Source organism: Bacillus sp. LJBS06, assembly GCF_016924995.1.
In the GTDB taxonomy this organism is placed as follows: domain Bacteria; phylum Bacillota; class Bacilli; order Bacillales; family Bacillaceae; genus Bacillus; species Bacillus stercoris.
Genome location: NZ_CP070483.1, coordinates 1072281 through 1299388, shown reverse-complemented (window position 1 = coordinate 1299388; position 227108 = coordinate 1072281). Strand labels below are relative to the sequence as shown.

Here is a 227108-nt window from a genome sequence, read left to right as displayed (position 1 = left end):
TGTGGAACATGATGCCGTCTACCTGTGTTTTTCTTGCGCCGTACTTATTTGCTGGCATGTGATGCCTCCAAAAGCTCAGGATCTTCATAAATGTTGCCGATGACTTCCACATAACCGTTAAAAAGCAAATCGCCCAGGCCATTTTCTATTTTTGAAACGTTCCAAAATCCCCATTTAGTTAACCATTCAACTTTTCCTATACCGGTATCAACTCCGCCTAACTCTTCCGCGCCGTTAGTGACTTTCACAATATCTCCCTCATAAATTTCTCGATCGTTCTTGTCCTTAAATCCGGTGTATCGCCGAACTGCTTTCAAACTTTTATCAGCAAACGAATACTCATCACCATCTTTATCTGTAACGTAATCTATTTTTCCGTTATCAAAAGAAATGTCATGAACATCAACAATTTCTTCGTAACTGTCTATACCTGCCCAATGCATATTAGGGCCCAAGTTGCTTAATTTATGTTTAATTACGAACGCCTGAAACTTGATTTCCCTCATTTCCCTTACCTCCCGTCATTCTCTTCCCATTGCTGAATCTGCTTTTCTTTTGCTGGCGCCGTGAGTATGATTGCTGGCAACAGGATCACCGCTTTAAGCACTTCGCATCAGCTCCATTTGTCTGATCTTTTCCTCAAGCACCCGGATAGCCGGTGTGAGGTCCTTGCCGCCCTTTTGTTCAGCAGGCCCGAACAAATACATTCCTTTGGATCCTATAACGTTCGTTTTCTCCTTCAATCCCAATCACCCAATCTATGGTTTAATTCCATCCGGTTGCCCTGAATGATCACTGTGTAATACTTGCACATCTGATAAATCCGTGACCCCAGCGCCTCGTCAACGTCCAGCAGATCGTCCGTTGTGAGCTCAGAAGAGATCAGCAGAGGTTTATGGTTCAGGTAGCGATAATTCACAACTGACTGGATCTGTTCGACTTGCCATTCAGTTGCCCTTGGCTTCCCGTCAACTGGCTTGAATAAGTCATCAATGAACAGCACATCTGCTTTTCTCATGGCGTTCAGCTTTGTTTCCAGCTGGTCAAAGTCATTTTTCAGATCACTCATGCCCTCAACGTAAGGGAAGTACAGGCAGTGAGTTGATTTCTTATTAATGAGATTGTTCATGATGGCCGTTAACAGATGCGTTTTGCCGCTGCCCGGCTGTCCCAGCAGAGCAATGCTATTGGCACGCTCTCCCTTGATCTTTTCAAAGTCTTTGAAGTATTCGACCGCACATTCATAGGCATCTTTAATCATTTGGGGTTTGCCATCTAATTTGAAGTTGCCAAACAACAGCTTTTCGAACTTTTCTGTAATGCCGCTGGCTGCCATGAGCTTCGCTATTTTCTTTTGTTTCACACACTCACATTGTTTGGAATACGTCGTTTTCCATTCCCGAGCCTTATCCGGCGTGCAAACCTTTCCTGCAAGGTAATCATCTTCAAGAACCATTTCATCAAGTGATAGGCTGTCCAATGGCTTGTGTTCTTTTCTCAACCGCAGCTCAGTGTCTTTGTGGATGCGGTAGATCACAACGCCGCGATCCTTGCACTCGGAACACTCATACTCAACCTTTTCTTCTGATGCGGCCTGTTCTGTTTCCCAGGAACGCGATCTTGCTTGAAGACCCTTCATCATTGCTTGGAACGCTGTGTCTATGCTGACTGCTTTGTTTATTGCCATATTGTTGTTTCTCCTTTCTCTTTTGGCTGAACGGGTTTGACAGGATCGCCTCAATGTAGTTCAGGCCAACATTGCTGCCTTTATTTCTGAAAGCCAATTTCATTGCTTCCATGACCTTCTCTTCGCCGTAATCATCCACCATGTAGCCGATTCTTTGCGCCTCAATGGTACCAATAGAACGAGCGACCTTATTTTCAAATAGCTCAAAAGCATTTTTCATTTTGTGATCAACCTCCTGCGTTTCCTGTGGTGCTGGTGCAAGTTCAGGAACAGGCTTTTCTGATGGTTCCTGCTCCGATACAGGCGTTTCAAAAGAGATCAGCCTGTATTGCCCTGCCTTCCTCCCCTGCGGCTTATATTCAATTCTTTTAAGATCAATCAGCATCTTTCGGTGTTTGATCAACGTATTTTCGGAAATCTCAATCTTTGCTTGCAAAGTGGTATTTGAAGTGGTGAACCACTCCCGCCACCCTGCCTTGTTGTTGATGTGCAAAAGATGAAACCATAATGCTTGAGTTGTAGCAGACAACGGATTCGTTTCCAACCAATTCATGAAGCCGTTCATTTCTTTCAGGTAGTTCATGGCTCACCTACTTCCTTTCACACAGTGCTGTCAAAGCTTTGAAGTCTATTTCAACTAATCTCAAAGTAGGCTCATTTCTCTTGAGATAGTCAGTAACATATCGGGCGTACAAGTCTTTTCGCATATCTCGTCGGACCGTCTTCACAAGCCAGACATAACAATGAGGGATAGGGACTTTGATCACTGCCCTTTCCATTAACTAACCAGCTCCGAAAAATGTATGATGCTGTTGAGTTGATTAGTGGCACGGCAATACTTGCATTTTTCACACCGTAAGGGCTTCTCCCCGCCGTATTTAACCTGAATAATGCGCTCCATTCTCTTTTCAATTTCTTCGAGCTCCACTTCCATTCGGCCCTCGTCTATATTGATAACCGCTTTGTCCGGTGGGTCTTCTTTAGACACTCCAACGATCAGAGGTTCAAGCCATTCGTTACGCCCAGTCATCCGTTTTTCAATTTCTGCGTAAAGCGCCATCTGAGCGATGTATCCGTATGCCTCAACAAAAGAGCAATATCCTATTTCCGGGTCCCAAACCTTTTCACGTAATGACCTTGCTGTTTTTAGATCGGAGAAACGGCCGCCAGCTGGGTTGTATACGTCCAGCTTTCCTTTCCACGGAACACCGAACAATTCAGCAGTTACGATGACTTCCTTTTCTCCTTGAAGAACAAACATACAGAGATCATCATGTTGAATTGCCTCAATCATCAAATCAGCTAACTGATACTGCTTGTACAGTTGGCCTTTCTGAGTAAATAGTGAAGGTGTGTTCTTCTTAAATTCATCAAAAGCCTGTTCACCTTCAAGCCAGGCATGAACGTATTGACCGAAGAGAAGGGCCTCCGATGTTGGGGGCGTCCATTCTCCGTTAATCTTTGCCATCGTTGCTGCCTCACATTGAAGAAAGCTTTTATATTGAGAGTTCGACATGTAGTATCTATCAATCTCGTTAGAATAATAGTTCTCCTTGTTTAGCGCCGGTATCCGCATTAGCAGGATCACCCGCCTTTTCTTTGCTATCAGCAGGCTTGTCGGCTTGCTCTTTTTGCTTTTTGAACTCTTCCTCAGCCTTTGATTTTGTTGCACCTGTAGCCTTGGCATTGAAGTAATCTTCCTTCTTTGCCATACCGTCACGAAGCGCTGTATAAATGCGGCCTATTTTGAGAAAGTCTTGCTCTGTGAATGCATCTAAATTGCTACCAATGTACTCCTGAATCATTTCCTTAGTAACACCAAACTCTTTTTTAAAGAGAGACAGCGCGCTTCTGAGACGATCTTCCAAAGGCTCTTTATATCCACTAATCAAAGTTTTTTGACACATATCAACCGCAGCATCAACAATGTCACCAGGTATGACACCGAGAATACAAGCCCGGACACGTCGAGCTCCTTGATTGGCAACCATTTCGTAAATATCACGTGGATCATCTAGTTTTGTGATTTTCCCCTTTGCCTTTCTTTCATGTTTCACAGTGAAAATTTTGGTTTGTCTTGTGTTTGTTTCAAGGTCCCAAGCGTAGGCCATGACAGAGGATTCTCCGGCTTTCTGCTCAAGCTCCATGATTCCGTAATCAATGTTGCCCCAATTCTGTGCCAGTGCTTCAGCCAACCTAATTGAAGGTCCTGACACTTTACTTCCGCCGCGTGGGTATTCATAGACAGCATTTTCAGCTAACAATCGTCTTTCACAAGCTTTTCTGATGCGTTCGAACGCCGCATAAACGTCACGCGGGAATTTCTTTGCAATAACCATAGCCGCCTGTACTTCTTGCGCCTGCCGGCTTACCATTGCTTCTGTAGTCACGCTGGATGCCTGCTGAGAGGCCGGCATGTAATCTGAGTAATCTACCTGTGATAATCCATTCATTGTGCTTCTGCCACCTTTCTTTTGTACGCTTCTGTTCCAAGCCGCTGCCATTCCCGATAGTGATCCATTGAAGGGAAACTAAACTGAGCTTTACCGTTTTTGGCGAATACAATTGAACCGCCGACCTGTCTTAAACGTTGCTGATCCTCCGCACGCTCGCTGAATGCCACTTTTATTGATTTAGCCATGTATAAAACCTCCATTGATTTTTATGAGGCGTTTTGGTATAATTAAGTAAATATTTCAGTCTAAACGCCTTACCGAGTCCACTTTGCCGAGTGGGCTTTTTTATTGCTCATTTTTAAATTTGAAGCCAAGCTGCTCCCTGAGATAACGATCAAGGTTCTCTCTCAAGATCACCGCACCGCAATCAATTACATAATCATCGACTGGGGTAACTTCATCCCCGAAAAAATCCTTTGGTGTTTCTGGCTCAGTCAGCTTATCGTGCCAGTTGTTTAGAATCATTGGATTTTCGATCATTCATATTCTCCTTTCTGTAATTCGCTGTGCGTTCATCCCAAATCAAGTGCAGTTCGCTATGATTTCGGATTCTTTCACACCATGCTCTGACCTCCAACGCTGTTGCAGGTTTGTGGACAAAGTGAACCATCATCCCAAACACCTACTTATCACTGCCAAGTTGATGCCGCGCTGTTGCATTTTCATAGCTGTTTCATACAACCGCCCTTTATTCGCCAGTCGGCTGATATCCTCTGTAAGAACTTTGATGCTTCCCGCGAGACTAATTGCCTCTTCATAATCACCATCACGTAATGCTTCTGAAAGCATGATAGAGAGCTCTTCCGCTGATTCGATTTTTCTTTTAGCTGAATCTACATCTGTCTTTAAAAATTGATTGGTTTTCATACTAATACCGCCTTCCTTTCCTCTTGTTTTGACATAGCAACCTGATCCATTAATGCTTTACGTGTCCACCTGTCAGCCAGCTCTTGCATATTCAGTCCGTGATTCCGAACTAATGAGTAGATCAGTGTTTTATTTGCTGGTATCAGATCAAAGATCTGCTTGATATCTCCCATCGGTAAATCATTTGAACGGCCCGGTCGATCACTTGCCAACCATCGTGCCAACTGCTTAGTAGCCTGCAATGCTTCTTCAAGCTGATGAATCATATTTATTACCGCAGCACTTGCGCTTTCATTTAATGCAGGATCAATCGGTGCAACCGCTGTCGGATGCAACTTAAACAGGTAATGTACGAGATCAATGTGTTCATAGGCTTCGCAGGCTTCAAACCACTTAATGCACAACTCAGGTGTTAGTCTGCTAAAACCGTTTTCAACATCTGAGACATAACGCTGATCTTTTCCTCCGATTAAAATTCCGATTTGATATTGTGCTAGACCTGCCGCCTTTCGGGCTCTGCGCATAATCTGCGGTAAATTCCGCAAATTGTATGGGTTGTTCTCCATATGTTTGCCTCCTGATATATAAGTTATTTACTGGTAAAATTTAATTAATGAAGGGATGGTGGTTGTCCCTTTGCCATAAATGACTATTTCAATCTCCCCAAAATTGTGGAGATTAGTACCTCACTCCTCAAAGTTGTGGAGTGAAGCGCGATTAAGCCGATTGAGACGACATGAATTTATTTACAAAATAAATCTGACCTTTACCGGTTACCTTTGGTGTGCGTGTGGTCCTAATAGAACCGTCAAGATTGCTTACAGTTCTTTTCTTGATTTCAAACAGGCCCATATCCATACTGCGTTGAGTTGGAAGATTAAATGACTCACCTTTTTTGCGAATCAGATACCCATTGTCACGCAACCATTGAAATAATTTGTTTGGCCCGATATCTACACCGTTTTGCTGGATGATTTTCGCTAATTCACCAACAAGCACAGAGGACTCGGACGATTCAACCGCCTCAGCGAAAATCACTTTCGGTTTCATGGTTTCAATTTGCTTGCTTTGCTCTTTCATAGTGTGAAGAGTAGTTTTGAAAAGCAGCTTTGTATTTTCATCAGCTTGCGGCAAATATGTTTGGATGAATAAATCGTCATTTGCTACGTAACCGCCCGTTTTTCTGATAGTCGGGATAACATCAATTGCTAACCAGTCTTGGAATTGCTCAGCAACTTGATTAGATGCTTTAAAAGCTAGCTTGTACACCAGTGGTTCAGGGATGAAATCACCTTTCCCCACTTCTGGGGAAGACTGTGGTAAATACTCATTCACACGTTCCCAACGGATATATTGTTTGTTGTTCTTTTCTTGTACGATCCCTAATGATCTTGCAACTCTTTCAGCATCAAAAAGGATTTGGTCATTTTCAATCTTGGCAGCAACTTCGAATAAATCATTCTTGAACGTTTGTAATTGATTCATTCATGAACCTCCTTAATAGAGTTGTCATTCACTAAACGGAAATTTTCGTTCAGTAGGTCCTTTGCTATTGCGCTTGTTTCATATTTGCTTGTTCCTGTGCTTCAATCCACGCATCTATGTTGTGCTTAGTGAAGAAAATACGTGTGCGCACTCGGAAGTGAGGAATTTCTTTTTCACGAACCATTGTGTAAATCGTGTCATGATGAACACCGAGGTATTCAGCAGCTTCCTGCACGGTCATTGTGTTGCGAGTCATTTTCTATGCCTCCTATGCTGTGATCTTCTTACCCTGCATTTCGTGGTGTTGATTATCAAAAAAAATTTGTTGAACAGTTTTTTGATAATAATCAGCCAATTTAATTTTTATTTCATCCCGTGGAATACGCTGCCCAGTTTCATACATTTGCAAAGCACTTACGCTTATTTTAACTGCTTCAGCTACCTCGCTACGGGACTTTTCGGCTCTTAAACTAAGAAGCCTTTGACCAATAAGCTTTTTGTCCAATCAATTCACCTCCTACACGATTTGTGGTGTTCTTGATTATTATATTAAACCACGCGATTTGTGGTGTCAACACTTTTCGTGGTGTTTTTATAAAAAACACGTTTCGTGTGGTATTATCAATACAGGTGATGACTGTGAGATTTAATGAGACTCTAAAAAAATTGAGGCGAGAAAAAAACCTCTCCCAAAAGGAATTAGGAAATAAATTGGGTTTAGCCGAGAGTACGATTGGGATGTATGAACAAGGCAAAAGACAACCTGATTACGAAACGCTTCTAAAAATTGCTGATTTTTTTGAGGTTACTTTGGACTTCCTTTTAGGCAATCCAAGAGGTGGTTCAAGCGTCAAAGAAACAGGGGCCTCTTACAACATCAGCGATCCAGACTTGCAAATAGCTTTTAAAGATGCATCTGACTTTTCAGAGGAAGCACGTAGGCAAGCTATTGATTTTATCGAGTACCTGAAAGAGAAGGAAAAAGCAAAAGGACGTAAAAGTGCAAAAGATGAAGATTAACCTAAATGATACAAATAATGATATAACGGGTTCATTATTCTTTATTTATTATTATTGTTTTGTTTAGTTTAATTAATGCTGAACACTTCACCTCAAAATTTGAGGTAAACTATTCAGTTGAAACCATTTCAACCTCAAAATTTGAGGTGATCTTTGAGGTTATATTCTCTTTCAACCGCAAATTTTGAGGTGATCCGCTAAGTGAATTCACCATCTTACCCCCGTTAATTTTATGAATCCATTAACATTTTTGGCAAAATCCTCTTGAATTTTTGACAGTTTTAGCCGATTATTAATAGGTATTCTAATTTATGAACTGGGGGAATTAGGTTGAAAAAGTGGTTCGTTTTATTCATGTCTTTCGGACTGGCACTTGCGCTAGCAGCATGTAGCTCTACGGATGATGTCTCTACTGGTAGCAGTGATTCAAAAGACAAAAAAACTGAAGAGACTAAAGATGACGGTTCTAAAAAAGTCGATGCGAGTAAGCAATCTGCTGAAGTTCTCGGAATGAAAGTTAACCTAGGCGACGTAAAGATCATGAAAGACAAAATAAACGTTGGACTAAACATTGAAAATACTACCGACAAGGTCCTAACTTTCTATCCTGACCAAGGAAATGCAGTTATTGGCAGCATGCAGTTATCTGCAAACATGTTCTTAACAGATGGAGAAGTTGGCGGAGAAGTTCAAGGTGGCGTTAAACAAGAAGGAGTTCTTGAATTCACAGCTCCTGAAGGAAAAGAGATTGACGTTGATAGCGTTAAAGAAATCAAATTGAACTTTGGTGAAGTTATAACTGAAGACTTTATGCATAACAAAGCAGTATCAATCACAGTACCAGTTAAGTAAGGAGATTTTGAAATGAAAAGAACAACTGAATTTGTTTTAGGTCTAATCGGGAGTATTTTTGGTTTTTTCGGAGCAATAATCGCTTTATTTGTAGGTGGAATTGATGCCTCTATTAATTCGACTGGAACAAGTGAAATTATTGGATTAGGTTGGGGCGCCGTGTTCCTATCAATTCTTGGTATTGTTGCCTCTATCCTTGTCAAAAGCAAACCTAAACTAGGTGGAGTTTTACTTATTATTTCTGGTGTTGGCGGATTAATCTGCATATTCTTGTTCTACTTACTGCCTGCTGTACTTCTTATTATCCCTGGTATCATGGGACTCGTTAGAAAAGACAAATCTCAGACAACAGCAGCGTAACGAAGAGCCCTTCAAAGGGCTTTTCTTTCACACTAAAAACAGAACATACATTCCCATACGTCGGTGTTTATTATGACAATCCAGTTATCGCATCTTGAAGAAGAAGTAAAAAAGATTTATACAAAATTAAATATGCTTACGCCTGAAAATATAGATCTTGAACGCATTGCCGCTGCTTTTAAGATATGGATTCATTATGAGAAAGCTAATAGCAGCATGTTTTGTATCAATGGGCTTTATAGCATGGTTTTGGATATTCGAGCTTCCCCACAAGAGCAATGGCAAGACTTCGTTCACGAACTCGCCCACGTGCTGAAACATGCCGGAAATCAATTTAATATGAACAGAATGTTTAGAGAGCTTCAAGAATATCAAGCCAATAGTTTCATGTATCACTTTTGTGTACCGACATTTATGCTCGAAAAGATTTCGTTGCCGCGCATGCAATCGGAGGCTATAAAGTTAATTGGGGATACCTTTAACGTCACATACCCTTTTGCAGCTAAACGGCTTGAAATGTACAAAAGAAAACTGTTTTCAGAGAAACTTTATTTAGTGAGGTGTTAATCATGGGTCATTGGATGGCTAGAGGTCAAAAATCATTTTTATTAGTTGTTGAGAACGGTTATGATTCAAAAGGCAAACGCAATAGGAAGACTAAAACAATCAAAATTGAAGATCCAAAAATTCTAAACAGCGTTAGAAAGCGAGAAAAATATTTATCACAGCAACTCCTAATGTTCGAAATGGAAGTGACGTCTGGTGAATATATATCGCCCGAAAAAACAACCTTCGAGTCTTTTGCAAACGAATATAAAGAACGAATTTTATATAAGAAATTTGCCCACAGAACATCTGAAATGCATGAGAGTCATATTAAAAACTATATTCTTCCAGCGATCGGTCACAGGAGATTAGATCAGATCAAAACAATGCATATTGTTGACTTTATGGATTCACTTGAAAAAGACGGAATTCGAAAAGACGGAAAACCAGGAGGTTTATCAAGTTCAACCAGATACGACATATTCAAAGTTCTAAAGGCAATGTTCAAAGTTGCTGTTAAGCAATGGAAACTAATCAAAGTAGATCCAACCGAAGATTTAGATCCCCCTTCTGTTGAAACCAAAGAAATGCAATTTTATGATTCAGAAGCAGCTAAAGAATGCATTGAAGCTCTTTATCAGATTGATATAATGTGGAGATTGTACTTTTTGGGTGCAATGATTGGCGGTCTAAGAAGAGCAGAAGGATTAGCCTTTGAATGGCATTTAGATGTTGATTGGGATGCAGGAGGTTTTTATGTAAATCGTTCAATTCCAAAAACAATTGATGGAAAACCACTTATCAAAGATCCTAAATCAAAAAAGTCCAAGCGCTTTGTAAAGATGCCTGATTGGTACATGGATGAGCTTGAGAAATACTATAGAATGTGGAAAAAAGAGAAACTAAGATTAGGTGATGCTTGGGAAGGTGGAGAACATCAATACATTTTCCATAGTGGGAAAGGTAAGCCCTATTATTACACAACCCCCACTGCAAAATGGTCCAAGTTCACTAAAAAGTATGGACTGAAAAAAATACGACTTCATGAGTTGCGTCATACAATGGTTACTTTATTAATCGAAGCTGGTGCAAATTATAGAGCGATTCAAGAACGAGTTGGACACGCCAGCTATCGAACTACATTCGATAGATATGGCCATGTAACAAAAAAATTAGCTGATGAGACAGCTGAACTATTCAACAATTTTGACCCTAAAAAGAGATACGGTCAATGAATTTCGAAGCCAAAAAATCAAGTTCGCCAACAGTTTGCCAACAGCTCGCGAATTTGATAAACCGGCTTTATTAAAGTAAAGTAAAAAACCCTTGCTATGCAAGGGTTTAAGCTATGATTCCGACTGGGCTCGAACCAGCGACCTCTACCCTGTCAAGGTAGCGCTCTCCCAGCTGAGCTACGGAATCATGATATGTATGTGTTGCTGGGTATGTTGTTGTCTTTCTGACAAGTTCTATTATATAACCTTCCCTTTTATTCGTCAACTGCTTTTTTAGAAAAACTTTTTTTCGGACTTGCTGTTCTGTTCCCCGGCTATTATAATATGTCTAAATTTTCTAATAACAGGGGTGATGGGGTTTTGCATTCTTTGATTTCTTCCGATGATGTTTGGGTATTGTGGGGGTTTATTGCGGTGTGGGCGGCAGTGAGCATCGGGCTGGAGCAGCGCTTTAAGTGGGCGTCCGCTGTGTCGGGCGCTATTATCGCGCTTGCAGGTGCTATGGTGTTTACAAATGTAGGACTGCTTCCTGTTGAGTCACCTGTATATGATACCGTATGGTCTTATGTAGTGCCGTTGGCGATCCCTCTTTTGCTGTTTCAGATCAATGTGCGGCAGATTTTCAAGGAAAGCAGGCGTTTGCTGTTTATTTTTCTGATTAGCTCTGTCGGCACTGTGCTTGGGAGCATTCTAGCTTTTTTTCTTCTCAAACAGCATATTCCTTATCTCGATAAAATCAGCGGTATGATCAGCGCCTCTTATATTGGCGGCGGGGTCAACTTTGCGGCGATGGCGGCAAAATTTGAGACGCCTGGTGAATATGTGTCAGCTACCGTTGTGGCTGATAATTTTATGATGGCGCTTTTGTTTTTTATTTTAATCAGCATTCCTGCACTCAAATGGTTTCAGCGGCATTATGCCATGCCGTTTGAGGATAAAGTGAAAGCCGATGGAAGCAGCAAAAACAGTGCTGAAAGCTATTGGAAACGGAAGGGTATCTCCTTAAAGGATATTGCTTATAATGCCGGCGCTGCTTTTGCGCTTGTTGCGGTTAGTGTGAAGGTTTCCGGCTATTGTAAAAGCGTTTTTTCTCATCCTCTTTTGACCGGAACGCTTGGCGATCAGTATCTAATGCTTACGTCTTTAACTGTTCTTATCATTTTTCTTTTCCCGCGTTTTTTTGAAAGGCTCAATGGATCTCAAGAGCTTGGAACCTTTTTGATTTATTTGTTTTTTGTGGTGATTGGCATTCCTGCAGATCTGCGCTTAATCGTTACCAATGCGCCTCTTATTCTATTATTTGTGTTTATCATTGCGATCAGCAATTTAGCGGTTTCCTTAGCTGTCGGAAAATTGTTCCGCGTTCGGCTTGAAGAAATTCTGCTCGCCGTCAACGCTGCTGTCGGGGGACCGACGACTGCGGCTGCGATGGCAATTGCCAAGGGATGGCGGGAGCTTGTCGCTCCGATCATGCTTGTCGGTACGCTCGGCTACTTAATCGGCAACTATGTTGGCACTTTTATGGGAAATTGGTTTTCTTCCTTATAAAAAGGATATTTGCATTTCCCTGAGAATAATGTAAGAGGAATCTGACATGAGAACGGAGAGGTCACTGTATGCTAAAAGGAAAAACCATTTATGTTAGACCTTTAGAAGTAACGGATGCCGAAGAAAATCTGCGGCTGCAAAGTGAAAATCGAGATTTCTTCGAACAGTTTTCTATGATACGCGCAGACGATTATTATACGGTTGAGGGGCAAAGAAAACGAATAACCGAGTATCAGCAAAGACTTGAGAAAGATGAAGAATATCATTTTGGCATATTTACAATGTCAAACGAAAGATTAATCGGAACGGTTTCACTCTTTCAGATCCTCCGCGGATCGCTGCAAACTGCGTTCATCGGGTATTTTTTAGACAAAGCCCATAATGGAAAGGGAATTATGACAGAGGCAGTCAGATTGGTTGTTGATTATGCGTTCCGCGAATTGAGACTTCATCGAATTGAAGCCGGTGTGATGCCCCGTAATCTCGGGTCCATGCGTGTTTTAGAAAAAGCGGGATTTCATAAAGAAGGCATCGCCCGAAAAAACGCAAAAATTAATGGCGTTTGGGAGGATCATCAAGTCCTCGCGATTTTGACTCCTGATGATGAACAATAAAAGAAGCCGGGCCATCCCCGGCTTCTCAGCGTGTCGACAAACCCTCGCATTCGTTGTCAGTCCTGCGCGTTAGTGCTCACGAATTATATCATTCGCTCCGCTCCAATGCTCGTCCTTCCTAGACTTCAAAGGTTTTCAATCACGCTGAAAAGATGACAAAATCCTAAAACAGAAACTGTTTTAGGACTTTGTCTACAATCTGAGAAGCCGAGCCACCGGCTTCTTTTTAACGAACCGCCACTGGTGCAATTTCTTTCAGCGCTTGTTCGAAATCGTGCTCTAAATCGTCTGCATGTTCGACTCCCACACTAAGACGGAGCAGGCCATCAGTAATGCCGCGTTTTTCACGCTCTTCCTTAGGCATTGCCGCGTGAGACATCGTTGCCGGATAAGACAAAATCGATTCCACTGCGCCAAGGCTGACAGCGAAGACCGGAAGTGACACATTCTCGACTAATTTCTTAACGGCCTCTTTGCTTTCAAGCTCAAAAGATAGCACTGCGCCCGCTCCCTTCGACTGGCTTTTATGGGTTTCAGCGCCGGGATGATCAGACAACCCCGGATAATACACGCGCTTGACCGCCGGATGCTTCTGGAAAAATTCCGCAAGCCGCTGGGCTGTTTGGCTCGCTTTCTCTAAACGAACCTGTAATGTTTTTAATCCGCGCAGGACAAGCCAGCAATCCTGAACGCCAAGGACGGCGCCGAACGCGTTTTGCAGCTTATATAGCTGCTTCCCAAGCTCTTCATCCTTGACAGCAGCCAAACCTGAGAGCACATCGCTGTGTCCGCTTAAAAACTTGGTTGCGCTGTGAAGTACAATATCCACGCCGAGATCAAGCGGACGCTGCAGTGCCGGCGTCATAAATGTATTGTCTAGAAAGGTCAGGCAGCCGTTTTCTTTTGCAAGCTGAACAACTGCTTTAATATCCGTAATCCCAAGTGTCGGATTTGATGGTGTTTCCATATAAATGACCTTTGTGTTCGGCTTGATATTCCGCGCCACTTCATTACGATCCGTCATGTCGACAAACGTATGCTCAATGCCAAACCGAGTCAGCACCTCTGTCACCATACGGAAGGTTCCGCCGTATACATCTTCTGTCACAAGAACGTGATCACCCTGTGACAGCAGTAAAAACGCTGTTGAGATGGCAGCCATGCCTGAACTGAAAGCAAATCCCCTTGTTCCGCCTTCCAGTGCGGCAATTGTTTCTTCAAGAGCTGTTCTTGTCGGCGTGCCAGAGCGGCTGTAATCAAATGCGCCGAATTCTTCAAATGAAGATTGATGAAAGGTCGAGGCGTGCTGAATCGGCACACTGACCGCCCCGGTTGCGCCGTCTGTTTTAAATGGATTGTGCACGAGCTGGGTTTCCAGCGTCCAATTGTGATTACTCAAATGAAACAGCTCCCTCTTTGACCTGAGATAATGCCTGTTTTAGGTCCTCTTTTAAATCTTCCGCATGTTCAATTCCGACAGAAAAGCGCAGCAACCGATTGCAGACCCCGTTTGCGATACGGATCTCTTCAGGAATATCCATGTGCGTCTGGGTCGCAGGGTATGTAATGAAGCTTTCCACCCCGCCGAGGCTTTCTGCAAAACAAATGGTCTTCAGCGCTTTTAAAAATGGGTTGATCCACTCTTCTTTTTGCAGACGGAAGGACAGCATGCCGCCTTTTCCGGGATACAGTACATCTGAAATTTCTTCCTGCTCCTCCAAAAACGCCGCAAGCTCCTGCGCGTTTGCCTGATGCTGGCGCATTCTTAGGCTCAGCGTCTTCATTCCTCTCATCAAAAGCCACGAATCAAATGGCGGCAGAACGGCGCCGATCGCATTTTGATGCTGAAACATTTCCTCTCCGAGCTGCTCATCCTTTACCACGACAAGTCCCGCAAGCAGATCGTTATGCCCGCCTAAATACTTTGTTGCGCTGTGAATGACAATGTCTGCCCCCAGCTCAAGCGGACGCTGCAAGACCGGTGTATAAAATGTATTATCTACGATCAGCAGAAGACCGTGCTCCTTTGTAATCCGGGCAATACGTTCAATGTCCGCCTCCTGCATGAGCGGATTTGTCGGCGTTTCCACAAACACCGCTTTTGTATTCGGCGTCAGCTTAGAGCGTAAACAGTCCTCATCGCTAAAATCATCATAATGAAAGGTCAATCCATATTTTTTCCATTCATTTTCAAACAGACGGTACGTGCCGCCATATAAGTCCGATGAAACGATCAGTTCATCTCCGCTTTTAAACAGCGCCATAATCGTTTGGATGGCAGCCATTCCTGAACTGAAGGCAAGCCCTCTCGCTCCGTTTTCTAAGCTGGCGATCGCGTCCTCGACAAGCTGGCGTGTCGGATTTTTTGTGCGGACATAATCAAATCCGGTTGATTCTCCGATCCCTCTGTGGCGGTATGCTGTTGATAAATAAATAGGAGCACTCACTGTCCCCGTGACTTCGTCGCTTCGGTTCCCAATTTGGGCTAATTTCGTTTCAACGTGCTGTGACATATAGCTGACACCTTCCCTTTTCAAAATAAAAACCCCTTCTTCATAAGAAGAAGGGGTTTAACGCTTCTTCTTATCTTCCAAGCATAAAAAACGCTTGCTGGATTTAGCACCTTGGCGCTTTGCACATGCAAAACAAGCCGGTTGCTGAGGTTTCTAAGGGCCAGTCCCTCCACCTCTCACGATAAGAAATATCGATTTCAATTTTCTGATTGTTTTATATTAGCGCAATTCACAGTATATTTCAATACTTTTTTCTTCGTGTGCCGAACCGTTTAAAGAGAGAAATTTCTAATAATTCATGGTACAATAATTGAAAATGCAAGAAAGTATAGTGATGTCCTGGAGGAATGTTTTTATGGCACCGAAAAACGGCACAGTGCAAGAAAAGAAATTCTTTTCAAAAGAGCTTAACGAGGAAATGACCTTACTTGTTTATTTGCCGTCCAACTACTCCCCGCTTTATAAATACCATGTCATTATCGCGCAGGACGGCCACGATTATTTCAGGCTGGGGAGAATCGGCAGACAGGTCGAGGAATTGCTGTCGAAACACGAAATAGACCGGAGCATTATTATCGGTGTTCCTTATAAAGATGTAAAAGAGCGCAGAAACACCTACCATCCGGAGGGTTCAAAATTTTCGGCGTATAAACGGTTCATCGCCCATGAGCTCGTTCCTTTTGCAGATGATGAGTATCCAACCTATCAGGTCGGTTACGGCCGAACGCTGATCGGTGATTCGCTCGGAGCAACCGTGTCACTTATGACAGCGCTTGATTATCCGAATATGTTTGGCAACATCATCATGCAGTCTCCCTATGTTGACAAACACGTACTAGAAGCCGTGAAACAGTCTGACGATATCAAACACCTCTCTATTTATCACCAAATCGGAACAAAAGAAACTGACGTCCACACGACAGACGGGAACATTCTGGACTTTACAGAACCGAATCAGGAGCTGAAACAGCTGCTGGAGAAGAAGCTTTCCGATTATGATTTTGAGCCATTTGACGGAGACCACAAATGGACATACTGGCAGCCACTCATCACCCCGGCGCTGAAAAAAATGCTTTAACACTCTATCATACTTTATTTCCAGGAGGGACAAAATATGAAATACGGAATCGTTTTATTTCCATCAAAAAAGCTCCAAGACCTTGCAAACTCTTACAGAAAGCGCTATGACCCAAGCTACTCTCTGATCCCGCCACATTTGACGCTGAGAGCATCGTTTGAATGTGCGGAGGAGAAAGCGGATCAGCTCGTATCGCATTTGAGAAACATCGCAAAAGAGTCCCACCCAGTCGTTCTCAAATTGACAAAATACAGCTCATTTGCGCCTGTCAATAATGTCATTTATATTAAAGCAGAGCCGACGGAAGAGTTAAAAACACTCAATGAAAAGCTTTACACCGGTGTGTTGGCCGGCGAACAGGAATATAATTTCGTTCCGCATGTGACGGTCGGCCAAAATCTTTCCGACGATGAGCATTCAGATGTGCTGGGACAATTAAAAATGCAGGAAGTGTCGCATGAAGAAATTGTTGACCGTTTCCACTTGCTTTACCAGCTGGAAAACGGATCGTGGACAGTTTACGAAACCTTCTTGTTAGGCAGAGGAGAATAATGTTTGGAAGCAGTGATCGCAAAAAATGAAGAACAAATGAAAGATGCTTTTTATGTAAGAGAAGAAGTTTTTGTCAAAGAACAAAACGTGCCTGCTGAAGAAGAAATTGACGAACTTGAAAATGAGTCGGAGCATATCGTCGTGTATGACGGCGAAAAGCCTGTCGGCGCCGGAAGATGGCGTTTGAAGGACGGCTACGGCAAGTTAGAGCGCATTTGCGTATTGAAAAGCCACCGCTCAGCCGGTGTCGGCGGCATCATTATGAAGGCGCTCGAAAAAGCCGCTTCAGACGGCGGCGCTTCCGGTTTCATTTTAAACGCGCAAACACAGGCCGTGCCGTTTTATAAGAAACACGGGTATCGCGTGCTTTCCGAGAAAGAATTCCTTGATGCCGGCATTCCCCACTTACAAATGATGAAAGACTAAACAGCATCCGGGTCTATTAAGATCCGGATTTTTCCGCATATAAAAAACCGTTCTCTCGTATGAACGGTTTTTTATACATATCGATTAATATATGTGCCCATTCCTTTTTCTCGCAATCTCTTATAAAGAGAGCGCTTACGTTTTGCCTCGTTTACTTTTCTTTCAGCAGCCGTTTGATTCTCCTGCTGCTTTTCAAGTTCTTTGTATACCCGCTGAAACGGGACATAGCTGATTTTTTCGGTTCCGGCATAATCCTGCTTATGTCCAATCGTTCTATTAGCATATTGAGCGTATTGCTGGTTCTGAATGTGACCTGCATATATCATACGATACCCACCCCTCTGCTGTCTCTTTTCCCTTAAACTTACTTTTTGAAACACATTTCTTTTGATATGATAGTCATTGTCTGTAATGAACACCTTTTGATTGGGAGGACCCCTTTTTGAAATGCGCCCGACTGAATGATCGAATTATACATTTACATACATATTCGAGAGAACATTATCAATTCCTCTTTGAAGAAGGAATAAAAGGACATTTATTTTGTTCTCATTGCGAAAAGCCCGTTTTGTTACGGCTTAACATCGCCGATCCGCCAGAGTTTATCCATCGCCAGCCAGGCGATTTCCCGGCATGTGAGGAGGCGTGTGCTCCGAAGCCCGCCAAAGAGGAAAAAAAAGAAGATGATCAGGAATCTGGTGTCATTCGTTTGCCCAAGGGAAAAGCGATCGCCGCTGACTCGTCCCCAGCTGTCACGGAATGGCACCGTCCAAGAAGCATTAAACCAGGAACACCATTTGTTTCAAAAACAATAGAACCGGATACGAGCCTTTTTCCGTCTGTCGGTTTAAACACAGATCAGCTGAAAGCTGTCACGGAAACAGAAGGCCCGCTGCTTGTGCTTGCAGGTGCGGGGAGCGGAAAAACACGGGTGCTGACAGCCCGTGCCGCCCACATGATCGAACATTTGGGCATACCGCCGGAAAACATGCTGCTTGTCACCTTTACAACAAAAGCTGTCGCTGAAATGAAAGAGCGTATGGCGAACCAGTACGGATTACAGCCGGCAAAAGTCAGAAGACTTGTCACAGGAACATTCCACAGTCTGTTTTATAAAATCTTATATCACTATGATTCTGCTAAATGGAACGGTGAGCATCTGCTGAAAATGGAGTGGCAGCGAGAACAATATATCAAAAAAGCACTCTATGAGGAGGGCATCGATGAGAAAGAGTTCCCAGTTGACCAAGCTCTGCAGCAGATCGGTTTTTGGAAAAACACTTATGTCCCAAATGAACGCATCCCTCTAAAAGATGAGTGGGAAAAACAAGTTTATCGTTTATATGAACATTATGAACGCCAGAAAAAAGAACATAGCCAATTTGATTTTGATGACATGGCTTCAGCCTGCTATGAATTGTTTATCGAGCGTCCTGACCTTCTGGAACAATATCAAGCTCGGTTTACGTATATCTTAATCGATGAGTTTCAGGACATTAATCCGGTTCAATACAAAATCATGCAAATGCTCGCCAGCCCAGAGCAAAACCTGTGCTGTGTCGGAGACGATGACCAGTCCATCTACGCGTTTCGCGGCAGCAATCCATCTTTCATTCTTGATTTCCAAAAGGACTATCCCGGAGCGAAGACGATTTATTTAACTGCGAACTACAGGTCTACACACCCGATCGTCTCTAGTGCTGACATCGTCGTGAAAAAGAACAAAAACAGGTATGCCAAAACGCTTGAAGCCGCTCGTGATGACATTCAGGTCCCTGTGCTTTTTTATCCTTATGACGAAGAGGAAGAAGCCACAATGGTCGTTTCCGATATCAAAGAAAAAATTCAAAACGGCGCCAGTCCAGAGGACTTTGCGGTTCTTTACCGCACAAACAGCGGAGGCCGTGCTATATATGAAAGGCTTCATCAATCGTCAATTCCGTATACAGCTGACCGCGGCGTCCAATCGTTTTATAGCAGACGGATCGTCCGTCAGATTCTCGCCTACTTGTATGCAAGCCAAAATGAGGATGACACTGAAGCGATTAAGCACTTGCTTCCCGCCTTGTTTTTAAAGCAGTCCGCTGTGAATACGCTGAAGGCGCTCTCGATTACCGAAGATTGCTCGATGATTCAAGCGCTGGCCAAACTGCCTGATCTGAAGCCGTTTCAGCTTGACAAAATCAAGAAAATCGTACCGTTTTTCGCAAGCCTGCGCACGATGAAGCCTGTAGAAGCCATCACCTTTGCAGAAGGAAAAATGGGCTTCTCCGAGTATCTAAAAAAACGGGGCAATGAGGGCAACAAGCTAGAAAAAGGCTCCGATGACCTGCGTGATATCAAGGTCGTCGCCAAGAAGTTCAAAACGATTCCTGACTTTCTTGCCCACGTGGATCATATGAGGGCCGCTGAGAAAAACAGAACGGATGAACATGGCGTTCAGCTGATGACCATTCACCGGTCAAAAGGCCTTGAATTCAAAACAGTCTACGTGTTAGGCACTGTAGACGGCTCAATTCCGCACGATTTCTCATTAGAAACGGCAAGAAAAGGAGACGAGGCCGCTCTTGAGGAGGAAAGACGCCTTTTATATGTAGCGATGACCCGGGCGAAACAGCATTTATATTTGTCTTGCCCCGCAAACAGGCGCGGCAAAACAGCCAACCGCTCAAGATTTTTGTATCCCCTGCTACAAAAAGCAAGACAGCCCTTGCATCATTAACAGCCCGGCAGATTACTGCCGGGTTTTTACCGTAAAAAAAGGCCTGCTGCAGTGAATCAGCCAGGCCATCTGCTTATTTATTATCCATCATTTTAGAAATCGTGCCAAAATCAAGCTTTTCTTTTCCGCTTGTAATAGATTCCACGATTTTATCTTCTAATTCTTTTGGCACGCGTCTGTTTGCCAGCTGCGCTACGCGGTTAATGACACTGCGCACTGTATTTTCATCTTTAAAATTAGCGTTTTGGAGTGATCCGGCAAGATTCATTACATCCTGCATCTTCACACCTGTTTTCTTTTCGATATTCTTAAAAAATTGATTATCCATAATGCGCCTCCTTTTGGCGGAGTAATACGGTATTGTATGAATGCACATAATACAATGTGCTTTTCCAACATTTTTAAAAATAAACACAAGGCAAGGAAGTACGGGTTATAACCCGTACTTCCTCAATACATCTTAAAAGAAAGATGCACCTACGATGATGAGGAGAATGAATAATACGACCAACAAAACAAATGTTGAACCATAGCCGCCGCCGTAACCGCCGGCATAGCCACCGTAGCCGCCGCAGCAGCCACCACCACCGAATCCGTATCCAAAGCCCATAGATAAGCACCTCCTTTACTCTCTATACACTATGTGAGCTGCTTGGATTGGCTTGGATATTCGCATAGGGCGTTTGCGGATTTACGATTGATCATATTGAGCTTGATGTTTTTTAAGTAAGGCCTCTGTTTTTTCAGCCAACGCTTCAATCTCATCTTCAAATTCCAGACCTGCTTTATCAAATGCATCCAAGTCTTTTCTGATGCTGCCCATCGTGTCTTCATGCTCTTTTTGCTTTTGTTCGTGCGGTTCATACCTTCCTTCTATCCATTTTTCAAACTCATTCACTTTGATCCCCCCGCTTATGATATATGCCGGTTGCGGCCGCCCTGTTAAAAAACAAAAAACCGGAGTTCTCCGGTTTCTTTGCCAGGCTATTGAGGCTTTTTCTTTTTATTTCCGCACCCGCAGCCCTTCTTTTTTATCTTTTTTGATTGATACGACGAATCTGTATATGGAGATTTTTGGGAAGGTTTATTATATTGATTCATTTTTGCTCCCTTCCTTTCCTTATGTCATATATGCTACTTTATGCGTATCCTGACGGAAAGTTGCTGGTGGGAATGCCTCATTCCTGCAGCCATTTTGATACAAGCGTTTCTATGATGCCGGCAAGGCCCGCGATCGCCAAAAGTAAAATCAGCCACTGCGCTGCTTGCGGGATCAACGCCTGGCATAAAATCAAAAAGCCGGCGCACCATACGCCTGTGCACCAATAGCAGCTCAGCAATTCACCTATAAACGCCCTGACACCAGTTCCCTTAATCACGATATAAGTTTCAATGTTCCCGTCCGCATCCTTTTCCTCCTTCTCTTCATGAAACAGACTGCGAAGCGGCGCCATAATCGTGTCAAACACCAGCAGGCGGGCGAGCCGAAAGACCGCAAGCGATAGAAGTACAATTGTCAGCCCATTAATAACCACTCGTTCACTCCTTTGCCAATCATGATCCCTTCACATATATGCCAAAACCCTATTCTTCATGAATTGTATCTTGTCCGGCGGAAAATTGGTTATTTTTATTATTCCGCTCTGCACCCCATTTGCATTATATAGAGTATGGATAAGAAAGGAGTGAAGGTTATGTCATTTGAAACAAAAATTGAATCCCTGCATCCTGACATATTGGAGCAATTATCAAGCGAATTCGAGCAGCAGATCGAAGTGATTGATTGCGAAAATATCACAATAGATACATCACATATAACATCTGCCCTTTCTATACAAGCCTTGGTTACAACATTGATTATCCTGCTGACACAGCTCGTTATTGCCGACGAGGACTTGGCCGACACAGTAGCAAGCGAAATACTCATTCTTGATAACTCTCAAATCAAAAAAAGAACCATCATTAAAATTATCAACAGCCGAAACATCAAGATTACTTTGTCTGCAGACGAAATAATAACCTTTGTACAAATCTTGCTTCAGGTGTTAAACAGTATGCTACTTGAATTCGACATCCTTTAATCCTTTCTTTTCACAAACTAAAAGTTGAGGTGAGAACAAATGTCAGATAACGATAAAATCAAAGAAGAGCTTGAAAAGCTCCCAGAAGTTGATCCAATGATGAAAATGCTGGTCCAAAACATATTTCTAAAACACGGCATCACAAAAGACAAAATGAAAAAAGTATCAGATGATGAAAAAGAAATGCTTTTGAATATGGTAAAAGACCTGCAAGCGAAATCAGCGGAGCTAGCTGAAAAACACAAGAAGAAAAAAGAAGAAGAAGCCGCACAAGAGCAAAAGAGCGATAAACCGCTTAGCCGCAGAGAACAGCTCATTGAACAGCTCAGACAAAGACGACAAAACAATAACAATTCAAATTAATCATAAAAAATAGGGCACATCATCAAGATAAATGCCTCAGTCAAAGTAAGAGGCTCGCTCATTTAATAAAAGTAAAAGTAAAGGAGGAATAGAAATGGAAAGCAGACCATATTCTTGGGTTGCACTTGATCCTGACTGTGACCATCCATTAGAGCACAAAGAGAAAGAAAAAGAAGAAAGAAAATGCAATTGCGATATTTGCTGCAATAACAATGGGTTTGGCAATGACAACGCCTTTATCGACCAAGATCTAGCTCAGGCAAACCTCAACAAACAAGTCTCAGATGAGACGATTATTATTAGAGACTCTTGTGACATCAACGTTTCATCTACAGACGTTCAAGCCGTAACATCTATTGTAACAGCACTTAATGCAGCTGTCCTGACAGTAGCCCTCACCTCCATTGCAGACGGCGTTATTGCTGAATTAGTCGCACAAGATTTATTACAGCTTACAGCCAACAAGCAAGTAAACCGCCAGAAACTTCTTATCGAATGCTCCCGCGGCGTAAACGTCACAACAGTAGATGCCGATATCGCAACGCTTGTCTCTACAGCTACAAACGTTCTGATCGCCGTCCTAGTCATCACTCTTGTCCTCTAGGACCTAAAAGCAGAGCCAAAAACGCTCTGCTTTTTCTTATTTTCCAAGCATATGATGAATTTATAGACGTTCACCCACACCAAGTGGGGCACGGGTACATATGTTGTTAAGGACTAAAGTCAAATACCCTATAAAGAAGGAGCTGAAATCAATGAGCTGCGGAAAAACCCATGGCCGGCATGAGAACTGTGTATGCGATGCAGTGGAAAAGATTTTAGCAGAGCAGGAGGCAGTTGAGGAACAGTGTCCGACTGGCTGCTATACAAACCTTTTGAATCCGACAATTGCAGGTAAAGACACAATTCCGTTTCTCTTGTTTGATAAAAAAGGCGGATTGTTCTCCACATTCGGAAACGTGGGGGGATTTGTGGATGATATGCAATGCTTTGAGTCCATTTTCTTCCGCGTTGAAAAATTATGTGATTGCTGTGCAACCCTGTCGATTCTACGCCCGGTCGATGTTAAAGGCGATACCTTAAGTGTTTGCCACCCTTGTGACCCGGATTTCTTCGGGCTAGAAAAAACGGATTTCTGCATAGAAGTGGATCTTGGATGCTTCTGTGCCATTCAGTGCCTGTCGCCAGAGCTAGTTGACAGAACTTCGCCTCATAAGGATAAAAAGCATCATCACAATGGATAAACACTTGTAAAGAGGAATCCCCTTCCAAACTCTATTACGGGTGTAAATCATTCAGCTGCTTCCAGCGTGAGGCAGCTGACTCTCCATCATTTCGCCAGTCTCAAATTTATAAGGCAGGAGGGATAATATGAGCCAGAAAACATCATGCTGCGTGCGTGAAGCAATAGAAAATATTGAAGAACTGCAAAACGCTGTTGAAGAGGATTGCCCGACAAGCTGCCATTCAAAGCTTTTGTCACCAACCCATTCGCTAGGCGATACAGTGCCTTTCGTGCTATTTACATCAAAATCAAATCCTTTGGTCGCTTTCGGAAATGTCGGCGAACTCGATAACGGCCCTTGCTTTAATACAGTATTTTTCAGAGTAGAAAAAGTTCATGACAGCTGCGCAACTCTGTCATTATTAATCGCATTTGACGAACACAAACACATTTTGGACTTCACCGATAAAGATACGGTTTGTGAAGTGTTCAGACTTGAAAAAACGAACTACTGTATTGAAGTAGACTTAGACTGCTTCTGCGCAGTCAACTGCTTAAATCCTCGATTAATCAATCGTACACATCATCATCATCATTAATCATAAGCTGGAAAAGCTTGCAGGCCTGCAGGCTTTTCTCTATGTAAAAAAGCTGCCCGGAACATCAGCCGGGCAGCTTTTTTCTGTTCATTTCCATTAAAAACCGAGTGGGTGCAAAGAGGTGATTTCATCGATTGCCAGCTCGGTCGGGGCTCCGTTTCCGGTTGTTCGAAGCAGGACGGAATCATTTCTTCTTCCGACAATCACGCCTCTATACGTTCTTCCATTGGCTTCAATCAAACAAAGCGCTCTCGGCATGTTATGAGGCAGCTTTGTTAAAAAGTCAATTTTTTCGTGAATCGTCATCTTGCTCATTGGTTTTTTCACTTTTCGTGCCGGCGGTGCTTTTTCCTCCGCTTTATCAGCACTATGGACAGCTTCCGGTTCTTTCTCAGGCTTCCTGGCCTCAAGTGCAGGCTCTTCCTTTTTTTCTGCTTTCGGGGGCTCGTGTTCGACGGGATCTTCTACGGCCTGCGGCTCTGCTTTCTCCTCCGGCTGGTTCTTTATGTTCTCTGGCTCCCTCACCTCTTGTGTATACTGACTCACTGGTTCGGCTGCAGGCTTTTGGTCTGCTTGCAGGACATCCTGTGCCACGGCTTCCTCCTGCTGCTTCTCATGGTAAGCCGGCTTTTCCTCAGCTTTTGGCGGAGCGGGTTTGTCGGCCTTTCTTTTGATGACAATCTCCTGCATGGATGACCTTGTGGTTTCTGCATAATCCGGCTGAACAATATACATGAGCGGTTTTTTATCCGCGTTTCTTTTCTTATTAGACATCTTCATCCCTCCGATTGTGTCATATTCTATCTATATGACAGAAAGCTGAAAATCAGAAGAAATAAAAAAGCAATCCCTATTCGGGATTGCTTGATATAGATCCTGCTTAGCGGGCAGTGATATGGAAACCTGAATCAACGTGAAGATTTTCACCTGTAATCCCGCGGGACATATCGCTGAATAAGAACGCAGCTGTATCGCCCACTTCTTCAGGTGTTGTCGTGCGGCGAAGCGGCGCACGCTCTTCGATATCTTTTAAAATGGAGTTGAAATCGCTGATGCCTTTAGCAGATAATGTTCTGATCGGACCGGCAGAAATGCTGTTAACCCGGATATTTTCTTTTCCTAAGTCAGCAGCTAAGTATTTCACACTTGCATCAAGAGAAGCTTTCGCTACACCCATGACGTTGTAGTTTGGCATTACAAGCTCTCCGCCCAGGTACGTCAAAGTGACAATGCTTCCGCCTTCAGTCATCATCGGACGTGCCGCTTTAACAACAGCAGTCAGAGAATATGAGCTGATGTTATGAGCCAAAAGGAAGCCATCACGATTTGTGTTTAAGTATTCGCCGACAAGCTCTTCTTTGTTGGCAAACGCGATACAATGCGCGATACCGTGGATTACACCGACCTGCTCCTTAATGCTTGCGAAGCAAGTTTCGATTTCTGCGTCGTTTGTTACATCGCAAGGAAGGATGATGGAATCGTTGCGGTCTAACGTTCCGGCAAGCTCATGAACAGATTTCTCCAAGCGTTCGCCTGCATATGTGAAAATCAAACGTGCACCCGCTTCATGCAAGGAGCGCGCAATGCCCCACGCGATACTGCGTTTGTTGGCTACCCCCATTACAACAATGTTGCGGCCTTCAAGTGAAAAATTCATATGTATAAAGCCTCCTATATTTAATAAAGACATAGTATTAGTACCTGATCTTAATTCCTATCATATCATAACCTTGTCCAGATGAAAAGCGCATACCGTAGCAAAGCGAAAGAGATCACCATCAGCTGGTGATCTCAACGGCTTGTTTTTAAGCTGTTTCGTTTAAAAGCGAAATGGTTTGTCGGCCCGTGTCCCGATCCGATGCCGAGCGTATTTTCCACCGCTTCGCGGACAAAGTTGGCCGCAACCTCAAATGCCTGATGGATGCTGTCTCCTTTAGCCGTTTGGGCCGATAGAGCCGCAGCAAAGGTACAGCCCGTGCCATGCGTATGCTTCGTATCAATATAAGGATGGGTGATTTGCATAAACATGCTGCCATCAAAAAGAAGGTCAGTAATGTGATGATCCTCAGGCTGATGCCCGCCTTTGATAATGACATGCTCCGCACCCATCTTGACGAGCTGCTCCGCTGCTTTTTTCCGGTCATCCAGCGAGCTGATTGTCATTCCTGTCAGCGTTTCTGCTTCCGGGACATTCGGTGTAATCGCGTAGCTTCTTGGAATGAGCAATTCCTTTAAGGTGGCAACTGATTCATCATGCAGCAAGGATGCACCACCCTTTGCGATCATAACCGGATCAACAATTACACGATTGAAACCGTACTCGTCAATTTTTCTCGCCACTTCTTCAATCATGTCGGCATTCCAGAGCATTCCCGTTTTTACTGCGTCCGGTCTTAAATCCTCAGCAACAGCATCAATTTGCTGTCTCAGCGCCTCTACAGTCAGCGGATGCACCCCATGGACCCCAAGCGTATTTTGAGCGGTTACCGCCGTAATCGCAGACATTCCGAATACATCAAGCTCTTGAAAGGTTTTAATATCTGCCTGTATCCCTGCGCCGCCGCCTGAATCGGATCCGGCGATTGTCAATGCTTTATATATACTCATTACCTACACTCCTTTTATTACCCGATCCATTTATGATAAATGGATTTTGCCCGGGCAATATCATTCGTTCCATGGATCAAAGCTCTGCCGTCCCGGAACAGCACCATTTTCATATCATCCGATCGGCAGGAAATCAAATACGGGTTCGCGGCTACTTCAAGCCCGGCCTGTCTCAGCTGATCGGCAAGCACTTCAAGATCCGCTTCTTTTGTAATGGATGATCTGATCTGCACCGTGTTCCTGCCGCACAATACAGCCGCTTTTGTTTGATTTTCATATGACAAAAACGGAAAATCCCTTGTTCCGCAGCTTGGGCATGCGTCATGTTTGAGACTCGCCGCTCTCACTTCTGACCGCTCGTTTTTCCACAAGTCAAAGGAGCGCAGCACCGGCTCGCACTCTTCTCCCGTCAGCAGCTTCAGCGCATCTGTTACCTGAAAGACTGCTACCTGCAAAACTGCCGGACTGATGATGCCGGCTGTGTCACACGTTGCTCCGCCAATCGGAAGTGTATCGAGCAAGCAATGCAGGCAAGGGGTAGATCCCGGCACCACGGTAAAGGTGAGGCCGTAGCTCCCTACACAGGCACCGTACAGAAAAGGAATCCCTTCTTTGACCGCAGCATCATTTACGATCAGGCGGGTTTCAAAATTATCAGCCGCATCCACAATAATCGAAGCACCCTTAATCAGCTCGAAGACATTTTCCGCTGTCACATCCATGACAAGGCCAGTCACATCGACATCGCTGTTAATCGAACGGAGACGATGCTCCGCAGCGGCTGCTTTCGGCATTTCTTTTTTGACGTCATCTTCTGTATAAAGTTGCTGGCGCTGGAGGTTGCTCCATTCCACATAATCTCTGTCGGCAATTTTCACAGAGCCGACTCCCGCCCTCACCAGCATTTCTGCACTTGCTGTTCCGAGTGCGCCGGCGCCGATAATCACGGCGCGCGCTTCCTTCAATTTTTTCTGGCCGGATGGGCCGATCGGAGCAAATAGCTCCTGCCTGGAATACCTGTCCGTCATACAGGAAGACCTTCTCCCGGACTGCTTGCCGTTCCGTATTGCTTAAGCGGGATTCGGCCCGCCTCATAAGAAAGGCGTCCTGCTTCCACCGCGAGCTTCATGGCGCGAGCCATTTTCACAGGATCGTTTGCGCCTGATACAGCCGTATTGAGAAGCACGCCATCCGCTCCAAGCTCCATTGCATATGCCGCATCTTTAGGCGATCCGATCCCCGCATCCACGATGACAGGCACTTTCGCCTGTTCAATAATAAATGACAGATTCAAAGGATTTAAGATTCCTTGTCCCGATCCAATCGGAGATGCACCCGGCATGATGGCATGAACGCCAAGCTCTTCCAGCTTTCTCGCCAGCACAACGTCATCCGACGTGTACGGGAGCACAATAAAGCCTTCTTCAAGAAGCTGTTCAGACGCTTTTAATGTCTCAACAGGGTCAGGCAGCAAGGAACGGCTGCATCCGATGACTTCAACTTTAATCATGTCACAAAGGCCTGACGCTTTCGCCAGCCTTGCAATCCGAACCGCTTCTTCAGCAGTGCTGGCGCCCGCTGTATTCGGCAGAAGCGTATATTGGGATAAATCAAGCTGTTCCAAAAAATTCGGCTGAGATGCTTCAAAGATGTTCATTCTCCGCACAGCAAATGTTAAAATATCAGACTCGGAAACAGCTACTGCTTCCTTTTGAGTTTCAAACGATGGGTATTTCCCCGTGCCCAGCAGCAATCTTGATTGAAATGATTTTCCGCCAATTGTTAACATGCTCATCCGCCTCCTACAAAATGGACAATTTCAATGACATCGCGATCACAAAGCTCAACCTCGTGATAACGTTCTTTCCCGATTATTTCTTTATTTCTTTCCACGATAACGATTTTATTTTCGAGCTGATAAGACGCCAGTAGGTCTTGAATTGTACCTGCGTCTTTTTCCCACTTCACGTCTTTACCGTTCAGCTGTAGCATCATATCTGAACCGCCTCCTTGCGATCAATTCGGAATGCGTGCAGCCAGTCTTGGTTGGCCTCTTTATTCATGATGAGATCACTGATCAAAGCGCCCGTTGCGGGAGCAAGCAGAATCCCATTTCTGAAATGGCCCGCCGCAAATAAAATACGGCTGTCCTCAGGATGTCTGCCGATGTACGGTTTTCCATCCTTTGTTCCCGGCCGGAGTCCCGCCCAAAAACGATCCACCTTCATATTTTGTATAGCCGGCAGCATGGTTTTCGCTTTTTTCATAACCGACTCCAATCCGCCAAGATCAGGTGTTTCACTCCAGTCCCCAGGCTTCATTGTCGCGCCGACAACCAGTCTGCCGCTTTTTCTCGGTACGATATAGCAATGGTCATGATAAAGCGTTTTTGTCAGCGGGATATCATCATTCCAAACGGACAGGCACTCCCCTTTTACAGGAAAAAATGTGTTGTTCAGCCCGAGCTGTTTAAAAAACACCCCGCTCCACACCCCGCTGGCAACGACAACATGGTTAGCCCATACATCTCCGCTCGGGGTCTTGATGGACAGAGCTTCACCGTCACGTTCGACATGCAGGACGGGCGTATGCTCAAAAATCTCCGCCCCAAGCGCTTTCGCTGCTTTCGCATATGCCCTGCAAACGTAATAAGGCTCAACATGCACATCATTCTGAATAAAAGATGCACCCAAGATGTCACCAGACGCATACGGCTCTTTTTCTAAAACCTCTTCTTTTGTATACCAGCTGACAGAGTCCAAATCGTCCATCTGTCTCAGCCGCAGCACATCTTCTTCAGAAAATGCAAGCTTAAACATACCGCCGTTATGCTGCCTGATGTCCACACCGGATAATGCATAAAGCTCTTCTTCCAGGCCTTTGTACAGACGCTGGCTGTGCATAGCGAAATCAAAAAATGCGTCACGTTCCTCGCATTCGGCATGGGCGCCCAGCATTCCGGCAGCGGCACTTGTCGTTCTGCCGCCCACTGTTCCGCTTTCAAATAATGCGGTGCTTTTGTTTTCCTTTGCCAAATGATAAGCAATCGCGGAACCGATAATTCCGCCTCCAATCACCACTGCATCATAATGCCTTTTCATAGCGCATCTCCTTTAGCTTGCGGGAATATCGTCTGGCTGCTTCCAAGGGCTCAGCGGAAGAAAAAATTCCTGACATGACAGCGATGCCGTCCGCCCCTGTTTGTTTTACGTCTCTTAACCTTTCCGGTGTCATCCCCCCGATGGCTATAACCGGAATGGAAATCCGCTGTTTGATATCTGACAGCAAAGACACTCCTCTGCCTTCAAGACCCTTTTTGCAGTCCGTTTCAAACACATGGCCGAACAGCACGTAGTCTGCATCTTCCTTTTCTGCTTGAACCGCTTCCTCCAGTGAATGCACAGACCTCCCGATATGAAGGTGTGGAAACCTGGCTCTGACCTGCTTCGGTGAAAAGCTGGTGCTTGGCAGCTGTACGCGATGAATGGTAGAAAAAAGTGCAATATCCACGCGCCCGTTCATCACCAGTTTTCGTTTATCTATACCGCCTTCAAAAATAAGCTCGAGCAGTTTCAAAATATCCGCCGCCGATTTTGAGCGTTCCCGAATGTGAATAAAATCAACTTCATTCTGAATCGTAATGATGATTCTCGCTAGCTTTTCTACCGGCTTGCTGTCATCCGTTATGGCGTGAAGCTCCACATTCCTCCACCTCTTTTATGGCGCTGTCAGACCAGCCTTCTTTTCGATAGGCCATTCCCCAAAATTGATATTCATAGAAGCTGGAGATGACAAAATTCTCTTTCATCTTGGCACGCACTTCCTCCGTGCTGTTTTCCGCCAGCTCATCAAAGCGGTTGATTTGCTCCTCAACCTGTTGTCTAAACCAGTCACCGCCGTACGTCCCAATCCACTTTTGATAAATCGGATGCCCTGGATCGCAATGCAGCAATTTCTCACCAACCTCGTAATAAAGCCAGTAGCATGGCAGCAGGGCCGCTAAGATTTCTGCGAAATTCCCGTTCAAAACCGAACGATACATATGGGATGTATAAGAGTACGCCGTAGGAGACGGCTTAAACGCCTTACGCTCTTCCTCGCTGATTTCCAACAGCTCGGCAAACTCGCGATGAAGAGCCATTTCCGCCTCATATGTACCTTGGGCATGGCTTGCCATCCGCCCCGTTGTATAAAGGTCCTTCGCATAAGCAGCGCCAAATGACTGCACCTTTGCAAAATGCGTTAAGTAATAGGAATCCTGAAGCACATAGTATTTAAAACGGTCAATCGGAAGCGTTCCGTCACCGATTCCTTGAACGAACGGATGTACAAAGCTCCCTTCCCACCATTCTGCGGCTGCGCTGCGGCATTCTTCTGAAAACTTCACAAATCATTCCCCCTCTGATAAATAAAAAAACCACTTTCCCGCAAGGAAAAGTGGTTTGGAATTGGCATAGTAAAATAACACAAATACCGCTCCACTTCCCTACGCAGGTCTGAACCTGTTCAAGTTATGAGGGTCTAAAAGTCACACTTTTATCTCAGCCCTTATGAAGGACACCCCTAGTGGTTAAACGAATACATATTGAATTGTTCTGCACCTCTATATTAACACGAATCCTTATTTGGTCAAGATTTATCCTTCCAATGTTTTCTTAAGATCCGTTACGTATCCCCGAGATCCGGTGACAATTAAGCGGTCTCCAAGTTTCAGCCTTGTATCCCCATGAGGAACGATGCTGTCCACACCTCTGAAAATCCTGACAAAGATGACGTCGCCGGTTAAAGGGAATTCCCGTAAAATCACACCGTCGTATTTACTGTTCTCCATATTAATTTGATACAGGGAAGACTCCTGGTTCGTGAGCAGCTTCATGACGCCAGGCGCTTCAATCAGAGCGCGAAGCAGCGTTTTTGTCGACAGCAGAATAGAAAAGATGCTGATTCCCTGCTCCTTCAGAACTGCTTCATGCTCCGGTGATCCTACGCTTGCAATGACTCTTTCTGTGCCTTTTTCTTTTGCAAGTAATGCAATGTCTGCATTCATATCTTCATTCCCGGTCGCCACAACGAGGATATCCGTTTCAAAAATGCCGAGTGATTCAAGCGTCTCGTGTTCATAGTCAGAAATTGTTTCAACAGCAAACACTGATTCCGACAGCTTTTCCTCTGCATTCTCTTGATAAACGTGCACAACACGCACGTCATACTCTTCCTCTGGCAATTCAAGTGTGACAGGCAAAGTCATTTGGTTGGCGCCGATGAACGTAATCGTCTTTTTCTCCTCCGGCTGCTCTTCCCGTTTGTATAACTTTTTAAAACAGATTGGCGTAAAAATACTTGCGATGACGGCTACTAAAATGAGCGCTCCCGACATATTTGCGCTGATCACGTGAAGCTGCTGGCCGATTGTTGCAGCGGCAATCACGAGCGAAAGCGTTGATGTCAGCAGGAAACCGGACGCGAAAATGGTTCGGTTATCATACCACTTCTTTAGGTACATGACAGGAATGATTTTGCTCACTAACAGCGCCAGAAGCAGAAGCGGGATCATGATTAAAATTGTTTTATCCTGGAAAAGAGTCCAAATATCAAGCTTCACACCGACCATCACGAAGAAAATCGGTATTAAGAACCCATAACCGAATGAGTCCAGCTGCTGAACAAGTTCTTTGTTTGGCGAAAGCAGGGAAACAAGAACCCCCGCTAAGAAAGCGCCGAGAATATTTTCCGCCCCAAGTGATTCAGACAGGGCAACGAGTACAATAATTAACGTAAAAATGGCACGCGTCCCGATCTGGATCGTCCCTTTTGACATGGATTGAACAAAAGAGCGATGTTTGAAGACCCTGCCGAAAAAGTAAAGCACCACTCCGGCCGCAAACAGGATCATCAGGAGCCACATGTTTCCGCTGTCCTCTCCGTATAAAGAAGAAAAAACAGCAAGAAGAATCATCGTAGCCAAATCAGCAATAACAGCAACGAGCAAAATAATCTGCCCGATATTCGAATTCATGATCCGTTCTTCTTTTAATGTTGGAACGACAACGCCTAACGAAATCGTTGAAATAATAAGGGTCATCAAAAATGCATTTTGAATAAAACCCGCCAAGACGAAGCCATAGGACAGCAGCAATGATAAAATAAAAATACCGACGAAAATAATAGATGCCGCAGCAAACGTATTAGGCGCTTCCTTGCCGTTCGGCAGGAGCTGCTTTTTCTTCCCTTTCTCAAAAGATGAAAAATCAATTTCAAGCCCGCTTAAAAACATTAAAAAGATAAATCCGAGCATAGAGAGTGTTTGGAGCCAGGTGTCACCCTCCACAACTAAATTAAGGCCGCTTTTCCCAATAATCAGCCCCATAATGATTTCAGCAACAACAACCGGGATGCTGAGTTTAAACCGATGCAAAAGGATGGGTGTCAAAAATGCAACGATAAGTACAACAACTAAAGATGCGACAGATGTATGCGCCATAATCAGAACCTCCTTTTTTAGTCAGGGTTATGCTAGTTCTCAATCAAAGAACAAAACCTCATTTTTAAAAAACATAACGCGATTTTAACAAGGGTCATGATGAAAAATAAAGTGATAAGGTCTTAATCCTGTTTAGAAAATGATTCTTCTTCTATAATTTGCACATAAAAGCTTGTGATGACTCACAACACTTTGCTTCATAATAAATAAAACAATCGGTAAGGAGGATACCGCATGGCTTACGATATCATCAGCGATATTCATGGCTGCTATGACGAAATGACTGTATTAATCCAAAAGCTTGGTTATACAATCAAAAATGGAGTGCCTGTCCACGAAGAAGGCAGGGTGCTTGTTTTTGCCGGAGATTTAACTGACAGAGGGCCCAAATCGATAGAGGTCATCCGATTTGTAGCCAGCGCTTACGAAAAAGGCGCTGTACGTTATGTCCCGGGAAACCATTGCAATAAGCTGTACCGCTACTTAAAAGGCAATCCGGTAAAAGTGATGCATGGTCTCGAAACAACAGCGGCAGAGCTTGAGGAACTTTCCAAGGATGAGAGAAAATCAGTCAGCGAACAGTTTATGAAGCTGTACGAAGCAGCGCCGCTTTACGACATCTTACATAATGGAGAATTGGTTGTCGCCCATGCTGGCATAAGAGCTGACGATATTGGCAAATATACCCGCAGAGTGAAGGACTTTGTGCTTTACGGTGATGTGACAGGTGAAACATATCCGGACGGCAGACCCGTCAGGCGTGATTGGGCGGCAGCCTATAACGGAAAGACATGGGTGGTATACGGCCATACACCAGTGAAAGAGCCTCGGAAGGTTAATCGCACCATCAACATTGATACAGGCTGCGTGTTCGGAAATAAACTGACAGGCTTTCGCTTTCCAGAAATAGAAACCGTCTCTGTTCCAAGCTCCCTTCCTTACGACGAATCAAGGTTTCGCCCCATATAAAAAGGAGAGAATCAATGATTCTCTCCTTTTATCAGTTCTCTCATATCCTGAGGCAATGAAGCATGAAACGTCATGTTCTCCTGTGTCAGCGGATGGATAAACGAAAGATGCTCGCTGTGCAGAGCCTGCCGGCCAATGTCCCGTCTCGTTCCGCCGTACAGTGTGTCGCCGCACAACGGGTGCCCGAGATAGCTCATATGAACACGAATTTGATGGGTTCGTCCAGTCTCAAGCTGCAACGTCACCGAGCTCATATCGTCATGTGCACATGTGACATAAAAATGCGTAACAGCCTTCTGGCCGTCTGGCGTTACCGTCCGTTCAATTATACTGTCAGGATGTCTGCCGATCGGGGCATCGACTGTTCCCTCCATCTGCGCCATCCGCCCATGAACCACTGCCGCATACCGGCGTTTCACGAGTCCGTTTTTTTGCGCTGACGATAAAATGGAGTGGGCAAATCGATGCTTGGCAACAAGCATGACTCCCGATGTATCCCGGTCTAGCCGGGTGACAAGATGAACTGTCGCCCTCACTCCGTTTTTTTGATAATGATCAATAATTCCATTGGCAATGCTGCCAGAGGGGTGCTCTCTCGAAGGGATTGATGACACATACGGCTGCTTGTTTATCACAAGCACATGTTCATCCTCATAAAGAATATCGAGCGGAACAGGCTCTGCCAGCAGCGTCTCGCTCACCTGTTCCTCAGGAAACTTCACGATAAGAAGATCTCCCTCTTTCAAAATGGCTTTAACCGTCACATGCTCGCCGTTGATCAGCAGGTCTCCCCCGCCAAACTTAATATCGGTCAGCAGACGTTTTGAAATTCCGAGTTCACCGGCATATTCTTTTACAGTCATCCCGTCCTCGGCGGAAGTAATGTTCTTTCTGATATAAAAATGCTCCACGATACGTCCTCTTTCTATTCACCTTTTCCAATAAACGAATCCTGGACTCTTTTCCAAAATGGAAACGGGCGGAATCTCGCAAACCGCACTTTTTCGGATGCAACCTGGCAGCGGATCGACTTCACATCCTTATGAAGAAGGGTTAAATGGTCAATCGTCACTTGAAAGTCAACTTCGTTTCTCGGCTTAATCATGCAATCATGATGGGATGGGAGAAGCAGAGGTGATCCGACCGTACGGAACACGCGGTTATTAATAGATGCCATTTCCGCAAGCTGGATCGCCCTGATAGACGGATGGATTATCGCTCCGCCCAGCGCCTTATTGTAGGCTGTGCTGCCTGATGGCGTTGACAGGCAGAGGCCGTCGCCCCGGAAGGTTTCAAAGAGCTGCCCCTTAATTTCCACATCAGCAACAAGGCTTCCTTCTATGCTTTTAATCGTACATTCATTCAAGGCTAAGTATCTTTCTTCCCGCTCGTTTTCGTGATAGGTCACAATGACTTCGAGAAGCGGATATTCGACAGTATGATACGGCGTTTTCGCAATGGCGAGAACAAGTTTTTCAATTTCATGAGGAACCCAGTCGGCATAAAACCCCAGATGACCTGTGTGAACACCGACAAATGCTGTTTTGTCCAAGCGGTCGCTGTATCTGTGAAAAGCATACAAAAGCGTTCCGTCGCCTCCGACTGAAATAACGATTTCCGGTTCATTTTCATCCAGTTCCATATCAAAATCCAATAAATACGCCTGTATTTTGCTTTTCAGCGTATCAGAAACTTGATCTCCTTTTGATGATACGGCAAATTTCATGCTCTTCTTCCCCTTTACCTATTGTTGCTCGCTTCCTTTTTTCTTTCTTGAAAAGGCAGCTTGAGCTTCCTGTACTTCACCCCTGATCTCCGACATCTCTTCATCAAGTCGGGAAGCCGCTTCAGAAGCGCGCTGAAGCCTTAGTTTCACTTTTTCAGGAATGTTTCCGCTGTATTTATAATTCAATGAATGCTCAATGGTCGCCCAAAAATTCATCGCCAGTGTACGGATCTGTATTTCCACGAGAACATGCTTTTCACCGGACACCGTCTGCAAAGGATATAGTACAACAAGATGATAAGACCGGTATCCGCTCTCTTTATGTTCCGCAATATAATCCCTCTGATCCACAACGGTGAAATCTTTTCTGGCAAAAAGCATCTCTTTTACGATTTGGATGTCATCGACAAATTGGCACATGATTCTAAGGCCAGCGATATCCTGCATGGTTTCAATTTCATGCAGCGGTATGCTTTTCCGTCTCGCTTTTTCAAGTATGCTTGCCACAGGCTTGACGCGTCCGGTCACAAATTCGATCGGTGAATGGTCGTCCTCGTATTCATATAGTGTGCGGATCCCCTTGAGCTTCACTTTCAACTCTTCGACAGCCTGGCGGTACGGCACTAAAAAACGCTCCCATTGTTTGTCATCCATCATACATCCCCCAATTCCGAACCAGTTTCTATAAAAACACGCGTTTCACTTTTTCTTCCATCTCTTCTCCATAGTTTGCGTTATCTTTTATATTTTCTAAAAGATATTCCAGCTCCTCATGCAGGCCTGCCAGTTCAATCGTTTGGTCTCCTGCCTCTAATAAGACCGGTATTTTTTGTGCATGGGCCTGCTTCAATTCCGGCCATATATGTTCCTTTATAATGACATATTCAAAAGAATCAGCTAATTCAATTATGTATACAAAAGCAAAGTGGTCAGAATCAACAAGCATTTGACCTGACGGCTTGCGTTCCGCTTCGTTTCCTTCTGTCTGACAGGCAAGGCGAAGCTGATCATCCGATAATGTTGCGTTCAAAATTTCGATTCTGTTTTGCATAATGCTCTCCTTTTTAAACAAAGTTCAGATTCATTTTATCATATCAAGCTCGATATTGATAAACCAAACATCTAAAGAGATAATAGTAAAAATAAGATTTTCAGGGCGGAAAGGAAGAGTATCATGACCCAAGAAATTGAAATCGAATTTAAAAATATGCTGACCAAACAAGAATTCAAAAACATAACAGCGGCACTCCAGCTGACAGAAAAAGATTTTACAGATCAAAAGAATCATTATTTTGATACAGACAGCTTTGCGCTGAAACAAAAACATGCAGCGCTTCGCATCCGCAGAAAAAACGGAAAGTATGTCCTTACATTAAAAGAGCCGGCTGATGTGGGGCTTCTGGAAACGCACCAGCAGCTTTCAGAGGTATCAGATCTAGCAGCATTTTCAGTTCCCGAGGGCCCTGTGAAGGACCAGCTGCACAAGCTTCAGATCGATACGGATGCCATTCGATACTTTGGATCTTTAGCAACAAACCGAGCGGAAAAAGAAACAGAAAAAGGCTTAATAGTTTTAGACCACAGCCGATATTTAAATAAAGAGGACTATGAAATTGAATTTGAGGCGGCGGATTGGCATGAGGGCAGACAAGCCTTCGAGAAGCTGCTTCAGCAATTCAGCATTCCTCAGCGCGAAACCAAAAATAAAATTCTGCGTTTTTATGAAGAAAAACGAAAGTCTATATAAGGTGGAATGACATCGTGAATGTAACGAATTGGGCAGCTTTACTTCAGCTTCAGGCACTACAGTCCATATCTAATGCACGCAGCAGCTCGGACACTCAGAATACGGAAAGCCCGCTTTCAAGTTTCAGCTCTTTGCTCAGCCAATATACAAACGGTCTGGCATCTCAGCAATCAGCACCTTCTTCATCGCCAAGCCCGCTCAGCATGCTGAACAGCGCGAATACAACAGCGCCGTCACTGCTTTCAGCGTATGGGCTCAACTCATATACGAGCAGCAATTCAGGTTCAATCACAAAAGCGGCAGAAAACACCGAAACAGCTGCTGCAGATTCAGCTTCAAACAAACATGAAGCAAATCAGATCAGTTCGGGAGACTTCTCCGTTGACAGTGCGATTAAAAAAGCCGCTGATAAATATGGCGTCGATGAAAAACTGATTCGTGCCATCATCAAGCAGGAATCAGGCTTTAATGCAAAAGCGGTCAGCGGAGCAGGTGCGATGGGCCTCATGCAGCTGATGCCATCAACAGCAAGCTCACTAGGCGTTTCCAACCCGCTTGATCCGCAGCAAAATGTGGAGGGCGGAACAAAATATTTAAAACAAATGTTGGATAAATACGACGGCAATGTGTCTATGGCATTAGCGGCTTACAACGCCGGACCGGGGAATGTTGACCGGTACGGAGGTATTCCTCCTTTCCAAGAAACGCAAAACTATGTAAAAAAAATAACTTCAGCTTATTACGCGTAACCAGAGGGCTCCCCCTCTGGTTTTTTTGCGAAGTGAAATCTTACGCATTCCTGATTTTTATGTGATATGATATGAAATACAAACCCCGGCTGTCAGCCGAAATGAGTTATCATACGCAAAAAAGGCAGTTTGTTTGTAGAAATGATGCCTTGTTGCTAAAATAAACCTAGATGAAACAATGAAATACAGAAAATTACTTTTTGCAATAGGATTTATGATTCCTATTAGCCATATTTAAAGGAGTAGTCAACATGGGACAATCGTTTAACGCACCTTATGAAGCGATTGGAGAGGAACTTCTATCGCAACTTGTTGATACTTTTTATGAGCGTGTCGCGTCTCATCCTTTGCTGAAGCCGATTTTTCCGAGCGATTTGACAGAAACCGCCAGGAAACAGAAGCAATTCTTAACTCAGTATTTAGGCGGGCCTCCTCTTTATACTGAGGAACACGGCCATCCTATGCTCAGAGCAAGGCATCTTCCCTTTCCAATTACAAACGAGAGAGCTGATGCGTGGCTCAGCTGTATGAAGGACGCAATGGACCATGTAGGGCTGGAGGGCGAAATTCGCGAGTTTTTGTTTGGCCGGCTGGAGTTGACAGCAAGGCATATGGTGAATCAAACGGAAGCGGAGGATCGATCATCTTGACAAACTATCAGCATGAGCTATACTTCGCCCATTGCCACGGTCATCCAAAAAAACCGCTTGAGATTTATATGTTTGTAGACCCTTTATGTCCTGAATGCTGGTCCTTAGAGCCCGTCATCAAAAAGCTGAAAATTAGATACGGACGTTTTTTCACCTTACGCATTATCGCTTCCGCAAGCCTTACCGCTTTAAATAAAAAGCGAAAAAAGCATCTTCTCGCAGAAGCATGGGAAAAGATCGCGAGCCGCTCAGGCATGTCGTGTGACGGCAATCTCTGGTTCGAGCAAGATCAGCCGCTTTCATCACCTTATATGGCTGCTCTCGCTTTTAAAGCAGCCGAATTGCAAGGAAGAAAAGCCGGTATGCAATTTCTCAGAAATATGCAGGAGAGCCTATTTGTTTCAAAGAAAAACATCACCGATGAAAATGTGCTTTTGGAGATTGCTGAAAATACAAGTCTCGATCTTGAAGAATTTAAAAAAGATCTGCATTCTCAAAGCGCGGTCAAGGCGCTTCAATGTGACATGAAAATTGCTGCTGAGATGGATGTTTCTGTTAATCCGACACTGACGTTCTTCAATACGCAGCATGAGGATGAAGGGCTTAAAGTTCCTGGAAGCTACTCATATGATGTATATGAAGAAATTTTATTTGAGATGCTTGGCGACGAGCCGAAGCCGTCGGAAACACCGCCTTTAGAATGTTTTATTGAATATTTCCGCTTCGTTGCCTCGAAGGAAATTGCTCTTGTGTATGACCTGAGCCTTGAAGAGGTAGAAAAAGAAATGAAAAAATTGGCGTTTGCTAAAAAGGTTGCCAAAGTGGAAGCCAAACACGGAATGTTTTGGAAGTCTCTCAGCACTTATTCTGATGAATATCAATCATGTGAAAAATAGCCGCAGGCGTGCATATGCTTGAGGCTGTTTTTTTGCGCCAAAACCAAACGTATGTTCTTAATTTAATACTAAAGAAACCGCGCCGGGATAAGCGCGGTTTCATATGTCTTAACGACAACAAAGGGGATGGGAGAAATTTTTCACGGTCAAACAAAGGGGTAATGTTTGTTTGTGATCAATTTCACATCCTTATGATAACAAAAGATGTCGACTTTTGACAACCTCTATGCTTAATGTTCATATTTTTGTCACAAAACATAACGGAGTCCATTCACTCATATCCTTATAAGGAAAAAGGACGAGGAGGACCGCCATGATGTCTACTTTGATCTCGATTGTGTGCATTGCCGTTTTTTTCTGTCTGAATATCTTAGGCATGATGCATATGCTGCCGCTTTATATTACCTCTCCTCTGCTGTTTCTGTCTATTTTGTTTACCCTCTACCGCTTGAATCACCGGAAAACCTTTAAAGGGTTTTAAAAAAGCCTGTGCGTCATTTACGCACAGGCTTACTTTTTTTAAGACTGCTTGACTTTCATCAGCAGCTCTTCCATTTCATCGAGTTTTTCTTCAAACATTTTGCAAGCAGCTTCGATTGGCTCTGGAGACGTCATATCAACGCCCGCTTTTTTCAGGACATCAATCGGGTATTGTGAGCTTCCCGCTTTCAGGAAGTCAATATAACGGTCAACCGCAGGCTTCCCTTCCTTCAAAATCTGGCTGCTTAATGCTTGGGCAGCGCTGTACCCCGTCGCATACTGATACACATAGTAATTGTAATAGAAGTGCGGAATCCGCGACCATTCAAGGCCGATTTCCTTATCAATCACCATGCCGTCTCCGAAATACTTTTTATTCAGATCGTAATAAACATTTGTCAGAAGCTCAGGTGTAAGCGGCTCGCCTTCTTGCGCCTTTGTATGGATCAGATGTTCAAACTCGGCAAACATCGTTTGTCTGAAGACCGTTCCCCTAAAGCCTTCAAGCATATGGTTGAGAATATATAAACGCTGTTTTTCATCCTCTAAATTATTCAGCAGATATTCGCCAAGAAGCGCTTCATTTGTCGTAGAAGCAACTTCTGCGACAAAGATGCTGTAATTGCCGTATGGATATGGCTGGTGCTTTCTCGTATAGTAGCTGTGTACGGAATGTCCAAACTCGTGCACGAGCGTAAAGAGATTATTGACGTTATCATGCCAGTTCATCAAAATATACGGATTCGTGCCGTAAGCTCCTGATGAATAAGCGCCATTGCGTTTTCCTTTATTTTCATAAACGTCCACCCAGCGGTTTTCCAGCCCTTCTTTTAGGATAGAGGCATATTCCTCCCCTAAAGGTGCGAGGCCTTTCAGCATGTAATCTTTGGCTTCCTCGTATGTCACCTTCATGCCCGCATCCTTCACAAGCGGTGTATACAGATCATAGATATGCACTTCATCAAGCTCTAGCACTTTCTTTCTCAGCGCGATATATCGGTGAAGAAGAGGCAAATGCTTATTAATCGTCTTCACGAGGTTATCGTATACTTCCTCAGGAATGCTGTTGTTAGAAAGCGCAGCCTCACGCGCTGAATTGTACTTTTTCACTCTCGCGTAGAAGTTGTCCTTTTTCACAGTGCCGCTTAGTGTCGTGGCCATTGTGTTTTTATATTGTCCGTACGTTTTATACACTGCGTCAAACGCATTTTTGCGGACTTCGCGGTTTTCACTTTCCAAGAAGTTAATAAAGTTGCCGTGAGTGATCTGTTTTTCATTCCCATCTTCGTCTTTAATGGACGGGAACGTAATATCTGCGTTATTTAACACGCTGAATGTATTTGAAGATGACCCTAATACCTCGGAAGCCTCAGCAAGCAGCGCCTCTTCCTTCTCGCTCAGCACATGCGGACGTTCCTTTGTAATCTCCTCAATCGCATGAGAGTACAGCTTTAATTCTTCTTTTTCAAGAATGAACTGCTGCAGTTTGTCTTCTTCTATGGATAAAATTTCAGGAACCAAATAAGCTGTCGCGCTGGCGGCCTGTGTATACAGGTTTCCCGCCTTGTCATTCAGCCCTTGGTAAAAGGAGTTCCCGGTATCCTGGTCAGAGCGCATATGCGCATATGTGTACAGCCTTCCCAGCCGCTCCATCACTTTATCTTGGTACGTAAGAGCCTCGTATAAATGATCAGCTGAATCGGCCAGCTTTCCTTTATACTTAGATAAATTCGGAATTAATTCTTTTACAGCTTGAAATTCTTTATTCCAGGCCTCATCACTAGGAAAAATATCCTCAAGTCTCCATGTGTCTTCTGCCTTTACCTCACTTCTGTCAGGCAGTTGATTTGCTTTTTTTTCCTCAGCCATGGTGATCCCCCTCGTCTTCTTTGATTCAAGCCAATTGAAAAAGCAACTGTTTCCCAATAAACTTGTGTTGTGAATATCTTCCGGTTTTTCACTGCCTTTTGTCAAATCATATGCAGTAATGAAGAGAACGAATGCCAAAAAAGCAGTAAAAACACGAAAAACCTTTCCTTTTGTGCCGTTCACAGCCAGCCCACCACCTTTGTCTTAGGGTGAGCCAAATCAGACAAACTCATTCTATAAAACAGCTGCGGTCTCTTTCTATGAGATCCTGCATTGAGCGAATGCCATCTGCAGGCTGGTTCAGCACATATACTTCTTTCTGAGTCTCCCTTAAAAATCCCTTCTTGCACAAAAAATCAATGTACTGTTTAACAGCTTCTGAAAGACACTCTTCGCTGCATTCGAATCTGAGTGCAATGTTCTTTTTATGAATGTGCAGTTTGCATTGCTGTAAAACGGCTGAAAAACGAATTGGCGCATGTTTCTCTCCAAGATCCGTGATAAACAGGTAAAGAAACCCCTGCCACACAAAAACCGGACTCTTAAAAACTGCCCCTTTTACAACAGGAACAAACACTTCAGTCGGCAGAAAAGAAAAGGGTGTCTGCCGCTTCTCATAAAACAGCTGCTTAAGGCGGTTTGTTTCCTTTGAGTTAAACCGATGGGGTTTATGGCGAAAACGGTGTATCGCTTTCGTCCAGCCTGAATATTGAATTGAGGATTTCGGTTCAGTAAAAAAAAGATCGTCTATACCTGCCCGATGGATAGGGATCGTTTGGACTGAGGAATAAGAATGGGTTGTGTAGAATGGAATGATGTGGCTGAGCCGGAGAAAAGAACGCCTTTCCGGACAATAACATATCAGTTCTCTGTATGGGTTTGCATTGATAAATTGCCAATGAAAAGCTGAAAGCTGATAAAAGGACGAAGCAGTCCGTTGTAAGCGGCTGTGTCCCATAATCCACTGCGGGATGATCCCTGCTTGTTTGAAGCCCTCTGTCCGCTTTTGAAAGACATCCGGACTGATCGTGGCACATTGATATTCAACAGCAAGCATACGCTCCTTGATCCTTGCCAAGACGTCCGGTCTCTGGTTGATTTCCTTTATATACGGTTCCAATATGGGAGAAGCCTTTTGCGTTTTCAGCCATACGTACAGCTGCCTTTTTCCTTCTAAATGGTAGGCACTTTCCGGTTCTATGTCTATGGAGCAGGACTTGTTCTGTTTATGGGCGAAATGCGGCGCTTTTTGAAGTCCGAGCTTCACAGCAAGCTCTTCTCCGCATACCGGACAGAAGAATCGTTTCCGCTTTAATTTTTGGCTTTGCTGAGCGCCTAAAAGGTGAAACATTTGACCGTCTTCAGTCATAGCACTAAACAATAGTCATCTCTCCTTTCCAGATGAGGTATACTTTCTGGATAAATTGATCAACTCCTGTTCGCTGTATTTTCGCTTGTACGTATGTTTTCGATTTTTCACATCTTAAAATTGCATTTTAGTGCATAAAAAAACCGATTTCCGGAAAGAAATCGGTTTGCTATGATGCAAAGTGTTTTTTTATCGTTTCTAGAGCATGCTCTGAAATAATCAGCTTGCCGTACTCTTCAAGACGGTGTATGCTGATTGAGGATTCATTTGCGTACTCCAGCAGGATGCTTAGCTGATTTTCAACCTCTTCATCAGTCATATTGCAAAAATCCACATATAAATAATATCGGTTCTCAAACGAATATAAAGTCGTTTTGCTTCCGTTAACGTTCAAATTAGATAGAGAAATAACATCCTCAAAATCGCCAAATCGCAAGACAAATTGAAGCTTTTGCTCCTTCTCTTCCTGATTGATGGCCTGCTCTTCTTTCTGGAAATCATCCAGCAAGGCGTCAAGGTCCTCAGATGCTGGTTCTTGCTTTTTATCCTCAGGAATCGGCAGTTCGAGCTTTTGTCCGTCTTTGGAAAGCTGGGCTTTTGTGACGATGATTTCTAATCCTTTGTCAAGCGCCTGAACTTGAATCCAAAGAGGGCCTTCCACAGCGAATTCCTCTTCTTCATGAACTTCATCCATGACTTCCCAGAACAGTTCTTCACTGCGCTCACGGTTATACCAAATTTCTTCTCTGTCAAAACCGCGATCTTCAATATCTCCGTAAGACATATAAAATTTTACTGTATGCTCGTTAATTCTTTCAATTTCCATTTGCCAACCTTCCCTTCTATATAAGATGTTGAAGGGACATCTAAGCTCCCGATTAATTGTACTTTACTACACTTTACCCATTCCGTCCACATCTTAACCTTAAGCAAGGCCAGTGTGAATTCCTTTGTATTTCTATTTTATGATAAAACAGTCACAAAAGAAATAAAAATGCACCTTTGCCTAAAAAACGGCAGTTCAGGCTGCTGATATCATAAAATACGGCCTGTCTCATATAGTAGTAGTACAAGCGAAGGACTGAAAGCGAGGTGCCGATTCATGGAGCATGACTATCTGATTTCTCTGCTTGTTATTGTTGGGATCGACCTGATCCTCGGCGGAGATAATGCGGTCGTCATTGCCATGGCCAGCAGACATTTGCCGGACAAGCAAAGACAGCAAGCTATTATTCTCGGAACATTTATAGCCGTTGCCATGAGAATCGGATTAACAAGTGCAGCAGTATATCTTTTGAACATTCCGTTCTTGCAGTGCGCCGGCGGAATTTTCCTGCTGTATTTAGGATATCAGCTGCTGATCGAAAAAAAAGATACGCAGCACATTAAAAGCAGCACCTCTTTGTGGAGAGCGATACGAACGATTGTGCTTGCAGATCTCTTTATGTCGCTGGACAATGTCATCGCAGTTGCAGGAGCATCACACGGTGAGTTTTCTCTCGTCGTCATAGGTTTGTGTGTATCGGTTCCGGTTATTATTTGGGGCAGCAAACTCATCCATATTGCACTAGGGAAAATACCGCTTCTGATTTACGCGGGAAGCGGGCTGCTTGCTTATACTGGCGGAGAAATGATTGTCAGAGACAAAAAGCTGTCTCTTTTTATGGCGCAGCACGGCACAGTCGAAACACTCCTCCCCATTTTGACGGTTGCCTTTGTCATTCTTGCGAGCATTTATTACCAGCAGGTTGAAAAATAAAAGGAGGCTGATGACCCAGCATTCTTTCAGCGTGTCGACAAACCTTTGCATTCGTTGTCAGACCTGCGCGTCGGTGCTCACGAATAAACATATTCGTTGTGCTCCAATGCTCGGCCTTCCTAGACTTCAAAGGTTTTCAATCACGCTGAACTAAAAAGGTAACAAAATCCTAAAACAAAAAACCGTTTTAGGATTTTGTCAACTATCTAAAAAAGAAGGCTGATGACTCAGCCTTCTTTTGATGATACGATCTATTAGTTTGCCAAACGCTGTGCTTCTCTTAATTGGAAAGAGCGAACTTTTCTTGGCAGGAAACGTCTGATTTCGTCTTCGTTATATCCGACTTGCAAACGTTTTTCGTCGATGATGATCGGACGGCGAAGCAAACCTGGATGCTCGTTGATCAAGCGGTACAAATCTTGCAGCGGCATAGATTCAACGTTCACATTGAGTTTTTGGAATACTTTTGAACGGGTTGAGATGATTTCATCTGTTCCGTCCTCAGTCATTCGAAGAATTTGTTTTATTTCATCAATTGATAAAGGTTCAGAGAAAATGTTTCTTTCTACAAATGGAATCTCGTGCTCCTCGAGCCACGCTCTCGCCTTTCTGCATGAAGTACAGCTTGGTGATGTGTATAGTGTAACCATTCATCTTCACTCCTCTAATTAGTAGGATGAACATCTATTTTATTCTTAAATTGAAATTACTCTAAAAAAGGAATCTTTACAGGTATTATACTATAAAAAAGTAAGTGTGAACAGTATCCTAAGAAAAAAATGTGTCAATCCAGCAAATTTTTAATGTTCATGATATGTTCTTATTCTCAATTAGCTTAACTGATCGAAAATATTTTTTTGTTTTTCTTCATCGATGATTTCCAAGACTTCATCCGTTTTTTCGTACGATTCTCCGTACCATTTCTCATCTTTATAAGTATGAATGTTTTCATATGTCTGTTTCATGGCTTCAAGAATTTCTTCTTCTGATTCTGTTTTCGGTGACCAGTACAGAATCTCCATCTTGTTTACTTCATTCGTAGCCAATGACCGGCGACGGTACCCAATTGACTGAGCATGCTTGAAATGCTCTCTTTGATAAAATCTCAGGCGTTTTTCTGTATCAGTATCATCTTCATCCACAGGTTCCACCTCGAGCAATATGGGCTTATTTTTCTTTTTCAGCTTTGCGATCAATTTGCCGCCAAGCCCCTGCCCTCTTGCATCCTTAGACACATACAGATAATCAACGAAAATAAAAGAATCGAATTCCGCAAACATTAAAATATGATGTTTGCCTTCATCTTTATGGTAAATATCGCTTCGCTCTTTCAGAAGAGCTTCCATATGCGCTTTTGATTTCATTTCTTCAATTGGAAAGTACTCGCTAAGCTTTTCATACCAGTTCATTGATTTGCTCCTTATGAGTTCATTGTCTTCATACTTTTAGATATACCCCATTTCTTCTTGTTTAAACAGCCTTACATCTATAAAGACGTACGAACTTCCGCCATGGTTTCATTTTTTTTCAGAATGAACGGAGCCAGCTGCTCCGTTTATTCTGAAGTGCATCTCATTGAACTCGGTTTTCCCGCCTGTAATGAACAAGCCGGGGCTGTGCCAGTGCAATCAGAAACGTCATGATATATAATGCAGCAGCTGCAATAAAAGCTGTTTTCGCACCAGCCGCATCAGCCACTAATCCCATAATGGAGTAGGTGACGCCTGCCCAAGGAGTTAAAATTGCATTTTTTGCAGCCATGATTCCGATACGTTTCTGTTCGGGAATAACCTCCTGCAGCATGGTTTCCTGGCAAATATCACGCACCTGATAAAAAGGCCCCATTGCGGCACAAGCCAGCGCGCATAAAAACGGGATTGTGGAAATTGAGAACAGAAGGGTCAGCGCCGCCATCACAAGCGAGCAGAAAATAATAGCGCAGCCCATGTTCCGCTCAAAAAAAGCAGAAAAACGAATCGCAATCACACTACCGACAATGGCACCTATAAAATAAGAAGCGTTAAACATCCCCCACCACGCTTCTGTTTCATGTAAAACAATCGCAGTAAAGGCGAGAAGAATAGCAGACGACCAAACAGAACCCGCCAAAGCTTCTATCATGTCCATAAAAGTAATGTCTCTTACAATAGGAATAATCATTAAATCCTTCCATATACTTCTGCCAGATGCTTTTTCATCTGTTTCATCAGTCGTTTTTTCATTTATATGAAGCCCCTTGAGGGAAACTCCCGAAAGAACAAACAGGCAAATGGCTGCACCGACAACGACTTCAAAAGGGACGGCATACGTCAGAAGGCCTCCAAGGCCCCAGCCTGCTGTTAAGAACAATTGATTCGAGAGGGAGATCACGCCATTCGCTTTTACATAGTGCTCTTTTGGAACAATAATTGGCAGCAGCGCGAATCTTGCCGGCTGAAAAAAAGCGCCCGCGAAGGAAAAACAGAACACAAACAGCAGCGTAATCCAAAAGAATGCCTGTCCGTGATGAGTGACACTGTATGACATCAGGATTGTAAAGACCGCTCTCAGCAGATTTGCGCCCGCAAGCACCTTTTTAAAACCGAGATTGCGAAGCACCGGAGAGACGCAAAAGCTTGCCGCTATACTTGCAAATGACATGAACGATAATACGAGTCCAGCCAAAAAAACGGAGTCAGTCATTTGATAAACACGGACCATTAAAACGATTGTGACAAGGACTCCTGCTAAGGATTGTAGAGATTGAGACAGCAATAGCGCAAAAACATTTTTGTTATGCAAAAATTGAATCGTATTTCGCCTCCGCTTTTTCCTCTAATTGTAAATGTTATCATTCTCACTTTCTATGGAGACGCAAAAAAATCCTTCAAGAGATTCTCTTGAAGGATTGATGAATCATGAAAAAGCTTTAAATTCGGCTTCCGTGCACATCACAAAATGTCCCGGTTTGACTTCACGGAATTCCATCGTTTCCCCATCTTTTAATTGATGGACGGACGGATCATATTTCTGGCGGACGCGATTTCTCTCATAGTCCGGATCTGGAAGCGGAATCGCAGAAAGCAATGATTTTGTATACGGGTGAAGCGGATTTTCATAAAGCTCATCTGCCGGCGCAAGCTCAACCAGTTTCCCGAAATACATGACTCCAATGCGGTCGCTGATATATTTGACCATCGATAAATCGTGGGCAATAAACAGGTATGTGAGCCCTTTTTCTTTTTGCAGTTCTTTCATTAAATTCACGACCTGCGCTTGAATGGATACATCCAAAGCGGAAATCGGCTCATCCGCGATAATGAATTCCGGATCAACAGCAAGCGCTCTGGCAATCCCGATTCTTTGGCGCTGGCCGCCGGAAAATTCATGGGGATAGCGATTCGCGTGTTCCTTGTTCAATCCCACTGTTTCCAATAGTTCATGAACCCGCTGCATCCGCTCTTTTTTCGTTTTCGCCAGCTTATGAATATCAAGCCCTTCAGCAATAATATCAGCAACTGTCATTCTCGGATTCAGGGACGCATATGGGTCTTGGAAAATCATCTGCATTTTGCGGTTGAATTCCAGCAGCTTTTTCCGCGATTTTTTCCCGTGCACATTTTCGCCGTTGAACAGCACCTCACCATCGGTTGCTTCGTACAGCCGGATAATGCTTCGGCCTGTTGTCGATTTACCGCAGCCAGATTCACCAACCAGCCCTAATGTTTCACCTTTATAGATATCAAATGATAAATCATCTACAGCCTTAACCGTTCCTCTCGGTGTGACAAAGTGCTGTTTTAAATGTTTGATTTCTAATAGTTTTTTAGCCAATTTATTCACCTTCTCTCACTAAGACAGGTTTTTCATACGTATTTGCCAGCTTACGCATTTTCGCTTTTACCGCTTCAGGCGGCTCTACCTTTGGCGCGTCGGGATGAAGCAGCCATGATTTGACATAATGAGTATCAGATACCTTAAACATTGGCGGCTCCTGTTCAAAATCGATTTTCATCGCATAAGAGCTCCGCAGGGCAAAAGCATCTCCTTTTGGCGGGTTTGTCAAATCAGGCGGCGTGCCCGGAATGGCAGTCAGCTCTTCCTCTCCTGAACTTTCCAGTGTCGGCATGGATGCAAGAAGCCCCCAAGTATAAGGATGTCTCGGATCGTAGAAAATTTCGTCTACCGTACCTGTTTCTACAATCTGTCCCGCGTACATGACAGCGACCCGGTCAGCAACGTTTGCCACAACACCAAGATCGTGTGTGATAAAGATGATGGACGTGTCAATTTTCTTTTGCAAATCCTTCATCAATTCCAGAATTTGCGCTTGAATCGTTACATCAAGTGCAGTGGTCGGCTCGTCGGCGATCAAAAGCTTCGGATTCGCCGCAAGCGCCATGGCGATGACAACCCGCTGCCTCATACCGCCTGAAAATTCGTGCGGAAATTGGTTCACCCGCTTTTCCGGCATTGGGATACCGACTAATTCCAGCAGTTCAACCGCGCGTTTTTTAGCCGCTTCCTTTGAGATCTTTTCGTGTTTAAAAAGCACTTCCGTAATTTGTTTACCGACCTTCATCGTTGGATTTAAGGAGGTCATCGGATCTTGGAATATCATGCCGATCTCTTTTCCCCGGACATTTTGCATTTCTTTTTCGGACAGCGGCACCAGATCCTTCCCTTCAAACAGGATTTCACCGCGTTTGAAATAACCCGGAGGCATTGGAATCAGCTTCATAATCGCCTGAGAGGTTACACTTTTTCCGGAACCTGATTCTCCGACGATAGCCAGCGTCTCTCCTTTTTCCAGATGGAAATTCACTCCGCGGATCGCTTGGACCTCTCCGCCATATGTTTTAAATGAAATTGCTAAATCTTTTACTTCTAATAGGCGTGTCACCCGTATCACTCCCTTATTTACGTAACTTAGGATCCAATGCGTCTCTTAATCCGTCGCCGACAACGTTAAAGCCAAACATTGTAATGCAGATAAATCCGGCAGGGAAGAACAAACGCCACGGATAATAGGTCAATGCAGGCAATCCGTCAGAAGCCATCGTTCCCCAGCTTGCCAGCGGAGCCGGGACACCGAGTCCCAAATAGCTTAAAAAGGCTTCTGTGAAAATCGCAGTAGGAACTGTCAATGTCATCGTGACCAAAATGGAACCCATTGCGTTTGGCACGATATGTTTAAACAGCAGACGGGATGTTTTTGCACCCAGTGTCTGTGAAGCAAGCACATACTCTTGATTCTTCAGCTGCAGCACTTGTCCGCGCACGATTCTGGCCATGTTAATCCAGCCCGTAATCGTCATGGCAATAATAATCGTAAATAGCCCTTTCGGAAGAACAACCATCAGTAAGATAACCATTAATAATGAAGGAACTGCCCAAAGGATATCAGCGATACGCATCATAATTTCATCTGTTCTTCCTCCGCGGAAGCCTGAAATGCTCCCCCAAATGACGCCGATCAGCAAATCAAGAACAGCGGCTGCGACACCGATAAAGATTGAGATTCGCGCTCCTACCCATGTACGGACGAAAATGTCCCGTCCAAGATCATCTGTGCCGAACCAGTGATCTTTTGAAGGCGGCTTATCCGCATTTAAGAGATTAGTAGTTGAATAATCATACCTTGAGAACATCGGCGCAAAAATGGCCATAAGGATAATGAGCACGATAATGATAAGCCCGACCATTGCAAGCTTATTGCTGCGGAAGCGAAGCATCGCATCTTTCCAGAGGGAAAGGCTCTTTTTACTTATTTTTTCTGCATCGCCGGCATTCGCTGCGGCTGGTTCAAACATGTTTTTCGGAATGTTCTGCATGGCCTAGGCTCCTTTCTTTGCTTTGGAAAGCTTGATTCTTGGATCAATAATGCCGTATAACACATCAACGATTAATACACACAATAGCAGGATGACACTGAAGAACACCGTTACACCCATAATGACCGTATAATCACGGTTTGTAATACTGTTGACGAAGTGTGCACCAAGCCCCGGGATCCCAAAAATGGTTTCAATAATGAAGCTCCCCGTTAAGACCTGTGCGGCCATCGGGCCCATATATGTAACAACCGGCAAAAGCGCGTTTCGGATGGCGTGCCGCACAGTAACCGCTGGGCGGGACAGCCCTTTCGCTTTCGCTGTGCGGATATAATCACTGTTTAACACTTCGATCATGCTTGAACGGGAAAGTCTGGCAATAAACGCCATCGGCATGGAAGCAAGTGCGATTGAAGGCAAAAAGGTGTATGCCCAGGAATCCCACCCCGCGACCGGAAATAGCCCAAGCTTCATGGAGAACACATATTGCAGAACAGCCGCCATGATAAAGCTCGGAACCGAAATACCAAATATCGTTAAAATCGCGACGGTATAATCCTGCCACTTATTATGGTAAAGGGCTGCAATGACCCCAAACAATACACCTAACGCTAAAGCGAGGAGAATAGCTTCTGCTCCAAGAGTAAATGAAACGGGGAAACCTGAACTGATCAGGTCGTTAACACTCTGACCTTTATATTTAAATGACGGTCCGAAATCCCACATTGCAACTGATTTCAAATAACTGACATATTGTACAAACAGCGGCTTGTCCAAGCCATAATGCGCATTTAAATTTGCTTCAATTTCAGGCGGAAGCTTTTTCTCACCTGAAAATGGCCCGCCCGGTGCTGCTTGCATTAAGAAGAATGTCACAGTTACAATCACAAATAGTGTGATAATCATATAGACTAAGCGTCTTCCGATATATTTTAGCAAGGGGGAACACCTCCATGGTTTTTACATTTTTATACTCCATCAGTAAGAAAGGTATATGGGGCTTTTCTCCCCATATACCTTGAGGTCTTTTATTTTCAGACATAGCCTTATTTAAAATATGCGTTTCTGAAATAAACCTCACCAGTACCTGGCATGATAACACCTTTTAGGTTTTCATCCTGTACCCAAGTATCAGTATAGAAATAGATTGGGGCAACCGGCATTTCATCAATGAAAATACCTTCTGCTTTTTTCAGCAGCTCTGCACGTTTTGTTTTATTTGTTTCAGTTTGTGACTGGTTCAGCAATTTTTTGAATTCTGGATTTTCCCAGCCCGTATCGTTATTTCCTCCGTCTTTGTCACGGAACAATTCTAAAAAGTTAATAGGATCGTTAAAGTCGCCAAGCCAGCCCATGCGGCCGATTTGATAATCTTGGCTGTGGAGCTTATCAATATAGACATTCCATTCTGAATTATCAAGCTCAACATCAACGCCTAAATTTTTCTTCCACATTTCTTGTACGGCTTGAGCGATTTTCGCATGTGCATCATCAGTGTTATAAGACAATTTGATTTTCGGCAAGTCAGATGCCTTGCTTAAGCCCATTTCTTTTAGGCCTTTTTCAAGGTATTCTTTTGCTGTTTTGATATCGTTGTCTTTGAAGTAGCCTTCTTTGTTATCCTCAAATCCCTTCATTGTCGGCGGCACCGCAGCCATTGCCGGGATTTGCTCTCCTTGCGTAACGTTTTTAACAATCGACTGACGGTCAAGCGAATATGTTAATGCTTTACGGATATTGACGTTGTCTAGCGGCTTAGCTTCAGTGTTGAATTTGTACCAATACACACCTGCGATCGGCTCAACATGTAAAGAACCGTCTTTTTTCAAGGAAGGGAGAGATTCTGTCGGAAGCTGCCCGAGCGGCATACCGGCCCAATCAAGTTCGCTAGCTTGGAATTTTTTCAATTCCGTATTGTTATTGTTGATCATAACCATATTGATTTTCTTCAGTTTGACTTTGTCTTTATCCCAATACTGGTCATTTTTTTCGAGAGTAATAGAACCGCTGTGTTTCCATGCTGTCATTTTGAACGGCCCGTTTGATACATAATCATCCCCAGCATTTGTATTCCACTTTTTATTTTTCTCTGCAATTTTCTTGTTGATCGGCATATACGTATAGAACGCAGTTAATTCAGTGAAATATGGAGTCGGGTTATTTAATTCAACCTTCAGCGTTTTGTCATTCACGGCTTTTACTGCCACATCATCTAGGCTGCCTTTGCCTGTATTCGCCGCTTCAGCACCTTTTATGTAGTAGAGCTGGTAAGCGTATTGTGATTCATTATTAGGGTCAAGCGCCCATTTCCAAGCATATTCAAAATCTTGTGCTGTTACAGGGTCTCCATTAGACCATTTCACACCATCACGAATAGTGAATGTATATGTTTTACCGTCCTTGCTTGTTTCGATTTTAGATGCCATGCCTTCTTCAGGCTCCCCATCTGCATTAATGCGTGTCAATCCTTCAAAAGTCTGACGGATGACACCGCCTGAAACTGAATCATTTGCCAATCCCGGATGTAAGGAGAACGGCTCAGTTTTAATATTAATGTTAAGTGTTGTCTTTCCTTTACTGTCCTTTTTCCCTTCACCGTTTGATCCGCTGCCGCCAAAGCCGCAAGCGCTCAGCACGAGAGTGAAAATGAGCATCAACGTGACAATCGACCAACGTTTTTTCATATTCGCAAACCCCCTAATAAGAATTTTTCAGCTCCTTACGGCTAAATCCTCAGAAATATCAGACAAATGAACCTAAGTTTCCATAACTTTTATTCTGTTCCGTCTTTTCTGATTATTTTTGTAAAAAAGCTGTAACAATAGAGTGAACAAGTTCATTATAATGAAACAAATAATTTATTGCAATATTATTTTATCAATTTAAAATATTTAAACTTCGTTAGTTTTTCTTCCACGAACATAATATCCTTCTACCATTTAAAGCATAAATTGATTAAAAACTTTTTCATGAGTTTTCTATCCATATTGCTTTTTACATATAATATCTGCCTGTTTTCACACTGATAGCAGTTATCATTTAAGGGTTTTACAGCACCCATGTTATTTATATCATTACAATGTTACTGGGAAAAAGAATGTTTTTTCATGATGACAATTGGTTATAATTGATTTATAATGAAGCAATCAAAAGAAAAGCGTGCTATGAAGAAGAGTAGTACACATTTCACCTGTTTGAAGAGAGTCTGCGGTGCTGGGAGCAGATAACGGGCAATGTGGAATGGACTTTGGAGCAGCTGACCGAACCCGAAAAAAGTAGGCTCAGCCGGAGCAGACTCCGTTACAAACGTCAGAGTGATTCCATTTTAATGGAATAATCAGGGTGGTACCACGGTTCATTCGTCCCTTTTTTATAGGGGAAGAATGAGCCTTTTTTATTATGTTTTAAGAAATGAGGTTGATGTTTTCATGAAACAAACGATTTTTTCAGGCATTCAGCCAAGCGGCTCTGTTACGCTCGGCAACTATATCGGTGCAATGAAGCAGTTTGTCGAACTGCAGCATGATTATAACAGCTATTTTTGCATCGTCGATCAGCATGCGATAACTGTTCCTCAAGACCGGCTTGAGCTTAGAAAGAATATCCGCAATCTCGCGGCGCTTTACTTAGCTGTCGGACTTGATCCAGAAAAAGCAACATTGTTTATTCAGTCCGAGGTTCCCGCGCATGCGCAGGCCGGATGGATGATGCAGTGTGTCGCTTATATCGGCGAGCTTGAGCGGATGACTCAATTTAAGGACAAATCCAAAGGCAATGAAGCTGTCGTCTCCGGCCTGTTAACATACCCGCCGCTGATGGCCGCTGATATTCTGCTGTACGGAACGGATCTTGTGCCTGTTGGTGAGGATCAAAAGCAGCACCTTGAGCTGACGCGGAATCTCGCAGAACGCTTCAACAAAAAATACAACGACATCTTCACGATTCCGGAAGTGAAAATTCCAAAAGTCGGTGCACGCATCATGTCTCTGAATGATCCGCTGAAGAAGATGAGCAAATCTGATCCGAACCAGAAATCTTATATTACACTGCTGGATGAACCAAAGCTTCTTGAAAAGAAAATCAAAAGCGCTGTGACAGATTCCGAGGGCATTGTAAAATTTGACAAAGAAAACAAACCGGGTGTTTCCAACCTTCTTACGATTTATTCAATCCTCGGCAATACGACAATTGAAGAGCTTGAAGCAAAATACGAAGGAAAAGGCTACGGCGAGTTTAAAGGTGATTTGGCAGAAGTCGTGGTGAACGCATTAAAACCGATCCAGGACCGCTATTATGAGCTGATAGAATCTGAAGAATTAGACCGGATTCTTGATGAAGGCGCGGAACGGGCGAACCGGACAGCAAACAAAATGCTGAAAAAAATGGAGAATGCCATGGGTCTTGGAAGAAAAAGACGCTGATCAAAAAACCGCTCTTTGCAAAGAGCGGTTTTTTTCAGTTTACCTTTGATTCATTTTCCATTTCCCACAGCTTTTCGAAAAAAGGCTGTCCTTTTATTAGGTTTTCGCAAAAAGCCAGGTGCTTATCCGACCAGCCTTCAATTGTTTCGTTATACAGCATGTCCCAAATCTCTTCAAAGCTCATCCGTTTGATTTGTTCATACATATGCGGATTCCACTCTGTATACCAATAGCCGATTTCAGCGCGGTTTTTCAGCCCTTTTAATTGGTCAAGCGCCATAAACATCAGCTGCTTGATTTGCCGTTCTTTTCTTGTCAGACCCCTGACATGTTCTGGTGCTAATGATAAGATGTGATATTCTTTAGAGGATTCCAGTTTCTTTGGTTCAAATTCATACGCTTCAGGCTCTACATCTTTTACCATTTCATAAACGAGCTGCTCTTGTCTTGGGATCAGACGGCTTTTCCTGACAGGGATGGTATAGCCGATCGTGTCGACAGCCAAAATGCCGATTCCGTCTGTTACAACAAAACAATATTCAAGCTTTGTCCGCTCATGATTTTTCCGAATGTACGATTTCTGATGTACGTCTTCAAGCAAACCTTTCGGAAGCTCTGACAAATCGTTTTCTATATAATGAAACAGTACTGACGGCACCCTTAACAAAGGCACCTGATCCAAAAGCTCAACCGTATCTTCCTTGCGCCATTCGTGAAAGTGGCATACATTGTAGCCATTTTCTTCCCCTTCAAACCAATTGACCCACACATCATGAAGAAATAACATCTCTAACCCCTCACTTTATAAAAACTGTTGTCCACAGTATAGGCAAGGGACAGAGAAATTATTCCAAAGAGATTGAGGAAATCTGGAATCACTGGTTTTATGCAAGAATCACAAAAAGCAGATCTCTTTGTATATTTTCTGACAAAGGGAGACCTGCTTTTTTTCTGATTTGGTGATATTTTATAACAGATATTATATTCATTTTTATTTAATATTTTTCGGGTCAAGCGCATCCCGCAGGCCATCACCGACAAAGTTGAAGCATAAAACGGTCATTAAAATAAATAGCCCGGGAAATAACGGGTACCACCATGCTTGAATCATTACTGTGAAATTCTGTGCATCTTGAAGCATGTTCCCCCAGCTAGCGATTGGCGGCTGAATTCCAAATCCCAAGTAGCTTAGCGCCGATTCAGCTAGAATAACAGACCCTACTTTCAGCGTAGCTGACACAATAATCGGCCCTAACGCATTGGGCAGGATATGAGAAAAAATAATTTTGTGCGTCTTTGTTCCAATTGTTTTAGCAGCAAGAACATATTCCCTTGAACGAAGCGATAAGAATTCTCCCCTTACTAATCGTGCTGTTGTGGTCCATCCTGTGAGACAGAAAATTAAAATCAATTTGTCCACACCCGGCTTGAAGATGGTGACCAGCGTGATCAACAAGAAAATATCAGGAATGGATAACACAATGTCAACTACACGCATAATGACAGCATCCACTATTCCTCTGAAATATCCAGCTAATGCTCCTAAAACCGTTCCAATCAAAATAGAGCCGACTACGGACGCAAAACCAACCAATAAAGAGACACGCGCTCCATACAAGATTCGGCTGAAAATATCACGTCCGAATTTATCCGTTCCCATCAGGTGTTCAAGGCCCGGCTCCTTATATTTATCAAGCAGACTTTGCTGCTCTTGGGGATAAGGTGCAATGAAAGGGGCGAAAACAGCCGACATGATAATGATAAAAAGAATAACGGCACCTAAAATGGCCAGTTTGTTTTTCGAGAATTTTTCCCAGAAAATCTTTGTCATTGTTTCTGGTTTTTTCGAAATATTTTCTTTCAGCCTGATCTCCGGCGTGGGAGTTGTTTGCAGCTCTGACATCTCTGTTTCCCTCCTTTTAATATTCGATCCGCGGATCAACAATCGCGTAAAGGATGTCTGCAATGAGGTTTCCCACAACGACAAGAACCGCCGAGATCACAGTCATTGCCATGATAACCGGATAATCGCGCTGGAATGCTGAATCGACAAACAGCTTTCCTAATCCCGGCCAAGTGAAAATTTGTTCGACAACGACAGATCCGCCGATAAATGAAGGAATCATCAAACCGAAAATTGTAATGACGGGTAATAATGCATTCCTCAATCCATGTTTAAATAGCACTTTGTTCTCTTTAAATCCTTTTGCTCTCGCTGTGCGAATATAATCTTGATTTAATACATCAAGCATATTGGATCTCGTGTATCTCGTCAGTCCGGCCATGTCAGCTGTAGCTAGAACGAATGCAGGCAGAATTAAATGATGAATCCGGTCAAATATATTGAATTCGGTATTCAGTGTCTCGACACCCCCGGTTGGAAACCAGCCGAGATTTACCGATAACACCATAATCAAAATTAATCCAAACCAAAAGTTTGGAATAGCCAGACCTATAAACGAGGTAAATGTAATGCCATAGTCGATTTTTGAATACGGCCGCTTTGCCGACAGGACACCGAACGGAATAGAAATCATAAGAGCCAAAATCGTTGAAACCAGCATCAGCAGGAGCGTATTGGGCAGTCTTGCCATAATCAATTCTGAAACAGGCGTTCCTTTTCTGACAATAGACGTTCCGAAATCACCCTGCACCATGTTGCCTAGCCACTTTAAATATTGAACGTACTGAGGATCATTCAGACCGTATTTTTCAATAAACTGCTCTCTGTCAGCCTGGCTGATTTTCGGGTCCATCATTAATGTCATCGGATCTCCGGGCGCGGCTTTCATGATAACAAATGATAAAATCGTAATTCCCAATAAAATCGGGATAGACATTAAGGTTCTTCTGATAATATATGCAGCCATATACTTGTCCCCCTTTACTTTCCTTATTAAAAACAGAAGAGGGAGAAAACGCTCTCCCTCCCCTTTAAGGGAAATTTATTTTGCAAGCCACCATTTTTCAATATTATACAAATCACGTTTCGGATGATATTTGTATCCTTCAAGATTTTCCGGCATTGCCATATGGTTGTTAGGATAATACAAGAACGTATACGGCTGATCTTCCGCAATTTTTTGATAGATCTGCTCATATTCTTTTGAATACTGCTTTCTGTCACTGATTGATTTTGCATCTTTCATGAGTTTATCCGCCTCGGCATTTTTATACCAAACGTAGTTCAAACCCTTTTTAATCTGGCTTGAATGGAAGATATCATATTGATCCGGGAATGTGGATAAACTCCATCCCATGACCATTGCATCAAAATCCCAATTCGGAGGATTCATTTGTTCAACGAGAGCGCTCCATTCAACGATCTGGGTTTTCACTTCAATGCCGATTTTTTTCAGCTGTTCCTGAACGACGACAGCGATGTCTTCACGGACTTTGTTTCCTTGGTTCGTTTTAAGGGTAAACGAGAATTTCTTTCCGTCTTTATCCAAAATGCCGTCACCGTTCGTATCTTTCCAGCCGGCTTCTGCAAGCATCTGTTTCGCTTTTTTCTCGTTGTACTCAAATTTCGGAACATCTATATCTTTAGGATAGTTCCAAGATAAAGGGCTTTCCGGAATGTAAGCTACTTCGCCGTCTCCATCTAATACTTGGCTGACGATTGACTCGCGGTCAAGAGCGGTTGTCAGCGCTTGACGAACCTTTTTATCCTTGAATAATTCATTTTTTTCATTCCATCCGATGTACACATAACTTAATGCCAAATCAGTAACGATTTTTAGGTTGTTGAATTTTTCAGCCGTTTTGTAGTCAGTGGCGGGCACATTAAAGAAATTAATATCGCCTGCCTGCAGCTGAGCAACGGCAGCATTTGCGTCAGGAATGACTTTATACGTCACAGTATCTAAATACGGTCTTCCTTCAAAGTAATCATCATTCGCTTCGAGCTTAATATATTGGCCCTGCTTCCATTCCTTAAACTTAAATGGTCCTGAACCGATTGGTTTCTTTCTGTTAAACTCATTTTCTTCTAAATCGGCAATCGGAACATTACCGAGAATATGTTTCGGCAGAATAGCTGTGCTGTCTAACGCATTGTTGTAGAAATTACCGTCTTTATATTTCAGCTTAAACAAGACTTCGTAATCGCCTTTTTTTTCTACGGATTTCAGCATTTCATATGTTGAACCGCGTTCTCCCTTGTAATCTTTGCTTAAAGGGACACTGTACGTAAATACGACGTCGTCTGCAGTCAGTTCTTTTCCGTCATGAAACTTAACGCCTTTTTTAATTTTCACATCATATGCAAGGCCGCCGTCTAATTCTTTAATACTTTCAGCGAGTGACAATTTCACATTTAGTTTTTCATCCGTTTTCGTTAAAAAGCTGTACAGCATATTTTCAATATCCGTACTTGCGTCATCCGTAGAATACAGAGAGTTAAAAAGTGTGGGTTCTCCGATTGACCCTACAACCAAATCCCCGCCTCGCTGAGGTTTGCCTGCTGATTTTTTCTCACTGCTGCTGCTCGATTTTGAGCCCGAGCAGGCTGATAAAAAGATGGCCAGGACCATCAATACACTTAGCATCATCAGTGCGGTTTTCCGTCTTTTCATTAGATATTCCCCCTTTTAAAATGTTCGTTCTTCTCAGCTGTTGTTTATGTAGTATGCATACCCCCTCTCAAAGCTGTGCGGGCAACATTAGCTATAAAGGTGACAAGCCACAAAGTGGCTGGGAGCAGCTTCTTTAAATTCTGGTATTTGTTCCTTGCATATCGGTTTTGCAACAGGGCATCTTGTGTGGAATACGCAGCCTTTTGGCGGGTTGGCCGGACTTGGCAGCTCTCCCTTCAGGACAATGCGTTCACGTTTGACAGATCCTTTTTTTCTTGTAACCGGAACGGAGGATAAAAGCGCTTGGGTATATGGGTGAAGCGGGTTGTCATAAAGCTCATGCTTGCCGGTCAGCTCCATCATTTTGCCAAGATACATCACTCCGACTCTGTCGCTGATATGGCGGACGACACTTAGATCATGGGAGATAAATAGATACGTAAGATCAAATTCCTCCTGTAATTCCTCCATCAAGTTAATCACTTGGGCCTGGATGGATACATCAAGTGCGGAAACCGGCTCATCAGCAATGATCAGCTCTGGATTTAAAGTGAGTGCTCTGGCAATGCCGATCCGCTGACGCTGGCCCCCGGAAAACTCATGGGGATAACGGCTGGCAAACGACGGATGAAGGCCAACTCTCGCAAGCAGCTCTTCGACTTTCTCGTTTCGTTCACGCATCGTATACATGTTGTGCGTATTAAACGGCTCCTTTATGATAGACCTCAGTGTCTTTCTCGGGTTTAACGAGGCAAATGGATCTTGGAACACCATTTGAATATTTTTGCGGACACTCTTCCGCAGCTTCTCCTCTGACAGATTGGAAATATCCTGCCCTTTAAAAAGAATTTGGCCTTCTGTCGGTTTGTACAGTCTGATCATCGTTCTGCCGGCAGTCGATTTTCCGCAGCCCGACTCTCCAACGATTCCGAGTGTCTCTCCTTTTTTTAACGAAAATGACACACCATCTACCGCTTTTACATCACCAACTTTTCTTTGAAAAAGGCCTGAGCGGATCGGAAAGTATTTTTTTACGTCACGAAGCTCTAAGATTGTTTCTTGATTAGCTGCTGTCATGATTGTTCTGCACCCTCTTCCTCATATAAAAAGCATCTCACCGTTCTTCCGCTTTTGTGTGTCAAAAGCGAAGGCTGATTTGTCCAGCACTTATCCATAGCTTTCGGACACCTTGGGGCAAAACGGCACCCCGGCGGCAGATTATCAGGTGTAGGCACGCTGCCTTTAATTGCATTTAATTTATCAATCTCTCCATCTATAACAGGAATTGACGTAAGCAGGCCTTCTGTATAAGGATGAAGCGGTTCTAAAAATAAGTCGTCAACCGTGGCGTTTTCTACGACTTGTCCGCAGTACATGACAATCACTCTATCCGCCGCTTCGGACACGACACCTAAGTCGTGTGTGATCAGAAGAATCGATGTGTTGAACTTCTGGCAGAGATCTTTCATGAGTTCCAGCACCTGGGCTTGTATTGTCACATCCAGCGCTGTCGTCGGTTCATCGGCAATGAGCAATTTAGGATTACAGCTTAGTGCGATGGCAATCATCACCCTCTGTCTCATACCGCCTGACAGCCGATGCGGGTACTCCTTCATTATTTGCTCCGCCCGGGAGAAACCGACCATCTGCAAGAGTTCAACAGCTCGCTGACAGGCTTCTTTTTTCTTCATGTTTTTATGGTAAATCAGCACTTCGGTAATTTGTTCTCCGATTGTTAACACCGGATTAAGGGAGGTCATTGGTTCTTGAAAGATCATGGATACTTCGTTTCCGCGGATTTTGCAATAATCGTTTTCAGTGAATGAGGTGAGGTCTTTGTCTTCGAGTTTAATAGAGCCGTCCATGATTTTTCCGCCTGAGCTTTGGACGAGGCCCATAATTGATAAGGAAGTAATGCTTTTTCCGGAGCCCGATTCACCTACAAGCGCGACGGTCTCGCCTTTGCTGATGTGAAAATCGACTCCGTCAACCGCAGGGATCGGCTCCTTTTTCCGGAAAAAATAAGTCTTTAAATTATTCACTTCTAATAGTGTGCTCATGCTAGCTCCCCTTTCCCCCTCTTGTGGTCAATCGTTTTCAAGAGAAAGCAATCCCTTTATTCAGAAATAATAAATAATATTGAATTATCGAAAAATTTTATAGTTGTATATTATTACAATCATTTTGCAAAATCAAGAATTTTTTAGGATAAATGTAATATTATTAACGAAATTCCATTATTTTATCCTTTTAAAGCATTGCATCCAAAAAGGTTTCAGCAGGAATGGAAAGTCCGTCTGCGGTGCTTGCCTTGTTGGCAGTTAAATACTTTTTTACAATATTGAATCCAACTGCGTATCCAAGCATTTTCGGCTGATATCCTTTGCCGAATAACAGCTGGGGAAATAATCGATCATCCCGTTTGATATCCTGATGGGGCGCAATCTTTTTTTCATATAAAGCCTGAAGCTGCTCTGGGGTATACCAAGTCGTCCATTCAGCCGTTTGACTTCGGCCGAACCTCTCATAAACAGCATATTCCGCCAGCCCTTCCATGATGATTGTATCAAGTAATGTGACATCCTTTTCCTCTTTTGTGAGATGACCTAACCGGCAAACATGATGATACTCATGCGTCATCAGGGCAGATACTGATCCAAAATCTAAATCTGACGAAAGAAAGAGGAACATTTTGTCTTGAAACGCGAGTCCTGATTTTGATCCAAATTCTAAACGAATTCTCCTATTTCGTTCATCAACCGGCAGCGGAACAATTGGTACATCAGGACCTTGCCATTTGTTTTTGAGATACTGTTCTTCCTTTTGGATATGATCGTAAAAACCTTTTTCCTTCAGCTTGGAAGCAGTCTGAATACCCTCTGTCATGTTTTTAAACATCCCATGATGCTGAAGATGCCCCAAAATGCCCTTCCAGTTCTTTTTCCCCGCACCTGAAAAAAGCGGGATAATGTAAGGTGCCAAATCATCTATTGAAGCAGCCTTTCTGAGCCAGCTATGTGTTTGTTCTACACTCATATGATCGCCTCCTCTTTTAATCTATGCACACAAAAAAAACCGGCTACCCTTTAGGGGCAGCCGGTTTGGCTTGATTATGATTGATATTTTTTAAAGATTAATGTTGCATTGTGCCCGCCGAATCCTAATGAGTTGCTGAGAACATAATTGAGCTCCTGTCTGCGAGCTTCATCAGGCACATAATCCAAATCGCATTCTTCGTCAGGTGTTTGAATATTGATTGTCGGCGGGATCACGCCTTCTTTAATGGCAAGGATAGAGAAAATGGCTTCAATACCGCCAGCTGCACCTAAAAGGTGACCTGTCATTGATTTTGTAGAGCTTACCGCAAGTTTATGCGCATGCTCGCCGAAAACGGTTTTAATCGCCATTGTTTCATATTTGTCGTTGTAATACGTGCTTGTTCCGTGAGCATTGATATAATCAATTTCTTGTGGCGCAATGCCCGCATCTTTAATAGCTTCTTGCATCGCTCTCGCTCCGCCTTCACCGTCTTGGGCCGGCGCTGTGATATGATAAGCGTCTCCTGTTGAGCCGTAGCCGACAATTTCTCCGTAGATTTTAGCACCGCGGGCCAGGGCATGCTCAAGCTCTTCAAGAACGATAATCCCTGCACCTTCACCCATGACAAAGCCATCACGGTTTTTATCGAACGGGCGGCTCGCTGTTTTCGGATCTGGATTAGTAGACAGTGCTTTGTTGGCACTGAAGCCCGCGAATGACATTCTTGTCAGCGGCGCTTCTGTTCCGCCTGTGACCATCACATCTGCATCGCCGCGCTGAATGACTTTAAACGCGTCACCGATAGAGTTCGTTCCTGTAGCACATGCTGTAACCGTACAAGAGTTGACTCCTTTCGCTCCTAGCGCAATAGAAATCTGGCCTGTTGCCATGTCAGGAATCATCATTGGCACGAAAAACGGGCTTACCCGTCTCGGGCCTTTTGTTAGGAAGATTTCAAATTGAGATTCTAGTGTTTCAAGTCCTCCGATACCGGAGCCTACCCAAACACCGACTCTCGGCGCGATCTCATCCGTAATGTTAAGATCTGCGTCTTCAACTGCCATTTTCGCAGCTACAACCGCATATTGTGTAAAGCGGTCCATTTTTCTGGCTTCTTTTTTATCCATATAATCTTCAACATTGAAGTCTTTTAATTCAGCGGCTACTTTTGCCGGATATTCTTCAGCATCAACACGAGTGATCGGACCGATTCCGGACACACCGTTGATTGCGTTATTCCAACTTGTATCGACGTCGTTGCCAAGCGGAGATAATGCTCCAAGTCCTGTAACAACTACTCTTTTTTTAGTCATCTTGTGTGCACCTCACCTTTTTTTATCGGCCCCAGCGGATTGCAATGGCGCCCCATGTTAGTCCTCCGCCGAACCCTACCATAACGACCACATCGCCGTCTTTGATTTTACCGGCTTCCAATTCTTCTACAAGAGAGATCGGAATGGATGCGGCAGAAGTATTTCCATATTTATGAACGGTTTTAGACATCTTTTCGACAGGAAGCTCTAAACGCTCGCGTGCAGCTTCCATGATGCGGATGTTCGCCTGATGCGGAATCAAAAAGTCGACATCCTCTTTTGAAAGTCCAGCTTTTTCAATGACATTTACGCATGATTCTCCCATTTGGCGGACTGCAAATTTGAAAACTTCTCGTCCATTCATGATTGTATGTCGTTTTTCATTCAGATACAAGTGCTGACCGCCTGTGCCGTCGGCTCCTAGCTCAAATGAAAGGATTCCTTTGTCATCACTGACTGGTCCGACTACCGCCGCGCCTGCCCCATCTCCAAACAGAACGGCAGTATTGCGGTCTTCCCAGTCTGTAATGCTTGAGAGCTTCTCTACACCGACAACTAGAACATGTTTGTAGGTTCCGGATTCAATAAATTGTTTTCCGGTTACAACGCCGTACATAAAGCCCGCACAAGCAGCGCTAATATCCATAGCACACGCTTTTTTAGCGCCGAGCTGTTCTTGAATCATACAAGAGACCGTAGGAAATGACTGATCAGGTGTAACAGTTGCAACCAGGATCATATCCAAATCCTCAGCAGCCACTTCAGCTTGTTCCAGCGCATGTTTCGCTGCTGCAACAGCCATATGTGATGAATACACATCATCTGCGGCAATTCTTCTTTCTTCTATTCCAGTTCTTGTACGAATCCACTCGTCAGAAGTTTCAACCATTTTTTCAAGATCATGATTTGTTAAAACCTTCTCAGGAATGTAACGTCCAACACCAAGTATTCCAGCTTTCATAAGGGAAGACTCCTTTATATCTTAAATTTAGAAGATCAATCAGGTTGTGATCAATTATTAGTATCAGGTACTAATTCTATCCTATTTTTTTTCGCATGGCAATATATTCGTCTAAACTATCAGTTCAACTTACTCATAGAGTATTGTATATAGAAAGGAGGCGTATGCAGTTGGATGTATTTTCAAAAATGATGTTCGGCGATTCCGCAAAACCAACAGAAGAGAATGAGGAACAGCAAGAGGAGGTTTCTCAGACCAACGACGAAGAGACGATTCATTACATGCATATTATGGACCAAATCGGTTCAATTATGAACTCTCTTGATCAAATCAAGCCCGCTCTAAAGGAGCTTGCGCCCATGATCACCGCGATTAAAAAGAAAATCATGTGAAAAGCCACTTTCGCAAAAGTGGCTTCTTTTTATTCGGTTTCAGATTTAGCATCAGACTTGCCAAGCTCGTAAGCTTCCGCCATTACCGTTGTAAATAGATTCATAAACGGCTGTATGGCCTCCATTGACAGCTCAATGCCTGATTTTTCAAGCTGTTCTTTCGCTTCAGGGAGGTATTTCATGGCAATTTGCAAGAATTCAAGTGATTTTTCGTGCTGCATGTGACGTCACTCCATTACTCGTTTTTTGGCAGATCGCCTGTTTTGTTGTACGTTTTGATCAGCTTGGCGATTCTTTGCTGAAAGTCTTCATCGACGAGCGGGCTGAATGTTCCCATCTCGACTACTCCCGTATTCAGGTCGTAGTAATGATCGCCGCCTTCAAGGGTGCCTTTGTTGAATTGCTCAGCAATGATTTCATAGGCCTTGTCCACATTTTGCACCGTGCTGGTTAATACGGTATTCTCGCCCAGGTCCGATTGATCTGTAACGTAGCCGATGGCATAAAGCCCGTCTTTTTTGATTTGCTGAATAACAGGAACATTATACCCGTCTCCAGCAGGATACACAACATCCGCACCTTCGTTCTTCATTTTCTGATAAAGCTTTACTGCTGTCGTATCATCATCCCAATGATCCGTATATTTCGTGTTTACTTCTATATCTGGATTTTCATACTTGGCTCCTTTGATAAAACCGTCAACCTCAGGCTGCCACGTAAAGGAAGCAATGACACCGACCTGATTCGTTTTCGACATATGGGCAGCAGTCATTCCTCCAAAAAAGCCCATTGCTTCCCCGCTAAAATGGACACTCGTCACATTGTCAGCTTTCGCTTTCGCATTGGAAATGACGAATTCCATATCTGGATAATCTTCGCCGACCAAGTTAAACACCTCTGCATATTCACTCCCATGGCCGTAGAGCAGATTGACGCCCCTCTTATGAAAATCCTCAATCGCATTTATGATATCTTCTTCTGTTTTAACGCCTTCTTTATAGTAGACGTCCACATTGTATTTGGATTGTATATTCAGTAATCCTTTATACCCTTTTGTGCCCCATACGAGGTCATTAATCGTATCAGGAAAGAGCATGCCGACCTTCTCAATTTTTCCTTTGAACGGAGTTTGTCCACATCCACTCAATAAAAGGAGGACAGAAAAGATCATGACAAGCCTTGTGATCAAGTCATGTTCAACTCCTTTTGACAAGCTATAACATGTATTGTTTTATACGTTTATTGTATCTAGAAAACTCGAAACATGGAAGGTTTTTCTTAATATTTGTCGAAAATTGATGAAAATTGTCTTTTCCACTCGATAATTTTTGTTTTTGCTTCTTCTTTTGAGGTTTTTTCTGATACTTGTAATTCAAAAAACTGATCTTTGCTATGACGGCCTGGTTCTAACAGGAATTTCAGCAACTCGTCAGCCACATCGTCTGTGTAATAGCCTTCCTCCTCTGTTTCTTCTTTCCATGGCCCATACATTTTCGGAAGGAATACGGCTTTTTCCGAGCCTGTTTTTTCACGCTTCTCCCATTCTTTCCGGTCTTGTTCATATACTAAAATATAAGAAGAATCATATTGCTCCAAAGGCAAAGAAACTCCAAACTGGATACAAATTGTATCATACTTTTGATCTCCAATGCGTTCAAGCTGGCGAAAGAGTTCATTTCTCCCAAGCCACATGAGTCTTTCTTCTAAGTACATTTGTCTCATTTTATCTTCTGTTTCCGCCAGAATAACGTCAACATGTATGCCTTCATCCATCATTCGTTCACATAATGAAAGGCCGAAAAATTCGTCCGCACCTACAATCAGCGTTGATTCCATTACATCTGCCGCCCTTCCGGTTTTTCATTTCCCAAAACAAAACAGCCTCCGCAAAAGAGAAGGCTGTTGTCATTATATTCTCTATAATTCTTTTTCATGACTATGAAAGAATTTACAGATTGATGCATAAATTCTGCTCGGATGCTCAAATAAATGAAATGTCATGTCGACCGGTGAGCCTTGCTTTTGCTGTTTTTCCTTGAAAGCTTCCGCATGTACGCTGTAGGGATATGGAGCTCCGGTCATACGCTGCCATATATGAACCGGAACGCCGCTCGGATAGCTTTGAATGGTTTTGTAACGAAGCGCTTCCGCTTCTTTTTCAGAAATTCCGTAGCTTTTCGATACTTCTTTTAAAAATTGCTTATAGAAAAATTTATTTTCTTTTTCTGATTCATAATGTGCCTGAAGATCGAGACAAGGATTCAACATTGCGGCTGAGCGGATATGATCCGGGGAAAAACGAAGCAGTTCATCGGCCACGAGAGCACCCATGCCTTCTGCTAAAATATGAATCTTCGGATTGAGGATTTCCTGCTTCATTACGGAATGGATCAGCTGTTTAGCATAGGTGACTGCTTTTTCCGCCCCCCAATGCCTTCCGAACAGATTGCTGTTAAAAAGAGTATATCCTTCATTCCTCAACATATTCAGAAGCTGATTTCTGCCGTAATGCTGCAGCCAAAAGCTTGAATCTTCCCCGACAAAGTGGGTTCTGTCTCCCAAGATAAAGATGCCGAAGCCGTTCGGGCGATAGGGCAGATGAATGACATTATGCTCCGTTCCCAGTTGAAAGTATCTTTCCGTTATTCCCATCGCTTGCCCGCCTCCTTTCACACTTCATCTCACGCTATCTTATGTAAATAGAAAAGAAACGAATAAGGTAAAGTCCTAGCCTTTTACATTTTTGGCTATTACACTGATTGACGTTTTTTATATTTTACCATTAAAGTGTGACGAATCAGACTCTTTTGTCACCTCACTTTCTGCTAAAATTGGATTCCCCCTTCGCTTTTTGTATGGTATGATAACTTTTAGAATAGAATGAGAAGGACGAGGTGGAAACGTGCGATATATTATTGCCTTTATTTGGACGTTCCTTTTATCACATATGGCATGCTACTTGGTTGCAAGCATGAACAGCGTTACGTATAATTTCAAAACATCATCTGTCATTGCTGTTGTACTGTATGTCTTAATCATGGTTTTAGCAGAAATCATGCCTATGAACAAAAATGCAAGCCAGCATTAAGAAGCACAAAAACCCAAAACATTGATTGTTTTGGGTTTTTTAGTGGTCACGGCTTTCTTTTGTATGTCCACAGCCGGTTGTGATTTGATGTTTCGGGGAACATTTCCCCTGCTGACAGATGGACCTTTTGAGGGTTTTTCACCATGCTCCCTGTCTCGCCGATCTCTACGTAGACACCGTTATTAGGCGCTTTCTGTCCGGGCCGGAATTGATGCTGCTGTCCCACAGTTTTTCCTCCTTTTCCTTTTTGCTGTAGTATGCGCCTAAGCGGCTGTGAATATGTTGCCATCAAAAAAACTGCTGAGTTTGACTCAGCAGTTTTTTGATGATTCCCCATTGTATAAAATGGCCTTCAACAGTGCTTTTTGCACATGAAGACGATTTTCCGCCTGCTGGAACACTGCAGAATTCGGCCCGTCAATAATCTCCGCAGTCACTTCTTCCTCGCGATGCGCAGGGAGACAATGTAAAAATGTATAGTCAGGCTTGGCATGGCTGACCAGCGCCGCATTCACCTGATAAGGCGCAAAGACAGCAAGACGTTCTTGCTCTTCCGCTTCCTGTCCCATGCTTGTAAACACATCAGAATAAATCACGTCCGCGTCTTTTACCGCTTCAATCGGATCTTCTGTCGGCGTGATGGAAGAGCCGGATTGAAGCGCATATGTTTTTGCCGCTTCAGCTGCTTCATCTAACACTTCATATCCCTTTGGGGAAGCGATTGAGATATCACAGCCCATTTTCGCGCAGCCGATCATCAAGGAGTGCGCCACGTTATTTCCGTCACCGATGTATGCGACTTTTACGCCTTTAAGCTTTCCTTTTATCTCCTTAATCGTCAAGAGATCCGCGAGCGCCTGGCATGGGTGGTATTTATCCGTCAGCCCATTGATCACCGGAATATCAGCTTCTTTGGCAAGCTCCTCCACCTTTTCATGTTCAAAGGTCCGGATCATGATGGCATCCACATAGCCTGACAGCACTTTTGCCGTATCAGCGACAGTCTCACCGCGCCCCAGCTGCAGATCTTTCTGGCTTAGGAAGAGGGCGCTCCCGCCCAGCTGCGCCATGCCCGCTTCAAATGAAACACGGGTCCGCGTTGATGATTTTTCAAAAATCATCGCCAAGGTTTTGCCATGGAAAATAGGCTGGATTTTGTTTTGCTTCAGCTCACCGGCTTCTGCAAGCAAGGCGTTTATATCCTGTTCACTAAGATCTTTTAACGTTAATAAATCTTTTCCGTATAAACTGGTTTGCGTCACTGTGTGCATGATGCCACTTCCTTTTTATAGAGATCTTTGAGAGATACAGGCTGCGGATGGCCTGAACCGCTTTGTAAAAACGCTCGCACGGTTTCTTCTTCTGTAAAGACGGTGATGCCGTGCGTCATGGCTTCCAGACGTTCTTTGCGCGCTTCTTCAGAACCGCTCAGATTGATGTGGAGCGATTTTCCTGTCTGTTCCATCCAAGAGGCAAATGTCCCTTCATGAACGGTGAAACCGGCGTTTTCCGCTAATTCCTTCACATCTTCCGGACCGTTTTGCAAGTATATGCTTCCTTTTTGATTCCAGACACGTGTATAGATTTTTTTCAAGGCGCTGTCGGCATCATATGCGACACACATGCCTTCTCCCGTTGATTTCATTTCCGGTCCAAGCTTCACATCCACATCCTGTATCGCATGAGAAGAAAAAACAGGGAACTTCACGGCAACTCCATGATGATTTTGAACGGCCGGGTTTAGATCTTTTAAGGACGCACCCGCCAGCAAACGTGTGGCAAGCGGAATCATCGGCACGCCCATTACTTTGCTGACGACCGGAACCGTGCGGCTCGCTCTCGGATTCACTTCAAGCACGAGTATGTTTCCATTGTCGATCACAAATTGGATGTTCATGATGCCTTTAAATGAAAGTTTTCGGGCAATTTTTTGTGCGGCCTCTTTCATGCCCTGCTGCAGCCCGCTTGTGATTGATGGTCCCGGAAGGATGGCAAAGCTGTCTCCCGAATGGACACCCGCCCGTTCAATATGCTCGGTATATGTCGGGATAAAGACATCCTCGCCGTCGGAAATCAAATCAATTTCGACTTCTTTTCCAGACACATACTGATCAATTAAAATCGGATATGGCATACTGTCCTCATCATTCAGCAGCTGAGAAAGCTGGTCTTGCGAGTCAACAATGATCATGCCCATTCCGCCGATAACGTAAGATGGACGAATTAACACCGGATAGCCAATCTCACTGGCTTTTGAAGCGGCTTCTTCTTTTGTATAGGCAATTTCTCCTTTTGCGTGCTTCAATCCTAGTTCATCAAGAAGCTGATAAAACTGATCACGATCCTCTAACACATCGAGCGTTTCAAACGAAGTGCCGAGAAGGGTAATGCCGGCTTTTTCAAGTGCTTCAGCAGCATTGATTGCAGTTTGGCCGCCGAATTGCACGATTGCAAAATCAATATTTTCCTGCTCCGCCACGTTTACAATATGCTCCGTTGTCATCGGTTCAAAATACAGGCGATCCGCAATTTCATAATCTGTGCTGACCGTTTCCGGGTTATTGTTAATCATGATGGTTTCGAACCCAAGTTCTTGCAGTGTCAGCACGCCGTGAACCGCACTGTAATCAAATTCAACGCCTTGGCCGATCCGAATCGGACCCGATCCGATAATCAGCGCGCGTTTTTTCTCTTTGCGGCTGATATCTCCATCGGTCTCTCCGAAATATGTGGAGTAAAAATAGTTTGTTTTCGCATCAAACTCAGCCGCGCATGTATCGACAATTTTGAAGGAAGGTGTAATGCCCATCTCCTTGCGAAACGCGCGCACCTCTTCCTCTGTTTTGCCGATCAGCGAGGCAATCGTTGCGTCTGAGAACCCCTTTTCCTTCGCTTTTTTCAATAAGTCAAAAGAGAGATCGCCGCCCTCTTCCATCAGGCGGTTTTCCAATTTGATGATGTTGTTAAAGGTATACAGGAAAAACGGATCAATTTTTGTTTTCGCATGAATGTCATCAATCGAGACGCTGCGGCTCAACAGCTCCATGACAACGAAAAATCTGCGGTCATCCGGAATGACTGCCAACTCCCATAGCGCATCAATTGACAAGCCGCTGAGCTCTGGAAGGTGTGTGCCGATATTTTTTAATTCAAGGGACGCGGCTGCCTTCTGTATTGCTGCTTCTAAATTCCGTTCAATCGCCATCACTTCACCGGTGGCTTTCATTTTTGTGCCAAGCTTGCGGTCTGCGTTTTTGAATTTATCAAACGGCCAGCGCGGAAATTTGACGATCACATAGTCCAGTGCCGGTTCAAAGCTTGCGTAAGTTGAGCCTGTGAGCGGATTTTTCAGCTCATCAAGTGTGTATCCGACTGCCAGTTTCGCAGCCATCTTTGCAATCGGATAACCGGTCGCTTTAGATGCGAGAGCCGATGACCGGCTGACACGCGGATTCACTTCGATCACGTAATATTGCTTGCTGAAAGGATCAAGCGCGAATTGAATATTGCAGCCGCCTACGACATCAAGTGCTGAAATGATGGTCAGACTAGCCGTCCGCAGCATTTGATAGTCTTCATCTGTCAATGTTTGTGAAGGCGCCACAACGATAGAGTCACCTGTATGCACGCCGACCGGATCGATATTTTCCATGTTGCAGACGGTAATGCATGTGTTATTGCCGTCACGCATGACTTCATATTCAATTTCTTTAAAGCCCGCAATGCTTTTTTCGACAAGGCATTGATTGATCGGACTTGCTAATAGCGCCTGTTTAATCATAGCTGTAAAGGCTTCTTTATCAGGGGCGATTCCTCCGCCCTTTCCGCCTAATGTGTAAGCAGGTCTGATAATAACGGGAAAACCGATGGATTCCGCAAACCGGATGGCGTCGGTTTCATTATCAACAATTTCACTCTCTGGCACGGGCTGGTTCAATTCATTCATTAACGAACGGAATTTTTCCCGGTCTTCTCCTTTTTGTATCGTTTCAACGGATGTGCCGAGAAGCTTGACGCCGTGCTCCTTTAAAACACCCGTTTCTTCAAGCTCCACTGCTAAATTCAACGCGGTCTGACCGCCTAAATTGGCAAGAAGCCCATCAGGCTGTTCTTTCTTAATGATGGCTGTCAGGCTTTCTGCTGTCAGAGGCTCAAAATAAATCTCATCAGCGAAGGCTTCATCGGTCATAATTGTCGCCGGATTGCTGTTGACGAGAATTACCCGGTAGCCCTCCTCCTTCAGCGCGATGCACCCTTGAGTGCCTGAATAATCAAATTCTGCCGCCTGCCCGATGATGATCGGGCCTGATCCGATTACTAATATGCTTGAAATACTGGTGTCTTTAGGCATGCGCGATTTCTCTCCTTGCTGGTATCACATTCTTTAGATAATCATCAAAAATCCATTCGCTTTCCGCCGGTCCGGGATGGGCTTCCGGATGGAATTGAACACTCATGACTGGCAGTTTTTTATGAGCAAGCCCTTCAACTGACGTATCATTGACATGATGAAATCTGATCGTGAGCTCTTTTTCATTAATCGACTGTTCGTCAACCACATAGCTGTGGTTTTGGCTTGTCATAAAGACCCGTTTCGTTTCACGGTCGATGACCGGATGATTTGCTCCCCTGTGTCCGAATGGCAGCTTGAATGTATTCCCTCCGAATGCGAGCGCGATCAGCTGATGCCCGAGACAAATGCCGAGAGTCGGAAAGCGGCTGATGATGCTTTTGATTTTCCCTAGATATGGATGAATGGCTTTCGGATCTCCAGGGCCGTTCGACAGCACAATGCCGTCCGGCTTTATATTGTATACAGCTTCCATTTGCTGATACGGCACCACGGTGACCTTGCAGCCCCTTTTGACAAGTGATGATGCGATTGACTTTTTATAGCCAAAATCAATGAGAGCGATATGTTTATTCCCGTCGCCAAATGTGCTGATTTCCTGTGCGGAAGCCTGCTCTGCCACATTCTCTGGTTGGAGGGCAATCTCTGCTTCTTCTTTAGAGGCTGTGACTGTCGCACCCATTGTTCCATTTGCCCGGATTTTTTTCACGACAGCCCTTGTATCAACATGGGTCAACAGCGGAATGTTCCATTTCTGTAGATACTCCTTGAGGCTGTATACCGCTTCATGATGTGAAAAATGATCACACGCCTCATAGACAACCACGGCTTTTACTTGCGGTTTCTTGCTTTCAAAATCCTTTTCATTAATGCCGTAGTTGCCAATCAGCGGATAGGTAAATACGATAATCTGCCCTTTATATGATGGATCTGTCAGCACTTCCTGGTAGCCTGTCATTCCTGTGAAAAAAACAGCTTCTCCCGTGCAGTTTTCATGACCGTCCAGCTCGCCGCTAAACGATGTCCCATCTTCTAACACTAAATAACCTTCCATCTAACAGCCCACCTCTTGATGAATAATTAATTATAAAAATGAATTTTTATACCTTTATATCGAAAAAAAATCACTGGTTTACAGCGGTATGCTGAGCGATTGCCTGTTTCAGCTTGCTGACAGCTTCTGCTATTTCATCCTTAGTCACGGTGAGCGGCGGCAGCAGACGAATCACTTTCGGGCCGGCCGGCAATACAAGCAAGCCTAATGTTTGCAATTCTGCAATAATGCCAGCAACCGGGCCATCACACTCAATTCCAAGCATTAATCCTTTACCGCGGATCTGTTTAACAAAAGGGCTTTTTAGCTCCGCCTCAAGCTGTTCTTTTAAAAACGCTCCTTTGTCAGCAGCCTCTTGCAGAAAGTCAGGCTCGAATACAATTTGCAATGTGGCATTCACAGCAGCCATCGCCAGCATATTTCCTCCGAAAGTCGTTCCGTGAGAACCAGGGGTAAACGCTTCTCCAAGCTGTTTCTTTCCGATGACAGCGCCGACTGGAAAGCCATTTCCCAATCCTTTGGCGGCTGTGATGATATCCGGTGAGAGTCCAAAGTGCTCATATGCGAAGCCTTTTCCCGTCCGTCCGATGCCGGTTTGAATCTCATCAACAATCAGAAGAGCCTCTTTTTCCTTGCAAAATGACTGAACGGCTGTTAAAAATTCAGCGCTCGCCGGATTGACTCCGCCTTCTCCCTGCACTGTTTCAAGCATCACCGCGGCAATATCGTCTTCCGCCCCAAGAGCTTCAAAAACAGAAGGATCGTTGTATGGAAGGTAGTGAAAGCCTTCAAGCATCGGGCCGAAGCCTGTTTTGATTTTATCCTGTCCGGTCGCCGCCATCCCTGCATACGTGCGGCCATGAAAAGACTGAAGAAAAGTGATGATTTTTGTTTTTCCAGTTGCTTTTCGGGCGAGCTTTATCGCACCTTCATTCGCCTCCGCACCGCTGTTGCAGAAAAAGACGAGATCACCCGCACTGTGTTCCGCCAGCTTCTGTGCCGCTTGCTCTTGGAGACTGTTCTGAAATAGGTTGGATACGTGCCATACGCTATCGAGCTGTTTTTTGACTGCCTCTGTCACCGCCTCATGGCAGTGGCCTAGATTTGATACCGCAATCCCCTGAATGAAATCGAGGTACGTTTTGCCGTTCTGATCCTCAACATGCGTTCCCTTTGCTTTTTTAATGTCAATATCCCAGCGGCCGTAGGTTTGAAACAAGCTGCTCATGAAACAGCCTCCTTTGCTTTGACGATTTTTGTCCCTTGAAAGGTTTGTTCTGCGAAGAATGATCCTTTTCCGTTTACGATCATGACTTCAGACACCTGATCTGATAAAGCTGACAAGGCTGAATTGACCTTCGGGATCATCCCTCCTGTGATCACTTCCTGCTCGATTAGCGTCTGAATCTCTTCAGGGGTCAGGACGTCCAGACGCTGCTTTTCCTTCATGATTCCATCAACATCTGTGACGAACATCAGTTTATCGGCTTCAAGTGCTCCGGCAACTGCTGAGGCAGCCAGATCGGCATTTACATTCAGCGTTTTGCAGTCGCTTGTCATAGACAGCGGCGCAATAACGGGGATGATGTCCTTTTCCATCAGCGCGTTCACCATGGATGCATCGACTTTTTTGATTTCTCCGACTTCTCCGTATGCTTCCGAATCGAGATAATCAGCCTCCAAAAGACCGCCGTCCTTACCAGAAATGCCTGCGGCTCGCAGTCCGTGTTTGGCAAGCTCTGCAACGAAAAATTTATTGACAGAACCGGATAAAACCATTTCCGCCACTTCCAGCACCGGCTTCGTTGTTTTCCGCTGTCCGCCCGAAAACTCTGTTTTGATATTTAACCGCTTCAGCATATTTGTGATTTCCGGGCCGCCGCCATGTACGATCGCCAGTTTCCAGTCTGACGCCGTCAGCTCTTTCAGATTTTGAAAAAATTCCTCCGACAGCTCGCGGATGACACTTCCCCCGCATTTAAAGACAATTATTTTCTTCATAATGCTCCCCTTTATTACGTGCGATAGCTCGCGTTAATTTTGATATAGTCATAGGTCAGGTCACAGCCCCACGCTCTTCCGTTCCCGTCTCCTTCATCCATCTTGATGACAATGGTGATTTCATCTCCTTCAAGGTATTCCTTGGCGAGAGATTCAGAGAATGGCTGAGGCTCGTTATTCTTAAACAGGCATTGGCCCCCAAGATAAACCTCTACTTCTTCTGCCGTCACTTGAGCTGCGGAGTGTCCGATGGCTCCGATGATCCGCCCCCAGTTGGCATCTGTTCCGTATACTGCCGTTTTCACGAGATTTGAGCCGACAATCTTTTTGGCAATGACGTTTGCATCAAGATTGTTTTTCGCTCCCTGTACTTGGGCTTCAATTAGTTTTGTCGCGCCTTCTCCGTCTCTGGCAATCTCTTTAGCCAGATCCTCACAAGTGAGCAAGAGCGCTTTTTTAAAGACCGGCCAGTCTGGATGATCCTCTGACAGGCACTCGTTTTCGGCGCAGCCATTCGCCATAACCAATACCATGTCGTTCGTGGATGTTTCTCCGTCAACTGTGATTTGGTTAAATGAAACATCAGTGATTTCCCGAAGCGCCTTTTGCAGCGCTTTTTCTTCGATTGCCGCGTCAGTTGTCACAAATCCCAGCATCGTGGCCATGTTCGGATGTATCATCCCTGAGCCTTTAGCCGCTCCGCCGATCGTGACTGTTTTGCCGCCGATTGCCAACTCATAGCACGTCTGCTTAATCACCGTATCGGTTGTTAAAATCGCTTCTTCAAAATCTCCTGATCCCGCAGGTGTTTCTTTCAGCAGCCCGATCCCCGCCTGAATTTTTTCCATGTCTAAATGTTCGCCGATGACGCCCGTTGAAGAAACAGCGACAAGCTCCGGCTCAATGCCAAGCTGTGAAGCAAAGCTCTCCCGCATTGTGTATGCGTCCTTTAGTCCCTGTTCTCCCGTGCAGGCGTTGGCAATGGCGCTGTTGACGATGACGGCTTTCAAGGCTGGCCCGTGCTTTAAGCTGTCTTGTGTCACTTTGATCGGCGCAGCCTGGAAGTGGCTTTGGGTATAAACCGCTGCACTTACGGCCGGAGTCTCGCTGATAATGACGCCGAGGTCTTTTTTCGAGTAGCGCAGCCCGCAATGCACACCCTTTGCCTGAAATCCTTTTGGCGAGGACACATCACCTGTTACTTTTACAATTTGATCTTCACTTAACTGAATCATGGTTCGATTCTCTCCCGTTCTATGGATAAATTGGCGTAATGGCGAGACCGGTCTCTTCATTCCAGCCATTCATTACATTAAAGTTTTGCACTGCCTGACCAGCGGCACCCTTCATTAAATTATCGATGACCGAGACGATCGTGACTCTGTTCGTTCTCTCGTCGAGGGTCACGGCGATATCACAGAAATTGCTGCCATACACTTCCTTCGTTTGCGGATAATGACCTTTTGGCCTCACTCTCACAAAATATGAATCTTGGTAAAATTCCGAATATAGGTTATGCAGGTCATCTGCCGATAAATCACAGGTTAATTGCGTATACATCGTCGCCATGATGCCCCTTGTCATCGGAACCAAGTGAGCCGAAAATGTAATGGGCCCGAGACCTGGCTGCCATTCATTCAGCGCCTGTTCAATTTCCGGCGTGTGCTGATGTTCATTGACTTTATAAATTTTAAAATTGTCGTTCAGCTCAGAAAAATGAGTGCCCATGGATGCTTTTCTTCCCGCTCCGGAAACCCCGGTCTTCGCGTCAACGATAACGAAAGATTCATCGAGCAGTTTCTTTTGAGCTAAAGGCGCGAGTCCAAGCAAAACAGCTGTTGGAAAACAACCCGGATTGGCAATGAGTTTCGCCTGTTGAATTTGCTTTTGATTCAGTTCTGCGAGACCGTATACCGCCTCTTGAATCACCGCCTTCGGTGCCGCTGTCCGTTTATACCATTTTTCATATTCAGCAGGCTCTTGTATCCTCAGATCACCTGACAGGTCAATAACCGGAATTCCCGCATCTGCCAGCTTCGGAGTCAATTCACTTGATACTCCGGGCGGCGCAGCAAGAAACATGATATCTATTTCGTGTTTGATCGTATTCATATCAATTGGCTTCAGCCTCTGATCCGCTAAGCCGATAAGATGAGGATAAACCTCGCTATAGACATTTCCTTCTCCACTGGATGAATAAAGTATGCATTCCTCTGCATGAGGATGATGCGAAAGAATCCTGACAAGTTCGGTGCCTCCATACCCTGTAGCACCTACAATTCCTATTTTCAAAACAAGTTCACCCTCTTGGTCTTTGTGAAATTATTTAACATTATAACATGAATAAAAATTAATTCAATCGTATATTTAATATTTTTATTCATTTATAAATTTTCTGTTCAATGGAAATTCCGCTCAAAAAAATCAACACATCCACACCAAAAAATGTTGATATGACGCCTCTTTTCAGGCGCATACAAAAACAGGCTGACCGCGTCAGCCTGTTTTCATCATCATCAATCCACTCAAAAAATATAGAATAGAGCTTGCATAAAAAATCATTTGCACTGTGAAAAAGTCAGCGAGAAAACCCCCGAGCATAATGGCTGCTGCTGAAAAGACAGCTGTCCAAAAATGGTAATTCCCGATCTTCTTTCCACGTTCTCCACTGTCTGTAAAATCAGCTATCAGCACTTTTTCTCCATGCTTTTGCATCGCTCCAAAGAGCCCTAACAGCACTTGGACGATATACACGTGAACGACGCTTCCGATATGCGGGACATATAAAAGCAGAACAGCCATCCCCCAAGAGTTCGCAAGCAGAAAATAACGGCTGTCAAACCTTTCAGACAGCCGTCCGAGGAGCGGATAAATGAGCGCGCCGCTAAGCCCGAACAATCCGTAGGAAAAACCGAACTGCGTGTAGCTTGAGCCGATATTTTTCACAAACAGTATATAAAACGGAAAGATTAAGCTGCTTGCGAAAAACACGCTGCTTTGTGATAATGTCAGCCATTTTAATTTGTTTTTCCCCATTATTTATACCTCTGATAAAAGTAATTCATAAAGCGTTCATCCGGGTCATAGGTTCGTTTTTTCTGAAAAAACGCTTCGCTTTTCGGATATGCCTGTCTCATTTGCGCCTTTGTCTGGTAGGTCATATAAGGCAGATAATAGCTGCCGCCGTGCTTGATAGCAACGTCTGTCATGCGCCTGATGATTCGGGCAGTATCTGCCTGGTCTTCTTTTGAAAAGCCCTCATTTATTAATAACACGAGCGAAAACATATCATCCTTCGCATAGGAAAGGTCGGCCTTTTCATTTTTCTGCACGTAGCGGATCGTAATGTTCAGCAGGTTGAGATCTTCGCCCGACAGCGTTTGTCTCAGATCGTCTATATAAGCCGTATACTCCTTCACAGGCACAAAGTATTCTTGCAGAACATCTGTGTTGTCATTGTTTTCATACTCAAGAAATTTTGATTCGGACCGCATGACATTATTGCGTGAGATCTCTGTGCCGTTTTGGCTTAGGAAATAGGATTGCTGCGTGCCCCACAGCCAATTCCTTCCCCATTCATACCGCCTTGACAAACCGAGTGCAAACTTTGTGGCTCCCGTATATTCATCTTCTTTGAGATCGCTGTATGAAGTCAGCTGATCCTGTTGATCAGCCAATACGTAATTCGTGACATACATGTCTTTCAGAAATCCTTTTTTCGCTGTTGATATTCGCGCCAGATGCATTCGGACTTCTGGATTTCCTTTTACGTGCTTTGTAAAATAATCTGCGTATGCGTTGTAATTCATTTTTTCAGTCTGCATGACATACAGCTCATCATCCGTCAGTTCAAGCGTTACATCAAGAATCACACCAAAAAGACCGTACCCTCCGATGACTGCCGTGAACAACTCGTCTTTTGGAGTGACGGTGATAATTGTCCCATCAGCTTTTAAAAGCCGAAATGATTTGACTGTATCAATCAGCGAGCCGTAGCGGATATCACGTCCATGGGCATTAGCGCTGAGAGAGCCGCCAATTGTAAAGATGTTTTGTGACTGCATGACTTTTACCGCGAGTCCGTATGGATTCACGTATTTCTGGATGTCATTCCACGTTGCACCGCTTTGCACTCTGATGGTTTTCTTCTCTTTATCGAGTGACAGGATTTTGTTGTAGCCTGTCATGTCGAGAACGATGCCGTCCTCATAATATGTATGGCCGCCCATGGAGTGCTGAGCACCGGCGATTGAAATTTTTATGTTTTTTCGGTTTGCCTCTTTGACTGTGTCAAGGAGTGTTTCCTCTTCCTGCCCTTTCACTGTCTGCTTTATTTTCACAGGCATCAGGCGGCTGACATCCGTCATCTCGCTTGTGTCTGTTTTTTGCTCTGAGTGCACAGAGTACGCAAACAGGGCCGCATACGCGCCAATACAAAGCGCGAATGCAAGCAATTTCTTTTTCATAGTGCTCTCCCTGCTGTTTTTTTACAACCATTATACCATGTCTGCGCCCTCATTTTTCCATATTATCTTCTTGCCCGTTTTTCGGCACGGCGGTCGGCGACGATAAAGCAGGCGTGAATCGCGCCCGGCAGCCAAAAGATACAGGTCAATATGAGATTAAGCAAGGCCTGAAACGGTTTTCCCGAAAACAAAACAGCAAGCGGCGGGCACAAAACAGCAAGCAGGTACATCATTTCCTTTCACTCCTTTCAGCTGTAAAAAAGGACAGCCTCACATATCAGGCTGTCCTTTTTTGTTTTATTGAATGCCAAGCGCAATTTTTGCGTATCTGGACATTTTATCTCTTGTCCAAGGCGGATTCCATACAATGTGAACCTCTGTCTCTTTCACTTCAGGAAGGTCCGCTAATGCTTTTTTCACTTCATCCACGATAATCGGCGCTAAAGGGCAGCCCATCGATGTCAGCGTCATCGTCACGTGCGTTAAGCCGTCCTCATCCATATCAACGTCATATACCAAGCCAAGATTCACGATATCAACGCCAAGCTCAGGATCGACAACCTGTTCCAGGGCGCCCATGATGTTTTCTTTTAATGCTTCTTCCACGTTCCCTCACTCCTTTTTTCTACAGTATAACGTAAATTAAGCCCTTGTTAATAACGTAGTGCTTTATAAATACGTTTCAAACCATTCAATCGTTTTTAACACTGCTGTCCGCGGGACTTTATGGTCGGCGTTTTCATCTCCGATAAATTGCAGGCGTTCCGGCTGCTCGCTGTAATGGGATTTAATCGTTTCATAAAATGTCCGGGTCGGCGCGTAAGGCACGACTTTATCTTTTTCACCGTGCCAAAATAAAAGCGGCCGCTGGCGCAGTTTCTCCGGCTGAAGGCTGAGATCTCGCGTTTTAAGACGTTCCATCAGCTCCTGTACCTTCTCTTCCGGCACGTCGATATCAATTCCCTGAGATTGAATATGATCAATCTGCCGCTGAAACAGCTCCACGTAATTCGGGCTTCCCATCAGGCTGACGCCGGCTTTTATCCAATCATATGCAGTCAAAGCGCCAAGCGTTGTGATGCCGCCCATTGACGTGCCTGCGAGTCCGATGCGGCCGCCGTCTACAAGGTCCTCGTTTTCAAAATGGTTTTTAAGCACGCCGATCTCTTCAATCTCGTTGAGGACGATGTCCCAAAAATGGCCAGCCAGCTCTTCAACAGCCATTTCTTCTCCCCGTTCACCATGGTGCAGAGCCTCCGGCAGAACGGCTCTGAAGCCCTTCTCCGCAAGCAGGTAAGCAATATGAAGGTTGTGTTCCTTCGCGCTTGTAAAACCATGGATAAAGAATACGAGAGGAACAGCGCGGTGCCTGTTCTCTTCCTTTACAATATGTAAAAAAGGAATACCGGAAACGGTTTGATTCTCAATTTGTATCACAATGTGCCCTCCTTAGGATAACCATAATCATAAGTGTAACATGTAGACAATAAAGATGGTAAAAAGCTACACTGTAAGTAAGGGAAAACAAGCAAAATCTAAGGTTAAAGGAGCTTTTCATGGAGACAAAACCCTATTTAATCGCATTAGATTTAGATGGAACGTTATTAAAGGATGATAAAACCATATCAGAAAACACTCTTCGGACGATACAGCACCTAAAAGATAGCGGGCATTATGTCTGCATCTCAACAGGGCGTCCGTACCGTTCAAGTTCTATGTACTACCAGCAGATGGAATTGACAACGCCGATTGTCAATTTTAATGGAGCATTTGTCCATCATCCGCTGGACGACAGCTGGGGACGGTATCATACGTCACTCCCGCTTGATGTTGTCAAACAGCTCGTGGATATCAGCGAGAGCTACAACGTACATAACGTGCTTGCTGAAGTCATTGATGACGTATACTTCCATTACCATGATGAGCACCTGATTGATGTCTTTAACATGAACACAACAAATGTAACGGTCGGAGACTTGCGGGAAAATCTCGGTGAAGATGTGACGTCCGTACTCATCCATGCAAAAGAAGAAGATGTGCCGGCAATACGCTCTTATTTATCGGATGTTCATGCCGAGGTGATCGACCATAGAAGATGGGCCGCTCCGTGGCATGTCATTGAAATTATCAAAAGCGGCATGAATAAAGCGGTCGGCCTGCAGAAAATCAGCGATTTTTACGGCGTGCCGAGAGAGCGGATCATCGCTTTCGGAGATGAGGATAACGATTTGGAAATGCTTGAATTTGCCGGCTGCGGCGTCGCAATGGGAAATGGAATTGACGCGGTCAAGCAGATTGCAAACCGAACAACGGCTGCAAATGAAGAGGACGGCGTGGCAAGGTTTTTGAAAGAACATTTCTCACTTTAAAGACGGTCCGTATTAATTTTTCCCACTCATAAACCTTACTTTACCCCACCATACTATTGAAGACGACTCATCTCGTCAAAGTATGGAAGGGGGCAGTCTCAAAATGGGTAAACGAAGCAAATCCAGAAGGTTTATTCAGCAGGGTAAAGACTCCATCGGGCTACACGCCGCAAGATTTCCATATCGGTCTACTTTAGAAGAAGCTCACCAGCATGCCGCGGCACGAGACTCGGCCGAAAGACAGGTTGAATATTAAATGAGAAACGAACTGTTTCAGCAGGCAAAATCATTTGTTCAACAGGCGGTCATGGTGACAAACGGCTTTGAGGAGGGCGATCAGGAGCAAGCGATTCTGAGAGCCAAAAATGCTGTATCTTCTGCGTATGCCAATTCGACAGATGCGGAACGTCGCCAGCTGCATCAATTCCAAAATCAGCTGGACAAACTGCAATAAAAAAAGGCTATGGCGATTCGCCATAGCCTCTTATTTGACTTCAAACTGCTGAACAGCCTGAACTTGCTTTAGATTTTCCGCCCTGCCCTTAAATGTCACCTTTACCTCATAGGTTCCGGGCTCAGGGACTTCCTTCCACACATCAGAGAAATCATATGTTTCTCCGGGTTCAAGTGTCAGGTTTTGAAAAGCCTGCGTAAACATTTTGTCTTTCGAATAACGGTATCTTTCTTTGTGCCCAGAATCATACACGACAAGTTCAAATTTTTGCCCTGTGCTGAATTGAAACTCGACAGCACGTTCGCTTTGGTTCTTCAGCGACATGTTAAACTTGATTTGTTCAGGCTCCTGAATTGCGTCAACAGATAAAACAACCTCTTGATTCTCCATTCCGCCTGATACCTCCTTATCGGGTTCTGTCTGCTCATCTTTCCCGCAGCCTATCAAAAACAGCACGGGGAGGAGCATCACAAGCAGCCGTTTCACGACTTCCACCTGCTTTCGTCAGTCTTTTCTAAAGAAACCAAAAATCCCTGTCGTTTGAACAATGTTCGTAAATGCTTTCGGATCAACTTCTTTGACGATTTTCTCTAAATCGTACAGTTCGTACCTCGTAATGACGATAATCATCATTTCCTTCTGTTCGTTCGTAAAAGCTCCTTTTGCCGGAACAGTTGTGATGCCGCGCACCATTTTTCCGTAAATGGCTTCCTTGATTTCGTCCGCTTTTTTCGTCACGATCATCGCCGTGAGTTTCATGTGGCGGGTGTGAATGGCGTCGATCACCCTCGTTGTCACATATAGTGTAACCAGGGTATATAATGCTTTCTCCCAACCTTGCAATAATCCTGCCGTCAAGATGATAATCCCGTTTAGAATGAAGAAATACGTGCCGACGGGTTTATCCTTCCACTTTGCAAGGACCATGGCGACGATATCAAGCCCGCCTGTCGAAGCCCCGTATTTTAATGTTAAGCCGATACCGACCGCTGAAATGACGCCGCCGAACACCGCGTTCAGCAAAATATCATGTGATAAGCTTGTTTCCGGCAGGATCCCCATAAACAGAGTAGTGAGTGCGACACTTAAAATGCTGTACACCGTAAACGATTTGCCGACCTTCAGCCATCCTAAAATACCGACCGGAATGTTTAAGAGGAACAAGAGCGTTCCCGTCGATATGTAAAAGGGGGCATATTGATCAACGACGCTTGATAAAAGCTGGGCGACACCTGTAAATCCGCTGGCATATACATCTGCCGGAATCAAAAATAAGTTCAGCCCGGCTGCATTGAGTAAAGCGCCGATGATGACGATGAGTAATTTTTTTGTTTGATCTAGTACCATGGCATGTTCCTCCGCTCTTTCTTCTTTATTATGTTTTCCCTTAAAACAAATATTTGAACACGATTTTGGCAAATTAATATGATATAGTTGGCTTAAACTCTCATGATAACGAGCGATAACGGAAAGAAGGGAAGCAATATGACAGTTCATCTCATCGCTGACAGCGCAGCTGATTTGCCGCGTTCTTATTTTGAAGAAAAAAGCATTGGCTTTATTCCGCTCAGGGTTTCACTCGGCGATAAAGAATTCGAAGATGCAGTCACAATTCATGCGGATCAAATATTTGAAGCGATGCAAAATGGAGAAACGCCCAAGACGTCCCAAGCCTCACCGCAAACGATTAAAAATGTATTTTCGCAATATGCCGAAACAGGTGATCCCGCTCTTTACATTGCCTTTTCCTCAGGTCTCTCAGGCACGTATCAGACAGCTGTAATGATCGCCAATGAAGTGAAGGAGGAATTCCCTGATTTCGATTTACGGGTCATTGATTCCAAATGCGCTTCATTAGGATACGGCCTGGCTGTCCGGCATGCTGCCGATCTCTGTATCAACGGGAATACAATACAAGAAATTGAAACGTCTGTAAAGAACTTTTGCAACCAGCTTGAACATATTTTTACCGTTGATGATTTAACATATCTCGCAAGGGGCGGCCGGATATCCAAAACATCCGCTTTTGTCGGCGGCCTGCTGAATATAAAACCGTTGCTTCAAATGGAGGACGGCAAGCTTGTGCCGCTGGAAAAAATCCGCGGACAGAAGAAACTTTTCAAACGGATCATCGAGCTTATGAAAGAGCGCGGGGATGATTGGAGCAATCAAACCATCGGGATCAGCTACGCCGCGAACAAAGAAAAAGCCACGGACATGAAACACTTGATTGAGGAAGCCTTCAAGCCGAAAGAAATCATTATGCATTCTATCGGTTCTGCAATCGGCTCGCACGCCGGTCCAGGTACATTGGCGATATTCTTTTTAAGAAAATGAGCAAACAAAAACAGTCAGACTCTGTGCCCTGACTGTTTTTGTTTGCTTATAAAATGCCGACAGCCTCATACGCTTTTTCGACTGAAGCTGATTGCTTCGATCCTTCACCGTATAAATCATTGGCGGCTTCAATCGCCGCTTGCTTCATCATGCTGAAATCGGTAGATGCCGTTACATAATATGTTAAAGCCCGATAGTAAATTTGTTCACATGCTTCACGCCCTATCCCTTCAACCTGCACATTGTGGTGCACGCCTCCTTCTGCCAGAAGGTAAGCTGCTTTATTGTGGATGGACGAATTGATATGGACTCCGCCATAATCCTCTGTTCCTGTGTAGCGGTTCGAGTAATGATCTGGATTTCCCTGCTTAGATGGGTCCTCTAACGACCGCAATGAATCTCCTGCAATATCCGGAGTATAGACATCCTCGCCGATTTCCCAATCATCACGGTCAGCCATTGCGCCCATAATATCGGAAATGGACTCATTTAATGCACCGGGTTCTCCTTGATATAATAGGCCGGCGGAATACTGTGTGACTGCGTGTGTAATTTCATGCGCGACAATGTCGAGCGATCCGGACAGCGGCTTAAATTTTGAACCGTCTCCATCACCGTACACCATCTGGACGCCGTTCCACGCTGCATTGTTCCATTGTTTGCCGACATGCACGGTAGACGTAATCCTTGCTCCGTTTTGATCAAAAGAATCACGGCCAAATGTCTTGCTGTAATAATCGTAAACGGCTTGCGCATTTGCATGCGCGTCTACAGCCGCAAGTTCATTAAATACGGAAGTGCCACTGACTATTTCTTTGCCCGAATATCCGATCAGTTGAGACAAAAGCGTAAACAAGGTTTCGTTCAGGTTCTCCGCGTCAAACGTATTGATCCCTTTTCCCCTTGTTTCGTCGGCCAAATAAAAGCGCCCATCCTGTACTGTGACGTCAAAGCTTTTTTCATCGCCTGACACGCCGATTCCTGTACCTGCCGCTTCATGAATGGCATTAAAGGACTCGATGACCTTTCCGCTATTGGCATCGATGACATAATGCCAATAGCCAGGCTCAGGTTCAGATGTCGAGAGTCTCACAAGATAGGCAAGAGCGAATTTCCCGTCGTGTGGATAGATATATAATTCGCCCTTTGGTTCCCCATCAAGATATTTGATTTTCCCAATGGCAGCCTCGAGCTCACGCTGCGCTGTACGTATTGCTTTTTTCTCAGAAATAGACGGTGTGACAGAGACGTCCTTGATTTGCGGGTGCACCTTTCCAAAGAAACTTGTCACTTGTTTGTTATCCTTCATCGCGACCGCTTGTTCAAAGCCGTAAATCGGAATTCCTTTGTAAACCTCCGTTAATTTAAAAAACGTTTGTTTTGTTTTTGGATCCTTTATGGTTTTTGAAATACGAAAATGGCTGTTCGCATTCCCTTTGAGCTTAAAATGCGATTGATGCTTATCAAGATAGGAAAATAACGATTCTTTCTGAGTTGTGTTTTGTACCGGCTTCTGTGATGGCTTTTCGATGATGTATGAAGGGGTTTGATACGTATGGTCGTATTTGATGCTTTGATCAGCTGAGGCATGTGTTACAAAAACCATTTGGGCTGCCGTGCATAAGCCGGCCAGTAATAGAGATGTCTTAGTCAGATTGCGCAAAACACCACATCCTTCCTATTTTGGAATCTATCATTTTTCTTCATCCTATCAAAAATACAAAAACTTGTATGTGGTGCTTCGTTCTTATTTTCCCAAAAAAAGAAGGGCAGAGATATTTCGCTCTGCCCTTCTTTATCTACTCTACTAATTTTTTATTGACATAAATTATAACCCCTGCGCCATATGCCAGTATAAGCGGTGGTATGAGCTGCTCCTGGCCTTGAAATGAGATAAAACTATTCAGCAAAATAAACAAACCGGAATTCAAGAAAAAGTAGCCTGCTATTCTGGCCAGCCGATCTTTATCCCGTATGCGCGCCTCGTTAAATCCGGCCAGCATCCAGGTTTGTTTTTTGATCCCGACAAAATAGGCAACCACAAAGAATAAGAGCGCGATGACGATTAATAGATAATTGATGCTGATTTCCATCTTACAGCCTCCTACACATTACTTGATGTTTAGAAAAAGAAAAAAAGCGGCGCAGCTTACTGCAATCAGCAGCAGGACGACAAACGCCTTGAGGAACGGGCTCAAAAGAAGCAGCACTGCTAAAAACAGCAGATAAGCCGCACCGACTCGCGAAATCGTGACAATCTCCTTTTGAGAGCGCATTTTGTTTTTTCTGACGCCGGCAAACATCATCAATTTTTTCCGCTTCCATACATATCCGGCGAGCACCGCTAAATAAACAGCCAGCGGCAGATGTCTGAAATCGGGCGGCAGCAGCGGCAGGTCGATAATCGCGACAATGAGAAGAACCGAAAGCCAGCTTTTGCCCAATAAAGACCTCCTCCTATTCAGCTCTTTCCCATCACCCATCATCACTTCGGCAAGCTCCTTCGGATGAGAAAATTCAGATTCAATAGCTTCCTGCAGTTCCTCTTCACTATGGCCGGCTTTGATTCTGTCTTGAACGAAAGCGGTGATATGCCCCTTTAATTCGTCGATAGCGTTTTCTCTCTCTACATCAGGCATATTCGCCAGCTCTGCATTTAGTTCCTCCATGTACCGGTCAATGATATGCTGGGCATTCATAGCAAATCCCCCGATAAAGACAGTAAGGCTTGATGGGTTTCCAGGTATTTTTCCAGCCGTTCTTTTAACATTTCTTCTCCTTTTTGCGTCATTTTGTAATACTTTCTTTTCGGGCCGTCCAGTGAATCTTCCCAAAAAAATTCGATCCATCCCTTCTCGGTCATTCGTTTCAGAATCGGATAAATCGCTCCCTCTGAAATAGCGAGCGCCGAGGTGGTTTTTAAGGATGACGTCAGCTCATAACCGTACATCGGTTTAGATCGCAGAAGGGAAAGGATGGCCAGCTCAAAAATCCCTTTTCGAAATTGAACTATCCAGCGGTCATTCACTTGATTCGTTTTCATGGTTTCAATATATCGAAAAAACCACTATATATCAATCATATATAGCAGTGTAAAATGTCCTGTTTTTTCTTTTGGCAAAAATGGAATTTCTCATACTTTTTAACCTTTTTATTACATAAATGTTTTTATATTATGAAAAGTGTAAAAACGATTCTTCAGGTTAAAAGGAGCAGTCGAATGCAGAAATCGATATCATTTTTTATCATTTTTTCAGTCCTTTGGGGTTCGATATTTCTGTTTTCTATTATTGGCAGCTTAGGGACAACCCCGATCCCGCTGACAAAGGACTCCAAATTTCTCATGTCCAGCATCCTTCCTCAGGGCTGGGGCTTTTTCAGCAAAAATCCGCGCGATACTTCGATCGGCTTATATAAGGCTGAAGATGCCAGCGCCAAGGTCAGATGGCCTAATATGAGGGCAGATAACCTATTCGGCCTGTATCGTTATGGGCGGTCACAAGGCGTTGAAATGGGCGTGATCTACAGCCAAGTCGGCAAGGAACAGTGGACCGCATGCAAAGAAAAGAACCTCGGCGCATGCAAAAGCAAAGCAAAAACCGTGCAATTAAAAACACCCGCTCCCCGCCCGCTGCTTTGCGGCAGCTACTATTTGACGAAAGAGGATATTGTACCTTGGAGCTATTCTAAATACACCCCTTCGTCTTATCAGGTAAAAAGCATAGTCAAGGTTGTGATCTCATGCTCGAAAACATAAAAAAGACCATCACCAGTTGGGACGATAGAAACCCGTGGACGAATGTATACGGCCTCGCGCGAAGCATCATTGCGCTATCCAGCCTGCTGACGCTGCTCATCAATCACCCGAGCCTCATCATGAAGCCAGCCAGCGGAATCAGCAGTTATCCTGCTTGTAAAATGAATCTCAGTCTCTTTTGCCTCGGCGAAAATAACTATATGATGTTAAATCTTCTCAGATGGGTCTGCATTGCCATTCTGGTGCTTGTTGTCATTGGCTGGCGCCCCAGAATCACCGGGGTTCTGCATTGGTATGTCAGTTACAGCCTGCAGTCATCGCTGATCGTCATCGACGGAGGCGAGCAGGCAGCAGCTGTCATGACCTTTTTATTGCTTCCCATCACGCTGACCGATCCGAGAAAATGGCATTGGAGCACAAGGCCTCTAGAGGGCAAAAGAACACTTGGAAAAATAACAGCTTTTATTTCTTATTTTGTGATCAGAATTCAAGTGGCGGTGCTTTATTTTCACTCTACCGTCGCTAAGCTGTCTCAGCAGGAATGGGTGGACGGAACAGCCGTCTATTATTTCGCCCAGGAAAAAACCATCGGCTTCAACGGCTTTTTTCAGGCGTTAACAAAGCCAATTGTAACAAGCCCGTTCGTGGTGATTCCGACATGGGGGACGCTGCTGGTTCAAATCGTCATCTTCGCGGCGCTGTTTGCGCCGAAGAAGCATTGGAGATTTATTTTGATCATCGCTGTTTTTATGCATGAGATTTTTGCAGTCATGCTGGGTCTGATCAGTTTCTCGCTTATCATGGCCGGCATTTTGATATTGTATCTCACACCTATCGATTCCACGATTCACTTTACATATATTCGCAGACTGTTGTGGAATAAAAAACAAAAGAAGGGAGAGGTTTCAGTTTGAAGAAGGCGTTTCTAGTATTTTTGTCGGTTGTATTGGTGACGACTGTGTTTTTGGTGAAGCAGCAAGAAAGTGTGGCCCAGGCAAAGCAGCTTGAGTATTCAGGTGAGGAAATTTTTAAAGGGTTTGTGTTTGCCCAAGGGGAAGTTGGCAAACAGCTTCCAGAGGTCTTTAATAAAGCGATGACAGACAAACTCAACACAAAACAGGCAAAGGCTTTTGCCAATCAGGTTGTCGCTGATATTAAAAAAGAGGATGCTGACTTTTTTGACAACCTGAAGAAAGCTGTTTACAGCAAAGATGCATTGAAAGTGGATGAACTGCTGAAAAAAGCAGGTCAAATCGTTGAAGAAAAAGTAGAAGCTGCAAAGGAAATCGCCGCTTCCAAGGATGATACATCCAGAGTTCAGGCCGAGCTTGTCAACACTGTTGATACCGCTAACTATTTCTATTATGTTTCTTATGTTGCTGCAGCCGGTGCCCTGATACTGATCATTCTCGCCATCGATATTACGCCGATTGCGATTTCAGACAATGTTGATCGCGAAATGGCAATCAGAACGCTTGTTGATGAATTAAACTAGACATAAAAAACGGCTCGCTCCGCAGTTCTGCTGCAGGCGAGCCGTTTTCATGCTATTTTTTCTCGTATGTCCATCCATTTTCCTGATACACTTTTCCGTTTTTCATTAAATGGCCAAGCGCGCGTTTAAAGGCGGCTTTGCTCATGTTAAAACGTTCTCTGATATCGTCAGGCTCGCTTTTGTCACTGTACGGCATGGCGCCGTTTCTCGTTCTCATGTACGTTAGAATGTACTCGGCATCAACAGACATTGCATCCTGTTTTCTTGGAAGCAGCGACAAGTTGACCGAACCGTCTTCTTTCACTTGAATCACCCGCCCTGTGACTCTTGAACCGAGTCTTGGCTCCTCTTTTCTTTCTGATGGGTGAATAAAACAGCGGATCCCGTCATCCGTAATCACGAATGAACCCGATGCGATCAGCCTGTACACCGTACCTGTCAGTTCTTTATTCATCAGATCTTCTGAAGCGTCGGTAAACAGTTCGCTGATGATATCTTCCGGCGCTGGTTTCGCAAACATGCGCCCCCGGTTCGTCACCTTCAGCATACAGTAAAGCTTGTCCCCTTTTTGCGGCCAGACATCTTCGTACGGCGGCAAATGCTCAGTTGCGACTAGCGCGTCCTTCGATAAGCCGACATCAACGAAAACGCCCATGTCTTCCACTTTATCCACCACTTCAACCCAGCCATATTCATCCGCGCTGATGACCGGAATTTTCATCGTGGCCGCAAGCCTTTCCTGCTGGTCGACGTATATAAAGACTTCTACTTCGTCTCTGTCCTCGATATCCTCAGTCATTTCACTGTTATGTAAGAGAATCGTATCTTCCCCATCGGTTAAAAAGTAACCGAAGTCGGTTTGGTGATCTATACTCAAGGTTAATTGCTGCCCTGGTCTCATGCTATCGTCCTTCCTGTTCCGCTTATTTTATACGGATTTTGTTAACATTTTTTCCAATCATCCCAAATTGATTCTTTGTTCTGTTGGAAGTTTCTCTTTATTCTACTATAATCAACACATAAGTTAAATGTTATGGAGGTTTTCATATGGCAAAAGAAAGTTCATTTGATATTGTATCAAAAGTGGAATTGCCTGAAGTGCAAAACGCGATCCAAATCGCACTGAAGGAAATCAGTACACGATATGACTTTAAAGGAAGCAAAAGCGATATTTCCTTAGATAAAGAGGAGCTGGTCCTCGTTTCCGATGACGAATTTAAATTAAGCCAGCTGAAGGATGTGCTGGTCAGCAAATTGATTAAACGCAACGTACCGACGAAAAACATTGATTACGGCAAGGTGGAAAATGCGTCAGGCGGAACGGTACGCCAGCGTGCAAAGCTTGTTCAAGGCATTGACAAAGACAACGCAAAAAAAATCAATACGATCATCAAAAACTCCGGACTGAAAGTGAAATCTCAGGTGCAGGATGATCAAGTGCGCGTCACCGGAAAAAACAAAGATGACCTGCAGCAGATTATTTCAGCTGTGAGTGAAGCAGATCTGCCAATTGACGTTCAATTTATAAATTTCAGATAAATTTTCTGATTCCTATTGATTATTGTCTTTATTTTCGATAAATTTGGAGAAAGGGAAAAACGCCAGGTATCTTACGGCACTTCCTGACACGAAAATTTCATATCCGTTCTTATCAAGAGAAGCAGAGGGACTGGCCCGACGAAGCTTCAGCAACCGGTGTAATGGCGATTAGCCATAACCAAGGTGCTAAATCCAGCAAGCTCGAACAGCTTGGAAGATAAGAAGAGACAAAATCACTGACAAAGTCTTCTTCTTAAGAGGACTTTTTTTATTTCTCTTTTTTCCTTGCTGATGTGAATAAAGGAGGCAGACAATGGGACTTTTAGAAGATTTGCAAAGACAGGTGTTAATCGGTGACGGCGCCATGGGGACGCTCCTCTACTCCTATGGCATTGACAGGTGTTTTGAGGAGCTCAATATTTCAAAGCCGGAGGAAATTCAGCGCATACATAAAGCGTACGTTGAAGCGGGAGCCAACATTATTCAAACGAATACGTACGGGGCCAACTATATTAAATTATCCAGACACGGTCTTGAGGATGACATCAAAAAAATGAATCAGGAGGCCGTAAAGATCGCGCGGGCTTCAGCAGGTGATGCATACGTGCTTGGAACGATGGGCGGCATACGCACCTTTAATAAAAACGCATACAGCCTTGACGACATTAAGCGCAGCTTCCGCGAGCAGCTGTACCTGCTGCTGCATGAAGAGCCGGATGGCTTGCTGTTAGAAACGTATTATGATTTGGAAGAAGCCCGTGAAGTGCTGAAAATCGCGCGGAAAGAGACTGATCTTCCGATTATGCTCAATGTATCCATGCACGAGCAAGGCGTATTACAGGACGGAACGCCGCTTTCTGACGCATTGCGCTCGATTGCGGATCTCGGAGCTGATATTGTTGGCATTAACTGCCGCCTCGGCCCTTATCATATGATTGAAGCGCTCAGCGAAGTGCCGATTTTTGATGACGTGTTCTTATCCGTTTATCCAAACAGCAGCCTTCCTTCGCTTGAAGAGGGACGGCTCGTCTATGAAACAGATGACACGTATTTTCAAAACAGCGCGTCAGAATTCCGTAAGCAGGGTGCGCGGATTATTGGCGGCTGCTGCGGCACCACGCCAAATCATATCCGGGCGATGGCAGAAGCGGTTAGCGGGCTGGCTCCGATTACGGAAAAAGAAGTCAAAACCCGGGCGAAAGAATTCATTTCTGTGCAGCATGAGCGAACCGAGCCCGGCCTGAATGAGATCGCGGCGAAAAAACGCTCTATTATCGTAGAACTGGATCCGCCGAAAAAACTGAGCTTTGACAAATTTCTATCGGCGGCCGCTGAATTAAAAGAAGCCGGAATCCATGCCTTGACACTCGCCGATAATTCTCTGGCAACCCCACGGATCAGCAATGTTGCCTGCGGCGCCCTTGTCAAGCAGCAGCTCGATATGCGTTCCCTCGTCCATATTACGTGCCGCGACCGTAACATTATCGGCTTGCAGTCACATTTAATGGGCCTTGATACGTTAGGGCTGAATGACGTGCTTGCCATTACAGGTGACCCTTCTAAAATCGGGGATTTTCCCGGTGCGACGTCTGTGTATGATTTAACATCCTTTGATTTAATCAGGCTGATCAAACAGTTCAATGAAGGTCTGTCTCTGTCTGGAAAACCGCTTGGCAAGAAAACGAATTTCTCAGTCGCCGCCGCATTTAACCCTAACGTCCGCCATTTGGATAAAGCGGTAAAACGGCTGGAGAAAAAAATAGATTGCGGCGCGGATTATTTTGTTTCTCAGCCTGTCTATTCCGAGCAGCAGCTTGTCGATATCCATAACGAAACAAAACATCTGAAGACGCCGATCTATATCGGCATCATGCCGCTGACAAGCAGCCGGAATGCCGAATTCATCCATAATGAAATTCCCGGCATTAAGCTGTCTGATACGATTCGCGAAAAAATGGCCCATGCCGGTGAAGATAAAGAAAAGCAAAAGGCGGAAGGCCTTGCAATTGCACGCTCCCTGCTGGATACGGCGTGCGAGCTGTTTAACGGCATCTACTTGATTACGCCTTTCCTCAGATCTGACTTAACCGCCGAGCTGACGTCATATATTCAGCAAAAAGATGAGCAGCGCCAAAATATCTTTTTGCATTAATTCCTAAAAGACTGCCTGATCGAATCGGGCGGTCTTTTTCAACGAGATTCGTGTTACGATATAGAAAAACAATCATAAGGAGGAGGAAATTATGCTCGAAGTCAAAACCATTTCTGCGGAAGATACATATGAAATCCGGCACCGAATTCTGCGTCCCCATCAATCCATCGAACAATGCAAATATGAAGAGGATCATGCAGAAGGCTCCTTTCATCTCGGCGTGTTTTATGATGGAACGCTGATCAGCATCGCTTCTTTTTCCCCGCAAAGTCAGCCTTTATTAACGGAAACCCCTGCGTATCGGCTGAGAGGCATGGCAACGCTCGAAGGATATCGCGATCAGAAAGCTGGAAGCACGCTGATCAAACACGCGGAGCACAAACTGGCGGAGAGCGGCGTTCAGGCGGTATGGTGTAACGCGAGACACCATGTCAAGGGCTACTATGCCAAGCTTGGCTGGGAGGAACTTGGCGAACCATTTGACATTCCCGGCATTGGCAATCATATTGTCATGTCCAAAACACTTAGAACAAGCAGGTGATCTTATGGACATAGTGGATGAACTGATTGAGCTTCATGAAGAACACGTTTCCGGCTTATTGCGGCTTTGCGGGCAAGCCGGGTGGCCGGATTATGGCGAACAAGAGCTGAAACTGCTTGTTCAGCAGGGACGCTTTTTCGGTTATCAAAATGTCAGCGGTGAGATGATTTCCTGCATCGGCTTGTTTTTGTTTGGCCGTCTTGCTTCTATCGGCCTTGTTATCGTTGACAAGGAATATAAACGGCTTGGTCTCGGCAAGCGTATGGTAAACGCCTGTATCACCCAAACGGATGAAAACACCGCCATCAGGCTTTGCGCCACAAAAGAAGGTTTGCCGCTTTATGAAAAAGCAGGCTTTCATACGGCAGGAACAGTGCGAAAGTACAGCTGTCACAGTTTTCAACCTTATACAAAACAGCTTGACACTAAACTGTCATCCTTTAGAGAACAAGACTTTCAAGACTTAGCGACGGCGGATCTTGCCGCCTTTGGCGGAAATCGATCAAGCCTTTTGCAGCAGCTTATTTCCACTTCATGCGAATGTGTCATCGCCAGAAAACCTGACGGACAGTTCATTGGGTACGGACTATCTGTACAAACACCGGCCCATTTGAAATTCGGCCCCATTATCGCTCCATCATCAGACATTGCTGCACAAATAATCAGCAGGCTGGCGGCCGGAAAACAAGGCCCGATGCGAATCGATATACCAGGTGAACACACGTCTCTTCATGACAGCCTGATAGAAATGGGATTTCATAAAGATGATGAACCTCCGCTTTTGTTCTATCAGAAAAAAGCGCCTATTCAAAATGGACACTTATATGCTTTGATTTCACAGGCTCTCGGTTAGCCCTCTTTTTCCCGAACAGGTATCTTCTGTTCGGTTTTTTTGCTGTCTGATTACTGAATAAACGAAGTCATCAGGGACATTCTAAGCAGAAGAAAAGGAGTGTGCTCTGAGATGGAATCATCAAAACAAAATAACGGAATGACGATTGTAGCAATCGGTTCAATCCCTTTAATATTAACCCTCGGAAACTCGATGCTTATTCCGATTTTACCAAAAATGAAATCTGAACTTCATTTATCACAATTTCAAGTCAGTCTCGTGATCACAGTATTTTCCTTGATTGCAGCATTTACGATTCCGATCGTCGGTTATCTCGCAGACCGATTCTCAAGGAAAATCATCATTATTCCCTGCTTAATTTTGTATGGTGCCGGCGGTTTGTTAGCCGGGTTTGCGGCAGGTTTTTTTGACAATGCCTTTCCTTGGGTCATGGCAGGACGAGCGCTTCAGGGAATCGGGGCAGCCGGAACAGGCCCAATTGCCATGGCACTGACGGGAGATCTGTTTAAAGGCGCCCAGGAGAGCAAGGTGCTGGGCCTTGTTGAAGCTTCAAACGGCATGGGGAAAGTGCTTTCACCAATCATCGGCTCGCTTATCGCCCTGCTTGTCTGGTATGGCGCATTTTTTGCCTTCCCTGTGTTTTGTATCATTTCAATCGTGCTGACTTGGATTTTTATTAAAGAGAAGAAAAAGGAAAAAGAACCGCCACCTATCGGAAAATATGCGAAAGGGCTGTTAAGTGTTTTTAAACATGAAGGCAGATGGCTGTTTACCGCTTATTTAGCCGGTGCGACCTGTTTGTTTACTTTATTCGGCATCCTGTTTTACCTCTCAGATGTTCTTGAAAAAACATACGACACCGACGGCGTGAAAAAAGGCTTGATTTTAGCGATTCCACTTTTGGTTATGTGTGTGACGTCTTATACAACAGGAAGCAAAATCGGGCAAAAGCAATCGTTAATGAAAAAACTGATCGTACTCGGATTGGCGTTCATGACCGTATCTTACGCGGCACTGTCATTCATTGAAAATCTTGTCCTCTTTATCAGTGTTCTCGTGCTGAGCAGTATCGGCTCAGGTCTTGTTCTTCCTTGTGTGAACAGTTTCATTACCGGGGCTGTCGGCAAGGAAAGACGGGGATTTGTCACCTCGCTGTACGGATCTGTACGCTTCTTAGGGGTAGCAATCGGCCCTCCGATTTTCGGCCGCCTGATGCAATGGTCCAGACCCGGCATGTTTTTAAGCATTGCAGGATTGACTCTCGTTGTCGGCATTCTTGTGATGATGTTAATCCATGTGAAGCAAAACAATGAAGAAGCAAAAGAGAAAGAAGACCCTAAAATGGCTGGCAATCGGCTGCAGCCCGCTGAGGAAAGGTAGCACACGGTTTGAAGATTGTACGAATTGAAACCTTTCCGCTATTGCACCGATTAGAAAAGCCATACGGAGACGCCAACGGGCTTAAACGATATCGGACTTGTTATCTTATCAGGATTATCACCGAAAGCGGTATAGACGGCTGGGGAGAATGTGTTGATTGGCTCCCTGCTCTCCATGTCGGTTTTACGAAACGGATCATCCCGTTTCTTTTAGGAAAACAGGCCGGCAGCCGCCTTTCATTAGTGCGCACGGTTCAGAAATGGCACCAGCGGGCGGCCTCCGCTGTAAGCATGGCGCTGACAGAGATTGCGGCCAAAGCTGCGGATTGTTCAGTTTGCGAATTATGGGGCGGGCGATTCAGAGAAGAGATTCCTGTGTACGCCTCTTTTCAATCGTACTCAGACTCCCCGCAATGGATCAGCCGCTCGGTCTCCAACGTTGAAGCCCAGTTAAAAAAAGGGTTTGAGCAAATCAAAGTCAAAATCGGCGGGACCTCCTTCAAGGAGGATGTCCGGCACATCAATGCGCTGCAGCATACAGCCGGCAGCTCCATTACGATCATTCTGGACGCAAACCAAAGCTATGATGCCGCTGCGGCGTTTAAATGGGAGCGCTATTTCTCCGAATGGGAGAACATTGGCTGGCTTGAGGAGCCTTTGCCCTTTGATCAGCCGCAGGATTACGCTTTGCTTCGCAGCCGTTTATCTATTCCTGTTGCCGGTGGAGAAAACATGAAAGGCGCGGCGCAATTTGCGCCTCTCCTTTCACAGCGCTGTTTGGATATCATTCAGCCTGATGTCATGCATGTCAACGGAATCGATGAGTTTCGGGACTGCCTCCAGCTCGCCCGTTATTTTGGCGTCAGAGCATCCGCCCATGCATATGATGGATCACTTTCACGGCTCTATGCTTTATTTGCACAAGCCTGCCTGCCCCCATGGTCTAAAATGAAGAACGATCAAATTGAACCGATCGAGTGGGACGTCATGGAGAATCCTTTTACAGATCTCGTCAGCCTGCAGCCTTCAAAAGGAATGGTCCACATCCCGAAAGGAAAAGGCATTGGAACAGAGATCAATATGGAAATCATCAATCGCTGCAAGTGGGATGGCTCAGCCTATTAAGCTGGGCCATTTCTTCATTTTGAGACATAAATCATGGACAGCCTCATAAAATGAAAACAGCGGACAAGTCTTTTCATAAAGGAGCAAATGACTTAATGGCTGAACTGCTGATGAAAGCAAAACTCACGTTTATGATTGTCGTAGGCGGCGTACTACAGGGACTCGGCATGTCCTTGTTTTTATTTCCGCATGATATTCCGACAGGCGGTGCAGCAGGTATTGCGGTGCTATTGCATTATCTGTTTCAAATTCCCCACGGCTTTTCAGTGTGGGCTGTGAATGTATCAATGCTTTTTACTGCTTTAAAGTGGCTGGAGATGAGGACATTTACCGGCACCCTCGCTTCTATCACCGTCACCTCTGTCTCGGTATTGATCTTTGATGCGGTTTTTCCGGATATCACTTCAAACCTGTGGCTTGATCTGGCAAGCGGCGCAGTGTTATTGGGACTCGGCATCGGACTTTTATACAAATATAAAATTTCGAACGGAGGATTCGGAGCCCTTGCTCTAATGATTTCTATCTACCGCGGCGGAAATCCCGGAACGATTCTGCTCATCATGAATTGCATCATTTTTATGGTCACCGCGTCTATTATTGACTGGGGCATCGTCATTCAAGCCCTCATATGCCAGGTGATATCGACAAGAGTCATCGACTTCATCTACAACATCCGCCTGACCTCTCTTCCCTATCTCACGCCTATGTACCGCCATAAAAAATAATAGGCAGAGGCTCTCTTCACGACGAGAGCCCCGCAGCCGCTGTTTTACAGAAAAAAGGTATCGGATCTTAGCCCTAAACGCAGCGTCTCCAACGCGATGGCATCATGAAATGGAATATTGGCCAGATTCACATTCGGCCCGATTTTTTGAATAAACCCTTGCTGAAGCGTTTTGTTAGGCGCTTCAAAAATCAGCCTGTTGATATCAATATCCGAGGAAATGATGTCGTCAACAATTTGAAACCTGACATCGCCGCTGCTGGAACAGATCCCTCCCGTCCCGCTTTCTCTGGCTTCTGTAATCACTTTTTCCGCGCCCGCTTCCAAATCTTCAACGATATATTCAAGCCATTCCTCAGAGCTTTGCCGGCTTGCTAATTCCGCATCCTTGCTGCCCACCTCACTAAGCACAAGAAATTCATCAGAAAAATCGGCAATGTAAGCCGCTTTCTCTTTATTTGTCATCGGGAGCGTACCGTTTGAAATCTCAATATATTCACAGCCGAAATAGGTGCAGTACCGATGAAACTCATTCACTTTTTTCTGGCTTACGTACTTTTCGAACAGTGTGCCGCCAAAGAAAAATGAAATGTCATGCTCTTTTAGCGTGCTGATTTTTTCTTCAAGATCTTTCGTAAGTAATGATGTGCCCCAGCCGAATTTCACAAAATCAATATAGTCGGACGCTCCAGCTATCGCATCTTTGAAAAATTGCAAGGGATAGCCGTTATCAATTAAAATGGACTGCCCGGTTTCTCTCGGCTTATTTGTTCTCACTGGCAATTCTAGTGAAAAATCATTCATATTATGACCCTCTCTATCGTTGGAACTTCTCCATCTTGTTTCACTTTCATCACAAAATCGCCCGTCAGTTCTTTTGCACAGTAAGCGATGTCCTCCGAATCAAATAATGGCTGGCGGCGGTCAAAAAATTTCTCTGCAACAGAAGAGCCTTTTATTCTTTGAATCGCCTCCTCAGCCGTTACCGCATTTGTCCCTTCAATGATGCCTTTGATATACTCCGCACACGCCATATCGTCATCACCGGATGGGTGGGAAGCCACAATGTTTATGACACAATCGTTTGTGGCGAGCTTTTTTACATGCTGTGCCGTTGTTTTGGCATTGGAAAATCCAGTTACGAACAGATGCTTTGCATTCAGCGCCCCCAACGCCGCTGTGACGCCATTAGTTGTTTTCTGGATCAGACGCTTATCCGCCATATCCTGCTCAGCCATGCGCTTAGGAGAATTATCTAAATCAAATCCGCTGATACCGACCCCCTTTTCCTCTCCCGTCAATACATAATCCGGATAGGTGCCTTTCAGCGCAAAGGCTTCATCAGCCGTCCGGACCAACAAAATCTCTTTCGCCCCGCCGATAAACGCATAATGGGCGACCGTAAAGGCTCTGATGACATCAATGACGATGTTAATATCCGCCGGGGCAAGCGAATGATGATGCCCCTGATAAATGGAAATCGGCATAATACCTCTCCTTGGGCATAAAACCATTTTGCTTAAAAGCATATTCAGCCGGGCTCTTAATGGTTCCGCTCCTCATTTTAGGCGGGCGCGGCACCTAAAAACCCTGAACCTTTATGCAAAAAATGAATAGTCTGCCTATAACTCGATAAATAGATAAAAAAGCAGATGCAAACGGGGGGAAAACGTTGAACGAAACCATCACGTATGACACATGGAACGACATGCTATCCAAACAGGTAACGGATCAATTGATCGATGAGCTCGATGTGTTGAAATGGGCTTACCGAACGTACGGGGAAAAGATTGTGTACGCCTGCAGCTTTGGCGCAGAAGGGATGGTGCTTCTCGACTTAATATCAAAAATCAACAAAAACGCACACATCATCTTTTTGGATACAGGGCTTCATTTTCAAGAAACATATGAGCTGATCGAGGCTGTCAAAGAGCGGTATCCGGGATTTACAATCCAGCTGCTCGAACCCGAGCTGAGCCTGGCAGAACAGGAGACGAAGTACGGCGGAGAGCTGTGGAAGCATAACCCGAACCTCTGCTGCCAATTGCGGAAAATCGAACCGCTCAAAAAGCACCTGTCCGGCATGACAGCTTGGATTTCAGGGCTGCGACGGGAGCAGTCGCCAACGAGAAAGCATATTCAATACGTAAACCAGGACCAGAAGTTTAAGCTCATCAAAATTTGCCCGCTCATCCACTGGACATGGGATGACGTTTGGACGTACATCCGCCTGCACAATTTGCCTTACAACAAACTGCACGATCAACATTATCCGAGCATAGGCTGTGAAATGTGTACATTGCCTTCCTCGGACCCGAACGATGAGAGGGCTGGAAGATGGGCCGGACGGGAGAAAACAGAATGCGGCCTGCATCAGGAATAGCGGATGGCAGGTTCTTGCTGTGAGAATCGAAATGATGTTAAGGCGCTGATGTAAAGCTTTCATTGAAGTGCAGAAAAGAAAACAAGGAAACGTATAAATGGAGGTTGAACACGTTGAATGGAAACGAGCCCCATGGAGGGGTATTAATCAACCGCTGTGATCCCGCATGCCGTTTTGAAGGGTGCACGTGCGAAGCGGAGCTGGATCAGCTTGCACTGAGCGACCTGGAGCTTATTGCGATCGGCGGCTACAGCCCGTTAACAGGTTTTTTGGGAGAAAAGGATTATCATCGTGTTGTGAAAGAAATGAGGCTGGCAAACGGCTTGCCGTGGAGTCTGCCGATTACGCTGGCTGTCGGAGAAGAAACAGCAAAACAGCTGTCTGCCGGAGATCACGTCAAGCTTGTGAAAGACAGCGTTACCTACGGCATGATCACAGTCACCGATATATACCGGCCTGATAAAACACTGGAAGCACTGTCTGTTTTTAAAACAACCGATCCTGCCCACCCAGGCGTAAAAAAATTGCTGGCGCGCCCGGATTATTATATCGGGGGGCCTATCACGGTCAGCCGCCTGCCTGACAAACCTTTCGAACAGTTTTATGCAGCGCCCGCAGAAACAAGAGCGGCCTTTCAAAAACTCGGCTGGCAAACGATTGTCGGCTTTCAAACCAGGAACCCTGTTCACAGAGCGCATGAATATATACAAAAAACAGCGTTAGAAACGGTCGACGGTCTGCTGCTTCACCCGCTTGTCGGCGAAACAAAGTCAGACGATATCCCGAGCGATATCAGAATGGAGAGCTACCAGGTTTTGCTTGATCACTACTATCCAAAGGATCGTGTCATGTTATCGGTTTTCCCTGCCGCCATGCGTTATGCAGGTCCGCGGGAAGCGATTTTCCATGCGCTCGTCCGAAAAAATTACGGCTGCACCCATTTTATTGTAGGCCGTGATCACGCAGGGGTCGGCAGCTACTACGGGACATACGACGCCCAAGATATTTTTCAATCATTCACAGAGGAGGAGCTTGGCATCAAGCCGCTGTTTTTCGAGCACAGCTTTTATTGCCGAAAATGCGGAAACATGGGCACCTCCAAAACATGTCCGCACAGCTCAAGAGACCACATCCACTTATCAGGCACAAAAGTGAGAGAGCTTCTCCGCCAAGGCAAAAAGCCGCCTAAAGAGTTCAGCCGGCCTGAGGTCGCAGCCGTGCTGATCAAGGGACTTCATCAACAGCCTGTTGCCATCCAGCAAAACAGCGGGGAATTAAAATGACACACAATCCGAACATCATTTGGCATCCCGCTGCCATCTCAAAGTCTGACAGACAGTCCTTAAACGGACACAAAAGCTGCGTCCTCTGGTTTACCGGCTTATCAGGCTCCGGAAAATCGGTGCTGGCCAATGCAGTCGATGAAAAGCTTTACCGCAGGGGCATTCAGAGCTACGTGCTTGACGGTGATAATATCCGCCACGGCTTAAACAAAGATCTTGGATTTCAGACTCGTGACAGGATTGAAAACATCCGCCGGATCGGAGAAGTGGCAAAGCTATTTGTCGACAGCGGACAAATGATTTTAACGGCTTTTATCTCTCCATTCAGAGAAGACCGGGACATGGTTAGAGCGCTCTTTCCTAAAGATGAGTTCTTCGAAATTTATGTAAAGTGCCCGCTGCATGTTTGTGAACAGCGCGATCCAAAAGGACTTTATAAAAAAGCGCGAAACGGAGAGATCAAACATTTCACCGGGATCGATTCTCCGTATGAAGCGCCGATTTCACCCGATTTTATCATTGAATCGGACCAGATCTCTATTTCCGATGGAGCTGACCTCATCATTAACGAACTGCAAAACAGAGGAATTATATAAAAAACCCGATCAATGTCGGGTTTTTTCTTATGAGTCGGAGAACTTTGCAATCAAACTGTTAATCTTCTCTTTTTCCTCATAAAATGCTCCGTGCCCGCTGTTTGCAAACGGAACCAATTCTGACTGTTTGATGCCGCGCTTCAATTCTTTCGCAAAATCAAACGGCGCAATTTTATCTTTTCTCCCGTGCAAGATCAGCGTCGGCACCTTGATTGCAGTAAGTTCCTTTCTGAGATCCTCGTCTCTTAATGCAATGCCCGAGTGGATCGTCCCGTAGGAGGAGGCCTCCAGCATCAGATTGAGAAACCACTGTCTAAGCTCTGGGGACACTTTTTTCTCAAAAAACTGTTTCCCTAAATCCGCCAGTGTTTTGGGCCGATCCGTTTTGAACAGTTCAATCATATCGTCAATATCCTGTTTCCTCATGCCGTACGGATAACCCGGGCGTTTTGTAAACGCGGGTGCCGCTGCTGACAGTAATATCAGCTTATCAACATCGGCTCCCTCATGCCTTGCCATATAACGGACTGCAATGGCTCCGCCCATTGAAAAACCGGCAAGAATCGCATTCTCAAGCTGCAGCGTATAAATGACTGCTTTCACATCATCGGCCATCGTGTCATAATCATAGCCTTCCCAAGGGCGATCAGATAGTCCATATCCCCGTAAATCAATGCCGATAAAACGGAAGCCTCTTTTCGGAAGCTCATTCATTTGATATTCAAACATCTTATGATTCAACGGCCACCCGTGCAAAAAGATGATTGGCCTTCCATGTCCGATATCCTCTACAAACAGTGTCACATGCTCCTCGGTTTTGACGTAATGTCCCATTCCGCATTCCTCCTGTTCCCTTTGGCTTTCCCGGCCTGTAAACGCCTTGACGTACAGGAAGCTTTCCATTTATGCTTACAAAACAAGCGGGCTGCTGTACCAAGAAAGGCTCTTTACGATTTACTATATGTATCAAATTCCTTAACGATCTACTAAATTGAACCCGGAAGCCTCTGTTTTTCGGGCAGCAAAGGATGTCATCACATGAATAAAATTACAATTCAAAAACCGAATATACCGGAAAACCTGCAAACCGCAGATTTTCATGATGCCGTGACGCAGGATGATGTAATCAGCAAGCATTTGTTTGAAGATTGTACAATCTTCGGCGAAGATATCGAAAGACTTTGTGTGGAAAAAACGATCTTTAGAAATGTCGTGTTTATCGATGTGTCTTTTCGGCATATTGAACTGACCGATGTAATCTTTGAAAAATGTGATTTATCAAACGCCGATTTCAGCGGAGCTGTCATTCACAGAACTTCTATTAAGCAGTCAAAAATGGTTGGAATGAATGTGGCGGAAGCAACGCTGCGGAATGTTTCATTCGAGGAATGCCACGGACATTTCAGCTCATTTTCGTATTCAAATATGAAACAAGTTCGATTTGATCACTGTGCTCTTATGCAAAGTGAGTGCAGCAATACGGTGCTCCAGCAGACACACTTTGACAGGTGCGAATTGGAAGGCGCCAGCTTTTCCGGCACGTCCCTTCAAAACATGGACATCAGCACGTGCCGTTTTGAACAGCTTCATGTCTCCCTCGACAAATTGAAAGGCTGCAAAATCGCACCTGAGCACGCGATTTCTTTCGCCAGGGCGCTGGGAGCTGTCATCGTATAACAAAAGCTTAGGACATCATCAGGCGGCGGGCTGTTTCGGCTGCCGCCTTAATGCCAGTTTCCAAATCTCCAAGAGATGCATAGGAATATGACAGCCTGATGCTGTTTCGGTCTTCGCCGTCATAAATGAAACCGGGATTCACAAGCACTTGCCGTTTCAGCAGTTCATAAAAGAAACGGCTGACAGGCAGGTTTTTATGAAATGTCACCCAAATATAAAAGCCGCCGGCAGGAATCCGCCACGAGGCAATGTCCCCCGCATACCGCTCGAGAAAATGAACGGCGGCGTCTCTCCTTTGTTTAAGCACCCTTCGCACCCAAGTCAGATGCTCTTCATAATACCCCTGCGACAGCCACTCGGCAGCCGCCCACTGGGACAGTCCACTTGAACCGTAGTCTGTCTGCATTTTAATGTCCGACAGCCTTTCAATGACCGGTTCCGGACCGGCAATCCAGCCGATTCGCAGACCGGGACTAACCGTTTTTGAAAACGTGCCCAAGTACAGAATATTGCCCTCGTGATCCATTGCTTTCAACGGCCGCGGCGGTTTTTCTTCGAACCATAAATCACCGTACGCATCATCCTCAATGATGGGCAGCTGCTCTTTTTTTGACAGGCTGATGATCTCTTTCCTTCGCTGCTCTGACATGACTGTGCCAGTCGGATTATGAAACGACGGAATCGTGTAAAGCAGCTGTCCTCCATATTGTTTTCGATAAGAAGAAACGAGCCCCGCCTTGACCCCTTCTTTATCCATCGGCAAGCCGCGAAGCCGCATCCCCGCTGATTGAAACACATGCAAAGATTGAAGGTAGGACGGCTTCTCCGTCAAAATGACAGAACCCCGTTTTAGAAGCCCGATTGAAATAAGCTGGAGCGCCTGAAGTGCGCCTGACACAATTAAAATCGCTGACGGACTGACATGGATCTGCTTGCCTTTTAAATGCTCCGCCACCGCCTCCCGCAACTGACGGTTTCCTTTCGGCTGCTCGTATCCTAAAGACAGAGCCTGCGGATTGATCTTCTGAAACATCCGGCGCATTGTATCAGCAGGCAGCAGATCCGGTGAAAGCTCTCCTGTGCCTAATCTGATGATATCCGCTCTTGGTTCGTTTTGATTAATTTCCTGAATGATAGAAGAATTAGGGTGATGAATTCCTGAACGGACGTAATCGCTCCAATCAAGCGGAGGCTCAGCCGCCAGCACGCTCCAAGTACTGTTTACAACCTTCGTACCGCCGCCTCTTCTTCCCTCTAACAAGCCTTGAGACGTGAGTTCATCTATAGCTGCTGTGACTGTGCTGCGGTTGACTTGAAACATGTCGGCCAGCGTTCTCTGCGCAGGGATTTTCGTCCCTACAGCCCACTCTCCGTGAAGAATCTTGTCTTTCATATATTGTTCGATCTGCCGATGCAGCGGAACATCTAACTTTCGGCTTGGCTTCCATTGCGACAAGGTCATGCCCCCTTTTTTCACATTATACATTTGGCTGGGTCTAATCCCAACCAAATGGCTGGAGACTTTGGTAAACATCTCTTTTATGATTGAAAAAAAGATGTGAAGGGAGCTTTTATCAGCATGAATGCAATCATTCACGGAATTGTGCTCGCGTTTGGCTTAATTTTGCCGCTGGGAGTGCAGAATGTATTTATTTTTCAGCAAGGCGCGTGGCAAAAGCAAGTTTGGCGAGCACTCCCCGCCGTCATCAGTGCTTCAGTCTGCGACACCCTGCTCATTGTATTAGCTGTTGCGGGCGTATCTGTCATTGTGCAGCAGCTGCCCATGTTTAAGGCAGTAATGATGGCCGGCGGATTTTTATTTTTGCTTTATATGGGCTGGGTAACTTGGAACAGCCGTCCAAAAACAAGCCAAGATGAAAAACATACGTTTACAGCAAAAAAGCAAGCCGTGTTTGCGGCCGCTGCTTCACTTTTAAACCCGCATGCCATTCTGGACACGATCGGTGTCATCGGCACGAGTTCTCTTCAATATTCGGGGCTTGAGAAATGGCTCTTTATGGCCGCCTGCATCGCTGTATCTTGGATTTGGTTTAGCAGTCTTGCAATAGCGGGCAGGCTGTTTCAAACAATGGATACGAGCGGCAGGCTAATGGTGATCGTAAACAAATGCTCTGCAGCGGTCATGTGGGCAGCGGCAGGATATTTTGGGGTGTCACTCTTTTGCAATTGAAGGAGAAACAGATGAAAAAAACGAATTTCTTAGAAAAGGGGGCAATGCTGATGACTGATGCAAAACAGTTTTATGACTATCATTCTTGGGCAAACAAGAAAATATTTACCCATATCGAAAACCTGCCGGAGGAAACTGCCTATCAAGAAGTAAAGAGCGTATTTCCTTCTGTCAGCGACGTGCTGCTTCATATGTGCAGGGCTGACTACATTTGGCTGAATGTTCTTTCGGGAGTGGCCTACCAAGAGATTATAGAAAGCGCAGGTAAATTAGAGTCCGCGCAAGGTAATATGGCAGCGATTAAACAGCACGCTGCCGAGCTGGAGTCACAGTATCATGATTTCTTCAGCCGCCAGACGGACTTAGAACAGACCTTCACAATGCAGCATCCGAAACTAGGTACACTGGAATCAACCTATGCAGACACCATCCTGCATGTCGTCAATCACGGCACTTACCACAGAGGGAACGTAACCGCCATGCTGAGACAGCTGGGCCATTCAGGCATACCTACTGATTATATGTACTATTTATATGAGAAAAGAGAAAGCAAGGGCTAAAATGTCCTTGCTTTTTTTGCGGAAAGCCTCAAATGCAACATATTAGCTTTTACATACCTGTATAAGCACCCTTCACATCAAGCTGTACGGGCCTGCCGCTCTTATAGGAATTGGTCGCCGCGATGCCCACTTCTAAATTGATTGCCGCATCGATATCTGTCACAATCGGCGTTTTTCGATCCCGGACACACTCGGCAAAATGCTGAAGCTCCAAGCAGTAGGCTTCATGAAAACGAGTTTGAAAGTCTGGAATGATATCAAAACTGCTCCCTTTAGCCGAAAGGATGGTCACATGTTGATTTCTCAATGTTCCTATGAAAATACTGCCCTCTGTCCCGATCACCTCCGCCCGGATGTCATGTCCGTATGGAGAGGTTCTGCTTGCCTCGACATCCCCCGCTGCGCCGGAGTCAAATTCAATATACGTCAGCGCCTGATCCACATCGCCGTACTGTTCCATAAACGGATTGTTCAGAATCCTGCCGTGTCCTGAAACAGATGTGATTTCCGCCCCTAGCAAATAACGGGCAATATCATAGTCATGGATGGAACAGTCAATAAAAATCCCACCGCTGTGTTTGATAAACTCTGCGGGTGGCGCGCCTTGATCGCGCGTAAAGCCTTTATAATAGATAGGTTTGCCGATTTCACCTGCGTCAATCCGCCGCTTGGCATCTGCGTATGCAGGATCGAATCGTCTCATAAAGCCGACTTGGCAAATGACACCTGTCTCCTGCACTTTTTTAGAAACTGCTCTAGATTCCTCAAGGCTTAATGTCAGCGGTTTTTCAACAAAGATCTGTTTGCCGTTCTCGGCTGCTTTGATGATCATATCACCATGTGTGCTTGTCGGCGTTACGATAATGACAGCATCAATACCGGGATCTTCTAACACCTCATATGGGTCCTCTGACCATTTTTCGATACCGAATTCTCTGGCAACCTGCTCCGCTCTCCCTTTCAACGGATCACTGACACAGACCAGCTTTGCCCCTGGTACACTGGTAACGAGATTTTTCGCATGATAATAACCGAGCCTTCCTAATCCCAATACTGCGCATCTTACTTGATGTTCCACTCCCCATCCTCTCCTTTGTCTCATTTCAGGATCGCTTGGAGAAAGCGCTTTCTCTTAACAGTTAAAAAAACAGCGGCAACTCCGCTTTCATTTATTGCGCAAGCGCTTTCTCAAAAGATGGTTTCATTTTACACTGCCTTTTGTTGACACGCAATATGTTTTTTAAATCAAAAACCCCGCTCATTAGCGGGCTTATGTGTTAGGCGGTGATGTAGAATGTCTGATTACAAGTTCAGGCGGGAGCACTATTTTATGTTTCGTCTTTCGTTTTCCCTCTATTGCTTCTGCCAGCAGTTCAATGACGCTTCGCCCCATATCTTTTATCGGCTGGGCTACGGTCGTCAGGGGCGGAGCCGCCATTTCTGCGAGTATCGTGTTATCAAAACCAATGATAGAAAGGTCGTCCGGCACTTTTATGCCTCTTATTCTTGCAGCTTGTATGGCGGCGCAGGCCAATACGTCATTGAAGGCAAAAATAGCCGTCGGAGCGTTTCTGTCAAGCAATTTACCCGCTTCTTCCTTGCCGCTTTCCAAGGAAAATCGAGTCGGGATGATCAGTGACTCATCAATGGGCACGCCCGCTTCCTCCATCGCCTGGCGGAAGCCTTTGATTCTATTTTTTTCACCTGTCGTTGACCCGTCTCCGACAATACAGGCGATGTTCGTGTGGCCGAGTGACAGAAGATGCTTGGCAGCCTCGTACCCGCCGCGAACATCATCCATGACGACAATATCCATCGGAAGCAGCGGTTTATCCTGAGAAATCATGGCAAGCGGAATCTGTTCATTGGCGATTTCCTCCAAAGCAGACATACTGTCATGGTTTTCAATCCCTGTCGCAAAAATAATGCCGTCCACCTTTTTCTGCTTCAGAACAGAAAAATATTTCGTTTCTTTTTTCGGATCGTAATCGGTGCTGCAAATCATCATTTGAAAACCAAGCTCATCCGCTCTTTCTTCAATGCTTTTGGCAAGTTCGCCGTAAAACGGATTTGAAATATCAGGCGCTACGAGAGCGATCATATTCGTTCGTTTTCCCGTTAACGCCGCGGCGTGGACATTGGGCGTGTATGCCATTTCATTCATGACATTCATGACCTTCTGCCGCGTTTTGTCGCTGATTCTCCCCGTATGGTTAATCACACGCGACACAGTTGTAATCGAGACACCCGCCGCCCTTGCCACATCGTAGATTGTTGTTTTCATGTTGATCCCTCGTTTGGTTATTGAACTTTACGGCTGACAATTTTCCGGTATTCAATTGGTGAAATCCCTTCTATCTGCTTAAAGAGTTTTGAAAAGTATGTCGGATCTTCCATTCCAACCGTTTCTGCAATAACACCCATTTTATCATTTGTAGAGGATAAAAGACGCTTCGCTTCTGTCATTCTCACCCGGTTCGTGTATTGTGCCGGCGTTACGCCGAGCACCTGCTGCATGCAGCGGCTCACATAATCCTGATGATAGTGAAGGGCGAGTGACAGATCCTTGATTGTCGTCTTTTCCTTATAATGCTCCTGTAAGTACCGGGCCGCCTCCCAGGCTACCCGCTCTTTCGCAGACGGTATTTGGAACGCTTCTTTTTGCAGATGCAGCATCAGCTCCTCAAATAAGATTTGCTTTCTAAGCGGCAAATCGGAGTTTTCCGCGGAGTAATCAATCAGTCTTTCAAACTGCTGCGCCATAAACTGCGGGCGCTGCACCTTGCCTTTTCTCGGCAAAGCCAATCCGTAGCGGGCCGGCTCTTCGAAGCTCCCTTTTTCCTGCTGAAGCTCAGACCAATTGCTGCCTCCCTTAGCTGTAAATTCATAACGGTGTTCATCGAAGTGAAGCCAATAGTAGGAGGTTGCTTCATCACTGCCCTTCGTTCCATAGTGTTCGAGACCGGGAGAAAGCAGAATGTACTCGCCGCCTTCAATGGAGAATGATTTCTCATTTTCCGTAATATATAACGTTCCGTCTTTGACATATATCAGATCAAACACGGAGAATACACGTTTCACATGGGTTTCTCCCTTTTTAAAAACCCCTTCTCCGGCTGCGATAAATACCGGAAAAGGCGGGACTGTAAACAGGATGCGAGGCATTTGAATCATCCTCCTTTTTAAGTCGGATTTTTACAAGAAGTATCGTTTCTCTCCCTTTTTATTATAAGGAAATGGAGGTACACTTTAAAACGTTGATTTTATTTACGAAAGGGGTTAGACACGATGAAACAAGCTGTCTTCAAATCAACTGCTTTGAAAAAACCCGCTGACAAAACGTTCTCATTATTTTCGCTTACTTGGCCGATCTTTATTGAGGTCTCATTATATATGTTTATGGGTAATGCCGATACACTGATGCTCAGCCAATACTCGGATAACAGCGTGGCAGCAGTCGGCGTCAGCAACCAGATTTTGAATTTAATTATCGTGATGTTCAGCTTTATCGCCACAGGAACGACCGTTGTGATTTCACAATTTTTAGGCTCGCGGCAAAAGAAAGAAGCCATGGAAGTCGCTTATGTGTCAATCGGCGCCAACTTCTTCATCAGCCTTGCGATCAGTGCCATCATTTTTTTCGCGGCGGTCCCTCTGCTTCATATGATGGGATTATCAAACGAGCTGATGCCTGATGCGAAAGTCTTTTTACAAGTTGTCGGAGGTCTGTCCTTTATTCAGGCTTTAATTATGACATTCAGCGCGGTCTTAAAAAGCTACGGCTACACAAAAGATACAATGTTTGTCACTATCGGCATGAACATTTTAAACATTGCCGGAAACTTTGTGGTGATTTTCGGTTTGTTCGGCTTTCCTGTTCTCGGCGTTGCCGGTGTGGCGCTGTCTACATCTATCGCCCGCGTCATCGGATTAATCGCGATGATTGTGATAGTCAACAAACGCATTCAGCTGAAGATGTCGCTGAAAAAAGTATTTCATATGCATAAAGAGCATTTGCGCAAGCTGCTGAAAATCGGCATCCCTTCTGCGGGAGAGCAGCTGTCATACAACCTGTCGCAAATGATTGTCACGTATTTTATCGCGATCATGGGCGCGCAGGCGTTGACAACAAAAGTGTATACGCAAAATATTACGATGTTTATTTTGTTGTTCGGCACTGCCATCAGCCAGGGTACGCAAATTTTAATCGGCCGTTATATCGGCGGCAAACAATTTGATGCCGCTTATGAGCGCTGCATGAAGAGCTTATATTGGGCACTCGGAATTGCTGCGGCTACCTCAGTTTTAATGACGATCTTTTCAAAAGACCTGATTGGCATCTTTACACAAAGCCCTGACATTATTGCGACTGCGAGCCTTTTGATTGCCATGACGATTATCCTTGAACCAGGCCGCTCGTTTAATGTCATTATCATTAACTCCCTGCGTGCAGCGGGGGATGCGAAATTCCCGGTTTACATGGCAATGATTTCAATGTGGGGCATCGGTCTCCCGCTTGCTTATCTATTCGGCATCCATCTCGGTTTCGGTCTTGCCGGCGTTTGGATTTCCTTTATTGCGGACGAATGGGTTCGCGGAATCTTAATGTACAGAAGATGGCGCTCCCGCATCTGGATTCAAAAAGGTATGGCATAACACCCGGCTCAATAAGGCCGGGTGTTTTTTTATATGTCAGACAGAATCCGCTTCACTTCATTCTCTGTGAGGGCGTATTGATGTTGAAATACATCATACTGCTCCGCACGGATTTTTTCTAAAACAGCCCGGTACAAATGAAGAGCGGCTTTCACCGTTTTTTGTGAATACTGCGGAAATAGCGGCAATGCATCCAGACACTCCTCAAGATAGGCTTCCGCTTCAAAAGCGATATACTCCCATGTCATAGTAAACGCCTTATTCACGACGCCATTTTGAAGGTCGTCCTCTGTATATCCAAATTGCTGCATCACCTGCCGGGGGATGCGTTTTTTTTGCTGTTGGCCAGTGCCGATATCTCTCAGAATCCGAATCAGCTGAATCGCTAAACCGAGTGAACCGGCTGCATGTGTCAACTGTTCCCGATGCCGGCGCGTCATGATCGGGAGCAGCATCAATCCGGCTGCGCCACCTGTCTGGTATGCGTGCATGAGCAGTTCATCAAGATTTTCGAACGGTTTATCTTCCGCTTTCTGTGCGGCCATAAACTCACGGAATGGCTCACTGTCCAGAGTAAAGGTTTGGTACGCATGACCAAAAGCCTTCAACAAAAAGTGATTCCCGTTATACGTCCCGGAAAAAACATCTTCCGCCTCAGCTTCAATGGCAGATAACGCCTTCCCATCCGCATTGGCTGCCGTATGGCAAAACGCCACAACCGCCCAAGCTGCCTGCCTTTGCTTCAGTGGAAGAAACGAAAATGCTTTGTAGCAGGCTGGTTCGCGGGCGCTGACAATCTGGCCGCATTCAAGATAGGCTTCTTTTATCTCTTTCATTTCTTTTCACTCCTATGTATCACTGCTTCTTCAAGTCTATTATGTTTTCTCGCAATTGTATATGAAGAAAAAGCCGATTCCTTTTAGCAGAATCGGCTTTTTCTTTATCCTTCATCAATATCAATGCGATACGCTTCAAACCATGTATGAATTTGGGCAAGGTGGGCGATCAGCTGAGGCCCCTTCATGAGCTGCCCGAACCACGGAACCTTGAAGGAAGAACCTTCCGTTTCTAAAAGCTGATCTAATTGTTTTCTGTCCAGTAAGGTATGGAGCACAGAGTCCTTTTGGCTTCTGATCGTTTTCAGCCATTCGCTGACGCCTTTTGTATATTCGGGGTGGTGCGTTTTCGGATACGGGCTTTTTTTGCGATACAAAATGTCATCAGGCAAAATGCCCTCAAGTGCTTTGCGCAAAATGCCTTTTTCCCGGTTGTCATGCATTTTCATTTCCCATGGGATATTCCAAACATATTCCACAAGCCGGTGATCGGCGAACGGCACCCGCACTTCCAGGCTCGCCCCCATGCTCATGCGATCCTTCCGATCCAAAAGGTTCGTCATAAACCAAAGCATATTTAAATAGAACAGCTGCCTTCTTGCTTTATCCACACCCGTTTCTCCATCTAATAATGGCGTTTCCGCCAAGGTTTCTTCGTATTTGGCATTTACGTATTCTTTCAGATTCAATTTTTTCTGCCATGAGTCAGAAAGCAGCTTGATCCGCTCCTCTGTCGACCTCATCCATGGAAAGCCTGACTCGACATCAGCCATATGAAACCACGGATACCCGCCGAAAATCTCATCTGCGCACTCTCCCGACAGGCTGACGACAAAGTCCTTTTTGATTTCCCGGCAAAACCACAGCAGGGACGAGTCGACATCCGCCATTCCCGGCAAGTCTTTGACCAGTACAGCTTCCTCCAAGTGATCAACGAGATCCTTTTGGCTGATGACACATTTGTGGTGCGTTGTGCCGAAAGCGTCTGTCATTTTTTCAATCCATGGTCCGTCATCATTCGGCTGAAAAGCGCTTGCTTGAAAAAATTTATCGTTCTCTTCGTAATCAATCGAATAAGTATGAAGCGGTGCTTTTCCTTCCTTTTCAAAATGGCCCGCCGCAATCGCTGTAATCGCGCTTGAGTCCAGACCGCCTGATAGGAACGTACAAACCGGCACATCCGACACAAGCTGCCGCGTCACCGCGTCTTGAAACAATGATCTGACATTGGCAACCGTGTCATCAAAACTGTCCGTATGTCTTTCGCTTTCAACATTCCAATAACGCCAAATTTTAAGCCCGTCTTTGGAAAACGTCAGCGCGTGAGCCGGACGGATTTCTTTTATGCCTTTAAATACGCCAGTGCCCGGGGTTCTGGACGGTCCAAGCCCGAAAATTTCAGAAAGTCCCGTTCTGTCCACCCGCGCTTTTATATCAGGGTGTGCTAGGATCGCTTTGATTTCCGACCCGAAGAGAAATGAAGAGCCTTCCTTCGTGTAAAAAAACGGCTTTACGCCGAGACGGTCTCTTGCGGCAAACAGCAGATTGCGCTTTTCATCCCACACAGCAAAAGCGAATATGCCATTGAGATGGTCGACACAGTCTTCCTGCCATTCAATGTAGCTGTGAAGAAGCACCTCGGTATCTGATGTGCGCTCGAATTGATGGCCCCGAGCCCGCAATTCTTTGCGCAAATCTTCCGTGTTATACAGCTCGCCATTATAAATAATGGTGTACGTATCGCCTTTATAGGTACACGCCATCGGCTGGCGTCCGCCTTCAATATCAACAACAGCAAGTCTTTTATGTCCGAATAAAACATGGTGCTCTCCCCAAACGTTAGAATCATCAGGCCCTCGTTTGGAAAGAGTGTCTGTCATTCTGTTCATCGTTTGTTTTTCCTGGACGAGCTGCTTTTTAAAATCGACCCAACCCGTAATTCCACACATGTGATATCAGCTCCAATCCCGTTTCTATCGTAACAATTTCGTTTCTTTCAGCACCTTAGTAAGTTTATGCATCTATAGGCAGATAGTTGATTTGTCCATAAAAGAGTTGTATGGGACAGGCTTGAATTGGAAAGAAAAGAGAGGAATGAAGAAAAAGGAGACAGCATGCATGAAACGGAAACAATTGATATATACAGGAGAACGAAAATGGGAATACGGCACCATCCTCATCGAAGACGGCATCTGTTTAATCGAAAACGGAGAAGGTGATATACTTTTGGCGGACACTCTCCAACACAGGCAAATCTGGGTCCATCATAAAGGAAAGTGGGAGCAAGCCGGCTTTCAGGATCAATTGGTTCTGGCATGCGGTGAAGAAAACATCTCCCTTTCCGGTGGAGAACGCATCCGCTATGAGAAATCAATCAAGCGGCCGCTTATGGCACTTTTGGATTCGCTTGACGACGAAACCTTTCTCGCATTTCTGCAGCACTTGCACAGCTTCGGCTTATCGGTATTCGATTGCGTCTTTTCTTATAATAAAGGAGTCTTTTCAAATACTTCGGAGGAGCAGGGTGTGTCCTTTTATCACTTTTCAAATGATGCCGCCCAATGCGCGATGCAGCATCACTACAGCAGCGAAGGGACAGGAGACCGGTTTGAATGGACGGCCTCAAACGGAAAGCGATCCATCATGTATTCAGCAGTCCAACGGGGGCGCAAATAAAAAAAGCGGTGCATCGAGCACCGCTTTTTGGTTACTTTTCTACGACAACTTTTGCTTCCTTGCTTTCTTTTTTATCTGTATCCGCAGCCGTGACGTACAGCACCGTTCCGGCTTTTTGTTTTTTTATTTTCACCGAAAACGCTCCTTTTGCGTCAGCCTTGGCAGAAGCAATGACTTTCTTTGATTTATTTTTCACTCTGATCATTGCTTTGCTGTTCGCCTTCCCTTTTACTGCCGTATCCTTCGATTTGACCGCGTTTACTTTCGGTGTGCCGGAAGGTTTTCCTTTGACGACAACAACTTTATACGATGTTTTCGCATCGCCTTTTGTTGCTTTCACATACAGTACTTGATCCTGTTTTTGAGTCGCGATATTAACCTTGAACGCATTGTCTTTTCCGGCTTTGGCGCTGCCGAGTTTCTTTTTGCCGTTCATCACCTCGATCAGCGTGCCTTCCTTTGCGTTTCCTCTGACAGCTGTTTGAGTGCTTTCGAGCTTGTTGACCTTGAGCTGTAAATCAGCTGCGCTGACAGCCTTCATGACATTCAGACGCCCGTAGCCTGAGTGCCAGTCTACTCCAGGTGTCTTTGGAATTTCAATCGGATCGCCATAATCGTCATATAACTCTTCTTCTTCGCCATCGACACTTTCAAAGGAAATATCATCTGCAGTCTTTTTCAACATATCCTCTACTTCTGTTCTTTTCAGCTTAGGATTTTGAGCAAACAGCAGTCCCGCAGCAGCGGCAGCATATGGCGTCGCCATGGATGTTCCGCTCATATATGTGACATTTCCGTTCGGCACTAAGCTCGGGATATCAGACCCTGGAGCAGAGATGTCCAGGCCTTTTCCATAGTTAGAAAAATCCGCGGTCATATCCATGCGGTTTGTGGCGCCGACTGACATCACATATTTAGAAGATGCAGGATAAGATAAAGAATTGGCTCCGTCATTCCCGCTGGCTGCGGCAATCAAGACATTTTTGTCAGCTGCGTATTTCAAAGCAAATTCAAGCACGCGGCTGTAGCCTCCGCCTAAACTTAAATTAATTACCTTTGCTCCTTTATCAGCAGCATATTTGATGCCGAGTGCGATTTGTTCAGTATCTCCGGAGCCCGTGGAATCAAGCACTTTGACAGGGATAATTTTTGCTTTGGCGTTCAATCCAGTCATTGAGTAGCCGTTATCGCTTTGGGCGGCGATAATTCCGGCGACATGCGTTCCATGCCCCTGATCATCCATTGCGTTGTTATTCCGTCCGACAAAATTGCGTCCGAGATCGGTTCTTACTTTTCCTTTTAAATCGGCAAGCGTGCTGTCAACGCCTGTGTCTACTACTGCAATGAGTGTATCGTTAAGCTTGCGCTTGGACAGCAATGTGCTGGCAGGCTCGTATTTTACATCCGCGTTTTTAACACCGCCGTTTTCGCCAGTGTTTTTAAGCGGCCATTGGTAAGGATACTGAATATCGTTTGCCAGGCTCTTGTATTCCTTTACAGGTTCCGCAAATTCTACGTTAGACATCTTGGATAATGTCGTGGCAGCGCTTTTGACCCGTTTGGCGCTTGCCGTATATGTGCCGTTCTGTTTCTCATCTTTTGGCAGTTCAAATGAATATAGATTGTCAAACAGTTTCTTTGCCTTTTTCACATTAGAAATATCTTTTTTCGATTGCGCGCTTGCAGAAAAGCCCTTCATTTCGTTATGTACGGATGAGAGGCTTTTATTATCCTTCACCTTGAAAATAACCTTTGTTGTCTGAACTTCACTTTTTGCTGCAATATTGTTTTCAGTTAAAATTGTTCCTGCTGTTTTGCCTTGCAGCTGCTTAATATTTAATCGATCCGCCTGATTCTTTATTTCCTCTTTAAGGAAAGACGGTACCGACTGTAAAGCTTTGTCATATAGCCGATTGATCGCTTTTTGATCCTTTTCAGTGACCTTATATGAAGATGACGTTCCGTTTTCTGACACATCGTCAAATAACGGCTTTAATGTCACAAGGTCCTGATAGATTTCATTTCTTGCTGTTTTATTGAGTGCGAGCTTTGCAACGATAAACGGTGCTGCTTTGTAATAAAGGCTTGTCAGTTCTTTGCCTTCTGCTGTTTGGCTCAGCTGCTCATCCCGAATCGCTCTCAGCTTATCCAGAATGCCTTTTCCAGATTTCTTCTGATCGACACTCATTTCAACCGGACAAGCTTCTTCCTCTTCTAAATCTGATGGCTGTTTTTTGGTGCCTTTATACCCAATCGTATACTTGGCTTCCGCAGCTGCTTTTGCTGTTCCGCCGTCCTCTGGTTCTTCTTCTCCGAGGTATTCAACTTTTACATAGTAAGGGCCGCTCCACGCGTATGGAAAAATGATTTCGCTTTTTCCATCCTCCGCTGTGAAAGATCGATACATCTCAAACGTTTCATCTTTAAGCGCTTTTTCCTTACTTGGATATACAGATACATTCAGTACTGAATCACTCTTTACGGTCAGTGCCATATGTGAGTTTTTCTGAATATCCGTCTTTCCCGGAGTCACTTTGTACCATTTCACCTGTTCCGGCTCCTTCATGGCGCCTGTCTGCTCTTTGCCGTTTTCCAGAGCAGCCGCCTGATCAATCGCTCCGGCCGCTGCGGCTTTGGTTCCCGGAGAAAACAGGCTGAAAATCAGTGCAAAAATAAGCACTGCCGCCACAAACGAGCTGAATTTTCTACGTTTCATGATATCCCTCCTGCAAAATAATGAATCTCCTTGAAGGTATCATAATTTCATAGGACGAGATACCGCTTACAGGGAATTTTAAGGTTATTTTAAATGATTTGGTATATAAGGGGATAATTATAAAAAAACCCAACTCTATCAAAGAGCCGGGTTCACGGGATTTTCGATTAAAATAATTGAAAACCGATTGGCAAATGCAGACCAAGCAGCACTGTCAGCACAAGAACAATGACAAAGCCGATCCACAGGCCTCCTGTTGATTTTTCTTTTTTCTTGCGGATGAGGAGCATTTCCATCAGTCCGATGGTGATAATGCCCAGAATCATTTTGCCGGCATATTCTCCGTTCCAGTTGGCAAAGCGGACAAACAGCTCAGCTCCTGTCAAAATAATAAGGATATAGAATAACCGCAGAATCATATGAGTGATCTTTGCGCCCTTCGCACTTCCTGAAGAATACAGCGAGTAGCTGACGAAAAGCAGAATCAGCGCCACTACCCATGTTGTAATATGTAGGTGTGTCATATATGTTCCCCCTATCAGATAAATTACCCCACTTATAGTACCATGAACATGTCCTCTGCCACAAAGAAGATTGTCAGAAAAAACGGGCGGGTCCAGGTCCGCCCTCCAGTTTTATTCAGCCGATTTGGTTTGACAGCGTTCCGATCGGGTCGATTGTAATATCAATTTTGTCGCCTGGCCGCAAAAATTTTGGGGGCGTAAACCCCTTGCCGACACCAGACGGGGTACCGGTGGCAATGATGTCTCCCGCTTCAAGCGTCATCCCCTTTGAGAGGGTTTCAATTAATTCAGGAATAGAAAAAATCATATCGCTTGCTGAACCGGATTGGCGCAGCTCACCGTTGACTCTTGTTTCAACCTTGAGGCGCTCCGGCTCCTGAATCGATGATTTATGTACAAGCACGGGTCCCATCGGACATGTCGTATCCAGGCTTTTTCCAATAAAAAACTGCTTATGCCTTTTTTGCAGATCACGCGCCGTGATATCATTCACAATCGTATATCCGAAAACATGGTCATATGCGTCTTCTTTTGAAATGCGGGTTCCGCTTTTTCCGATCACGACAGCAAGTTCTCCTTCATAATCAAGCTGGGAGGTGACCTCTTCATGTCCCTTGACGATATCTCCATGCCCCGTAACCGTTACCGGCGATTTAGTAAATACCATCGGATGCTCCGGAATATCAGCCTCACTTCCCATTTCAATCGCGTGATCCCGGTAGTTTTTGCCGATGCAGATGATATTTTTTGATGGCTTCGGAATGGGTGCATGGAGCTTCACCTCTGATAATGAATACATAAATGATCCAAGCTCATCATTCGGTTTCTTCGCCCACTCGGCCAGCTGCCTTGCATGCGCAACGAATTTATCCCCTTCTGCGATACATTCAATCAGCGATCCCGGAATCGTCTCAAGTTCAAACAGTTTTTTTTCAGCCTTTTGCAAATCCATAATTTTCTCATCATCAATGATCAGGCCGACAAACATTCGGTTGTAAAGTTCCCCTGTCGCAAATTTCATGTTATTCCTCCATCATCTTTTAAATCAGAATGCTCCTTCATGTATTCTCTGTCGAATGCTGAAATCCCTTTTTCTCATATTCGTTTTCATTTCGTTTCAGGACGGGCTTGCTGTACATATCATACAAATGTCGTTTTGAGAAGGAGGAAAGAATATGGAGAGCGTGCATTTATTTTTTCACCGGGAGCAGTTGAAAAGGAAAGGTACTGCCAAGGGGCTTTTCGTAACAGACCGATCTGTTTCTCCCATTCTTCTCACACAGCGTGACAGAGCGGAAAAGGCATCCTATGAAATCAGCTGGGAAAGGTCTCTGCTTGGTGAAAGGACACTTTTTTTGAATGCGGAACAGGATGATCCGTCCCTGATGCGGCGCAGACTCGCCTATTGTTTTTTTGACCAGATCGGCGTACCTGCTCCCGCTGCCTCGTACAGCTTCCTGACCATCAATGGCCAGCCTGAAGGCATTTATTTGAACATTAAGAACCATCAGCCAGCCGGTAGAACGAGTTACGAAGTGAAGACCGCCGATCCAAGGATTCCAGTGTCTGTTTTTAACGATGATTCTTCCGCATTCTTGCATGAATTTTTCATACTGATCCGCACAGCTGGAGATGACGAATTGGCCGAACGCATTAAATTGTATCTGGATGTCAAGCTGTTTTTTTTGTGGCTGATTGGCAATGCCTGCACCAATCAAGGCTTTTATTACACATTTTGTTTAAATGAATCCAGCCGGATTTACGTTTCTCCGATAGAGACTAGATCACTTGCCTTTCAAGGAAGGTATAATGAGGACCCGCTTCTGGCAAAAGGAGAGACACTTTCGTCAAGGCTTCTTTCCATTCCCGCCTTCCGTTCGCAATATCACACATTAATGAAAAACGTGCTGAACCGGTCGTTTACTATTGAACGATTGTCTCCTTTCATCAGCGAATGGCATCTTGACATTTGTCAAAGAGCTGATGATGATCCTTTTCTAAAAAAAATCCCCTTTCAAATCGAAAAGGAGCAGACAAACATACTTAGAGAAATTGAGGAACGGCAGGACTTTTTACAAGCACACTTAGCAAGACTATAGTCCTTTCTCCTTCAAAAAAGCCGCAGCAAAAAATGTCGCTTTTTTAGTCAAATTGACGAAAGGCAACCTTTTCAGCCAAAATAGGTTATACTAACGATATCCTGTATTTATATCAAAATAAAATCTAGAATTGGAGATAGCGTAATGAACTGTAAAATTGAAGAAAAGAGAATCACACTAATTGAAACAGCACAAAAATACGGCATGAATTCAAAGGAAACGATTCAATGCAGCCAAGAGCTGGATATCCTGCTGAATACCCGGATAAAAGAAGAAATGATGTTTTCGGGATATCTTGAAAACTCCCGTATGTAAACCATTTTCGATAACGATTCGAATACACCACATGCAACTCCGCTTTTTGCTCAGCACTTCTGGGATATACCTCAGGGCGAGAATGTGCCCGCCCAACAATCGAATACCGCAGCACGACATACTCCAAAAAGCATTTCTACACGCAAAAACACCAAAGAAACAAACCAAAATAACCATAGGCGGATCGCGGCATCCTTAGCCGCATGTCCGCTCAACTTATACACAAAACATAACGGCTCGAAAAATTAAAGCGTTTTCATCAAGAGCCGATATGTCCCCTTTAAATTTCTCTCACACATATGTGCGTTTGTCATAAGCTATCGTGAATAGCCCAAGTGAAATCAGAATTGTATTTTCACTTTACTTGTTTTTTTAAAATTTTTCAACAAAGGATGTGCTCGTATGCCAGCCATTGTCGGAGCGTTTAAAATTAATGCGATTGGTACGAGCGGAGTCGTTCACATTGGGGACTGCATTACGATTTCTCCTCAGGCTCAGGTCAGAACATTTGCCGGCGCTGGCAGCTTTAATACCGGCGACAGCCTCAAGGTGATGAATTATCAAAACGCGACGAATGTGTATGACAATGATGCGGTTGATCAGCCGATCGTAGCCAATGCGTAAAAGGAGTGAGGCTCATGAACTTCTATATTAATCAAACCATTCAAATCAACTATCTCCGGCTGGAATCAATCAGCAATTCCTCCATTCTGCAAATTGGGAGCGCCGGATCAATCAAGTCTCTGTCAAATTTGTATAATACGGGCAGCTATGTAGAACCGGCACCAGCGGTTTCAGGCACAGGGCAACCGCTCCAGTTGCAGGAACCCGACACAGGTTCATTGGTCCCGCTCCAGCCTCCTGGCCGTTAATCATATGAAAGAGGTGAAGAACATGTATGATCAATCTGTTTCCTCTTACTTGCAAAACTTGAATTCCTTTGTTCAGCAGCAGGCGATTCACATTCAGCAGCTCGAACGCCAGCTGAAGGAGATTCAAACTGAAATGAATACGATGAAACAGCGGCCGGCCACTACCATTGAGCGTGTGGAATATAAGTTTGATCAGCTGAAAATTGAAAGGCTCGACGGGACTTTGAATATCGGCTTAAATCCGACTGATCCGAACAGCGTCCAAAACTTTGACGTCAGCCAGTCGACACCGCAAATCGGGATGATGCAGCAGGAAGAGAGCGCTCAGCTCATGCAGCAGATCCGCCAGAATGTCGACATGTACTTAACCGAGGAAATCCCAGATGTTTTGGAGCAGCTTGAAAACCAATATGACAGCAGACTTGACGATACAAACAGACACCATATCATTGAAGACATCAGAAAACAAATGGACAGCCGAATCCATTATTATATGTCCCATATCAAAAAAGAAGAGCATATACCGCCTGCACAATATGCAGAACATATCGCTGAGCATGTGAAGCGTGATGTAATCCGCGCTGTAGAACACTTTCTGGAGCATATTCCATCCGAAATGAAAGGAGATGAGCAAGCATGATCTTTACAGTCATCAACCGCAGCTTGGAAGTCGGGGACATCCGGATGAACGGTGTGTCCAGTTCCTCCGTTTTCCACATCGGAGACACTGAATCCATCTACCTGTCTTCTATTTTTGATACACCGCCTGAATCTCTTATTATCGGGCCGTTTGCTCCGCTTGCGCCAGAATAATGCTTAAACGCATATCGCGCATCAGGCTAGTTAAGTTTAATTCTCTCGGGATCGCAAGTGTGTTTCAAGTTGGCGACACAAATGAAATCGATATGAGTGTAAAAGTATTTGCTGTGCAGCGTTCTCTGTCCACGTTTTACCATAATGAAGGCTCATTTAACAAAAAGGAGTATCAGATCTTTCAGCAGCAGGCCGTGAAGCCGCTCCCTGAAACAGGTGTACAAAGCGCGTTTTGCCACGAGGTGCCGGCTATTTATGTTCGCAGCATCAAAATTCAAGGGGTCTCAGCCTCTTCTGTTTTACATGCCGGATCAGCTTCGCATATTCGCGGTGATGCGAGACTCAAACATATCAGACAGATTCAGTCTCCGCGCTCACAATCGCCCGCCAAGAACATATAATAAACAGAGACTTCGATAAAGGGTGTCGTTTATGCCAGCAATTGTCGGGCCTATAGCTATCAATTCCATATCGGGCGGAGTCGTAAACTTTGGTGATTCCTTTTACCTTTCTCCGAAAAGCTCTTCAAAATCTGCGCTCGGTTCGGGAGCAGGAAACACGGGAGATTTCCTTCTATTAAATAACGCAGTCAACGCGACAAATTATATAGACCCCGATGTCAACGATCAGGATATGGTTGGAAACGGATAAAAGCAGCCGCTCTGCAAAGAGAGGGCTGCTTTTTAGTCATTTTTTCTTTTTTCGCTCATTTGATTTCTTGGTTTTGATCAGTTTTTCAGGCGGCTGTTTTCTGATCCATTTGACAAACCGGGCAAGCTCTGGATCGCTTCTGAGCTTTTCTATTCCGTTTAAGCGTACAGCGATCTCTTGATTGGTATATAAGGCATGAATTTGTTTATGGCAAGGAATACAGAGCATCGCTGTCGGCAAAAACGTTCCGCCTTCTTCTTTCGGTGTGAGATGGTGCTCTGTCAGCTGGACATCGCTCCGGCCGCACAGCTCACATATTCCGGCAGTCTGCTTTGCCATATCAGCTCCCCCTTTACATCAACTCAAGTGATACCCGTGTACCGCGGCCGCTCGGTTCAGCCGGATGGACGATCAGTTTTTTCGGAAGCCGTGCACGCAGTTCCTGCACATGGCTGATGACACCGACAGCCAGATTGTCTGACTGAAGTTTTTCCAAGGCCGTTACAACCGTATCAAGCAGATCTTGATCCAGTGTGCCGAATCCTTCATCTAAGAAAAAGAACTGGAGCGGGTATTCTCCGCGAAGCTGGATCTGGGCAGACAGCGCAAGAGCGAGTGATAGCGAAGTGAGGAAGGTTTCTCCCCCAGACAAACTGGATACCGGGCGTCTTACGCCTCCGTTCGCATTATCCCGCATCACAAAGCCGCCCTCAGAATCTACTTCGATGGCATAGCGCTGTCTCGTCAGCATACCGAGTCTTGCTGAGGCGTCCCTCGCAACGCTTTCAAGCTGCTCCTCAGCTAAAAATTCGACGAAGGTATTGCCTTTAAACACAGCTTGCAGCTTGTCCAGCCTGTCGATATGCGTCTGCCACTTTTTCAGTTCCGCTTCAATTTCTTTAAATCGTTTATGATGGTCGCGAATGACGGCCAGTGCTTTCGCAGCCGCGCCTTTTTCCTCTATAGCAGCGCTAAATGCGTCCTCAGCTTTTTGTAATGCTGCAACGGTTTCGCTCCATTCGCTCTCTGATATCGCTCTGCCGTCAAGTATCTCTGCTACTCGTTTTAAGTTTGCAGCATTTTGCTTCAGTTTATCCATAAACTGGTCTATGCCGGTTTTCATCTTTTCAAGTTCATCGGCTGGGATGAGACTTTGTTCAACCTCCTCAGTCCGGGTAAAGCAGGTGTTTTTGGCATGCTCAAGCCAAGCAGCTTTTGCTTTTTCCAATCTCCCCTTCGCCTCTTGAAGAGTGAGCTCGCTTGCCGAAGCGCGGCTTTTCGCCTGATTGAGGTTCATTTGGGCGCTCTGCAGTTCTTCATATAAAGATTGTTCTTTTTCCTTTAACAGCTTTAGATCCTGCTGGACAGAGCGGAGTTTGACTTGAATAGAATCTCCTTTTGCATAATCTCCAAGTTCGTTCTCATAATCAGCTATCACGCTCTTGATGCGTTCAGCGGCATAATGAAGCTCCAGTTTTTCCCGTTCAAGCCGATGCCCCGATTCCCGCAGTTTTTCCTTTTGTGCTTCATGCTCAGCAAGAAACGCGATACTCTTCTCAATTCGTTTTTCACATTCTTCTGCAGCCCGGTCCTTTTCTTCAATGGCTTGCTGCCATTTTTCTGCTTCGTCCACAGATTGATCCTGAAATGCTTCTTTGAACATGTTCAGACGGCTGTCCAATGAGGTTTGAAGCTCGGTGATGATGCTTTCAATACGGTCAGCCTCTCTTTTTTCAAAACCGATTTTTTCATTAACCTGCTCGGCCTTTTTTAAAGACTCCTGATAGGCGCCGATCATTTGTGCCATCCGTGTTTTAACAGAAAGAATGTCCTGCTTGATTCGTTTCCATTCAAATTTGGCAGTTTCAAATGCTTCATACACCGGCTGATTCTCGAAGGAAGCCGCCGCTTCAAGGTTCTGCGCTTGACTGGTCTGCAAAAACGGACACTGTTCCATAAAGCGCGCGGACTGTTCTTCAAGCGTAATTTTGGCTGAAAGAATCTCCTGGCTGAGAGCTGCTGCTTCCGTCAATAACACATCTGTCCGTTTGATGTCCTCTTCAAGATGCCTGTCGGCTTCATATGTTTCATGTACTGACGCGGATGGATCGTGATCGGTTGAACCGCAGACCGGGCAAGGCTTGCCGGCGGTCAGTTTTTGCGCTAACTCTTTTGTCAGGAGTGCCATCCTTGCTTTTTCACGCTGTAGGTGAAGCGTATGTTGATTCTTTCTAGCCTCTTCAGTCATACGTGTTAATGAGTGTTCCGCCTCGCACACCAAATGGTACACGGTTTGCACAGCCTCATATGCCTGAATGATGTTGTTTTCTTCCGCTTCCGTCCTTTGAACAAGTGTATTCTTCTCTTCATTCATCTTCTGCAGCACGAGGCTCAATTCGTCACTTCGATTTTTCTCTTTTTTGATTTGCTCTTCAGTTTGCCTGATGTGCAATGCCATTTCTGCGGCCTGCTGGCAGCTTCTTCGCTCATCGGATGTCACCTGCAGGGATTTGAGCTGCTGCTTCAATTCCGTCTGTCTGTTTTGCCCTCGTGTCAGGCGGTCTGTTACCGTCTCCAATTCACTCATGACAGATTGAAGAGCCTCTTCTTTCTGCCGGAGTTCAGCCTTTTTGCGCTCTTCCTCTTGCTTGGCCTCACTCAGTTTCATTTCGATTTCCTGCAAACGGGAAAGCTGTTCCTGCTTAGTTAAAAGCTCAGGCTCTTTCTCGCTTTTATGCTGGCGCCACGCTTCATACTCTTCATGTTTTTGCTGAAAGAAAGCATTCCGGCCTTCTAAATCCTTGCGGGCTAGCGTTTGTTCCTTTTCAGCTTTCGCTTCATGCTGGATCGCTTCTGCGTATCGGTCCGCATAGGGCTTAAGAGCGGCGGCTGTTTCTGCTTCCAGCAGGCGTTTTTGCATAATGTCTACATGCGGCTGTTCTTCCGCGAGACGTTTTTTCTCTTCTTCATAAGCGGATTGTTCCTTTTGGACATTCCAAATCTCCTGATGCTCCGTAAATCGCTCTTTCGCCTGATCACGGCTCTTCCTCATCGCTTCCAGCCTGGTTTCGGCTTGTTCGAGAGCCTTTTCCGCTTGCTCAACTGCCTCTGAACTCGCCTCACCGAGACCAGACTGCTCAGCGAGCATTTCATTTTTTCTCGCGTTGGCCTCCTGTGCCTGCCGCCTCAGTTTTTTCACAAGCCTGTCTCCGTATTGCTCCAAATGAAATAAACGCTGAAGCATATGCCTGCGCTCTGCCCCTTTTAAAGACAGAAACTCAGCAAATTTCCCTTGCGGCAGCACCACCGCTCTCGTAAAATCGTCGATCGTCAGCCCCAAGAGCTCCTCCACTCTTTTATTCACTTCGCTGGCTTTATCAGCCAGCACCGTATGCTCATCCTTGATTTCGATGAAGCGGCAAAGTGCCGTTTTCACCTTCATTTCATCCGTTCTCTTAAACACACGCTCAACTTTGTATGAGATTTGATGATTCGACTGAAGCGCAAAGGTAAAGGAAACAGACAGCGTATCTTCGGCGTGATTTAAGATTCCGTGCGTATTATTTGCCGCCCGTTCCACCTTTCCGTATAAAGCAAGCGTCATTGCGTCGAGAATAGAGGATTTACCGCTTCCTGTCGGGCCGAAAATGCCGAAAACACCAGCACCGGAAAGGCCTTCAAAATCTATCGTCTGCTCCTCTCTAAAGCTGTGGAGCCCCTTAATGCTTAAGGCGATTGGCTTCATTTCGCATCCTCCTCTTCAACGCCTGATGCAAGCTCTAAAAACAGCTTCACCATTTCTTCATCCGGCACCGCGCCGCCAGTTTGTTTTTCATAAAATTTCTTAAAGCGGTCCTCGATTGAGACATGTTTAACCTCGATCCGTTCCCGGTCTTTATTCTGTTCTTCAAAAACCGGCCTGATATGGATAAAACCCGGGTGCGCCTTCCGCAGCCTGTGAATCTCTTCAAGTGACAGCTGGTCCGTGACACGGATTTCCAGGTCAATCCAAGCATTCTGATCCCTGCCTTCATCCAGCCAGCTGTACACCTCACTTAATCCATTTGCCGCTTTCCACTTCACAAGGGGCTTGCCGCTTGATAATAATACCTCACGCCAAGTGGCGTCTTCCTCCGGCTTTGCGTCCACAATCGTCACTGATTTAGCGTAGCCTGCTTCAGAAAAGCTGTAGGCGAGCGGAGATCCTGAATAACGCGCAAGCGTCCGCGCCCGCTTGATCGTTTGCGGGCGATGCAAATGGCCGAGCGCGACGTAAGCGGCATCCGCAGGCAGGCTTTCAGCAGCCACCGTGTATGCACCGCCGACTTCAATCGGCCGCTCTGAATCGGTTTGGTTTCCGCCTGCGACATAAATATGGCTGGCGGCAATCTTCACTGCATCGTTCCGGAAACGGCTTGTCATATGTTCAAACGCCTGCCTGATTTTCACGTCATAATGATCACGGAGCAGCTTTTCATCAAACGTATCGGATAGCACTTCATTCAACCGCGCTTCTGATGGATACGCCAGCGCTCCAACCGCCAAAAGCTCCCCTGCTGAGGGCACTTCAATATGAATCGGCTCTGTTGTCGGATAACCGATTAAATAAATGCCGTTTTCATGTGTCAGCGGTGAAGCGGCGGACAAACGATCAGGATTATCATGGTTTCCGGCAATGACAACGATCGGGCGCTTTCCTCTGTCACTGAGCGCAGACAGGCTTTCATAAAACAACTGCTCAGCTAAAGCCGGCGGGTTCACGGTGTCAAACGCATCTCCCGCCATTACAATGGCATCAATTTGCTCATCCTTTACAATCGTATTCAGTTCATCCAGCACATCGGCCTGCTCACTCAGCCTGCTTCTTCCTTCAAGCGTTTTTCCAAGATGCCAATCAGCTGTATGTAAAATCCGCAAATGCTTTCACCTCTCTTTTATATAGAAAACGAGACCCGCTCCGCCTGAAATCCCGGAGCTTACGGATCTCGCTATAATGTGAGAATGTGCCCTCCGTCAAAGAAATAAAGCGCACATCCCTTTACCTTTGTTTTTGCAATTTGCTCAACTGCCTTCGTGTACAGCTGAATTTGGGTATCATATCGTTTCTTCAAGATCGGGGCCGCTCCTTCAAATCCATGTTGGAATTTGCCCTCAATCCGGTCCGACTTATAATCCAATAAATATAATCCGTCCTCAGTTTCATAGAGACAGTCAATGATCCCCTGCACTAAAAGCGGCTCATCCGCCTCGTGTGCATCAGGATAGATCTCCTTAGCCGGAAGCGCCAAGCTGAAAGGTATTTCCCGGTCCTTCCATTTCGCACCGATCAGCTGTCCCCCGATCTCTGTATGGAAAAATTGCACGATTTCTTCTATATCAATAGCGTCTTTTTGTTCTTCAGTAAGCAGCTCTTTTTCATAAAGCCTTTGAACCGTCTGCTCAGCTTCTTCTATCGACGGCACATGTGACAACGGGATATGCTGCATCACCGTATGCATGGCAGTTCCTTTCTCTGCCGCTGTCAGGCCTTTTTTCATCATAAAAGCGGGACGTCTGTACAGAATGCTTCCGTCAGCCGGTTTTACAAGGGCCCTGCCGCTGTATTCATCCTCGTACTCTCTTTTTCTCTTGATCTCAGAAACCGACTGCTTTGTCCGAATTTGTGTCACCTCTTGATGCGGGTAGGTCCAGTTCAGCTGCTCGCGGGCTTTTTCATCAAATGCAAACGAGCCGGGAACTGGTTCCCCTCGGCGGATCGCTTCCAGACGTTCACTTTTTTCTTCCATTCTTTCTTCCACATCATCATCAAGCAAATCATAGGAATGAATCATTTGAACGGCAAAACGAGCTGGATGGCCTGAGATATCAGCGTGTACTGGTGTACCGTTTCCAGCCAAAGCCTCCAAGTCTCTATGTCTGGCAAGAGCCGATCCGATGAAATCTAAATATGTTTTCGCCTGATAGCGGTCAAATTCCGGAAGGAGCCAATCAGTTTGGGACGCGGATGCCTGCCATTTTGCGAGCTGTTTCTGATGATTCTTGCACGAGCCAATCAGAAACAGCTTTTCCTTCGCTCTCGTTAATGCAACATAGAGAACACGCAATTCCTCTGACAGCAGCTCCCTGCGCATTTTTTTCTTCATCGCAATGAGAGGCAGCGTCGGGTAGCTGATGCGCAATTGCGGATGAATATACTTCGTGCCGAATCCGAGCTCCTTGTCCAGCAGGTACGATTTATTTAAATCCATCATGTTAAAATTCCGGCCGAGACCCGCTGCAAACACGACTGGAAATTCGAGCCCTTTGCTGCTGTGGATCGTCATTAAGCGGACAACATCCTCCTGCTCGCTGAGCGCTCTCGCCGTACCAAGATCATCGCCCCGCTCTTGCATGCGTTCGATAAACCGCAGGAAACGAAACAAGCCGCGAAATGCCGTTGATTCATATTGGCGCGCCCTGTCATAAAGAACACGCAAATTGGCCTGGCGCTGTTTTCCGCCCGGCATCCCGCCGACATAGTCCATGTATTTCGTGTCGCGGTACACTTCCCAAATCAGCTCAGATACTGAGTGGTTTTTCGAAAAGACGCGCCATTTTTGCAGATGTCCGTAGAACGTTTGCAGCTTTTGATAAAGCTCGTCGTTCCGGTCACCAGCAGCCAAGTAGTCTTTCATCGCTTCATAGTAAGGCGCTTTTGTATTTTCAAGCCGGATCAAAGACAGCTCGTTTTCATCTGCTCCGACAATCGGTGAGCGCAGAACAGAGGCAAGCGGTATATCCTGATACGGGTTATCGATCACCTTCAGCACTGAAAGCGCGACGGCGACTTCGATCGCTTCGAAATAACCTGACGTTAAATTGGCGTAAACCGGTATGCCCTGTGCTCTCAGCTCCTCCATGATTTGCGGAGCCCACGGCATGGAGCGGAGCAAAATCACAATATCTCGGTATTGAATATTGCGATGTGTTTTCGTTTTTCCGTCATACACCTTAAATGGCGATGAAATCAGCTTGCGAATTTCCTTAGCGATGGCTTTGGCCTCAAACTGCACGGTTTCAAGCTCTTCTGCTTCCTCGCTTGCATCCGTATCTTCTGCGTTGTCGATCAGCAGCAGCTCCGTATCCGTCTCGTCATTGTCCGGATACGCCGCACCAAGCTTCAGCTCAGCCTGCTCGTCATAATCGACCTCACCGATTTTGCCGCCCATCAGCTGTTTAAATAAAAAGTTTGTGCTGTCTAATATATCTGAACGGCTTCGGAAATTTTTATTCAAGTCGATTTTCCGCCCCGTGCCTTTCCCGCTCTCTGTAAACCGTTTGTATTTAGAGAGGAAAAGAAGCGGCTCCGCAAGCCTGAATCGATAAATTGACTGTTTGACATCGCCTACCATAAACAGGTTGCCAGTCTCCTCCGGCCCGCTTGTGACGAGCTGCAGAATCGATTCCTGTACGAGGTTGGTATCCTGATATTCGTCAACGAGCACCTCATGAAACTGTTCTTGATAAAACCTTGCAGCCTCGCTCGGCTCATATTCACCTTTGTCATTCTGAGCTGTCAAAATCGCTAAACAGTAATGCTCCAAATCAGAAAAATCGATGATTGATTTTTCCTGCTTCGCGGCTTCGAACCGTTTTCCATAGCTGATAACAATCTGTACGAGCGTTTCAATGACAGGCTTCATCTCGGTTAGGCTTTTCAAGTGCTGTTCAGGACTTCTCGTAAAGTAGTCGGTTTTGAGCTTTTCGAGCAGTTTTTTTGCGCCGTTTCTCAAATCTGTCGCCTCATCAAGGAGCGCCGGATCGAACTCATCCCCTTTTACTGCTTTGGCACGCTTAAAAGCGACGGCTGGCACACGACGATATAGTTCACTAAAATCGTCCTGGTGCTGAATCAGTTCATCAATCTGCGCTAGATCATCAAGAAAATTGTCAGCACGCGGCGCCGGGCCGCCCGGCGCTTTCGTCAGCTCAAGCGCGCGCAAGAGCTTTTCCTTCGCCCCGTTAAGCACCATTGCAATATCCTCTTTGACATATTGATAAAACGGCAGGTCCTCGATGGCGCTCTTTTCTGATACATCATACAAATGAACAAAGCTTTCCAGCCACGCCTCCGGGTTGGGATGGGATCGGGAATACTCGTACACTTGTTTAACGAGAAATTGCAGATCCAGATCGTGCCGGTCTGTCGTGTAGCGGTCAACAAGCTCAAAAAATGCCTTTTCGCCCTTTGCGTATTCGTCTTCAAACAGCTCGTCAAGCACTTCATCCCCAAGCAGCTCGCCTTCCGTCTGATCAGCTATCCGAAAGCCCGGATCAAGATCGATCAAGTAGTAATATTTCTTCAGCACTTGCAGGCAAAAGGAATGAAGCGTCGAAATGCTGGCCCGGTTCAAAAGAGAAAGCTGCCGTCTGATATGCAGCGAGCCGGGGCGTTGTACAAGCTCTTTTTCCAAGGCATCCGCAATTCGGTGTTTCATCTCTGCCGCTGAGGCGTTTGTAAATGTCACAACGAGAAGGCGGTCTACATCAATTGGGTTTTCCTCTGCGGTGATTTTCCGAATCATTCGTTCAACAAGCACAGCGGTTTTACCAGAGCCCGCAGCCGCTGCCACGAGAATATCCTGGCCGGTTGAAACAATGGCATTCCATTGGTCATCTGTCCATGTGCTGTCTGCCGGTTTAGGAATGTTCATTGCCATCCGCCTCCTTTTTTATCCACTCAAGTATCGTCTTGTCTTTTTCAGCTTTTAATGTGCGATACTCGTTTTCCTCTAGTGATTCATCAAATTGGCACACTGATTTGAACGCACAGTATGTGCACGGCGTCTTGTTCTTCATTTTGTACGGCTCAATGGATACGCGGCCGTCGGTAATTTGTTCGCCTGCTTCTTGGAAGGTACGGCGCACATGCTTTGTCAAAAGATCAAATTCCTTTTCACCGACTGCTGCCGAGTCTGATCTGAGAGAGCCGTCTTTTTTCAGACCGGCGTTGATGATATTTGACCGTCCCTCTTGAAGGGTTGTATCCATAAGGCGAACCACTTCCTGATCGCCGAGGAGCAGGCCCTTCATTTTAAATTTCTTAAAAATCTCCTGTTCAATCTCGTCAAGCCCGAGCGGGAGATTAGATTGAATCATCGGATCATGAATATGGAAATACAGCACTCCTGCAGGCGTTGCCCTCATTCCGAGCCAGTCGGCTGAATGTGTAATCGATAAATCAAGGTACGTCAGCATTTGCAGCGCCAATCCGTAATATACTTCCGCTAAGTCAAGCCCTTTATCGCTTGATTTATAATCGACAATTCTGAGGAGCAGGCCTTTTGAGCTTTCAGCTTTATCCACACGGTCAATACGCCCGACGAGCTCCATCGTACAGCCGTTTTTCAGTTGAAAGGTCAGCGGCGGAAGCGGCCCTTTTCCTCCGAAGCCCAGTTCAAGCCCGATCGGTACGAATCCGCTCGCTTTCGCATGCTCGCTTAAAATACCGGACACACGCGTCACAATTTTTTGCAGTTTTTCCTTTACATAATAATGCCGGTTTGAGCTGAGCAAAATTTCCTTTTGCAGTTTCGGTGCCAGCCGCTCTACCGCATCATAAGAAAACAGCTCGCACTGCTCTTTCGTTAAATCTCGCCAATCCAGCTTTTGCTCACGCAGCCTGTCTGAAATCAGCTTTAAGCTGGAATGAAACAGCTGGCCGATATCCGGCGCTTCAAGCTTGAAAAATTGCCGTTCCTTCAGATGCAGCCCGTGTGACGCAAAATGGGAAAACGGACATGCGTTAAAGGTTTCCATTCTCGATACGCTGCCCTGAATGCGTTCACCATAGAGCTGTCTTGACACACTGCGTTCAAGCTGCTTTACTTCATTCCGGAAAAACAGGCTTGAGAACAGCTTTTTCGATTGCAGCCTGTCCGGCTCACTCATCAGCACATTGTACGTGCTCCACCAGACGTCGCTGATGTCATATTCCCGGGTCCATAATCTGAGCTGACTCGCAGTAAAGGACTGTGCCACGCTTTGATTGACAACATACTTCAGCTGTTCCTCATCGCTGACCTGCTCAGGTTCATTTGTCAACAGGCGCTCCTTATGATGCGGAAACAGTTCTTCCAGCCGTTTAACGACAATCGACGGCAAAAGCGTTTTTCCTTCCGCATCTGCAATCGGATACGATACATAAAGCCGGTCAGACGGACTTGAAAATGCCATGTAGATGAGGAAATGCTCATCAAGCAAACGCTCCCGTCCGCCTGAGGAAAGCTCAACCCCGATCGTTTTCAGCCATTCCCGGTCATCATCCGACAGAACCCCGTTTTCATCAGGGCGTGCCGGCAGAACGCCGTCGTTTGCCCCGAGCACAAAGGTACAGGATGTGCCATACATTCTGGACAAATCCATATTGCCGACAAATACCTGGTCAAGCGCAGGCGGAATAAGCGAAAATGTAAGCGACTCCGCGCCGGCTTCTATCATTTGCTGAAACAAATCAAGAGAAATCTCATCATCTCCCATCATTTCAACAAACTCCTCAAGCAGCTGAATGACTGCGTCCCACGCCTGCTGATGCTGCTGCGCTTCAATGATTCTGCCGTCTTCCTCAGCACGCTGCCTTTCCTGATCCAGCTTCAGCGGCACCTCCGTCTCTTCTAAATAGCGATAGAGCGCCTCTGCCTTCTCCTGTACCGTCTTTGCTTTTTTCATTCGTTTTTGAAGCTGAAAAAGCGGCGGAACAATCCAATCGCGGGTGTCATTCAACATGTTTTCCATTTCGATTTCCTGATCGGTCTGCGCAAAATCATCATCCAATGACACAAAGCGCCTATATTGGAAACGGTCGCCCTTTGTCCAGCGGTCGCCTTTGATCCCATAAGCGATACAGTAATTTTCGAGCTGATCGACCTGTTCTCTCACTTTGGCCTTCGGTTCACTGAGCGGGAATAGCAGTTCGGTTTTCACACAGCGAAACACCGCTTCATAACGCCAATTCCCTTTCAGAACATCAAGGCTTGACCGGATAAATTCGATTAACGGATGGTTCAGCATAGATGCTTTTCCGTCAATGAAATAAGGAATCTCGTAATCTGCGAAAACTTCCTTCACCATATCCTTGTAGTCTTCCGGCTGGCGCGCAAGAATTGCTACATCTTTATAGCGATATCCTTTCTCTCTGACGAGGGCGTGAATTTCCCTGGCAATACCTTCCAGCTCAGCTCGTCTGTTCGCGGCCTGCATTACAGTCAGTGCTTCTTGTTTTTCTGTGTAAGGAACGGCCGGACGCGCTTCATACTGCGCCTCTAGATGGGCCAATTCAGGTGTCTGTGTATGCCGCTCAGTCCCACTCAGCTCTTTATACGTAATGTCTAAATTCAGTTCCTTCGCCTTCTGATGCAGGCGGTAATAGGTTTTCCCCGTCATTCTAAACAATTCCAGTTCATGCGGCTCCCGCTCATATGACGGCTTGTCCGCTGTGAGCGAAAACGTGATATGCTCTGCATGAACCATAAGCTGCTCCAGCACCCTGAATTCCTGCGGTGTAAACTGATAAAAGCCATCCACATAGATATGCGCGCCTTTTACATCTTCCGCAAGCGGGATATGCTCTGCCAGCAATGTCAAATAATCCTCAGAGTGAAGATATTGATCTGCGAGGCTTTTTTCCATTTGCTGATACAGAATCGATAAGTCATGGAGCTTTTCAGATAACACACGTTCTCCGCGATATTCGGAAGCCGTTCCGCTTTCCGCCATCCGGCGGATATCCTCCGGTTCCAGACAATACCGCTTAAACTCTGTCAGCATCCGCTCAACCTGTGCGGTAAACCCGTTTTTGTCACTCGCTTTTTGATAGACTTTGAACTCCTGTTTATGCTCCTCAATGAGCTTCCGCAGGAGCATTTGTACGCCGGTGCTCGTCAGAAACGGCCTGCTCATTCCTCCCGTATGCTGAAGGACGCGCCAGGCCAATCGTGAAAAGCTGAACACTTGAGCGCGTATCATTCCGCCCATATCTGGCGTTTTAGCAAGCTCATATTCCATTAAAAACGTCATTTGATCCGGGACTAGAAAAATGATCGGCTTCCCGAATGGAGCCCGGCGCAATTCATCCTGAATGCTGTTGATGATCAGCTTCGTTTTTCCACTCCCGGACCTGCCTACTAAAAACTCTGCTCCCAAATTAGAAGACCCCTCTCTTTTTATCTTTATATATTTTATCGAATGTTGACGAAAATGACCAATCTGATCTATTGGTAAAAACGGCCTTTTCACATATAAAAAGCTGATTATCCCCGCACATCTCTCCTTGCCCAACATATACTTTTACAAAAGCCCAATTCCTAGGAATGGAGTTGAATCCTCTTGCATTACAGTTACTATCCCTATCCGGTGCCATACCGGGAAGATCCTGTTTTGATTCGGAATTTGCAGAAGGCCATCAACGGAGAATTCAGTGCAATTCAATGCTATCGCAGGCTTGCCGAACTAGCCGACCGCGATGAAGTCAGAAAACAGATTGAAGAAATCAGACGTGACGAGATCCGCCACCTTCGTGAATTTTCCACACTGTATGGATCGATTACCAGCAAGCACATCATGCCGAAACAAACGGAAGAGTGCCCGGACCATTTCACGAGAGGACTGGACGCCGCTTTTAAAGATGAACAAGAAACCGTCGACTTTTACTTGCGTGCAGCCGAGGAAACGTCAAACTTAAAAGCGAAAGGCGTCTTCACGCGCGCCGCACGTGATGAACAAAATCACGCTGTCTGGTTCCTATACTATCTGGCCAAACGTTAGATATACCCGTTTTAGGGTATATGTACATATCTCCTCAGCTAAAAACACATTCCTCCGTTTTTTTCAAATGCAGCCGGGAAACATAAAACCATACATTGCCATACAGGGGGAATCAACCATGGAGCAATATTCAGAAGCTTGTATTGAGGCTTGCATTGATTGTATGGAGGCTTGCAATCATTGTTTTACAAAATGTTTGGAAGAAAGCGCGCACCACGATCTCAGCGGCTGCATCCGGCTTGACAGGGAATGCGCGGATATTTGCGCCCTGGCAATTAAAGCCATGCAAACGGACAGCCCGTTTTTGAAAGAAATTTGTGCACTTTGCGCCGATATTTGTGAAGCGTGCGGCACTGAATGCGAAAAGCATGATCACGATCATTGCCAAGCATGTGCGAAAGCCTGCTTCGCCTGCGCTGAACAATGCCGCAGCATGGCGGCGTCTTAAAAGACGGAGAGGGTTCAATGATTGAACCCTCTCTTTTTATTTGGACAGCCACACGGAGTACAAATCAATCCATCCCTCTTCATCAAGCACCAGGCCTTTTACATTGTTACTTGATGTCACCTGTAGCACATTTTGATACAGCGGAATTGCATTCAGCTCCTGTGTAAGCTGACGGTCAATGTCACGCAGGATATTCATTCTCGAACAGCGGTCAGGCATGGAAAACATCCGCTCTATCATTCCCGAGCAGAATTGTGTCAGCTTTTCAGATAGATGCTGGCACAAGAAACTGTTCTCCGACAGCAGCAAATGCAGAAAACCAAACTCGGTATCTTGATAAAACGTCGCACTGTCATGAATGATATCCGCCATCTGCACGACTTCCGGCCGTCGCAGATCATCAGCATCACAGAATCGAAGTGTAAGCTTGATCCCGTGTTGGGCGCACATATTTTGAATCCATTCGGCGTCCTCACGATGATCCGTTTCCGAAAAGGTATACAGCACCATTGTTTCGCCCTCGTATCCGCTTTTCTTCAACAATTCAGATGGCGTAACGCCCTCTAACTCAAAAGAACTCGGATGCCAAAACGACGTAACCGGGATTCTTCGGTGCCCTCCCGCTTCACGAACGAGCCGTTCAGAGGAAATCAACAGCCGGAGCGCTTTTCTAAAGCTTCGGTGCTGAAGAGGCCCCTTCTTTTTCAGATTGAGCGACAAATACTGGACATGCCGCTCATCAAAAACAGTTTGCTGCTCAGGACATGTTTGTTTTTCTTGAATGGTAAATCCGTTCATCTCACCGGCTTGTTCAGAAAACACAAACTCCACGCGATCCAAATAGGGGTGCCCCTTAAAGTAGCGCTCATAGGCTTCAAGCACAAGCATCCAGCCGTGATGCTGATTCACCCGAAAAGGCCCTGTTCCATTGATCCCGCCGTCCTGTTCGGCCGACAATATGGACAGCCGTTCGTCACAAAGAGCATACGGCAAAAACTCATTCGGCTTATCAAGTATGATCTCCACACAATAAGGGCCCTTTTCTAAGACTTGTTTCACTCCGTGCAGCAGCCATTTATACGGGTTGTCAGCCACTTCCAAAAAGCGCTGAAACGTAAACGCAACGTCCCGCGATGTCAGCAGCTGCCCATTATGAAACGACACACCTTTTCGAAGAAAAAATCTCCACCGTTTTTTTCCGTCCTCTTCCCATCCATGAACCAAATGAGGCTTCGGCTCCTGCATATCCGGATCAAACGTGAGAAGCGTATCAAATATCTGTTTGGCGAAATGGCCCTCAGACCGCAAAAATATTTGGCATGGATCAAAACTGCTGACAGATTCAGGGGAGATGAACATCCGGAGAACATCCTTTTCTCCATCCCGGCCGGACTCTGTCACAAAACCAAATACCTCAGAAAACCACATACCATATTCATTTTGAAGCTCCGGAAACGCGGACTGATACTGCTGAAGCAGCTCCTCTGCCTTTTTAAGCTTTCCAGCCATGGTATATTCCTTGGCAGTTTGAAGAAGCAGTTCCTCAGGCCTCCGAAGAAACGCGATTTTTGATTTACGCCCACGCCCCGCCCCGCTTTCCCGGGTAATCCAATTGCTGTTCTCCATCTTATGTAAAATGAGCTTTGCATTTCTTTCCGTACAAAATAAACTGGCGGCAATCTCAGTGAGCGTCATTTCGTTCATTTGCCCATACTCAGCCCGTCCTGTTTGTACAAGTGCCACGTAGTGCTCAATTAGCTTCAATCCCCGCACCTCCCGACAAAAGGGGAACTTTTATCTCTTCTTTTCTTCACTTTTTGGGTCGCCGTCCCTTCTATACACTACTACTATATCAAACACCGAAAGGCGGCGATCACATGCTGACCAGCTTTCAATCTATTAAATCAAGATATACCGCTCCCGTTTGGCTCCGCTTTTTCGGCGAAATGCTGACAAGCCTGACAGGTGCAATGATGGGACCTTTTATGGTGCTGTATCTGCATGAACAATTAAACGGCAATGTCATGATGCCAATGCTGATCATCAGCCTTCAGCCATTTTCTGATCTTTTCCTGACGCTCGCTGCCGGACGGGTGACGGACCAGCTTGGTCGGCGTACAGCGATTTTGATCGCATTGCTTCTGCAATCATCTGCAATGACAGGGTTTGTATTTGCTGAGCATGCGTATGTTTTCGCCATTCTTTATGTCGTGAATGGCATCGGAAGATCGTTATACATTCCCGCTTCCCGCGCCCAAATCGCTGAAAGCACGCCAGAAAGCAGACGTTCGGAAGTATTTGCGGTCATCAACGCGATCTATTCAGCCGGCCTGACGGCAGGGCCGCTGCTCGGAATGCTCCTGTACAAACAAAATCCTGAATGGATATTCGCTTTAGATGCCGCAGCCTTGTTCATCTACTTTCTGGCAGCTGCATGGAAACTTCCTGAGACAAAGCCGCAAAACACAGCTGTGACACAGGAAAAGTCTGCGAGCTTTACGATATACAGGCCCGTCCTGCTTCTTTTGCTGCTTTCTCTCCCCATCAGCATGTTATATGCGCAAACAGAAACAACATACCGACTGTACAGCAAAAATATGTTTTCTGATTATCTGTCCATGCTGACCATCTACTCAGCAGCAAAGGCTTTATTCAGCTTTGTTTTCCAGGTTCCTCTTGTCAAAGGGACTGAAAAACTTACAATGAAAACGATTCTTTTCATTACTTATATCTGCTACTCCCTTGCGGCTGCCGGCTTTGCATGCTCAACATCCCCGACAATGCTTTTAGTGACGGTAGCGGTGATGACGGTTGGCGAAAGCATCGGATTAACTCACATCCAGACCTTCATCTCAAAATTGGCACCGCCTCATTTGCTTGGCCGGTTCTATGCTGTCTATGGTCTGCATTGGGATATATCCCGCTCAATCGGACCGCTCGCGGGCGGGCTGATCCTGACATCGTTTGGCGGAGAAGTGATATTTTACGCCCTTGCCGTGTGTCTGCTGGCAGCAGGTTTATGCCTGACTTACACAATAGAGAAGCTCGAACATAAGGTCATAAGAAAAGTGAATCACTAATAGAAAATAATTCATAATTTCTTTATCAACAAAAATATACTATAGTAATAAATACATTCACTACGTGAACAATTGGAGTGTTACGCGAAAAGGAAGAAGGGTTTACATTGAAGAAAGACGAAAATCTCCTCAAAGATCTATGGTTTATCGCAATCAGTGCAGCCGGGGGGTTTATTCTTTCATTAACCGGAATATCAATTGGATGGATGATCGGAACGCTGATTGTCGCCTGCTTCCTCGCCATGATACGGCCGGCATGGCTGATGATGGCACCAGACCAAAAAGGAATTAACCGACGATGGCTCGCCCTCGGGCAGATGATCCTCGGCATCGAATTGGGCCAAAAGCTGAATTTATCCGTTCTCTCTGTTCTCAAAGACCATTGGTTTTCAGTCGGCGTTATGCTGATATTGTCTATCCTGCTGGCCATGCTGTCAGGATATGTGCTTTGGCGTTTCAGCAAAACGGATATGATGACTAGCTTTGTCGGCACAGCTCCCGGCGGGCTTTCCGCCATGCCGAGCATCGCACAGGAGGTCGGCGCCAACACCGCCATTGTCAGCCTCGTGCAAATGATGCGGGTGCTGCTCGTGGTCCTTTCCATTCCGTTTTTGGTTATCATGATCTATACAAAACAAGACAGTTCCACAAGTGCTGCGGCAGGGCTTTCTTCAGCAACGACAGATTTTAGGCTCGCTCCCGTTTTGTGGACCGTCATTCTGATTCTCGCTGCCTGGGGAGCCTGTAAAGCGGCGAAATGTTTAAAGTTTCCGGCTCCATGGCTGCTTGGCAGCATGCTTGGTGTAGCAATTGTACATGTTGGCGGAGCTGCGGCGATAGGGCACGACATGACGGCATGGTGGCCGTCACAAGCGAACCATGTATCACAAGTATTTCTCGGGGCAACGATCGGCTCTAAAATGTACAAAAGCATGTTTGCCGGCGTCACCCGCATTATCATCGTCGGGTTTATCTCATCCGTCGGTTTAATCGCAGCTATGTTTTTGAGCGCCGTGATCGTTTCCGAGCTGACAGGAATCTCGCTCATCACCTCTGTTCTGGCATTTGCGCCCGGCGGGATTGCAGAGATGGCGACGACGTCAGTTACATTACATGCTGATTCCACCTTTGTCGTTGCGGTTCAGGTCATCCGCGTCATCCTTGTCATTGCCCTGCTGCCGCCGTTTTATCGTCTGCTTCACCATCTTCATGGTGAAAAAAAAGGAAAAGAGAGCTCGATCAGCAGCAATGCATAATTGGAAACAAAATCCTTCCATGATACACTTATAGCAGATGGGGAAGGAGTGACTCTTTTGCTGCGCGACAATCCAGAGAAGGCAATGCACTTATATTATGGCATATGCTTAGGAATCTGGCTGATTTATAATTTGGTGGCAACCGGCTCCCCCGGACTGCCGCTTACGATTTTAGTCGGAGGAAATTTGATTTACCTCATCATCCTGAAAAAGAAAGAAAAAACGTAAAAAACACGCACCTCAGTGCGTGTTTTTTATTTGAAAATGCCGGGAAGGCCTCCTTCAATTTCTTCTGACGTCGGATACCATTTTGTCACAAGATCACGAAACAGCCGTTCCGCAAAAAGAATTTCCTCCTCGGTATAGCGGTCAAAAAATGACAGAAAACGCTGTTCAGCCTTCTGATGATAATATTTGTGCAAATTGTGCAGCTTTTTTCCAGCAGGCGTCAATCGGAAGTAGACTTCCTTTTTATTATCGCTGAGCTGTGTTCTATGCAGGAAGCCTGCGCCGAGCAATTTTGTGCTGATGCGTGATACAGTCGCTTTTGTCGTATTCATTTTTTCTGCTATCGACGTGACATTGATTGGTTCATTGTCCCCGACACAGGACAGAACATGAATTTCTGTCATCGTCAATTGAGATTTACTCCCCTGCTCTACATCCAGCTTCCTCAATTCGTCGGATAAAAAAGCTTTAATAAGCCCCTCCCATTTCTCCTGCTGATGAATGAGTTCCGCATACAATTCAAAAAGATTGCGTTTCGTATGATCTGTGTTCATCGGGTTTTCCATCCTTTTTCATTCGATTGTTTCTTCTATCATACCGTTTTGTTACAGACGAAACAATCGAATTGAATTATACTCGGCTGGTGACGGAAAACCAGCGGCTGATCCCTTTTTGAATCACCTCGGCACAATCGGGCGCTGATGCATCTACCGCCCAGGCTACATGTCCATCAGGACGAATCAATATGGTATGCACATCCCGCAACTTTTCATTCGGTTCTGCAAGCGAGGCGTTTACCGTTCGTAAGCCTTTCACATTGATATGATCATCAGCTTCCTGCATCAACGACAGCAAAACGAATGTCCCGTTTCGGAGAAGGCTGTACAGCCCTTCCGAACTGGCGTCGGAAAGAATCAGCTCCATATCAGGGAGCCTTGCCCCGTTCAAAGGATGCGGCGGCATGATAAGATCAGCTTCATATCTGACATCGAGCGCAGAAATTTGCCCCGCTACATATCGATTCACATCAGGGAAGGCCAGCAGCTCCGACATCATCCCCCGCAAATGGAGGCCTGCTTGAGTAAAATCAATCAGCCTTGTCTGTGCCTCCGTGTTCCTCAAGAGCCCTTCAGCTGCCGGGTGCCGCTCGTCATGATAGCTGTCCAAAAGCCATGAAGGCGCAGAGCCCTTGATCGCCGCCGCCAGCTTCCACCCAAGGTTCATCGCATCCTGAAGGCCGACATTCAATCCTTGCCCTCCCGCTGGAAAATGAATATGTGCGGCATCACCTGCTAGAAAGATTCTGCCGTTCCGATACCGTTTTGCTTGGCGCGCGGCGTTTCCGAACCGCGACATCCACGAAGGATCGGTTAAACCGAAGTCAGTCCCGCAAATTCGCAGAAGGTCAGCTTTCAGCTCCTCCTCAGTCACCGGCACATCTTTCGGCGTTTGTGTGCGATAAGGGCTGACGACAACTACACGGTATTGGCCTGGTGATAACGGAACAATCATAGCACCGCCCTCTTTTGTGCAAAGGGACAGTACTCCTGACGGCGGCGGAGAAAGGAGCACCACATCTCCAAGCGCAGCGGTGACAGTACTGTCTGTTCCCGGAAACTCAATTCCAGCCTGTTTCCGAACGGTACTTCCACCGCCATCGGCACCAACGGCAAACTTACTTGTGATCGTCCGTACACTGCCGTCCCGATCCTTAAAAATCGTTTGCACCGCTTCCCCGTTTTGCGTTACCGCGAGCGCCTCTGCCCCCCGAAACACCTCTGCACCCAGACGTCGTGCATGATCTTCAAGCAGCTTTTCTGTTTTGGACTGCGGGAGCAAAAGCGTGTAAGGGCAACTCGTATCCAAGCCTGAAAAATCCAGACGGGTATCCAGCATTGAAAAATGTCCGGAAGGTATCTTGCTTCCCTTGGATACGAACCGCTCTAAAATCCCTCTCATCTCAAGGAGCTCCAGCGTTCGGGGATGCAATGTCAACGCTTTGGAATGTGGAACAGGTTTTTCAAGCCGTTCAATCACACATGTTTTCACCCCGGCCATCGCAAGCTCAGAAGCCAGCATAAATCCGACCGGCCCTCCACCTATAATCACTGCTTCATATTTCATCATCATTCACCACTCCTTTTGTTTCATAAAAAAACGATTAAAACCCAATAAAAATGGAACTTCAATCAAAAAGTATACGAATATTGTTACACTCGTAACAATATTGATTATAGCTCCTTACAAATTTTTCTTCAACACATTTTTCCAAACGGCATACAAAAAGACGCCTCTTCAATTAGCGTCTTTTTATTCGGCATCAGAAATCACACCGACAATATTTTTTTCTCTTATCGGACCAAAATGCCGACTGTCGAAGCTGTATATGCGATTATCTCCAACGACAAAATATTTTCCTTTCGGCACCTTGCTGGTTCCCGTCACATCTTTCAAAGAAAAATCACCTGTTACATGGCTTCCGGCAGAAACGGATTTTAAATGCTTCAAAAATGGCTCAGCAACCTGCTTTCCGTTCACATACAGCTGATCATCCTGATATTTGATCGTTTCACCGGGCAAGCCGATCACCCGTTTAATCAGCACTTTATGATCAGGGCCTTTAAAAAGAACGATGTCAAAACGATGGATGGTTTTAAATCGATGTGAAAATTTATTGACCAACAATTCGTTCCCTTCCTGAAACGTCGGGTTCATACTGACACCTTCTACCTTGTAATCAATAAAGACGGCATTTTTAACCTGAATGGCGAGAACGACGGACACTACACCGGCAAGAAACAAAAACCGTTTTTTCATGTTACTGTCTCCCTCCATCATGCTCACGCTGACTGGCTCTTACATGCAGATGCCGCTCCACCTTTTTGCCGACATACCATAAGACAGTGATCACCAATACGGCGATGACCGTTCGAATCGGCTGTGTAATCAGCGCGTGCAGATCATATCCGATGAAGCTGATCATAAAAATCATGACAAGCTTCCCTGAGGCTGCCGCCAAAATAAACGGCCGCGTTCCGATCCTTGACAAACCGGCAACAACATTCACCGCGGCTGACGGTGTAAATGGAAAACAAAGCAGAAGAAACATGGGGCCGAAGCCGTGTCTTTCCACCCATAACATCAGCTTTCTGACAGACGGATGACTGCGGATAAATCCAAGCAATTTTCTCTGTCCGTATTGACGGACGATCAAAAATACGAGAATGGAACCAGCAGTTGATCCCGCCCAGGACAGGATGAATCCTTCCCATAAGCCAAACGAGTTCGTATTCGCCACCACAAACACGATCAGCGGCAAAAACGGGAGAAACGCTTCAATTAAAGGCAGCAGCACAGCTATGAGCGGACCGAAAGCCCTATAGCTTTGAAATAATTCAGTTAAATGTTCTTGTGTCAAATAGGATAAAAAATGCTCCAACATTTATACTCCTTACCAGGTTTGTCTATCCTTATTCTACACATTATCAGCAGAAAACTAAAAAGTTTTGGTGTTTTTTTCTGTCTTGAAACATTTCACCAGCCGATATAGAATACAAATAGAACAAATGTTCCCTTTAGAAAGAAGGAGTCAACATGCCGAATCTGCAAGAGGAAATATACGATTTAATTGAACGTGCTCTCTTTTTGCCCATGGCCATTACGATTTTTAACCGTGATCTCGCCGCAATTGAAGAAAGCACATTAAAATTGAAGCATCCTTATAAACAGCTTATCAGCGAATCATTAAAAATAGCACAAAAGGATTTGATAGAGGTCAGAAAAGAACTGAGGAAGAGGAAAATTGCGATCCGCGAGATGGAGCGCGATGAGGCGTTTACGCTCTATGTATTTGTCATGGATGGTTATGAAGAAAAGCACCGCTATTTTAATCCCCGAATCCGTGAGCAGGTCAGCGAATTATTAACATACTATCTATTTGCCCCGGACAGGACCTGAGCCTTTTGAATCATATTGTCCGTTCCCTCTTCGGGGCGATCCCGATCATAAATTTCAGACAATTCGCACTATACAAACAAAATAAATTTATTTATAATTCGAACCACAGCCTTTCACCCCGAAATATGACATGTACTGCCATATCGACGACACCATTTTCAGTACGGCCGGGCTTGTACACCCCCAATCCTAATGAGAAGGAGGATTTTATGAAACTGATTCACGTTCTCGCCGCGTTGCCCTTTATCGGAATCTTACTCGGCATCCCTTTTGCAAATAAAGTGACCCCCTATGTGTTCGGCATGCCGTTTATCCTTGCCTATATTGTGATGTGGGCTCTTTTGACCTCTGCGCTGATGGCAATTGTGTATGTCCTCGACAAGGAAAATAAAAAGGAGGAAGCAGAATGAACGCAGCTCTCATCATCATTTTTGGCGTCCTGCTCTTGAGTATTTTTCTCGGTATACGCGCCCAAAAAGGAAAAGACATGAACCTGGAGCAGTGGACGGTCGGAGGACGCGGCTTCGGAACTGTGTTCGTCTTCCTTTTGATGGCAGGCGAAATTTACACTACTTTTACGTTTCTCGGCGGCAGCGGCTGGGCCTACGGAAAGGGCGGTCCAGCCTTTTATATCATCGCCTACGGATGCCTGGCCTACATCCTGTCTTACTGGCTTCTTCCGGCAGTTTGGACGTACGCGAAACAGCATAAACTGATGTCGCAGTCTGATTTTTTCACAAAAAAATACAACAGTCCGCTGCTTGGCATTCTCGTTTCACTGGTCGGCATCGCCGCACTCATTCCCTATCTTGTACTGCAGCTGAAAGGCCTCGGACTGATTGTATCGGAAACCTCGTACGGCAAAATCACCCCGACCGCCGCCATCTGGATCGGTGCCATTTCCATTACGGTTTATGTTATGGTTTCCGGCATTCACGGGTCAGCCTGGATATCGGTTGTGAAGGACATCATGATTCTGGTTGTCGTTCTGTTTTTAGGTGTGTATTTGCCAATTCATTACTACGGCGGATTTCAAGACATGTTTCAGCAGATTGAAACGGCAAAGCCTGGCTTTCTTACGCTGCCCGAAACAGGACAAAGTACGGCGTGGTTCAGTTCAACCGTACTCTTGACAGCGCTCGGGTTTTACATGTGGCCTCACACGTTTTCCGCTTCGTATTCAGCTGAAAATCCAAAAGTCTTTCGCAAAAACGCCATCATCATGCCTTTGTACCAGCTGGTCCTGCTCTTCGTCCTTTTCGTTGGCTTCGCGGCTATCCTGCAAGTTCCAAATCTGAAAGGCGCAGACGGGGATCTATCGCTTTTGAGACTGTCCCTGCAAGCATTTGACCCATGGTTTGTCGGAATTATCGGTGCTGCCGGACTGCTGACAGCACTTGTGCCAGGCTCTATGATCTTAATGTCCGCCTCCACGCTGTTTGCAAAAAATGTGTACAAGGTGATCGCACCCCGCACGACAGAACAGCAAGTATCGGCGCTTGCTAAGTTTTTAGTGCCGGTGATCGCGCTGATTTCGGTGTATTTTACCTTCAAAGGCGGGAATACCATCGTTACGCTGCTTTTGATGGGCTACAGCCTTGTCACACAGCTATTCCCCGCCCTTTTGTTCAGCCTGTTCAAGCATAATATGGTGACAAAGCAGGGAGCCTTCGCCGGCATTATGGCAGGTGTTGGAGCAGTTACTTATATTACAATGACGGAAACGACGATCGGCACTTTATTTCCGGCGCTGCCGCAAGCCGCAAAAGACTTGAATGTCGGCATCGTCGCCCTGCTTTTGAATATCACGGTCATGACGGCAGTCAGCCTTATGACAAGGAAGGCGAAAAGCGCTGCGGCCGATCAGGCGGCTTAAGCAATAGAAAAAGCAATCTGGACATCAGATTGCTTTTTCTTATTTACCGTTCACAGGCGATAAGATCTTTATCGCGGTCTTTCTTTTTATTGGCATCATAAAGGTCCTTAGAGACGTAAGGCTTGTACTTCGTTTTTCCGCCTTTATTTTTCACCTTCGATGTGCGGGCCACTCCGCCTTTGTATACTTTGTTTAACTCCTTGCAGTTCTTATAGACCTTCACCTTTGTTTTGGCTTCCGCCACATGGTCAGCTCCGTATGAAAAACCGAAAACGAGACCGAGTGACAGCAAAAACGCCGCCGCTTTTTTCATGACAATTCACTCCCCCAACACCCAATATTTAGTTGATTTATAGCTCGAATTCATCATAATTCATATAGTCTTATTTGACAAGATAAATATGGAAGAAGGGTTTGTTTTTCTTGTTTTCTTTTTCCTTCACTATTCAAACTGCCAACACATGTTTTTCTCTACATGCTCAGGGGTACACATACGAATGTACACCAAACAGAAAAGGAGCGTTGATGATGTCTGATTCAAACCTTACGAATCCTATAAAAGCATTTTTTCATGATGAATTTCCTGAACAATATCAGGAGCCGCCAGGCCTGCAAAAGAACATGAAGCCTCTCCCTGATTGCGGAGAAAAAAGCTACAAGGGGTCAGGTAAACTAATCGGCCGAAAAGCGCTTGTCACCGGCGGCGATTCCGGCATCGGCCGCGCTGCCGCGATCGCTTACGCCAGAGAAGGCGCCGATGTGGCCATTAACTACTTGCCCGAGGAACAGCCAGATGCTGAAGAGGTAAAAGAACTGATCGAAGCAGAAGGCCGAAAAGCAGTGCTGATCCCCGGGGACTTGAGTGACGAATCCTTTTGCCAGGATCTGGTCAAACAAGCGCAAAAGGAGCTCGGAGGACTTGATGTGCTGGCGCTCGTTGCAGGCAAACAGCAAGCAGTCGAAAACATCGAAGATCTGCCTACTGAACAAATCTATAAAACATTTGAAGTGAACGTCTTCTCCCTTTACTGGGTTGTAAAAGCGGCGCTTCCGTATTTGCCGGAGGGAGCTTCAATTATCACAACTACCTCAGTTGAAGGCTACAATCCAAGCCCGATGCTGTTAGATTACGCAGCAACGAAAAACGCCATTATCGGCTTTACCGTCGGACTGGGAAAACAGCTGGCTTCCAAAGGAATCAGAGTGAATTCAGTTGCGCCCGGACCCATTTGGACACCGCTGCAAATTTCCGGCGGACAGCCGACGGAAAACATCCCGAAATTCGGACAAGGCACGCCTCCAGCTCCATTAAACCGCGCTGGACAGCCAGCGGAATTGGCGGATGTTTATGTATTTTTAGCTTCAGAGAATTCAAGCTATGTAACATCTCAGGTATATGGCATCACCGGGGGAATTCCGACGGCATAGCTTTATGAAAGGAGCTGCCCTGTGGGTCAGCTCCTTTTTATTTTCTAATACCGCTCCTCGAGCTCACGCAAAATAAAATCATAAATCATCTTCGTCCGCTCTTCCTTCGGGTACAGCATAAATTCCTGCCTTTTCGGCACGCGGTGGTCGATTCTGTCTTGGAATTTGGTTCTGAGCCACGCTGTTCGGTATACCTGGTTCTCGAACGAATTATAGGAGATCGGCAGCTCCATCGTTTTCCCATTCGAAAACGTCACTTCCGTATCGTCGAATTCAGTCGCTTTGAATTCTTTTACATGCACATGGGAAATCCAGCCGCATTGAGGTCTTGTCGAAGAAAGTGTAGGGAATAAAAAGATTTGGTTCGAAGGATCCACCATGATTGGCGGCTTGTGTGAAATTTTTGTCACTTCATAAGTTCCTGCTTTTCTTCCCGCATAGCTTGATCCAAAAAATCGGCAGCTTCTGTCGACAATTTGCAGCGGCTTCATGCTGACATAAAACACACAATCTTTTTCAATAATTTTGGAACAGATTTTGCCGTCTATTTCTTCTGGCAGCACGGCAATTGTTGCGCCGTTCACTTCATACGATTCTAAAGGTGCGTCTGTTTTCTGACTCATATTTTGGCCTCCATCCTTTTTCTGCAAAATTTATACTAATAATCTATCATCTGTTTTTATAAAACGACAGGTTTTTTTAACAATTAAGATAAAATCATCTTTTAATGATATTTAATGGTACTAAATGACTAGTAATAAACCGATTTTACTTTGATTAGACTTGCCGGTTTACGGCATTTTGCAGGATATGTCGATAGATTGCCAAGTATTAGTTGTCTAAAAATTATAAAAATTTATTGATTTTTTCGACCGTTATCCATATACTATAAAAAAGGCATTGGGGGGATTCTTTATGAAAGAGAAAAAATCGTACACTGAGCTCATGAAGTCCCGCAACACGCAAAAAACAAAAGAACTTGATGTCACAATGACGGATGTCTATATTCAAATGGTGCTCGATGAATCCTTGTATAAGCGTCGGCTGGCCATGCTGACGGACCAAATCAACAAAGCCTTGGACGAAAAAGATAAAGATGCGTTTCTGACGCTCTCTAAAGAATATGCAACGCTCAAGCAGAGCGAATAAGCCAATCCTTAAGGATTGGCTTTTTATTATCCATTCACAATGGTTCCGCCATTGACGTGAATTGTCTGTCCTGTGACATATGTGGAATCGTCGCTGGCTAGGTATAAATAGCTTGGCGCCACTTCGACCGGCTGTCCCGGGCGCTCCATCGGCACGTCTGAACCAAACACTTCCACGTCTTTTGCGGCAAAGCTGGCCGGGATAAGCGGTGTCCAAATGGGACCCGGTGCCACCGCATTTACCCGTATGCCCTGCTGAACAAGCGACTGGGAAAGGGATCTTGTAAACGTGACGATCGCTCCTTTTGTCGCTGAATAATCGATCAGCGTTTTATTGCCTTTATAGGCGGTAATTGAAGCGGTATTAATGATAGAGCTCCCTTTTTTTAAATGAGGCAGCACTGCCTTTGTTAAGTAAAACATGGAAAAAATGTTTGTTTGGAAGGTTCTGAGCAGCTGGTGGCTGGTGATTTTTTCAATGCTGGGCTGGACATGCTGCTCAGCTGCATTGTTAACCAATATATCAATGGATGGAAACGCTTGGCTTGCCCGCCCGACTACATCATTGCAAAACGCTTCATCCCCGACATCTCCTGCAATCAGCAGGCATTTTCCCCCTTCCTTTTCTACGTACTGCTTTGTTTCCTCGGCGTCCTGATGTTCATTCAAATATACAATGACCACATTAGCCCCTTCTTTTGCAAATAACACCGATACAGCGCGTCCAATTCCGCTGTCTCCTCCAGTAATAATAGCGGTTTTGCCCTCTAATTTTTTCGCTTTCTTCGGCTTATCAAAAACCGGACGCGGGTCCATGAGATATTCAAAACCAGGCTGCTGGTTCTGGTGCTGGGGCGGTAAAGTTTTCTTTTTTTGATTCGCCAATGAAATCACTCCTTTTCAACCTTATTATGTTATGAACAATGCCTGCTTCCTATGTATGAAAAGATAGAATATGGAAAAATTAAGAATAAATCTGATTGGAGGTATAACGGCTTGGCTAATCAACATTTTGCAAAGGAAGCACCTGAAACATACTGGAAAACATCAACTGACCTGCCTTCTTTTCCTGCGCTTCAAGAGGAAACTGAATGTGACGTCACCATTATCGGAGGCGGGATTACAGGAATTACAACGGCATATGAACTTACGAAGAGAGGCTTCCGTGTTGTCTTGATTGAAGCAAATCAGGTTCTCAACGGAACCACTGCCCACACAACGGCTAAAGTTACCGCACAGCATGACATGATATACGACGAATTTATCCGCAATTTCGGATTAAACCATGCGAGGCTTTATTATGAAGCAAACCAAAATGCAATTGATTACATAAAAGGGATTGTGGATGAACATCAAATTGACTGTGAATGGATTGAGCAAGACGCATATCTTTACACAGCAAATGAAAACGCTGTTCAAAAAATCCGCACTGAGCATGAGGCATACACAAAACTCGGAATTGAAAGAGACCTTATCAAGGATCTTCCGATTCCCGTAGGTTCTAAGCTGGCGCTTGTCATGAAGAATCAAGCTCAATTTCATCCGCTGCAATACTTAAAAGCGCTTCTGGAGCAAATTGTTCAAAAAGGCGGCCGAATTTATGAAGAGACCGTTGCGCTTGATATCAAAAAAGGCGAAAGGCCTGAAGTGATAACAAAAAGCCGGCACGCCATTAAGAGCCGCTTTGTCATATGCTGTTCCCACTTCCCTTTTTATGACGGAGGCGGATTATATGCTGCGAGAATGTATTCTGACAGATCTTATGTCCTCGCCATCAAGCCGAAGATCGAGTATCCCGAGGGCATGTATTTGAGTATCGATCAGCCGTCAGTGGCCCTTCGCTATACGGTTGCAAACGGCGAAAAGCTGATTCTCTTCAGCGGAGTAAGCCATAAAACAGGCCAGGGAAAAGACATGTCCACACATTATGAAACACTGAGACAACTGGCCGAAAGCACCATCGGCATCGAAAGCATCCCATATTATTGGTCCACCCAAGATCTTGTGACGATCGACAAAATCCCGTTTATCGGGCCGATGTCGGAAAATGAGGACAATATTCTAGTAGCGACCGGGTTCAAAAAATGGGGCATGACTGCATCGGGGGTCGCAGCCACTTTATTATCGGACCTTGTAGAGAAAAAAGATAATCCTTACGAAAGCATTTTCACGCCGTCCCGGTTCCATCTGAACCCCGGTTTGCAGAAAGTGATTTCCTACAATGCCGATGTCGCCAAGCATTTAATTAAAGGAAAGCTTGAAAAGCCTGATGTCCAATTTGAAGACATTTCGCCAGGAGAAGGAAAAGCTGTCACCATAAACGGCAGGCGGGCGGGCGCATTTCGGGATGAGACAGGCTGCCTCCATCTCTTTGATACAACCTGTACCCATTTAGGCTGTGAGGTCGAGTGGAACGACAGCGAGCATACATGGGATTGTCCGTGCCACGGATCACGCTTTAAGCCTTCTGGCGAAGTTGTAGAGGGTCCGGCCATTAAACCATTAAAGCAAATAGATCTCGATTAAACCGTTCATTTTAATGAACGGTTTTTCAAATATTTTTCATCTGCAGCTTCATTCATGTTTCCCTTGGCCGATAAAAAAGTAAAAGGCTTAAAAAGCCAAAAAGTAAAAATTATATTTTTTCCCAAGGGGGATCATTGTATTGTTATTTAAAAAAGAGAGAAAACAAGAAACTGCTTACTTTTCTGATTCAAATGGACAGCAAAAAAACCGCATCCAGCTCACAAACAAACATGAAGATGTCAAAAAACAGCTCAAAATGGTCAGGCTGGGAGATGCTGAGCTTTACGTGTTGGAGCAGCTTCAGCCATTAATTCAAGAAAATATCGTATTCATCGTCGATGCGTTTTATAAAAACCTTGACCATGAAAGCTCATTGATGGATATCATTAATGATCACAGCTCAGTTGACCGTTTAAAACAAACGTTAAAACGGCATATTCAGGAAATGTTTGCAGGCGTTATCGATGATGAATTCATTGAAAAGCGAAACCGAATCGCCTCCATCCATTTAAAAATTGGCCTTCTGCCAAAATGGTATATGGGCGCGTTTCAAGAACTTCTTTTGTCAATGATTGACATTTACGAAACATCTATTACAAATCAGCAAGAACTGCTGAAAGCCATTAAAGCGACAACAAAAATCTTGAATTTAGAACAGCAGCTTGTCCTTGAAGCATTTCAAAGCGAGTACAGCCAGACCCGTGATGAACAAGAAGAAAAGAAAAACCTTCTTCATCAGAAAATTCAAGAAACCTCTGGATCGATTGCCAATCTGTTTTCAGAAACAAGCAGATCCGTTCAAGAGCTTGTGGACAAATCTGAAGGCATTTCTCAAGCATCCAAAGCCGGCACGGTGACATCCAGCACTGTTGAAGAAAAGTCGATCGGCGGGAAAAAAGAGCTAGAAGTCCAGCAAAAACAGATGAACAAAATTGACACAAGCCTTGTCCAAATCGAAAAAGAAATGGTCAAGCTGGATGAAATCGCGCAGCAAATTGAAAAAATCTTCGGCATCGTCACAGGCATAGCTGAACAAACAAACCTTCTCTCGCTCAATGCCTCCATTGAATCCGCCCGCGCCGGAGAACACGGCAAAGGCTTTGCTGTCGTGGCAAATGAAGTGCGGAAGCTTTCTGAGGACACGAAAAAAACCGTCTCTACTGTGTCTGAGCTTGTGAATAATACGAATACACAAATCAACATTGTATCGAAGCATATCAAAGACGTGAATGAGCTAGTCAGCGAAAGTAAAGAAAAAATGACGCAAATTAACCGCTTATTCGATGAAATCGTCCACAGCATGAAAATCAGCAAAGAGCAATCAGGCAAAATCGACGTCGATCTGCAGGCCTTTCTTGGAGGGCTTCAGGAAGTCAGCCGCGCCGTTTCCCATGTGGCCGCTTCCGTTGATTCGCTTGTCATTCTGACAGAAGAATAACCATCAAAAACCGGCCTGCCATTCGGCCGGTTTTTCTGCGTTCATTATGTAAACTTAATTTAAAAATAAGTTGACATAATAATAGCCTGCATTTATTGTATAACCATATTTGATTACTGTTTGGAGGATTCACAATGCTGAAATTAATTGACATGATGCATATTGCTATTTTCACCGCACTGATGGCGGTGCTCGGCTTTATCCCCCCTCTCTTCTTATCCTTTACACCCGTTCCGATTACATTGCAAACGCTTGGTGTCATGCTGGCAGGCAGCATCCTCAAGCCAAAGTCTGCTTTCTTAAGCCAGCTTGTCTTTTTGCTCCTCGTCGCCTTCGGAGCGCCGCTGTTGTCTGGCGGACGAGGCGGTTTTGGTGTGTTTTTCGGACCGAGCGCAGGTTTTTTGATCGCTTATCCACTCGCTTCATGGCTGATCAGTTTAGCCGCTAACAGACTGCGAAAGGTGACAGCAGTGCGTCTCTTTTTCACTCATATCGCATTCGGCATCATCTTTATTTATCTGCTTGGTATACCGGTACAAGCTTTTATGATGCATATTGATTTGTCACAGGCCGCCTTCATGAGTCTTGCATATGTGCCCGGTGATTTGATAAAAGCGGCTGTATCTGCATTCCTGGCAATAAAAATCACTCAAGCCTTGTCTCTTTCTGATACGATGTTTACAAAAGGAGGATGACACTGCATGACAATTACTCATACCTATTCATCTACTGCCGAAACATCGCCCGGCCGTGTAGCGATCCTAACTGAATCGGAGCAAATCACGTACCAAGATTGGGATCGGCTTGTCGCCCAAACCGCAAATTGGCTGCGGTCACAGCCAAGCATGCCGAATCGTGTGGCATTTTTGCTCCCAAATAGTCTGGCGTTTTTACAGCTGTTTGCCGGAGCCGCAGCGGCTGGATGCACGGCCATTCCCCTCGACACACGCTGGAGCCCGGCTGAATGTATGGAGAGGCTGTCCATAAGCGATGCGGATCTAGTGGTTACTTCAGCCTTTTACAAAAACAAACTGATACATAGCAAGACACCCGTTGTTTTGCTGGATAACTGTATGGCAAATATTGAAGAGGAATCCGCTGCTCCCTTACCTATCATTGACCCGGAGCACCCCTTTTACATGGGATTTACGTCAGGCTCGACAGGAAAACCAAAGGCCTTTACGCGGTCTCACCGCTCATGGATAGAGAGCTTTACCTGTACAGAAACAGATTTTTCGATCTCATCAGATGACACGGTATTGATTCCCGGAACGTTAATATCCTCTCACTTTTTATATGGGGCAGTCAGCACTTTATATCTCGGGGGAACGGTTTGTTTGCTGAATAAGTTTTCTCCTGCTCAGACAAAGGAATGGCTGAACCGTGAAGCCGTCAGTGTTCTTTATACCGTACCGACAATGACAGACGCACTCACCCGGATTGAGGGCTTTCCCGACAGCCCTCTCAAAATCATTTCATCTGGTGCAGACTGGCCGGCAGAATCCAAGAAAAAGCTTGCCGCTATATGGCCCCAACTCAGGCTGTACGATTTTTACGGCACTTCAGAGCTTAGTTTTGTGACGTTTTCTTCACCGGAAGACAGCAAACGGAAGCCGCATTCAGCCGGCCGCCCTTTTCATAATGTCCAGATCGAAATCCGCGGCGCCAAAGGAGAACGCTGCCAGCCAGAAGAAATCGGAAAAATATTTGTCAAAAGCCCGATGCGGTTTTCCGGCTATGTGAACGGCAGCACACCAGATGAATGGATGACAGTGGATGATATGGGCTGCGTTGATGAGGAAGGTTTTCTATACATATCAGGAAGAGAAAACGGGATGATCGTGTACGGAGGATTAAATATTTTCCCAGAAGAAGTTGAACGTGTGCTACTCTCCTGCCCAGAGGTTGAAAACGCGGCTGTCGTTGGAATGCCGGACGAGTATTGGGGAGAAATCGCTGTAGCTGTCATTCGTGGAAGCGCTAATGCCAGAAAGCTGAAAGCCTGGTGTAAACAGAAATTAGCCTCCTATAAAATCCCGAAAAAATGGGTGTTTGCAGACAGCTTGCCGGAAACGAGCAGCGGAAAAATTGCCCGTTCCAGAGTGAAGAAATGGCTGAAAGAGGATGTACAGTATAAATGAATGCGGTTATTGTTGATGCAAAACGAACGATCTTCGGAAAACAAAATGGACTGCTGAAGCCTTTCCTGCCGGAGAATTTGGCGGCTCCCATCATCCGTTGTCTCAGCCGAAAGCTGGAGGATCAAATTGACGAGGTCATTCTAGGAAACGCTACCGGCAGAGGCGGCAACCTCGCCAGACTGTCAGCTCTTCAAGCCGGACTGCCTCTATCGGTTCCCGGGATGACAATTGACAGACAGTGCGGTTCAGGCCTTGAAGCCGTACGCTATGCCTGCAGCCTCGTTCAAGCGGGAGCCGGCACGATGTATATCGCGGGCGGCTCAGAAAGCAGCAGCCAATCTCCTTTTTCAGAACGGGCCCGCTTTTCTCCAGATGCGATCGGCGATCCCGACATGGGCATTGCCGCAGAATATACGGCGGCACGCTATTCCATCAGCAGAAGCATGCAGGATGAGTACGCGCTTCTCAGCCATCAACGCAGCAGGAACGCGCATGATGAAGGATTCTACCGTGAAGAAATTGTTGCTCTCGGGGAATTGGAGACGGACGAAGCATTTTTGAAGACGCGGCCGATAAAAGCAATTATTCCCCGTGCAAAGCCGGTTTTCGACACCAGCTCCGGAACAGTCACAGCAGCCAACAGCAGCGGCATAGCAGACGGAGCAGCCGCTCTTTTAGTAATGGAAGAAGAAAAAGCGGCAGCCCTCGGACTTAAGCCTGTGCTTCGGTTTATCGGCAGCGCTGTCAGCGGTATTCACCCCAACTATCCGCCCGCGGCACCGGTTGATGCGATCCGTCAGCTCTTACATACACACGATGTAACACCTGATGATATCGATTTATTTGAAATCAATGAAGCCTTTGCCGTCAAAATTTGTGTCTGCTCGCAAGAACTCGGCATTCCCTTTTCAAAAATCAATGTGCGCGGCGGCGCATTAGCTCTTGGCCATCCATACGGTGCATCAGGTGCAGCTCTGGTAACCAGATTGTTTTATGAAGCGAAAAGACGGACAGACTGTCAATATGCGGTTGCAGCCATCGGAAGCGGCGGCGGAATCGGACTGGCTTTATTATTTGAAGTGCTTGCATAGGCTTTTTCATAGGACGCACGCTTTCAATTTAGTATAATAGCAATATGAATAAAGTCAGGAAGGGGATTTTATGACAGCCGTTTGTTTAGTAAGACATGGAGAAACCGATTGGAACCTGCAGCAAAAATGCCAAGGCAAAACCGATATCCCGCTAAACGCAACAGGTGAACGCCAAGCAAGAGAAACCGGAGAATATGTAAAGGACTTTTCTTGGGATATTATTGTGACGAGCCCGCTGAAAAGAGCGAAAAGAACCGCGGAAATTATTAATGAATATCTGCATCTTCCGATTGTCGAGATGGATGATTTTAAGGAACGCGATTACGGCGACGCGGAGGGCATGCCGCTGGAGGAACGGACAAAGCGCTATCCAGATAACATCTATCCGAATATGGAAACCTTAGAAGAACTCACTGACAGACTGATGGGCGGGTTGGCAAAAGTGAACCAAGCGTATCCAGACAAGAAGGTGCTGATCGTGGCGCACGGTGCGGCAATTCACGCCCTGCTGACGGGAATATCCGGCGGTGACCCTGAGCTTAAAAGCACCCGCCTCGTCAACGCCTGCCTCAGCAACATTGAATTTGCAGAAGAAAAATGGCGGATTAAAGACTATAATATCAACAGCCACTTATCCGGCTTTATCAAATAAGAAAAAGACAGGCGTCAGCCTGTCTTTTCTTTTATTTCTTATCAGCCGGCATCTCTTTCTGAAGCTCGTCCAAAATGGCATTCGCCCCGTCTACACTGCGGCGCAGAGACCACACTGCACGGTCCACGTGGTATACATGCCCGTTTTTCACTGCCTTCAGCTTTTTCCAGAGGACATTCTTTTCGATCGGGCGTTTCCCGTCGGCGTCGAGGTCATCTGTTTTTCCTGTCATCAGGATGATCACATCCGGATCTGTTTTCAGCAGCTGCTCCAGTGTCATTTTCATATTCACGGAGTCGCCGCCATTGCTTGAATCGCTATTGCCTGACGTACTGATTGCATATCGATAGCCGACCTGTGTTAAAAGTCTTGATGTAAAGAAGTTTTCATCCCTGGCCATAATCGTATCATTTGTATTTCCGATCAAAAGCACGGACTGGCTGTTCGCGCTGATTTTCTGCTTTGTCTCGCTAAGCTTTTCTTCATGCGCCGTCAGCTTTTTCTCCATTTCCTTCTCCTTGCCGACTGCTTTTGCAATCGTAAGGGAAGCGTCAATTGTATCCTGATAATCGGCATTTAAATTATTAAGCGCAATCGTCGGCGCGATTTTTTTCAGCTGATCGTACACCTTCTTATGCCGGGTCGTGTCAGCAATAATTAAATCGGGTTTTAATGAAGCGATTTTTTCCATGCTTGGCTGTGAGCGAGTGCCGACAGATGTGTAGCCGTCAATTTTCTTCAGCACATCCTTGTTGATCAGCTGCTTCGCTTTGTTGTCATCGGCAACCCCGACAGGCGTAATGCCAAGATCAAGCAGTGTGTCGATAAAACCAAGCTCAAGAACAACAACCCGCTTCGGATGCTCAGGCACATTCGTCTTTCCTAAATCATGTGTTATCGCCACTTTATGTTCTTTGCTGTTTTGATTGCCGCTTGAAGACGAGCAAGCAGCCGTTAAGACAGAAAGAAGTAAAACTGTAAGAATAATCAGTGTTTTTTTCATAGTTCCAGTCTCTCCTGTTAGCAGTTTCTATGATTAAGATGTCCAAGAGTAGTATAACACGGAATGAGAATCATTATCACCAATTATTTTTCAAATGAGAAAAGAAAGTTCCGCTTTCCAGGTCAATCTTGTTTCTTTAACATAGCGCAAACAAGAAACGGAAGATTGTTTCGGGGCACAGCTTAACACCCTGTTCACAAAAAAGCTTGCAGAAACATACATTCCCTGCAAGCTGATCCTGTTAAAGCTTCACTATCACTCTTCCTTGAATGCGATTTTGCAAAATCTCTTTTAACGCACCAGGCGTTTCTTCCAATGAGACTTCCCTATCCACAATGGTCAGCAGCTGATCAGGCTTGAGATCAGAAGCCATGCGCTCCCAAACAGCGGATCTGACGTCCATCGGACAGTATACTGAATCGATCCCGAGCAGGCTTACTCCGCGAAGAATAAAAGGATACACCGTTGCAGGAACTTCTCCTCCTCCGGTTAAGCCGCTCACCGCGACAGCTCCGCCATATTGAATTTTGCTTAAAAGCGAGGCAAGCTGTTTTCCGCCGACTGGGTCAACCGCTCCCTGCCATTGCTGCTTGGACAGCGCCTTAAGCGTTCCGTCATAGACATCTTCCCTGCTGATTACTTCGCTTGCACCGAGCCGATTCAAATAATCAGCCGCCTCCCGGTTTCCGGTGCTTGCCACCACATCATAGCCCCGCTTGTTCAGCATTGATACCGCAATTCCGCCGACACCGCCGGTTGCTCCTGTGACTAGCACACTGCCTTTTTCCGGAGACAGGCCGTTCTGTTCAAGCCGATGCACTGATAACGCCGCAGTAAACCCCGCCGTTCCGTACACCATCGCTTCTTTTAACGAAAGATTCTGTGGCAAAGGCACCAGCCAGTCACTGGGCACCGAAGCGTACTCACTTAATCCGCCATCACGGGAGACGCCGAGCTCATAGCTTGTCGCGATCACCTCATCCCCCTCTGCAAAACGCGGATCATTGGAAGAGACGACCGTACCCGCAGCATCAATGCCTAAAATAAGCGGATACTCTCTGACGATATTGCCTCCTGCTTTTCCGGCCAGACCATCTTTGTAATTAATGCCGGAATAAGCAACTTTAATCAGGACACCATCCTTCGGCAAATCCCCTGTTGATATGGTTTTCACTTGGACTGAAACATCATCGGCATTTTTTTCTGCCTGCAATGCTTGAAATAACGTTGACATTCGGCACACTCCTTTTCATTTATATCGTAACCGAAGAACGTTCCAAAAACCAAATCATCAAGCCGCCATTTTCACTTCGCCGGCACATTGAGATGATAGTGGACAAATGCGGTATCCTCTTCATAGCCATTTTGCTCATACAAGCTTCTTGCCTTCCGGTTGTGGTGCTCAGTTTGAAGCGTTAAACTTTTTGCCCCGTTTTCCGCTGCATAATCCTTTGCGGCCAAAAGCAACTGGCTGCCGGCTCCCTTTGTACGCGCATGAGGAGCAACAAATAAGTCATTTAATATGTAGATTCTTTTCATTGACACAGAAGAAAACGCGGGATAGAGCTGGGAAAAGCCTATGAGCTCTCCATTTTCTTCTGCTATCAAAATAATAGACTCGTGATTTTTCAAACGCGCTTTCAAAAAAGCCTCCGCCCCTTGCAAATCGGATGCCTGTCTATAAAATTCCCGATATTGGTTAAACAGCGGCGCGATCGCTGCCGCATCTGAAATCTTTGCTTGGCGAATGTTCATCTCAGTTCTTCCTCCCTCTCAATCATTTTTTCATTCTATCCCTAATCAAATTTTTCTGTAAAGTTTATTTTTCAGAATACTTTTATCATCATACATTGAAAAAATATCACGATAATATCCATTGTTCTCACGGAAACATATGCAGGTCATTCGAACGAATTTTTTCGACAGGAATTTGCCGGGACTCAGGAGCATTTAACCTGAAAAAGCATGACATTTCAGCATAATGAACATTTACTCATGTCTATTTTCGTTTTTTTCTGTATGAAAATAGTTATTTCGAGTCTCTACGGAAATAGCGAGAGATGATATACCTAAATAGAGATAAAATCATCTCAAAAAAATGGGTCTACTAAAATATTATTCCATCTATTACAATAAATTCACAGAATAGTCTTTTTAGTAAGTCTACTCTGAATTTTTTAAAAGGAGAGGGTAAAGAGTGAGAAACAAAAAATTGTGGATCAGCTTGTTGTTTGCGTTAACGTTAATCTTTACGATGGCGTTCAGCAACATGTCTGCGCAGGCTGCCGGAAAAAGCAGTACAGAAAAGAAATACATTGTCGGATTTAAACAGACAATGAGTGCCATGAGCTCCGCCAAGAAAAAGGATGTTATTTCTGAGAAAGGCGGAAAAGTTCAAAAGCAGTTTAAGTATGTTAACGCAGCCACAGCAACATTGGATGAAAAAGCTGTAAAAGAATTAAAACAAGATCCGAGTGTTGCATATGTGGAAGAAGATCATATTGCACATGAATATGCGCAATCTGTTCCTTACGGCATTTCCCAAATTAAAGCGCCGGCTCTTCACTCTCAAGGCTACACAGGCTCTAACGTAAAAGTAGCTGTTATCGACAGCGGAATTGACTCTTCTCATCCTGACTTAAACGTCAGAGGCGGAGCAAGCTTCGTACCTTCTGAAACAAACCCATACCAGGACGGCAGTTCTCACGGTACGCACGTAGCCGGTACGATTGCCGCTCTTAATAACTCAATCGGTGTTCTCGGCGTAGCGCCAAGCGCATCATTATATGCGGTAAAAGTTCTTGATTCAACAGGAAGCGGCCAATACAGCTGGATCATCAACGGCATTGAATGGGCCATTTCCAACAATATGGATGTTATCAACATGAGCCTTGGCGGACCTTCTGGTTCTACAGCGCTGAAAACAGTTGTTGATAAAGCCGTTTCCAGCGGTATTGTGGTTGCGGCCGCAGCCGGAAACGAAGGCTCGTCCGGAAGCTCAAGCACAGTCGGCTATCCTGCGAAATATCCTTCTACCATCGCGGTAGGTGCGGTAAACAGCAGCAACCAAAGAGCTTCATTCTCAAGCGCAGGTTCTGAGCTTGATGTGATGGCTCCTGGCGTATCTATCCAAAGCACACTTCCTGGAGGCACTTACGGTGCTTACAACGGAACGTCAATGGCGACTCCTCACGTTGCCGGAGCAGCAGCTTTAATTCTTTCTAAGCACCCGACTTGGACAAACGCGCAAGTCCGTGATCGTTTAGAAAGCACTGCAACATACCTTGGAAGCTCTTTCTACTATGGAAAAGGGTTAATCAATGTAGAAGCAGCTGCCCAATAATATCAAAAAGAAGCAGGTTCCTCCATACCTGCTTCTTTTTATTTGCCATTATCCTGTTCTGTGGCAGGATGTTCCGGCGTTTTCTCTTCTTTCTCCGCATGTTGAATCCGTTCCATGATCGAAGGGTGGCTGCCTCTGAAAATCTTCACAAGCACCGGAGGATCAACCTGGCTCAGCCCCGTCACGGCCAAATTCTGAAACGTTTTAACAGCGGCTTCTCTGTTCTCTGTCAACTCGATCCCATACTGGTCAGCCTTATTCTCCTGATAACGCGAGACAGCATTAGAAAAAGGCGAAATCGCAAAGCTCAAAACAGAAAACAAAAGCAATAACAGCGGAAGTGCCGCAAGATCATGCCGCCCTTCTAAATGAAACATGCTGCGGGTTAGGCGCACCGTCCGCTTGTATAGCTTATCAATGACATAAAATCCGGCGAGCGACACGAGCAAATAGCCAGCCAGACCGATGTAAACGTGCTTCATGACATAATGGCCCATTTCGTGGCCCATTATAAACAGAATCTCTGAATCGTCAAGTTTGTTCAGCGTCGTATCCCACAATACAATCCGTTTATTGGCCCCAATTCCCGTAACATAGGCATTCAGCGCATTTGTTTTTTCCGACATGTTCACTTCATATACATGATCAGCCGGAATATTGGCTTCTTCTGCCAGCTCTAAAATTTTGCTTTCAAGCTCTTTATTTTTCAGCGGATAAAAATCATTGTATAAAGGATCGATAATGACCGGCTGAATAAAAAACAGAAACAGCGAAAATGGCACTGTTAACAGCCAGGCATATAACCACCATTTTTTTTCATGCCTTTTGATCAGCCAATAAAACACGAGAACGCAAAGCGCAAAGATTGGAAAGCTGATCCAAAAGCTGATAACCTGATCCTTAGCCCAGCTGGCCGTAGTCTGTGTGGAAATATTGTAGTCAAGTGACACCTGATAGCCTATCCAATCTAAAGGCAGCGTCACCAATGTGGTAATCAGCGAAAGTACAAATACAAAACCAACGATCTGCAAAAACCGAAAAGGCACGGCCGCTTCCATCCATTTCTTGATTTTCTTTGAAACGCCGCTGACCAGCAAAACAAAAAACAGAAACCAATCAAGAGGTACCCCGATAAAAAATAAAAAATTCTTGATATTTGAATACTGCTCGGCCACCGCCAAATCAGACGGCTTCATGAAAGAAGCCGGATCAGCCTGCGTCCCTTTCACGGCTTCCGGTATTGCGGAATCACCGGACAGGAAGAAATACCAATAAAAAAACAGCCCGTACAGCACGTAAGCAAGCCCTGCTGCCGCAATCCATTTGCGCATAACACCTCACTCCTCACATCAACCCGTTACTTCTATTGTAATCATAAATTCAAATTCTTAGAACCAAGCTGTGTTCCGCACTTTTCCATCCATTTAAGCATGGAAAGCCCGATCACTGGGAAAACTAACAATGTTTGGAGTGATGCAAATGAAAAAAATAGTGGCAGCCATCGTGGTAATCGGTCTTGTGTTTATTGCATTTTTCTATCTTTACAGCCGGTCAGGCGATGTGTATCAATCGGTAGACGCGGATTTGATCACACTGTCTTCAAGCGGCCAAGAAGATATTAAGATTGAAAAAAGGCAGCACGTCAAAGATATGCTGGACATTATGAATCAGGGAAAACAGGTGAAGACAGAAAAAACATCAGCCCCTGATTACGAAGGGACAATCAAGTTTCATAAAGACCGGTACGACTCATTCAGGCTATGGATTGACGGCAGCCAGCAAGCCGTATTTTTGAAGGATGGCACATACTACAAATTAAGCAAAAACGATACAAAGGCGCTGCTAAACATTATGAAAAAAGAAGCAAAGGATTGAAAATGAAAAAGCGAAGCTAGCTGCTTCGCTTTTTCATTTTATTGAGGCAAAATATCTCTTAGCGCCCGTCTGAGCATTTTCCCCGTCGCATTTTTCGGAATGTCGTCAAGAAACGTAATGGCGGCAGGCCGCTTGTATTTCGCCAGATGCTTTTCACAGTGCTGCATGATGTCCTCTTCTGTTATGCCAGAACGTTTCGGTACCACATATCCCTTTACCGCTTCCCCGCTTTGGGCGTCCGGCACGCCGATGACAACGGCCTCCTTGACGTCCGGGTGTCTGTACAGCACCTCCTCCACTTCCCGCGGATACACATTGTATCCTCCTACAATGATCATGTCTTTTTTCCGGTCAACAATGTAAAAATAGCCGTCCTCATCCCGTCTTGCCAAGTCCCCCGTATAAAGCCAACCATCTTTTAACGCATGCTCTGTTTCCATCGGCATTTTATAGTAGCCCTTCATCACATTGGGTCCTTTTACGATCAATTCGCCGACCTGGTGAGCGGGCAGCTCGCGTCCGAGCGGATCTACGACCTTGTTTTCGACATGTAAGATACTTGTCCCGATGGAGCCCGGCTTTCTGCCCCTGTCAAACGGGTTAAAGCATGTGACAGGTGATGCTTCCGAAAGCCCGTAGCCTTCCAAAATGGTAACGCCGAATTTTTCTTCAAATGCCGTCAGCAATGCGACTGGCATGGCCGCTCCCCCCGAAATGCAAAGCCGGACGGAAGAAAAATCATCTTCTTTTCCATTCTCATGGTGAAACAAGTAATTATACATCGTAGGAACACCGGCAAAAATGGTCGCCTGCTGCTGCTTAACAAGTTTAAAAACAGATGCCGGACTGAATTGAGGCTCAATCAAGACAGTTGCGCCGCTCATCAGCGGTGCATTCATGCAGACAGTTAAACAAAACACGTGAAACATAGGAAGAGCACAGACCACATTGTCCTTCTCATCCATTCCCAAATAGCCTGCGACATCGTTGGCATTGCTGTACAAATTCTGATGAGTCAGCATCGCGCCTTTCGGTTTTCCAGTCGTTCCTGACGTATATAAAATAACCGCGGTATCATCAGGAGCAAGCTCTTGGTTTTGTTTAGCGGCAGATGTCGGCCGCACTACTTTTGCAAACGTTGTCATTTTCATCCTGATCTCTGGGTCCGCGGCTTCCGGCTCAGCCTCTCCCGTCTGGCATAAAATGACGAGCTCAACCTTTGGCAGCGATTCATGCATGCTCTCATAAAGCGGCAAAAGCTGGCTAACGCCCACGATCGCCTTTACATCGCCATTTGTCAGCATATAACCAATTTCTGTCGGCGTGTACAACGGATTGATGGGAACAACCACGATCCCGGCTTTTAAAGCACCAAAAAACGCGATGATAAAATCAGGCGAGTTGCCAAGCAGCAAAGCTAGATGGTCCCCTTTCTCCATACCGGCTTCCTGAAGGCCGTCCGCAAATCGCTGAATTTGTTCATTCAGCTCTTGATACGTCATCATGTGATCCTTAAACCTGCATGCGATGCTGTCGGGCTTCTCAGATGCTGTTTCTTCCAATTTTGAAACAAGATTCATTCTCCCACCCCTTAAAGTGAATGAATAGTCATTCATTATTGAAGCCAAGCTTTCTCCTCCATTATAGAGAAACAGAAAAAAACACTCAAGAGCAAAAAGCCCCGAGTGTCAGTTCAGTCATAGTTTCTTCAATGCTTCAGCAATCGGCGTATCTCCTTCTGTCAGATCAAAGGCCCGATTTTCCGTATTGTTTTCATCTAAAGAGGCAATGACCGTTTTTGCAACGTCATCACGGGAAATATAACCCCGCTCCAGATCCTTCGCAGCTGAAACAGTTCCCGTTCCAGGCTCGTTGCGAAGGCCTTCCGGACGGATAATCGTATAGGTTAAACCGCTTGCTTCCAAAATTTTATCGGCATAATGCTTGGCCACATAATAAGGTTTGAGTGCCTCATTCCAATTTTCACGGTTATGGGCTTGCAGGGCGCTGACCATAATAAACCGTTTGATTCCGGCAATGTCCGCCGCTTCAATGGCTTTTGCCGCTCCATCAAGATCCACCAGCAGCGTTTTATCATAGCCTGTGCTGCCGCCGGAACCCGCTGTGAAAATGATGGCGTCGCAGCCTTTTGCCGCGGCGGCGATTTCTTCGGGGCTGCCCTCCAGATTCGCAAGCACAGCTTCTGCACCGGCAGCTTCGAGAGACGCTTTCTGTTCTTCTTTTCTGACCATCGCTCTAATGGAATGATCAGGATGATCCCGGAATAAAGAGACGAGTCTTTGCCCGATTTGTCCGTTCGCTCCGATTAAAAACACTTTCATCTGAATCCCTCCTGCCTCCATTATTTCAAACACACAACCGCTCTTTCAAACGAAGTGCTTTGCCTTAATAAATCAGATCAAGGAAATCCTCTTTCGTAATGTTCCCAAAGTAATGTTTGAGATTCACATCTTCGAGCACCTCAGCGATGACGCTCCGTTCGTATTGTTTTCCGACCAGCAGGTTTTCAATATCAGATACATCACCGACACCGAAGAAATCTCCGAAGATTTTGCAGTCCTCAATTTTGCCTTTCTTGACTTCCAGGCGCAAATCGATCGACCCAACCGGATAACGTTTCGAATGATTAAGGTTAAATTTCGGTGAGCGGCCGTAGTTCCAATCCCAATTCTGATAGCGCTCTTTCGAAATTTGATGGATGGTCTCCCAATCTTTTTCTGTCAGCTTATACTCCGGCACGTTTCCAATGTCGTTTGTGTTAAAAATATGGCGAAGCAAATGGCTGCGAAATTCTTCGGTGGTCATTTTATCATCGAGAAACTCACTGATGTTTGCCACTCGGCTTCTGATCGATTTGATGCCTTTTGATTCAATTTTATCCTTTTTCACCTTTAATGCTGACACAACATGATCAATGGCTGAATCAAACATGAGGGTGCCGTGGCTGAAAATACGGCCTTTCGTTGCAAACTGGGCGTTTCCGGATATTTTCCGGCCATCCACTACAATGTCGTTCCGGCCGCTTAATTCCGCTTCAACCCCGAGTTGATGTAACGCCTGAATCACCGGCTCAGTGAACTTTTTAAAGTTATGAAAGCTGTCCCCGTCATCCTTGGTGATAAAGCTGAAGTTCAAGTTCCCCAGATCATGGTACACAGCGCCCCCGCCTGATAAACGGCGGACGACGATAATCCCGTTTTCCTCTACATATTTTGTATTGATTTCTTCTATTGTATTTTGGTTTTTCCCAATGATAATAGACGGTTGATTCACATAAAAGAGCAAATACTGCTGCTCAGGGTCTAAATGCTTGACACAGTACTCCTCGATAGCAAGATTGATCCGCGGATCATTGATATTTTGATTGTCTATAAATAACATGGTGCTCCTCCTTTATCCTTCCCACACAAAACCTGATTTCGCAATATTCACTTCACCGTTAAAAACGGTTTTCGCTTCTTTGCGAAGATTGTCATGCACGCCAAAATGCGGCAAATGTGTCAGCAGCAGCTCTCCAGCTCCCGCTTCTTTTGCAATGCGCCCGGCTTCCAGGCTGTTCATATGGCCTGCGCTTGTCCCGTCTTGATCCGCATAAAAATTACATTCTGAGATCAGCAAATCAGCATCTTTCGAAAACGGAATAAATGAATCCTGATAGCTGGAATCAGCAGTATAAACGACAGTGTGGCTGCCGTCAGTAATCCGCATGGCATAACACGTCACCGGGTGAATCGTTTTTAAAAATGTGATCGTAAACGGACCGGCAGTCAGCGGCTGATCCGGCTGATAGGCAATGCCTTTCGTATGTGTTTTATATGTAAGCTTTTGAAACTGTTCTATATCAGCATCATGTCCGTAAATCGGAAGCGTATGCTCTCCTTTGCCGAGAAACGAACCGACTTGCTTGGCAAATTGCAGCGGCCCGATATCAGCAATATGGTCATGGTGATAATGAGACAGAACGACCGCATCCAGCTTTTCCGCCGGCACATAGCCGAACAGCTTAGACAATACGGCACTGCCGCAATCAACAAGCAGAGAGTAATCACCTGACTGAAATAAATAGCCTGACGTCGCTTCATTTGCGGCCGGGAAACCGCCATAGCATCCGATAACTGTAACTTTCATAATGTCCTCCTATCTTTTCAAGAAAATTGTTCCTCCTTCAATATACCCATTTTTCTTGAAAAAAGCATGTTTTAAATATTGTATCAAAACAGTTATTGATTTTTACAATCTGTTATATTACAATGAAGTCACTACAAAGGGGAAAGAGGGATTGGTTATGCTGGGAAAAATCACAGAATTTTTTAGAAACCTGCCTTCGAAAAAGTGCGCGGAATGCGGAAAAAAGATAGAAGAGCAGCATGAGTGCTATGGTAATATCTGCAATAACTGCATAAAAGTAAATGATTTGTCATAAGCAAAAATCCCACGCCCTGCGCGTGGGATTTTCTTATTTATTCACACATATCTTAATTTTGAAATAATAGTCAGGTTAGGTCAAAGCTCACCCGATTTTAGATAATTCTGGTGATTATTGCTTCATCACTGAATATTCTTTATTTTCGAAATATAATTTACTGTAGACGAATTCATTTCTTATCTATTATAATTTGATCTAATAGTGAGATTAAATATATGTCTATTCATGATATATGTTGATACTTTGTTTTTTGGGAGGTAATCTATGAAAAGAATTAAGTTTGGATTAGCCACACAAATATTCGTTGGACTTATTCTAGGTGTTATTGTTGGCGTCATTTGGTATGGCAACCCAGCATTGCCTACTTACCTGCAGCCAATTGGGGATCTCTTTTTACGCTTAATCAAAATGATAGTGATTCCTATTGTTGTCTCCAGCTTAATCATCGGTGTAGCCGGTGCAGGAAATGGAAAGCAAGTCGGTAAACTAGGCTTCAGAACGATTCTGTACTTCGAGATCATCACGACTTTTGCCATTATTCTCGGACTAGCCCTTGCAAACATCTTCCATCCGGGTACAGGAGTTAATATACACGAAGCTCAAAAATCGGACATCAGTCAATATGTTGAAACCGAAAAAGAACAAAGTAATAAATCAGTGGCGGAAACATTCCTCCATATTGTGCCGACAAACTTCTTCCAGTCGTTGGTCGAAGGGGATCTTCTAGCCATCATCTGCTTTACAGTACTATTTGCATTGGGTATTTCCGCGATCGGTGAAAGAGGCAAGCCAGTTTTAGCCTTTTTTGAAGGCGTATCCCATGCCATGTTCCACGTTGTAAACCTTGTGATGAAAGTGGCGCCGTTCGGCGTTTTCGCGCTAATCGGAGTGACTGTGTCTAAATTCGGGCTCGGTTCTCTTATCTCTCTCGGAAAGCTCGTCGGATTGGTGTATGTCGCACTTGCTTTCTTCTTAATTGTCGTATTTGGAATTGTCGCAAAAATGGCCGGCATCAGCATCTTCAAATTCCTTGCTTACATGAAGGATGAGATCTTACTGGCGTTCAGTACATCAAGCTCTGAAACGGTTCTTCCGCGCATCATGGAAAAAATGGAGAAAATCGGCTGTCCGAAAGGCATTGTTTCATTTGTGATTCCGATCGGATATACGTTTAACTTAGACGGTTCCGTTCTCTATCAATCCATTGCCGCGCTGTTTTTGGCACAGGTATACGGAATTGATTTGACAATATGGCACCAAATTACGCTTGTGCTTGTCTTAATGGTGACATCTAAAGGGATGGCTGCCGTGCCTGGTACTTCTTTTGTTGTCTTGCTTGCGACGCTTGGCACCATCGGCGTTCCGGCTGAGGGACTTGCCTTTATTGCCGGCGTAGACCGTATCATGGATATGGCACGTACAGTTGTCAACCTGACTGGTAACGCGCTTGCTGCTGTTGTGATGTCTAAATGGGAAGGCATGTTTAACCCTGCGAAAGCAGAAACTGTTATGTCCCAATCGAAAACAGAGCAAAACGCAACCATTTCCGGTTAATGAAAAGCCTGCGGGATTCTTATCCCGCAGGCTTTTTTAGTCTTGAACAAGCTCAAAAAGCTCTGTAATCAAAACCGTATCTTCATTCAGCTCCAGGTCACCGTTTTTAATCAGCTCCGCCCAAGCCATCCGATGATCCTTTTGAAATTCGTCAATTCGGTCTCCATTTCCCTCTCCTTTGACTAACCTCATATCAGGCGCACCAAAGGTGGTTTCAAAGACGTCTGTCACTTTTATATTGCATCTTGGATTGTCATGTTTATCATAAACGGTAACAAGCTGACCAGCTGTTTGATAAACGTCCCTCAATTCATCTTTTGAATATAATGATCTCGGCGCGCACGTGGCTGTTTTTTCTCCGGCAATGATCTGCTGAATCAGCTGTTCTCCCAGCCCGTCATCACCTTCCCAGCCGAATATGCTTTTCAGCTTATAAATCTTCATTCGCCCTTCCCCCCTTATACCATTTGTGACTGTACATAGTAATACAGAAGCTTAGCGGTATGGCGAAGAGATGATTTATGGGTGCGTTCAAATGCATGGGAAGCGTCAATTCCCGGCCCGATGAGGCCATGCACAATATCATGCCCGGATTTGATTGCTGCTGACGCATCAGACCCGTAGTACGGATAGATATCAAGCTTATAGTCAATATGATGCTTCTCGGCTAATTGAACTAAATGTTTTCTGAGCTGGTAATGATACGGCCCGCTCGCATCCTTCACACAGATTGATACTGAATATTCATCTGTGGCCTGTCCGTCTCCGATAGCTCCCATATCAACCGCCAAATATTCGACCGTTTCAGGAGGAATATTCGAATTTCCGCCGTATCCGATTTCTTCATTATTGGAAATAAGAAAATGGGTTGTATACGGCAGTTCAATGTCTTCTGTTTGAATTTGATGAATTAAGCGGAGCAATAAGGCGACGCTTGCTTTGTCATCCAAATGGCGCGATTTAATAAATCCGCTTGATGTGATTTCGACACGGGGATCAAACGACACAAAGTCTCCGACACCAATGCCAAGCTCCTCCGTATCTTTTCGGCAGTGAACAGGTTCATCTAGGCGGATCTCCATATTCTCTTGATTCCGCTCGGCCTTTCCCGCGTCTTTGTATACGTGCACAGACGTTTGATGCATTAAAATGGTGCCTGTGTACGTTTTTCCTGAGGCGGTTTCAATTTGGCAATACTCCCCCTCAATCGAGTTGTAGCGGAACCCGCCGATTAAGTCGATTTTCAGCCGGCCGTCCGCTTTAATTTCCTTCACCATAGCGCCGAGGGTGTCAACGTGCGCCGTCAGCATGCGATGCCGGGATGTGTCGCGTCCTGGAAGCGTTGCAAGTAAGCCGCCCTTGTGGTTCCGAACCGTTTCTACCTTCCATTCTTTTAAAAGGCTTTCAATATAATTAATTACCTCATATGTATTTCCTGTCGGGCTTGGGATCGATACCAGTTCTTTAATGAGCTCCATCGTTTTACGTACGGACGTCATAGGGCATTCCTCCTTTTATTTTCTACTTAAAATATACTCTTTTACCGAGGGACCCGTCCAATCTTTTCCTATCAATCTCTCATATGCTGTAGAGAGCATGGGAAGAGGAGGGATTTCTATGTGCTGTCGTCATTCACATGAACAGAAATGTCGTTGTCACGATTGGTTCGATGATTTTTGGTTCTTTGACGAGTGGTTCGATAAAGATTTCCACGACCATTGCAAGAAAAAGAAAGAATGCCATGACCCTTGCGAGAAGAAGAAAAAGAAACACCATTGTTTCTCTTGTAAAAAACACAGACATTCTTGCTGTCATTGCTAAAGACTGAATCAGAAATATTCTGATGACCCATGCTTAATGAATATTTCCATTCACATTTTTCCAAGCGGGCTTTGCTGCTGCTTGGACCTTTTATTGAAACAGCCTTTTTGCTTTTACAATCCAATACACTGATAAAGCAGCCATAAAAGCAACAATGATTTCAACAGCAGCGGCATGCTCTACGATTCCTCTTTGATATAAAACCGCCGGGACATTAAACAGTGCATGTAAAAGAATAGAATACAGCAAAAACAGCGGCCGGCGGCTTTTAACCGCGTACAGGACTAGCAGCGACAGCCCGATTTGGACAGCAATGGCGCTGATTCTTTCTATTCCGCCCAGCAGCCATTCATACGAAGGGGTATGCAGCAGCTGCTCCTGTATCGGCAAAAGCGCCTGTTTGACGTCGCCATTGACCAAAAGCTGTTCAAACGTCCCGCTATTGATAGCAAATGCGTATACAATAAGTGAGATAGAGGACAAACCTGTAATCAGGATGGCTTCAAGCCCGCCATGGCCTGCCCCGAAAGCCAGGCCATCCGCCCAAGTATGATGGCGCTTCATAAAAAATCGCATCATCAAATACCTTCCGCACTCCTCAAAAATGCCGGCCATCAAGCAGCCGTAAATGCCATACCACAAAGGATGTTGCATCGCTTCTTTCGTCACTTCATTCACTTGCAGTACATACAGATGAACGCCGCCTTCCAGCAGCTGTGCGAAGACAAAAAACGTAAGAGCGCCAATAAAGAACACTTTAAGCGAGGCGCCATATTTCCGCTTAAACCACACAATCAGCCCGATCGGCAACAGAAACGCAATAGCCCCGGATAACGCCAAAAAGACTACTGCTTCTTGACTGACCATTTTTCAGCCTCCTTTTTCTATTTCATAGCTTCCCTATCCTACACTTCTCTTTTTTTATCAAAAAACCTTCTTTTTAGTACCAGATACTAATATCTAGTGTTATAATCTGATCATAAGGAGTGATTCATATGTCAAAAGCAAAAATTACAGCTATCGGCACATATGCGCCGAGCAGACGCTTAACCAATGCTGATTTAGAAAAGATCGTTGATACATCTGATGAATGGATCGTTCAGCGTACAGGCATGAGAGAACGCCGGATTGCAGATGAACAGCAGTTCACCTCTGATTTATGCATCGAAGCAGTGAAGGACCTCAAGAGCCGCTATAAAGGCACACTTGATGATGTCGATATGATCCTCGTTGCCACAACAACATCCGATTACGCCTTTCCGAGTACGGCATGCCGCGTACAGGAATATTTCGGCTGGGAAAACACCGGCGCGCTGGATATTAATGCGACGTGCGCCGGACTGACATACGGTCTTCATTTGGCAAATGGATTGATCACATCCGGCCTTCATCAAAAAATTCTCGTCATCGCCGGGGAGACATTGTCAAAGGTAACGGATTATACCGATCGAACGACATGCGTTCTGTTCGGCGACGCCGCGGGTGCGCTGTTAGTGGAGCGAGAGGAAGAGGCGCCAGGATTTCTTGCCTCTGTCCAAGGAACAAGCGGGAACGGAGGCGATATTTTGTATCGTGCCGGACTGCGAAATGAAATAAACGGTGTGGAGCTTGCTGGCTCCGGGAAAATGGTCCAAAACGGCCGCGAAGTATATAAATGGGCCGTAAGAACGATCCCTGGCGAATTTGAACGGCTTTTACATAAAGCAGGACTCAGCTCTGATGGTCTCGATTGGTTTGTTCCTCACAGCGCCAACTTGCGCATGATCGAGTCAATTTGTGAAAAAACACCTTTCCCGATTGAAAAAACGCTCACTAGTGTTGAATACTATGGAAACACGTCTTCGGTCTCCATTGTTTTGGCGCTTGATCTCGCAGTGAAAGCAGGGAAGCTGAAAAAAGATCAAACCGTGATGCTTTTCGGATTTGGCGGCGGATTAACCTATACAGGATTGCTTATTAGATGGGGAATGTAACAAAAAAAAGAACTTGTTTCCAAGGAAACAAGTTCTTTTTCTTTATGAAGCCGGCTGTTCTTCCGATGTTTTTTCCTTCCGGCTTAACACTGTAAAGTAGGTAATGCTTAAGATAATCATGACAAGGGCGATGCCGATTAAGACGCCGGCCATCTGCCACATGTAGCCAAAGTCCCCGTTTGAAATGACCGCTCTGAATCCGTTAATGCTGTAGGTCATCGGCAATGCGCCGTGAATGACCTGATAGAAATTCGGAAGCAATTCCAGCGGGAAGGTTCCTCCGCTTGCTCCCAGCTGCAGCACTAAAATAATGACTGCGATAAAACGTCCAGGGTTGCCCATTGTGGTAGCCAAAAATTGAATCATCGCTAGGAAAGCGAGACTTGTAATAATCGTAAACACGTAAAATCTCCACGTGCTCTCTACCTCGAGCCCAATTCCCAATAGAAGAACTGTCGCCACAATCAGCGATTGAATGATTCCAACAAGCATCATGACATTGAATTTGCTGAAGAACCACTCAAAACCGTTTCTCGGACGTCCTGATGCCTCCTTCAGCGGGAAGACAACCGTCAGCATGATGCCGCCGACATATAAGCCCATTGACAGGATATAAGGTGTCAGCCCTGTTCCATAGTTAGGAACGGAATGAATGGCATCATCTTTGGTTTTCACCGGATCCGCAAACATGCCGTATGTTTGATCATCAGCATCGATATCTCCTGTTTGATCTGCCGCATCCTTCAGCTTATTAGACAGCTCCCCTGTGCCGTCCAATAGCTTGCCTAAGCCTGTATCAAGTGATGCAGATCCGTCGGCCAGTTTTGATGATCCGCTTTGGACCTGTTTAGACCCGTCTAACAGCTTAAACAATCCGCCGGATACTTGGCTGCTTCCTGTCACCAATTGCTCTGAGCCCGCTTTTGCTTTTGCGAACTGCTTATTATATTCACCAATGCCGGCTGTCAGTTTAGTTTGGCCATCTGTCACCTGCTGTGACGCATTGTATATTTTCTCAGATCCAGCAGATAATTGGTCAATCGCGTCTTGAGTGGCTTTTGCACCGTTATAAAGCTTAGAGGTAGCTTCCGGCAATGCCTTCACCTGGGCAACCTCCGCTTTCACATCTTCCAATGAGCTTTTTATCGTTGCGATGTCAGGCAGCTGATCAGCTGTAGGAAGTCCACTTAAAATTTCATCAAAATCAGGCGCATCAACTTGCGGAAGCTGCTTTTCAACAGAATTGATCAGCTGGCTTTTTTGCTCCGCTGTTAAGAAATCACTCGAGTTGATGAGATTTTTGAATGCCTGATCACGGTTTTTCAAGCTGTTTTCAAAGTCAGACAGCTGTTTTTTAAATTCCTTCATCGCAGTTTCTGACTTTTCCAGATTGTTCACAGCTGTTTCAAGCTGTGTTAAATCGAGCGCATTTATGAGTTTTTCCGCTTTTGCTACTTTCTCCGACTCTTCTTGCGCTTTACTGTTGAGCTGATCCAGCCCGTTTGTAAGATTAGGCAAGCCCTGCTGCACCTTTTGAAGGCCGGCATTCAATTCATTCAGTTTGCCCGTCAGCTTGCCTGATCCTGCTGCAAGCTGACTAGATTTATCATAAATCTGGTTGCTGCTGTCCTGGAATTTACCGAGCGAGCTGTCAAGTGATTGGATGCCGCTCGTCACCTGAGCCGCTCCATCTGCAAGCTGCGCTGTTTTGTCACTGATGGTAGCGGTGCTTTCCTTCAGCTTCGCCAGATTTTCTTTCAGCTGAGCGCTTCCGTTTTTCGCATCCTTTGTGCCGTCATCAATTTTTTTCGCGCCGCTGCTCGCGTCGCTCAACCCTTTTGCGATATCTTTAAAGTTATCAAAAATAACTTTCGTATATTGCTCGGTCACTTCTTTAGACACAGAGGCTTTCAGTTTATCAATCGCTTTTTCGCCGATCGTTGCCCCTACATAGTTGGAACCGGCATTTGTATGGTATTTCAGATCCAATTTTTTCGGGTTTTTGTCCAACACAGTGCTGGCATTCTTAGAAAAATCCTCAGGAATCTCGACAACTAAATAATATTTTTGATTTAATAAGTCCTTTAACGATTGGTCTAGATCATTGGAAAAATGCCAATCAAAGTTTTTATTATCCTTTAATTCTTTGACCAGATCATCACCGATTTGAAGTTTTTCTCCTTCATACGTTGCGCCCTCATCTTGGTTGACGACTACGACAGGCAGCTGGTCAACTGTGCCGTACGGGTCCCAATAAGCCTTTAAGAATACGCCGCTGTAAATAAGCGGAACAAACAAAATGGCGATGATGGGAATCAATAGTTTTTTACTTGTTACGATGTCTTTCCACTGACTTCGTATTGTGTTCATCCTGATGCCTCCATTCTAAAACTGACTCATCATGAAAAATGGTCATTTTCTTGCAAAGAGAAAGGATTATCTAGTTGGCTGACAATCCATTGACAACATACAATTCAAGCAGTTCCGCAATTGTCTCTTTATCAAGCGGGGGATGTTGTTTTTCCCAATCAAAAATGAGCGCGATATAAAGCTTCAACATCACAAAGGCCGTCAGTTCAGGATCGCAAGGCTTGATTGCGCCGCTTTTAATCCCGTCTTCAATCTTACTTTTGATATAAGACAGTATGGCTCGCTCCATTTTCTGGATCACTTCCTGAACTGCCATTGTACCAATCTCGGCATTTTCTTGGAAAATCTTAATCGTCAGCTGATGTGTTTTCCTGAACTCCAGAATGGCAAACAGCGCTCTGTGCACATTTTCATGGAACGGAAGGTTCGGCTCCATTGCTTCATCCGCTTTTTGCTTCATTTCCTTCAATAAAGTTGTGAAAATCTCGTCAAACAGCTCTTCTTTGTTTTTGAAAAAAGTATAAATGGTTCCCTTCCCCACATTCGCAAGCTTTGCGACAAGGTCCATTGTCGTCGCTTTATACCCGAACTGCGTGAAAGACTTTGTAGCCGCCTTCAAAATGAGCTTTTTTCGATCTATTGACATCGTATATCACCCCAAAACTGACCGTTTGAACATTTTAGTCATTAAGTACATATGCAAATGTATCATAACCTGCTGCTCAATTCAATCATTTTTTTACACAATATTGCCATCGCACAGCACAAAAAAACCTCCCCTTTATGGCGGAGGTTTTAACTGAATAAATAGGTAAGCGCGTCAGACACGGCAGCTTTTCCTTGATCAATGCAGTCGGGTATTCCGACACCTTCAAAAGAAGCGCCTGTCATATAAACACCCGGATATGCGGCTGCCAGTGATTCACGCAGTTCCTTGATGCGCTGCTTATGGCCGACATGATACTGCGGCATGCTTTCATGCCATCGGGTGACACATGTCATTTCCGGTTCGCCGTTTATGTTCATGACTTTCTTTAAGTCTTCTAACACAATGTTGATAATGTCATTATCTGATAGATCGACAATCGATTCGTCTCCGGCTTTTCCGACATATGCCCGAAGCAGCGTTTTGCCTTCCGGCGCTGCGTGCGGCCATTTTTTGTTCGTCCACGTACAGGCTGTGATCGCAAAATCACTGTTTCTTGAAATGACAAAGCCCGTTCCCTCATGCTCCATTTGGACGGCGCCTTCCGGGAAGCCTAAAGCGACGTTTGCCACGGAAGTGGAGTGCATATTTTTCAAATTTGAAATGGCAGGGAGCTCAGAAAGCATTCCCGCAGCCGCTTTATGCGGAGCAGTCACAATTACTGAATCAGCATCAAGTGTGACACCGTTATCCAGTTCAAGCGAGTAGCCAGAGCCGCCACGGCTGAGCTTGGTCACTTTTGTGCCTTTATACACCTTCGTCAGCTTTAATTGCTTTTCGATCTCTTCAACAAGGGTTTGCAATCCGGTTGACAGAGTCTGGAACTGTCCTTGTTTCTTTGCCGTCAGCTGCTGGCCTGAGCCTTGAGGCCTTGTTTTTTTCATGCCGAGAATCAGGCTTCTATGCTTTTGTTCCGTCTGGTAAAACTGCGGGAATGTCGACATCAGGCTGAGCTTATCAATGTCGCCTGCATAGATCCCTGAGAGAAGCGGCTCGATTAAGTTCTCGACCACTTCATCTCCGACACGTCTGCGAAAGAATTCTCCCAATGACTGATCATCCTTTGTTTTGCTTGCAGGCAGGATGAAATCCATAGCAGCTCTCGCCTTACCGGACAAGGAAAACAGACCCGTAGAAACAAACGGCGCAATTTTTGTCGGTATCCCCATTACAGCGCCCTTCGGCATTGGATGCAGGGTGCGGTTTACAAGCACATAGGATTGTCCGGTCGCATTGTTGACAAGTAAATGCTCAAGACCTAAATCTTTAACAAGCTGCGGGGCGCTTTTCTTCCGTTCCAGAAATGAGTCTGGCCCTCTTTCGATGATATAGCCGTCTTTCTTGACAGTCTGGATTTTTCCGCCGACTCTCGGACTTGCCTCAACAAGTGTCAGTTCAAGCGGCAGATTCTTTTCTTTGATTTCTTTTTCCATATAGAAGGCGGCGGCTAAACCGGTAATGCCGCCGCCGATGATGACTACATGTTTTTTTCCGTCACTCATGTTCATCGCCTTCTTTAACGTCCTAATTTTTTTAATACGACTGTTGCCAAAGCATCAATAAACTCAGGCTTGGCATTCGGCATTTCCGGCCGGTAATAGCTTGCGCCGATATCGTCTGTAACCACTTTGCATTCATAATCATTATCATAAAGCACTTCTAAGTGATCCGCGACAAACCCGACAGGAACATATACAAACGCTTGATAGCCTTTTTGTTCAAATAAATGGCGAGTTAAATCCTGAACATCAGGTCCGAGCCATGGATCAGGCGTGTTCCCTTCACTTTGCCAGCCGACAGCATATTCGGAAACGCCTGCGCCTTCAGCAATCAATTTCGCCGATTCATGAAGCTGGTCCGGATAAGGGTCTCCAAATTCTTTGATTTTTTCCGGCAGACTGTGCGCGGATACGATGAGCATCGCATTTTCTCTTTCATCCTCAGGCATTGACGCATATGTTTCCTTCACTCGGTCAACCCAATATTTAACGAACTTCGGTTCATCGTACCAGCTTTCAACAGACGTAATCGTTAAACCGCCGAGTTTTTCAGCCTCTTCTTTGGCACGCTTATTGTAGGACTGAACGCTGAACGTGGAGAAATGCGGCGCCAGCACGATGCTGACTGCTTCTGTAATGCCGTCTTTATGCATCTCTGCTACAGCGTCTTCAATAAACGGCTCGATATGCTTCAGTCCGATATACGCTTTAAACGTGATCTCGTCCTGAATCTCATTCAAGTGCTGTTCCAGATTATGTGCCTGCTCTTCTGTGATTTTCGCAAGCGGTGAAATGCCGCCAATTGCTTCATATCTGTCTTTCAAATCTTGAAGCATTTCAGGTTCAGGCTTTCTGCCTCTTCTGATATGTGTATAATAACGTTCGATATCTTCTTCTTTATAAGGCGTGCCGTACGCCATCACGAGAAGCCCCATTTTCTTTCTACTCACTGTTTACACCCTCTTTAATGATCTGATACAAACATTTTGACAGGATATCATCATGATACCAAAAGATATGCTTAGGAATATTGACCCATTTTCTTGTTTTGTGAATATTTATGGACAAATGCTGTCAGTTTTTTCAAAACCTCAGGACTGACGTCTGGAAATACCCCGTGTCCCAGGTTAAAAATGAAGTTGTCCGATTTCATTCCTTGATCAAGTATTGCCGCCGTTTTCTTCTCAATGACGTCCCATGGCGCAAGCAAAATGGACGGGTCCAGGTTGCCTTGCACTGTTTTGGTGATTCCTTTTGATCTGGCTTCATCAATGCTGAGTCTCCAATCCAGCCCTACAACATCGAGAGGAAGGTCATGCCAGTCACCTGCCAGATGGCTTGCACCAACGCCAAACATGATCAGCGGCACATTCTCCCCGGCAAGCTCTGAAAAGATCCGGTTCATCACAGGTTTGATGTATGTTCTGTAATCTGCCTGATTCAGCGCGCCGACCCACGAATCAAAGATTTGAATCGCTTTTGCGCCTGCTTTAATCTGCGCTTTCACATACACAATGATCATGTCGGCAAGCTTGGACATCAGCAGATTCCATGCATCCGGCATGCTGTACATGAAGGCTTTTGTTTTATTGTAATTTTTAGATGGGCCGCCCTCGATCATATAGCTGGCAAGCGTAAAAGGCGCACCTGAGAAACCGATGAGCGGGACGTTCAGCTGCTCATTGACAAGCAGTTTAATCGTCTCAAGCACGTACGGCACGTCCTGTTCCGGATCAATCTGGCCGAGTTTTTCAATGTCCGCCAGAGACCGGATTGGCTGATCAATCACAGGACCGATCCCGTTTTTGATTTCAACATCCACACCAATTGACGGAAGCGGAGTCATGATATCTTTATATAGGATTGCAGCATCGACTCCGTATTGCTCAACCGGCAGTCTTGTGACATACGCACAAAGTTCGGGCTGATGGGTGATCTCAAACAATCCGTATTTTTCCTTCAGCTTACGATATTCCGGCTGTGAGCGACCTGCTTGTCTCATATACCACACAGGCGTGTGATCCGCTTTTTCTCCCCGCGCAGCTTTTAAAAACGTCTCGTTAAACGTTTCTCGTTTACTCATCTGATTTCCACCTTTCATACTGCAACCATACGTTCGTATTTCTTGACTTATTACACTATACCTTGTTTTAGGCAAATGGTATAGAAATGAAGCTCAAAGTTCAAAAAATCGCCGAATTCCATTAAGAGGAAAACAATTTCGGCTGAACGTAATCGGTTCCTTCCCCTTCTCTTTTTGTCTGTGAATTATAAGGCACAATTTTATATGACGCGCCCGAAAACAAGTTGGCATAAGGGATTTCATAGCTCCCCTTCGCTTCAACCGAATCAAGAAGCGTCTCCTTTCCGTCCTTGTTTACATAAATTCTGTATACAACCCGATCATCCTCTTGGGCATCCCACTTTAATTCAATAGTAAAGAGCCCCGCTGCTTTAAATGTGTAATCGGCTGTAAGTGTTTTGACCGGCTTCAGCTCAATCGGACTTTCCAGTTCTTTGACGTTTTTAGGCTTTGTGAACACAGCACCGGTTTCTCCTGCCTGTGTCAAAATATCCTTAAACAGCCGCGTCGGGTACGAGCTCCCGGATTTTAAATAATGATTTCGGTCCGTTTTGTCATAGCCCATCCAGACTGCCCCGGTTATTTTCGGCGTATAGCCAGCAAACCAGGCGTCCTTTGTCGCGCCGGAGACGCCTGTATAAGTTGTAGAACCTGTTTTTCCCGCCAGGTCGCCGTGATAGGTGCCAGACGTGGCCGTTCCTTTTTTGACTACCTGCTGCAGCATTCTTGTCATATTCCAGGACGTCTGCTTGCTGAATACCCGTTTTCCTTCTCCTTTATGATCGGCTATTGTTTCCCCGTCTTCATCTATTATGCTTGAGATAAAGAACGGTTCAGTATACGTCCCATTCGCGGCAAATGTATGAAATGCGCCGGCAAGCTGAAGCGGTGAAACGCCTTTTTCCAAGCCGCCTAGAGCAAGAGCAAGCCCTTCATCAGGAATATCAATGCCGTTTGCTTTCAAATAAGATTTTCCTGTTTCGACGCCGATCTCATTCAGCGTCCAGACAGCCGGCGCGTTTTTGCTATACGTAATGGCATCAGACATAGTGACTTCGCCCTCATACCGGCTGTCGTAGTTTTTCGGCGTATAATCTCCGTAGGACTGCAACTCATCCTTCAATAGAGAATATGGCTTAAATTTCTTTTCCTGCATCGCCGGTCCGTATACTGCGAGCGGCTTAAATGTGGAACCCGGCTGGCGGACAGCTGTGACACGGTTATATCCTTTGGATGTGTAATCCCTTCCGCCGATGGCCGCTTCTACACCGCCTGTCTTGTTATTAATAAAGACCGCGCTTCCCTCGGCATTCTGATCTGTTCCGGGATAATAGCTTCCCTCTTTCATCACCTGATAAGCCGTCTTCTGCAGCTTCGAATCAAGCGGCACCTTGATCGTGTATCCGCCTTGAAGAAGCTGCTCCCCGGAAATGGAATACTTGTCTTCTGCCTCACTGATCACAAGGTCAATGTAACTGTCAAACCAAGGTGTTTCCGACTGTTTCTTCACGTGCAGCCCAAGCGTCCGGCCCTGCGCGGTGACAGCCTCCTTCGCACTGATATAGCCTTGGTCATTCATCATACCTAGAATTGTATCACGCCGCTCCTTACTTTTATCAGGGTGCAAAATCGGAGAGTACGTAGAAGGCGCCTTTGGAATAGCGGCCAAAACAGCGCCTTCAGATACAGTCAAATCTTTTACTTCTTTATTAAAATAATAGTGGGACGCCGCTTGTATGCCGTAGACCCCGTGTCCGAAGTAAAGCTGGTTCAAATACATTTCAAGCAGCTTGTCCTTGCTGTAATCCCGTTCAAGATTGATCGCAATGATCACTTCTTTTGTTTTTCTTAGAAACGTTTTGTCATGTGTCAAAAAAATATTTTTGGCAAGCTGCTGGGTGATTGTGCTTCCGCCTTCCACCTTTCCGCCTGCTAATATATCGCGGTACACTGCCCTTCCGACAGATTTCGCATCAATGCCGTGATGCTCATAGAATCTTTTATCCTCAACAGCGATAAACGCTTCTCTGACTTGCTTGGGAATCTCATTGATCGAAACCGGCTCGCGATTTTCTGTATACAGGCTTGCAACCTCATCGCCGTTTTGATCAACAATTTTTGAAGAGGCATGAAGTATCAGCTTCTTTTCATCTATGACATAATGGCCGAGAAAAATAATTGAAATATATCCTATTAAAGCGAGAAAAGCAGTTAACACTAAAATAATGATAGGTATAAAAAGTTTCTTTTTCTTTATCTTAAACATGAACTCACCTCGCCTTTCTAAGGGTAGTATGGGAAAAATTGTTTGGAATTATGTTCGAAGCACTCGCCAATAGAAACTTATACCATTGTTTTGATATACTAGCAAGCAGGAGGTGGCTGATATGAAGGTTTATATTACATATGGGACAGCCGATTTTTTAAAAAAGATCGTTGAGAAGCATCCCTCAGAGCGTATCCTTTTGATGCAGGGGCAGGAAAACGCGATTTTGATTCATGAAACAAACGGAGATACCGTTTTCCAGGCACCACATGCTTATGAAGTCATTGACCAAGTCGGAGAGATCAAGCATCCCGGTTTTGCAGTATTGAACAATATTGCCGTCACTCAGGAAGGGAGACCGCTGTTTGAAAACAGATTTAAAAACAGAGCGGGAAAAGTTGAAAATGAGCCTGGCTTTGAAGCAATTCGAGTGCTCCGTCCGCTTGACAGTGACACCTATGTCATTCTGACATTGTGGGAAACGGAAAGTGCCTTTCAAGACTGGCAGCAGTCCGGTTCTTACAAGGAAGCCCACAAAAAACGTGGCACGTCTGCCGGAATTGACACGACGTCGATCTTCTCCCGGCCTTCGTACGTCACCACATATTTCGCTGTCGAATAGCTGCCGGCATGTACGGCAGCTTATTTATTGGGAGGAAAGCATAATGAAGCATACTTGCCCAGTCTGCGGGTTTAAGGGATTGACGGAACCGCCATATGATCATGAAGGCCATCATTCTCATGAAATTTGCCCGTGCTGCGGTTTTCAGTTCGGATTTGACGAGTACGAGATGCAGCACGAGGATGGTTCATATTTAGAACCTGCGGAAAGCATCATCGCCTACAGAAAACAGTGGCTTGCTGAAGGGTGCGTCATTTTTTCTCCTGAATGCTTCCCAAAACATCTGCAAAAAGCGAATAGAGTATTAAGGCATCATCTGATTGAGCAGCTGAAACAGATCAATGTTCATCTTCCATCATAACCCAGCCTTCTGTCCCGGCACCTTCCGCCCGCCTATGAATAATCTGTAGGAAGCGGAAGGAGTGATTAATGATGGAAGTCGGGATTTTGCCTATCCATGTTCTATACGTGTTGTTTATCGGGGCGATTATCCTATTTATGCTGCTGCGGAAAGATACGACCTTTATTTCCTTATTCGGCATTTTTATCATATCGCTATGGGCCAGCCATTCACTTTCAGCTTCTGTCAGCAGCTTGTTCCACAGCTTTATCTATGCGGCCGGCGAACTGCTGCCCACGATTTTCATCATTTGCTTTATCGTTTCGATGAGTGATTTATTAACAAAAACAGGGATAAATGAAGCGATGATTTCTCCCTTTACAAGCCTTGTGAAAGGGCCCGTGACTGCCTACTGGCTGATTGGAGGCCTGATGTTCGCCATTTCTCTCTTCTTCTGGCCTTCTCCGGGTGTCGCTTTGATCGGCGCCGTCCTGCTCCCGGCAGCCGCACGCGCCGGTTTGACGCCTCTTGCAGCAGCCATGGCCATGAACTTATTCGGACATGGTTTTGCCTTGTCAGGAGACTTTGTCATTCAGGCGGCGCCAAAGCTGACTGCGGATGCAGCAGGCATTCCAGTGGGTGATGTCGTCTCGGCCAGCATTCCGCTTGTGCTGATTATGGGTGTGACAACAACAACCGCTGCCTTTATCATGATTCAGCGCGAGAACAGAAAACAGGAGCATCCCGCTTCTTTTTCCCCCGTTTTTTCCGGCGAACAAGACAACTCACTGTACTTGCCAAAACGCATGCGGTCCATTCTGGCTTTTTTGATTCCGCTTGTCTTTCTTGCTGATATTGCCTGCATGCTCTTGTTTAACCTGCAGGGAAATGATGCAACCGCGTTAATTGGCGGGTCTGCGATTTGTATCCTCCTAACCGTTCATTTTCTCGTGTATAAGCATAAAGGGCTTGAAAAAATCACCGGCTATTTTATTGACGGGTTTAAGTTCGGTTTTAAGGTTTTCGGCCCTGTCATCCCGATTGCCGCTTTCTTTTATCTTGGGGACTCGGGCTATGAAAGCATAATAGGCGCTTCACTCCCTAAAGGTTCCCACGGCATTGTCAACGATCTCGGCATTGCTTTATCCCATATGATGCCTATGTCAAAGGAGCTTGCCGCCGCTGCATTAACTGCCGCTGGAGCCATAACAGGCCTCGACGGCTCCGGATTTTCAGGCATTTCTCTCGCCGGCTCCATTGCAAAGCTCTTTTCGTCCGCTCTCCATGCCGACCCCGCCGTCCTGACCGCACTCGGACAAATCTCCGCCATTTGGGTGGGCGGAGGCACACTTGTCCCATGGGCGTTGATTCCCGCTGCGGCCATTTGCAAAGTTGATCCATTTGAATTAGCCAGAAAAAACTTCATTCCCGTCGCGATTGGCCTTTTCGTGACAACAATCGCAGCCGTGATGATGCTTTAAAACAGCGTAAGTTGAAGTTTTCAGAATTTTCCTATACAATCATGGAAAAGCATAGAAAAGGGGGAAGCGGCTTTGTCCATATCCACACTGCAGAAAGAGATAAACAAACAGCTCGACAGCTGTTTTGAAGAAATGGTTGAGATCAGGCGACATTTCCATATGTATCCGGAGCTCTCGTTTCAAGAAGAAAAAACCGCCGCATTTATTGCTTCCTATTATGAATCGCTAGGAGTCCCAATCCGCACGAATGTCGGCGGCAGAGGGATTTTAGCATATATTGAAGGAAGCGAACCAGGTCCTACAGTCGCTTTGCGGGCTGACTTTGACGCTCTCCCCATTCAAGATGAAAAAGACGTCCCTTACGCCTCCAAAGTGCCCGGTGTCATGCACGCATGCGGCCACGACGGCCATACGGCAACTCTTCTCGCAGTCGCCAAGGTTCTTCACCAAAACAGACATGAGCTGAAGGGAACTTTTGTGATGATCCACCAGCATGCGGAAGAATATTATCCAGGAGGCGCAAAGCCAATGATTGATGACGGCTGTCTCGAAAACGTTGATGTGATATTCGGCACTCATCTTTGGGCAACCGAACCGCTCGGAACCATTCTTTGCCGCCCCGGCGCCGTAATGGCAGCGGCGGACCGATTTACGATTAAAGTCCTTGGAAAGGGCGGCCACGGTGCTCATCCGCATGATACAAAAGACGCCGTCCTGATCGGTTCACAAATCGTTTCCTCTTTGCAGCACATTGTCAGCCGCAAGGTCAATCCCATTCAATCCGCCGTCATTTCGACAGGCTCCTTTATCGCAGACAATCCATTTAATGTCATCGCAGACCAAGCAGTACTCATCGGTACAGCACGTTCTTTTGATGAAAATGTCCAAGACATTCTGGAAAAAGAAATTGAAGCGGTTGTAAAAGGGGTTTGCAGTATGCACAGCGCGTCCTATGAGTATAACTATGAACGGGGCTATCCGGCGGTTGTGAACCATCCTGCAGAAACGAGCCACTTGGCCAGCATCGCCAAAAACATAGAGGGTGTTCAGCAGGTCATTGCCGGTGAACCGCAAATGGGCGGCGAGGATTTTGCTTATTACTTACAAAACGTGAAAGGCACTTTTTTCTTTACAGGTGCCGCTCTTGAACAGCCAGAGCGGGTCTATTCCCATCACCATCCGAAATTTGATATTAATGAAAAAGCAATGCTGACAGCAGCCAAGGTCCTTGCAGGCGCTGCAATCACCTATCATAAGCTATAAAAAAACAGCCGGGAATGTTTATTCTCCGGCTGTTTCCTTTATTATCCTCAGATGAAAAACGTGTCTTGCCGTCTCACCAAGCTGAGCCAGCAGTTTATAATTGGCAATCCCGCCGACTGCCGCTCCTACGCCCGGCAAAAGCTGAAAAAACTTCACGACATCGATATAATCGCGATATTCCTGCTGGAACACTCTCCAGTCGATGCTCTTTTTCTCCGTCTCCCAATTTTCGATGACAGAAAAAAGCGATTTTCGGCCATCATCACTCGAAAACGCAAGCTGAAACACGAGCAGCAGGAACATTCTTTCTTGTGCATCCTTCACATCAAAGCCATATATTGAGGATAAAGTAAATAAACACTTCATCTTAATAGAAAGCAGCAGCGGGAAATCGGCAATGCCTAAAAATATGCCGCCTGCTCCAGTGCCGACTCCCTCAGCAGCCGCCACCTTCTGATAAGAAGCAATCGTTTTTTTCGCCAGTTCGTTCTTTTCACTTAGCGAAAGTGTGCTTGTATCCTTCTTATAGGTAATAATATTGGAGCCCGCCATCGTCGCTTCCACCATTTTTTTCACGCTCTCAGTGACGACCGTATGGATTTTTTCAGGAATCCGCTCATTCACCTTCGTTTGCACACGCTTCGAAAAGCGTTCAAACATGGAATCCTTTCGCAAAAAATGCATTTTCCATTGAAGGGCTTCCTGCATCAGCTGATTATCTGTCATTTAACTACCCCTTTTTTAAGCTCACAGCTTGCCATGTTTTTTCAGTCTGGTTGTCATATAAGACGGCAGAACAACAAAAATCAGAACGGCAGAACCGATCAGCGCGTAAACAAAACCGGTCAAGCCGGCTGCATAGGCAGATGCAGCAGACATCAGCAGCGCTTGAACACTAAGTGCAGTTTTTAATAGAGAGAAATAGCTTTTCAGCTTCGTTTCTTTTTTCACAGGGTACAGCTCTTGAAGCGCCAGATGGTCAAAGTGGCCGAAGAGCGGCAGAAGCTGAATACCCGTAATGAAAATGGCAAACACAGTCAAAACCCCTGCAATCAGCGGGCTGGCTGAGACATACATGATGATCAGCGCGAAAATGATCGTTAACCTGACAAGAATGCCCAAATAATCACTCGACCGCAAAAAGGCGCGGGTAAACATATAGGCAAATGTTTTGCGCTGTTCAAACGGCACGAGCCGCAGCAAAAAGTCAAGATACGCTCTGCGTTTCGCTTGCTTTCGTAAATGCGGCACATCAGTGAACAGGTTGGCAATCCGATAGAAACGCTGCTTGCGTCTCAATTCGGACTCGATATGGCTCTCCCATTTAAACGTTTTCCGTTTTGCTGCCGAAGACATATACAGATAAAGAGCAGCCATAATGACATAGACAAGAAGCGCATACATATAAACAGATTGCAAAACAAAATAAAGAACGAGCGTATTCGCCGCAAAGCGAATAATGACATCCATCCGCTTCATGCTGCGGTCGTTTTGGAAGGTCATGCGCCATTCCATCACCTGATTCCACGCTTTCAGCAGCAAAAGCTGGACAAAGACCGCGGCATACGAAACGAGTGAAGCCCCCAGGGTGACTGCAAAATAAAGCGGCATCGCAACGATGCTCAGTGCAATCAGCGGAAACAGCTGAGACACATAGCTGTAGACAAACGCCTGCTTCAAGTAAGGCTCCATTTTTGATTCAAGAGGCAATAAGAAAACAAGGTCAGCCTCCTTCAAAAGCGTCCGCACATAAGAGCTTGTCAACACGAGCGAAAACAGCACGGCCATCACCCAAAAGGATGGAAAGTGAGCGGGGATGTCCCGTATCCATTTGCTGTACCAGCTTGCAGCGCCCGCTAGAAAAAAGATCAAAACAATGACGAGGTGATCGTTGAGCATATATTTCATGTATGTTCTTGTTTCTTTGATATGCTCCTGCAGCCGCGACTGCCAAATATCAAGCATATTATTCATGGCCAGCGTCTTCCTTTGTAAGCTCAAGATACAAATCGTCCAGCGCCGCGTCTTTCATTCCAAACTGCTCTCTGAGCTCTGACAGCGTGCCGCGCGCCCGCACCTCGCCGTTATGTAAAATAATAAACGAATCACAATAGCGTTCTGCCGTTGCCAAAATGTGCGTTGACATCAGCACGCTCGCCCCGCCTTTTTTCGCTTCATTCATCCGCTCAAGCAGCGCGTTAATGGCAAGCGGATCAAGCCCCAGAAAAGGCTCATCAATAATGTAGAGCGCAGGCTCTGCCAAAAATGCACACATAATCATAACCTTCTGCTTCATTCCTTTGGAAAAATGGGCCGGGAACCACTTCAATCTCTTTTCCATTCGGAATTCCTTTAAAAGCGGAGGCAGCCTTTTCTCCATCGTTTCTTTTGACAGGCCATATGCCATGGCTGTCAATTCAAGATGCTCCATCAAAGTCAGTTCTTCATATAAAACAGGTGTTTCTGGTATATAGGTGAATTGTGAACGGTAGCCTTCCGGATCCTCAGCAAAGGTTTTACCGTTTAATTCGATTGAACCTTTATGCGGGTCCATCAGCCCGATGATGTGTCTGATTGTTGTACTTTTGCCAGCACCATTCAGCCCGATTAAGCCGACTATTTGATTCGGTTCAAGGGTGAATGATACGTTTTTCAAAACCGGATTTCTTGTATATCCGCCGGTTAAGTCATTTACCGATAGCAGAGACATAGTTTCTCCCCTTATAGTGTTTTTCTTCATAGTACCAAAAACAAGGCTTGATTTGAAACAATTCCCTTTTAACAAATGATGAATTTGCTGTCATAAAGAGACAGGGTTCTGGACATCATAATAGTCGTAGAGGAAAAGCATATCAACTGAAAAATGAGGTGTTTGTCAAAGACGTCTTAGAAACAGTTGGATAGAAAATAAACATGTCCAATGCTCAAACCATTTCTCTTCACTGAATTGATGAATTCTTCATGTATGAAGCAAATTGTCAAATGAGGTGTTTATCGCAGGAATCGTTAGGCATTAAACAAGTCTTCATTTTATTGACAAATGAGGTGCTTACCAAAGGCATAACACATTTTCTTCATATAAGCTCTTCCTCTGCATTCAGGGTGAACGCTCGCCGTTCATCCTGTTTTCTATTTTCTGCATTTCTGTGGTACGATGAGTGTATACATATTAAACAATTTCATAAGGAGGAACCCTCATGCATTGTGCAGAGAATTGTATCTTTTGTAAAATTATCGCCGGCGACATTCCATCCGCGAAGGTGTATGAAGATGAACATGTACTTGCCTTTCTTGATATCAGCCAAGTGACAAAAGGCCATACGCTTGTCATTCCGAAAACACATATTGAGAATGTGTATGAATTTACAGATGAATTAGCAAAACAATATTTCCATGCTGTTCCGAAAATCGCCCGCGCTATCCGGGATGAATTTGAACCGATCGGCTTAAATACGCTGAACAATAACGGAGAAAAAGCTGGACAATCTGTGTTCCACTACCATATGCATATTATCCCCCGCTATGGAAAAGGAGATGGATTCGGAGCGGTTTGGAAAACGCATGCTGATGATTATAAACCGGAGGATCTGCAGAATATCTCTTCCTCTATCGCAAAACGCCTGGCCTCATCATAAGATGAGGTTATTTTATTTGTGAACATTTCGCAAACATCCGTCAATTTCTTTTGATAATTCTAATTTTTTATCAAAAAACTGAATTTTTGTGATAGGATAATTGTATTATTTTATACATTAACGTGGAAAACAGGGAGAGATCATGATGGAACGTACAACGAATTTTAACGCAGGTCCTGCAGCGCTGCCATTGGAAGTTCTGCAAAAAGCACAGAAAGAATTTATTGATTTTAACGAATCCGGCATGTCTGTTATGGAGCTTTCCCACCGCAGCAAAGAGTATGAAGCGGTGCACCAAAAAGCGAAAAACCTCTTAATCGAACTCATGGGCATTCCGGAAGATTACGATATTTTGTTTCTTCAAGGCGGGGCGAGCCTTCAATTCTCAATGCTTCCGATGAACTTTTTAACACCTGAAAAAACCGCGCATTTTGTCATGACAGGCGCTTGGTCTGAAAAAGCACTGGCAGAGACGAAACTGTTCGGGAACACGTCTATCTCCGCTACAAGTGAAACAGACAATTACAGCTATATTCCGGAGATTGACCTTACGGATGTAAAAGACGGCGCATATTTACACATCACATCCAACAATACGATTTTCGGCACTCAGTGGCAGGAGTTCCCGAATTCCCCAATTCCGCTCGTCGCCGACATGTCCAGCGACATTTTGAGCAGAAAAATCGATGTGTCCAAATTTGACGTGATCTACGGAGGCGCCCAAAAGAACCTCGGCCCTTCCGGCGTGACTGTAGTTATCATGAAAAAAAGCTGGCTGCAAAATGAAAATGCGAACGTCCCAAAAATCTTGAAATATTCCACTCATGTCAAAGCGGATTCACTCTACAACACTCCGCCGACATTTGCGATTTATATGCTGAGCCTTGTTCTGGAGTGGCTGAAGGAAAACGGCGGTGTGGAAGCCGCTGAACAGCGCAATGAACAAAAAGCGCAGGTTCTCTACAGCTGTATTGATGAAAGCAACGGATTCTATAAAGGACATGCCAGAAAGGACAGCCGCTCACGCATGAATGTGACCTTCACGCTTCGGGATGACGAATTAACGAAAACATTCGTTCAAAAAGCAAAAGATGCGAAGATGGTCGGCCTTGGCGGACACCGTTCAGTGGGAGGCTGCCGCGCTTCTATTTATAACGCGGTGTCTCTCGAAGACTGTGAAAAACTAGCGGCGTTCATGAAGAAATTCCAGCAGGAAAATGAGTAAAAAGTCTGGCTATGCAAACCGTTCGTTTGGTATACTGTTTGCATAACACATTCTTATAAAGCCTTCGCAATAAATGATGAGCATATTATTGGAGGGCAAAAGCTTAGCAGAGGAGAGCATAGATATGAAAACAAAAGAGTTAGTCATTATGGCTCTGTTTGCCGCAATCGGCGCAGCGCTTCATTCCATTATTCCGCCCTTTTTAGGCGGCATGAAACCAGATATGATGCTGATCATGATGTTCATGGGCATTCTGCTGTTCCCGCGGGTGCAAAACGTACTCGTCATCGGGATTGTGACCGGAATCATTTCCGCGCTTACAACCGCATTTCCAGCCGGACAGATCCCTAACATCATCGACAAACCCGTATCAGCGTTTCTGTTCTTCTCCCTGTTTCTCTTGTTCAGAAAGAGCCGGAAAACAGGCGCAGCCGCTGTGCTGACAGTAATCGGGACCATCTTATCGGGAATTGTGTTTCTATCTTCAGCTTTATTGATCGTCGGTTTGCCTGGCGGTTTCGCCGCATTGTTCGCAGCTGTTGTTCTGCCGGCCGCGGTGCTGAATACAATCTCAATGATCATTATTTATCCGATTGTGCAAACCATTTTAAGACGTTCGAGCTTTATGGAAGCTGCTAAATAATTGTCACACAAAACCTCTTCCGCTTCCGGGAGAGGTTTTTTTAAAACAGAGCGCCCGCAGCATGTCAGCATGTTTTAAGCGAGGAGTTTTGTGAAAAAGATAAGACATAGTGTAAAGGCGGTTCCGGTTGAACAAACAAGCGCTTTTTGCCGGATCACCTTCTTGGGCGGATAAGAAGCAGCCTGGCTGAGAAGTCTGATATAGTAAACAGCGCCTGTAGCGAAGGCAAGGGTGATGCAGGATAACACAATCAAAAAGACAGACAACCTTCTCCCTCCTTTTCACTTAAAAAATATGCTAAAATAAAGCAAGCTATGTATAGAAGTTCAGGCTTTCAACAAAAATGAAAAATGCTGAATGAATCCTATTTTGAAGAAAAAGACGGGGTGATTGTAATGGCGAGCGGACGTTCTCTATTAACAGGACTATTCGTAGGCGGCATCATCGGAGGAGCAGCGGTTCTTCTTACTGCACCTTCCTCAGGAAAGCAGCTGCGTGAAAAAATGAAGACCAATTATGATTCTTTAGAAGAAACGATCAAACGCTTAAAATCAGACGGGCTTGCGTTAAAAAACCAGCTGATCAAGGCGGCAAAAGAAAGCACAGATGTGATTAAAGACGTAGGCGGCGAGCTCCAAACGTCAATTAAAAAATGGCAGGAAGAGATCAAGCCTCACCAGCAGGATCTGCAAAAAGAAATTGCTGATATTGAAGAGAAAATCAGACAGCTGGAGAAAACCTTACAAAACTAATATCCTATTCAAAAGAAAAAAATGCGGGCCGAAATTGGACCCGTATTTTTTTAGGCCGATAAACCCTTCCGCCGCAATGGTTTGTGAATTTATTAAAAAATTCTTACATTTTCATCTTTATTAATCTTTATTTTATTGGCATAATAGAGAAAAAGAAAAAGAGAAGCAGGTGACGTAATGAATCGAGTGGAACCGCCCTATGATGTGAAAGAAGCTCTGGTCTTCACCCAGAAAATGGCTCAGCTTAGCAAGGCTCTTTGGAAATCGATCGAGAAGGATTGGCAGCAATGGCTCAAACCGTATGACCTGAATATTAATGAGCATCATATTTTATGGATTGCGTATCAATTGAATGGAGCTTCCATTTCTGAAATCGCGAAATTCGGGGTCATGCACGTATCAACCGCATTCAACTTTTCAAAAAAGCTGGAAGAACGGGGATATTTAAGATTCTCCAAACGGCTGAACGATAAACGGAACACATACGTCCAATTGACTGAGGAAGGCACCGAGGTATTCTGGAGCTTGCTTGAGGAATTTGATCCGACACGAAACGCTGTTTTTAAAGGGTCACAGCCTCTGTACCATTTATTCGGAAAATTCCCTGAAGTGGCAGAAATGATGTGTATGATACGCCATATCTACGGCGATGATTTTATGGAAATTTTCGAAACGTCACTCACCAATATTGACAATGACTTTGAAAGCGTAAACGGAAAACTGAAGAAAAAAGCAAAGGACAGTACGGCGGATGAACCGGCAGAAGAGCTCGAACCTGTAAACAGTTAATCAAAATGCTTCATGATGTCGATAAAGACTTCCATCAGCTCTTGGTAAAGCCCCTGCTCGTACAGGGCAAAAATCGTTTCATGAACATCTAACTTTTCATTCAGCTGTCCGGCAAAAAGCGCAAGGAGCTTATCAAAGGTTACAAATCCTTGCGCTTTTTGTGTTGCCAGCTCTTCCGACAATTCATCGCATATCCCCATAACCTCTTCCCCTTCTTCCTTGCTCAGCCCTTTATCAATGAGAAGCGCATAGAAGGGGTACCTGTCCATATCTACTGTTTTCACTAATAATTGTATGTAATATTCTAATCGCTCAATGCGATGATCCATCGAATCCATCCACACCACTTCTTTCTATCTTTAATCTTATTTTAGCTGATAATTCACTGAGAAGAAAGTTCTAACCCCATATTTCGCAGTTTGTTTGCTTGTTTCAAAAAAATACCTGCGGGATGATATTTTTTCTTAAAAAAGCATTGATTTTTTCTCTTGGGAGGAGTAAATTATTTTGAGATTCTACTCAAGATGTATGGAAGGATGACTTTGATGAATTGCTGGAAGACCATAAATCTCATGAAGGATTATGGCGCCGTTCGCATAATATTAACTGCTGTATGTTTTATGATTTTGGTTTTTATCTCTACCTTTTTAGCTTTTGAGCTGCTGCGGCCTGGCACAAGCTTAAGCGATGAATATGTACCTTTATTCGGCGGTTTGCTCGTCGTTATTTTATTTGTACATAAAGTCATCCATGTCCTGCCAATCATCTGCAAAAAAAGAAAAATAGAAAAAAAGTTTTACATATTGCGCATGCGCACATGGAAACGAATACCAAAAACAACAATGCTGATTTCACTGGTAAGCCCGTTCTTGCTGATTACACCGGTATTGTTTTACGCCGCACTGGCGTTTCCGAATCACGCTCATTATTTCTGCATGATCTCGGGCATTCACGCCGGCTACTGTCTGCCTGACTTCCTGCTGGCTCTCAAGCTGATAAAAGCGCCGAAAACCGCTTTTATTGATCAGGAAGCAGACGGCTTGGATATTCTTGTTGAAAAGTAGCCACCGCCTGGTGCTGGCAGCGATTTTTCAATTTACATTCTATCTTTTTTAATAAATATTTGGTAATGTAATATGGGACAGTTCAGAGAGAGGGGGAATCTCCCATCATTTTATTCTATTTTATCGTGGCTGCCGTGTTTATTTTATATTTCATAAACAGGCTCACCAATACATTATGCCTTGTCAGAGAGATTCCTGAAGAGCGGCAAGATAAGGTATTCCGATTTATTAATGTATCTATATTAATTTTACTGATCTCTTCGTTTGTGGAGATCTCCTTTACAGTGTAAAAACGAAAGAAAGCATAGCTGCGATTGAGCAGCTATGCTTTTTTATGTTGATTAGTACAGCCAAGAAGCGCCGATGATAATCAATAAAATAAATAACACAACCAATAAAGCGAATCCGCCTGCAAAAACTTCACCCATCTTAAAAAGCACCTCCTGTAAAAAGCTTTATTTACCAATTACATGTTATGCAATTCATGTTTGAAACGATTAGGCGCTAGTGAAAATAAAGGATCGCTTATGTTGCAAGCGATCCCCGGGCTGCTTAGTAGATGTAAGCTGCACCTACGATGATAAGCAAAATGAACAGTACTACGAGCAACGCGAATCCGTTAGAGTATCCTCCGCTCATGTTACATACCTCCTTTTCTTGATCAATATATAAGTATGCCATCAGCAAAAGTTTGACTAGACGAATGCCCTTTATTTAAAATCTTTTTACAGAAAGCCACAATATGTTATGATACGCATAGGTAATTTAATTTGGAATGATTAGGAGTGTTTGAAAACCATGAAAAAAATCGCAATAGCAGCTATCACTGCTACAAGCATCCTCGCTCTCAGTGCTTGCAGCAGCGGCGACAAAGAAGTCATCGCAAAAACAGACGCAGGCGATGTAACTAAAGGCGAGCTTTACACAAACATGAAGAAAACTGCTGGCGCAAGCGTCCTGACACAGCTGGTGCAAGAAAAAGTGTTGGACAAGAAGTATAAAGTTTCGGATAAAGAAATTGACAACAAGCTGAAAGAATACAAAACGCAGCTTGGGGATCAATATACTGCCCTCGAAAAGCAATATGGCAAGGATTACCTGAAAGAACAAGTAAAATATGAATTGCTGACACAAAAAGCGGCTAAAGATAACATCAAAGTAACAGACGCCGATATCAAAGAGTACTGGGAAGGCTTAAAAGGCAAAATCCGTGCAAGCCACATCCTTGTCGCTGATAAAAAGACAGCTGAAGAAGTAGAGAAAAAGCTGAAAAAAGGCGAGAAGTTTGAAGATCTTGCGAAAGAATACTCAACAGACAGCTCTGCTTCAAAAGGTGGAGATCTTGGCTGGTTCGCAAAAGAAGGCCAAATGGACGAAACATTCAGCAAAGCTGCATTCAAATTAAAAACAGGTGAAGTCAGTGATCCTGTCAAAACGCAATACGGCTACCATATCATTAAAAAGACCGAAGAACGCGGCAAATACGATGATATGAAAAAAGAACTGAAATCTGAAGTGCTTGAACAAAAACTAAATGACAGCAATGCCGTTCAGGAAGCTGTTCAAAAAGTCATGAAGAAGGCTGACATCGAAGTAAAAGATAAAGATCTGAAAGATACATTTAATACATCTTCAACAAGCAACAGCACTTCTTCATCTTCAAGCAGTTCTAAGTAATAAAAAAAGCTGTGCAGGCTCATTGAGCCGCACAGCTTTTTTTATGCGATGGAATGGTTTTGATTTTCTTCTTCATGCTGCTGAGAACTGCGGCGTTCTCGCTCCTTTTCCATCCTCTCCATATAAATCTGCCCTTCTTTTTCAATAAAAGCCTGGTCTACTTTTTCTTCCTCTTTGGCTGCCGCCACAAGTTTATATGCGCTGAAAATGATGCCTACAATACAAAGATACACCCACCATGGAAAAAATAACACGGGCTCCTCCCCCTTTTGCATAAATTCTTTATTCTTAACCATATGCGGGAATGAGACGAGTTATGAGCGGGAAAGACGCATCAAAAAGGACTGAGCTGAATATGTCAGCATCAGTCCTTTTTAAGTTATTTATGAAATGTCGGTTTATAAAAGGAACGGTTTTCCAGCGCAAATACACGTTCAGTGTACTCGCCCGGCTTCACGCGCTCAAGCGCTCTGTCCATCATATTCATTTTTGCATCCAGGTTGTCTATATAGTGAAGAATTTCCGCTTCTTTCACCATCGGCGGTTTCGGGCTGCCCCATTCCGCTTTGCCATGGTGACTCAAAATCAAGTGCTGAAGAATTAACACCTCTTCAGAATCGATTTGAAGCTCCTCAGCCGCTTTTGAAAGCTCTGTCACCATAATCGAAATATGGCCGAGCAAATTGCCTTCAACCGTGTATGAAGTGGAAACAGGGCCGGACAGCTCCTTCACTTTTCCAAGATCATGCAGAATAACACCGGCATAAAGCAGATCACGATCAAGAGACGGATATAAATCTGCTATTGCTTTTGCCAGGTTCAGCATAGAGACAACATGATACGCCAAACCTGAGACAAACTCGTGGTGGTTTTTCGTAGCCGCCGGATAATCCATAAATTCAGCTTCATGTTTTTTCACTAAAAACCTTGTGATTCGCTGGATATTCGGATTTTTCATTTCAAATATATATTGAGTGATGGTATCCATCATTTCATTTTTCGGAATCGGTGCAGTTTCTAAAAAATCATCAATATTGACGTTTTCATTTTCGCTTACTGGTCTGATATTTCTTAGCTTCAGCTGGGTGCGTCCGCGATAATGGTGAACATCGCCGACAACCTTGACAATCGTCTGCGGCGCATAGGTCACTTCATCACTTTGCTTGGCATCCCACAGCTTTGCTTCAATATCGCCTGACTGGTCTTGCAGCATCAGCGTCAAAAACGGTTTTCCATTGCTTGCAATCCCTTTCGTCGAGGATTTAATCAATAGATACTGGTCCACCTGTTCGCCAACCTCATGTAGCATAATCCCTTTAGCCATTCTATTAAAGCTCCCTCCGTATCTTACATAATACCAGTATATCACATACCGATTTTCAGCTATAGAACCTCTTTTATGACACCAAATGGATAGTTTGGCTGCTATGAAATGCATCCTTCACATGGTCATGGCATGTAAAATACAAAATCTGCCTTCCGCCTTCGGTTAAATCATACAGAACATGTAATACACGTTTCAGCCTTTCCTGATCAAAATGAACAAAGCTGTCGTCAAGCTGAAACGGAAGCTTTGACCCATCCTGGCGCGTAACAGCCAGAGCAAATCGGATCGCTGTATACAGCTGTTCACACGTCCCTTGTGACAGCTCTTCCGCATGATAGACAGTTCCATCGCGATGCATAACCATGATCGAATCATCCGTTTCGGAAAAATAAATGGTTTGGTAGCTTCCGTCAGTCAGGGGGCGGAAGAATTCTCCTGCTGTCTCCAGAAGGCGCGGAAGCTCAACCTTTTTATGCCGCTCCAATTTGTTTTTGATCACCTGTTTGACCATTTGTATGGAGGCCCATTTTTTAGCCGTTTCTTTCACACGTTCTTTTTGCATTTCGGTTTGAAGCTTGAGATCTGACACCAATCCCGATGCCTCTAATTGTTCCTGTTTGACTAAGAGCAGTGCGATTTGGCTGCGGAGCTGCTCGATCTCCTCAGTCAGCCGCTCTTTTCTTTCATTCTCGGTGACTTGCTTGTTTTTCAATTCAGAAAGCGTATTGGAATCCGCCAGTTCAAGCTCCTCTGGGTGCCCGCCTTGAAGCTGTGCGTTTACGTGATGAAGCTTGTTCTCCGTATCCTTCAATTGCCTGCTGATGTCGGCTGTGGCAAAAAACGCATCCCTGTCTTTTGCAGCAGCCGCGGCAAATAACTGTTCGATCTGTACGTGAAAATACTGTATTTCTTGCTCAAGCTCAAGCATCTGTTCCTTTGTATAATGAATATCTGTTTCAATTTCCTTTTTTTGCTTCTCAATTTCTTTTTCACGCTCAATGTTTTTCCGCAATGTGTGAAGGGCGTCCGAGATGGAGATGTCCTGACTATGAGGATGCAGCATGCTGATGCGTTCTTCGAATGTTCTCCGGTGCTTTTTCAGCCTGCCTGCTTCAATAGTCAGCTCATGCTTTTTCCTCACTTCTTTTTTGACATCCTTCATTAAACTGTATGCATCAAGCAAAAACGATGGATCTTCGTTAAATCTGAGCTCATTCATAAAACGCTCGACCTGTGTTAAGGACGGGGCCATATCGGCTTCCCACTGTTCAAACTGCTGGATGACCCTTTCATACGCCGCCTCTTTTTGCTGAAGCGCTGCTCGCTGCGTGAGAAGATGCTGTTTATTGCGGTCGTCCTCCCATAACGCTTCTCTCAGCTTTTCAGCTTCTGCTGGTGAAATATCCGTCATTGGCTGTCTTGTCTCCCGGCTGTTTCGAGAAGACGTTTTTTTTCCTGATAAAAGCCAATACACAATAAGTGCAGCGCCGATACTGATGGCGGGAATCACCTGCTGCAGCAGAAAAAAGAGAACGATGAAGAACATACCAGCTGCAATGACAGTCTTTCTCTGTTTAGCCTGCTGTCTTTCAAAAAACGTTAGCTGCTCTCTCAGCTGTGCTTGCTTTTGGTGCTGCCCTTGTGTTTCATCATATGCGCTAAGTGCCGCTTCTTTATCTTTTCTTTGGCTGTCTTCAAGAATGGCTGACGAAGCGGCATGAACGGCTTTTTCTGCGTCTTCCAGCTCTTGCCGGGCAAGTTCAAACGTCTCGTCAAGCTGCCGTTTTCTGTCTCTTGCCTGTACATATTGCTGCACCGCTTGCTGAAGCTGCCATTCATAATCATATGACGTGTTCATATTCAGGAGCTCATTTTCATCTGTTTTATTGAGCTGTTCGAGACCTGCCGCTGTCTGTGCAGACGACTGGCGCAGCTGTGCCTGAATGGCTGCCAGCTGTTCTCCCCATGATTGGTACACATGAAATGATGCCGAAAGCTCTTGTATCAGCGTTTCTTTCGCCAATAGTTCTTTATCTGGGGTAAGCTTTTGCCTCTGTTTGTCCAGCTCTGCCATCTTCACCCGAAGCGCCTCAAGCTGTGCGGATTTCGGGTGAAGGTGGGATTCATATTTTTCCAGCTGGTGCAGTGCGTCAGCCGGAAATTGTCCTGCATGTTCCGGAAATTCCGCAATCACCTGTTCGAGTGTCGCTTTTTCATTCAACAGCGGCTTTCGCTCAATCGCTCCCTCTATCATTCGGATATGCTTCGCCGTCTCTTTCAATTCGGTTTCCGCGGCTGCAAGGCGGGCTTCAAACGTTCGTTTTTCCTCAAGAAGCTGATGATAGCCCGCTTCCTCTGCTTCAGCCTGTTTTAGCTTCACTGCCAGCTGCTTAAGCGTTTCCAGCTCCTGATTCAATTGAGGGTTTCGTCCGTTTGGTTTATAGAGCCTTTCGCTTTCCTTCGTCAGCCTTGAATCAAGCTTTGATACGGCTTCAGCTCCAAACAAACTGGAGAATAGCAAAAATTCCCCTATCTTGTCCCGGTTAAAAGCATGAATTTCCTGCAAGCCGAATACATCAAACGAATAAATGGCTTTGTACAACGACCTGTCTGTGCCCTGGAACAGTCGTTTTAAAACATCTCCATCCTTTACTTCGCCCTTTTCTGTATACACTCTTAACTTTTCGGCAGTCCCTTTCGTCCGTTCGATCTTCAGCACCCCATACTCAGGATGTTCAGCTTCAAGAATACCACCGTAGACACCGCCTGATTTCGGTTCATATTTTTTCGTTTTCGGAAAACCGAACAGCATGCTTTCAATAAATGACATCATCGTCGTTTTTCCTGCCTCATTTAATCCGTAGATAACTTGGACAGGAGAGGCGGAAAAATGAAAGGTTCGATTAGAAAATTTTCCATATTGGTAGATGTGTAAAGATATAATTCGCAAAGCTGTCACCGCCTCATGGTTCAAGCACCTTAAGCTGCTTTTTCAATAAAATTTGTGCCTGTTCTTTTATTTCCTTTACTTCCTCTTGGCTAAACCGGTCTGCGTGCCTTCTATACACTGGATGCCGCTCAAGCCCTTCCAGCACGTCTGACAGATCGCTGCGATCTATGTCTTCAAATAAACCGCCAAAAAAAGGATCAAGATTTGTTACGTTAGCTTCGTTTTCTGTCTCATCATCCAATGCAAGAGGCCAAACGAACAGTTCCTCCTCCGCTTCTTGCTCCTGAAGCGTTTCAAGAAACTCTTCCAAGGTGCCTTTTGGCGCCTTCAGCAGCCATTCTGGCGCAGTTCCTTGTAAAACAATCCTTACACAAACAGGGCTCCTCTTTTTTCGCAGCTTCGAAAACGTGTCCTCCACCATTTGGAAGAGAACGGTCATATTCTTTGCCTCCGTCACATCTACCGCTGCTTTTTCCCACAGGACATCATGAGCTCTCTGAAATTCATAAGATATTTCTCCGTTTGTCACATGAACGAGATAATAGCCTTTTTCTCCCGTCTCCTTCATATGGCGTGCTTGCGTGTTTCCCGGGTAAATGACTGCCGGGTGCTCGGCAGATAGAACCTGGCGTTTATGTATATGGCCAAGCGCCCAATAATCCATCCCGCTTTTCACGAGGTCATCATGTGTAAACGGGCAATACGGATCGTGTCCTTCAGATCCAGACAGCGTGCCGTGGAGCATACCAATATGAAACGGTGCGTCAGTTGATCTCCGATAGCGGGCGGCTTGGTTTTCCGTCACGGCTCTGGCCTGATAGCTGAAGCCATAAATGCTCGCTATGCGCCTGCCTTCTTTAAAAAACGATTTTTCTTCTGGAACAGCGGACGAAAAAATATGGACATTCTCAGGCCATTCAATCGGCGTCCATTCCCCGCCAAGATGATCGTGATTCCCAAAAATGACGTACACCGAAATTCCGCACTCTCTGAGTCTTTCAAACTGCTTTTTCAAAAAGAGCTGGGCCTTTAAGCTTCGGTTGGCTTCGTCAAACAGATCCCCCGCCAGCAAAATGAAATCAACGTGTTCTCTCATTGCGGCGTTTATTATATGTCTCACGCTTGCAAACGTGCTTTCTTTAATCCGGGCAAAAATCGGCTCCGGCAGATGCGATATCCCGTAAAACGGGCTGTCAAGATGAAGATCTGCCGCATGAATAAAGGTTAGATCAGTCAACATTCTGCTCCTTTCCAGGATGAAGTACCCTTATTTTAGCACCGAATTCTTGCGAATGCACGTTCTGTCAATAAAGAAACAGCCTGAGAATCCCCAGGCTGTTTTCCAATCAGTTTTTCGCTAAACGAAGCGCTTGTTTGATCGCTTTGAACGCGCTTGAATTGCTGTAAATCAATACACCGCCTTTATAAATTCTGGCGCCGATAACAGCCAGGATGACAATGGTGAGCAGTGTGATTCCGATTCCGGCTGCCGCCTGCCAGAATGGAATATCAAGCATGCCGACGCGCAAGAACATAATCATTGGCGTAAAGAACGGAATAAACGAAGTTACCGTAATAAATCCTGCGTCAGGCGCATTCAATCCGAACATCGCGATCATAAAACCCGCGACAACCAAAAGCGTCATCGGCGTGATCGTTTGCTGCACGTCCTCTATTCTGCTGACAACGCTGCCGAGAAACGCGGCAAGTGTCGCGTACAAAAAGTATCCGAGCAAAAAGAAAATGACAGCATAGATGACAGTGGTTGCAGATACGTCGGTCAAATTAAGGAATCCGCCGACAGATGAAGCCGTTTCGCTCTTTTGGTTCAGCTTAAGCGACAGAGAGCCGGCTCCTATAATAATAGCAAGCTGTGTGATCCCGACAAGCCCGATACCAAGCAGCTTTGCAAACATTTGCTGGATCGGCGGCATACTTGAGATCAGGATTTCCATGACCCGCGAAGATTTTTCAGTTGCGACCTCCATCGCAATCATGCTGGCATACATAATCACTGAAAAATAAATGACAAACAGCATAATGTAAACAAGCCCTACCGTCTGGCCAAGCTCTTCCTCAGACTTCGCTCCTTCTTTCAGCGCCTGCTGCCCAACAGTAACGGGCGCATAAAGGCTGCTGATCGTTTCCTGCGACACGCCGAGCTCCGCCGTTCCGACAGCCGTTTTGGTTTGCGTCAGCGCCTGCTGCAGCGTTTGATACGTGCTTTCATCAGAAATCGTTAACGCTTTATATGTTCCTGAAATGGTCCCTTTTTCATCTCGTTTGATGATGAGCATGCCATCGAACGCTTCATCTTTGACTTGCTTTGTCACCTCATCCTCCGATTGCTTCGACAGCTTCACCTCAAGATCGCCGTCTGTATCGACCGCTTTCAGCTGCTTTGAAAAAATCGGATATAATTCGTTTGTTTCATCAATAACAGCGATTTTCTCTTTCGCATCGTCACCTTGAAACAAAGAAATGATCGACTCCAGATTCGTTACAGCTAAAACAAGCAGCACCGTGATGACAGTCGAAATAATAAAGGATTTTGCCATAATCTTATTTTTGTATGTATGAGAGAGCATGATCCAAAATTTATTCATAGACGGCCCCCACCTTTTCTATAAAAATATCATGCAGTGACGGCTCTTCAAGCTCAAACTTTCTGATAAACCCTTTTCCCTGAAGCATCGCAAAAATCTCTTGAGAGATGTCTTCATTGGCGATCTGCAGCTTGACGCCGTCGGCCGTTTCCTTCCATTGAAGAATACCCTCATGAGACTGCAAAAAGCGCAGATCGTCATCGGAGTGAATGGTAACATTCTTTTTACCGAAGGAGCGCTTTATCTCCTTCAGCTTACCTTGCACGACCGGTCTTCCTTTCTGCAAGATGCAAAGGTTCTCACAGAGCTCCTCCACATGTTCCATCCGATGGCTTGAAAATAAAATAGAAACGCCGCTGTTTTTCAGCGAGATCACAGCCTCTTTTAACAGCTCAACATTGACAGGGTCCAGACCGCTGAAAGGTTCATCAAGAATCAGCAGCTCCGGCTTATGCAAAACTGCCGAAATGAATTGGATTTTCTGCTGATTCCCCTTTGAAAGCTCTTCCACCTTCTTATTCTCGTAATCTGTAATATTGAAGCGTTCAAGCCATGTCCCAAGCTCTTTTACAGCCTCCCGCTTCTCCATCCCTTTTAATCTGGCGAGATAGACAAGCTGATCCTTTACCTTCATTTTCGGATAAAGACCCCGCTCTTCCGGCAAATAACCGATTTTGTTGCTGATATGATAATTCACAGGACGGCCCTTCCAGCTGATTGAGCCCTCCGTAATGCTTAATAATCCTAGGATCATGCGAAACGTCGTCGTTTTTCCCGCTCCGTTTGCGCCTAACAGACCGAACATTTGCTGTTCCGGAATATCTAAGTCCAATCCGTCAACAGCTTTGTAATCTCCGAATGTCTTCGTTACGTGATCAATTGTAAGCACCGAATCTCCTCCTTCCTTGACCCATTATATACTAATTTTGGATGAAACATAATAGAGGATTTTCATTTCCTGGTTAGAATATAAATGAAGAAAGACTGATAAATCATGAAAATTGGAGGAGAAACCTGATGGCTGATTATTTTCTAACCGTTTTTGATCCTTCGGGGAACACACTGGTAAACGAGCGATTCGAGGCGGAAAATGAAGAAGCGGCTAAAACGCATGGTGAAGTTATCTTAAAAGAAAAAGAGCTTCACAGTCATACTCATCGTTTAGTCAATGCAGCCGGAAAGCTGATTTTGTTTCACAGATGATCAGCTTTCCGGCTGATCTTTTACGCTTGAAACTTCGGCTCCCGTTTCTCTAAAAAGGCACGGATTCCTTCTTGGTGATCCTTGGTCATTCTCATTTTCTCTTGGGCATTGCGCTCAAGAGAAAGCACCTTTTTCAGTTCTTCAAGATGGAGGCTTTGAAAGATGGCTTTCGTTTCGATCATCGCCAAAAGAGGTGAAGCCAACAGGGTTTCGATAATGGGTCTTGCACCTTCGGCAGGATCTCCGGTAAATGTTCCATCTAGAAGCCCCATATCGGCAGCTTCAGAGGCAGATAGTTTTTTCCCGCTCCAAATCAGCTTTTTCGCTTTTGCTTCGCCGATTCTTTTCTTCAGCAAATAATGTCCGCCGCCGTCCGGAACAAGCCCAATGCCAATAAAATTCATCGCGAGAACGGCGTTTTTTTCAGCGAGCACAATGTCCGCACAAAGCGCCAAACTCAGGCCCAGCCCCGCAGCAGCACCGTGAATGGCTGCAATTGTCACTTTCTTCATCTGGTATAACTTCAGGGTGACAGCCTCAATCGTATCCATCAATCGTTTAAATTGATCAGGTTCATGCTCTGACGTCATCATCCTGATATCACCGCCGGCGGAAAAGCCTTTCCCGCTTCCTCTCAGGAGAACAATGAGCGCCTCGCTTGCAGCCGCCATTTCGACTGCCTCCTTCAATTCAGCCAGCATCTGTTCATTCAGGGCGTGATGGGCATCAGGGCGATTCAGGATAATCTCCGCAACAGCCCCATCACATTCATATTGAATAAACTCCATATGAAGCACCTCCATGTATACGCTTTCTTTTTTCTTTCTCCTATACATTCCCCGTCATCCCCAAATAAACCTTCATATTTTTCAAGGTCAATAGATACTGAAAAATGCATATTGTTTGAATGAACACATAAAGTTTTATATAGTGAAAAAGAAGGTATATCTTGATGGGAAAGGAGGAAAGAAACATGGATAAATTGCTGATCAGTTTTCTGTTAAGTTTATTTATGGTGTACTTTCCCCCTTCGGACGTGGTTCTGCCTTCCCAGCTTGAAGCAAGCTCTGACAGCTATGTGCCTATGTCTTCATATCCGCAGGAAACACAATCGGCAAAAACACCGTCGCCGGGCAGCGTGCACCCTGCTGAGCTGATCAACGCGTACAGCCCGCTGTCGCACTCTATCAGGCAGCTCTCTGTCAAGCCCCTTGACGAACCGCTGATAAACAGGCTGGAAAAAGCTTTTGCCGCCCCTGTCAAATACCAGTCTAATTACCTCCGAATATAATTTGCTCAAGTTTTATTTGTAACTCACCCCATCTTGCCAACACGACATTCGGAGGGACCTTCATTGAATATTAAAGAAAACGATCTGCCGGGCATCGGCAAAAAGTTTGAAATCGAAACGAGAAACCGCGAAAAAATGACGATAATCATTCATGATGACGGAAGAAGGGAAATTTACCGGTTTAATGACCGAGACCCGGATGAGCTCCTTTCAAATATTTCATTGGATGATTCTGAGGCAAGGCAAATTGCAGCTATTCTTGGAGGCATGGTCTATAAACCGCAAGCTCTGGAGTCCATCGAAATGGCCTTCAGCGACCTTATTATTGAATGGTTTAAGGTCGAAAAAGGCGCCAAATCGATCGGGCGCACACTCGGAGAGCTTGATGTCCGCCAGAACTACGATGTCACTGTGATTGCCATCATCAAACACAATCAGGAAAAGCTCCTAAATCCCGGAGCCGATTCGATTATTGAAGAAAATGACACCCTTGTCCTCTCAGGTGAGAGAAAGCATCTGAAGAAACTGATTCACGATTTTCTTTCTGGAGAGGGCGTGTGAGCGCCTATGGACCATCTTGTATTTGAAGTCGGAACTGCACTTGTGCTTGTGGCAATCGCCAGTGTGATCGCCAACAAAATTAAATTTTCAATTATTCCATTTCTGATTGTGCTGGGCATGCTGGTTGGGCCGCACGCGCCGAAAATGGGAATTATTGATCTTACATTTATTGAAAGCAGTGAAATCATTGAGTTTTTCGGGCGAATGGGCGTACTGTTCCTCCTCTTCTATCTCGGGATCGAATTCTCCGTCGGGAAATTAATCAAATCAGGAAAATCAATTGCGGTCGGCGGAACGATTTATATCTTGATTAACTTCACCCTCGGGCTGCTTTACGGGTTTATCACCGGGTTTTCCTTTCTGGAAGTCCTCGTCCTCGCAGGCGTCATCACAATCTCGTCAAGTGCGATTGTCGCAAAAGTGCTCGTTGATTTAAAAAGAACCGCCAATCCCGAGACCGAACTGATTCTCGGCATCATTATGTTTGAAGATATTTTCCTTGCCGTATATCTGTCGGTTGTTTCCGGCCTTGTGCTAGGTGATGCGACATCCGCAGGGAGTGCGCTCTTGTCCATTTTGATCGCCTTCGGTTATATGCTGCTGTTTTTTATCGCAGCCAGAAAACTCCCGCCGCTGCTGAATAAACTGTTGGACATTCGCTCAAATGAAGTGTTTATTATTGTTATTTTCGCAGCGCTCTTTTTTATCGCCGGGTTTTCAGAGACGATCCATGTAGCGGAAGCCATCGGCGCGCTGCTGCTCGGTTTGGTCTTTTCAGAAACAGAGCATTCCGATAGGATTGAGCACCTTGTCATTCCGTTCCGCGACTTCTTCGGTGCGATGTTCTTTTTCAGCTTCGGCCTCAGCATTGATCCGTTTTCGCTCGGTGAAGCGGTTTGGCTTGCGTTAGGTGCAGTGATTTTGACCATTGTGGGAAACTTTGTCGCCGGAATGGTCGCAGGACGACGCGCAGGGCTTTCTCATAAGGCTTCATCCAATATCGGGCTTACGATCGTATCACGGGGAGAATTTTCGATTATCGTTGCCAATCTTGGGATAGCCGGCGGACTGTCAGCCACATTAAAGCCGTTTGCCGCATTATATGTCCTCATTCTGGCCATTTTGGGACCGCTCGTAACAAAGGAATCAAAACGGATTTATCGCTTGCTGAACAAGGTATTTAAATGGAAGCCTGATGTTCAGCAAGCAAAAAAACAGGGATAAAAAAAGCAGCACTGTGATCAGTGCTGCTTTGTCGTTTTCTCAAACATCTGCTCTAAATATTTGATTTTTTCGTCCGTATAGTGTTCGAAGCGCTCATTATACGATTTCGGATCTTTCGGATTCGCAAAATGTGTGATTTTCCCTGTATCCCGATCAATAAATTTACTGGCAGCTCCGCAGCCGATGCCGATAATCGTCTGCACCTCTTCCATAATCATAATGTTGTAGATGCTTTCTTGCCCAGGCAAAGAGTATCCGACGTTTTCAAGGTTTCCAAGAATGTTTTTCTGGCGGTATAAATAATAGGGCACATACCCATGCTCTTTCGTCCAAGCTACCGCGTCTTCCATCATTTGAGAAACCTCTTCCCTGCCGGCGACTTTGTACTTATGCTTGTTTCTCGTCATTTCTGACGCCCGTTTAAAAGAAAGAGTATGAACGGTCAGGGATTCCGGCATCAGCTTTTCCGTTTCTGAAAGACTGTGCCTAAACTCCTTCACGCCTTCCCCAGGCAAACCGATAATCAAGTCCATGTTGATATTATTCATGCCGTGCTGGCGTGACAGATGATATTTCTCAATGGTCTCTTCAACCGTATGGTGCCTCCCGATCGCCTTTAGCGTTTCGTTTTCATAGGATTGCGGATTGATGCTGATCCGGTCAATGTCATATTTGTTTAAAACGGCAAGTTTTTCTTCTGTGATCGTGTCAGGGCGGCCGGCCTCCACCGTAATCTCGCGAATGTTTTTCACATTCGGGAAGGAGCGGACCATTTCTTCATACAGCAGATCCATTTCTTCCGCTGTAATGCTTGTCGGCGTTCCGCCGCCAAAGTAAATGGTTGTCACCTTAACATCATGCTCCTTCAGCCATTCACCGATTTTCTGCATTTCGTAATGCAGCCCCCATAAGAATGAGCCGACTCTGCCCGCCTGTCCTTGAATGGCGTACGCAGGGAATGTGCAATACGCACATTTTGTCGGGCAGAACGGAATGCCGATATAAATGCTGACTTCATCCTTTACTCGGTACAAATCCGGAACTGCCGCCAGCTGACGGTCAACAATTTCCTGCATGAGCTTGATTTTTTCATCGTGAATTAAATAGTCTTTTTTCAATTCAGCATGCGCTTGCTCCTTGGGCATTCCGCTTTGCAGCTTTTTATGAAGCAGCTTTGTAGGCCGGATTCCTGTGAGGATTCCCCACTTCTGCGTGATGCCCGTGTGCGCCTGAAGAAGATTGAGATACACATAAGACATTGTGTTTTTCACTTGCTTAAAAGCTTCTTTTTCATTCAAGCCGGGAGAAAAGGATTTTGTATGCTGCTCCTTTATGCCCGTTCCCTTTACTTCTCCCGAAACCGTCACATGCTCATTCGTTTGTGAGAACGCTAAAGAAATGACAACATCTGCGGGCTCGTCTCCGCCATACACAAGCTCGCACTCTTCATAAAACAAATTTGCAATATTTTGAAGAGGCCGATGCAAGCGGTCATCATGTATGCCTTCTATTTTTATTTGCAACTTCATCACCTAATTTATCAGATTCAAAACTTTCTTTAGTGTACAGAAATAAACCGCTAAAATCAATCCGGCAAAAAAGCCGCCGCACCTATTAGGGCGCGAGCGGCTTTTTTACACACGTTTCATGTGGAACTTATCAAGAAACCCTTTTCGCTGCTGCATTCGGAAATATTCCTTCATCATGTAAGCGACACCTTGCTCGTCATTGGACCTTGTGACCCAGTCTGCCTTTCTCTTCAATTCCGGCACGGCATTCCCCATCGCTACCCCAAGACCGGCAAGTTCGATCATCGGCAGATCGTCATACTGATGCCCAATGGCCACGACATCCTCCATATTCAGGCCCAGTTCTGAAGCGACGAGGGCCAGACCCGCTTCCTTCGAGACGCCTTTCGGAACGATATTCAGCTTCTCATCGTTCACGCGAATCACATCAACCGCAGGGAAAGCTTTTGTAATCGTTTCTGTAATGTCATGCTGAATGTCGTGCTCCGTGTACACCTCGATGACAGGTGCACTCACTGGCTCATCCATGAGGAGATCGCTTAATGATTCCACGAACTGGACTGGATAAAAGATCGGGTCAGACGGATGAATGAGTGCTTTCCCCAATAAATTCGAATTGACCTTCTTTTTGTTTCCGATGGAATACTTTTCGTGAAGAAGCCGAATATTGCATTGGTAGCTCTCCAATACTTGAACAATGTTAAAGGTATGATCATCAGAAATTCTTTTTTCAAAAAACGGGGCGTCTATTTTCTCAGCGATATATGCCCCGCTATGGGTGATCAGCTTGGCATCAAGCTTTAGCGATTTCGCTATTTTCTGTGCTGAACGAAAGTGGCGGTTGGTCACGAGTGTGACGTAAATCCCTTTTTTCTTTACATATTCAATGGCGTCTTTCGTTGCCTGATGAATCTTCCCGTTCGACCGAAGCAGCGCTCCATCTATATTTAAGGCAAGCAATTGTTTTGACACAGAGATGTCCCCCTCCTTGATGACTGTACTTGTGTATAGGATATGACCCTGTCTCTGTGTTTAGAACAACCTTTTCTTAAAGCAAAAAAAGCCTGGCTCAGCAGACTTTATGTATGGCTTGTTGATAGGATACGATCGAAGCAGCCATTCTCCCTAATATCGTTATTTCGATTTACGAAAAATCATGTATCAGGAACCCCTTGTTTGACCAATGATGCGCTCCGAACACTTACTCTCTGTTGCTTATCCCCTCAATATAACGGCATGATATGCGACCGTATCCATTTGAAATAGGTAAGTGTAGGCGCTTTCAATGCTATTATCTCAGTTTTCCTTACCGATGACAAGGGTTTTTTTAACTAAAAAAAGTAATCAGCTTTTGTATATCCCTGGTAGGACTCGTTGTTAATTATTGGGATTCACCACTTGATTTAGAACATACATTCCCATACAATATAAATACTAAACAAAAAAGCGGTGTTGATATGGCTGATTTAAAAGAAATATTTAATGAAGAACTGTTAACTCGTTTGATCCATCATGTAAGGTCATCCTATCCTGACTTTAACAAAGACCAATTCAAGGATACGTTGCAGCTCGAAACCTGGCCTGAATTCACTTTAAAAGAGCGGATGCGCCGCATTACAGTTTCCTTATACGAAACTTTGCCAAAACAATACGTTGAAGCTCTGGCCATTTTACGGGAGACAGCTCCTCATTTTAAAGGTCTCAGCGGAATTTTATTCCCTGATTATGTGGAGCAGTACGGGTTGGCGCATTGGGAAGAATCAATAAAGGCATTGGAATACTTTACACAATATTCGACCTCAGAATTCGCTGTAAGGCCTTTTTTGCTGTTAGACCAAGAAAAAATGATTGCACAATTGCGTACATGGTCTGAGCATGAAAATGAACACGTGAGAAGACTTGCGAGCGAAGGAAGCAGGCCCCGCCTACCATGGGGAAAATCGATACCGGCTTTGAAATCGGACCCTACGCCCGTATTGCCGATACTTGAGAAGCTGATGCAGGACGAGTCCTTATATGTAAGAAAAAGCGTGGCCAACAATCTAAATGATATATCAAAAACGCATCCTCATTTGCTGGAAAAAGTCGCGGATCAATGGTATGGAACACATCCCCATACAGATTGGATTATCAAACACGCCTATCGGACCTTATTAAAAAAGGGTGATAAACAGGCCTTAGCGCTTTTTGGTTATGGAAATGCTGATTCGATACATCTACATGATTTAACATGCCGGCCCAGTCGGATAGCTATTGGCGAAAACCTTGAATTTTCTTTCTATATTCATTCAGACAGGGATCAAAAAGTAAGAATTGAGTACGCAATTGATTTTGTAAAAGCAAGAGGTCAGCGTCATCAGAAAGTATTTAACATAACAGAAACAAATATAAGAAAAAACGAAACGAAGTCATACACAAGAATCCAATCCTTCAAGGATTTGACTACCAGAAAGCATTACAAAGGAATCCATACATTATCAGTGATCATCAATGGAGAGGTAAAAGATTCATTGGATTTCCAAGTTGGCTGATGAATAAAAAATCCCTTCTTTTCCAAGAAGGGATTTACTGATTAGCCTTCAACACTGCCGTAAAGCTCTTCTAAAGGCTTCATAATGATTTTGTTCAATTCACCGATCAGCATGCTCATGCGCTGCTCCGCTTCCATCAGCTGAGAAATTTTTTCGTGCTGCTGTACAAGCGCAACTGTTTTTTGAGCCTGTGTCACTTCTTCTTGTGTAATTTCTTCCCCTGCCATTTGTTTTTGCTGGAGTCTAAGCTGCACATCACGGAAGTTTTCAAACATGCGCTTCGCTGATTCATCTGCGTTCACTTCGTCGTAAAGGTTTTTTAAACGGGTAAACTCTTCGCTCCCGCGTAATGCATTTTCCAGATCATACGCTACATCATAAAAATTAACAGCCATTGTAAATAGCTCCTTTCATCATTGCCGTTTGACATACCACTCCACTATAACAGACTATGGAGCTCCTTTCATTAATCAAAGACCATTTCTTCTTAAAAAAGGATGACAAACAGTGCTTGAACCGCGCCTATCATTCCGCCAAGAAGGCCTCCCAAATAGGTAATCATTTTAAATTCTTTTTTTGAAATGGACAGCACCATTTCTTCAAGACGCTCCACCGGGAACTGATCCACCTGCTCCTTGACGATTTCCTCAAGACGCAACCGTTTAAAGACACTTTCAAGGTTGGCCGAAACCCCTTCAAGCAATTTGTCTAACAGTGCCGGCAGCATGTGCTGGGTCAGCTCAGATTCATAACGAACGGTAAGCGTCCCAATCGTATTGTCGAAGAAAGGAGCAGTCGAAAATGCTTGCAGCACGCTTCGTTTCAAACTGAAAATAAGCGCCCTTGCATTCCATTTTTCGTCTGCTTCATTAAACGTATACTCCCTCAGCTTGCCCCATTCGTTTTTTAAGAGATCAGAAAGCAATTTATTTGTTTCCTCATTCCGCAAAAATTTTAGCAGTTCCGGCAGCACGCGATCCGCCAAGCTTGAATTGCCGAGAAACATTTGCACCATGCTCCCAAGCATGCCGCGCTCTTTTAAAAAGTCATCAATCATATTGCCGAGACGCATTTTCCCTTCATCACTTTCAAAATAACGGACACTCCGTGACAATATATATTCTGAAATCATCGGAATCTTTTCTTCAAGCTTTTCCTGCGCCTCTAAAGGCACCAGCTCTTTTAACGATTGATTCCCGTATCGGCGGAAAAGCTCATGCAGCTTATCATCCGTCCAACTGCTAATCCATGCATCTGCCGCTTCATCAGGACGCTTCACCCCGGCTTTTTCAAGCGCCTCTTTGACTGTCACCTCAGAAAGTGACAGCTTTTGAATCAGCTGTTCCCCCACTTGAAGAGCCTTCGTTTTAGCGGCCTCAGAGACGAGCCGCTTTTTAATGCCCTCAGGGGTTAAGAGATGATTGACCACCACCAGTCCCATTTGTTTTGCAAGCTCATCCCGCCGTCTCGGGATCAGCCCGGGCGTAAAAGGAACTCGTTTCCCAAACAAATAGTACGCTTTATACGGCCTAAACAGCATTTGAATTGCTAAATGATTGGTCACCGCTCCAATGGCAGCACCGATCACGATCATAAAAATAAAGGTTCCTGCAATACCCATTCCTATTCATCTTCCTCCATCTGTGCTTCAGCTTTTTTCATATAGATCATGTACCTATACGTATTATAGAGGCTCATGCAATCACTTAGCAAACAAGGAGACAAATTCCTGTTCTCAGAAAATCAGCTTGTTCTTTTGGAATAGGGCAAGGTAAAGAATCGTAATCTGTAAAGTAGAATACTGTCAGCTGCGTTCGTCCTGAATGTTTTTACCGTAAAGCTGCTGACACCCGCCGGCAGCTTTTGAATAAAAGGGGGAGTCTCATCATGATAACACTCGGTTTTATGTCCTTATCCCGCCAGCATGAAGCGGATTATTCCGCAGAACTGGCCAAAAGAGCACCCGAATTTGGCATACGTTTCGTTCGGTTTACACCATTTGATATTTTACCTGACACCTTGCGTGTCAAAGCATCGGTCTATCATTCCGCCAGCAGCACTTGGAACGAAACTGAAATGGCGATTCCAGATTATATTTATGATCGCTGTTTTTACGGCAAGGATTCACATTCCCAAAAAGCAAAACCGATCGTTGAGTGGCTTAAAAAATATCCGAAAACGGAATTTATCGGGCGGGGGCTTCCCGATAAATGGACCGTCCTTCACGATTTGCAGCAGAATTCTGTAATCAACCCCTATATTCCGGAAACAATGAAGGTGAGCCGCTATGAACAAATTCATTCCTTTTTATCCAAAGAAAAAGCCTGTATCCTTAAACCGGCATTCGGCGCAGGAGGCAGAGGCGTGATTCTTTTGAAGCTGGGCAAGAAAAACATCACCGCTACTTATCACATCGGAAAGGATAAGCAGACAAAAACGTTTTCCAACCAAACTTCTTTTAAAACATGGTGCAAAAAAGTGCTTCAGCATCAATATTTGCTTCAGCCTTACTTAAACATTCAAGATAAGGAACAATACCCTTGTGATATTCGCCTGTTTATGGAAAAAAACGAAGCAGGTGAATGGAATACAGTCGGAAAGGCAGTGAGACGCGGCTATAAACACGGGCTGCTGGCCAATTTGTCAGGCGGATCTGATGCGCTGACATTTGACTCATGGTTTGAGGATATACCGAAAAAACAGCAAGTGGTCTTACTGGATGATGTGTTTTCGATTACCCAATCGGTTCCGTATTATCTTGACGAGCGCTACGGGCCGCTGTTTGAACTTGGTCTTGATATTTGTCTTGCGAAGGACGGGAGAATTTGGATTTTAGATATCAATTCCAAACCGGGCAGGAAGTCAATCCTGCGTGTCTCTCCCGAGCAAAAAGAACAGCTGTACACTTGTCCTCTAAAACGCTGCCAGTACCTGTTTTCTGAGCAAAGCCAGAAAGGAGTTCTTCCGCGTGAATCGTAAACGGTTTTTGATCGGCATAGACAAAACCAGTGAAAACACCCTGTTTCTGCCCTCTTCGCTGAAGCAAGACGGACTTTTGCATGCCGCGTTCGGAACGAAGGTTGTCAGATGCCACGTTGCTTACAGACGGCATCTGGAACAAACCGTGCTTCTCTCTGAAAATCTGTTTCATGAGCTTTTGCTCCCCCACCGAAGCCGGGCCGATATACTGATTCATGATCATACAGTACATATCGGGCCGTTAGTCGGCATCTTTACGGCAGGGTTTACGGTATCTCTTGAGCGACCTTTTAAGGATCGTTCCCTCTTTTTTTCTAAGCTTGTCACATTACATGAGCAAGCCGGAGGCTACTGTTTCGTTTTTGGCGCACATCAAATCAATTGGGAGGAAGGCACGATTGAAGGCCTCCTTTACAGGGAAAACGGCTGGGTGAAAAAAATCGTTCCATTGCCGAATGTCGTTTATGACCGTTTGCCTAACCGAAAAATTGAAGATTCACTTCTCTTGCAACATACAAAAAAGAGACTGATCGATGAATATCAAATCCCATGGTTTAATAAAACGTTTTTCAATAAATGGAGCGTCCATCAATTGCTCGAAAAAGACCCGAGAACAGCTCCTTTTTTGCCTCGATCCGAGCTGACACCGTCTGTAGAGCTGATTGATGAGCTCTGTGATGCATACAAAAAAGTCTATATCAAACCGGCAAACGGGGCACTCGGCACCGGCATTTATCAGCTGACAAGGACAGATGAGAGTCTGACGGTGAAGCACACGAATGACGCCAAAACATTTACTTCCATTGATTATCCTGATGCCGCCGCTTTTCTTGCAGAATTTCAAAAACAGCACAGCCCATCTGACTTTCTCATTCAGCAAGGTGTTGATCTCATCGAATTTCAAGGCAAACCAGCGGATTTCCGTGTCCATACCAATAAAAACAGAAAAGGGAAATGGACAGTAACAGCAATAGCCGTAAAAATTTCCGGAGAAAACAGCATAACAACACATCTTTCTAACGGCGGCACTGTAAAGACACTTGCGGAAGTTTACGATGATCCCGCTGAAAGAGTTGAGGTCATTAAAAAGCTTTCTGCAGCGGCGCTGACTGCAAGCCATGTGCTTCATGATCATATCGAGGGGTTTATCGGCGAGATCGGTTTCGATTTTGGCATTGATCAGAACGGTAAAGTATGGATGTTTGAAGCAAATTCGCGCCCGGGCCGGAGCATTTTTTCTCATCCAAACTTGCATCATGTTGATTCTCTGACAAAACGAAGAAGCTTTGAATACGCGTCTTATTTATCTGAAAAGGCAATCACATCCCCTGAAGCGCTGTGGCCTTCGTAACCTGTCCGCTTTTTTAATAAAGCGGGCTTATCTTTATCCAAAGCTGGGACAAACTGCATCAGTAAGACCCTTCAGTGATGTTATGAAACAGTGATACAATGAACATAAGCCGTTTTAGATTCAGGTCAATTGATACTAAATGTAAGGAGCGTGGCCGTTATGATTTCTCATTTCAGCTGGAAACCTTTGTTCCCAAAAGAAAAGCTGCCCGGATGGAAAATTTCATTTTATTTTAAAGGTACTCATTATGAAGGTATCTATCATAAGAGCGGTGAGATTGAATGGGGAGATTTGTTTCCCGCCCGCGCTGACGAGCCTGCTCTTACAAACGAGATACATGAACTGATGCTTTTTCATATTTATGACTAGCTTAGCCAAATCGGCTAGGCTTTTTTTATGCTTTCTCAACATTTACCATACAATTCTCCGCATGAGTTTCCGGCCATTTTAACATAATACGTAGTAACAAGCCGGCAATGCATTGGGTTACGCCGAGGCGGCAGTGACACCCGAGAAGGGTTCACAGATTGGTGCAACTCCAGTTAACCCAACCATACTAAACAAAAAAGGAGATTTTACACATGGCTAACCAAAACTCTTCAAATGAATTACTAGTTCCTGGCGCAGCTCAGGCTATCGACCAAATGAAACTTGAAATCGCTTCTGAATTCGGCGTTCACCTTGGAGCGGACACAACTTCCCGCGCTAACGGTTCTGTCGGAGGAGAAATCACAAAACGTTTAGTATCTTTCGCTCAGCAGCAAATGGGCGGCAGAGTTCAATAACAACTCAATATATGGCTATAGAGGGCGCGGTTTCCGCGCTCTCTTTATTTTGTCACCCATTTTTCCCACTCCACATATCCTAGAAAGAAAGGGAGGGAATCAGGGTGTCATTTATCACCATTGTGAATTGGGAGCTGGTTCAGTTCGTAAGTGTATCCATGATTCATGAATATGTTTCCCATCGTTCTGTCTATTGGTACAGGTATTCTTTCCCGCGCTGTTCAAACTGAGAACATCCTTTTATAATGAAAGGCGAGGAGGTTTTTTGATGAAAATCGCTTTATTAGGAGCCAGCGGCCGCGTCGGACAAGCCTTTTTAACTCAGGCTGCAGCAGATGAACGGTTTGCCATTCACGCTCTGATCAGATCTCAACATGCTGATCTTCCCCTTCCAAAAGATCGAATCGTCATGGGGAATGCCCGCCGCTTAGAAGATGTGAAAAAAATATTGGAGAATGCCGAAATTGTGATCAGCTGTCTAGGCACAGATGGTGATGATACCTTGTCAACTGCTATGGCACACATTCTCTCCACGATGCAGGAACAGCATATCAAACGGATTATTTCGATCGGCACCGCAGGCATTCTTGATTCCCGATATGAGCCGGGAAAATTCCGGTTTGAAACAAATGAATCGAAACGAAAGCAGACCCGCGCAGCCAAGGAGCATGCAAAAGTATACGAAATGCTTAAAGAATCATCATTAGACTGGACAATCATCTGCCCCACTTACCTCCCGGACGGAACAGCAACCGGCATTTATCGTACGGAGCGTAACGTTTTGCCTGAGGGCGGCACAAGCATTTCAGTCGGCGATACTGCTGACTTTCTATACCGTGAGCTCGTTACAGGAGAGTATGTCGGATTCCGAGTCGGGCTGGCTTATTAACTACATAATCAAAAACCCAAAACACGATTGTTTTGGGTTTTTAGCGTTATGCAATGGAATGTTTCTGTCCCTTTTGCAGTTTATACATTTGATAATATTGGCCTTCTAATGCCATCAATTCCTCGTGGTTCCCTCTCTCAACGATTTCTCCTTTATCAAGAACCAAAATCTGATCTGCATTTCTGATTGTTGAAAGCCGGTGAGCGATGACGAAGGTAGTGCGTCCTTGTTTGACGACATCAAGCGCCTTCTGGATTACGGCCTCTGTCTCTGTATCAATGTGCGCCGTTGCTTCATCTAAAATCAAAATTGCGGGATCAAACGCCAAAGCTCTTGCGAAGGAAATTAACTGCCGCTCGCCAGAGGATAGCGTGCTGCCTTTCTCAATCACGGGTTCATTCATGCCCTTTGGAAGCTTTTTTAGAAGCGGCTCGGCACCAACTTGCCGCAGTGCTTTTTTCATTTCTTCTTCAGTCATTCTTTCGTCATCCAGACTTACGTTAGATCCGATTGTGCCCGAAAATAAGTACGGATCCTGAAGCACAATGCCCATATGAGATCTGAGTTCCTGTCTTGACATGTTGTAAATGCTTTTTCCATCAATCAGAACATCACCTTTTTGCGCATCATAAAAACGAAACAGAAGATTTAAAATCGAGCTTTTTCCTGATCCGGTATGACCGACGAGCGCTACGGTTTCGCCTTTTTGCGCGGTAAAGGAAATATGTTTTAATACCTCCTCACCATCTTGATAGGCAAATGACACATCACGAAACTCAACCCGTCCCAGCGCACGCTCCTTCGCCGGTTGACCTGCTTCTTCCGTATTCTTTTCTTCAAGCAGTTCAAAAACACGCCCGGCGGAGACCCTAGCAAGCTCCAGCTTTGAAAACTGATTGACGATGCCAGTGATCGGCTGAAACAGCCGGTTCAAATAATCGACAAACGCGTACAGCACTCCGATAGAAACAATCCCAGCCGCATTCAGGCTCGCACTGCCAAAATGCCAAATTAGACAGACGAACGCAAGATTGCGGATGACATTGACCAGATTATGGGACATTAAGGAGTTTAAATTCAGCATTCTGTTTTGGAAATAAAAATGTGATTCATTTAATTCCTCAAATTCTCTCATCGTTTCCTTTTGATGGCGGAAAGCCTGAATAATGGTCATGCCTTGGATGGATTCATTCATTTTTGCGTTAATGTCACTGTTGATCGAGCGAATTTTTTGATTGTAATATGAGGCGTATCTTCGGTAAATGACCGACCACAGCCAGATCATCGGCACAATTGCCAGACATACAAACGCAAGCTTCACATCAAGCAGAAACAAAGCCGTGAATATCCCGAACATATAGATTCCGCTTGTCACAAATGTAGAAAGCACTGTGACATATAAATCCCTGATAGCCTCCGTATCATTGGTAATCCGCGCAACGACTTTTCCGGCCGGAAGGTTGTCAAAATATCGAATCGGCATTTTCTGTATGTGCGAAAACACGTCCTGCCTCATCTTTTGAATAATCCGATTGGCGCTCATCTGCAGCAGATAATTCTGTCCGTATTGAAAAAATACCGAAAACACCAGCAAGCCTCCATACAGGCAGATCAGAAACACCATTCCCTTTATTTCCGGCTGATAGAACCCGAAAAGTTCCTGCTTTGTCAGCTTTTCGGCAGTATATGTTCGGCTCACGTCTCCATTTGAAATCGTCAGCTTCCCGTCAGAAACCGTTCTATTCCCGTCGAAGCTGACAGCCTGATCAACAAAATAAAACGCCATTCCCACTTGATAAATATGCGCTTCTTTTGCTTTTGAAACAGGTTCCTGCATTCGGTCCTCTCTGACATATGAGACGCCGTGAAACTGAACGGCATTTTTATCTTTTTCCGCAGCTTCATACCATGTTTTCTCAATGCCGAGGATATGGTCGTCTATCATTTTCTTGCCGATAAACGGCCCGGTCAGTTCTGCACCGACGGCGACAGCTAGCAATAGGACGGCCGTGATTAGCAATTTTCGATAAAGGAGTGCATATCTCCATAACGTTTTTCCTATTTTCATGCCCCTGCTCCCCCTTCTTCCGCAGTGAACAGCTGCTGTCTTTCATATTGTTCCCGGTACCACCCATTATTGGCCAGCAATTCTTGATGCGTGCCTCTCTCTGCAATGACGCCGCCGTCCATCACAAGGATCAGGTCAGCGTGCTCTACAGCGGATAATCGGTGCGTCAAAATAAATGTCGTTTTTCCTTTGCGGTTTTCTCTGATGTTCCTGATAATCGCAGCCTCTGTTTTGGCATCTACAGCGGAAAGCGAATCATCCAGAATCAAGATCTCTGGATTCGCCATAAGTGCTCTTGCAATCGAAATTCTTTGTTTCTGTCCGCCTGACAGTGCCACGCCTTTTTCGCCGACCATTGTCTCCAGACCTGCTGGAAGCATGTGCAAATCTTTTTCAAAGTATGCTTCGGCAATGGCTTGCTGAACCTCTTCATCACTCGCATCCTGTTTTCCGTATAAAATATTTTCTTTTACAGTCCGCGAAAACAGCAAATGATCCTGCGGCACATATCCGATCCACCCGCGGACCCGGTCAAGAGGGATCTGCTGAATCGGCACGCCTGAAAATGTAATGCTCCCTTCACCTGGAGGGTACTGGCGCAAAAGCTGCTTAATAATTGTCGTTTTTCCGCTCCCGGTTTTACCGGCAATTCCGACCGTCTGTCCTTTTCGCACCGCAAATGAAACATCCTGAATATTGCAGCTTGTTGAGCTTGGATATGTAAAGCTGACATTGCTGAAAACGATATCTCCAGGCTCTTTAAGATCAACGGGCCGTTTTGGATCTGTCACGTCCGGTTGAGAAGAAAGGGTTTCATTTACCCGGTCTAATGACGCATTGCCGCGCTGCATCACGTTAATGAGTTCACCAATTGCAAACATCGGCCAAATCATCATACCGAGATAAACATTAAAGGACACAAGCTCTCCAAGCGTCAGTTCGTTCCGGAACACAAGAAACGCTCCGTAGCCGAGCCCAATCAGATAGCTTGCCCCGACAAGCAGCTTCACCGTCGGCTCGAACAGTGAATCAATAAAAGCCACTTTCATATTTTTCTGATAAACATCAGCGGTCATTTCATTAAACCGGCGAACATCGTTTGTTTCCTGTACATACGCACGAATCACCCGCACGCCGGAAACAGATTCCAGCACCCTGTCATTCAGCGCCCCGAACGCATTTTGGGCCTCCGTAAACCGCTCATGAATTTTACTTCCATATAGGCTGATTGCAATCGCCATGACTGGAAGCGGGATAATCGCGGCAAAGGTCAGCTTCCAGCTGATCAAAAACCCCATCGTCAAAAAGATCGTCATCATAAACATCGTAGAATCGACTAACGTCAAGATGCCAAACCCTGTCGTTAAGCTGACGGCCTGAAGATCATTCGTCCCCCGTGCCATTAAATCGCCTGTCCGGTTTTTTTCATAAAACGGCGGCGACATAGTCAGCAGATGCCCCATCAGCTTCGTACGAAGAATTTTCTCCATCAGATTTGCACCGCCAAACAGCTGGTGCATCCAAAAATAAGACATCATATACACGACTGCTGTCAGTACAAAAAAGATACCGATATAAAACAGCAGCCCTTCCTGAGTAAACGCCCCCGATTTCATATCATCTATGGCGTTCCCCAAGAGCTTAGGCGGAAACATTTCAATGACATTGACTGCTAATAAAAGGACAATCGCAATCGTATAGCGCAGCCAGTACGCCTTAAAAAACCAGCCAAGCTTTTTCAATACTGAAAACATCTATCCCCATCTCCTCATCAGCCGCCTTCTATTTTTTCCTTGCAGCTTTTTTCATCCAATTTGGCATGAACAGCCCTCGCCTCTGTATTTGTCTTCACATCCCATACACCTGTCTTTCCTTAGATTTTGTATATAAAAAAGGCATGAAGCGTCAGCTCCATGCCTTTTTTTACCAATATGTTATGCACAGCGCTTTTCAGCGCGCGGCCAAGCCTAAAAAACCGTTCACGAAAACAGAACAAAGGGTTTGCCGCGCCAATATGAAACTGTTTGATAAACACGCAAATTCCTTGGCATAGCAAACCCTCCTTCCATTCTGATTTCATCTTTTTATCATATAAACAAAACCTTTTTTTGTCAATCATTACTTGAATAGGAAAGGGTTAATTGTGCTCAAATTCGGGTAGTAGTGTTGTAAGACGCTTTGAAAGGGTGAGAAGGATGTTCCATGCTGACCGTATCATCGTTGCGTTTGACGGAAGTGAAAATAGTAAGAAAGCGCTTCAGACAGCCATTGATCTTGCTAAAACCGTAAATGCCGCTATTACCGTCGCCCATTCACATGATATGAAAGACAATCAGACCGTCATCGACCCGCCCAGACCCGCAGCTGAAGCAAGCTATATCAGCGGAGGCATGACAGGTGTTCCCGATCCGCTGATATCAGATGTTGCTTCACCTGAACCAATCATCTATGAAGACCGTACGGAAGAAGTCGTCGCCGAAGCCAGAATGATGCTGAATGAACAGCAGGCAGATGGAGATATCGATATATTAGAAGGCGATCCGGCTGAATCAATTATCGAGCATGCGAATCGCATTTCTGCCGATATGATCGTAACCGGAAGCAGAGACCAAAACAGGCTGAAAAAATTAATATTCGGAAGTGTAAGTGAAAAGCTTTCAGCGAAATCGGATATACCCGTCCTGATTGTAAAGTGAGCACGCCCTGTGCTCACTTCTTTTATATTCATAATTGTGAAAAAACATAGATTTTCGTTTTTTTCTGTTATAATGCTTTCGTGCCCAAAAGCACAAAAGCATTAAAGATAATTATGGGGTGTTATTTTGGATTCTCAAAAAAAGCTGACGTTTCCGTTAGCCGTCGGTTTATTTATATTTATGTTATGCATTATTATTTCTTGCTTATTTTTTCTTCACGTGGAACCGCATATCCCGCTGTTTTTATGTGTTGTCACGCTTTCAGCAGCCGGATTATGGTTGGGATTTTCCTGGAAGAGTATTGAAAAAGGGATTGTAGACGGGATCAAAAACGGCGTACAGCCGATTATCGTTCTGGCGCTGATCGGCATCTTAATCGGCGCATGGATGTACAGCGGCGCAATACCGTCTGTGACGGTGTATGCCCTATCCTTTATTGAACCAAGCCACCTTCTGCTGACCGCTTTGTTTTCATGCATGATCATCAGCACACTTGTTGGCTCAAGCCTGACAACTGTAAGCACAATCGGAGTAGCACTGATTGGCGTGGCGAGCGCGGCAGGCGTCCCGCTTGAATGGACGGCAGGCGCAGTCATATGCGGCGCTTGTTTTGGTGATAAAATGTCGCCGCTGTCGGACACAACCAACTTTGCCGCCGGAATAGGCGAAATACCGATCTTCGAACACATTCGCCATATGACAGGCACAACCATTCCAGCTTTGCTCATCACTGTCGTTCTGTTTTATTTTCTCGGTTCATCAGTGTCAGTGGACGCTGCTTCAACCGATGATATTCAACAAGTCATAACCGCAATCAAAGATGCCGCAAACGTGACACCGTGGGCCCTTCTTTCCCCGCTCTTAGTCGTTTTGCTGGCAATTAAACGGGTATCAGTCATTCCCGTTCTGGCTGCCGGAATTATTTCCTCGGGAATTTTGACTGCTATATTTGTACCCGACAGCAGCCTGCAGGCGTTTATGACAGCTCTGCAAAATGGCACGAGTTTTGACACTGACAATGAGGCAGCCGCTAAAATTATCAACAGAGGCGGACTGCAATCCATGATGGGCTCAGTCTCTCTTATTATGATTGCTTTTGCACTAGGCGGATTGATGGAGAAAATCGGATTGATTTCAGCACTATTGGAAGGCGTCATGAAAGGCATCCATTCAAAAGGCCGTCTTGTTGCGGCAACTGTCTGCTCAAGCATCGGCGTCAATTTGGCAACCGGCGAACAGTATTTATCGATATTAATACCGGGACAATCATTTAAATCCTTATATGACAAACAAAACATCCAGCGAAAATTTTTGACAAGATCATTAGAGGACGGCGGAACATTAATTAACCCGTTAATCCCTTGGGGCGTCAGCGGCGCTTTTATGGCGAGCGCGCTTGGTGTTCCCGTCATAGACTACTTCCCGTTTGCGTTCTTCCTCTATATATCGCCAATGATCTCCATTTTGATTGGATTTGTGAAAAAATAAAAAGAGCTCCGCTAATAGCGGGCTCTTTTTTTGTTGTTTTATGAAATGCTTGCAGCCTGTTGAATGCTTTCTTGAAAAGCAGCCTGAAGCTTTTTTGTCACTGGTCCGGGTTTCCCGCTTCCGACCGATTGTCCATCTAGCGTCACGACCGGAATAATTTCTGCCGTCGTTGACGAAATAAAGATCTCTTCCGCCTGTTTCAACTCTTCCTCACTGACAGGATTTTCATCCAGTTTGATCCCATTCTTTTCAATCAATCCTAAAATATTCATCCGGGTAATTCCATTGAGAATGAGCCGGTTAGCCGGATGTGTTCGCACCGTCCCGTTGATAACGGCATAAACGTTAGAGGATGTGCCCTCCGTAACAACGCCGTCCCTCAGTAAAATGGCTTCAAAGGCTCCCGCTTCATAGGCCTTTTGCTTCGTCATCACATTATACAGTAAATTCAGACTTTTGATATCGCATCTAAGCCAGCGAAGATCCTCATCTGTAATGGCCGCCACTCCGTATGCCTGCTCTTGCTCCGGTTTTTTCACAGCAAACGTGTAAGCAGTGGTTTGCGGCTCAAGGCCTGCTTCATATTGATGTTTTCGCGGGGCCACGCCTCTAGTTGTCTGGATGTATACCGCTCCCTCACTGACCGCATTTTCCTGTATAAGCTTTTGCAGGTCCCACTCGAGATCTTCAATGCTGAACGGCAGTGAAATTCCGATTTCAGCCGCACTTCTGAAAAAACGCTCTGCATGCTCACGTAATCCAAACAATACTCCTTTGTACACCCTGATCACTTCATAGATGCCGTCACCAAACTGGTAACCGCGATCTTCCAAATCGATCGATGCTTCACTGCGCCCAATCAGCCTGCCATTGACTAAAACCTTCATAAAAGCCCTCCCTTTTCGAGATTTCCCTGATGTATTTCAAGCTGTCATTGTCACTAATTCTATCATATTGGACATGCTGAAAAACAGAAAGATCAAGAGATCTATAGCGGAAAGGAGTTTATTTTTTCCTTAAAATCTGATATTTCGACAAATTTTCTATGTTCTTTCCAGTTTTATTCCTGTATACTTGATTGGTAATACATAGGTTGTAATCATATGGCATCTTCATAAGCTGCCTGCTGTACAGCATTATGTAGAGATTTTATGCCAATGGAGAGATTGTTATGCGACAAACGAGAGGAGAAGCTTCTCCTTCTGCAGTTTCGCTTGCTTTTAAATTTGCAAGTTTAGCAGTTTTATGTGTACTGCTTTTGCTTATGGTGATTTTGGGTTATTCCAACAGTTCAACGAAAGCAAAGGAAGTCACTGTCACAACAAACGGCCAGCTTCGAGATGAGAAGGAAAGCCTTAAGCTGAAAAACGACTCCCCTGACCTGCTGATAAAACATCTGCAGACAAAGCAGAACATGGGAGATAAAACAGTTTACTTAACCTTCGATGACGGCCCGTCAGCCGTTACAACCCGCTTGCTCGATGTACTGAAAAGCGCTGATGTAAAAGCGACATTTTTCATGCTTTCACCGCGGATGAATGAATTCAAGCAGGCGGTGAAAAGAGCAGAAAAGGAAGGCCACGCACTCGGTTTACATGGCGTGACTCATAATAACAGATTGTTCTATCAAACAGAGACATCTCCGTTAAAAGAAATGCAGGAGGCGCGTGACACGCTGCAAGACATTACAGGATATAAAACCGATCTTGTCAGAACGCCATACGGAAGCAAGCCGTCACTAACCGCCCCACAAATCCGCAACCTGGAAAAAGAGGGGTTTGTGTACTGGGATTGGACGATCGACAGCATGGACTGGAAATACCGGAATTCACAGTATGTGACCGCTGTATTACAGCAGCTTGAGAATATGGAACACAGCTCTTCAAGCCGCCCAAATGTAATTCTCATGCATGACCTTCCCGCTACCGTAAACGCGCTGCCGGTGCTAATCAATAAATTAAAAGAAAAGGGCTATTCCTTCGGAGTGTTAGAGGACACAATGGTTCCTGTTCATGAATAAAAAAGTGAGGCGCATAAGGCGGCTCACTTTTTTATGCCCAAATTTCGGGCAAACTCGCCGATTTTTTGATGGATCACCATGTCAAACAGGCTGTCACAATACGTTGGTTCAAGGTTTATGATGACTTTCTTCATGCCGGGAATCAGGCTTGCATCCTCAGGCACAAATCTCGCAGGAGCTACTTCGAGAGACGTGCCGATAACCAATAAAAGATCTGCTTGATCCAGCTTTTCATAAAGGGTGTCAAAGTGCAAGACGGCATCGCCAAAGAGAACAACATCGGTTTTTAATACCCTTCCGCAAATGTCACCATTATTTCCGGCGGCCGTGCACTCCGGCACCTCCCGCTCCAGTAAATGAGGAAGGTCATATCGGGCGCCGCATGCCGGACAAGCTGCTGTCTGGATTGAACCATGCAGCTCGTATACATGCCTGCTCCCGGCTTTTTTATGAAGACCGTCAATGTTTTGCGTGAAAATATCGACCTGCTTCCCTTGTTTCTCGAGCTCAGCTAAAAGCAAATGCCCTT

At 45.1% G+C, this 227108-nt stretch carries 246 protein-coding genes, 1 tRNA gene, 5 pseudogenes, 3 riboswitches and 1 other annotated feature (2 of these 256 cut by a window edge); of the genes and pseudogenes, 105 read left to right on the top strand and 147 right to left on the bottom strand.

Going from position 1 to position 227108, the window contains the following annotated elements; translation table 11 throughout:
• The 14 genes from JQX68_RS06605 to JQX68_RS06540 form a co-directional block, all read right to left on the bottom strand.
• On the bottom strand, positions 1-58 hold the start of the coding sequence (locus JQX68_RS06605) for a DUF1064 domain-containing protein (protein WP_205440569.1). It extends 410 nt beyond the left edge of the window; 58 of the gene's 468 nt are visible here — the first part of the coding sequence; the start codon lies at positions 56-58; its stop codon lies off the left edge, out of view.
• Positions 45-506, bottom strand: a complete 462-nt coding sequence (locus tag JQX68_RS06600; protein ID WP_205440568.1) for a YopX family protein — start codon at positions 504-506, stop codon at positions 45-47. Before JQX68_RS06600 ends, JQX68_RS06605 begins: the two co-directional genes overlap by 14 nt.
• 93 nt (positions 507-599) lie before the next feature.
• Positions 600-743 (bottom strand): hypothetical protein, encoded by a 144-nt coding sequence (locus JQX68_RS06595; RefSeq protein WP_043857000.1) that lies wholly within the window; start codon positions 741-743, stop codon positions 600-602.
• Positions 740-1687, bottom strand: a complete 948-nt coding sequence (locus JQX68_RS06590) for an ATP-binding protein (RefSeq protein WP_205440567.1) — start codon at positions 1685-1687, stop codon at positions 740-742. The genes JQX68_RS06595 and JQX68_RS06590 overlap by 4 nt, the downstream gene beginning before the upstream one ends.
• Complete coding sequence (locus tag JQX68_RS06585; RefSeq protein ID WP_205440566.1) at positions 1572-2270, bottom strand: DnaD domain protein; 699 nt, start codon at positions 2268-2270, stop codon at positions 1572-1574. The genes JQX68_RS06590 and JQX68_RS06585 overlap by 116 nt, the downstream gene beginning before the upstream one ends.
• A gap of 195 nt (positions 2271-2465) precedes the next feature.
• Positions 2466-3263 carry a PD-(D/E)XK nuclease-like domain-containing protein gene (locus tag JQX68_RS06580; RefSeq protein ID WP_289507956.1) on the bottom strand — a complete coding sequence of 266 codons (798 nt, stop codon included), beginning with the start codon at positions 3261-3263 and terminating at the stop codon, positions 2466-2468.
• Positions 3223-4140, bottom strand: coding sequence for a hypothetical protein (locus JQX68_RS06575; RefSeq protein WP_124072787.1), 918 nt, complete (start codon positions 4138-4140; stop codon positions 3223-3225). Before JQX68_RS06575 ends, JQX68_RS06580 begins: the two co-directional genes overlap by 41 nt.
• Entirely contained in the window at positions 4137-4328 is a 192-nt protein-coding gene (locus JQX68_RS06570; RefSeq protein WP_114523722.1) for a hypothetical protein, read from the bottom strand. The genes JQX68_RS06575 and JQX68_RS06570 overlap by 4 nt, the downstream gene beginning before the upstream one ends.
• Positions 4329-4428: 100 nt before the next feature.
• Positions 4429-4623 (bottom strand): YqaI family protein, encoded by a 195-nt coding sequence (locus tag JQX68_RS06565; RefSeq protein WP_124072786.1) that lies wholly within the window; start codon positions 4621-4623, stop codon positions 4429-4431.
• A 129-nt stretch (positions 4624-4752) separates the two neighbouring features.
• Positions 4753-5010, bottom strand: coding sequence for a YqaH family protein (locus JQX68_RS06560; protein ID WP_072565177.1), 258 nt, complete (start codon positions 5008-5010; stop codon positions 4753-4755).
• Entirely contained in the window at positions 5007-5576 is a 570-nt protein-coding gene (locus tag JQX68_RS06555) for a helix-turn-helix domain-containing protein (protein WP_205440565.1), read from the bottom strand. Before JQX68_RS06555 ends, JQX68_RS06560 begins: the two co-directional genes overlap by 4 nt.
• A 151-nt stretch (positions 5577-5727) precedes the next feature.
• Positions 5728-6495 carry a phage antirepressor KilAC domain-containing protein gene (locus JQX68_RS06550; RefSeq protein ID WP_205440564.1) on the bottom strand — a complete coding sequence of 256 codons (768 nt, stop codon included), beginning with the start codon at positions 6493-6495 and terminating at the stop codon, positions 5728-5730.
• 64 nt (positions 6496-6559) lie between these two features.
• Positions 6560-6751, bottom strand: a complete 192-nt coding sequence (locus JQX68_RS06545) for a helix-turn-helix domain-containing protein (protein ID WP_010329848.1) — start codon at positions 6749-6751, stop codon at positions 6560-6562.
• Positions 6752-6763: 12 nt separating this feature from the next.
• Positions 6764-7000: a helix-turn-helix transcriptional regulator gene (locus JQX68_RS06540; protein ID WP_115997063.1), complete on the bottom strand. Its 237-nt coding sequence runs from the start codon at positions 6998-7000 to the stop codon at positions 6764-6766.
• Positions 7001-7128: 128 nt separating this feature from the next.
• Here JQX68_RS06540 and JQX68_RS06535 point away from each other — a divergent pair, with 128 nt between their 5' ends.
• The 5 genes from JQX68_RS06535 (at position 7129) to JQX68_RS06515 (ending at position 10508) form a co-directional block, all read left to right on the top strand.
• Positions 7129-7515, top strand: coding sequence for a helix-turn-helix transcriptional regulator (locus JQX68_RS06535; protein ID WP_214287658.1), 387 nt, complete (start codon positions 7129-7131; stop codon positions 7513-7515).
• A 330-nt stretch (positions 7516-7845) separates the two neighbouring features.
• Positions 7846-8367 carry a hypothetical protein gene (locus JQX68_RS06530; protein WP_205440563.1) on the top strand — a complete coding sequence of 174 codons (522 nt, stop codon included), beginning with the start codon at positions 7846-7848 and terminating at the stop codon, positions 8365-8367.
• A 12-nt stretch (positions 8368-8379) separates the two neighbouring features.
• Complete coding sequence (locus JQX68_RS06525; RefSeq protein ID WP_072565182.1) at positions 8380-8727, top strand: DUF4064 domain-containing protein; 348 nt, start codon at positions 8380-8382, stop codon at positions 8725-8727.
• A gap of 72 nt (positions 8728-8799) precedes the next feature.
• Positions 8800-9294, top strand: a complete 495-nt coding sequence (locus JQX68_RS06520) for an ImmA/IrrE family metallo-endopeptidase (RefSeq protein WP_167568722.1) — start codon at positions 8800-8802, stop codon at positions 9292-9294.
• Positions 9295-9296: 2 nt separating this feature from the next.
• Positions 9297-10508 (top strand): tyrosine-type recombinase/integrase, encoded by a 1212-nt coding sequence (locus JQX68_RS06515; protein WP_069703694.1) that lies wholly within the window; start codon positions 9297-9299, stop codon positions 10506-10508.
• Positions 10509-10622: 114 nt separating this feature from the next.
• Here JQX68_RS06515 and JQX68_RS06510 read toward each other — a convergent pair.
• Positions 10623-10695 (bottom strand) — tRNA-Val (locus JQX68_RS06510).
• A gap of 173 nt (positions 10696-10868) precedes the next feature.
• Here JQX68_RS06510 and JQX68_RS06505 point away from each other — a divergent pair.
• Both JQX68_RS06505 and JQX68_RS06500 read left to right on the top strand, forming a co-directional pair.
• On the top strand, positions 10869-12056 hold the full coding sequence (locus JQX68_RS06505) for a DUF819 family protein (protein ID WP_205440562.1): 1188 nt from the start codon (positions 10869-10871) through the stop codon (positions 12054-12056).
• A 68-nt stretch (positions 12057-12124) separates the two neighbouring features.
• Complete coding sequence (locus tag JQX68_RS06500; RefSeq protein ID WP_205440561.1) at positions 12125-12670, top strand: GNAT family N-acetyltransferase; 546 nt, start codon at positions 12125-12127, stop codon at positions 12668-12670.
• A 226-nt stretch (positions 12671-12896) separates the two neighbouring features.
• Here JQX68_RS06500 and metC read toward each other — a convergent pair whose 3' ends face one another.
• Both metC and metI read right to left on the bottom strand, forming a co-directional pair.
• The gene (gene metC / locus JQX68_RS06495) at positions 12897-14069 is read right to left on the bottom strand and encodes a cystathionine beta-lyase (protein ID WP_014663568.1); all 1173 of its coding nucleotides are present in this window, start codon (positions 14067-14069) and stop codon (positions 12897-12899) included.
• Positions 14062-15183 (bottom strand): cystathionine gamma-synthase/O-acetylhomoserine thiolyase, encoded by a 1122-nt coding sequence (metI, locus tag JQX68_RS06490; RefSeq protein WP_147772422.1) that lies wholly within the window; start codon positions 15181-15183, stop codon positions 14062-14064. Before metI ends, metC begins: the two co-directional genes overlap by 8 nt.
• A 67-nt stretch (positions 15184-15250) precedes the next feature.
• A riboswitch (SAM riboswitch) is annotated at positions 15251-15371 on the bottom strand.
• A gap of 167 nt (positions 15372-15538) precedes the next feature.
• On the opposite strand from metI, the gene JQX68_RS06485 reads away from it, so the two are divergent.
• From JQX68_RS06485 to JQX68_RS06475, 3 genes are read left to right on the top strand one after another with little or no spacing between them, the layout of a single operon-like run.
• Positions 15539-16261, top strand: a complete 723-nt coding sequence (locus tag JQX68_RS06485) for an esterase family protein (RefSeq protein WP_014663565.1) — start codon at positions 15539-15541, stop codon at positions 16259-16261.
• A gap of 36 nt (positions 16262-16297) precedes the next feature.
• Entirely contained in the window at positions 16298-16813 is a 516-nt protein-coding gene (locus tag JQX68_RS06480) for a YjcG family protein (protein WP_014663564.1), read from the top strand.
• Positions 16814-16816: 3 nt separating this feature from the next.
• Positions 16817-17239, top strand: coding sequence for a GNAT family N-acetyltransferase (locus JQX68_RS06475; RefSeq protein WP_147771764.1), 423 nt, complete (start codon positions 16817-16819; stop codon positions 17237-17239).
• Between the two features lie 71 nt (positions 17240-17310).
• Here JQX68_RS06475 and JQX68_RS06470 read toward each other — a convergent pair whose 3' ends face one another.
• Positions 17311-17565 carry a hypothetical protein gene (locus JQX68_RS06470; protein WP_040083429.1) on the bottom strand — a complete coding sequence of 85 codons (255 nt, stop codon included), beginning with the start codon at positions 17563-17565 and terminating at the stop codon, positions 17311-17313.
• A gap of 116 nt (positions 17566-17681) precedes the next feature.
• Between JQX68_RS06470 and JQX68_RS06465 the strand changes: the two genes are divergently transcribed.
• On the top strand, positions 17682-19961 hold the full coding sequence (locus JQX68_RS06465) for an ATP-dependent helicase (RefSeq protein WP_147771763.1): 2280 nt from the start codon (positions 17682-17684) through the stop codon (positions 19959-19961).
• Between the two features lie 73 nt (positions 19962-20034).
• On the opposite strand, the gene spoVIF is transcribed toward JQX68_RS06465, so the two are convergent.
• From spoVIF to yjcA, 4 genes are all read right to left on the bottom strand, one after another.
• A complete protein-coding gene (spoVIF, locus tag JQX68_RS06460; protein WP_014479471.1) occupies positions 20035-20289 on the bottom strand; it encodes a sporulation-specific transcription regulator SpoVIF in 255 nt (84 codons plus the stop codon).
• Positions 20290-20421: 132 nt separating this feature from the next.
• On the bottom strand, positions 20422-20571 hold the full coding sequence (locus JQX68_RS06455; protein ID WP_095432606.1) for a YjcZ family sporulation protein: 150 nt from the start codon (positions 20569-20571) through the stop codon (positions 20422-20424).
• 81 nt (positions 20572-20652) lie between these two features.
• Positions 20653-20859, bottom strand: coding sequence for a hypothetical protein (locus JQX68_RS06450; protein ID WP_103748907.1), 207 nt, complete (start codon positions 20857-20859; stop codon positions 20653-20655).
• 280 nt (positions 20860-21139) lie between these two features.
• Positions 21140-21496, bottom strand: a complete 357-nt coding sequence (gene yjcA / locus JQX68_RS06445) for a sporulation protein YjcA (protein ID WP_014476457.1) — start codon at positions 21494-21496, stop codon at positions 21140-21142.
• 159 nt (positions 21497-21655) lie between these two features.
• On the opposite strand from yjcA, the gene JQX68_RS06440 reads away from it, so the two are divergent.
• From JQX68_RS06440 to cotZ, 5 genes are all read left to right on the top strand, one after another.
• A complete protein-coding gene (locus tag JQX68_RS06440) occupies positions 21656-22042 on the top strand; it encodes a spore coat protein (RefSeq protein WP_014663556.1) in 387 nt (128 codons plus the stop codon).
• Positions 22043-22081: 39 nt separating this feature from the next.
• The gene (locus tag JQX68_RS06435) at positions 22082-22405 is read left to right on the top strand and encodes a hypothetical protein (protein ID WP_014663555.1); all 324 of its coding nucleotides are present in this window, start codon (positions 22082-22084) and stop codon (positions 22403-22405) included.
• Positions 22406-22499: 94 nt separating this feature from the next.
• A complete protein-coding gene (gene cotX, locus JQX68_RS06430) occupies positions 22500-23009 on the top strand; it encodes a spore coat protein CotX (RefSeq protein ID WP_014663554.1) in 510 nt (169 codons plus the stop codon).
• Between the two features lie 151 nt (positions 23010-23160).
• The gene (gene cotY, locus JQX68_RS06425) at positions 23161-23649 is read left to right on the top strand and encodes a spore coat protein CotY (protein WP_014479465.1); all 489 of its coding nucleotides are present in this window, start codon (positions 23161-23163) and stop codon (positions 23647-23649) included.
• A gap of 127 nt (positions 23650-23776) precedes the next feature.
• Complete coding sequence (gene cotZ, locus JQX68_RS06420; protein WP_040083433.1) at positions 23777-24229, top strand: spore coat protein CotZ; 453 nt, start codon at positions 23777-23779, stop codon at positions 24227-24229.
• Between the two features lie 96 nt (positions 24230-24325).
• Here the strand turns inward: cotZ and cotO are convergent, their stop codons facing one another.
• The 10 genes from cotO to JQX68_RS06370 form a co-directional block, all read right to left on the bottom strand.
• The gene (cotO, locus tag JQX68_RS06415; RefSeq protein ID WP_080478203.1) at positions 24326-25009 is read right to left on the bottom strand and encodes a spore coat protein CotO; all 684 of its coding nucleotides are present in this window, start codon (positions 25007-25009) and stop codon (positions 24326-24328) included.
• Between the two features lie 100 nt (positions 25010-25109).
• Entirely contained in the window at positions 25110-25886 is a 777-nt protein-coding gene (gene fabI / locus JQX68_RS06410; RefSeq protein WP_003232896.1) for an enoyl-ACP reductase FabI, read from the bottom strand.
• Positions 25887-26020: 134 nt separating this feature from the next.
• Complete coding sequence (gene thiD / locus JQX68_RS06405; RefSeq protein WP_147771762.1) at positions 26021-26836, bottom strand: bifunctional hydroxymethylpyrimidine kinase/phosphomethylpyrimidine kinase; 816 nt, start codon at positions 26834-26836, stop codon at positions 26021-26023.
• A gap of 17 nt (positions 26837-26853) precedes the next feature.
• Positions 26854-27864 carry a thiazole biosynthesis adenylyltransferase ThiF gene (gene thiF / locus JQX68_RS06400; protein WP_134975732.1) on the bottom strand — a complete coding sequence of 337 codons (1011 nt, stop codon included), beginning with the start codon at positions 27862-27864 and terminating at the stop codon, positions 26854-26856.
• A complete protein-coding gene (gene thiG, locus JQX68_RS06395; protein WP_082033023.1) occupies positions 27861-28631 on the bottom strand; it encodes a thiazole synthase in 771 nt (256 codons plus the stop codon). The genes thiF and thiG overlap by 4 nt, the downstream gene beginning before the upstream one ends.
• On the bottom strand, positions 28628-28828 hold the full coding sequence (gene thiS, locus JQX68_RS06390) for a sulfur carrier protein ThiS (protein WP_015252345.1): 201 nt from the start codon (positions 28826-28828) through the stop codon (positions 28628-28630). The genes thiG and thiS overlap by 4 nt, the downstream gene beginning before the upstream one ends.
• On the bottom strand, positions 28828-29937 hold the full coding sequence (thiO, locus tag JQX68_RS06385) for a glycine oxidase ThiO (protein ID WP_040083437.1): 1110 nt from the start codon (positions 29935-29937) through the stop codon (positions 28828-28830). The genes thiS and thiO overlap by 1 nt, the downstream gene beginning before the upstream one ends.
• The gene (tenI, locus tag JQX68_RS06380; protein ID WP_040083438.1) at positions 29921-30538 is read right to left on the bottom strand and encodes a thiazole tautomerase TenI; all 618 of its coding nucleotides are present in this window, start codon (positions 30536-30538) and stop codon (positions 29921-29923) included. Before tenI ends, thiO begins: the two co-directional genes overlap by 17 nt.
• Positions 30513-31223 (bottom strand): thiaminase II, encoded by a 711-nt coding sequence (tenA, locus tag JQX68_RS06375; protein ID WP_040083439.1) that lies wholly within the window; start codon positions 31221-31223, stop codon positions 30513-30515. The genes tenI and tenA overlap by 26 nt, the downstream gene beginning before the upstream one ends.
• 79 nt (positions 31224-31302) lie before the next feature.
• A riboswitch (TPP riboswitch) is annotated at positions 31303-31411 on the bottom strand.
• 61 nt (positions 31412-31472) lie between these two features.
• Positions 31473-33317, bottom strand: a complete 1845-nt coding sequence (locus tag JQX68_RS06370; RefSeq protein ID WP_014663543.1) for a monovalent cation:proton antiporter family protein — start codon at positions 33315-33317, stop codon at positions 31473-31475.
• 234 nt (positions 33318-33551) lie between these two features.
• Between JQX68_RS06370 and prpE the strand changes: the two genes are divergently transcribed.
• The gene (prpE, locus tag JQX68_RS06365) at positions 33552-34286 is read left to right on the top strand and encodes a bis(5'-nucleosyl)-tetraphosphatase PrpE (RefSeq protein ID WP_147771761.1); all 735 of its coding nucleotides are present in this window, start codon (positions 33552-33554) and stop codon (positions 34284-34286) included.
• Between the two features lie 11 nt (positions 34287-34297).
• On the opposite strand, the gene JQX68_RS06360 is transcribed toward prpE, so the two are convergent.
• The 4 genes from JQX68_RS06360 to JQX68_RS06345 are packed head-to-tail and all read right to left on the bottom strand — an operon-like array spanning position 34298 to position 37063.
• Entirely contained in the window at positions 34298-35197 is a 900-nt protein-coding gene (locus tag JQX68_RS06360) for an RluA family pseudouridine synthase (protein WP_187248787.1), read from the bottom strand.
• Positions 35198-35211: 14 nt separating this feature from the next.
• Entirely contained in the window at positions 35212-36012 is an 801-nt protein-coding gene (locus tag JQX68_RS06355; RefSeq protein WP_003232918.1) for an NAD kinase, read from the bottom strand.
• Positions 36013-36030: 18 nt separating this feature from the next.
• Positions 36031-36666, bottom strand: coding sequence for a GTP diphosphokinase (gene yjbM, locus JQX68_RS06350; RefSeq protein WP_003245294.1), 636 nt, complete (start codon positions 36664-36666; stop codon positions 36031-36033).
• Positions 36667-36694: 28 nt separating this feature from the next.
• On the bottom strand, positions 36695-37063 hold the full coding sequence (locus tag JQX68_RS06345; RefSeq protein ID WP_014663540.1) for a UPF0738 family protein: 369 nt from the start codon (positions 37061-37063) through the stop codon (positions 36695-36697).
• A 123-nt stretch (positions 37064-37186) separates the two neighbouring features.
• Between JQX68_RS06345 and JQX68_RS06340 the strand changes: the two genes are divergently transcribed.
• The 5 genes from JQX68_RS06340 (at position 37187) to JQX68_RS06320 (ending at position 40535) form a co-directional block, all read left to right on the top strand.
• A complete protein-coding gene (locus tag JQX68_RS06340) occupies positions 37187-37759 on the top strand; it encodes a CYTH domain-containing protein (RefSeq protein WP_014663539.1) in 573 nt (190 codons plus the stop codon).
• A 14-nt stretch (positions 37760-37773) separates the two neighbouring features.
• The gene (gene cwlQ, locus JQX68_RS06335) at positions 37774-38508 is read left to right on the top strand and encodes a bifunctional muramidase/murein lytic transglycosylase (RefSeq protein WP_041521297.1); all 735 of its coding nucleotides are present in this window, start codon (positions 37774-37776) and stop codon (positions 38506-38508) included.
• A gap of 251 nt (positions 38509-38759) precedes the next feature.
• Positions 38760-39158: a globin domain-containing protein gene (locus JQX68_RS06330; protein ID WP_003232928.1), complete on the top strand. Its 399-nt coding sequence runs from the start codon at positions 38760-38762 to the stop codon at positions 39156-39158.
• A complete protein-coding gene (gene spxH / locus JQX68_RS06325; protein WP_041521296.1) occupies positions 39155-40054 on the top strand; it encodes a protease adaptor protein SpxH in 900 nt (299 codons plus the stop codon). The genes JQX68_RS06330 and spxH overlap by 4 nt, the downstream gene beginning before the upstream one ends.
• Positions 40055-40367: 313 nt before the next feature.
• Positions 40368-40535 carry a hypothetical protein gene (locus JQX68_RS06320; RefSeq protein ID WP_003244944.1) on the top strand — a complete coding sequence of 56 codons (168 nt, stop codon included), beginning with the start codon at positions 40368-40370 and terminating at the stop codon, positions 40533-40535.
• Between the two features lie 38 nt (positions 40536-40573).
• Here the strand turns inward: JQX68_RS06320 and pepF are convergent, their stop codons facing one another.
• Both pepF and JQX68_RS06310 read right to left on the bottom strand, forming a co-directional pair.
• The gene (gene pepF, locus JQX68_RS06315) at positions 40574-42403 is read right to left on the bottom strand and encodes an oligoendopeptidase F (protein ID WP_187248786.1); all 1830 of its coding nucleotides are present in this window, start codon (positions 42401-42403) and stop codon (positions 40574-40576) included.
• 229 nt (positions 42404-42632) lie between these two features.
• Positions 42633-43754: a competence protein CoiA gene (locus JQX68_RS06310; RefSeq protein ID WP_240345566.1), complete on the bottom strand. Its 1122-nt coding sequence runs from the start codon at positions 43752-43754 to the stop codon at positions 42633-42635.
• A 73-nt stretch (positions 43755-43827) separates the two neighbouring features.
• Between JQX68_RS06310 and JQX68_RS21955 the strand changes: the two are divergent.
• Positions 43828-43947 (top strand): annotated as a pseudogene (locus tag JQX68_RS21955) (hypothetical protein).
• On the opposite strand, the gene mecA reads toward JQX68_RS21955, so the two are convergent.
• Together mecA and JQX68_RS06300 are read right to left on the bottom strand one after the other, a co-directional pair.
• A complete protein-coding gene (gene mecA, locus JQX68_RS06305; protein WP_069149371.1) occupies positions 43942-44598 on the bottom strand; it encodes an adaptor protein MecA in 657 nt (218 codons plus the stop codon). The pseudogene JQX68_RS21955 and the gene mecA sit on opposite strands and share 6 nt — an antisense overlap.
• Positions 44565-44705 (bottom strand): hypothetical protein, encoded by a 141-nt coding sequence (locus JQX68_RS06300; protein WP_134975725.1) that lies wholly within the window; start codon positions 44703-44705, stop codon positions 44565-44567. The genes mecA and JQX68_RS06300 overlap by 34 nt, the downstream gene beginning before the upstream one ends.
• 169 nt (positions 44706-44874) lie before the next feature.
• Between JQX68_RS06300 and JQX68_RS06295 the strand changes: the two genes are divergently transcribed.
• Complete coding sequence (locus JQX68_RS06295) at positions 44875-45531, top strand: TerC family protein (protein ID WP_014663533.1); 657 nt, start codon at positions 44875-44877, stop codon at positions 45529-45531.
• 254 nt (positions 45532-45785) lie between these two features.
• On the opposite strand, the gene spx is transcribed toward JQX68_RS06295, so the two are convergent.
• The 8 genes from spx to oppA form a co-directional block, all read right to left on the bottom strand.
• The gene (spx, locus tag JQX68_RS06290; RefSeq protein ID WP_003245483.1) at positions 45786-46181 is read right to left on the bottom strand and encodes a transcriptional regulator Spx; all 396 of its coding nucleotides are present in this window, start codon (positions 46179-46181) and stop codon (positions 45786-45788) included.
• 180 nt (positions 46182-46361) lie between these two features.
• Positions 46362-46940, bottom strand: coding sequence for a GNAT family N-acetyltransferase (locus JQX68_RS06285; RefSeq protein ID WP_003244921.1), 579 nt, complete (start codon positions 46938-46940; stop codon positions 46362-46364).
• Positions 46941-47103: 163 nt separating this feature from the next.
• On the bottom strand, positions 47104-48321 hold the full coding sequence (locus tag JQX68_RS06280) for an MFS transporter (RefSeq protein WP_080478201.1): 1218 nt from the start codon (positions 48319-48321) through the stop codon (positions 47104-47106).
• 105 nt (positions 48322-48426) lie between these two features.
• Positions 48427-49344 (bottom strand): oligopeptide ABC transporter ATP-binding protein OppF, encoded by a 918-nt coding sequence (gene oppF / locus JQX68_RS06275; RefSeq protein ID WP_147771759.1) that lies wholly within the window; start codon positions 49342-49344, stop codon positions 48427-48429.
• 1 nt (position 49345) lies between these two features.
• Complete coding sequence (oppD, locus tag JQX68_RS06270) at positions 49346-50422, bottom strand: oligopeptide ABC transporter ATP-binding protein OppD (protein WP_147771758.1); 1077 nt, start codon at positions 50420-50422, stop codon at positions 49346-49348.
• A gap of 4 nt (positions 50423-50426) precedes the next feature.
• Entirely contained in the window at positions 50427-51344 is a 918-nt protein-coding gene (oppC, locus tag JQX68_RS06265) for an oligopeptide ABC transporter permease OppC (RefSeq protein ID WP_003232954.1), read from the bottom strand.
• 3 nt (positions 51345-51347) lie between these two features.
• On the bottom strand, positions 51348-52283 hold the full coding sequence (oppB, locus tag JQX68_RS06260; protein ID WP_003245554.1) for an oligopeptide ABC transporter permease OppB: 936 nt from the start codon (positions 52281-52283) through the stop codon (positions 51348-51350).
• A gap of 107 nt (positions 52284-52390) precedes the next feature.
• Positions 52391-54028, bottom strand: a complete 1638-nt coding sequence (gene oppA / locus JQX68_RS06255; RefSeq protein ID WP_147771757.1) for an oligopeptide ABC transporter substrate-binding protein OppA — start codon at positions 54026-54028, stop codon at positions 52391-52393.
• A 471-nt stretch (positions 54029-54499) separates the two neighbouring features.
• Positions 54500-54714, top strand: a binding site (T-box leader).
• A gap of 58 nt (positions 54715-54772) precedes the next feature.
• Between oppA and trpS the strand changes: the two genes are divergently transcribed.
• Positions 54773-55765: a tryptophan--tRNA ligase gene (gene trpS / locus JQX68_RS06250; protein ID WP_038430004.1), complete on the top strand. Its 993-nt coding sequence runs from the start codon at positions 54773-54775 to the stop codon at positions 55763-55765.
• A gap of 34 nt (positions 55766-55799) precedes the next feature.
• Here trpS and JQX68_RS06245 read toward each other — a convergent pair whose 3' ends face one another.
• From JQX68_RS06245 to fabH, 9 genes are all read right to left on the bottom strand, one after another.
• Positions 55800-56552, bottom strand: coding sequence for a YjbA family protein (locus JQX68_RS06245; protein ID WP_014663526.1), 753 nt, complete (start codon positions 56550-56552; stop codon positions 55800-55802).
• A gap of 204 nt (positions 56553-56756) precedes the next feature.
• Entirely contained in the window at positions 56757-57668 is a 912-nt protein-coding gene (gene appC / locus JQX68_RS06240; protein ID WP_103031874.1) for an oligopeptide ABC transporter permease AppC, read from the bottom strand.
• Positions 57669-57684: 16 nt separating this feature from the next.
• Positions 57685-58635, bottom strand: a complete 951-nt coding sequence (appB, locus tag JQX68_RS06235) for an oligopeptide ABC transporter permease AppB (protein ID WP_095432625.1) — start codon at positions 58633-58635, stop codon at positions 57685-57687.
• A 75-nt stretch (positions 58636-58710) separates the two neighbouring features.
• Positions 58711-60342 (bottom strand): peptide-binding protein, encoded by a 1632-nt coding sequence (locus JQX68_RS06230; protein ID WP_014663524.1) that lies wholly within the window; start codon positions 60340-60342, stop codon positions 58711-58713.
• A gap of 87 nt (positions 60343-60429) precedes the next feature.
• Complete coding sequence (gene appF, locus JQX68_RS06225) at positions 60430-61419, bottom strand: oligopeptide ABC transporter ATP-binding protein AppF (protein WP_071576512.1); 990 nt, start codon at positions 61417-61419, stop codon at positions 60430-60432.
• Positions 61416-62402 carry an oligopeptide ABC transporter ATP-binding protein AppD gene (gene appD, locus JQX68_RS06220; protein ID WP_014663522.1) on the bottom strand — a complete coding sequence of 329 codons (987 nt, stop codon included), beginning with the start codon at positions 62400-62402 and terminating at the stop codon, positions 61416-61418. The genes appF and appD overlap by 4 nt, the downstream gene beginning before the upstream one ends.
• A 190-nt stretch (positions 62403-62592) precedes the next feature.
• The gene (locus tag JQX68_RS06215) at positions 62593-63378 is read right to left on the bottom strand and encodes a DUF2268 domain-containing putative Zn-dependent protease (RefSeq protein ID WP_147771756.1); all 786 of its coding nucleotides are present in this window, start codon (positions 63376-63378) and stop codon (positions 62593-62595) included.
• 74 nt (positions 63379-63452) lie between these two features.
• Complete coding sequence (fabF, locus tag JQX68_RS06210; RefSeq protein WP_014663520.1) at positions 63453-64694, bottom strand: beta-ketoacyl-ACP synthase II; 1242 nt, start codon at positions 64692-64694, stop codon at positions 63453-63455.
• A 22-nt stretch (positions 64695-64716) separates the two neighbouring features.
• The gene (fabH, locus tag JQX68_RS06205; protein WP_071582229.1) at positions 64717-65655 is read right to left on the bottom strand and encodes a beta-ketoacyl-ACP synthase III; all 939 of its coding nucleotides are present in this window, start codon (positions 65653-65655) and stop codon (positions 64717-64719) included.
• A gap of 164 nt (positions 65656-65819) precedes the next feature.
• Here fabH and yjzB point away from each other — a divergent pair, with 164 nt between their 5' ends.
• On the top strand, positions 65820-66047 hold the full coding sequence (gene yjzB / locus JQX68_RS06200) for a spore coat protein YjzB (protein ID WP_147771755.1): 228 nt from the start codon (positions 65820-65822) through the stop codon (positions 66045-66047).
• 29 nt (positions 66048-66076) lie between these two features.
• Here yjzB and comZ read toward each other — a convergent pair whose 3' ends face one another.
• From comZ to JQX68_RS06180, 4 genes are all read right to left on the bottom strand, one after another.
• A complete protein-coding gene (gene comZ / locus JQX68_RS06195; RefSeq protein WP_003224559.1) occupies positions 66077-66268 on the bottom strand; it encodes a ComG operon transcriptional repressor ComZ in 192 nt (63 codons plus the stop codon).
• A gap of 14 nt (positions 66269-66282) precedes the next feature.
• Entirely contained in the window at positions 66283-67236 is a 954-nt protein-coding gene (gene med, locus JQX68_RS06190; protein ID WP_014663517.1) for a transcriptional regulator Med, read from the bottom strand.
• An 89-nt stretch (positions 67237-67325) separates the two neighbouring features.
• Entirely contained in the window at positions 67326-67883 is a 558-nt protein-coding gene (locus tag JQX68_RS06185) for a hypothetical protein (RefSeq protein ID WP_147771754.1), read from the bottom strand.
• 81 nt (positions 67884-67964) lie between these two features.
• Positions 67965-68699 (bottom strand): hypothetical protein, encoded by a 735-nt coding sequence (locus JQX68_RS06180; RefSeq protein WP_040083462.1) that lies wholly within the window; start codon positions 68697-68699, stop codon positions 67965-67967.
• Positions 68700-68949: 250 nt separating this feature from the next.
• Between JQX68_RS06180 and JQX68_RS06175 the strand changes: the two genes are divergently transcribed.
• Positions 68950-69135 carry a YjzD family protein gene (locus JQX68_RS06175; RefSeq protein WP_003245236.1) on the top strand — a complete coding sequence of 62 codons (186 nt, stop codon included), beginning with the start codon at positions 68950-68952 and terminating at the stop codon, positions 69133-69135.
• A gap of 46 nt (positions 69136-69181) precedes the next feature.
• Here JQX68_RS06175 and JQX68_RS06170 read toward each other — a convergent pair whose 3' ends face one another.
• From JQX68_RS06170 to JQX68_RS06110, 13 genes are all read right to left on the bottom strand, one after another.
• Positions 69182-69361 (bottom strand): YjzC family protein, encoded by a 180-nt coding sequence (locus JQX68_RS06170; protein ID WP_003245356.1) that lies wholly within the window; start codon positions 69359-69361, stop codon positions 69182-69184.
• Between the two features lie 85 nt (positions 69362-69446).
• Complete coding sequence (gene argF / locus JQX68_RS06165; RefSeq protein ID WP_147771753.1) at positions 69447-70406, bottom strand: ornithine carbamoyltransferase; 960 nt, start codon at positions 70404-70406, stop codon at positions 69447-69449.
• Positions 70394-73486, bottom strand: a complete 3093-nt coding sequence (locus JQX68_RS06160) for a carbamoyl-phosphate synthase (glutamine-hydrolyzing) large subunit (protein ID WP_147771752.1) — start codon at positions 73484-73486, stop codon at positions 70394-70396. The genes argF and JQX68_RS06160 overlap by 13 nt, the downstream gene beginning before the upstream one ends.
• Entirely contained in the window at positions 73479-74540 is a 1062-nt protein-coding gene (locus tag JQX68_RS06155; RefSeq protein WP_147771751.1) for a carbamoyl phosphate synthase small subunit, read from the bottom strand. The genes JQX68_RS06160 and JQX68_RS06155 overlap by 8 nt, the downstream gene beginning before the upstream one ends.
• A 70-nt stretch (positions 74541-74610) precedes the next feature.
• Positions 74611-75768 (bottom strand): acetylornithine transaminase, encoded by a 1158-nt coding sequence (locus JQX68_RS06150; RefSeq protein ID WP_147771750.1) that lies wholly within the window; start codon positions 75766-75768, stop codon positions 74611-74613.
• On the bottom strand, positions 75765-76541 hold the full coding sequence (argB, locus tag JQX68_RS06145; protein WP_147771749.1) for an acetylglutamate kinase: 777 nt from the start codon (positions 76539-76541) through the stop codon (positions 75765-75767). The genes JQX68_RS06150 and argB overlap by 4 nt, the downstream gene beginning before the upstream one ends.
• Before the next feature lie 14 nt (positions 76542-76555).
• On the bottom strand, positions 76556-77776 hold the full coding sequence (gene argJ, locus JQX68_RS06140; protein WP_147771748.1) for a bifunctional ornithine acetyltransferase/N-acetylglutamate synthase: 1221 nt from the start codon (positions 77774-77776) through the stop codon (positions 76556-76558).
• Between the two features lie 19 nt (positions 77777-77795).
• Entirely contained in the window at positions 77796-78833 is a 1038-nt protein-coding gene (gene argC, locus JQX68_RS06135; protein ID WP_147771747.1) for an N-acetyl-gamma-glutamyl-phosphate reductase, read from the bottom strand.
• Positions 78834-79037: 204 nt separating this feature from the next.
• A complete protein-coding gene (locus tag JQX68_RS06130) occupies positions 79038-79577 on the bottom strand; it encodes an MFS transporter (protein ID WP_014663507.1) in 540 nt (179 codons plus the stop codon).
• On the bottom strand, positions 79577-81007 hold the full coding sequence (locus JQX68_RS06125; RefSeq protein ID WP_014663506.1) for an FAD-binding oxidoreductase: 1431 nt from the start codon (positions 81005-81007) through the stop codon (positions 79577-79579). The genes JQX68_RS06130 and JQX68_RS06125 overlap by 1 nt, the downstream gene beginning before the upstream one ends.
• 62 nt (positions 81008-81069) lie before the next feature.
• Positions 81070-81240: a YqaE/Pmp3 family membrane protein gene (locus JQX68_RS06120; protein ID WP_003232996.1), complete on the bottom strand. Its 171-nt coding sequence runs from the start codon at positions 81238-81240 to the stop codon at positions 81070-81072.
• A 64-nt stretch (positions 81241-81304) separates the two neighbouring features.
• Positions 81305-81613, bottom strand: coding sequence for a metal-sulfur cluster assembly factor (locus tag JQX68_RS06115; RefSeq protein WP_014663505.1), 309 nt, complete (start codon positions 81611-81613; stop codon positions 81305-81307).
• Positions 81614-81676: 63 nt separating this feature from the next.
• Positions 81677-82444, bottom strand: coding sequence for a prolyl oligopeptidase family serine peptidase (locus tag JQX68_RS06110; protein WP_147771746.1), 768 nt, complete (start codon positions 82442-82444; stop codon positions 81677-81679).
• 119 nt (positions 82445-82563) lie between these two features.
• On the opposite strand from JQX68_RS06110, the gene yitU reads away from it, so the two are divergent.
• From yitU to JQX68_RS06095, 3 genes are all read left to right on the top strand, one after another.
• A complete protein-coding gene (gene yitU, locus JQX68_RS06105; RefSeq protein ID WP_147771745.1) occupies positions 82564-83376 on the top strand; it encodes a 5-amino-6-(5-phospho-D-ribitylamino)uracil phosphatase YitU in 813 nt (270 codons plus the stop codon).
• A gap of 103 nt (positions 83377-83479) precedes the next feature.
• Positions 83480-83632 (top strand): hypothetical protein, encoded by a 153-nt coding sequence (locus JQX68_RS06100; RefSeq protein ID WP_003239346.1) that lies wholly within the window; start codon positions 83480-83482, stop codon positions 83630-83632.
• Positions 83633-83830, top strand: coding sequence for a DUF3813 domain-containing protein (locus JQX68_RS06095; protein ID WP_003233010.1), 198 nt, complete (start codon positions 83633-83635; stop codon positions 83828-83830).
• Positions 83831-83860: 30 nt separating this feature from the next.
• Here the strand turns inward: JQX68_RS06095 and JQX68_RS06090 are convergent, their stop codons facing one another.
• A complete protein-coding gene (locus JQX68_RS06090) occupies positions 83861-84316 on the bottom strand; it encodes a BsuPI-related putative proteinase inhibitor (RefSeq protein WP_345774687.1) in 456 nt (151 codons plus the stop codon).
• Between the two features lie 18 nt (positions 84317-84334).
• The gene (locus JQX68_RS06085; protein WP_003245017.1) at positions 84335-85177 is read right to left on the bottom strand and encodes a YitT family protein; all 843 of its coding nucleotides are present in this window, start codon (positions 85175-85177) and stop codon (positions 84335-84337) included.
• A 138-nt stretch (positions 85178-85315) separates the two neighbouring features.
• On the opposite strand from JQX68_RS06085, the gene JQX68_RS06080 reads away from it, so the two are divergent.
• Positions 85316-86167: a DegV family protein gene (locus tag JQX68_RS06080; protein ID WP_147771744.1), complete on the top strand. Its 852-nt coding sequence runs from the start codon at positions 85316-85318 to the stop codon at positions 86165-86167.
• 46 nt (positions 86168-86213) lie between these two features.
• Here the strand turns inward: JQX68_RS06080 and nprB are convergent, their stop codons facing one another.
• From nprB to JQX68_RS06060, 4 genes are all read right to left on the bottom strand, one after another.
• Entirely contained in the window at positions 86214-87830 is a 1617-nt protein-coding gene (gene nprB, locus JQX68_RS06075; RefSeq protein ID WP_147771743.1) for a neutral protease NprB, read from the bottom strand.
• Between the two features lie 136 nt (positions 87831-87966).
• Complete coding sequence (locus JQX68_RS06070; RefSeq protein ID WP_003233021.1) at positions 87967-88260, bottom strand: DUF3784 domain-containing protein; 294 nt, start codon at positions 88258-88260, stop codon at positions 87967-87969.
• Positions 88261-88278: 18 nt separating this feature from the next.
• Entirely contained in the window at positions 88279-88866 is a 588-nt protein-coding gene (locus JQX68_RS06065) for an HAAS signaling domain-containing protein (protein WP_147771742.1), read from the bottom strand.
• Complete coding sequence (locus tag JQX68_RS06060) at positions 88863-89210, bottom strand: PadR family transcriptional regulator (protein WP_003245674.1); 348 nt, start codon at positions 89208-89210, stop codon at positions 88863-88865. The genes JQX68_RS06065 and JQX68_RS06060 overlap by 4 nt, the downstream gene beginning before the upstream one ends.
• A 177-nt stretch (positions 89211-89387) precedes the next feature.
• Between JQX68_RS06060 and JQX68_RS06055 the strand changes: the two genes are divergently transcribed.
• From JQX68_RS06055 to JQX68_RS06045, 3 genes are read left to right on the top strand one after another with little or no spacing between them, the layout of a single operon-like run.
• On the top strand, positions 89388-89924 hold the full coding sequence (locus JQX68_RS06055; protein WP_014663498.1) for an SdpA family antimicrobial peptide system protein: 537 nt from the start codon (positions 89388-89390) through the stop codon (positions 89922-89924).
• Positions 89909-90838: a sporulation-delaying protein SdpB family protein gene (locus JQX68_RS06050; protein WP_040083476.1), complete on the top strand. Its 930-nt coding sequence runs from the start codon at positions 89909-89911 to the stop codon at positions 90836-90838. The genes JQX68_RS06055 and JQX68_RS06050 overlap by 16 nt, the downstream gene beginning before the upstream one ends.
• The gene (locus JQX68_RS06045) at positions 90835-91419 is read left to right on the top strand and encodes a sporulation delaying protein family toxin (protein ID WP_003244950.1); all 585 of its coding nucleotides are present in this window, start codon (positions 90835-90837) and stop codon (positions 91417-91419) included. The genes JQX68_RS06050 and JQX68_RS06045 overlap by 4 nt, the downstream gene beginning before the upstream one ends.
• Before the next feature lie 52 nt (positions 91420-91471).
• Here the strand turns inward: JQX68_RS06045 and JQX68_RS06040 are convergent, their stop codons facing one another.
• The gene (locus JQX68_RS06040) at positions 91472-92320 is read right to left on the bottom strand and encodes a CvfB family protein (RefSeq protein WP_147771741.1); all 849 of its coding nucleotides are present in this window, start codon (positions 92318-92320) and stop codon (positions 91472-91474) included.
• Positions 92321-92466: 146 nt separating this feature from the next.
• On the opposite strand from JQX68_RS06040, the gene JQX68_RS06035 reads away from it, so the two are divergent.
• The 7 genes from JQX68_RS06035 (at position 92467) to JQX68_RS06005 (ending at position 99733) form a co-directional block, all read left to right on the top strand.
• Positions 92467-92958 (top strand): YajQ family cyclic di-GMP-binding protein, encoded by a 492-nt coding sequence (locus JQX68_RS06035; RefSeq protein ID WP_147771740.1) that lies wholly within the window; start codon positions 92467-92469, stop codon positions 92956-92958.
• Between the two features lie 106 nt (positions 92959-93064).
• A riboswitch (SAM riboswitch) is annotated at positions 93065-93182 on the top strand.
• A gap of 89 nt (positions 93183-93271) precedes the next feature.
• On the top strand, positions 93272-95110 hold the full coding sequence (locus JQX68_RS06030; RefSeq protein WP_147771739.1) for a bifunctional homocysteine S-methyltransferase/methylenetetrahydrofolate reductase: 1839 nt from the start codon (positions 93272-93274) through the stop codon (positions 95108-95110).
• Between the two features lie 91 nt (positions 95111-95201).
• On the top strand, positions 95202-95651 hold the full coding sequence (locus tag JQX68_RS06025) for a GNAT family N-acetyltransferase (RefSeq protein WP_147771738.1): 450 nt from the start codon (positions 95202-95204) through the stop codon (positions 95649-95651).
• Between the two features lie 4 nt (positions 95652-95655).
• Positions 95656-96504 (top strand): GNAT family N-acetyltransferase, encoded by an 849-nt coding sequence (locus JQX68_RS06020; protein ID WP_147771737.1) that lies wholly within the window; start codon positions 95656-95658, stop codon positions 96502-96504.
• A 111-nt stretch (positions 96505-96615) separates the two neighbouring features.
• A complete protein-coding gene (locus JQX68_RS06015; protein WP_014663491.1) occupies positions 96616-97884 on the top strand; it encodes an MFS transporter in 1269 nt (422 codons plus the stop codon).
• 8 nt (positions 97885-97892) lie between these two features.
• Complete coding sequence (locus JQX68_RS06010; protein WP_147771736.1) at positions 97893-99008, top strand: mandelate racemase/muconate lactonizing enzyme family protein; 1116 nt, start codon at positions 97893-97895, stop codon at positions 99006-99008.
• Between the two features lie 95 nt (positions 99009-99103).
• Positions 99104-99733 (top strand): YitT family protein, encoded by a 630-nt coding sequence (locus JQX68_RS06005; protein ID WP_009966972.1) that lies wholly within the window; start codon positions 99104-99106, stop codon positions 99731-99733.
• Between the two features lie 44 nt (positions 99734-99777).
• On the opposite strand, the gene JQX68_RS06000 is transcribed toward JQX68_RS06005, so the two are convergent.
• Complete coding sequence (locus JQX68_RS06000; RefSeq protein WP_014663488.1) at positions 99778-100536, bottom strand: phosphosulfolactate synthase; 759 nt, start codon at positions 100534-100536, stop codon at positions 99778-99780.
• Positions 100533-101219, bottom strand: a complete 687-nt coding sequence (locus JQX68_RS05995; protein ID WP_147771735.1) for a 2-phosphosulfolactate phosphatase — start codon at positions 101217-101219, stop codon at positions 100533-100535. Before JQX68_RS05995 ends, JQX68_RS06000 begins: the two co-directional genes overlap by 4 nt.
• Before the next feature lie 185 nt (positions 101220-101404).
• On the opposite strand from JQX68_RS05995, the gene JQX68_RS05990 reads away from it, so the two are divergent.
• The 3 genes from JQX68_RS05990 to cysC all read left to right on the top strand — a co-directional run bounded on the left by JQX68_RS05990 (position 101405) and on the right by cysC (position 103994).
• Entirely contained in the window at positions 101405-102115 is a 711-nt protein-coding gene (locus JQX68_RS05990) for a phosphoadenylyl-sulfate reductase (RefSeq protein ID WP_147771734.1), read from the top strand.
• Positions 102116-102228: 113 nt separating this feature from the next.
• On the top strand, positions 102229-103398 hold the full coding sequence (gene sat, locus JQX68_RS05985; protein ID WP_103031853.1) for a sulfate adenylyltransferase: 1170 nt from the start codon (positions 102229-102231) through the stop codon (positions 103396-103398).
• Positions 103395-103994 (top strand): adenylyl-sulfate kinase, encoded by a 600-nt coding sequence (cysC, locus tag JQX68_RS05980; RefSeq protein ID WP_147771733.1) that lies wholly within the window; start codon positions 103395-103397, stop codon positions 103992-103994. The genes sat and cysC overlap by 4 nt, the downstream gene beginning before the upstream one ends.
• 27 nt (positions 103995-104021) lie before the next feature.
• Here cysC and JQX68_RS05975 read toward each other — a convergent pair whose 3' ends face one another.
• Positions 104022-104828: an alpha/beta fold hydrolase gene (locus JQX68_RS05975; protein WP_103031851.1), complete on the bottom strand. Its 807-nt coding sequence runs from the start codon at positions 104826-104828 to the stop codon at positions 104022-104024.
• A 204-nt stretch (positions 104829-105032) separates the two neighbouring features.
• Here JQX68_RS05975 and JQX68_RS05970 point away from each other — a divergent pair, with 204 nt between their 5' ends.
• A complete protein-coding gene (locus JQX68_RS05970) occupies positions 105033-105671 on the top strand; it encodes a pentapeptide repeat-containing protein (protein WP_147771732.1) in 639 nt (212 codons plus the stop codon).
• A gap of 7 nt (positions 105672-105678) precedes the next feature.
• On the opposite strand, the gene JQX68_RS05965 is transcribed toward JQX68_RS05970, so the two are convergent.
• A complete protein-coding gene (locus tag JQX68_RS05965; protein ID WP_147771731.1) occupies positions 105679-107133 on the bottom strand; it encodes an aminotransferase-like domain-containing protein in 1455 nt (484 codons plus the stop codon).
• Between the two features lie 79 nt (positions 107134-107212).
• Here JQX68_RS05965 and JQX68_RS05960 point away from each other — a divergent pair.
• Positions 107213-107862, top strand: a pseudogene (locus JQX68_RS05960) (LysE family transporter).
• Positions 107863-107912: 50 nt separating this feature from the next.
• On the top strand, positions 107913-108422 hold the full coding sequence (locus JQX68_RS05955; RefSeq protein WP_147772418.1) for a DinB family protein: 510 nt from the start codon (positions 107913-107915) through the stop codon (positions 108420-108422).
• A gap of 49 nt (positions 108423-108471) precedes the next feature.
• Here JQX68_RS05955 and iolX read toward each other — a convergent pair whose 3' ends face one another.
• From iolX to JQX68_RS05940, 3 genes are all read right to left on the bottom strand, one after another.
• Complete coding sequence (gene iolX / locus JQX68_RS05950; RefSeq protein ID WP_147771729.1) at positions 108472-109500, bottom strand: scyllo-inositol 2-dehydrogenase; 1029 nt, start codon at positions 109498-109500, stop codon at positions 108472-108474.
• 192 nt (positions 109501-109692) lie between these two features.
• Positions 109693-110706, bottom strand: coding sequence for a transcriptional regulator DegA (gene degA, locus JQX68_RS05945; protein ID WP_147771728.1), 1014 nt, complete (start codon positions 110704-110706; stop codon positions 109693-109695).
• 17 nt (positions 110707-110723) lie between these two features.
• Entirely contained in the window at positions 110724-111587 is an 864-nt protein-coding gene (locus JQX68_RS05940; RefSeq protein ID WP_069149336.1) for an AraC family transcriptional regulator, read from the bottom strand.
• A 123-nt stretch (positions 111588-111710) separates the two neighbouring features.
• Here JQX68_RS05940 and JQX68_RS05935 point away from each other — a divergent pair, with 123 nt between their 5' ends.
• Positions 111711-113078 (top strand): MATE family efflux transporter, encoded by a 1368-nt coding sequence (locus JQX68_RS05935; protein WP_014663475.1) that lies wholly within the window; start codon positions 111711-111713, stop codon positions 113076-113078.
• A gap of 29 nt (positions 113079-113107) precedes the next feature.
• On the opposite strand, the pseudogene JQX68_RS05930 reads toward JQX68_RS05935, so the two are convergent.
• Positions 113108-113937 (bottom strand): annotated as a pseudogene (locus tag JQX68_RS05930) (phytoene/squalene synthase family protein).
• Between the two features lie 81 nt (positions 113938-114018).
• Entirely contained in the window at positions 114019-115863 is a 1845-nt protein-coding gene (asnB, locus tag JQX68_RS05925) for an asparagine synthase (glutamine-hydrolyzing) (RefSeq protein ID WP_040083501.1), read from the bottom strand.
• A gap of 145 nt (positions 115864-116008) precedes the next feature.
• Here asnB and JQX68_RS05920 point away from each other — a divergent pair, with 145 nt between their 5' ends.
• On the top strand, positions 116009-116590 hold the full coding sequence (locus JQX68_RS05920) for a DUF2777 domain-containing protein (RefSeq protein WP_147771727.1): 582 nt from the start codon (positions 116009-116011) through the stop codon (positions 116588-116590).
• 31 nt (positions 116591-116621) lie between these two features.
• Here JQX68_RS05920 and wprA read toward each other — a convergent pair whose 3' ends face one another.
• The 3 genes from wprA to JQX68_RS05905 all read right to left on the bottom strand — a co-directional run bounded on the left by wprA (position 116622) and on the right by JQX68_RS05905 (position 120851).
• Positions 116622-119306 (bottom strand): cell wall-associated protease WprA, encoded by a 2685-nt coding sequence (gene wprA, locus JQX68_RS05915; RefSeq protein ID WP_147771726.1) that lies wholly within the window; start codon positions 119304-119306, stop codon positions 116622-116624.
• Positions 119307-119473: 167 nt separating this feature from the next.
• Positions 119474-119830, bottom strand: coding sequence for a YisL family protein (locus JQX68_RS05910; RefSeq protein WP_014663470.1), 357 nt, complete (start codon positions 119828-119830; stop codon positions 119474-119476).
• 115 nt (positions 119831-119945) lie between these two features.
• Positions 119946-120851 carry a fumarylacetoacetate hydrolase family protein gene (locus JQX68_RS05905; RefSeq protein WP_147771725.1) on the bottom strand — a complete coding sequence of 302 codons (906 nt, stop codon included), beginning with the start codon at positions 120849-120851 and terminating at the stop codon, positions 119946-119948.
• A gap of 154 nt (positions 120852-121005) precedes the next feature.
• Here JQX68_RS05905 and JQX68_RS05900 point away from each other — a divergent pair, with 154 nt between their 5' ends.
• The 8 genes from JQX68_RS05900 (at position 121006) to JQX68_RS05865 (ending at position 124580) form a co-directional block, all read left to right on the top strand.
• Positions 121006-121929, top strand: coding sequence for a CotH kinase family protein (locus JQX68_RS05900; protein WP_069149331.1), 924 nt, complete (start codon positions 121006-121008; stop codon positions 121927-121929).
• Between the two features lie 144 nt (positions 121930-122073).
• Positions 122074-122244, top strand: coding sequence for an aspartyl-phosphate phosphatase Spo0E family protein (locus tag JQX68_RS05895; RefSeq protein WP_040083507.1), 171 nt, complete (start codon positions 122074-122076; stop codon positions 122242-122244).
• 402 nt (positions 122245-122646) lie between these two features.
• Positions 122647-122868 (top strand): spore germination protein, encoded by a 222-nt coding sequence (locus tag JQX68_RS05890; protein WP_003233088.1) that lies wholly within the window; start codon positions 122647-122649, stop codon positions 122866-122868.
• 14 nt (positions 122869-122882) lie between these two features.
• A complete protein-coding gene (gene gerPB, locus JQX68_RS05885; protein ID WP_014663465.1) occupies positions 122883-123116 on the top strand; it encodes a spore germination protein GerPB in 234 nt (77 codons plus the stop codon).
• Positions 123117-123138: 22 nt separating this feature from the next.
• A complete protein-coding gene (gerPC, locus tag JQX68_RS05880; protein ID WP_014663464.1) occupies positions 123139-123756 on the top strand; it encodes a spore germination protein GerPC in 618 nt (205 codons plus the stop codon).
• Entirely contained in the window at positions 123753-123929 is a 177-nt protein-coding gene (gene gerPD, locus JQX68_RS05875; protein ID WP_003233093.1) for a spore germination protein GerPD, read from the top strand. Before gerPC ends, gerPD begins: the two co-directional genes overlap by 4 nt.
• Positions 123929-124330 carry a spore germination protein GerPE gene (locus JQX68_RS05870; protein WP_041521292.1) on the top strand — a complete coding sequence of 134 codons (402 nt, stop codon included), beginning with the start codon at positions 123929-123931 and terminating at the stop codon, positions 124328-124330. Before gerPD ends, JQX68_RS05870 begins: the two co-directional genes overlap by 1 nt.
• A gap of 31 nt (positions 124331-124361) precedes the next feature.
• Complete coding sequence (locus JQX68_RS05865; protein WP_003233096.1) at positions 124362-124580, top strand: spore germination protein; 219 nt, start codon at positions 124362-124364, stop codon at positions 124578-124580.
• 36 nt (positions 124581-124616) lie between these two features.
• Here the strand turns inward: JQX68_RS05865 and hlpB are convergent, their stop codons facing one another.
• The 5 genes from hlpB to addB all read right to left on the bottom strand — a co-directional run bounded on the left by hlpB (position 124617) and on the right by addB (position 136760).
• On the bottom strand, positions 124617-124919 hold the full coding sequence (hlpB, locus tag JQX68_RS05860; RefSeq protein ID WP_014663462.1) for an HNH nuclease-like protein HlpB: 303 nt from the start codon (positions 124917-124919) through the stop codon (positions 124617-124619).
• Positions 124920-124932: 13 nt separating this feature from the next.
• Positions 124933-128325, bottom strand: a complete 3393-nt coding sequence (gene sbcC / locus JQX68_RS05855; protein ID WP_014663461.1) for an exonuclease subunit SbcC — start codon at positions 128323-128325, stop codon at positions 124933-124935.
• Positions 128322-129497, bottom strand: a complete 1176-nt coding sequence (gene sbcD / locus JQX68_RS05850) for an exonuclease subunit SbcD (protein WP_014663460.1) — start codon at positions 129495-129497, stop codon at positions 128322-128324. The genes sbcC and sbcD overlap by 4 nt, the downstream gene beginning before the upstream one ends.
• Positions 129498-129568: 71 nt before the next feature.
• Positions 129569-133273: a helicase-exonuclease AddAB subunit AddA gene (gene addA, locus JQX68_RS05845; RefSeq protein WP_147771724.1), complete on the bottom strand. Its 3705-nt coding sequence runs from the start codon at positions 133271-133273 to the stop codon at positions 129569-129571.
• Complete coding sequence (addB, locus tag JQX68_RS05840; protein WP_147771723.1) at positions 133260-136760, bottom strand: helicase-exonuclease AddAB subunit AddB; 3501 nt, start codon at positions 136758-136760, stop codon at positions 133260-133262. Before addB ends, addA begins: the two co-directional genes overlap by 14 nt.
• Positions 136761-136943: 183 nt before the next feature.
• Between addB and JQX68_RS05835 the strand changes: the two genes are divergently transcribed.
• The gene (locus tag JQX68_RS05835; RefSeq protein WP_147771722.1) at positions 136944-137381 is read left to right on the top strand and encodes a ferritin family protein; all 438 of its coding nucleotides are present in this window, start codon (positions 136944-136946) and stop codon (positions 137379-137381) included.
• Positions 137382-137499: 118 nt separating this feature from the next.
• Positions 137500-137829, top strand: coding sequence for a four-helix bundle copper-binding protein (locus JQX68_RS05830; RefSeq protein WP_014663456.1), 330 nt, complete (start codon positions 137500-137502; stop codon positions 137827-137829).
• A 36-nt stretch (positions 137830-137865) separates the two neighbouring features.
• Here the strand turns inward: JQX68_RS05830 and JQX68_RS05825 are convergent, their stop codons facing one another.
• Positions 137866-139593: an SgrR family transcriptional regulator gene (locus JQX68_RS05825; protein ID WP_147771721.1), complete on the bottom strand. Its 1728-nt coding sequence runs from the start codon at positions 139591-139593 to the stop codon at positions 137866-137868.
• A 113-nt stretch (positions 139594-139706) separates the two neighbouring features.
• Between JQX68_RS05825 and JQX68_RS05820 the strand changes: the two genes are divergently transcribed.
• The 3 genes from JQX68_RS05820 (at position 139707) to JQX68_RS05810 (ending at position 142393) form a co-directional block, all read left to right on the top strand.
• On the top strand, positions 139707-140909 hold the full coding sequence (locus tag JQX68_RS05820) for an MDR family MFS transporter (RefSeq protein WP_147771720.1): 1203 nt from the start codon (positions 139707-139709) through the stop codon (positions 140907-140909).
• Positions 140910-141016: 107 nt separating this feature from the next.
• A complete protein-coding gene (locus JQX68_RS05815) occupies positions 141017-142165 on the top strand; it encodes an AbrB family transcriptional regulator (protein ID WP_147771719.1) in 1149 nt (382 codons plus the stop codon).
• A gap of 57 nt (positions 142166-142222) precedes the next feature.
• Complete coding sequence (locus tag JQX68_RS05810; RefSeq protein ID WP_014663452.1) at positions 142223-142393, top strand: hypothetical protein; 171 nt, start codon at positions 142223-142225, stop codon at positions 142391-142393.
• A 26-nt stretch (positions 142394-142419) separates the two neighbouring features.
• Here JQX68_RS05810 and JQX68_RS05805 read toward each other — a convergent pair whose 3' ends face one another.
• The 4 genes from JQX68_RS05805 to JQX68_RS05790 all read right to left on the bottom strand — a co-directional run bounded on the left by JQX68_RS05805 (position 142420) and on the right by JQX68_RS05790 (position 145835).
• Positions 142420-142947, bottom strand: coding sequence for a MarR family transcriptional regulator (locus JQX68_RS05805; RefSeq protein WP_147771718.1), 528 nt, complete (start codon positions 142945-142947; stop codon positions 142420-142422).
• A gap of 76 nt (positions 142948-143023) precedes the next feature.
• Positions 143024-144523 (bottom strand): monooxygenase, encoded by a 1500-nt coding sequence (locus JQX68_RS05800; protein ID WP_147771717.1) that lies wholly within the window; start codon positions 144521-144523, stop codon positions 143024-143026.
• Positions 144524-144703: 180 nt separating this feature from the next.
• A complete protein-coding gene (gene lepB / locus JQX68_RS05795) occupies positions 144704-145210 on the bottom strand; it encodes a signal peptidase I (protein WP_014663449.1) in 507 nt (168 codons plus the stop codon).
• 1 nt (position 145211) lies between these two features.
• Entirely contained in the window at positions 145212-145835 is a 624-nt protein-coding gene (locus JQX68_RS05790) for a TVP38/TMEM64 family protein (protein ID WP_014663448.1), read from the bottom strand.
• A gap of 152 nt (positions 145836-145987) precedes the next feature.
• Here JQX68_RS05790 and JQX68_RS05785 point away from each other — a divergent pair, with 152 nt between their 5' ends.
• From JQX68_RS05785 to JQX68_RS05775, 3 genes are all read left to right on the top strand, one after another.
• Entirely contained in the window at positions 145988-146350 is a 363-nt protein-coding gene (locus tag JQX68_RS05785; protein WP_069839063.1) for a YhjD family protein, read from the top strand.
• Positions 146351-146559: 209 nt separating this feature from the next.
• A complete protein-coding gene (locus JQX68_RS05780) occupies positions 146560-146760 on the top strand; it encodes a DUF3311 domain-containing protein (protein ID WP_003224377.1) in 201 nt (66 codons plus the stop codon).
• The gene (locus JQX68_RS05775; protein WP_147771716.1) at positions 146757-148226 is read left to right on the top strand and encodes a sodium:solute symporter family protein; all 1470 of its coding nucleotides are present in this window, start codon (positions 146757-146759) and stop codon (positions 148224-148226) included. The genes JQX68_RS05780 and JQX68_RS05775 overlap by 4 nt, the downstream gene beginning before the upstream one ends.
• 43 nt (positions 148227-148269) lie before the next feature.
• Here JQX68_RS05775 and JQX68_RS05770 read toward each other — a convergent pair whose 3' ends face one another.
• Positions 148270-148539, bottom strand: coding sequence for an excalibur calcium-binding domain-containing protein (locus JQX68_RS05770; RefSeq protein WP_147771715.1), 270 nt, complete (start codon positions 148537-148539; stop codon positions 148270-148272).
• Positions 148540-148754: 215 nt separating this feature from the next.
• Between JQX68_RS05770 and JQX68_RS05765 the strand changes: the two genes are divergently transcribed.
• Entirely contained in the window at positions 148755-149654 is a 900-nt protein-coding gene (locus tag JQX68_RS05765) for an SDR family oxidoreductase (RefSeq protein WP_040083522.1), read from the top strand.
• A gap of 44 nt (positions 149655-149698) precedes the next feature.
• Here the strand turns inward: JQX68_RS05765 and comK are convergent, their stop codons facing one another.
• Complete coding sequence (gene comK / locus JQX68_RS05760; RefSeq protein WP_147771714.1) at positions 149699-150277, bottom strand: competence transcription factor ComK; 579 nt, start codon at positions 150275-150277, stop codon at positions 149699-149701.
• 292 nt (positions 150278-150569) lie between these two features.
• Here comK and JQX68_RS05755 point away from each other — a divergent pair, with 292 nt between their 5' ends.
• Positions 150570-150803, top strand: a complete 234-nt coding sequence (locus JQX68_RS05755; protein WP_014663441.1) for an IDEAL domain-containing protein — start codon at positions 150570-150572, stop codon at positions 150801-150803.
• A 26-nt stretch (positions 150804-150829) separates the two neighbouring features.
• On the opposite strand, the gene JQX68_RS05750 is transcribed toward JQX68_RS05755, so the two are convergent.
• The gene (locus JQX68_RS05750; RefSeq protein ID WP_071582267.1) at positions 150830-151687 is read right to left on the bottom strand and encodes an SDR family oxidoreductase; all 858 of its coding nucleotides are present in this window, start codon (positions 151685-151687) and stop codon (positions 150830-150832) included.
• Between the two features lie 111 nt (positions 151688-151798).
• Here JQX68_RS05750 and JQX68_RS05745 point away from each other — a divergent pair, with 111 nt between their 5' ends.
• The 7 genes and pseudogenes from JQX68_RS05745 (at position 151799) to phoE (ending at position 158650) form a co-directional block, all read left to right on the top strand.
• Positions 151799-153328 carry an FAD-dependent oxidoreductase gene (locus JQX68_RS05745; protein WP_147771713.1) on the top strand — a complete coding sequence of 510 codons (1530 nt, stop codon included), beginning with the start codon at positions 151799-151801 and terminating at the stop codon, positions 153326-153328.
• 256 nt (positions 153329-153584) lie between these two features.
• Positions 153585-153962, top strand: a pseudogene (hemAT, locus tag JQX68_RS21950) (heme-based aerotactic transducer HemAT); the annotation flags it as partial.
• A 288-nt stretch (positions 153963-154250) separates the two neighbouring features.
• Positions 154251-154766 (top strand): methyl-accepting chemotaxis protein, encoded by a 516-nt coding sequence (locus JQX68_RS21945; RefSeq protein WP_326255844.1) that lies wholly within the window; start codon positions 154251-154253, stop codon positions 154764-154766.
• A gap of 134 nt (positions 154767-154900) precedes the next feature.
• Positions 154901-155461 carry a biotin transporter BioY gene (locus JQX68_RS05735; protein ID WP_014663437.1) on the top strand — a complete coding sequence of 187 codons (561 nt, stop codon included), beginning with the start codon at positions 154901-154903 and terminating at the stop codon, positions 155459-155461.
• A 6-nt stretch (positions 155462-155467) separates the two neighbouring features.
• The gene (locus tag JQX68_RS05730; protein WP_147771712.1) at positions 155468-156907 is read left to right on the top strand and encodes an acyl-CoA synthetase; all 1440 of its coding nucleotides are present in this window, start codon (positions 155468-155470) and stop codon (positions 156905-156907) included.
• Positions 156904-157998 carry an acetyl-CoA C-acyltransferase gene (locus JQX68_RS05725; protein WP_147771711.1) on the top strand — a complete coding sequence of 365 codons (1095 nt, stop codon included), beginning with the start codon at positions 156904-156906 and terminating at the stop codon, positions 157996-157998. Before JQX68_RS05730 ends, JQX68_RS05725 begins: the two co-directional genes overlap by 4 nt.
• A 70-nt stretch (positions 157999-158068) precedes the next feature.
• Positions 158069-158650: a phosphatase PhoE gene (phoE, locus tag JQX68_RS05720; protein WP_147771710.1), complete on the top strand. Its 582-nt coding sequence runs from the start codon at positions 158069-158071 to the stop codon at positions 158648-158650.
• Positions 158651-158681: 31 nt separating this feature from the next.
• On the opposite strand, the gene JQX68_RS05715 is transcribed toward phoE, so the two are convergent.
• From JQX68_RS05715 to JQX68_RS05705, 3 genes are all read right to left on the bottom strand, one after another.
• A complete protein-coding gene (locus JQX68_RS05715) occupies positions 158682-159653 on the bottom strand; it encodes an ABC transporter substrate-binding protein (protein ID WP_014663433.1) in 972 nt (323 codons plus the stop codon).
• Between the two features lie 241 nt (positions 159654-159894).
• Positions 159895-160887 (bottom strand): NADPH:quinone oxidoreductase family protein, encoded by a 993-nt coding sequence (locus tag JQX68_RS05710; RefSeq protein ID WP_147771709.1) that lies wholly within the window; start codon positions 160885-160887, stop codon positions 159895-159897.
• Positions 160888-160958: 71 nt separating this feature from the next.
• Positions 160959-161408, bottom strand: a complete 450-nt coding sequence (locus JQX68_RS05705; protein WP_014663430.1) for a GNAT family N-acetyltransferase — start codon at positions 161406-161408, stop codon at positions 160959-160961.
• Between the two features lie 442 nt (positions 161409-161850).
• Between JQX68_RS05705 and aprE the strand changes: the two genes are divergently transcribed.
• Complete coding sequence (gene aprE / locus JQX68_RS05700) at positions 161851-162996, top strand: subtilisin AprE (RefSeq protein WP_014663429.1); 1146 nt, start codon at positions 161851-161853, stop codon at positions 162994-162996.
• A gap of 38 nt (positions 162997-163034) precedes the next feature.
• Here aprE and JQX68_RS05695 read toward each other — a convergent pair whose 3' ends face one another.
• Positions 163035-164327 carry a M48 family metallopeptidase gene (locus JQX68_RS05695; RefSeq protein ID WP_147771708.1) on the bottom strand — a complete coding sequence of 431 codons (1293 nt, stop codon included), beginning with the start codon at positions 164325-164327 and terminating at the stop codon, positions 163035-163037.
• Between the two features lie 148 nt (positions 164328-164475).
• On the opposite strand from JQX68_RS05695, the gene JQX68_RS05690 reads away from it, so the two are divergent.
• Positions 164476-164871 (top strand): YhfM domain-containing protein, encoded by a 396-nt coding sequence (locus JQX68_RS05690; RefSeq protein WP_014663427.1) that lies wholly within the window; start codon positions 164476-164478, stop codon positions 164869-164871.
• Between the two features lie 38 nt (positions 164872-164909).
• Here JQX68_RS05690 and lcfB read toward each other — a convergent pair whose 3' ends face one another.
• From lcfB to JQX68_RS05670, 4 genes are all read right to left on the bottom strand, one after another.
• Positions 164910-166451, bottom strand: coding sequence for a long-chain-fatty-acid--CoA ligase LcfB (gene lcfB, locus JQX68_RS05685; RefSeq protein ID WP_205440560.1), 1542 nt, complete (start codon positions 166449-166451; stop codon positions 164910-164912).
• Positions 166452-166568: 117 nt separating this feature from the next.
• Entirely contained in the window at positions 166569-167213 is a 645-nt protein-coding gene (locus tag JQX68_RS05680; RefSeq protein WP_147771705.1) for an SDR family oxidoreductase, read from the bottom strand.
• A gap of 64 nt (positions 167214-167277) precedes the next feature.
• Positions 167278-168273, bottom strand: coding sequence for a lipoate--protein ligase (gene lplA / locus JQX68_RS05675; protein ID WP_014663424.1), 996 nt, complete (start codon positions 168271-168273; stop codon positions 167278-167280).
• A 12-nt stretch (positions 168274-168285) separates the two neighbouring features.
• Positions 168286-169020: an MBL fold metallo-hydrolase gene (locus JQX68_RS05670; protein WP_003233185.1), complete on the bottom strand. Its 735-nt coding sequence runs from the start codon at positions 169018-169020 to the stop codon at positions 168286-168288.
• 157 nt (positions 169021-169177) lie between these two features.
• Here JQX68_RS05670 and yhfH point away from each other — a divergent pair, with 157 nt between their 5' ends.
• Complete coding sequence (gene yhfH, locus JQX68_RS05665) at positions 169178-169315, top strand: protein YhfH (RefSeq protein ID WP_052438181.1); 138 nt, start codon at positions 169178-169180, stop codon at positions 169313-169315.
• 267 nt (positions 169316-169582) lie between these two features.
• Positions 169583-170872, top strand: coding sequence for a glutamate/proton symporter GltT (gene gltT / locus JQX68_RS05660; RefSeq protein ID WP_095432691.1), 1290 nt, complete (start codon positions 169583-169585; stop codon positions 170870-170872).
• 36 nt (positions 170873-170908) lie between these two features.
• Here the strand turns inward: gltT and JQX68_RS05655 are convergent, their stop codons facing one another.
• The 4 genes from JQX68_RS05655 to JQX68_RS05640 form a co-directional block, all read right to left on the bottom strand.
• Positions 170909-171316 (bottom strand): ASCH domain-containing protein, encoded by a 408-nt coding sequence (locus JQX68_RS05655; protein WP_040083546.1) that lies wholly within the window; start codon positions 171314-171316, stop codon positions 170909-170911.
• A 14-nt stretch (positions 171317-171330) separates the two neighbouring features.
• Positions 171331-172371 (bottom strand): M42 family metallopeptidase, encoded by a 1041-nt coding sequence (locus tag JQX68_RS05650; RefSeq protein WP_014663420.1) that lies wholly within the window; start codon positions 172369-172371, stop codon positions 171331-171333.
• A 133-nt stretch (positions 172372-172504) separates the two neighbouring features.
• On the bottom strand, positions 172505-172669 hold the full coding sequence (locus JQX68_RS05645; protein WP_170295641.1) for a hypothetical protein: 165 nt from the start codon (positions 172667-172669) through the stop codon (positions 172505-172507).
• A gap of 114 nt (positions 172670-172783) precedes the next feature.
• Complete coding sequence (locus tag JQX68_RS05640) at positions 172784-173560, bottom strand: YhfC family intramembrane metalloprotease (protein ID WP_040083548.1); 777 nt, start codon at positions 173558-173560, stop codon at positions 172784-172786.
• Positions 173561-173688: 128 nt separating this feature from the next.
• Between JQX68_RS05640 and fabHB the strand changes: the two genes are divergently transcribed.
• A complete protein-coding gene (fabHB, locus tag JQX68_RS05635) occupies positions 173689-174666 on the top strand; it encodes a beta-ketoacyl-ACP synthase III FabHB (RefSeq protein ID WP_040083549.1) in 978 nt (325 codons plus the stop codon).
• A 42-nt stretch (positions 174667-174708) separates the two neighbouring features.
• On the opposite strand, the gene JQX68_RS05630 is transcribed toward fabHB, so the two are convergent.
• The 6 genes from JQX68_RS05630 to JQX68_RS05605 form a co-directional block, all read right to left on the bottom strand.
• The gene (locus JQX68_RS05630) at positions 174709-177036 is read right to left on the bottom strand and encodes a YhgE/Pip domain-containing protein (RefSeq protein ID WP_205440559.1); all 2328 of its coding nucleotides are present in this window, start codon (positions 177034-177036) and stop codon (positions 174709-174711) included.
• Between the two features lie 70 nt (positions 177037-177106).
• The gene (locus tag JQX68_RS05625) at positions 177107-177682 is read right to left on the bottom strand and encodes a TetR/AcrR family transcriptional regulator (protein WP_172641281.1); all 576 of its coding nucleotides are present in this window, start codon (positions 177680-177682) and stop codon (positions 177107-177109) included.
• A gap of 149 nt (positions 177683-177831) precedes the next feature.
• A complete protein-coding gene (hemY, locus tag JQX68_RS05620) occupies positions 177832-179244 on the bottom strand; it encodes a protoporphyrinogen oxidase (protein WP_205440558.1) in 1413 nt (470 codons plus the stop codon).
• A gap of 14 nt (positions 179245-179258) precedes the next feature.
• Positions 179259-180191: a ferrochelatase gene (gene hemH, locus JQX68_RS05615; protein WP_087961158.1), complete on the bottom strand. Its 933-nt coding sequence runs from the start codon at positions 180189-180191 to the stop codon at positions 179259-179261.
• A 71-nt stretch (positions 180192-180262) separates the two neighbouring features.
• On the bottom strand, positions 180263-181324 hold the full coding sequence (hemE, locus tag JQX68_RS05610; protein ID WP_040083554.1) for a uroporphyrinogen decarboxylase: 1062 nt from the start codon (positions 181322-181324) through the stop codon (positions 180263-180265).
• Between the two features lie 121 nt (positions 181325-181445).
• Positions 181446-183590 carry a transglycosylase domain-containing protein gene (locus tag JQX68_RS05605; protein WP_205440557.1) on the bottom strand — a complete coding sequence of 715 codons (2145 nt, stop codon included), beginning with the start codon at positions 183588-183590 and terminating at the stop codon, positions 181446-181448.
• A gap of 121 nt (positions 183591-183711) precedes the next feature.
• Between JQX68_RS05605 and hmoB the strand changes: the two genes are divergently transcribed.
• The 4 genes and pseudogenes from hmoB to sndC all read left to right on the top strand — a co-directional run bounded on the left by hmoB (position 183712) and on the right by sndC (position 187296).
• A complete protein-coding gene (gene hmoB, locus JQX68_RS05600) occupies positions 183712-184212 on the top strand; it encodes a heme-degrading oxygenase HmoB (RefSeq protein ID WP_205440556.1) in 501 nt (166 codons plus the stop codon).
• Between the two features lie 43 nt (positions 184213-184255).
• Positions 184256-184573 (top strand): annotated as a pseudogene (locus tag JQX68_RS05595) (hypothetical protein).
• Positions 184574-184641: 68 nt separating this feature from the next.
• Positions 184642-186033, top strand: coding sequence for a hypothetical protein (locus tag JQX68_RS05590; protein WP_147771701.1), 1392 nt, complete (start codon positions 184642-184644; stop codon positions 186031-186033).
• A gap of 72 nt (positions 186034-186105) precedes the next feature.
• A complete protein-coding gene (sndC, locus tag JQX68_RS05585) occupies positions 186106-187296 on the top strand; it encodes an N-acetyl amino acid acetylase SndC (protein WP_069149302.1) in 1191 nt (396 codons plus the stop codon).
• 18 nt (positions 187297-187314) lie between these two features.
• Here sndC and JQX68_RS05580 read toward each other — a convergent pair whose 3' ends face one another.
• From JQX68_RS05580 to ecsA, 3 genes are read right to left on the bottom strand one after another with little or no spacing between them, the layout of a single operon-like run.
• Positions 187315-188022 carry an EcsC family protein gene (locus JQX68_RS05580; RefSeq protein WP_040083561.1) on the bottom strand — a complete coding sequence of 236 codons (708 nt, stop codon included), beginning with the start codon at positions 188020-188022 and terminating at the stop codon, positions 187315-187317.
• A 21-nt stretch (positions 188023-188043) separates the two neighbouring features.
• Complete coding sequence (gene ecsB, locus JQX68_RS05575; RefSeq protein ID WP_040083563.1) at positions 188044-189270, bottom strand: ABC transporter permease EcsB; 1227 nt, start codon at positions 189268-189270, stop codon at positions 188044-188046.
• Positions 189263-190006 carry an ABC transporter ATP-binding protein EcsA gene (gene ecsA, locus JQX68_RS05570; RefSeq protein ID WP_014663403.1) on the bottom strand — a complete coding sequence of 248 codons (744 nt, stop codon included), beginning with the start codon at positions 190004-190006 and terminating at the stop codon, positions 189263-189265. Before ecsA ends, ecsB begins: the two co-directional genes overlap by 8 nt.
• Before the next feature lie 487 nt (positions 190007-190493).
• Between ecsA and JQX68_RS05565 the strand changes: the two genes are divergently transcribed.
• The 3 genes from JQX68_RS05565 to trpP all read left to right on the top strand — a co-directional run bounded on the left by JQX68_RS05565 (position 190494) and on the right by trpP (position 192799).
• On the top strand, positions 190494-190931 hold the full coding sequence (locus JQX68_RS05565; protein WP_003233231.1) for an HIT family protein: 438 nt from the start codon (positions 190494-190496) through the stop codon (positions 190929-190931).
• Positions 190932-191076: 145 nt separating this feature from the next.
• Complete coding sequence (serC, locus tag JQX68_RS05560; RefSeq protein WP_041521287.1) at positions 191077-192156, top strand: 3-phosphoserine/phosphohydroxythreonine transaminase; 1080 nt, start codon at positions 191077-191079, stop codon at positions 192154-192156.
• A gap of 124 nt (positions 192157-192280) precedes the next feature.
• Entirely contained in the window at positions 192281-192799 is a 519-nt protein-coding gene (gene trpP, locus JQX68_RS05555) for a tryptophan transporter TrpP (protein WP_003233236.1), read from the top strand.
• Positions 192800-192873: 74 nt separating this feature from the next.
• Here trpP and yhzF read toward each other — a convergent pair whose 3' ends face one another.
• Positions 192874-193065, bottom strand: a complete 192-nt coding sequence (gene yhzF, locus JQX68_RS05550; protein WP_014663400.1) for a membrane protein YhzF — start codon at positions 193063-193065, stop codon at positions 192874-192876.
• 129 nt (positions 193066-193194) lie between these two features.
• Here yhzF and JQX68_RS05545 point away from each other — a divergent pair, with 129 nt between their 5' ends.
• Positions 193195-193551, top strand: coding sequence for a YtxH domain-containing protein (locus tag JQX68_RS05545; protein ID WP_147771699.1), 357 nt, complete (start codon positions 193195-193197; stop codon positions 193549-193551).
• A 177-nt stretch (positions 193552-193728) separates the two neighbouring features.
• The gene (locus JQX68_RS05540) at positions 193729-194340 is read left to right on the top strand and encodes an HTH-type transcriptional regulator Hpr (protein ID WP_014663398.1); all 612 of its coding nucleotides are present in this window, start codon (positions 193729-193731) and stop codon (positions 194338-194340) included.
• Here JQX68_RS05540 and JQX68_RS05535 read toward each other — a convergent pair.
• Entirely contained in the window at positions 194337-194678 is a 342-nt protein-coding gene (locus JQX68_RS05535) for a YhaI family protein (RefSeq protein ID WP_014663397.1), read from the bottom strand. The two genes, JQX68_RS05540 and JQX68_RS05535, sit on opposite strands and share 4 nt — an antisense overlap.
• Before the next feature lie 207 nt (positions 194679-194885).
• Here JQX68_RS05535 and JQX68_RS05530 point away from each other — a divergent pair, with 207 nt between their 5' ends.
• Entirely contained in the window at positions 194886-195404 is a 519-nt protein-coding gene (locus JQX68_RS05530) for a DUF3267 domain-containing protein (protein WP_040083567.1), read from the top strand.
• Positions 195405-195511: 107 nt separating this feature from the next.
• Entirely contained in the window at positions 195512-195694 is a 183-nt protein-coding gene (locus JQX68_RS05525) for a hypothetical protein (RefSeq protein ID WP_024571667.1), read from the top strand.
• Positions 195695-195745: 51 nt separating this feature from the next.
• Here the strand turns inward: JQX68_RS05525 and yhzE2 are convergent, their stop codons facing one another.
• Positions 195746-195832, bottom strand: a complete 87-nt coding sequence (gene yhzE2, locus JQX68_RS05520) for a sporulation protein YhzE2 (RefSeq protein ID WP_003155248.1) — start codon at positions 195830-195832, stop codon at positions 195746-195748.
• 124 nt (positions 195833-195956) lie between these two features.
• Positions 195957-196043, bottom strand: a complete 87-nt coding sequence (gene yhzE1, locus JQX68_RS05515; protein ID WP_003327753.1) for a sporulation protein YhzE1 — start codon at positions 196041-196043, stop codon at positions 195957-195959.
• Between the two features lie 159 nt (positions 196044-196202).
• Here yhzE1 and prsA point away from each other — a divergent pair, with 159 nt between their 5' ends.
• A complete protein-coding gene (prsA, locus tag JQX68_RS05510; RefSeq protein WP_014663395.1) occupies positions 196203-197081 on the top strand; it encodes a peptidylprolyl isomerase PrsA in 879 nt (292 codons plus the stop codon).
• A gap of 41 nt (positions 197082-197122) precedes the next feature.
• Here prsA and yhaL read toward each other — a convergent pair whose 3' ends face one another.
• From yhaL to JQX68_RS05480, 6 genes are all read right to left on the bottom strand, one after another.
• Positions 197123-197335, bottom strand: a complete 213-nt coding sequence (gene yhaL, locus JQX68_RS05505; protein ID WP_003233252.1) for a sporulation protein YhaL — start codon at positions 197333-197335, stop codon at positions 197123-197125.
• Between the two features lie 125 nt (positions 197336-197460).
• Positions 197461-198405 (bottom strand): 3'-5' exoribonuclease YhaM, encoded by a 945-nt coding sequence (gene yhaM, locus JQX68_RS05500; RefSeq protein ID WP_014663394.1) that lies wholly within the window; start codon positions 198403-198405, stop codon positions 197461-197463.
• A gap of 73 nt (positions 198406-198478) precedes the next feature.
• A complete protein-coding gene (gene sbcE / locus JQX68_RS05495; RefSeq protein WP_147772417.1) occupies positions 198479-201367 on the bottom strand; it encodes a DNA repair/recombination ATPase SbcE in 2889 nt (962 codons plus the stop codon).
• 4 nt (positions 201368-201371) lie between these two features.
• On the bottom strand, positions 201372-202598 hold the full coding sequence (locus JQX68_RS05490; protein WP_040083569.1) for a metallophosphoesterase family protein: 1227 nt from the start codon (positions 202596-202598) through the stop codon (positions 201372-201374).
• Positions 202599-202704: 106 nt separating this feature from the next.
• On the bottom strand, positions 202705-203964 hold the full coding sequence (locus JQX68_RS05485) for an ABC transporter permease (protein ID WP_134975681.1): 1260 nt from the start codon (positions 203962-203964) through the stop codon (positions 202705-202707).
• Positions 203957-204853: an ABC transporter ATP-binding protein gene (locus JQX68_RS05480; protein ID WP_040083572.1), complete on the bottom strand. Its 897-nt coding sequence runs from the start codon at positions 204851-204853 to the stop codon at positions 203957-203959. Before JQX68_RS05480 ends, JQX68_RS05485 begins: the two co-directional genes overlap by 8 nt.
• Before the next feature lie 128 nt (positions 204854-204981).
• Here JQX68_RS05480 and JQX68_RS05475 point away from each other — a divergent pair, with 128 nt between their 5' ends.
• Positions 204982-205167, top strand: a complete 186-nt coding sequence (locus tag JQX68_RS05475; RefSeq protein ID WP_014663389.1) for a YhzD family protein — start codon at positions 204982-204984, stop codon at positions 205165-205167.
• 20 nt (positions 205168-205187) lie between these two features.
• On the opposite strand, the gene JQX68_RS05470 is transcribed toward JQX68_RS05475, so the two are convergent.
• On the bottom strand, positions 205188-205955 hold the full coding sequence (locus JQX68_RS05470; RefSeq protein WP_040083817.1) for an enoyl-CoA hydratase: 768 nt from the start codon (positions 205953-205955) through the stop codon (positions 205188-205190).
• Between the two features lie 164 nt (positions 205956-206119).
• Here JQX68_RS05470 and JQX68_RS05465 point away from each other — a divergent pair, with 164 nt between their 5' ends.
• From JQX68_RS05465 to khtU, 3 genes are all read left to right on the top strand, one after another.
• Entirely contained in the window at positions 206120-206458 is a 339-nt protein-coding gene (locus JQX68_RS05465; RefSeq protein ID WP_014663387.1) for a hypothetical protein, read from the top strand.
• A gap of 63 nt (positions 206459-206521) precedes the next feature.
• A complete protein-coding gene (gene khtT / locus JQX68_RS05460; protein ID WP_014663386.1) occupies positions 206522-207019 on the top strand; it encodes a K(+)/H(+) antiporter subunit KhtT in 498 nt (165 codons plus the stop codon).
• Between the two features lie 6 nt (positions 207020-207025).
• Positions 207026-208243, top strand: a complete 1218-nt coding sequence (gene khtU, locus JQX68_RS05455; RefSeq protein ID WP_134975680.1) for a K(+)/H(+) antiporter subunit KhtU — start codon at positions 207026-207028, stop codon at positions 208241-208243.
• Between the two features lie 17 nt (positions 208244-208260).
• Here khtU and JQX68_RS05450 read toward each other — a convergent pair whose 3' ends face one another.
• The gene (locus JQX68_RS05450) at positions 208261-209766 is read right to left on the bottom strand and encodes a coproporphyrinogen III oxidase (protein WP_147771698.1); all 1506 of its coding nucleotides are present in this window, start codon (positions 209764-209766) and stop codon (positions 208261-208263) included.
• 111 nt (positions 209767-209877) lie between these two features.
• A complete protein-coding gene (locus JQX68_RS05445) occupies positions 209878-210744 on the bottom strand; it encodes a Cof-type HAD-IIB family hydrolase (protein WP_014663382.1) in 867 nt (288 codons plus the stop codon).
• Between the two features lie 485 nt (positions 210745-211229).
• Here JQX68_RS05445 and JQX68_RS05440 point away from each other — a divergent pair, with 485 nt between their 5' ends.
• Complete coding sequence (locus JQX68_RS05440) at positions 211230-212303, top strand: DNA alkylation repair protein (RefSeq protein WP_147771697.1); 1074 nt, start codon at positions 211230-211232, stop codon at positions 212301-212303.
• A 41-nt stretch (positions 212304-212344) separates the two neighbouring features.
• Here JQX68_RS05440 and JQX68_RS05435 read toward each other — a convergent pair whose 3' ends face one another.
• Positions 212345-212698 carry a YlbF/YmcA family competence regulator gene (locus JQX68_RS05435; RefSeq protein ID WP_003224239.1) on the bottom strand — a complete coding sequence of 118 codons (354 nt, stop codon included), beginning with the start codon at positions 212696-212698 and terminating at the stop codon, positions 212345-212347.
• Positions 212699-212790: 92 nt separating this feature from the next.
• The gene (locus JQX68_RS05430; protein WP_014663380.1) at positions 212791-213924 is read right to left on the bottom strand and encodes a DUF445 domain-containing protein; all 1134 of its coding nucleotides are present in this window, start codon (positions 213922-213924) and stop codon (positions 212791-212793) included.
• Between the two features lie 266 nt (positions 213925-214190).
• Between JQX68_RS05430 and spaC the strand changes: the two genes are divergently transcribed.
• From spaC to JQX68_RS05400, 6 genes are all read left to right on the top strand, one after another.
• Positions 214191-215282, top strand: a complete 1092-nt coding sequence (spaC, locus tag JQX68_RS05425) for a spore coat associated protein SpaC (protein ID WP_014663379.1) — start codon at positions 214191-214193, stop codon at positions 215280-215282.
• Entirely contained in the window at positions 215272-216633 is a 1362-nt protein-coding gene (yheD, locus tag JQX68_RS05420; protein ID WP_014663378.1) for a spore coat associated protein YheD, read from the top strand. Before spaC ends, yheD begins: the two co-directional genes overlap by 11 nt.
• Positions 216634-216783: 150 nt before the next feature.
• Entirely contained in the window at positions 216784-217002 is a 219-nt protein-coding gene (locus tag JQX68_RS05415) for a YheE family protein (RefSeq protein ID WP_080487948.1), read from the top strand.
• 212 nt (positions 217003-217214) lie between these two features.
• Positions 217215-217418: a beta type acid-soluble spore protein SspB gene (gene sspB / locus JQX68_RS05410; protein ID WP_014663376.1), complete on the top strand. Its 204-nt coding sequence runs from the start codon at positions 217215-217217 to the stop codon at positions 217416-217418.
• 104 nt (positions 217419-217522) lie between these two features.
• Positions 217523-217648 carry a hypothetical protein gene (locus tag JQX68_RS05405; protein ID WP_014663375.1) on the top strand — a complete coding sequence of 42 codons (126 nt, stop codon included), beginning with the start codon at positions 217523-217525 and terminating at the stop codon, positions 217646-217648.
• 38 nt (positions 217649-217686) lie between these two features.
• The gene (locus tag JQX68_RS05400; protein WP_040083585.1) at positions 217687-218307 is read left to right on the top strand and encodes an SDR family oxidoreductase; all 621 of its coding nucleotides are present in this window, start codon (positions 217687-217689) and stop codon (positions 218305-218307) included.
• A gap of 46 nt (positions 218308-218353) precedes the next feature.
• Here the strand turns inward: JQX68_RS05400 and bmrD are convergent, their stop codons facing one another.
• The 3 genes from bmrD to JQX68_RS05385 form a co-directional block, all read right to left on the bottom strand.
• Positions 218354-220375 carry a multidrug resistance ABC transporter ATP-binding protein/permease BmrD gene (bmrD, locus tag JQX68_RS05395; protein ID WP_147771696.1) on the bottom strand — a complete coding sequence of 674 codons (2022 nt, stop codon included), beginning with the start codon at positions 220373-220375 and terminating at the stop codon, positions 218354-218356.
• Positions 220372-222129 (bottom strand): multidrug ABC transporter ATP-binding protein BmrC, encoded by a 1758-nt coding sequence (gene bmrC / locus JQX68_RS05390; RefSeq protein ID WP_014663372.1) that lies wholly within the window; start codon positions 222127-222129, stop codon positions 220372-220374. Before bmrC ends, bmrD begins: the two co-directional genes overlap by 4 nt.
• A 119-nt stretch (positions 222130-222248) precedes the next feature.
• A complete protein-coding gene (locus JQX68_RS05385; RefSeq protein WP_052438174.1) occupies positions 222249-222410 on the bottom strand; it encodes a hypothetical protein in 162 nt (53 codons plus the stop codon).
• A 160-nt stretch (positions 222411-222570) separates the two neighbouring features.
• Between JQX68_RS05385 and JQX68_RS05380 the strand changes: the two genes are divergently transcribed.
• Both JQX68_RS05380 and nhaC read left to right on the top strand, forming a co-directional pair.
• A complete protein-coding gene (locus JQX68_RS05380; RefSeq protein ID WP_014663370.1) occupies positions 222571-223071 on the top strand; it encodes a universal stress protein in 501 nt (166 codons plus the stop codon).
• Between the two features lie 126 nt (positions 223072-223197).
• Positions 223198-224559 (top strand): Na+/H+ antiporter NhaC, encoded by a 1362-nt coding sequence (gene nhaC / locus JQX68_RS05375; protein WP_147771695.1) that lies wholly within the window; start codon positions 223198-223200, stop codon positions 224557-224559.
• A 38-nt stretch (positions 224560-224597) separates the two neighbouring features.
• Here the strand turns inward: nhaC and dat are convergent, their stop codons facing one another.
• Positions 224598-225446, bottom strand: a complete 849-nt coding sequence (gene dat / locus JQX68_RS05370) for a D-amino-acid transaminase (protein ID WP_136654737.1) — start codon at positions 225444-225446, stop codon at positions 224598-224600.
• Between the two features lie 284 nt (positions 225447-225730).
• Here dat and JQX68_RS05365 point away from each other — a divergent pair, with 284 nt between their 5' ends.
• Positions 225731-226579: a polysaccharide deacetylase family protein gene (locus JQX68_RS05365; RefSeq protein WP_014663367.1), complete on the top strand. Its 849-nt coding sequence runs from the start codon at positions 225731-225733 to the stop codon at positions 226577-226579.
• A gap of 23 nt (positions 226580-226602) precedes the next feature.
• On the opposite strand, the gene srtN is transcribed toward JQX68_RS05365, so the two are convergent.
• Positions 226603-227108 carry the 3' portion of a sirtuin NAD-dependent deacetylase gene (gene srtN / locus JQX68_RS05360; protein WP_134975673.1) on the bottom strand. It continues 238 nt past the right edge of the window, so 506 of the gene's 744 nt are visible here — the last part of the coding sequence; its start codon lies beyond the right edge, outside the window; the stop codon is at positions 226603-226605.

Excerpts from the sequence above, each read along its gene's own strand:
- JQX68_RS06600 (WP_205440568.1), bottom strand. The coding sequence starts at position 506 with ATGAGGGAAATCAAGTTTCAGGCGTTCGTAATTAAACATAAATTAAGC.
- JQX68_RS06590 (WP_205440567.1), bottom strand. The coding sequence starts at position 1,687 with ATGGCAATAAACAAAGCAGTCAGCATAGACACAGCGTTCCAAGCAATG.
- JQX68_RS06585 (WP_205440566.1), bottom strand. The coding sequence starts at position 2,270 with ATGAACTACCTGAAAGAAATGAACGGCTTCATGAATTGGTTGGAAACG.
- JQX68_RS06580 (WP_289507956.1), bottom strand. The coding sequence starts at position 3,263 with ATGCGGATACCGGCGCTAAACAAGGAGAACTATTATTCTAACGAGATT.
- JQX68_RS06575 (WP_124072787.1), bottom strand. The coding sequence starts at position 4,140 with ATGAATGGATTATCACAGGTAGATTACTCAGATTACATGCCGGCCTCT.
- JQX68_RS06570 (WP_114523722.1), bottom strand. The coding sequence starts at position 4,328 with ATGGCTAAATCAATAAAAGTGGCATTCAGCGAGCGTGCGGAGGATCAG.
- JQX68_RS06565 (WP_124072786.1), bottom strand. The coding sequence starts at position 4,623 with ATGATCGAAAATCCAATGATTCTAAACAACTGGCACGATAAGCTGACT.
- JQX68_RS06560 (WP_072565177.1), bottom strand. The coding sequence starts at position 5,010 with ATGAAAACCAATCAATTTTTAAAGACAGATGTAGATTCAGCTAAAAGA.
- JQX68_RS06555 (WP_205440565.1), bottom strand. The coding sequence starts at position 5,576 with ATGGAGAACAACCCATACAATTTGCGGAATTTACCGCAGATTATGCGC.
- JQX68_RS06550 (WP_205440564.1), bottom strand. The coding sequence starts at position 6,495 with ATGAATCAATTACAAACGTTCAAGAATGATTTATTCGAAGTTGCTGCC.
- JQX68_RS06545 (WP_010329848.1), bottom strand. The coding sequence starts at position 6,751 with ATGACTCGCAACACAATGACCGTGCAGGAAGCTGCTGAATACCTCGGT.
- JQX68_RS06535 (WP_214287658.1), top strand. The coding sequence starts at position 7,129 with ATGACTGTGAGATTTAATGAGACTCTAAAAAAATTGAGGCGAGAAAAA.
- JQX68_RS06525 (WP_072565182.1), top strand. The coding sequence starts at position 8,380 with ATGAAAAGAACAACTGAATTTGTTTTAGGTCTAATCGGGAGTATTTTT.
- JQX68_RS06520 (WP_167568722.1), top strand. The coding sequence starts at position 8,800 with ATGACAATCCAGTTATCGCATCTTGAAGAAGAAGTAAAAAAGATTTAT.
- JQX68_RS06515 (WP_069703694.1), top strand. The coding sequence starts at position 9,297 with ATGGGTCATTGGATGGCTAGAGGTCAAAAATCATTTTTATTAGTTGTT.
- JQX68_RS06500 (WP_205440561.1), top strand. The coding sequence starts at position 12,125 with ATGCTAAAAGGAAAAACCATTTATGTTAGACCTTTAGAAGTAACGGAT.
- metI (WP_147772422.1), bottom strand. The coding sequence starts at position 15,183 with ATGTCACAGCACGTTGAAACGAAATTAGCCCAAATTGGGAACCGAAGC.
- JQX68_RS06485 (WP_014663565.1), top strand. The coding sequence starts at position 15,539 with ATGGCACCGAAAAACGGCACAGTGCAAGAAAAGAAATTCTTTTCAAAA.
- JQX68_RS06480 (WP_014663564.1), top strand. The coding sequence starts at position 16,298 with ATGAAATACGGAATCGTTTTATTTCCATCAAAAAAGCTCCAAGACCTT.
- JQX68_RS06470 (WP_040083429.1), bottom strand. The coding sequence starts at position 17,565 with ATGATATATGCAGGTCACATTCAGAACCAGCAATACGCTCAATATGCT.
- spoVIF (WP_014479471.1), bottom strand. The coding sequence starts at position 20,289 with ATGGATAATCAATTTTTTAAGAATATCGAAAAGAAAACAGGTGTGAAG.
- JQX68_RS06455 (WP_095432606.1), bottom strand. The coding sequence starts at position 20,571 with ATGGGCTTTGGATACGGATTCGGTGGTGGTGGCTGCTGCGGCGGCTAC.
- JQX68_RS06440 (WP_014663556.1), top strand. The coding sequence starts at position 21,656 with ATGTCATTTGAAACAAAAATTGAATCCCTGCATCCTGACATATTGGAG.
- JQX68_RS06435 (WP_014663555.1), top strand. The coding sequence starts at position 22,082 with ATGTCAGATAACGATAAAATCAAAGAAGAGCTTGAAAAGCTCCCAGAA.
- cotX (WP_014663554.1), top strand. The coding sequence starts at position 22,500 with ATGGAAAGCAGACCATATTCTTGGGTTGCACTTGATCCTGACTGTGAC.
- cotY (WP_014479465.1), top strand. The coding sequence starts at position 23,161 with ATGAGCTGCGGAAAAACCCATGGCCGGCATGAGAACTGTGTATGCGAT.
- cotZ (WP_040083433.1), top strand. The coding sequence starts at position 23,777 with ATGAGCCAGAAAACATCATGCTGCGTGCGTGAAGCAATAGAAAATATT.
- cotO (WP_080478203.1), bottom strand. The coding sequence starts at position 25,009 with ATGAAGATGTCTAATAAGAAAAGAAACGCGGATAAAAAACCGCTCATG.
- fabI (WP_003232896.1), bottom strand. The coding sequence starts at position 25,886 with ATGAATTTTTCACTTGAAGGCCGCAACATTGTTGTAATGGGGGTAGCC.
- thiD (WP_147771762.1), bottom strand. The coding sequence starts at position 26,836 with ATGAGTATATATAAAGCATTGACAATCGCCGGATCCGATTCAGGCGGC.
- thiF (WP_134975732.1), bottom strand. The coding sequence starts at position 27,864 with ATGACGGACAGGTATTCCAGGCAGGAGCTATTTGCTCCGATCGGCCCA.
- thiG (WP_082033023.1), bottom strand. The coding sequence starts at position 28,631 with ATGAGCATGTTAACAATTGGCGGAAAATCATTTCAATCAAGATTGCTG.
- thiS (WP_015252345.1), bottom strand. The coding sequence starts at position 28,828 with ATGCTACAGCTGAACGGTAAAGACGTGAAGTGGGAAAAAGACGCAGGT.
- thiO (WP_040083437.1), bottom strand. The coding sequence starts at position 29,937 with ATGAAAAGGCATTATGATGCAGTGGTGATTGGAGGCGGAATTATCGGT.
- JQX68_RS06370 (WP_014663543.1), bottom strand. The coding sequence starts at position 33,317 with ATGGCGCATACATCTGTCGCATCTTTAGTTGTTGTACTTATCGTTGCA.
- prpE (WP_147771761.1), top strand. The coding sequence starts at position 33,552 with ATGGCTTACGATATCATCAGCGATATTCATGGCTGCTATGACGAAATG.
- JQX68_RS06355 (WP_003232918.1), bottom strand. The coding sequence starts at position 36,012 with ATGAAATTTGCCGTATCATCAAAAGGAGATCAAGTTTCTGATACGCTG.
- yjbM (WP_003245294.1), bottom strand. The coding sequence starts at position 36,666 with ATGGATGACAAACAATGGGAGCGTTTTTTAGTGCCGTACCGCCAGGCT.
- JQX68_RS06345 (WP_014663540.1), bottom strand. The coding sequence starts at position 37,063 with ATGCAAAACAGAATCGAAATTTTGAACGCAACATTATCGGATGATCAG.
- JQX68_RS06340 (WP_014663539.1), top strand. The coding sequence starts at position 37,187 with ATGACCCAAGAAATTGAAATCGAATTTAAAAATATGCTGACCAAACAA.
- JQX68_RS06330 (WP_003232928.1), top strand. The coding sequence starts at position 38,760 with ATGGGACAATCGTTTAACGCACCTTATGAAGCGATTGGAGAGGAACTT.
- JQX68_RS06320 (WP_003244944.1), top strand. The coding sequence starts at position 40,368 with ATGATGTCTACTTTGATCTCGATTGTGTGCATTGCCGTTTTTTTCTGT.
- pepF (WP_187248786.1), bottom strand. The coding sequence starts at position 42,403 with ATGGCTGAGGAAAAAAAAGCAAATCAACTGCCTGACAGAAGTGAGGTA.
- JQX68_RS06310 (WP_240345566.1), bottom strand. The coding sequence starts at position 43,754 with ATGTTTCACCTTTTAGGCGCTCAGCAAAGCCAAAAATTAAAGCGGAAA.
- mecA (WP_069149371.1), bottom strand. The coding sequence starts at position 44,598 with ATGGAAATTGAAAGAATTAACGAGCATACAGTAAAATTTTATATGTCT.
- JQX68_RS06295 (WP_014663533.1), top strand. The coding sequence starts at position 44,875 with ATGGAGCATGACTATCTGATTTCTCTGCTTGTTATTGTTGGGATCGAC.
- spx (WP_003245483.1), bottom strand. The coding sequence starts at position 46,181 with ATGGTTACACTATACACATCACCAAGCTGTACTTCATGCAGAAAGGCG.
- JQX68_RS06285 (WP_003244921.1), bottom strand. The coding sequence starts at position 46,940 with ATGAACTGGTATGAAAAGCTTAGCGAGTACTTTCCAATTGAAGAAATG.
- oppC (WP_003232954.1), bottom strand. The coding sequence starts at position 51,344 with ATGCAGAACATTCCGAAAAACATGTTTGAACCAGCCGCAGCGAATGCC.
- oppA (WP_147771757.1), bottom strand. The coding sequence starts at position 54,028 with ATGAAAAAACGTTGGTCGATTGTCACGTTGATGCTCATTTTCACTCTC.
- trpS (WP_038430004.1), top strand. The coding sequence starts at position 54,773 with ATGAAACAAACGATTTTTTCAGGCATTCAGCCAAGCGGCTCTGTTACG.
- JQX68_RS06245 (WP_014663526.1), bottom strand. The coding sequence starts at position 56,552 with ATGTTATTTCTTCATGATGTGTGGGTCAATTGGTTTGAAGGGGAAGAA.
- appC (WP_103031874.1), bottom strand. The coding sequence starts at position 57,668 with ATGTCAGAGCTGCAAACAACTCCCACGCCGGAGATCAGGCTGAAAGAA.
- appB (WP_095432625.1), bottom strand. The coding sequence starts at position 58,635 with ATGGCTGCATATATTATCAGAAGAACCTTAATGTCTATCCCGATTTTA.
- JQX68_RS06230 (WP_014663524.1), bottom strand. The coding sequence starts at position 60,342 with ATGAAAAGACGGAAAACCGCACTGATGATGCTAAGTGTATTGATGGTC.
- appF (WP_071576512.1), bottom strand. The coding sequence starts at position 61,419 with ATGACAGCAGCTAATCAAGAAACAATCTTAGAGCTTCGTGACGTAAAA.
- appD (WP_014663522.1), bottom strand. The coding sequence starts at position 62,402 with ATGAGCACACTATTAGAAGTGAATAATTTAAAGACTTATTTTTTCCGG.
- JQX68_RS06215 (WP_147771756.1), bottom strand. The coding sequence starts at position 63,378 with ATGAGTGTAGAACAAACACATAGCTGGCTCAGAAAGGCTGCTTCAATA.
- fabF (WP_014663520.1), bottom strand. The coding sequence starts at position 64,694 with ATGACTAAAAAAAGAGTAGTTGTTACAGGACTTGGAGCATTATCTCCG.
- fabH (WP_071582229.1), bottom strand. The coding sequence starts at position 65,655 with ATGAAAGCTGGAATACTTGGTGTTGGACGTTACATTCCTGAGAAGGTT.
- yjzB (WP_147771755.1), top strand. The coding sequence starts at position 65,820 with ATGCAGTTGGATGTATTTTCAAAAATGATGTTCGGCGATTCCGCAAAA.
- comZ (WP_003224559.1), bottom strand. The coding sequence starts at position 66,268 with ATGCAGCACGAAAAATCACTTGAATTCTTGCAAATTGCCATGAAATAC.
- JQX68_RS06185 (WP_147771754.1), bottom strand. The coding sequence starts at position 67,883 with ATGGAATCAACGCTGATTGTAGGTGCGGACGAATTTTTCGGCCTTTCA.
- JQX68_RS06180 (WP_040083462.1), bottom strand. The coding sequence starts at position 68,699 with ATGGGAATAACGGAAAGATACTTTCAACTGGGAACGGAGCATAATGTC.
- argF (WP_147771753.1), bottom strand. The coding sequence starts at position 70,406 with ATGCACACAGTGACGCAAACCAGTTTATACGGAAAAGATTTATTAACG.
- JQX68_RS06160 (WP_147771752.1), bottom strand. The coding sequence starts at position 73,486 with ATGCCTAAAGACACCAGTATTTCAAGCATATTAGTAATCGGATCAGGC.
- JQX68_RS06155 (WP_147771751.1), bottom strand. The coding sequence starts at position 74,540 with ATGGAAGGTTATTTAGTGTTAGAAGATGGGACATCGTTTAGCGGCGAG.
- JQX68_RS06150 (WP_147771750.1), bottom strand. The coding sequence starts at position 75,768 with ATGAGCAGCTTGTTTCAAACCTACGGCCGCTGGGATATTGACATTAAA.
- argB (WP_147771749.1), bottom strand. The coding sequence starts at position 76,541 with ATGAAGAAAATAATTGTCTTTAAATGCGGGGGAAGTGTCATCCGCGAG.
- argJ (WP_147771748.1), bottom strand. The coding sequence starts at position 77,776 with ATGATTCAGTTAAGTGAAGATCAAATTGTAAAAGTAACAGGTGATGTG.
- JQX68_RS06130 (WP_014663507.1), bottom strand. The coding sequence starts at position 79,577 with ATGGGGAAAAACAAATTAAAATGGCTGACATTATCACAAAGCAGCGTG.
- JQX68_RS06125 (WP_014663506.1), bottom strand. The coding sequence starts at position 81,007 with ATGAAAAAGAAATTGCTTGCATTCGCGCTTTGTATTGGCGCGTATGCG.
- JQX68_RS06120 (WP_003232996.1), bottom strand. The coding sequence starts at position 81,240 with ATGATGTACCTGCTTGCTGTTTTGTGCCCGCCGCTTGCTGTTTTGTTT.
- yitU (WP_147771745.1), top strand. The coding sequence starts at position 82,564 with ATGGAGACAAAACCCTATTTAATCGCATTAGATTTAGATGGAACGTTA.
- JQX68_RS06100 (WP_003239346.1), top strand. The coding sequence starts at position 83,480 with ATGGGTAAACGAAGCAAATCCAGAAGGTTTATTCAGCAGGGTAAAGAC.
- JQX68_RS06095 (WP_003233010.1), top strand. The coding sequence starts at position 83,633 with ATGAGAAACGAACTGTTTCAGCAGGCAAAATCATTTGTTCAACAGGCG.
- JQX68_RS06085 (WP_003245017.1), bottom strand. The coding sequence starts at position 85,177 with ATGGTACTAGATCAAACAAAAAAATTACTCATCGTCATCATCGGCGCT.
- JQX68_RS06080 (WP_147771744.1), top strand. The coding sequence starts at position 85,316 with ATGACAGTTCATCTCATCGCTGACAGCGCAGCTGATTTGCCGCGTTCT.
- JQX68_RS06070 (WP_003233021.1), bottom strand. The coding sequence starts at position 88,260 with ATGGAAATCAGCATCAATTATCTATTAATCGTCATCGCGCTCTTATTC.
- JQX68_RS06065 (WP_147771742.1), bottom strand. The coding sequence starts at position 88,866 with ATGAATGCCCAGCATATCATTGACCGGTACATGGAGGAACTAAATGCA.
- JQX68_RS06060 (WP_003245674.1), bottom strand. The coding sequence starts at position 89,210 with ATGAAAACGAATCAAGTGAATGACCGCTGGATAGTTCAATTTCGAAAA.
- JQX68_RS06055 (WP_014663498.1), top strand. The coding sequence starts at position 89,388 with ATGCAGAAATCGATATCATTTTTTATCATTTTTTCAGTCCTTTGGGGT.
- JQX68_RS06050 (WP_040083476.1), top strand. The coding sequence starts at position 89,909 with ATGCTCGAAAACATAAAAAAGACCATCACCAGTTGGGACGATAGAAAC.
- JQX68_RS06040 (WP_147771741.1), bottom strand. The coding sequence starts at position 92,320 with ATGAGACCAGGGCAGCAATTAACCTTGAGTATAGATCACCAAACCGAC.
- JQX68_RS06035 (WP_147771740.1), top strand. The coding sequence starts at position 92,467 with ATGGCAAAAGAAAGTTCATTTGATATTGTATCAAAAGTGGAATTGCCT.
- JQX68_RS06030 (WP_147771739.1), top strand. The coding sequence starts at position 93,272 with ATGGGACTTTTAGAAGATTTGCAAAGACAGGTGTTAATCGGTGACGGC.
- JQX68_RS06025 (WP_147771738.1), top strand. The coding sequence starts at position 95,202 with ATGCTCGAAGTCAAAACCATTTCTGCGGAAGATACATATGAAATCCGG.
- JQX68_RS06020 (WP_147771737.1), top strand. The coding sequence starts at position 95,656 with ATGGACATAGTGGATGAACTGATTGAGCTTCATGAAGAACACGTTTCC.
- JQX68_RS06015 (WP_014663491.1), top strand. The coding sequence starts at position 96,616 with ATGGAATCATCAAAACAAAATAACGGAATGACGATTGTAGCAATCGGT.
- JQX68_RS06005 (WP_009966972.1), top strand. The coding sequence starts at position 99,104 with ATGGCTGAACTGCTGATGAAAGCAAAACTCACGTTTATGATTGTCGTA.
- JQX68_RS06000 (WP_014663488.1), bottom strand. The coding sequence starts at position 100,536 with ATGAATGATTTTTCACTAGAATTGCCAGTGAGAACAAATAAGCCGAGA.
- JQX68_RS05995 (WP_147771735.1), bottom strand. The coding sequence starts at position 101,219 with ATGCCGATTTCCATTTATCAGGGGCATCATCATTCGCTTGCCCCGGCG.
- cysC (WP_147771733.1), top strand. The coding sequence starts at position 103,395 with ATGACACACAATCCGAACATCATTTGGCATCCCGCTGCCATCTCAAAG.
- JQX68_RS05975 (WP_103031851.1), bottom strand. The coding sequence starts at position 104,828 with ATGGGACATTACGTCAAAACCGAGGAGCATGTGACACTGTTTGTAGAG.
- JQX68_RS05970 (WP_147771732.1), top strand. The coding sequence starts at position 105,033 with ATGAATAAAATTACAATTCAAAAACCGAATATACCGGAAAACCTGCAA.
- JQX68_RS05965 (WP_147771731.1), bottom strand. The coding sequence starts at position 107,133 with ATGACCTTGTCGCAATGGAAGCCAAGCCGAAAGTTAGATGTTCCGCTG.
- JQX68_RS05955 (WP_147772418.1), top strand. The coding sequence starts at position 107,913 with ATGACTGATGCAAAACAGTTTTATGACTATCATTCTTGGGCAAACAAG.
- degA (WP_147771728.1), bottom strand. The coding sequence starts at position 110,706 with ATGAAAACAACAATCTACGATGTGGCAAGGGCGGCGGGTGTCTCGATT.
- JQX68_RS05940 (WP_069149336.1), bottom strand. The coding sequence starts at position 111,587 with ATGCCTCGCATCCTGTTTACAGTCCCGCCTTTTCCGGTATTTATCGCA.
- JQX68_RS05935 (WP_014663475.1), top strand. The coding sequence starts at position 111,711 with ATGAAACAAGCTGTCTTCAAATCAACTGCTTTGAAAAAACCCGCTGAC.
- asnB (WP_040083501.1), bottom strand. The coding sequence starts at position 115,863 with ATGTGTGGAATTACGGGTTGGGTCGATTTTAAAAAGCAGCTCGTCCAG.
- JQX68_RS05920 (WP_147771727.1), top strand. The coding sequence starts at position 116,009 with ATGAAGAAAAAGGAGACAGCATGCATGAAACGGAAACAATTGATATAT.
- wprA (WP_147771726.1), bottom strand. The coding sequence starts at position 119,306 with ATGAAACGTAGAAAATTCAGCTCGTTTGTGGCGGCAGTGCTTATTTTT.
- JQX68_RS05910 (WP_014663470.1), bottom strand. The coding sequence starts at position 119,830 with ATGACACACCTACATATTACAACATGGGTAGTGGCGCTGATTCTGCTT.
- JQX68_RS05905 (WP_147771725.1), bottom strand. The coding sequence starts at position 120,851 with ATGAAATTTGCGACAGGGGAACTTTACAACCGAATGTTTGTCGGCCTG.
- JQX68_RS05900 (WP_069149331.1), top strand. The coding sequence starts at position 121,006 with ATGGAGAGCGTGCATTTATTTTTTCACCGGGAGCAGTTGAAAAGGAAA.
- JQX68_RS05895 (WP_040083507.1), top strand. The coding sequence starts at position 122,074 with ATGAACTGTAAAATTGAAGAAAAGAGAATCACACTAATTGAAACAGCA.
- JQX68_RS05890 (WP_003233088.1), top strand. The coding sequence starts at position 122,647 with ATGCCAGCCATTGTCGGAGCGTTTAAAATTAATGCGATTGGTACGAGC.
- gerPB (WP_014663465.1), top strand. The coding sequence starts at position 122,883 with ATGAACTTCTATATTAATCAAACCATTCAAATCAACTATCTCCGGCTG.
- gerPC (WP_014663464.1), top strand. The coding sequence starts at position 123,139 with ATGTATGATCAATCTGTTTCCTCTTACTTGCAAAACTTGAATTCCTTT.
- gerPD (WP_003233093.1), top strand. The coding sequence starts at position 123,753 with ATGATCTTTACAGTCATCAACCGCAGCTTGGAAGTCGGGGACATCCGG.
- JQX68_RS05870 (WP_041521292.1), top strand. The coding sequence starts at position 123,929 with ATGCTTAAACGCATATCGCGCATCAGGCTAGTTAAGTTTAATTCTCTC.
- JQX68_RS05865 (WP_003233096.1), top strand. The coding sequence starts at position 124,362 with ATGCCAGCAATTGTCGGGCCTATAGCTATCAATTCCATATCGGGCGGA.
- hlpB (WP_014663462.1), bottom strand. The coding sequence starts at position 124,919 with ATGGCAAAGCAGACTGCCGGAATATGTGAGCTGTGCGGCCGGAGCGAT.
- sbcC (WP_014663461.1), bottom strand. The coding sequence starts at position 128,325 with ATGAAGCCAATCGCCTTAAGCATTAAGGGGCTCCACAGCTTTAGAGAG.
- addA (WP_147771724.1), bottom strand. The coding sequence starts at position 133,273 with ATGAACATTCCTAAACCGGCAGACAGCACATGGACAGATGACCAATGG.
- JQX68_RS05830 (WP_014663456.1), top strand. The coding sequence starts at position 137,500 with ATGGAGCAATATTCAGAAGCTTGTATTGAGGCTTGCATTGATTGTATG.
- JQX68_RS05820 (WP_147771720.1), top strand. The coding sequence starts at position 139,707 with ATGCTGACCAGCTTTCAATCTATTAAATCAAGATATACCGCTCCCGTT.
- JQX68_RS05805 (WP_147771718.1), bottom strand. The coding sequence starts at position 142,947 with ATGAACACAGATCATACGAAACGCAATCTTTTTGAATTGTATGCGGAA.
- JQX68_RS05800 (WP_147771717.1), bottom strand. The coding sequence starts at position 144,523 with ATGATGATGAAATATGAAGCAGTGATTATAGGTGGAGGGCCGGTCGGA.
- lepB (WP_014663449.1), bottom strand. The coding sequence starts at position 145,210 with ATGAAAAAACGGTTTTTGTTTCTTGCCGGTGTAGTGTCCGTCGTTCTC.
- JQX68_RS05790 (WP_014663448.1), bottom strand. The coding sequence starts at position 145,835 with ATGTTGGAGCATTTTTTATCCTATTTGACACAAGAACATTTAACTGAA.
- JQX68_RS05785 (WP_069839063.1), top strand. The coding sequence starts at position 145,988 with ATGCCGAATCTGCAAGAGGAAATATACGATTTAATTGAACGTGCTCTC.
- JQX68_RS05780 (WP_003224377.1), top strand. The coding sequence starts at position 146,560 with ATGAAACTGATTCACGTTCTCGCCGCGTTGCCCTTTATCGGAATCTTA.
- JQX68_RS05775 (WP_147771716.1), top strand. The coding sequence starts at position 146,757 with ATGAACGCAGCTCTCATCATCATTTTTGGCGTCCTGCTCTTGAGTATT.
- JQX68_RS05770 (WP_147771715.1), bottom strand. The coding sequence starts at position 148,539 with ATGAAAAAAGCGGCGGCGTTTTTGCTGTCACTCGGTCTCGTTTTCGGT.
- JQX68_RS05765 (WP_040083522.1), top strand. The coding sequence starts at position 148,755 with ATGTCTGATTCAAACCTTACGAATCCTATAAAAGCATTTTTTCATGAT.
- comK (WP_147771714.1), bottom strand. The coding sequence starts at position 150,277 with ATGAGTCAGAAAACAGACGCACCTTTAGAATCGTATGAAGTGAACGGC.
- JQX68_RS05755 (WP_014663441.1), top strand. The coding sequence starts at position 150,570 with ATGAAAGAGAAAAAATCGTACACTGAGCTCATGAAGTCCCGCAACACG.
- JQX68_RS21945 (WP_326255844.1), top strand. The coding sequence starts at position 154,251 with ATGAACAAAATTGACACAAGCCTTGTCCAAATCGAAAAAGAAATGGTC.
- JQX68_RS05735 (WP_014663437.1), top strand. The coding sequence starts at position 154,901 with ATGCTGAAATTAATTGACATGATGCATATTGCTATTTTCACCGCACTG.
- JQX68_RS05730 (WP_147771712.1), top strand. The coding sequence starts at position 155,468 with ATGACAATTACTCATACCTATTCATCTACTGCCGAAACATCGCCCGGC.
- JQX68_RS05725 (WP_147771711.1), top strand. The coding sequence starts at position 156,904 with ATGAATGCGGTTATTGTTGATGCAAAACGAACGATCTTCGGAAAACAA.
- phoE (WP_147771710.1), top strand. The coding sequence starts at position 158,069 with ATGACAGCCGTTTGTTTAGTAAGACATGGAGAAACCGATTGGAACCTG.
- JQX68_RS05715 (WP_014663433.1), bottom strand. The coding sequence starts at position 159,653 with ATGAAAAAAACACTGATTATTCTTACAGTTTTACTTCTTTCTGTCTTA.
- JQX68_RS05710 (WP_147771709.1), bottom strand. The coding sequence starts at position 160,887 with ATGTCAACGTTATTTCAAGCATTGCAGGCAGAAAAAAATGCCGATGAT.
- JQX68_RS05705 (WP_014663430.1), bottom strand. The coding sequence starts at position 161,408 with ATGAACATTCGCCAAGCAAAGATTTCAGATGCGGCAGCGATCGCGCCG.
- JQX68_RS05695 (WP_147771708.1), bottom strand. The coding sequence starts at position 164,327 with ATGCGCAAATGGATTGCGGCAGCAGGGCTTGCTTACGTGCTGTACGGG.
- JQX68_RS05690 (WP_014663427.1), top strand. The coding sequence starts at position 164,476 with ATGAAAAAAATAGTGGCAGCCATCGTGGTAATCGGTCTTGTGTTTATT.
- lcfB (WP_205440560.1), bottom strand. The coding sequence starts at position 166,451 with ATGAATCTTGTTTCAAAATTGGAAGAAACAGCATCTGAGAAGCCCGAC.
- JQX68_RS05680 (WP_147771705.1), bottom strand. The coding sequence starts at position 167,213 with ATGAAAGTGTTTTTAATCGGAGCGAACGGACAAATCGGGCAAAGACTC.
- lplA (WP_014663424.1), bottom strand. The coding sequence starts at position 168,273 with ATGTTATTTATAGACAATCAAAATATCAATGATCCGCGGATCAATCTT.
- JQX68_RS05670 (WP_003233185.1), bottom strand. The coding sequence starts at position 169,020 with ATGAAAGTTACAGTTATCGGATGCTATGGCGGTTTCCCGGCCGCAAAT.
- yhfH (WP_052438181.1), top strand. The coding sequence starts at position 169,178 with ATGCTGGGAAAAATCACAGAATTTTTTAGAAACCTGCCTTCGAAAAAG.
- gltT (WP_095432691.1), top strand. The coding sequence starts at position 169,583 with ATGAAAAGAATTAAGTTTGGATTAGCCACACAAATATTCGTTGGACTT.
- JQX68_RS05655 (WP_040083546.1), bottom strand. The coding sequence starts at position 171,316 with ATGAAGATTTATAAGCTGAAAAGCATATTCGGCTGGGAAGGTGATGAC.
- JQX68_RS05650 (WP_014663420.1), bottom strand. The coding sequence starts at position 172,371 with ATGACGTCCGTACGTAAAACGATGGAGCTCATTAAAGAACTGGTATCG.
- JQX68_RS05640 (WP_040083548.1), bottom strand. The coding sequence starts at position 173,560 with ATGGTCAGTCAAGAAGCAGTAGTCTTTTTGGCGTTATCCGGGGCTATT.
- fabHB (WP_040083549.1), top strand. The coding sequence starts at position 173,689 with ATGTCAAAAGCAAAAATTACAGCTATCGGCACATATGCGCCGAGCAGA.
- JQX68_RS05630 (WP_205440559.1), bottom strand. The coding sequence starts at position 177,036 with ATGAACACAATACGAAGTCAGTGGAAAGACATCGTAACAAGTAAAAAA.
- JQX68_RS05625 (WP_172641281.1), bottom strand. The coding sequence starts at position 177,682 with ATGTCAATAGATCGAAAAAAGCTCATTTTGAAGGCGGCTACAAAGTCT.
- hemY (WP_205440558.1), bottom strand. The coding sequence starts at position 179,244 with ATGAGTGACGGAAAAAAACATGTAGTCATCATCGGCGGCGGCATTACC.
- hemE (WP_040083554.1), bottom strand. The coding sequence starts at position 181,324 with ATGAGTAAACGAGAAACGTTTAACGAGACGTTTTTAAAAGCTGCGCGG.
- JQX68_RS05605 (WP_205440557.1), bottom strand. The coding sequence starts at position 183,590 with ATGTTTAAGATAAAGAAAAAGAAACTTTTTATACCTATCATTATTTTA.
- hmoB (WP_205440556.1), top strand. The coding sequence starts at position 183,712 with ATGAAGGTTTATATTACATATGGGACAGCCGATTTTTTAAAAAAGATC.
- JQX68_RS05590 (WP_147771701.1), top strand. The coding sequence starts at position 184,642 with ATGATGGAAGTCGGGATTTTGCCTATCCATGTTCTATACGTGTTGTTT.
- JQX68_RS05580 (WP_040083561.1), bottom strand. The coding sequence starts at position 188,022 with ATGACAGATAATCAGCTGATGCAGGAAGCCCTTCAATGGAAAATGCAT.
- ecsB (WP_040083563.1), bottom strand. The coding sequence starts at position 189,270 with ATGAATAATATGCTTGATATTTGGCAGTCGCGGCTGCAGGAGCATATC.
- ecsA (WP_014663403.1), bottom strand. The coding sequence starts at position 190,006 with ATGTCTCTGCTATCGGTAAATGACTTAACCGGCGGATATACAAGAAAT.
- JQX68_RS05565 (WP_003233231.1), top strand. The coding sequence starts at position 190,494 with ATGCATTGTGCAGAGAATTGTATCTTTTGTAAAATTATCGCCGGCGAC.
- serC (WP_041521287.1), top strand. The coding sequence starts at position 191,077 with ATGGAACGTACAACGAATTTTAACGCAGGTCCTGCAGCGCTGCCATTG.
- trpP (WP_003233236.1), top strand. The coding sequence starts at position 192,281 with ATGAAAACAAAAGAGTTAGTCATTATGGCTCTGTTTGCCGCAATCGGC.
- JQX68_RS05545 (WP_147771699.1), top strand. The coding sequence starts at position 193,195 with ATGGCGAGCGGACGTTCTCTATTAACAGGACTATTCGTAGGCGGCATC.
- JQX68_RS05540 (WP_014663398.1), top strand. The coding sequence starts at position 193,729 with ATGAATCGAGTGGAACCGCCCTATGATGTGAAAGAAGCTCTGGTCTTC.
- JQX68_RS05535 (WP_014663397.1), bottom strand. The coding sequence starts at position 194,678 with ATGGATTCGATGGATCATCGCATTGAGCGATTAGAATATTACATACAA.
- JQX68_RS05530 (WP_040083567.1), top strand. The coding sequence starts at position 194,886 with ATGAATTGCTGGAAGACCATAAATCTCATGAAGGATTATGGCGCCGTT.
- yhzE2 (WP_003155248.1), bottom strand. The coding sequence starts at position 195,832 with ATGGGTGAAGTTTTTGCAGGCGGATTCGCTTTATTGGTTGTGTTATTT.
- yhzE1 (WP_003327753.1), bottom strand. The coding sequence starts at position 196,043 with ATGAGCGGAGGATACTCTAACGGATTCGCGTTGCTCGTAGTACTGTTC.
- prsA (WP_014663395.1), top strand. The coding sequence starts at position 196,203 with ATGAAAAAAATCGCAATAGCAGCTATCACTGCTACAAGCATCCTCGCT.
- yhaM (WP_014663394.1), bottom strand. The coding sequence starts at position 198,405 with ATGGCTAAAGGGATTATGCTACATGAGGTTGGCGAACAGGTGGACCAG.
- JQX68_RS05490 (WP_040083569.1), bottom strand. The coding sequence starts at position 202,598 with ATGTTGACTGATCTAACCTTTATTCATGCGGCAGATCTTCATCTTGAC.
- JQX68_RS05485 (WP_134975681.1), bottom strand. The coding sequence starts at position 203,964 with ATGAATAAATTTTGGATCATGCTCTCTCATACATACAAAAATAAGATT.
- JQX68_RS05475 (WP_014663389.1), top strand. The coding sequence starts at position 204,982 with ATGGCTGATTATTTTCTAACCGTTTTTGATCCTTCGGGGAACACACTG.
- JQX68_RS05470 (WP_040083817.1), bottom strand. The coding sequence starts at position 205,955 with ATGGAGTTTATTCAATATGAATGTGATGGGGCTGTTGCGGAGATTATC.
- JQX68_RS05465 (WP_014663387.1), top strand. The coding sequence starts at position 206,120 with ATGGGAAAGGAGGAAAGAAACATGGATAAATTGCTGATCAGTTTTCTG.
- khtU (WP_134975680.1), top strand. The coding sequence starts at position 207,026 with ATGGACCATCTTGTATTTGAAGTCGGAACTGCACTTGTGCTTGTGGCA.
- JQX68_RS05440 (WP_147771697.1), top strand. The coding sequence starts at position 211,230 with ATGGCTGATTTAAAAGAAATATTTAATGAAGAACTGTTAACTCGTTTG.
- JQX68_RS05435 (WP_003224239.1), bottom strand. The coding sequence starts at position 212,698 with ATGGCTGTTAATTTTTATGATGTAGCGTATGATCTGGAAAATGCATTA.
- JQX68_RS05430 (WP_014663380.1), bottom strand. The coding sequence starts at position 213,924 with ATGGGTATTGCAGGAACCTTTATTTTTATGATCGTGATCGGTGCTGCC.
- spaC (WP_014663379.1), top strand. The coding sequence starts at position 214,191 with ATGATAACACTCGGTTTTATGTCCTTATCCCGCCAGCATGAAGCGGAT.
- sspB (WP_014663376.1), top strand. The coding sequence starts at position 217,215 with ATGGCTAACCAAAACTCTTCAAATGAATTACTAGTTCCTGGCGCAGCT.
- JQX68_RS05400 (WP_040083585.1), top strand. The coding sequence starts at position 217,687 with ATGAAAATCGCTTTATTAGGAGCCAGCGGCCGCGTCGGACAAGCCTTT.
- bmrD (WP_147771696.1), bottom strand. The coding sequence starts at position 220,375 with ATGAAAATAGGAAAAACGTTATGGAGATATGCACTCCTTTATCGAAAA.
- bmrC (WP_014663372.1), bottom strand. The coding sequence starts at position 222,129 with ATGTTTTCAGTATTGAAAAAGCTTGGCTGGTTTTTTAAGGCGTACTGG.
- JQX68_RS05380 (WP_014663370.1), top strand. The coding sequence starts at position 222,571 with ATGTTCCATGCTGACCGTATCATCGTTGCGTTTGACGGAAGTGAAAAT.
- dat (WP_136654737.1), bottom strand. The coding sequence starts at position 225,446 with ATGAAGGTTTTAGTCAATGGCAGGCTGATTGGGCGCAGTGAAGCATCG.
- JQX68_RS05365 (WP_014663367.1), top strand. The coding sequence starts at position 225,731 with ATGCGACAAACGAGAGGAGAAGCTTCTCCTTCTGCAGTTTCGCTTGCT.